The organism is Thermanaerosceptrum fracticalcis (assembly GCF_000746025.2).
GTDB lineage: Bacteria > Bacillota > Peptococcia > DRI-13 > DRI-13 > Thermanaerosceptrum > Thermanaerosceptrum fracticalcis.
In genome coordinates this window covers 170,929-401,614 of sequence record NZ_CP045798.1, presented here as the reverse complement: position 1 = coordinate 401,614, position 230,686 = coordinate 170,929, and the positions used below count along the sequence as shown (strand labels likewise).

229 protein-coding genes, 4 pseudogenes, 2 riboswitches and 1 other annotated feature (2 of these 236 running past the window's edge) are annotated in these 230,686 nt (G+C 45.1%); of the genes and pseudogenes, 60 read left to right on the top strand and 173 right to left on the bottom strand.

Going from position 1 to position 230,686, the window contains the following annotated elements; translation table 11 throughout:
• The 5 genes from BR63_RS02115 to BR63_RS02095 all read right to left on the bottom strand — a co-directional run.
• Positions 1 to 608, bottom strand: partial view of a PhoH family protein gene (locus BR63_RS02115; protein ID WP_051965925.1) — the 5' portion only. The gene continues 229 nt to the left of window position 1, outside the view; the window shows 608 of its 837 coding nt (coding positions 1-608); it begins with the start codon at positions 606 to 608; the stop codon falls past the left edge of the window.
• Positions 502 to 837 (bottom strand): PIN domain-containing protein, encoded by a 336-nt coding sequence (locus BR63_RS19930; protein WP_420825500.1) that lies wholly within the window; start codon positions 835 to 837, stop codon positions 502 to 504. The genes BR63_RS02115 and BR63_RS19930 overlap by 107 nt, the downstream gene beginning before the upstream one ends.
• A 93-nt stretch (positions 838 to 930) precedes the next feature.
• Complete coding sequence (locus BR63_RS02105) at positions 931 to 1,740, bottom strand: ABC transporter permease (RefSeq protein WP_034423404.1); 810 nt, start codon at positions 1,738 to 1,740, stop codon at positions 931 to 933.
• Positions 1,737 to 2,507, bottom strand: a complete 771-nt coding sequence (locus BR63_RS02100; protein WP_034423436.1) for an ABC transporter ATP-binding protein — start codon at positions 2,505 to 2,507, stop codon at positions 1,737 to 1,739. The genes BR63_RS02105 and BR63_RS02100 overlap by 4 nt, the downstream gene beginning before the upstream one ends.
• A gap of 28 nt (positions 2,508 to 2,535) precedes the next feature.
• Positions 2,536 to 3,564, bottom strand: a complete 1,029-nt coding sequence (locus BR63_RS02095) for an ABC transporter substrate-binding protein (RefSeq protein WP_051965923.1) — start codon at positions 3,562 to 3,564, stop codon at positions 2,536 to 2,538.
• Positions 3,565 to 3,922: 358 nt separating this feature from the next.
• Here BR63_RS02095 and BR63_RS02090 point away from each other — a divergent pair, with 358 nt between their 5' ends.
• The 7 genes from BR63_RS02090 (at position 3,923) to BR63_RS02060 (ending at position 9,725) form a co-directional block, all read left to right on the top strand.
• Positions 3,923 to 5,122: an ABC transporter substrate-binding protein gene (locus tag BR63_RS02090; protein WP_081908211.1), complete on the top strand. Its 1,200-nt coding sequence runs from the start codon at positions 3,923 to 3,925 to the stop codon at positions 5,120 to 5,122.
• Positions 5,123 to 5,216: 94 nt separating this feature from the next.
• Positions 5,217 to 6,101 carry a branched-chain amino acid ABC transporter permease gene (locus BR63_RS02085; RefSeq protein ID WP_161781888.1) on the top strand — a complete coding sequence of 295 codons (885 nt, stop codon included), beginning with the start codon at positions 5,217 to 5,219 and terminating at the stop codon, positions 6,099 to 6,101.
• Between the two features lie 9 nt (positions 6,102 to 6,110).
• Positions 6,111 to 7,076, top strand: a complete 966-nt coding sequence (locus BR63_RS02080; protein ID WP_034423433.1) for a branched-chain amino acid ABC transporter permease — start codon at positions 6,111 to 6,113, stop codon at positions 7,074 to 7,076.
• Positions 7,054 to 7,827, top strand: coding sequence for an ABC transporter ATP-binding protein (locus BR63_RS02075; protein ID WP_034423400.1), 774 nt, complete (start codon positions 7,054 to 7,056; stop codon positions 7,825 to 7,827). Before BR63_RS02080 ends, BR63_RS02075 begins: the two co-directional genes overlap by 23 nt.
• On the top strand, positions 7,820 to 8,524 hold the full coding sequence (locus BR63_RS02070; protein WP_034423398.1) for an ABC transporter ATP-binding protein: 705 nt from the start codon (positions 7,820 to 7,822) through the stop codon (positions 8,522 to 8,524). The genes BR63_RS02075 and BR63_RS02070 overlap by 8 nt, the downstream gene beginning before the upstream one ends.
• Positions 8,525 to 8,564: 40 nt before the next feature.
• Entirely contained in the window at positions 8,565 to 9,218 is a 654-nt protein-coding gene (locus tag BR63_RS02065) for a CBS and ACT domain-containing protein (protein ID WP_034423396.1), read from the top strand.
• Between the two features lie 117 nt (positions 9,219 to 9,335).
• A complete protein-coding gene (locus tag BR63_RS02060; RefSeq protein WP_034423394.1) occupies positions 9,336 to 9,725 on the top strand; it encodes a hypothetical protein in 390 nt (129 codons plus the stop codon).
• 14 nt (positions 9,726 to 9,739) lie between these two features.
• Here the strand turns inward: BR63_RS02060 and BR63_RS02055 are convergent, their stop codons facing one another.
• From BR63_RS02055 to nifH, 16 genes are all read right to left on the bottom strand, one after another.
• Positions 9,740 to 10,261, bottom strand: coding sequence for a peptidylprolyl isomerase (locus tag BR63_RS02055; protein WP_034423392.1), 522 nt, complete (start codon positions 10,259 to 10,261; stop codon positions 9,740 to 9,742).
• A 102-nt stretch (positions 10,262 to 10,363) separates the two neighbouring features.
• Positions 10,364 to 10,633: an uS7 family ribosomal protein gene (locus BR63_RS02050; protein ID WP_034423390.1), complete on the bottom strand. Its 270-nt coding sequence runs from the start codon at positions 10,631 to 10,633 to the stop codon at positions 10,364 to 10,366.
• A gap of 167 nt (positions 10,634 to 10,800) precedes the next feature.
• A complete protein-coding gene (locus BR63_RS02045; protein WP_034423388.1) occupies positions 10,801 to 11,982 on the bottom strand; it encodes an aminotransferase-like domain-containing protein in 1,182 nt (393 codons plus the stop codon).
• Positions 11,983 to 12,101: 119 nt separating this feature from the next.
• On the bottom strand, positions 12,102 to 13,379 hold the full coding sequence (locus tag BR63_RS02040) for a [Fe-Fe] hydrogenase large subunit C-terminal domain-containing protein (RefSeq protein ID WP_034423386.1): 1,278 nt from the start codon (positions 13,377 to 13,379) through the stop codon (positions 12,102 to 12,104).
• Between the two features lie 78 nt (positions 13,380 to 13,457).
• Positions 13,458 to 14,528 (bottom strand): sulfate/molybdate ABC transporter ATP-binding protein, encoded by a 1,071-nt coding sequence (locus BR63_RS02035; RefSeq protein WP_034423384.1) that lies wholly within the window; start codon positions 14,526 to 14,528, stop codon positions 13,458 to 13,460.
• Between the two features lie 150 nt (positions 14,529 to 14,678).
• On the bottom strand, positions 14,679 to 15,560 hold the full coding sequence (locus BR63_RS02030; RefSeq protein ID WP_243270052.1) for a beta/alpha barrel domain-containing protein: 882 nt from the start codon (positions 15,558 to 15,560) through the stop codon (positions 14,679 to 14,681).
• A complete protein-coding gene (locus BR63_RS02025) occupies positions 15,502 to 16,572 on the bottom strand; it encodes a homocitrate synthase/isopropylmalate synthase family protein (protein WP_034423382.1) in 1,071 nt (356 codons plus the stop codon). Before BR63_RS02025 ends, BR63_RS02030 begins: the two co-directional genes overlap by 59 nt.
• A gap of 13 nt (positions 16,573 to 16,585) precedes the next feature.
• Entirely contained in the window at positions 16,586 to 17,236 is a 651-nt protein-coding gene (locus tag BR63_RS02020) for a Fe-only nitrogenase accessory AnfO family protein (protein WP_034423380.1), read from the bottom strand.
• A gap of 89 nt (positions 17,237 to 17,325) precedes the next feature.
• A complete protein-coding gene (nifB, locus tag BR63_RS02015; RefSeq protein ID WP_081908209.1) occupies positions 17,326 to 18,216 on the bottom strand; it encodes a nitrogenase cofactor biosynthesis protein NifB in 891 nt (296 codons plus the stop codon).
• 31 nt (positions 18,217 to 18,247) lie between these two features.
• A complete protein-coding gene (locus BR63_RS02010) occupies positions 18,248 to 19,615 on the bottom strand; it encodes a nitrogenase component 1 (protein WP_034423378.1) in 1,368 nt (455 codons plus the stop codon).
• 14 nt (positions 19,616 to 19,629) lie between these two features.
• Positions 19,630 to 20,964, bottom strand: coding sequence for a nitrogenase iron-molybdenum cofactor biosynthesis protein NifE (nifE, locus tag BR63_RS02005; protein WP_034423377.1), 1,335 nt, complete (start codon positions 20,962 to 20,964; stop codon positions 19,630 to 19,632).
• Positions 20,965 to 20,993: 29 nt separating this feature from the next.
• The gene (gene nifK / locus BR63_RS02000) at positions 20,994 to 22,361 is read right to left on the bottom strand and encodes a nitrogenase molybdenum-iron protein subunit beta (RefSeq protein ID WP_034423375.1); all 1,368 of its coding nucleotides are present in this window, start codon (positions 22,359 to 22,361) and stop codon (positions 20,994 to 20,996) included.
• A 1-nt stretch (position 22,362) separates the two neighbouring features.
• A complete protein-coding gene (gene nifD, locus BR63_RS01995; protein ID WP_034423373.1) occupies positions 22,363 to 23,973 on the bottom strand; it encodes a nitrogenase molybdenum-iron protein alpha chain in 1,611 nt (536 codons plus the stop codon).
• A gap of 18 nt (positions 23,974 to 23,991) precedes the next feature.
• Entirely contained in the window at positions 23,992 to 24,372 is a 381-nt protein-coding gene (locus BR63_RS01990; RefSeq protein WP_034423370.1) for a P-II family nitrogen regulator, read from the bottom strand.
• A gap of 11 nt (positions 24,373 to 24,383) precedes the next feature.
• Entirely contained in the window at positions 24,384 to 24,710 is a 327-nt protein-coding gene (locus BR63_RS01985) for a P-II family nitrogen regulator (protein WP_034423368.1), read from the bottom strand.
• A 14-nt stretch (positions 24,711 to 24,724) separates the two neighbouring features.
• Positions 24,725 to 25,552: a nitrogenase iron protein gene (nifH, locus tag BR63_RS01980; RefSeq protein WP_034423366.1), complete on the bottom strand. Its 828-nt coding sequence runs from the start codon at positions 25,550 to 25,552 to the stop codon at positions 24,725 to 24,727.
• 593 nt (positions 25,553 to 26,145) lie between these two features.
• Between nifH and BR63_RS01975 the strand changes: the two genes are divergently transcribed.
• Positions 26,146 to 26,964 carry a DUF4931 domain-containing protein gene (locus tag BR63_RS01975; RefSeq protein ID WP_034423364.1) on the top strand — a complete coding sequence of 273 codons (819 nt, stop codon included), beginning with the start codon at positions 26,146 to 26,148 and terminating at the stop codon, positions 26,962 to 26,964.
• A gap of 47 nt (positions 26,965 to 27,011) precedes the next feature.
• Here BR63_RS01975 and BR63_RS01970 read toward each other — a convergent pair whose 3' ends face one another.
• The 14 genes from BR63_RS01970 to BR63_RS01905 form a co-directional block, all read right to left on the bottom strand.
• Complete coding sequence (locus BR63_RS01970; protein ID WP_081908208.1) at positions 27,012 to 28,097, bottom strand: NADH:flavin oxidoreductase; 1,086 nt, start codon at positions 28,095 to 28,097, stop codon at positions 27,012 to 27,014.
• A gap of 202 nt (positions 28,098 to 28,299) precedes the next feature.
• Entirely contained in the window at positions 28,300 to 29,757 is a 1,458-nt protein-coding gene (locus BR63_RS01965; protein WP_243269998.1) for a transposase, read from the bottom strand.
• Between the two features lie 232 nt (positions 29,758 to 29,989).
• Positions 29,990 to 31,183 carry a CYTH and CHAD domain-containing protein gene (locus tag BR63_RS01960; protein WP_051966219.1) on the bottom strand — a complete coding sequence of 398 codons (1,194 nt, stop codon included), beginning with the start codon at positions 31,181 to 31,183 and terminating at the stop codon, positions 29,990 to 29,992.
• Positions 31,184 to 31,544: 361 nt separating this feature from the next.
• On the bottom strand, positions 31,545 to 31,700 hold the full coding sequence (locus BR63_RS19925) for a YbfB/YjiJ family MFS transporter (protein ID WP_207724751.1): 156 nt from the start codon (positions 31,698 to 31,700) through the stop codon (positions 31,545 to 31,547).
• 167 nt (positions 31,701 to 31,867) lie between these two features.
• Positions 31,868 to 32,098, bottom strand: a complete 231-nt coding sequence (locus tag BR63_RS01950; RefSeq protein ID WP_034425404.1) for a hypothetical protein — start codon at positions 32,096 to 32,098, stop codon at positions 31,868 to 31,870.
• Positions 32,099 to 32,109: 11 nt separating this feature from the next.
• Positions 32,110 to 33,813 carry an aldehyde ferredoxin oxidoreductase C-terminal domain-containing protein gene (locus BR63_RS01945; protein WP_034425406.1) on the bottom strand — a complete coding sequence of 568 codons (1,704 nt, stop codon included), beginning with the start codon at positions 33,811 to 33,813 and terminating at the stop codon, positions 32,110 to 32,112.
• A 66-nt stretch (positions 33,814 to 33,879) separates the two neighbouring features.
• Entirely contained in the window at positions 33,880 to 34,434 is a 555-nt protein-coding gene (locus BR63_RS01940) for an FAD-dependent oxidoreductase (protein WP_051966220.1), read from the bottom strand.
• Between the two features lie 763 nt (positions 34,435 to 35,197).
• The gene (locus BR63_RS01935; RefSeq protein ID WP_034425409.1) at positions 35,198 to 37,027 is read right to left on the bottom strand and encodes an aldehyde ferredoxin oxidoreductase family protein; all 1,830 of its coding nucleotides are present in this window, start codon (positions 37,025 to 37,027) and stop codon (positions 35,198 to 35,200) included.
• 1 nt (position 37,028) lies between these two features.
• The gene (locus BR63_RS01930) at positions 37,029 to 37,481 is read right to left on the bottom strand and encodes a 4Fe-4S dicluster domain-containing protein (protein ID WP_034425412.1); all 453 of its coding nucleotides are present in this window, start codon (positions 37,479 to 37,481) and stop codon (positions 37,029 to 37,031) included.
• Positions 37,482 to 37,506: 25 nt separating this feature from the next.
• Positions 37,507 to 37,797 carry a MoaD/ThiS family protein gene (locus BR63_RS01925; RefSeq protein WP_034425415.1) on the bottom strand — a complete coding sequence of 97 codons (291 nt, stop codon included), beginning with the start codon at positions 37,795 to 37,797 and terminating at the stop codon, positions 37,507 to 37,509.
• Between the two features lie 26 nt (positions 37,798 to 37,823).
• Positions 37,824 to 39,752 (bottom strand): TRAP transporter permease, encoded by a 1,929-nt coding sequence (locus BR63_RS01920; protein ID WP_051966221.1) that lies wholly within the window; start codon positions 39,750 to 39,752, stop codon positions 37,824 to 37,826.
• A gap of 92 nt (positions 39,753 to 39,844) precedes the next feature.
• A complete protein-coding gene (locus tag BR63_RS01915) occupies positions 39,845 to 40,864 on the bottom strand; it encodes a TAXI family TRAP transporter solute-binding subunit (protein WP_034425417.1) in 1,020 nt (339 codons plus the stop codon).
• Between the two features lie 104 nt (positions 40,865 to 40,968).
• On the bottom strand, positions 40,969 to 42,126 hold the full coding sequence (locus tag BR63_RS01910) for an iron-containing alcohol dehydrogenase (protein ID WP_051966223.1): 1,158 nt from the start codon (positions 42,124 to 42,126) through the stop codon (positions 40,969 to 40,971).
• A 19-nt stretch (positions 42,127 to 42,145) separates the two neighbouring features.
• Complete coding sequence (locus BR63_RS01905; protein WP_051966225.1) at positions 42,146 to 43,300, bottom strand: mandelate racemase/muconate lactonizing enzyme family protein; 1,155 nt, start codon at positions 43,298 to 43,300, stop codon at positions 42,146 to 42,148.
• A gap of 282 nt (positions 43,301 to 43,582) precedes the next feature.
• Between BR63_RS01905 and BR63_RS01900 the strand changes: the two genes are divergently transcribed.
• Positions 43,583 to 44,335, top strand: a complete 753-nt coding sequence (locus BR63_RS01900) for a GntR family transcriptional regulator (RefSeq protein ID WP_034425420.1) — start codon at positions 43,583 to 43,585, stop codon at positions 44,333 to 44,335.
• A gap of 220 nt (positions 44,336 to 44,555) precedes the next feature.
• Here BR63_RS01900 and BR63_RS01895 read toward each other — a convergent pair whose 3' ends face one another.
• The 7 genes from BR63_RS01895 to gcvT form a co-directional block, all read right to left on the bottom strand.
• Positions 44,556 to 45,818, bottom strand: a complete 1,263-nt coding sequence (locus BR63_RS01895) for an IS1634 family transposase (RefSeq protein WP_081908319.1) — start codon at positions 45,816 to 45,818, stop codon at positions 44,556 to 44,558.
• Positions 45,819 to 45,931: 113 nt separating this feature from the next.
• A complete protein-coding gene (locus BR63_RS01890) occupies positions 45,932 to 46,114 on the bottom strand; it encodes a hypothetical protein (RefSeq protein WP_187142800.1) in 183 nt (60 codons plus the stop codon).
• A gap of 465 nt (positions 46,115 to 46,579) precedes the next feature.
• Positions 46,580 to 47,041: an HAD family hydrolase gene (locus tag BR63_RS01885; protein ID WP_034425543.1), complete on the bottom strand. Its 462-nt coding sequence runs from the start codon at positions 47,039 to 47,041 to the stop codon at positions 46,580 to 46,582.
• A 289-nt stretch (positions 47,042 to 47,330) separates the two neighbouring features.
• On the bottom strand, positions 47,331 to 48,797 hold the full coding sequence (gcvPB, locus tag BR63_RS01880) for an aminomethyl-transferring glycine dehydrogenase subunit GcvPB (RefSeq protein WP_034425545.1): 1,467 nt from the start codon (positions 48,795 to 48,797) through the stop codon (positions 47,331 to 47,333).
• Positions 48,794 to 50,134 (bottom strand): aminomethyl-transferring glycine dehydrogenase subunit GcvPA, encoded by a 1,341-nt coding sequence (gcvPA, locus tag BR63_RS01875; RefSeq protein WP_034425547.1) that lies wholly within the window; start codon positions 50,132 to 50,134, stop codon positions 48,794 to 48,796. Before gcvPA ends, gcvPB begins: the two co-directional genes overlap by 4 nt.
• 1 nt (position 50,135) lies before the next feature.
• The gene (gene gcvH, locus BR63_RS01870; RefSeq protein WP_034425549.1) at positions 50,136 to 50,516 is read right to left on the bottom strand and encodes a glycine cleavage system protein GcvH; all 381 of its coding nucleotides are present in this window, start codon (positions 50,514 to 50,516) and stop codon (positions 50,136 to 50,138) included.
• Between the two features lies 1 nt (position 50,517).
• Positions 50,518 to 51,618, bottom strand: coding sequence for a glycine cleavage system aminomethyltransferase GcvT (gcvT, locus tag BR63_RS01865; protein WP_034425552.1), 1,101 nt, complete (start codon positions 51,616 to 51,618; stop codon positions 50,518 to 50,520).
• A gap of 197 nt (positions 51,619 to 51,815) precedes the next feature.
• Positions 51,816 to 51,900, bottom strand: a riboswitch (glycine riboswitch).
• A 3-nt stretch (positions 51,901 to 51,903) separates the two neighbouring features.
• Positions 51,904 to 52,003, bottom strand: a riboswitch (glycine riboswitch).
• A gap of 186 nt (positions 52,004 to 52,189) precedes the next feature.
• Between gcvT and BR63_RS01860 the strand changes: the two genes are divergently transcribed.
• Positions 52,190 to 53,185, top strand: a complete 996-nt coding sequence (locus BR63_RS01860) for a hypothetical protein (RefSeq protein ID WP_034425555.1) — start codon at positions 52,190 to 52,192, stop codon at positions 53,183 to 53,185.
• Here the strand turns inward: BR63_RS01860 and BR63_RS01855 are convergent.
• Positions 53,182 to 54,426 (bottom strand): BaiN/RdsA family NAD(P)/FAD-dependent oxidoreductase, encoded by a 1,245-nt coding sequence (locus tag BR63_RS01855; RefSeq protein WP_034425557.1) that lies wholly within the window; start codon positions 54,424 to 54,426, stop codon positions 53,182 to 53,184. The genes BR63_RS01860 and BR63_RS01855 overlap by 4 nt on opposite strands.
• 144 nt (positions 54,427 to 54,570) lie before the next feature.
• Here BR63_RS01855 and BR63_RS01850 point away from each other — a divergent pair, with 144 nt between their 5' ends.
• Positions 54,571 to 55,344 (top strand): IclR family transcriptional regulator, encoded by a 774-nt coding sequence (locus tag BR63_RS01850; protein ID WP_034425560.1) that lies wholly within the window; start codon positions 54,571 to 54,573, stop codon positions 55,342 to 55,344.
• Between the two features lie 154 nt (positions 55,345 to 55,498).
• Here BR63_RS01850 and BR63_RS01845 read toward each other — a convergent pair whose 3' ends face one another.
• Complete coding sequence (locus BR63_RS01845) at positions 55,499 to 56,290, bottom strand: RNA-guided endonuclease InsQ/TnpB family protein (protein WP_338056003.1); 792 nt, start codon at positions 56,288 to 56,290, stop codon at positions 55,499 to 55,501.
• Positions 56,269 to 56,580 carry a hypothetical protein gene (locus tag BR63_RS19840; protein WP_338056002.1) on the bottom strand — a complete coding sequence of 104 codons (312 nt, stop codon included), beginning with the start codon at positions 56,578 to 56,580 and terminating at the stop codon, positions 56,269 to 56,271. The genes BR63_RS01845 and BR63_RS19840 overlap by 22 nt, the downstream gene beginning before the upstream one ends.
• A 142-nt stretch (positions 56,581 to 56,722) precedes the next feature.
• Here BR63_RS19840 and BR63_RS01840 point away from each other — a divergent pair, with 142 nt between their 5' ends.
• A complete protein-coding gene (locus BR63_RS01840) occupies positions 56,723 to 57,742 on the top strand; it encodes a zinc-binding alcohol dehydrogenase family protein (RefSeq protein ID WP_081908326.1) in 1,020 nt (339 codons plus the stop codon).
• A gap of 13 nt (positions 57,743 to 57,755) precedes the next feature.
• Positions 57,756 to 58,520 carry a 2-dehydro-3-deoxy-D-gluconate 5-dehydrogenase KduD gene (kduD, locus tag BR63_RS01835; protein WP_034425562.1) on the top strand — a complete coding sequence of 255 codons (765 nt, stop codon included), beginning with the start codon at positions 57,756 to 57,758 and terminating at the stop codon, positions 58,518 to 58,520.
• Between the two features lie 188 nt (positions 58,521 to 58,708).
• Here kduD and BR63_RS01830 read toward each other — a convergent pair whose 3' ends face one another.
• The 23 genes from BR63_RS01830 to pgeF form a co-directional block, all read right to left on the bottom strand.
• Positions 58,709 to 59,290: a Uma2 family endonuclease gene (locus tag BR63_RS01830; RefSeq protein WP_034425564.1), complete on the bottom strand. Its 582-nt coding sequence runs from the start codon at positions 59,288 to 59,290 to the stop codon at positions 58,709 to 58,711.
• A gap of 180 nt (positions 59,291 to 59,470) precedes the next feature.
• Positions 59,471 to 60,649, bottom strand: a complete 1,179-nt coding sequence (locus BR63_RS01825; protein ID WP_187142742.1) for a sodium ion-translocating decarboxylase subunit beta — start codon at positions 60,647 to 60,649, stop codon at positions 59,471 to 59,473.
• 40 nt (positions 60,650 to 60,689) lie between these two features.
• Positions 60,690 to 61,079, bottom strand: coding sequence for a biotin/lipoyl-containing protein (locus BR63_RS01820; protein ID WP_034423870.1), 390 nt, complete (start codon positions 61,077 to 61,079; stop codon positions 60,690 to 60,692).
• A 61-nt stretch (positions 61,080 to 61,140) separates the two neighbouring features.
• Positions 61,141 to 62,691: a methylmalonyl-CoA decarboxylase subunit alpha gene (gene mmdA, locus BR63_RS01815; RefSeq protein ID WP_187142746.1), complete on the bottom strand. Its 1,551-nt coding sequence runs from the start codon at positions 62,689 to 62,691 to the stop codon at positions 61,141 to 61,143.
• Positions 62,692 to 62,825: 134 nt separating this feature from the next.
• Positions 62,826 to 63,596, bottom strand: a complete 771-nt coding sequence (gene madM, locus BR63_RS01810) for a malonate transporter subunit MadM (protein ID WP_034423889.1) — start codon at positions 63,594 to 63,596, stop codon at positions 62,826 to 62,828.
• 2 nt (positions 63,597 to 63,598) lie between these two features.
• Positions 63,599 to 63,970, bottom strand: a complete 372-nt coding sequence (madL, locus tag BR63_RS01805) for a malonate transporter subunit MadL (RefSeq protein WP_034423892.1) — start codon at positions 63,968 to 63,970, stop codon at positions 63,599 to 63,601.
• Between the two features lie 42 nt (positions 63,971 to 64,012).
• Complete coding sequence (locus BR63_RS01800; RefSeq protein ID WP_034423894.1) at positions 64,013 to 65,209, bottom strand: CaiB/BaiF CoA transferase family protein; 1,197 nt, start codon at positions 65,207 to 65,209, stop codon at positions 64,013 to 64,015.
• Positions 65,210 to 65,343: 134 nt separating this feature from the next.
• Positions 65,344 to 66,114, bottom strand: coding sequence for a LytR/AlgR family response regulator transcription factor (locus tag BR63_RS01795; protein WP_081908235.1), 771 nt, complete (start codon positions 66,112 to 66,114; stop codon positions 65,344 to 65,346).
• Complete coding sequence (locus BR63_RS01790) at positions 66,077 to 67,807, bottom strand: sensor histidine kinase (RefSeq protein ID WP_051966005.1); 1,731 nt, start codon at positions 67,805 to 67,807, stop codon at positions 66,077 to 66,079. Before BR63_RS01790 ends, BR63_RS01795 begins: the two co-directional genes overlap by 38 nt.
• A 187-nt stretch (positions 67,808 to 67,994) precedes the next feature.
• The gene (gene ileS / locus BR63_RS01785; protein ID WP_034423899.1) at positions 67,995 to 70,778 is read right to left on the bottom strand and encodes an isoleucine--tRNA ligase; all 2,784 of its coding nucleotides are present in this window, start codon (positions 70,776 to 70,778) and stop codon (positions 67,995 to 67,997) included.
• A 204-nt stretch (positions 70,779 to 70,982) separates the two neighbouring features.
• Positions 70,983 to 71,213 (bottom strand) — a binding site (T-box leader).
• Positions 71,214 to 71,266: 53 nt separating this feature from the next.
• A complete protein-coding gene (locus BR63_RS01780) occupies positions 71,267 to 71,563 on the bottom strand; it encodes a DUF167 domain-containing protein (protein WP_338056001.1) in 297 nt (98 codons plus the stop codon).
• Positions 71,532 to 72,053, bottom strand: coding sequence for a DivIVA domain-containing protein (locus BR63_RS01775; RefSeq protein ID WP_081908236.1), 522 nt, complete (start codon positions 72,051 to 72,053; stop codon positions 71,532 to 71,534). The genes BR63_RS01780 and BR63_RS01775 overlap by 32 nt, the downstream gene beginning before the upstream one ends.
• A 14-nt stretch (positions 72,054 to 72,067) precedes the next feature.
• Positions 72,068 to 72,859, bottom strand: coding sequence for a YlmH family RNA-binding protein (locus BR63_RS01770; RefSeq protein WP_034423901.1), 792 nt, complete (start codon positions 72,857 to 72,859; stop codon positions 72,068 to 72,070).
• Positions 72,860 to 72,863: 4 nt separating this feature from the next.
• Positions 72,864 to 73,124 carry a YggT family protein gene (locus tag BR63_RS01765; protein ID WP_034423904.1) on the bottom strand — a complete coding sequence of 87 codons (261 nt, stop codon included), beginning with the start codon at positions 73,122 to 73,124 and terminating at the stop codon, positions 72,864 to 72,866.
• A 17-nt stretch (positions 73,125 to 73,141) separates the two neighbouring features.
• On the bottom strand, positions 73,142 to 73,945 hold the full coding sequence (proC, locus tag BR63_RS01760) for a pyrroline-5-carboxylate reductase (RefSeq protein ID WP_034423906.1): 804 nt from the start codon (positions 73,943 to 73,945) through the stop codon (positions 73,142 to 73,144).
• Positions 73,942 to 74,427 carry a cell division protein SepF gene (locus BR63_RS01755; RefSeq protein ID WP_034423908.1) on the bottom strand — a complete coding sequence of 162 codons (486 nt, stop codon included), beginning with the start codon at positions 74,425 to 74,427 and terminating at the stop codon, positions 73,942 to 73,944. The genes proC and BR63_RS01755 overlap by 4 nt, the downstream gene beginning before the upstream one ends.
• Positions 74,411 to 75,136 carry a YggS family pyridoxal phosphate-dependent enzyme gene (locus BR63_RS01750; protein WP_034423911.1) on the bottom strand — a complete coding sequence of 242 codons (726 nt, stop codon included), beginning with the start codon at positions 75,134 to 75,136 and terminating at the stop codon, positions 74,411 to 74,413. The genes BR63_RS01755 and BR63_RS01750 overlap by 17 nt, the downstream gene beginning before the upstream one ends.
• Positions 75,137 to 75,151: 15 nt before the next feature.
• Positions 75,152 to 76,174, bottom strand: coding sequence for a biotin/lipoyl attachment domain-containing protein (locus BR63_RS01745; RefSeq protein WP_034423914.1), 1,023 nt, complete (start codon positions 76,172 to 76,174; stop codon positions 75,152 to 75,154).
• 258 nt (positions 76,175 to 76,432) lie between these two features.
• A complete protein-coding gene (phoU, locus tag BR63_RS01740; RefSeq protein ID WP_034423917.1) occupies positions 76,433 to 77,092 on the bottom strand; it encodes a phosphate signaling complex protein PhoU in 660 nt (219 codons plus the stop codon).
• 15 nt (positions 77,093 to 77,107) lie between these two features.
• Positions 77,108 to 77,869: a phosphate ABC transporter ATP-binding protein PstB gene (gene pstB, locus BR63_RS01735; protein WP_034423920.1), complete on the bottom strand. Its 762-nt coding sequence runs from the start codon at positions 77,867 to 77,869 to the stop codon at positions 77,108 to 77,110.
• A gap of 91 nt (positions 77,870 to 77,960) precedes the next feature.
• Complete coding sequence (gene pnpS / locus BR63_RS01730; RefSeq protein WP_420825499.1) at positions 77,961 to 79,124, bottom strand: two-component system histidine kinase PnpS; 1,164 nt, start codon at positions 79,122 to 79,124, stop codon at positions 77,961 to 77,963.
• 204 nt (positions 79,125 to 79,328) lie between these two features.
• Positions 79,329 to 80,030, bottom strand: a complete 702-nt coding sequence (locus BR63_RS01725) for a response regulator transcription factor (protein WP_034423923.1) — start codon at positions 80,028 to 80,030, stop codon at positions 79,329 to 79,331.
• A gap of 10 nt (positions 80,031 to 80,040) precedes the next feature.
• Positions 80,041 to 80,862, bottom strand: a complete 822-nt coding sequence (pgeF, locus tag BR63_RS01720; RefSeq protein ID WP_207724749.1) for a peptidoglycan editing factor PgeF — start codon at positions 80,860 to 80,862, stop codon at positions 80,041 to 80,043.
• A gap of 276 nt (positions 80,863 to 81,138) precedes the next feature.
• Here pgeF and BR63_RS01715 point away from each other — a divergent pair, with 276 nt between their 5' ends.
• From BR63_RS01715 to BR63_RS01705, 3 genes are all read left to right on the top strand, one after another.
• On the top strand, positions 81,139 to 81,933 hold the full coding sequence (locus BR63_RS01715) for a CsxC family protein (protein WP_243270051.1): 795 nt from the start codon (positions 81,139 to 81,141) through the stop codon (positions 81,931 to 81,933).
• A gap of 121 nt (positions 81,934 to 82,054) precedes the next feature.
• Positions 82,055 to 82,894 carry a CsxC family protein gene (locus tag BR63_RS01710; protein ID WP_051966009.1) on the top strand — a complete coding sequence of 280 codons (840 nt, stop codon included), beginning with the start codon at positions 82,055 to 82,057 and terminating at the stop codon, positions 82,892 to 82,894.
• Between the two features lie 172 nt (positions 82,895 to 83,066).
• The gene (locus BR63_RS01705; protein ID WP_051966011.1) at positions 83,067 to 84,080 is read left to right on the top strand and encodes a CsxC family protein; all 1,014 of its coding nucleotides are present in this window, start codon (positions 83,067 to 83,069) and stop codon (positions 84,078 to 84,080) included.
• A 111-nt stretch (positions 84,081 to 84,191) separates the two neighbouring features.
• Here the strand turns inward: BR63_RS01705 and BR63_RS01700 are convergent, their stop codons facing one another.
• From BR63_RS01700 to BR63_RS01685, 4 genes are all read right to left on the bottom strand, one after another.
• Positions 84,192 to 84,923, bottom strand: coding sequence for a hypothetical protein (locus BR63_RS01700; RefSeq protein ID WP_034423929.1), 732 nt, complete (start codon positions 84,921 to 84,923; stop codon positions 84,192 to 84,194).
• Positions 84,924 to 85,072: 149 nt separating this feature from the next.
• A complete protein-coding gene (locus BR63_RS19920) occupies positions 85,073 to 85,306 on the bottom strand; it encodes a sugar phosphate nucleotidyltransferase (protein WP_420825498.1) in 234 nt (77 codons plus the stop codon).
• Positions 85,307 to 85,797: 491 nt separating this feature from the next.
• Positions 85,798 to 87,171: a hypothetical protein gene (locus BR63_RS01690; RefSeq protein ID WP_034423934.1), complete on the bottom strand. Its 1,374-nt coding sequence runs from the start codon at positions 87,169 to 87,171 to the stop codon at positions 85,798 to 85,800.
• Positions 87,172 to 87,277: 106 nt separating this feature from the next.
• Complete coding sequence (locus tag BR63_RS01685) at positions 87,278 to 87,937, bottom strand: CAP domain-containing protein (RefSeq protein WP_051966013.1); 660 nt, start codon at positions 87,935 to 87,937, stop codon at positions 87,278 to 87,280.
• 237 nt (positions 87,938 to 88,174) lie between these two features.
• Between BR63_RS01685 and BR63_RS01680 the strand changes: the two genes are divergently transcribed.
• Positions 88,175 to 88,453, top strand: coding sequence for a hypothetical protein (locus BR63_RS01680; RefSeq protein ID WP_034423936.1), 279 nt, complete (start codon positions 88,175 to 88,177; stop codon positions 88,451 to 88,453).
• 49 nt (positions 88,454 to 88,502) lie between these two features.
• Positions 88,503 to 88,823 carry a heavy-metal-associated domain-containing protein gene (locus BR63_RS01675; protein WP_153802136.1) on the top strand — a complete coding sequence of 107 codons (321 nt, stop codon included), beginning with the start codon at positions 88,503 to 88,505 and terminating at the stop codon, positions 88,821 to 88,823.
• Positions 88,824 to 88,834: 11 nt separating this feature from the next.
• Here the strand turns inward: BR63_RS01675 and BR63_RS01670 are convergent, their stop codons facing one another.
• Positions 88,835 to 89,869 (bottom strand): hypothetical protein, encoded by a 1,035-nt coding sequence (locus tag BR63_RS01670; RefSeq protein ID WP_034423941.1) that lies wholly within the window; start codon positions 89,867 to 89,869, stop codon positions 88,835 to 88,837.
• Between the two features lie 201 nt (positions 89,870 to 90,070).
• On the opposite strand from BR63_RS01670, the gene BR63_RS01665 reads away from it, so the two are divergent.
• The gene (locus tag BR63_RS01665) at positions 90,071 to 90,694 is read left to right on the top strand and encodes a hypothetical protein (RefSeq protein ID WP_034423944.1); all 624 of its coding nucleotides are present in this window, start codon (positions 90,071 to 90,073) and stop codon (positions 90,692 to 90,694) included.
• A 218-nt stretch (positions 90,695 to 90,912) separates the two neighbouring features.
• Here the strand turns inward: BR63_RS01665 and BR63_RS01660 are convergent, their stop codons facing one another.
• Together BR63_RS01660 and BR63_RS01655 are read right to left on the bottom strand one after the other, a co-directional pair.
• Positions 90,913 to 92,622, bottom strand: coding sequence for a VCBS repeat-containing protein (locus BR63_RS01660; protein ID WP_034423947.1), 1,710 nt, complete (start codon positions 92,620 to 92,622; stop codon positions 90,913 to 90,915).
• A gap of 78 nt (positions 92,623 to 92,700) precedes the next feature.
• On the bottom strand, positions 92,701 to 93,675 hold the full coding sequence (locus BR63_RS01655; RefSeq protein WP_187142796.1) for a DUF6385 domain-containing protein: 975 nt from the start codon (positions 93,673 to 93,675) through the stop codon (positions 92,701 to 92,703).
• 158 nt (positions 93,676 to 93,833) lie between these two features.
• Here BR63_RS01655 and BR63_RS01650 point away from each other — a divergent pair, with 158 nt between their 5' ends.
• The 4 genes and pseudogenes from BR63_RS01650 to BR63_RS01635 all read left to right on the top strand — a co-directional run.
• Positions 93,834 to 95,792 carry a glycosyltransferase gene (locus BR63_RS01650; RefSeq protein WP_034423952.1) on the top strand — a complete coding sequence of 653 codons (1,959 nt, stop codon included), beginning with the start codon at positions 93,834 to 93,836 and terminating at the stop codon, positions 95,790 to 95,792.
• The gene (locus BR63_RS01645; RefSeq protein WP_034423953.1) at positions 95,792 to 97,549 is read left to right on the top strand and encodes a tetratricopeptide repeat-containing glycosyltransferase family 2 protein; all 1,758 of its coding nucleotides are present in this window, start codon (positions 95,792 to 95,794) and stop codon (positions 97,547 to 97,549) included. The genes BR63_RS01650 and BR63_RS01645 overlap by 1 nt, the downstream gene beginning before the upstream one ends.
• Positions 97,546 to 99,075 (top strand): glycosyltransferase, encoded by a 1,530-nt coding sequence (locus BR63_RS01640; RefSeq protein ID WP_051966014.1) that lies wholly within the window; start codon positions 97,546 to 97,548, stop codon positions 99,073 to 99,075. The genes BR63_RS01645 and BR63_RS01640 overlap by 4 nt, the downstream gene beginning before the upstream one ends.
• Positions 99,072 to 99,710: pseudogene (locus tag BR63_RS01635) on the top strand (glycosyltransferase family protein); the annotation flags it as partial. The gene BR63_RS01640 and the pseudogene BR63_RS01635, both read left to right, overlap by 4 nt.
• 7 nt (positions 99,711 to 99,717) lie before the next feature.
• Here BR63_RS01635 and BR63_RS01630 read toward each other — a convergent pair.
• Complete coding sequence (locus BR63_RS01630) at positions 99,718 to 101,175, bottom strand: transposase (protein WP_243269998.1); 1,458 nt, start codon at positions 101,173 to 101,175, stop codon at positions 99,718 to 99,720.
• Between the two features lie 162 nt (positions 101,176 to 101,337).
• Here BR63_RS01630 and BR63_RS01625 point away from each other — a divergent pair.
• The 3 genes and pseudogenes from BR63_RS01625 to BR63_RS01615 all read left to right on the top strand — a co-directional run.
• A pseudogene (locus BR63_RS01625) lies at positions 101,338 to 102,270 on the top strand (glycosyltransferase family 2 protein); the annotation flags it as partial.
• Between the two features lie 124 nt (positions 102,271 to 102,394).
• Entirely contained in the window at positions 102,395 to 102,979 is a 585-nt protein-coding gene (locus tag BR63_RS01620) for a peptidoglycan recognition protein family protein (RefSeq protein WP_034423336.1), read from the top strand.
• 12 nt (positions 102,980 to 102,991) lie between these two features.
• Entirely contained in the window at positions 102,992 to 103,330 is a 339-nt protein-coding gene (locus BR63_RS01615; RefSeq protein ID WP_034423334.1) for a hypothetical protein, read from the top strand.
• Positions 103,331 to 103,421: 91 nt separating this feature from the next.
• Here the strand turns inward: BR63_RS01615 and BR63_RS01610 are convergent, their stop codons facing one another.
• The 10 genes from BR63_RS01610 to BR63_RS01570 all read right to left on the bottom strand — a co-directional run bounded on the left by BR63_RS01610 (position 103,422) and on the right by BR63_RS01570 (position 113,563).
• Positions 103,422 to 104,267 carry a CAP domain-containing protein gene (locus BR63_RS01610; protein WP_051965915.1) on the bottom strand — a complete coding sequence of 282 codons (846 nt, stop codon included), beginning with the start codon at positions 104,265 to 104,267 and terminating at the stop codon, positions 103,422 to 103,424.
• A gap of 181 nt (positions 104,268 to 104,448) precedes the next feature.
• Positions 104,449 to 104,580 carry a hypothetical protein gene (locus BR63_RS19705; protein ID WP_276568939.1) on the bottom strand — a complete coding sequence of 44 codons (132 nt, stop codon included), beginning with the start codon at positions 104,578 to 104,580 and terminating at the stop codon, positions 104,449 to 104,451.
• A 119-nt stretch (positions 104,581 to 104,699) separates the two neighbouring features.
• Positions 104,700 to 104,906, bottom strand: a complete 207-nt coding sequence (locus tag BR63_RS01605; RefSeq protein ID WP_034423333.1) for a hypothetical protein — start codon at positions 104,904 to 104,906, stop codon at positions 104,700 to 104,702.
• 12 nt (positions 104,907 to 104,918) lie between these two features.
• Positions 104,919 to 105,338: an EamA family transporter gene (locus tag BR63_RS01600; RefSeq protein WP_034423331.1), complete on the bottom strand. Its 420-nt coding sequence runs from the start codon at positions 105,336 to 105,338 to the stop codon at positions 104,919 to 104,921.
• Between the two features lie 122 nt (positions 105,339 to 105,460).
• Positions 105,461 to 107,200 (bottom strand): thiol reductant ABC exporter subunit CydC, encoded by a 1,740-nt coding sequence (cydC, locus tag BR63_RS01595; protein ID WP_034423330.1) that lies wholly within the window; start codon positions 107,198 to 107,200, stop codon positions 105,461 to 105,463.
• Positions 107,197 to 108,927: a thiol reductant ABC exporter subunit CydD gene (gene cydD, locus BR63_RS01590; protein WP_034423328.1), complete on the bottom strand. Its 1,731-nt coding sequence runs from the start codon at positions 108,925 to 108,927 to the stop codon at positions 107,197 to 107,199. Before cydD ends, cydC begins: the two co-directional genes overlap by 4 nt.
• Positions 108,928 to 108,990: 63 nt before the next feature.
• A complete protein-coding gene (gene cydB / locus BR63_RS01585; protein WP_034423326.1) occupies positions 108,991 to 109,995 on the bottom strand; it encodes a cytochrome d ubiquinol oxidase subunit II in 1,005 nt (334 codons plus the stop codon).
• Positions 109,986 to 111,371, bottom strand: a complete 1,386-nt coding sequence (locus BR63_RS01580; RefSeq protein ID WP_034423325.1) for a cytochrome ubiquinol oxidase subunit I — start codon at positions 111,369 to 111,371, stop codon at positions 109,986 to 109,988. Before BR63_RS01580 ends, cydB begins: the two co-directional genes overlap by 10 nt.
• 151 nt (positions 111,372 to 111,522) lie before the next feature.
• Positions 111,523 to 111,933: an RrF2 family transcriptional regulator gene (locus BR63_RS01575; protein WP_034423324.1), complete on the bottom strand. Its 411-nt coding sequence runs from the start codon at positions 111,931 to 111,933 to the stop codon at positions 111,523 to 111,525.
• Positions 111,934 to 112,084: 151 nt separating this feature from the next.
• The gene (locus BR63_RS01570) at positions 112,085 to 113,563 is read right to left on the bottom strand and encodes a 4Fe-4S binding protein (protein WP_034423323.1); all 1,479 of its coding nucleotides are present in this window, start codon (positions 113,561 to 113,563) and stop codon (positions 112,085 to 112,087) included.
• A gap of 266 nt (positions 113,564 to 113,829) precedes the next feature.
• On the opposite strand from BR63_RS01570, the gene BR63_RS01565 reads away from it, so the two are divergent.
• Positions 113,830 to 114,201 (top strand): phenylacetate--CoA ligase family protein, encoded by a 372-nt coding sequence (locus tag BR63_RS01565; RefSeq protein ID WP_153802114.1) that lies wholly within the window; start codon positions 113,830 to 113,832, stop codon positions 114,199 to 114,201.
• A 488-nt stretch (positions 114,202 to 114,689) separates the two neighbouring features.
• Positions 114,690 to 115,919 (top strand): LL-diaminopimelate aminotransferase, encoded by a 1,230-nt coding sequence (locus BR63_RS01560; protein WP_034423320.1) that lies wholly within the window; start codon positions 114,690 to 114,692, stop codon positions 115,917 to 115,919.
• 166 nt (positions 115,920 to 116,085) lie between these two features.
• Here BR63_RS01560 and BR63_RS01555 read toward each other — a convergent pair whose 3' ends face one another.
• From BR63_RS01555 to BR63_RS01540, 4 genes are all read right to left on the bottom strand, one after another.
• On the bottom strand, positions 116,086 to 116,868 hold the full coding sequence (locus tag BR63_RS01555) for an enoyl-CoA hydratase/isomerase family protein (RefSeq protein WP_243270097.1): 783 nt from the start codon (positions 116,866 to 116,868) through the stop codon (positions 116,086 to 116,088).
• 329 nt (positions 116,869 to 117,197) lie between these two features.
• On the bottom strand, positions 117,198 to 117,494 hold the full coding sequence (locus BR63_RS01550) for a type II toxin-antitoxin system RelE/ParE family toxin (protein ID WP_034423317.1): 297 nt from the start codon (positions 117,492 to 117,494) through the stop codon (positions 117,198 to 117,200).
• A gap of 163 nt (positions 117,495 to 117,657) precedes the next feature.
• A complete protein-coding gene (locus BR63_RS19305; RefSeq protein ID WP_153802113.1) occupies positions 117,658 to 117,837 on the bottom strand; it encodes a hypothetical protein in 180 nt (59 codons plus the stop codon).
• Positions 117,838 to 118,031: 194 nt separating this feature from the next.
• Positions 118,032 to 118,175, bottom strand: coding sequence for a hypothetical protein (locus BR63_RS01540; RefSeq protein ID WP_153802112.1), 144 nt, complete (start codon positions 118,173 to 118,175; stop codon positions 118,032 to 118,034).
• A gap of 275 nt (positions 118,176 to 118,450) precedes the next feature.
• On the opposite strand from BR63_RS01540, the gene BR63_RS01535 reads away from it, so the two are divergent.
• Positions 118,451 to 118,594 carry a hypothetical protein gene (locus BR63_RS01535; RefSeq protein ID WP_187142794.1) on the top strand — a complete coding sequence of 48 codons (144 nt, stop codon included), beginning with the start codon at positions 118,451 to 118,453 and terminating at the stop codon, positions 118,592 to 118,594.
• 107 nt (positions 118,595 to 118,701) lie between these two features.
• Here BR63_RS01535 and BR63_RS01530 read toward each other — a convergent pair whose 3' ends face one another.
• A complete protein-coding gene (locus tag BR63_RS01530; protein WP_034423315.1) occupies positions 118,702 to 118,911 on the bottom strand; it encodes a hypothetical protein in 210 nt (69 codons plus the stop codon).
• Positions 118,912 to 119,088: 177 nt separating this feature from the next.
• On the opposite strand from BR63_RS01530, the gene BR63_RS01525 reads away from it, so the two are divergent.
• From BR63_RS01525 to BR63_RS01515, 3 genes are all read left to right on the top strand, one after another.
• The gene (locus BR63_RS01525) at positions 119,089 to 119,349 is read left to right on the top strand and encodes a hypothetical protein (protein ID WP_034423314.1); all 261 of its coding nucleotides are present in this window, start codon (positions 119,089 to 119,091) and stop codon (positions 119,347 to 119,349) included.
• A gap of 6 nt (positions 119,350 to 119,355) precedes the next feature.
• A complete protein-coding gene (locus tag BR63_RS01520; protein WP_034423312.1) occupies positions 119,356 to 119,553 on the top strand; it encodes a spore coat protein in 198 nt (65 codons plus the stop codon).
• Positions 119,554 to 120,170: 617 nt separating this feature from the next.
• Complete coding sequence (locus tag BR63_RS01515; protein ID WP_034423309.1) at positions 120,171 to 120,392, top strand: hypothetical protein; 222 nt, start codon at positions 120,171 to 120,173, stop codon at positions 120,390 to 120,392.
• A 139-nt stretch (positions 120,393 to 120,531) separates the two neighbouring features.
• Here BR63_RS01515 and nrdG read toward each other — a convergent pair whose 3' ends face one another.
• The 19 genes from nrdG to BR63_RS01420 form a co-directional block, all read right to left on the bottom strand.
• Positions 120,532 to 121,023 carry an anaerobic ribonucleoside-triphosphate reductase activating protein gene (nrdG, locus tag BR63_RS01510; protein ID WP_034423307.1) on the bottom strand — a complete coding sequence of 164 codons (492 nt, stop codon included), beginning with the start codon at positions 121,021 to 121,023 and terminating at the stop codon, positions 120,532 to 120,534.
• Positions 121,024 to 121,120: 97 nt separating this feature from the next.
• Entirely contained in the window at positions 121,121 to 123,241 is a 2,121-nt protein-coding gene (locus BR63_RS01505) for an anaerobic ribonucleoside triphosphate reductase (protein WP_034423305.1), read from the bottom strand.
• A 14-nt stretch (positions 123,242 to 123,255) separates the two neighbouring features.
• The gene (gene nrdR, locus BR63_RS01500) at positions 123,256 to 123,714 is read right to left on the bottom strand and encodes a transcriptional regulator NrdR (protein ID WP_034423303.1); all 459 of its coding nucleotides are present in this window, start codon (positions 123,712 to 123,714) and stop codon (positions 123,256 to 123,258) included.
• Positions 123,715 to 124,010: 296 nt separating this feature from the next.
• Complete coding sequence (locus BR63_RS01495; RefSeq protein ID WP_034423355.1) at positions 124,011 to 124,289, bottom strand: YlmC/YmxH family sporulation protein; 279 nt, start codon at positions 124,287 to 124,289, stop codon at positions 124,011 to 124,013.
• An 87-nt stretch (positions 124,290 to 124,376) separates the two neighbouring features.
• The gene (locus BR63_RS01490) at positions 124,377 to 124,958 is read right to left on the bottom strand and encodes a stage II sporulation protein R (RefSeq protein WP_051965914.1); all 582 of its coding nucleotides are present in this window, start codon (positions 124,956 to 124,958) and stop codon (positions 124,377 to 124,379) included.
• A 13-nt stretch (positions 124,959 to 124,971) separates the two neighbouring features.
• Positions 124,972 to 125,745: an RNA polymerase sporulation sigma factor SigG gene (sigG, locus tag BR63_RS01485; protein ID WP_034423301.1), complete on the bottom strand. Its 774-nt coding sequence runs from the start codon at positions 125,743 to 125,745 to the stop codon at positions 124,972 to 124,974.
• A gap of 175 nt (positions 125,746 to 125,920) precedes the next feature.
• A complete protein-coding gene (locus tag BR63_RS01480) occupies positions 125,921 to 126,382 on the bottom strand; it encodes an N-acetyltransferase (RefSeq protein ID WP_034423299.1) in 462 nt (153 codons plus the stop codon).
• Positions 126,383 to 126,503: 121 nt separating this feature from the next.
• On the bottom strand, positions 126,504 to 127,199 hold the full coding sequence (gene sigE / locus BR63_RS01475) for an RNA polymerase sporulation sigma factor SigE (protein ID WP_034423351.1): 696 nt from the start codon (positions 127,197 to 127,199) through the stop codon (positions 126,504 to 126,506).
• Positions 127,200 to 127,269: 70 nt separating this feature from the next.
• Positions 127,270 to 128,193, bottom strand: coding sequence for a sigma-E processing peptidase SpoIIGA (spoIIGA, locus tag BR63_RS01470; RefSeq protein ID WP_034423296.1), 924 nt, complete (start codon positions 128,191 to 128,193; stop codon positions 127,270 to 127,272).
• A gap of 329 nt (positions 128,194 to 128,522) precedes the next feature.
• The gene (locus tag BR63_RS01465; RefSeq protein WP_034423295.1) at positions 128,523 to 129,533 is read right to left on the bottom strand and encodes a sodium:calcium antiporter; all 1,011 of its coding nucleotides are present in this window, start codon (positions 129,531 to 129,533) and stop codon (positions 128,523 to 128,525) included.
• A 74-nt stretch (positions 129,534 to 129,607) separates the two neighbouring features.
• Complete coding sequence (locus BR63_RS01460) at positions 129,608 to 130,378, bottom strand: histidinol-phosphatase HisJ family protein (RefSeq protein WP_034423293.1); 771 nt, start codon at positions 130,376 to 130,378, stop codon at positions 129,608 to 129,610.
• Positions 130,379 to 130,592: 214 nt separating this feature from the next.
• Positions 130,593 to 131,429 carry an SDH family Clp fold serine proteinase gene (locus BR63_RS01455; protein WP_034423291.1) on the bottom strand — a complete coding sequence of 279 codons (837 nt, stop codon included), beginning with the start codon at positions 131,427 to 131,429 and terminating at the stop codon, positions 130,593 to 130,595.
• 28 nt (positions 131,430 to 131,457) lie between these two features.
• The gene (locus BR63_RS01450) at positions 131,458 to 131,970 is read right to left on the bottom strand and encodes a M48 metallopeptidase family protein (RefSeq protein ID WP_051965910.1); all 513 of its coding nucleotides are present in this window, start codon (positions 131,968 to 131,970) and stop codon (positions 131,458 to 131,460) included.
• Positions 131,971 to 132,122: 152 nt separating this feature from the next.
• On the bottom strand, positions 132,123 to 132,692 hold the full coding sequence (locus BR63_RS01445) for a GNAT family N-acetyltransferase (RefSeq protein WP_051965907.1): 570 nt from the start codon (positions 132,690 to 132,692) through the stop codon (positions 132,123 to 132,125).
• 250 nt (positions 132,693 to 132,942) lie between these two features.
• Positions 132,943 to 133,506: a competence protein ComK gene (locus BR63_RS01440; RefSeq protein ID WP_034423289.1), complete on the bottom strand. Its 564-nt coding sequence runs from the start codon at positions 133,504 to 133,506 to the stop codon at positions 132,943 to 132,945.
• A 101-nt stretch (positions 133,507 to 133,607) separates the two neighbouring features.
• Positions 133,608 to 133,763, bottom strand: coding sequence for a YvrJ family protein (locus BR63_RS01435; RefSeq protein ID WP_081908204.1), 156 nt, complete (start codon positions 133,761 to 133,763; stop codon positions 133,608 to 133,610).
• A 3-nt stretch (positions 133,764 to 133,766) separates the two neighbouring features.
• Positions 133,767 to 133,982: a hypothetical protein gene (locus BR63_RS01430; protein ID WP_034423288.1), complete on the bottom strand. Its 216-nt coding sequence runs from the start codon at positions 133,980 to 133,982 to the stop codon at positions 133,767 to 133,769.
• Between the two features lie 169 nt (positions 133,983 to 134,151).
• A complete protein-coding gene (locus BR63_RS01425) occupies positions 134,152 to 134,373 on the bottom strand; it encodes a DUF2922 domain-containing protein (RefSeq protein WP_051965906.1) in 222 nt (73 codons plus the stop codon).
• A 34-nt stretch (positions 134,374 to 134,407) separates the two neighbouring features.
• Positions 134,408 to 134,632: a DUF1659 domain-containing protein gene (locus tag BR63_RS01420; protein ID WP_034423285.1), complete on the bottom strand. Its 225-nt coding sequence runs from the start codon at positions 134,630 to 134,632 to the stop codon at positions 134,408 to 134,410.
• A 305-nt stretch (positions 134,633 to 134,937) separates the two neighbouring features.
• On the opposite strand from BR63_RS01420, the gene BR63_RS01415 reads away from it, so the two are divergent.
• Together BR63_RS01415 and dat are read left to right on the top strand one after the other, a co-directional pair.
• On the top strand, positions 134,938 to 135,342 hold the full coding sequence (locus BR63_RS01415) for an OsmC family protein (RefSeq protein WP_187142792.1): 405 nt from the start codon (positions 134,938 to 134,940) through the stop codon (positions 135,340 to 135,342).
• A 32-nt stretch (positions 135,343 to 135,374) separates the two neighbouring features.
• Positions 135,375 to 136,223 (top strand): D-amino-acid transaminase, encoded by an 849-nt coding sequence (dat, locus tag BR63_RS01410; RefSeq protein WP_034423280.1) that lies wholly within the window; start codon positions 135,375 to 135,377, stop codon positions 136,221 to 136,223.
• A 25-nt stretch (positions 136,224 to 136,248) separates the two neighbouring features.
• Here the strand turns inward: dat and BR63_RS01405 are convergent, their stop codons facing one another.
• Positions 136,249 to 136,452, bottom strand: coding sequence for a hypothetical protein (locus BR63_RS01405; RefSeq protein WP_034423278.1), 204 nt, complete (start codon positions 136,450 to 136,452; stop codon positions 136,249 to 136,251).
• Between the two features lie 146 nt (positions 136,453 to 136,598).
• On the opposite strand from BR63_RS01405, the gene BR63_RS01400 reads away from it, so the two are divergent.
• A complete protein-coding gene (locus BR63_RS01400) occupies positions 136,599 to 136,793 on the top strand; it encodes a DUF1858 domain-containing protein (RefSeq protein ID WP_034423277.1) in 195 nt (64 codons plus the stop codon).
• A 669-nt stretch (positions 136,794 to 137,462) separates the two neighbouring features.
• Here BR63_RS01400 and BR63_RS01395 read toward each other — a convergent pair.
• The 7 genes from BR63_RS01395 to BR63_RS01365 form a co-directional block, all read right to left on the bottom strand.
• Entirely contained in the window at positions 137,463 to 138,164 is a 702-nt protein-coding gene (locus BR63_RS01395) for an N-acetylmuramoyl-L-alanine amidase family protein (protein ID WP_051965905.1), read from the bottom strand.
• A 64-nt stretch (positions 138,165 to 138,228) separates the two neighbouring features.
• Positions 138,229 to 139,053: a non-homologous end joining protein Ku gene (ku, locus tag BR63_RS01390; protein ID WP_034423275.1), complete on the bottom strand. Its 825-nt coding sequence runs from the start codon at positions 139,051 to 139,053 to the stop codon at positions 138,229 to 138,231.
• A gap of 159 nt (positions 139,054 to 139,212) precedes the next feature.
• Complete coding sequence (gene splB, locus BR63_RS01385; protein WP_034423273.1) at positions 139,213 to 140,235, bottom strand: spore photoproduct lyase; 1,023 nt, start codon at positions 140,233 to 140,235, stop codon at positions 139,213 to 139,215.
• Between the two features lie 215 nt (positions 140,236 to 140,450).
• Entirely contained in the window at positions 140,451 to 141,755 is a 1,305-nt protein-coding gene (locus tag BR63_RS01380; RefSeq protein WP_034423272.1) for a [Fe-Fe] hydrogenase large subunit C-terminal domain-containing protein, read from the bottom strand.
• 6 nt (positions 141,756 to 141,761) lie between these two features.
• Positions 141,762 to 142,208 carry an ATP-binding protein gene (locus BR63_RS01375; RefSeq protein ID WP_243270050.1) on the bottom strand — a complete coding sequence of 149 codons (447 nt, stop codon included), beginning with the start codon at positions 142,206 to 142,208 and terminating at the stop codon, positions 141,762 to 141,764.
• Positions 142,195 to 142,551, bottom strand: coding sequence for a DRTGG domain-containing protein (locus BR63_RS01370; protein ID WP_034423269.1), 357 nt, complete (start codon positions 142,549 to 142,551; stop codon positions 142,195 to 142,197). Before BR63_RS01370 ends, BR63_RS01375 begins: the two co-directional genes overlap by 14 nt.
• A 254-nt stretch (positions 142,552 to 142,805) precedes the next feature.
• Positions 142,806 to 143,264 (bottom strand): chemotaxis protein CheW, encoded by a 459-nt coding sequence (locus tag BR63_RS01365; RefSeq protein WP_034423265.1) that lies wholly within the window; start codon positions 143,262 to 143,264, stop codon positions 142,806 to 142,808.
• A 197-nt stretch (positions 143,265 to 143,461) separates the two neighbouring features.
• Here BR63_RS01365 and BR63_RS01360 point away from each other — a divergent pair, with 197 nt between their 5' ends.
• On the top strand, positions 143,462 to 143,743 hold the full coding sequence (locus BR63_RS01360) for a hypothetical protein (protein WP_034423264.1): 282 nt from the start codon (positions 143,462 to 143,464) through the stop codon (positions 143,741 to 143,743).
• Between the two features lie 169 nt (positions 143,744 to 143,912).
• Here the strand turns inward: BR63_RS01360 and BR63_RS01355 are convergent, their stop codons facing one another.
• From BR63_RS01355 to BR63_RS01335, 5 genes are all read right to left on the bottom strand, one after another.
• Entirely contained in the window at positions 143,913 to 144,650 is a 738-nt protein-coding gene (locus BR63_RS01355) for an SIR2 family NAD-dependent protein deacylase (protein WP_207724748.1), read from the bottom strand.
• Positions 144,640 to 145,680 carry an alpha-hydroxy-acid oxidizing protein gene (locus BR63_RS01350; protein ID WP_034423262.1) on the bottom strand — a complete coding sequence of 347 codons (1,041 nt, stop codon included), beginning with the start codon at positions 145,678 to 145,680 and terminating at the stop codon, positions 144,640 to 144,642. The genes BR63_RS01355 and BR63_RS01350 overlap by 11 nt, the downstream gene beginning before the upstream one ends.
• Positions 145,681 to 145,807: 127 nt before the next feature.
• On the bottom strand, positions 145,808 to 146,503 hold the full coding sequence (locus BR63_RS01345) for a response regulator transcription factor (protein WP_034423260.1): 696 nt from the start codon (positions 146,501 to 146,503) through the stop codon (positions 145,808 to 145,810).
• 2 nt (positions 146,504 to 146,505) lie between these two features.
• Positions 146,506 to 149,211 carry an ATP-binding protein gene (locus tag BR63_RS01340; RefSeq protein ID WP_034423257.1) on the bottom strand — a complete coding sequence of 902 codons (2,706 nt, stop codon included), beginning with the start codon at positions 149,209 to 149,211 and terminating at the stop codon, positions 146,506 to 146,508.
• A gap of 95 nt (positions 149,212 to 149,306) precedes the next feature.
• Positions 149,307 to 149,726, bottom strand: a complete 420-nt coding sequence (locus BR63_RS01335; RefSeq protein ID WP_034423253.1) for a (deoxy)nucleoside triphosphate pyrophosphohydrolase — start codon at positions 149,724 to 149,726, stop codon at positions 149,307 to 149,309.
• A gap of 303 nt (positions 149,727 to 150,029) precedes the next feature.
• Here BR63_RS01335 and BR63_RS01330 point away from each other — a divergent pair, with 303 nt between their 5' ends.
• Complete coding sequence (locus BR63_RS01330) at positions 150,030 to 151,289, top strand: IS110 family RNA-guided transposase (RefSeq protein ID WP_187142874.1); 1,260 nt, start codon at positions 150,030 to 150,032, stop codon at positions 151,287 to 151,289.
• 262 nt (positions 151,290 to 151,551) lie between these two features.
• A complete protein-coding gene (gene ppaX / locus BR63_RS01325) occupies positions 151,552 to 152,208 on the top strand; it encodes a pyrophosphatase PpaX (RefSeq protein WP_034422897.1) in 657 nt (218 codons plus the stop codon).
• Between the two features lie 23 nt (positions 152,209 to 152,231).
• On the opposite strand, the gene BR63_RS01320 is transcribed toward ppaX, so the two are convergent.
• The 4 genes from BR63_RS01320 to BR63_RS01305 all read right to left on the bottom strand — a co-directional run bounded on the left by BR63_RS01320 (position 152,232) and on the right by BR63_RS01305 (position 156,446).
• Entirely contained in the window at positions 152,232 to 153,866 is a 1,635-nt protein-coding gene (locus BR63_RS01320; RefSeq protein ID WP_034422898.1) for a HEAT repeat domain-containing protein, read from the bottom strand.
• Between the two features lie 17 nt (positions 153,867 to 153,883).
• On the bottom strand, positions 153,884 to 154,393 hold the full coding sequence (locus BR63_RS01315) for an ECF transporter S component (protein WP_034422899.1): 510 nt from the start codon (positions 154,391 to 154,393) through the stop codon (positions 153,884 to 153,886).
• Between the two features lie 106 nt (positions 154,394 to 154,499).
• Complete coding sequence (locus tag BR63_RS01310; protein WP_243270049.1) at positions 154,500 to 155,726, bottom strand: MFS transporter; 1,227 nt, start codon at positions 155,724 to 155,726, stop codon at positions 154,500 to 154,502.
• Between the two features lie 267 nt (positions 155,727 to 155,993).
• Positions 155,994 to 156,446, bottom strand: a complete 453-nt coding sequence (locus BR63_RS01305) for a DUF441 domain-containing protein (protein WP_034422901.1) — start codon at positions 156,444 to 156,446, stop codon at positions 155,994 to 155,996.
• Between the two features lie 118 nt (positions 156,447 to 156,564).
• On the opposite strand from BR63_RS01305, the gene BR63_RS01300 reads away from it, so the two are divergent.
• Both BR63_RS01300 and BR63_RS01295 read left to right on the top strand, forming a co-directional pair.
• Positions 156,565 to 156,837: a YqhV family protein gene (locus BR63_RS01300; protein WP_420825487.1), complete on the top strand. Its 273-nt coding sequence runs from the start codon at positions 156,565 to 156,567 to the stop codon at positions 156,835 to 156,837.
• A gap of 94 nt (positions 156,838 to 156,931) precedes the next feature.
• The gene (locus BR63_RS01295; RefSeq protein WP_034422902.1) at positions 156,932 to 157,210 is read left to right on the top strand and encodes a DUF1657 domain-containing protein; all 279 of its coding nucleotides are present in this window, start codon (positions 156,932 to 156,934) and stop codon (positions 157,208 to 157,210) included.
• Between the two features lie 29 nt (positions 157,211 to 157,239).
• Here the strand turns inward: BR63_RS01295 and BR63_RS01290 are convergent, their stop codons facing one another.
• A complete protein-coding gene (locus tag BR63_RS01290) occupies positions 157,240 to 158,151 on the bottom strand; it encodes a hypothetical protein (protein ID WP_034422904.1) in 912 nt (303 codons plus the stop codon).
• Between the two features lie 192 nt (positions 158,152 to 158,343).
• Here BR63_RS01290 and BR63_RS01285 point away from each other — a divergent pair, with 192 nt between their 5' ends.
• Entirely contained in the window at positions 158,344 to 158,724 is a 381-nt protein-coding gene (locus BR63_RS01285; protein WP_034422907.1) for a hypothetical protein, read from the top strand.
• Positions 158,725 to 158,766: 42 nt separating this feature from the next.
• Here BR63_RS01285 and BR63_RS01280 read toward each other — a convergent pair whose 3' ends face one another.
• From BR63_RS01280 to BR63_RS01265, 4 genes are all read right to left on the bottom strand, one after another.
• Positions 158,767 to 159,711, bottom strand: coding sequence for a metal-dependent hydrolase (locus BR63_RS01280; protein ID WP_051965833.1), 945 nt, complete (start codon positions 159,709 to 159,711; stop codon positions 158,767 to 158,769).
• 151 nt (positions 159,712 to 159,862) lie between these two features.
• Positions 159,863 to 160,432: a DUF6036 family nucleotidyltransferase gene (locus BR63_RS01275; RefSeq protein WP_051965835.1), complete on the bottom strand. Its 570-nt coding sequence runs from the start codon at positions 160,430 to 160,432 to the stop codon at positions 159,863 to 159,865.
• On the bottom strand, positions 160,420 to 160,644 hold the full coding sequence (locus BR63_RS01270; RefSeq protein WP_034422909.1) for a hypothetical protein: 225 nt from the start codon (positions 160,642 to 160,644) through the stop codon (positions 160,420 to 160,422). Before BR63_RS01270 ends, BR63_RS01275 begins: the two co-directional genes overlap by 13 nt.
• A 76-nt stretch (positions 160,645 to 160,720) precedes the next feature.
• Positions 160,721 to 161,242, bottom strand: coding sequence for a C-GCAxxG-C-C family (seleno)protein (locus BR63_RS01265; protein ID WP_034422911.1), 522 nt, complete (start codon positions 161,240 to 161,242; stop codon positions 160,721 to 160,723).
• A gap of 130 nt (positions 161,243 to 161,372) precedes the next feature.
• Here BR63_RS01265 and BR63_RS01260 point away from each other — a divergent pair, with 130 nt between their 5' ends.
• Together BR63_RS01260 and BR63_RS01255 are read left to right on the top strand one after the other, a co-directional pair.
• Entirely contained in the window at positions 161,373 to 161,513 is a 141-nt protein-coding gene (locus tag BR63_RS01260) for a hypothetical protein (protein ID WP_207724747.1), read from the top strand.
• Positions 161,514 to 161,634: 121 nt separating this feature from the next.
• Positions 161,635 to 162,633, top strand: a complete 999-nt coding sequence (locus BR63_RS01255; protein WP_051965836.1) for a metal-dependent hydrolase — start codon at positions 161,635 to 161,637, stop codon at positions 162,631 to 162,633.
• A 56-nt stretch (positions 162,634 to 162,689) separates the two neighbouring features.
• Here BR63_RS01255 and BR63_RS01250 read toward each other — a convergent pair whose 3' ends face one another.
• The 10 genes from BR63_RS01250 to BR63_RS01205 all read right to left on the bottom strand — a co-directional run bounded on the left by BR63_RS01250 (position 162,690) and on the right by BR63_RS01205 (position 171,398).
• Positions 162,690 to 162,887 carry a hypothetical protein gene (locus BR63_RS01250; protein ID WP_034422914.1) on the bottom strand — a complete coding sequence of 66 codons (198 nt, stop codon included), beginning with the start codon at positions 162,885 to 162,887 and terminating at the stop codon, positions 162,690 to 162,692.
• 48 nt (positions 162,888 to 162,935) lie between these two features.
• Positions 162,936 to 164,210: a GTPase ObgE gene (obgE, locus tag BR63_RS01245; RefSeq protein WP_034422917.1), complete on the bottom strand. Its 1,275-nt coding sequence runs from the start codon at positions 164,208 to 164,210 to the stop codon at positions 162,936 to 162,938.
• A gap of 25 nt (positions 164,211 to 164,235) precedes the next feature.
• The gene (locus BR63_RS01240) at positions 164,236 to 164,811 is read right to left on the bottom strand and encodes a Spo0B domain-containing protein (RefSeq protein ID WP_034422920.1); all 576 of its coding nucleotides are present in this window, start codon (positions 164,809 to 164,811) and stop codon (positions 164,236 to 164,238) included.
• 106 nt (positions 164,812 to 164,917) lie between these two features.
• Positions 164,918 to 165,205, bottom strand: a complete 288-nt coding sequence (gene rpmA / locus BR63_RS01235) for a 50S ribosomal protein L27 (RefSeq protein WP_187142873.1) — start codon at positions 165,203 to 165,205, stop codon at positions 164,918 to 164,920.
• On the bottom strand, positions 165,199 to 165,543 hold the full coding sequence (locus tag BR63_RS01230; protein ID WP_034422922.1) for a ribosomal-processing cysteine protease Prp: 345 nt from the start codon (positions 165,541 to 165,543) through the stop codon (positions 165,199 to 165,201). Before BR63_RS01230 ends, rpmA begins: the two co-directional genes overlap by 7 nt.
• A gap of 1 nt (position 165,544) precedes the next feature.
• Complete coding sequence (rplU, locus tag BR63_RS01225; protein ID WP_034422926.1) at positions 165,545 to 165,856, bottom strand: 50S ribosomal protein L21; 312 nt, start codon at positions 165,854 to 165,856, stop codon at positions 165,545 to 165,547.
• 125 nt (positions 165,857 to 165,981) lie between these two features.
• Positions 165,982 to 167,460 carry an Rne/Rng family ribonuclease gene (locus tag BR63_RS01220; RefSeq protein ID WP_051965838.1) on the bottom strand — a complete coding sequence of 493 codons (1,479 nt, stop codon included), beginning with the start codon at positions 167,458 to 167,460 and terminating at the stop codon, positions 165,982 to 165,984.
• Positions 167,461 to 167,671: 211 nt separating this feature from the next.
• Positions 167,672 to 168,361 (bottom strand): TIGR03936 family radical SAM-associated protein, encoded by a 690-nt coding sequence (locus tag BR63_RS01215; RefSeq protein WP_034422928.1) that lies wholly within the window; start codon positions 168,359 to 168,361, stop codon positions 167,672 to 167,674.
• Positions 168,345 to 170,267 carry a TIGR03960 family B12-binding radical SAM protein gene (locus BR63_RS01210; protein ID WP_051965840.1) on the bottom strand — a complete coding sequence of 641 codons (1,923 nt, stop codon included), beginning with the start codon at positions 170,265 to 170,267 and terminating at the stop codon, positions 168,345 to 168,347. The genes BR63_RS01215 and BR63_RS01210 overlap by 17 nt, the downstream gene beginning before the upstream one ends.
• A gap of 405 nt (positions 170,268 to 170,672) precedes the next feature.
• Positions 170,673 to 171,398 carry a M23 family metallopeptidase gene (locus BR63_RS01205; RefSeq protein ID WP_051965842.1) on the bottom strand — a complete coding sequence of 242 codons (726 nt, stop codon included), beginning with the start codon at positions 171,396 to 171,398 and terminating at the stop codon, positions 170,673 to 170,675.
• A gap of 149 nt (positions 171,399 to 171,547) precedes the next feature.
• On the opposite strand from BR63_RS01205, the gene BR63_RS01200 reads away from it, so the two are divergent.
• The 7 genes from BR63_RS01200 (at position 171,548) to glnA (BR63_RS01170) (ending at position 180,531) form a co-directional block, all read left to right on the top strand.
• Positions 171,548 to 173,962 carry a homocysteine S-methyltransferase family protein gene (locus BR63_RS01200; RefSeq protein WP_034422931.1) on the top strand — a complete coding sequence of 805 codons (2,415 nt, stop codon included), beginning with the start codon at positions 171,548 to 171,550 and terminating at the stop codon, positions 173,960 to 173,962.
• Between the two features lies 1 nt (position 173,963).
• On the top strand, positions 173,964 to 174,692 hold the full coding sequence (locus BR63_RS01195; RefSeq protein ID WP_051965844.1) for a hypothetical protein: 729 nt from the start codon (positions 173,964 to 173,966) through the stop codon (positions 174,690 to 174,692).
• Between the two features lie 96 nt (positions 174,693 to 174,788).
• Positions 174,789 to 175,373, top strand: a complete 585-nt coding sequence (locus BR63_RS01190) for an ANTAR domain-containing response regulator (protein ID WP_034422933.1) — start codon at positions 174,789 to 174,791, stop codon at positions 175,371 to 175,373.
• Between the two features lie 201 nt (positions 175,374 to 175,574).
• A complete protein-coding gene (glnA, locus tag BR63_RS01185; protein ID WP_081908187.1) occupies positions 175,575 to 176,900 on the top strand; it encodes a type I glutamate--ammonia ligase in 1,326 nt (441 codons plus the stop codon).
• A gap of 262 nt (positions 176,901 to 177,162) precedes the next feature.
• Positions 177,163 to 178,509 (top strand): ammonium transporter, encoded by a 1,347-nt coding sequence (locus BR63_RS01180; RefSeq protein WP_034422936.1) that lies wholly within the window; start codon positions 177,163 to 177,165, stop codon positions 178,507 to 178,509.
• 186 nt (positions 178,510 to 178,695) lie between these two features.
• Positions 178,696 to 179,034 carry a P-II family nitrogen regulator gene (locus BR63_RS01175; protein ID WP_034422937.1) on the top strand — a complete coding sequence of 113 codons (339 nt, stop codon included), beginning with the start codon at positions 178,696 to 178,698 and terminating at the stop codon, positions 179,032 to 179,034.
• Between the two features lie 162 nt (positions 179,035 to 179,196).
• On the top strand, positions 179,197 to 180,531 hold the full coding sequence (glnA, locus tag BR63_RS01170) for a type I glutamate--ammonia ligase (RefSeq protein WP_034422941.1): 1,335 nt from the start codon (positions 179,197 to 179,199) through the stop codon (positions 180,529 to 180,531).
• Between the two features lie 148 nt (positions 180,532 to 180,679).
• Here glnA (BR63_RS01170) and BR63_RS01165 read toward each other — a convergent pair whose 3' ends face one another.
• The 13 genes from BR63_RS01165 to BR63_RS01105 all read right to left on the bottom strand — a co-directional run bounded on the left by BR63_RS01165 (position 180,680) and on the right by BR63_RS01105 (position 192,635).
• Positions 180,680 to 181,420 carry a GltB/FmdC/FwdC-like GXGXG domain-containing protein gene (locus BR63_RS01165; RefSeq protein WP_034422943.1) on the bottom strand — a complete coding sequence of 247 codons (741 nt, stop codon included), beginning with the start codon at positions 181,418 to 181,420 and terminating at the stop codon, positions 180,680 to 180,682.
• Positions 181,417 to 182,685 (bottom strand): NAD(P)/FAD-dependent oxidoreductase, encoded by a 1,269-nt coding sequence (locus BR63_RS01160; RefSeq protein ID WP_034422945.1) that lies wholly within the window; start codon positions 182,683 to 182,685, stop codon positions 181,417 to 181,419. Before BR63_RS01160 ends, BR63_RS01165 begins: the two co-directional genes overlap by 4 nt.
• Positions 182,686 to 182,699: 14 nt before the next feature.
• Positions 182,700 to 183,164: a 4Fe-4S dicluster domain-containing protein gene (locus BR63_RS01155; protein WP_034422947.1), complete on the bottom strand. Its 465-nt coding sequence runs from the start codon at positions 183,162 to 183,164 to the stop codon at positions 182,700 to 182,702.
• 10 nt (positions 183,165 to 183,174) lie between these two features.
• Positions 183,175 to 184,677: a glutamate synthase-related protein gene (locus tag BR63_RS01150; RefSeq protein ID WP_034422949.1), complete on the bottom strand. Its 1,503-nt coding sequence runs from the start codon at positions 184,675 to 184,677 to the stop codon at positions 183,175 to 183,177.
• Between the two features lie 21 nt (positions 184,678 to 184,698).
• Entirely contained in the window at positions 184,699 to 185,838 is a 1,140-nt protein-coding gene (locus tag BR63_RS01145) for a class II glutamine amidotransferase (protein WP_051965846.1), read from the bottom strand.
• 415 nt (positions 185,839 to 186,253) lie between these two features.
• Positions 186,254 to 186,451: a sulfur carrier protein ThiS gene (gene thiS / locus BR63_RS01140; RefSeq protein WP_034422952.1), complete on the bottom strand. Its 198-nt coding sequence runs from the start codon at positions 186,449 to 186,451 to the stop codon at positions 186,254 to 186,256.
• 21 nt (positions 186,452 to 186,472) lie between these two features.
• Positions 186,473 to 188,626, bottom strand: a complete 2,154-nt coding sequence (locus BR63_RS01135) for an aldehyde ferredoxin oxidoreductase family protein (protein ID WP_034422954.1) — start codon at positions 188,624 to 188,626, stop codon at positions 186,473 to 186,475.
• Between the two features lie 24 nt (positions 188,627 to 188,650).
• Positions 188,651 to 189,040, bottom strand: coding sequence for a 4Fe-4S binding protein (locus tag BR63_RS01130; RefSeq protein WP_051965848.1), 390 nt, complete (start codon positions 189,038 to 189,040; stop codon positions 188,651 to 188,653).
• A gap of 211 nt (positions 189,041 to 189,251) precedes the next feature.
• Positions 189,252 to 190,400 carry an NAD(P)/FAD-dependent oxidoreductase gene (locus tag BR63_RS01125; RefSeq protein WP_034422956.1) on the bottom strand — a complete coding sequence of 383 codons (1,149 nt, stop codon included), beginning with the start codon at positions 190,398 to 190,400 and terminating at the stop codon, positions 189,252 to 189,254.
• Positions 190,393 to 190,692 (bottom strand): (2Fe-2S)-binding protein, encoded by a 300-nt coding sequence (locus BR63_RS01120; protein ID WP_034422959.1) that lies wholly within the window; start codon positions 190,690 to 190,692, stop codon positions 190,393 to 190,395. The genes BR63_RS01125 and BR63_RS01120 overlap by 8 nt, the downstream gene beginning before the upstream one ends.
• Before the next feature lies 1 nt (position 190,693).
• Complete coding sequence (locus tag BR63_RS01115; RefSeq protein ID WP_034422962.1) at positions 190,694 to 191,188, bottom strand: 4Fe-4S binding protein; 495 nt, start codon at positions 191,186 to 191,188, stop codon at positions 190,694 to 190,696.
• 23 nt (positions 191,189 to 191,211) lie between these two features.
• On the bottom strand, positions 191,212 to 192,333 hold the full coding sequence (locus BR63_RS01110; RefSeq protein ID WP_034422964.1) for an NAD(P)/FAD-dependent oxidoreductase: 1,122 nt from the start codon (positions 192,331 to 192,333) through the stop codon (positions 191,212 to 191,214).
• Positions 192,330 to 192,635, bottom strand: coding sequence for a (2Fe-2S)-binding protein (locus BR63_RS01105; protein ID WP_034422966.1), 306 nt, complete (start codon positions 192,633 to 192,635; stop codon positions 192,330 to 192,332). Before BR63_RS01105 ends, BR63_RS01110 begins: the two co-directional genes overlap by 4 nt.
• Positions 192,636 to 193,140: 505 nt before the next feature.
• Here BR63_RS01105 and BR63_RS01100 point away from each other — a divergent pair.
• The gene (locus BR63_RS01100) at positions 193,141 to 194,775 is read left to right on the top strand and encodes a PucR family transcriptional regulator (protein ID WP_034422968.1); all 1,635 of its coding nucleotides are present in this window, start codon (positions 193,141 to 193,143) and stop codon (positions 194,773 to 194,775) included.
• A 57-nt stretch (positions 194,776 to 194,832) separates the two neighbouring features.
• Here BR63_RS01100 and BR63_RS01095 read toward each other — a convergent pair whose 3' ends face one another.
• From BR63_RS01095 to pepV, 7 genes are all read right to left on the bottom strand, one after another.
• Positions 194,833 to 196,443 carry an OPT/YSL family transporter gene (locus tag BR63_RS01095; RefSeq protein ID WP_034422969.1) on the bottom strand — a complete coding sequence of 537 codons (1,611 nt, stop codon included), beginning with the start codon at positions 196,441 to 196,443 and terminating at the stop codon, positions 194,833 to 194,835.
• A 117-nt stretch (positions 196,444 to 196,560) separates the two neighbouring features.
• Entirely contained in the window at positions 196,561 to 197,625 is a 1,065-nt protein-coding gene (locus BR63_RS01090) for an aminopeptidase (RefSeq protein WP_034422971.1), read from the bottom strand.
• A gap of 108 nt (positions 197,626 to 197,733) precedes the next feature.
• Entirely contained in the window at positions 197,734 to 199,260 is a 1,527-nt protein-coding gene (locus tag BR63_RS01085; RefSeq protein ID WP_051965850.1) for an AroM family protein, read from the bottom strand.
• Positions 199,253 to 200,197 (bottom strand): DUF1177 domain-containing protein, encoded by a 945-nt coding sequence (locus tag BR63_RS01080; protein WP_034422973.1) that lies wholly within the window; start codon positions 200,195 to 200,197, stop codon positions 199,253 to 199,255. Before BR63_RS01080 ends, BR63_RS01085 begins: the two co-directional genes overlap by 8 nt.
• A gap of 36 nt (positions 200,198 to 200,233) precedes the next feature.
• Positions 200,234 to 201,322, bottom strand: coding sequence for a DUF917 domain-containing protein (locus BR63_RS01075; protein WP_034422975.1), 1,089 nt, complete (start codon positions 201,320 to 201,322; stop codon positions 200,234 to 200,236).
• A 45-nt stretch (positions 201,323 to 201,367) separates the two neighbouring features.
• Positions 201,368 to 202,027 carry an aspartate/glutamate racemase family protein gene (locus tag BR63_RS01070; protein WP_034422979.1) on the bottom strand — a complete coding sequence of 220 codons (660 nt, stop codon included), beginning with the start codon at positions 202,025 to 202,027 and terminating at the stop codon, positions 201,368 to 201,370.
• Between the two features lie 287 nt (positions 202,028 to 202,314).
• Complete coding sequence (gene pepV / locus BR63_RS01065; protein ID WP_051965853.1) at positions 202,315 to 203,703, bottom strand: dipeptidase PepV; 1,389 nt, start codon at positions 203,701 to 203,703, stop codon at positions 202,315 to 202,317.
• 486 nt (positions 203,704 to 204,189) lie between these two features.
• Here pepV and BR63_RS01060 point away from each other — a divergent pair.
• Positions 204,190 to 205,427 (top strand): annotated as a pseudogene (locus BR63_RS01060) (IS110 family RNA-guided transposase).
• 434 nt (positions 205,428 to 205,861) lie between these two features.
• On the opposite strand, the gene BR63_RS01055 reads toward BR63_RS01060, so the two are convergent.
• The 4 genes from BR63_RS01055 to BR63_RS01040 form a co-directional block, all read right to left on the bottom strand.
• Positions 205,862 to 206,995, bottom strand: a complete 1,134-nt coding sequence (locus BR63_RS01055) for a M24 family metallopeptidase (RefSeq protein ID WP_034425626.1) — start codon at positions 206,993 to 206,995, stop codon at positions 205,862 to 205,864.
• A gap of 44 nt (positions 206,996 to 207,039) precedes the next feature.
• On the bottom strand, positions 207,040 to 208,452 hold the full coding sequence (locus tag BR63_RS01050; RefSeq protein ID WP_034425624.1) for a sodium:solute symporter family protein: 1,413 nt from the start codon (positions 208,450 to 208,452) through the stop codon (positions 207,040 to 207,042).
• Between the two features lie 305 nt (positions 208,453 to 208,757).
• On the bottom strand, positions 208,758 to 210,497 hold the full coding sequence (locus tag BR63_RS01045) for a sigma-54 interaction domain-containing protein (protein ID WP_243270047.1): 1,740 nt from the start codon (positions 210,495 to 210,497) through the stop codon (positions 208,758 to 208,760).
• A 112-nt stretch (positions 210,498 to 210,609) separates the two neighbouring features.
• Positions 210,610 to 211,734: a PRK06851 family protein gene (locus BR63_RS01040; protein WP_034425622.1), complete on the bottom strand. Its 1,125-nt coding sequence runs from the start codon at positions 211,732 to 211,734 to the stop codon at positions 210,610 to 210,612.
• Positions 211,735 to 212,222: 488 nt separating this feature from the next.
• Here BR63_RS01040 and BR63_RS01035 point away from each other — a divergent pair, with 488 nt between their 5' ends.
• The 6 genes from BR63_RS01035 to BR63_RS01010 all read left to right on the top strand — a co-directional run bounded on the left by BR63_RS01035 (position 212,223) and on the right by BR63_RS01010 (position 217,059).
• The gene (locus tag BR63_RS01035; RefSeq protein ID WP_034425620.1) at positions 212,223 to 212,765 is read left to right on the top strand and encodes an RNA polymerase sigma factor; all 543 of its coding nucleotides are present in this window, start codon (positions 212,223 to 212,225) and stop codon (positions 212,763 to 212,765) included.
• Position 212,766: 1 nt separating this feature from the next.
• Positions 212,767 to 213,279, top strand: coding sequence for an anti-sigma factor family protein (locus BR63_RS01030; RefSeq protein WP_034425617.1), 513 nt, complete (start codon positions 212,767 to 212,769; stop codon positions 213,277 to 213,279).
• On the top strand, positions 213,276 to 214,094 hold the full coding sequence (locus tag BR63_RS01025; protein WP_034425614.1) for a hypothetical protein: 819 nt from the start codon (positions 213,276 to 213,278) through the stop codon (positions 214,092 to 214,094). The genes BR63_RS01030 and BR63_RS01025 overlap by 4 nt, the downstream gene beginning before the upstream one ends.
• Positions 214,095 to 215,384: a phosphatase PAP2 family protein gene (locus tag BR63_RS01020; RefSeq protein ID WP_081908328.1), complete on the top strand. Its 1,290-nt coding sequence runs from the start codon at positions 214,095 to 214,097 to the stop codon at positions 215,382 to 215,384.
• Positions 215,385 to 215,832: 448 nt separating this feature from the next.
• Positions 215,833 to 216,675: a sulfite exporter TauE/SafE family protein gene (locus BR63_RS01015; RefSeq protein WP_034425612.1), complete on the top strand. Its 843-nt coding sequence runs from the start codon at positions 215,833 to 215,835 to the stop codon at positions 216,673 to 216,675.
• Positions 216,676 to 217,059, top strand: a complete 384-nt coding sequence (locus BR63_RS01010) for a DUF1634 domain-containing protein (protein ID WP_051966239.1) — start codon at positions 216,676 to 216,678, stop codon at positions 217,057 to 217,059.
• 134 nt (positions 217,060 to 217,193) lie between these two features.
• Here BR63_RS01010 and BR63_RS01005 read toward each other — a convergent pair whose 3' ends face one another.
• The gene (locus tag BR63_RS01005; RefSeq protein WP_051966238.1) at positions 217,194 to 217,913 is read right to left on the bottom strand and encodes a two-component system sensor histidine kinase NtrB; all 720 of its coding nucleotides are present in this window, start codon (positions 217,911 to 217,913) and stop codon (positions 217,194 to 217,196) included.
• Between the two features lie 110 nt (positions 217,914 to 218,023).
• On the opposite strand from BR63_RS01005, the pseudogene BR63_RS01000 reads away from it, so the two are divergent.
• Positions 218,024 to 219,184 (top strand): annotated as a pseudogene (locus BR63_RS01000) (IS3 family transposase).
• Between the two features lie 285 nt (positions 219,185 to 219,469).
• On the opposite strand, the gene BR63_RS00995 reads toward BR63_RS01000, so the two are convergent.
• Entirely contained in the window at positions 219,470 to 220,762 is a 1,293-nt protein-coding gene (locus BR63_RS00995) for a PAS domain S-box protein (protein ID WP_051966121.1), read from the bottom strand.
• A 410-nt stretch (positions 220,763 to 221,172) separates the two neighbouring features.
• On the opposite strand from BR63_RS00995, the gene BR63_RS00990 reads away from it, so the two are divergent.
• On the top strand, positions 221,173 to 222,966 hold the full coding sequence (locus BR63_RS00990; RefSeq protein WP_034424643.1) for an IS1634 family transposase: 1,794 nt from the start codon (positions 221,173 to 221,175) through the stop codon (positions 222,964 to 222,966).
• A 73-nt stretch (positions 222,967 to 223,039) separates the two neighbouring features.
• Here the strand turns inward: BR63_RS00990 and BR63_RS00985 are convergent, their stop codons facing one another.
• The 5 genes from BR63_RS00985 to BR63_RS00965 all read right to left on the bottom strand — a co-directional run.
• Positions 223,040 to 224,383, bottom strand: coding sequence for a sigma-54-dependent transcriptional regulator (locus tag BR63_RS00985; protein WP_051966119.1), 1,344 nt, complete (start codon positions 224,381 to 224,383; stop codon positions 223,040 to 223,042).
• Between the two features lie 14 nt (positions 224,384 to 224,397).
• Positions 224,398 to 225,861 (bottom strand): two-component system sensor histidine kinase NtrB, encoded by a 1,464-nt coding sequence (locus BR63_RS00980; RefSeq protein WP_034424639.1) that lies wholly within the window; start codon positions 225,859 to 225,861, stop codon positions 224,398 to 224,400.
• A 161-nt stretch (positions 225,862 to 226,022) separates the two neighbouring features.
• Entirely contained in the window at positions 226,023 to 227,201 is a 1,179-nt protein-coding gene (locus tag BR63_RS00975; protein ID WP_034424637.1) for a thiolase family protein, read from the bottom strand.
• A 16-nt stretch (positions 227,202 to 227,217) separates the two neighbouring features.
• The gene (locus BR63_RS00970; RefSeq protein WP_034424635.1) at positions 227,218 to 229,569 is read right to left on the bottom strand and encodes a 3-hydroxyacyl-CoA dehydrogenase/enoyl-CoA hydratase family protein; all 2,352 of its coding nucleotides are present in this window, start codon (positions 229,567 to 229,569) and stop codon (positions 227,218 to 227,220) included.
• Between the two features lie 46 nt (positions 229,570 to 229,615).
• Positions 229,616 to 230,686, bottom strand: partial view of an acetyl-CoA hydrolase/transferase family protein gene (locus BR63_RS00965; protein WP_034424632.1) — the 3' portion only. It continues 237 nt past the right edge of the window; 1,071 of the gene's 1,308 nt are visible here — the last part of the coding sequence; its start codon lies off the right edge, out of view; its stop codon occupies positions 229,616 to 229,618.

Genomic DNA, 230,686 nt, shown 5'->3' with positions numbered 1-230,686 from the left:
AAGTTCTGGGCTTCATCGATTATCACGTACATTTTCACAAGGGAACGCCCCCTCATGGAACCTAAAGCTTCTGTCGTGACAATCTTTCTCTCAAAGAGTTCTTCAACTTTATTTGCCAATTCCTTTTCGTTAACATACCACATCTCTTCATCGTTATCAATCAGTACTTCTAGATTATCTCTAATGGGGCGCATCAAGGGATCGATCTTCGCCTGTTCATCACCGGATAAAAAGCCAATCTGTTCATCCATGGTGATACTGGCCCGTAAGACCAGAATACGCCTGTACCATTTATCTTTCCCCATTTGGCGATGGAGACCGGCTGCCAGGGCCAACAGCGTTTTACCGGTGCCTGCGGCCCCTTTGGCAATAATCAGGGGAGCTTCATGGGGAGGACTCAGTAAGGCCTCCAGCAGGGATTTCTGCCCTACGCTTTTGGGTGCTATACCAAAAGGCCTTATCCCACTATATCTTAAGGGTACAATTTCTTTCCCGTTAAATTTACCCAGAGCGGACTGTTTGGGATTTTGCGAGGAACGGAGAAGGACAAATTCGTTGGTTACAAAACGAGGGGTAAACACTCCTCCCCATTCTTTTATGAGCCGCACCTCTTCTTCCTTGTATAGGAGTTTTGTCTTGATAAAACCTGTCTAATAATTCCCCCTCCACGTAAACTTCCTGCCTGCCCTTATACTGATCATCATAGGAGGGAACGTGATCATTACGGTAATCCTGGGCTTCTACCTCCAGGATATCCGCTTTAATACGTTCAAATATATCCTTGGTAACAAGAAAGACCTTTTCACCTTCCCCGGCTAATCCCTTACAAACCTGGATGATGCGGTTATCCGGACTTTTGGGATCCCGGCTTGGTGGTAACTTAAATAATAAAAAACTGCTGCTTTCTCCTGCAGCAGTTTCAGTTTAGCGTTATTGCCATTTACCCAGGGACTTCTCCAAATAGATAACCCCCTGGTACATGAGAGCCGCTTCGATAGCTAAAATCATAACGCTGGTCATAACCAGATCAAGATTAAAAACTTGCCCACCGTACACAATTAAGTAGCCCAAACCGGCCCTAGACACCAGGAATTCTCCTACGATAACCCCTACCCAGGAAAGCCCCACGTTGATTTTTAGTGCTGACACAATCGTGGGCACGCTGGCAGGTAAAATTACTTTCTGCAGGATTTGCCACTTGGTAGCACCAAAAGTCCGGAGCAGTTTTATTTTGGCTTCATCTACCTGGACAAAACCGGAATGTACGGAAATAACCGTAACAATAAGTGAAATCAAAAGGGCCATGGTCACAATAGCCGGGGAACCGTTGCCAATCCAAACAATAAGAATGGGCCCCAGGGCTATTTTGGGCAGGGCATTGAGAACAACCAGGTAAGGGTCTAACACTTTGGAAAGAAATTTCGACCACCATAAGATCACAGCCAGGAATGTACCTATGATCGTACCGGAGACAAAACCTATTACTGTTTCTGTGGTTGTAATCCCAATATGGTGATACAAAAGCCCTTCCCTGTGAAGGTTTACTAAGGTAGCCCAAATACGGGAAGGCTGACTGGTAATAAAAGGGTCTACCACTTTCCAGCGAGCTGCCAGTTCCCACCCCACAATAAATAGTACCAGGATAGCCAACCTGGAAATCACGATTTTCATTTGTTCCAGTTTCACTGCATGGAGGTAAGCTTGATGCTCGCGAGAAATATGTGGGTTACCGTTGATCATTTTACGTCCAGCTCCTTCCAGATCTGATTAAAATAATTCCTAAATTCTGGTGCTTCCCTTCTTTTGATAGGAGACAAGTCATCACAGGAGAGCCGGATTTCGTGAATATTTTTGACCGTAGCCGGACGTTTGGTGAGCACAATAATCCTGTCAGACATGGATATGGCTTCAGCAATATCGTGGGTCACCAGGATACTTGTCTTTTTTTCCTTGTAAATTATACTTCTTACTTCATCAGAAACAGCTAGTCTCGTTTGATAATCCAGTGCTGAAAAAGATTCATCGAGAAGAAGTATTTCCGGGTTAATAGCCAAGGTTCTGATGAGGGCTGCACGCTGGCGCATACCACCCGATAATTGATTAGGGTAATGATGTATAAAGTCTCCTAGCCCGTAAGTGGAGAGAAGTTCCTTGGCCTTTTCCCGCGTCTCATCGTTTAACTTATGCTGTACTTCCAGGCCTATCAAGACATTGTTTAGAATATTACGCCAGGGAAAAAGCTGATCTCGCTGCGGCATGTAGCCTACGTTGGGATTGGGGCCACTAACAACTTCTCCTTTCACCAGTACAGCACCGTTAGATGGTGTGAGAAGACCGGCAATTAAAGAAAGTAAGGTCGATTTGCCACAACCACTTGGACCAATAATACTCACAAATTCTCCTTCATAGACCTGCAAGTTAAGATCTTTGATGGCTGCGGTTTCACCATCTAAAGTATGGTAATTCATTGTTAAATCTTTCGCTTCAACGATGACTTTTGCTTCCATCATTACCCCCCTCCTGTTTCTCATTTAGTTATTTTTTTACAGCCTCTTCTGCGAATTTGTTTGTCACCAGTTTTTCATAAGGAGCCCGCTTGGAGAGCTCTCCCGCTTCCTGAATAATATCCTGCAGCCGTTCAAAGGCTTCTTTAGTGAAGACAGGGCTCTTGGCCCAGGTATCCTGGTCCCGGTACCGCTTTACAACTGTAGCCAGAATCTTTTCATCGGCATCGGGGAAGGAAGGCTTAATAGCCTTGGCAATTTCCTCCGGGGTGTGGGATTGTACCCAGCGCTGTCCTTTATAAATAGCGTTGGTAAACTTCTGGATGATTTGAGGATTCTTTTCGATATAACTCTTTTTGGCTGAAAAAACGGTATAGGGGATTTCCCCGCCTTCCTTACCAACAGAAGCAACAACGAAGCCTTTTCCTTCCTTTTCCAGGGTAGCAGCCACAGGTTCAAACAAGGTTACATAATCCCCTGTTCCCCCGGTAAAGGCTCCCGCCATCAGGGCAAACTGGATATTGGTAAGAACGGTCACGTCTTTGCCCGGAATAATCCCTTTATTTTTAAGAACGTACTCCAGTGTCATTTCAGGCATGCCGCCTTTACGGCCGCCGATAATGGTTTTGCCCTTTACCTTATCCCAGGTAAAGTTTGGATCAGGCTGGCGGCCGACCAGGAAAGAACCGTCCTTTTGGGTCAGCTGGGCAAAATTGATGACATAATCCTCTTTACCCTGATTAAAGACGTAAATCGTGGCTTCCGGGCCCATAAAGCCAATATCGGCCTGGCCGGAGAGAACGGCCGTCATCACTTTATCGGCCCCGGCCCCGTTGGTTAATTCAATTTCCAGACCTTCTTCCTTAAAGAATCCCTGGTTAAGGGCTACATACAGAGGCGCATAGAAAATAGAATGAGTGACTTCATTAAGGCGAATCTTAGTCAATTTCTGCTGGCCGCAGCCCATCATACTGGTAGCAACCAAACTAAAGACAAGAAGTAAGATCAACATTAAACTCCACTTTTTCACACTGCTTTCCCTCCTAAAATGAGTGTTCATTGATAGTGGTACAGTTTTTACCCACCTCCGCCGGTATTCCACTATCAGTCATAGATTTGTAACTTAATCTATTCAAAATGATCTTTTTGGTGTATGTACACAATACGGACTTATTATGGATAGCTCTCAAGCCTGGAAAGAAATGTCTTGTGAATTGAATTGTAATTATTATGTATACATGTACATCTCTGTCTTTCACACATTGACAACTGTACTAGCTAATTATATAATAATTCCAACATTCATTATTTTATTGCATAACAGTTTGCCCTGTTCTAACGGAGGTGATACGGGGGAGGATATTGTAACATCGGGGTGGAATACTAAAAATTCTTAATCTTTAGGAGGGTAGAAATTGATGGAATTGAGTAAAAAATTAGCGTTAATTCTGGTATTGGCATTTTTAGTAACCATCGCAGGCGGCTGCGGCGGTTCTAAGCCTGCACCGGCTCCAGCACCTGCACCCGCTCCGGAAAAACCCAAGGAAATCTTAATAGGTGCGAACTTTGAATTAACAGGCAACGTTGCCACTTTCGGCGTTTCCACCGTTAACGGTATTGAAATGGCTTTTGCCGAAATTAATGCCAAAGGTGGTGTTCTTGGACAACAACTAAAATTAGTTAAAGGTGACAACAAGTCAGACTCCGGAGAATCTACCAACGTTGCAACCAAACTTGTTACACAGGATAAAGTGGTAACTCTTTTAGGTCCTGTAACAAGTACTAACGTTTTAGCGGCTGTCCCTGTAGCCACTCAATTTAAAGTTCCTATCATTACCAGTTCAGGAACCAACCCCAAGGTTACCGTTGATGACAGTGGAAAAACTAGAGAGTGGGCTTTCCGTACCTGCTTCATTGATCCCTTCCAGGGTTTCGTTGCTGCTAACTTCGCTTTAAATACCTTAAAAGCTAAAACTGCCGCTATTTACATTGACAAGAACAGCGACTACAGTAAGGGACTGGCTGAAGTATTCGAGAAAACCTTTACTGAAAAAGGCGGCAAAGTCGTTGCCAAAGAAGGCTTTACTACCGATGACAAAGACTTCCGCGCTACCTTAACCAAGATTAAAGCCACAAAGCCTGATGTTCTCTTTGTTCCCGCTTACTATGAGCAAGACGGACTCATTGCCAAGCAAGCCCGCGAACTCGGTTATACTAACCCCATCTTAGGTGGAGATGGCTGGGACTCCGACAAACTCCTGCAGATTGCCGGAGCCAAAGCTTTGCAGGAAGTTTACTTCGTAAACCACTATTCCGCTCAAGATACTGATCCTAAAGTTGTGAAGTTCGTCAACGATTACAAAGCTAAGTACAATTCTGTTCCTGACGCTCTTGCCGCCCTGGGATACGACACAGCTTACTTGCTGGCCGATGCTATCAAGCGTGCCGGTTCCGCCGAACCCGCCAAAATTAGGGATGCTTTAGCTGCTACTAAGGGCTTTTCCGGTGTAACAGGAAATGTTTCCTTAGATGAGAAGCACAATCCTGTTAAGGGCGCTGTTGTTTTGAGCTTTGATAAAGACGGTAAGCTCGTCTTCAAAGAAAAGGTTAATCCCTAAACCTGAACTGTAACAACAAACTTTCTCACAGGGGGGACTCGTCCCCCCTCTTCTCCTTTATACTTCTAGAATGGGAGTGGCCTATATGGAACATTTGTACACCTTTATTCAACAGCTTATTAACGGAATCTCTTTAGGTAGCATTTATGCCCTCATCGCGCTGGGATACACAATGGTCTATGGGATAATTAAGTTAATCAACTTTGCCCATGGTGATGTCTACATGGTAGGAGCCTATATTGGATTTTTTGCCATAACCAAATTGAATATGAGTTTCGTACCCGCACTGATTACCGCCATGATCGCCTGTGCCATCTTGGGGGTAATTATTGAACGCCTGGCCTATAAACCCCTGAGAAATGCCACGCGAATTGCCGCCCTTATCACGGCTATCGGCGTGTCTCTTCTCCTGGAATACGGTGGCATGCTAATAGTTACTCCTCAGCCCCGGGCCTTCCCCGAAGTCTTTCCTCAAACTAAGATAGATTTTTTTGACGGTGCTGTTTATATGACTAACCAGCAAATTGTTATTTTCATAGTAAGCCTCATTCTTATGTTCCTCCTTCAATTCATTGTCCAAAAAACTAAAACAGGAAAAGCCATGCGTGCTGTTTCTTTTGATAAAGATGCAGCCCTGTTGATGGGTATAAATATTAACAATACAATTTCCGCTACTTTCGCTATCGGTTCCGCCCTGGCTGCCGCTGGTGGAGTCTTGGTTGGCGTGTACTACAATTCTATAAGCCCACTCATGGGAATAATCCCCGGCCTAAAAGCTTTTATCGCTGCGGTCCTGGGCGGCATTGGCATTATTCCTGGAGCCGCTGTAGGTGGCCTCTTAATGGGTATCATTGAAGCAATGGTCAGCGGTTACTGGAGTTCTACTTTACGGGATGCCGTAGCCTTCGGCATTCTCATCCTTATCTTGATAATCAAACCCTCCGGTATCTTCGGTTCAAATATCCGGGAGAAAGTGTAGGTGAGACCCATGCAAAAACTTTTGAATAAGCGTACAATTTTCATCATAATTGTGTTAGGACTTCTCTATGGGTCCATCCAAACAGTTATTCTCCAGGGTAAACTCAATCCTTATTATGAAATTAACCTCCTTTTGATTGGGATTAACATCATAATGGCGGTAAGTTTAAACCTTATCAATGGGTTCACAGGCCAATTCTCAATCGGTCACGCCGGTTTTATGGCCATTGGTGCTTATGCATCTTCTGTTCTCACCTTAAAACTTCACCAACCTTTCCCCTTGGCTATCCTGGCCGGTTCCATAGCCGCCGCTATTATCGGCTTTCTCATTGGCTTGCCTACGCTCCGCCTTAAGGGGGACTATCTAGCCATTGCTACCTTGGGCTTTGGCGAAATTATTAAGGTTCTTTTCGTGAACATCGAGTACGTTGGTGGTGCCAGCGGTTTAAATGGTATTCCCCATGTCACTACTTGGAGCTGGGTTTTCTTCCTTACTGTATTCACCGTAGTTTTTATTAAGAACTTCATTAATTCCACTCACGGTCGGGCCTGCATCTCTATACGAGAAGACGAAATTGCTGCCGAAACCATGGGTATTAATACCACCAAATATAAAGTTATGGCCTTTACCATAGGGGCATTTTTTGCCGGTACTGCCGGGGCCCTCTATGCTCACTACTTTTATATCATCCAGCCCAATACCTTCAACTTCTTAAAGTCTATTGACTACCTGGTGATGGTGGTCCTGGGCGGCATGGGAAGTATTACGGGTTCGGTTTTAGCTGCAACTGCTTTGACAATTATCTCCGCTTTGCTGCAGCGTTTTGCCGAAATACGTATGGTGATTTATGCCCTTCTCCTTATTGTCATCATGCTCTTTAGACCACAGGGGCTAATGGGCAATAAAGAATTAAGTTTGAACATCTTGGAGAGACTGGGAAGGGGTGAAAAACATGGCTCTGTTAGCAGTAAATAACCTGACCAAAGTCTTTGGCGGTTTAAGTGCTGTCAGCAATTTTAATATAGAGCTTCACCCCGGCGAACTGGTGGGCCTCATCGGTCCTAACGGCGCAGGCAAAACTACCGTGTTTAACTTGCTGACCGGTGTCTACGAACCTACCGAGGGAACCATCCAATTCAACAATGAAAGTATCGTGGGCTTAAAACCCTATGAAATAACCCAGCGCGGTATGGCCCGAACCTTCCAAAACATCAGGCTGTTCAGCAACCTCTCTGTTCTGGATAATGTAAGAATTGCCTACCACACCCACGTTAAATACGGCTTGACCTCGGCTGTAATGCGCCTGGGTAACTATTTTAAAGAAGAAGAGGAAATGACCAGGAAAGCTATAGAATTCCTGCATATCTTCAATTTAGACCGGAAAAAAGATGAAATTGCCAAAAACCTTCCTTACGGTGAGCAGCGCCGTCTGGAGATTGCCCGTGCCTTAGCTGCCAAACCCAAACTGCTTCTCCTGGATGAACCTGCCGCCGGGATGAATCCCCAGGAAACCCATGAACTCATGAACCTCATTAAATGGATTAGGGACGAATTTAAGCTGACGATTCTCCTCATTGAGCACGACATGTCCTTAGTCATGGGAGCGTGTGAGCGCATTTACGTTCTCGAATATGGTATGATTATTGCCCATGGTACTCCCGAAGAGATCAAGTCTAACCCCCGGGTTATCGAAGCTTATCTTGGAGAGGAGGTAGCCCATGCTTAAAGTCAATAATATTAATGTTTACTATGGTGCAATCCATGCCATTAAGGGCGTCAGCCTGGAAGTTAAAGAAGGAGCTATCGTCACCCTGATTGGCGCCAATGGTGCCGGCAAAAGTACTATTCTTAAAACCATCTCCGGCCTCCTGCGGCCCAAAACAGGGGAAATCATTTACGAGGGCAACAAACTCAATACCATGGAAGCTCAGGAAATTGTGCGTTCAGGGGTATGTCAGGTGCCGGAAGGGCGTCGGGTATTTGCCAACATGTCAGTGCTGGAAAACCTGGAGCTTGGTGCCTTTCTCCGTAAAGACAAAGCCCAGATCAAAGAAGATATGGAAAAGGTCTTTGAAAAGTTTCCCCGTCTTAAAGAAAGAATCAGTCAACTGGCAGGAACTTTAAGCGGCGGGGAACAGCAGATGCTGGCCATAGGCCGGGCTATGATGTCAAGGCCCCGCCTAATGCTTCTGGATGAACCCTCCATGGGTCTTGCGCCTCTTTTGGTAAAAGAAATTTTTAGCATCATTAAAGAAATTAATCAGTCCGGTACCACGATTCTTTTGGTAGAACAAAATGCCCATATGGCTCTATCTATTGCTAACTACGCATATGTATTAGAGACTGGTAAAATAGTACTGGAAGGACCTGCCAAAGAACTGGCAGAAAGTGAACAGGTTAAAAAGGCTTACCTGGGGGGGTAAGCAATAGTGTAAAAATAGTAATGAAAGGTGGGAATTAAGAATGTTAGTAAAAGAGCGTATGACCCCCAACCCCATTACCATCACACCACAAACCACAGTTGCCACTGCCCTGCAGCTGATGCGCGATAACAAAATACGTCGTCTTCCTGTGGTACAAGGGGATAAACTCATCGGTATTGTCACAGACCGTGATTTATTGGAAGTAAGTCCGTCTCCCGCTACCACTCTAAGTATCTTTGAACTGAATTATCTACTGGCTAAGACCAAAATCGCCGACATTCTCCCCAAGGATAAAAAGCTAATTATCATAAGCCCTGATGCCTTTGTGGAAGACGCCGCCTTATTAATGCGCGAAAACAAAATCGGCGGTATCCCTGTTGTGGATGATGGCAAACTGGTAGGCATCATTACCGAAACTAACATTTTTGACACCTTTATTGATATAATGGGTATCAAGCAGGCGGGCTACCGTATTACCATCAAACTGGGCGAAGACCGTCCCGGTGTCCTGGCGGAAATCACCAAAGCCATTGCCTCCTGTGGCGGTAATATTACCCACACTACCAGTTTTGTGAACGCTTCCGGAAACTCTATTATTGTATTTCGTATTAATCAAGGCGATGTAGATAGTATCATCTCTGCCATAAATCAACAAGGCTACAGCGTCGTATCCGTTCAGCAAACCAATGCCTGACACCAAGAGGGCTCCTTTCGGAGCCCTCTTCTTTTCTTTCTTAGTGTTAATTACCAAAAGGTAAAAGCCCCAATCATGTAGAATATGAAATGGGTCTAGACAAAGGGGGAATAAATTTTGAAGAAAACCAGTTTACTTATAATGGCCTTTATAATCCTTTCTCTTCTTTTAACCGCCTGCAAAAACAACGAGGAAAAGAAAATTGCCGACGTAGTCCGAACTTTTTATGAGACTATGAAAAAAGGTGACCTGGATAAAGCCCTCACCTTAACCAAAGGTACGGATCAAGCTTCACCGGAACAGTTACTGACAGCAAAAGACATCCTTTCTCTGGGCAGCAGTATGGCCAAGGGTATAGATAAGGTCGTTGTCAAACAGGTAAAACTGCTGGACGAGAAAAATGCCCTGGTCCTGGTAGAACTACAGCTAGGAGGCAAAGCAAAAGACACAAAAATGAAAGCCTTCAAGGAAGCCTCAGGCTGGAAAGTGGATATTTCGGGGCAATAATAACGGGAGTTACTTTATAACTTTTCCGGCTCGGGGTACTCCACGCCAAAAGTCTCTACGGTTACATTCTTCATCCGCTGGTCCTCTCTTGGTTTGTCACGCATATCCCTGGATACATTGACAATACGGTCCACTTCCTCCATTCCCTCAGTCACCTTGCCAAAAGAGGCATACTGGCCATCAAGGTGGGGAGCTTTCTCCACCATAATGAAGAACTGGGAACCAGCGGAGTTTGGCAGCATACTCCGGGCCATAGAAATGACCCCACGGTCGTGTTTTAAGTTATTGGTAAAGCCGTTCCGGGTAAATTCCCCTTTAATACTGTAACCCGGGCCGCCCATTCCAGTACCCTCAGGGTCTCCTCCCTGAATCATAAACCCGGGTATAACCCTGTGGAAAATCACACCGTCATAAAACCTTTTTTGTACTAAATCAATAAAGTTATTCACTGTGTTAGGAGCTGTTTCCGGATATAATTCGACCTTAATCTTAGCCCCGTTCTCCATCTCAATGGTAACCAGCGGATTCTTGCCCATGGTTATCTTCCTTTCTTTTTACACGTTAATGCTATTATAACCAATACTTACTGCCCGTGCAAAAAGTTAGGGGAAAAATACAACTAGAGGGTCCACCAACCTTTAATGCACAATACGGGGTTTACCGTTTCCTTCCCCTTCTGCCTCCGAGATATGCTGGAAGATATTACTAAGCCAGTTAATCGTTTCATGCTCTACCCTTTTGCTCAGGACCAGGTCGTTTTCAATCAGGTAATCATAGACCTCAACCCGGTTCTTTTCGGTAAGGCACCTTACAATATCGCAAAGCTCCAGAATCTCCTCCCGGGATAATTCCCTCTTCCCCTTCCTCGTAAGTTCATTTATATCTTTTAGTTTCTCTAAGAGTGTCATCTTTCGTACTCCTTTCTGAAATCAGCTTAGGAATAGTGTTGGCCCCTTTACCCTGATTAATGTATGGGGATTAAGAAGTATAAACCATTGGTAATTTAGTTATAAAAAAACAAGACTTCTTGCCACTTTGCAAGAAGTCCTGGTAGATGTCCAATATACTATAAGTTTCAGGCATTGACAAAGGCCTGGGCCAACCGTCTGATGCCTTCATCGATATCGCTTTCTTTGGCTAAGCTGTAACAAACCCTTAGGCAATTTTCCCCACGCCGGTCAGGGTAGAAAGAGGAACCGGCCACATAAGCCACCTTATGATTAATCACGGCTGGGGTCAGCCTTTTCAAAGTATCCACCTGGTCCTTTAACTGTACCCACACGTAATAACCACCCTCGGGTTCATTCCATGTGGCCCTGTCCTTAAAATATTTCTGTAAAGCACTGATAGTCAGATCTCTTTTTTGTTTCAGTCCGGCACAGGTAACAGCTATCTGCTTTTCAATGAGCCCCCGCTTACCTGCTTCATAAGCCAGGAGCTGGCTTAAAGAGGATGATGTCTGATCTGATCCCTGCTTGAAGAGAATTAATTTTTCAATGAGTTTGGGATCAGCGGCAATCCAGCCTAACCTTACTCCTGGAGAAAATATTTTAGAAAAAGTCCCCAAGTAAATCACCATATTTTCCGTATCCAGGGCCTTGATGGAGGGGATCTCTTCCCCGCTAAAGCGCAATTCCCCATAAGCATTGTCATCAATGACCGGCACCCGGTATTCATTGGCCAGCTCAATCAGTTTCTTTCTCCGCTCCAGACTCATCACCCGGCCTGTGGGGTTTTGAAAAGTTGGTATCACATAAATAAATTTAGGTTTCCGGAGTGTATTCTTCAGAAAAATCTCCAGCTGGTCCACCTGCAGCCCGTCCTCATCGGCAGGAATAGAAGCAATCTCCGCTTCATAGGAAACAAATGTAGTGATAGCTCCCAGATACGTAGGAGCTTCCAAAACAATAAGGTCACCGGGATCAAGAAATACCCGGCAGATCAGGTCCAGCCCCTGCAGGGAACCACTGGTGATCAGAATATTCTCCATGGTTACCTTCATCTGCTGTTCCTGCATTCTCCCCGCCACAAATTCCCGCACATGGGTAAAGCCCGGCACCGGACCGTACTGTAAAGCAATGTCTTTTTTATCGGTTAAGACCTGGTGGGCTATCTCTTCTATCTCATCTAAAAACCATCTGGGGTCGGGGAACCCCCCTGCAAAGGAAATGATATCAGGCTGCTCGGAAAGTTTGAATAACTCCGCCAGGTCGGAATTTCCGGATTTTTGCACCCTCTTTGCATATAAATGCTCCATAGACTTCTAACTCCCCTCGCTCATATAATTATTTAATATAGCATAAAATCCGGCAGTGTGTAACAAAAAAACAGACAAGTATACAGTATACTTGTCTGTTTGTTATGCACAAATGTCCATCAGGAAAATTCTCTCTTAAACATATTGGATTTTTCTCCTTCTAATAATTCAGGAATCTCTGCAAATCCTAATTTTTTCAATAAAGCCAGCACATACTCATTATCGGCAGGAGTAAGGCTATCGGCTTCTTCACCGTAGCGGTTAACCAGTTCTCTCCCTTTACCCGGATCTATCAGCACCTGGGGCCCTCCCACGCATCCCCCCGGGCAGCCCATGCCTTCGTAAAAATTGGCTTCAATTTTACCTTCCAAGGCATCCTGGAGCATCTTCCGGCATTCTTTTACCCCATCGGCTTGGGCTGAAACAATCTGGATTGGTTTTTCCGGCCTTAACCTTTTCAAAGTATCGGCTACCGCTTTACTAACCCCGCCCGTCCGGGCATAAATCCTGCCGGCCCGGGAAGAATGTTCGCTTTCGTCCTCTTCCATTTCTGCCGGGTTAATCTCTACAGCCTCAAAAATCTGCTGCAATTCTTTAAAAGTAATCACCACATCCACAGCATCCTTGACATCCTCTTCTTTCGCTTCAGCCTTTTTGGCCACACAGGGACCGATAAATACTACTTTAGCGTCAGGATGAAGCTTTTTTATCCCCCGCCCGCAGGCTACCATAGGCGATACAGAAGGAGAGATATGGGGAATGAGTCTGGTATAAACTTTTTTCACCATACCTACCCACATGGGGCAGCAGCAGCTAGTGAGAACAAAATCTCCTTCTTTAGAGACATGGGTATCAAACTCCAGTGCTTCCTTTAGCGTAAGAATATCAGCAAACAGAGCCACTTCCACCATGCCGTAAAACCCTAAATGCTTTAGCGCAGCCCGTAGTTTCCCTGGTGTCACATCAGGACCAAACTGGCCAAAAAAAGCCGGAGCTACAATAGCAAAAACCGGTACACTCCGGTCTTTTAAAACCTCTATCAAAGGAATGAATTCCTTTCTGTCTACCAAATGCTTATAATCGCAGGCCTCAATACAGGCACCACAGCTCTCACAATAATTGTGTTTGATAATGACATTACCTTTCTCATCCCTTTGGATGGCTTCAAACAGGCAGGCTACCTCACACTTTCTTTCTTCACATCCCGCATTATCCTTACAATCTTTAACCTTGAAAACCACTTTGTCCGGGTCTCCCCTGCCGGTAGCATAGTCAACATAATGGTTGATGTCATCATCACCCAGGCTCTTTAATTTTTCTATGTCTTCAGCCAGTTTCCCGTCATAGGCCGATTTAACCAAATCTTTAAAGATTTGTTCGTAAGTTAGAGTTGTCACGCTAACCCTCCACTCAGCTTGTATTATCCAATATTATGCCTCACGGCGAAAAATATAATGTGATAAAGAAACTTACATTTACGTTATAATGAAAAGTTTATCCTGAGGAAGATTAAGATAAACCGCACTCCCCGGATTAAGTAGTGCCCCTTCCTGCTTGGGAATTCTTGCTACAAGATGTAAATCCTGTACATCAGGAAAATTAAAGCAATAGGTATAATTCGTTACTTCCTCTACTACCTGGCTGACGGTGGCTGAAAACGTATTTTCGCTGGATGAAGCCGTAATCCGTAGGAATTCAGAACGTATGCCCAGGATAACAGGTTGGTTCTTTGCAATTTTTTTGTTATCCCCTACTACTGCTTTTACCTCACGGTCCAACCCCTTAACCAGTACCCACACTTCATTCCCCTCTTGCCAGGTCACAATCCCCTGCAGGAAGTTCTCTACCCCCAGCAGTTTAGCTGCTTCTAACGTTGCTGGCCCCTCAACTACATCTTGCTTGCCCCCAAACTGCAGAAGTTTTCCTCCCCCATACACTGCCATTTTAGAACAAAGACTGTAGGCTTCGGCAACGTTATGGGTAACGAAAAGCACACTGCCTCTGTAATAATTGTGGAGCTCATACAGTTCATACAGAAGCTGCTCCTTGACCTGGGTATCCAGGGCGGAAAAAGGTTCATCCAATAGCAGCAGCTCCGGTTCGGGAGCCAAAGCACGAGCCAGGGCTACCCGCTGCTGCTGCCCCCCCGATAACTGATGGGGATAACGCCCTTCCAGCCCCTGCAGCTTCATTTTCTGCAGGAGAATAGTAACCTTATCCTTAATTTCTGCTTTTGACAGGTGCTGTATACCAAAGGCTACGTTTTCACCAACTGTAAGATGGGGAAAGAGAGCGTAATTCTGAAAAACAAGTCCAACTTTGCGGCTCTGGGGCGGAAGATTAATTCCTAACTGCCCATCATATAAAACCTTGCCGTTAAGAACAATCCGACCTTGGTCAGGCCGCACCAGACCTGCTATACACTGTATAGTCAGACTCTTTCCACAGCCCGAAGGACCAAGAATGGCAAGAATCTCCCGTTCAATAGAAAATGCTACATCCAGGGAAAAACCTGGCAGCTCTTTCTTGATATTAACCTCAAGCATAAAGTCAACACCTCCCGTCTCTAATGACGACGCGCCCCTATCCGCTGCCGTCTTTTGATAATCTACCATCCAGCGGGCTGCCGCTATACCTAGGAAAAAAGCAATAACAATAGCGGTAAATGCAGTCCCGGGAATGCTTGCTGCCCTTGATTACAGCCATGGGACACTAATTATCTTCATTATTTCCTCTTCAACCGATTTCAGAGTTTCCATTCCAGGCCTTATCCCCAACCGCAAACAGCCATTTATCGCTTTCATAAACTGGAGATAATCGCAATTGCCAGCCCTCTCCCCAATCCCGCCAATTGTACAGTCCACATAGTTAGCGCCACCCTGGACTGCCGCAAGGGAATTAGCCACCGCCAGGCCGAAGTCATTGTGACCATGAAACCCCAGGTCTACAGGAACGGCTGTTTTAAGATAAGATATCTCGGCAAGTATCCTTTCCGGAGAAAGTATCCCGACAGTATCGGCGTATCTTACCATCTGGGCTCCTTCGGCAAAGGCATGAGAGCACAACTCAAGTAAAAAAGCCAAGTCTGCCCGGGAAGCGTCCTCCATCCCTACATTGACCGTAAAGCCATGCTCTCTGGCAAAATAAACACATCTTTTCAACCGGTCAAGAATCCACTTCCGGTCTTTTTTTAGCTTGGCCGCAATCTGGAGGTCGGAAGACGGTACTGATATATGAATAATATCCACTCCACAATCTATGGAATGCTGGATATCACTGATATTCATCCTGTTCCAGGCTGAAATCCTGCTATTGAGCTTTAGTTCGACCATCTTTTCTATACTTTTTTTCTCTTCGCCGCCTATAGCAGGTATTCCTGCTTCAATTTGATATATGCCAATACTGTTCAGCAGCTTGGCAATTTCGATTTTATCATTAAAATCCAGCGCCAAACCAGGTTGTTGTTCCCCATCTCTAAGAGTTGTATCAATAATCCTTATTTCCATAATTTCACCATATTTATATGAGCGGCAGACCGTTAGTGAGGCGCTGGCAAAGACGGGCCAGTTCATAATCATAGATTTCCCTCTTCAGTTGAGCACTGCTGCTCCTGACCCATTCCAGTATGAGTGAGGTATATTCCTCAGGAATCTCCAGGTTTAATTCCTTTAATTTGGATATTACCGATCTTGATCCGGAATGTTTGCCCAGTACCAGTTTTCTTGCCTGCCCCACCATCCCGGGGTCAAATGGTTCATATGTTAAAGGGTTCTTCTCAATACCATCGGCATGAATACCTGATTCATATTTAAATATGCTGGATCCTATTATGGCTTTGTTATTTTTAATGCATCGTTTACTTAGATCCTGGTATAACTTACTGAGGTGAGAAAACAAAGCTGTATCCCCTGGGATCTCCACTTTTTTAATTACTTTTAATCCCATTACTAATTCTTCCAGAGCAGCAAACCCATAAAGACCGCCCATACCCGAAAAAGCTACGGTCACAAAATCTATTGTATCGCCTTTCCCCGTTAATTCCAGAGCTGTTGACGAAGCTAAATAATACCGGTTGTGGGGGCAAATATCCACTTTAACCTTTAACTTCCTCACTTCCTCCACAGCCTGGTGCCATTCTGGAAGAAACGCGTGACTTAAACCTGAAATCCGTACTGCGTCTACCCAGCGCCAACCTGCACAGCCATTTATCAGCTCAAGCTTTTGTAAATCACCCGGTCCGGTGAATTCAAACTCCACAATAGCCTTCATCTTAATCCTGCTGAACCTTTTGGCCAATGTTTTATCCTGTACTAAATCAGAATCCATCACACAGTAAGGAAGGCGAGAACCCTTATATTTGTACAGATCCTCAGGTTTTTCCACTCTAAAAATAAAACTAACAGTGCTGGGTAAGTACTCCAGCACAGCCAGAGCGGAGCTGTTCACTTCAACATAGTCCACACCGCTCCTGGCCAGTATTAAAATGAACTTCTGTAACTCTCGACCAGTTATGTCACCGTTTGTTTTTAATAGTTCCGGAATAGTCCTGTCAATAATGAAGGAATAATGGTCACCTACTTTTACAGGCATTTATCTTCACCTCTTAGCTGCTGTCAGACCATGTTTTCTCAGGAACTCTCCTGGAGATGACGATTTTCATTTCCTGTTCATTGAGTTCCATAATTTCTTTGTCAAAATTACCTGCCAGTATTTCCCCTTCTAACCAAAGGGGAATGTGATTACACAAGACTTCCAGGGACTCAAATTCCCCTTTTCTGAGAAAAGGCAGCAGGACCTGTTTGGAAGTCAAATTTGAGTCCTTTTTTTGAATCTCTTTAAGGGAAATAGTATAAACCCCCGGATAAACCTCAACGGGGAAAATACTCTTGGGGGATTTTCTCCGTTTCATTTTATTACGTCTTTCCTCTTCCTCGCGGTGCCAGATATCTGTCAGGAATTCCTTTGGTTTGCCGCTGCACTCCCACACACTGCACTGCACTTTCTCCAGGATATAATAAGGGATACCTACAATTGAACGTCCCACAAAGATTTTGCACTCATGTAGAAACATTATAATCTCCTGCATTTTCGTCCTCAAATCCTTGATACTAAGCACTGCTTGCAGGCTGAAGTCTTTTTCCCTGGCAATACGCCATTGTCCCTTTTCTTTTTGATAAATAACCACTTTGCCTTTCTCATACAAAGATGCTGTTTCTCCATTTTCACCAAGGTATACCGCGATTTCGTCAGACATCAATAATCCCCCCTTTCACAGACTACTTAAAAAGTTTTTCATCCCGGAACCCTATAATACGAAAATATGCTGTTTAGGTTTTCGCATTATTACGCTCCTTTCTGGACCTGTTCCGTAAATTCCAACGACCTGTCATTCCCCAGAAGACCAACGGCATCAGCCCTGCACTGCCTGCAGTGATACATTTGTAAGAGGTCAGTTTGACATTTTTTTCTCATTTCGTTGAGTTTGATAATATTAGTCTCAGGGTAATGCTCAAAACTACTTCCCTTAGCGGGAATGAGAGGCATAATGTTGGTCATGAAGGCTCCCAAATCTCTCACTTTTCTAACAATGTCGGGAACATGATGATCATTGATACCTTCAACCATGACTATATTTACTTTCACCAGTACACCGTGGTGTGAAAGGTAAGCAATACCCTCCAGTTGGTTACCGATTAGAATCTGTGCTGCTTCTTTACCCCAGTAACGACTGCCCTTATAGTTTACAAATTCATAAATTTTTGCCCCAATTTCCTGATCCAGGCAGTTTACAGTAACCGTTACATGTTTTAAACCCAGTCCAATTATTTCTGCGGCATACTCAGGGAGCATTAACCCGTTAGTGGATAAACAAAAAAGTATGTCAGGGTCTGACTTTTGAATCAAGTCGATAGTTTTTCTTACATTTGCCCAGTTAGCTAATGCATCACCAGGTCCGGCTATCCCAACTACGCTAAGATTCTCTATTCTTTCCTTAACTTTTTGGAATCTCAGTAAAGCTTCCATTGGATTTAATATTTCACTGGTTACCCCTGGCCGGCTTTCATGTAAACAGTCAAATTTTCGATTACAGTAATTACAGCTGATATTGCAGTGTGGCGCTACCGGTAGATGGAGCCTGGCGTATTTATGCTGTGCATCAAAAGAGTAACAAGGATGTTTACTGTTACTACTGTCGGTATTATTGTCTATGTTTCGTTTGCATGAGCATTGCACGTTCCTCACCTCAGTCCTGTTATTAGCTTTACTAGCCGACAAAATATTTCCGGTAAAGAGAAGAGCGATAATTTTGATGTTTATTGTCCAGCAGGGTATTGGTGATACGATCTAAAAAAGCCATGGTTCCCTGGTAACCCAGGGACAGGATACGCTGGCCTCCTACCTGGTCGTGGACTGGAAAGCCCACTCTCACCAGGGGTATCCCTTCTCTTTCCGTCAAATACCGGCCTTCGGAACTGCCTATAGCCAGGTTAACCTTCATTATTTTGCACTGCTCCCGGATATGGGCAAAATCTGTGTCATTGAGGAGAACATAATTACTGCCCCCTTCCTGCAGAGATTTGGCCAGCAGCGCACCCAGCCTCTCATTCCTGCTGCCCGTGGCAATTACAGCAGGGAAAATACCGTTTTCCAGACAGGTAGTGGATATGGCATAGACCAGTTCCGTTTCCCCAAAGACAGCGCATCTTCCCTGAAAGTTATACTTGTGGGAATCAATCATACAGTCCAGGAGCCTGCCCCGCTCCAGTTCCAAGCCCCTGGGGACACCTTTCCCTGTTATCTCTCCCAGCGTCCTTAGAAACAGGTCTGTATTCTCTATGCCCATGGGTAGGGGAAGTCTATAGAGGGGAACACCGTATTCCTCTTCCAGGTATTTTCCCGCGGAAAGGCTGTCGTCGACGGTTATGCCCAGTTCCACCGTAGCCACGGCTCCTGACATTGCCCTGATGTGGGCAAGAGGGGTACCCCCTTCGGGAATTTTGTGGTACAACCTGGAATAAGGAGCGTCTAACGTATCGGAAACATCGGGTAAAAGAATATAGCCAATATCCATCAGGCTCAATATCCTTTTAAGCTCCCTAATATCAGCAGGGCTGATATTAGGGATGATTACATTAATCCGGCTGTGTTTTTGCGTCTTCTTAGCCAGTTTGGCAACTATTCTTCTTATCGTAAGAAAATATCCCTCGGTATGAGTACCACCATAACCAGGCGTAGGAACAGCTACCACTAAATCTTGGGACAGGTCCCTTTCTCTCACATATTCCTGGGCAATTCTTTCAATATCCTCACCAATGGTTTCTGCCAGGCAGGTGGTGAGAATACCTATGAAATCCGGGTGATAGACCTTTCTAAGGTTATCCAGCCCTTTTTTCAGGTTTTCCTCCCCCCCGTACACAGTACCTTTCTCATTGAGGGAAGAAGAAGCCACATCGACAGGTTCATTGAAATGTTCAGAGATATGCCTGCGCATATAAGTGCTGCAGCCTTGGGAACCATGGATAATGACCATGGTTTTTTCAATACCTTTTAAGGCCAGAATTCCTCCCATAGGCATGCACATATTACAGGGATTTTCATTAACATTGCGGAAGTGAGTATTTGTTTCACTCATGAAAGCACCACACCTTAGACATATTTCCAGACCGGGGAGCAAACCGTAGAGTATACTTCCCGGGCAAAATTTACTGCCCCGTCAAACCCGCATAAAGGATGTTTCCGGTCATGGTTATGGTCAATAAAGGCTAGCCCCAATTTATAGGCCAGCGGCCTTTCCTTAACCCCACCTACCAAGAGATGAGCTCCTTTTTCCAAAGTAAATCTTTCGATTTCTGCCGGATTGGCATCATCCAGGATCACTGTACCTTCTTCCACCAGGTCATTTATAGCTGCATAATCTTCCGGTCCCCCCGTTTGGGTACCAATCATGACAACTTCAATACCCAACTCCTTAAACTGTTTGATGAGGGAAATGGCCTTAAATCCACCCCCCACATAGACAGCGGCTTTCTTACCCTGGAGAGCCTTGCCATATTCCTGGATAACCGGTATGGTTTTTTCCATTTCGACCGCGATAAGTTCTTCTGTTTTTTCATAAACCGACTGGTCATTAATTGCCTTGGCTATCCTGCGTAAGGATTCCACTGTATCCTCAATGCCCACAAAAGAAACCCGGAGAAATGGTGTTCCATACTTTTCCTCAAATTTTTTGGCCAGGTACATCATAGAACCGGCACACTGGACAATATTAAGTGAAGCCTGGGTGGCAGTCTTTAAAGTCTCGTATTTGGCATCACCGGTAAAGGCCACATTAAGCGCTAACCCCATGCGGTTCAGATATTCCTTAATAATCCAGGTTTCACCCGCCAGGTTGAAATCACCCATTAAGTTGAGACAATTCTTTCTCTTCACGATTTTCTGCCCCCGCCGGGGCTCGATCAGCCGCAGGAGGCTGTCACAGGCAGCGCGGTAGCCCATGGATTTATTCCCCACAAAACCGCTGGACTGGACAGGAATAATTTCGATATTATGTTTTGCCGCCATGGCCCGGCATACAGCTTCTAAATCATCACCTATCACGCCCACAACACAGGTTGAGTAGACAAAAACTAACCTGGGCCTGTATTTCTGTACAAGTTCTTCAATGGCTTTTGTCAGCTTCTTTTCCCCGCCAAAAATTACATCCTGTTCTTTCAAATCCGTAGAAAAACTGTTACGATACAGTTCTGAGCCACTGCTCAGGCTTCCCCGGATGTCCCAGGTATAGCTGGCACAGCCAATAGGACCATGTACCAGATGAACAGCATCCGTGATAGGATTGAGAACAACCCTGGCTCCACAATACACACAGGCCCTTTGACTTACCGCTCCGGAAATACTGTCTGTATCACACTTTAAAGCTTTACGTTGTTTACTTTTGGTATAAACAAAATCCTTTCTTTCCTCGATGGCCAAATCCAGCATATTATCACGTCCATTTTCCCGTATTCACATTACATCACTAACTCCAGATCCTCATCGGCAGCATCGCGGTCTGTTCTGTCCAGGAGGGCGCTGCTGATCATTTCAATTATGCGCATAGCCCCTTTATAGCCGACAATAGGGAGATAGGTATGAACACTCCTGTCCAGGATAGGGAATCCTATACGCACAAAGGGAATATCTTCCGCTCTGGCAATATACTTTCCATAGGTATTGCCAATTAATAAGTGTACAGGTTCATTCTTTATCCACTGGTGCAGGGTAAAGAGATCTCCGGCTGCTTTTACTCTTCCTTCTATTCCGGCTTGTGCTAACATTTCGCTTATTTCCTTTTCGAAGGCAGTACCAGGAGTGCCTGTCAATACATGAATGGGCTGCATTCCTAAACTCAGAACAAATTCTGTTAAAGAGAGAACGATGTCGGGGTCGCCAAAAATAGCCACTTTTTTTCCATGAAAGTGAAAGTGGGTATCCGTCATAATATCCACCAGTTGTCCCCTTTCCTCTTCCAATTCATAGGGAACTTCTTTTACAAATTGTTTGCGCAGCGTCATCAGTAAATCATCTGTAGCCCTAATCCCGATAGGTGTTTTCAATACTTTAGCAGGTACATTGCATTTTTTCTCCAGGAGGAAAGCGGCATCAGCCGAGGCAAAACTGCCCAGAGCTATGGTCAGCTTGGAATTCCCCGCATCTACCAGGTCTTCCACTTTCGTCCCTCCCCTGGGGTACATGGTAAACTCCCCGGTCATGGGAGAATCTACTACGCCAGAGGTATCAGGAAACATAATGAATTTTATTCCCATTAACTTAAGCATTCTCTTTATTTCTCTCATATCAGACGGGTTAACAAAACCAGGTATGATGTTCACCTGTTCCTTTTTCTTTTCCCCGCTGGCTTCTGCCAGGTAATTCACCATTCCCTTAGTCATGTTGGAAAAACCGGTGATATGGGAACCCACATAACTGGGGGTATTAGCATGTATGACCAGCTTCCCTTCCGGGATTTCTGCAGTACGGATAATACTGGGGATATCATCGCCTATAGTTTCTGATAAGCAAGTGGTATGAATAGCCATTACATCGGGTTTATAAATGGTAAATACATTTTTAATAGCAGTTTTAAGATTGCTGCCACCCCCAAAAACAGAGGCACCTTCTGTAAAAGAACTGGTAGAAGCCATAATAGGGTCCCGAAAATGCCTGGTTAAATGCGCCCGGTGGTAGGAGCAACAGCCCTGGGAACCATGGCTGTGGGGCAGGCATTTGTGGATGCCCAGGGCGGCGTACATGGCGCCGATGGGCTGGCAGGTCTTGGCCGGGTTGATGACGCCCCCGCTGCTGCGTTCTATTATTTCTTTTGGTGTACTGTCCAACATATTACGACACTCCTTCTCCGATTGTTCCTTCCAGTAATGGTTCATGTTTCCATGGCGGCGCTATGAAATTCCAGGTGGGGGAGACAAAAGCCATGCTCACATCTTCGGCAAATTTCACGGCGCCGTTAAAACCTGCGTAGGGACCGCTGTAATCATAGGAATGAAGCTGTTTGGCCGGAATGCCCATTTTCTGTACCACATATTTATCTTTAATACCGGAGGCAAAAATATCAGGTTTTAACAGCTTGATAAATTCTTCCGTTTCATAATGATTTAGATCGTCCACAATAATGCTGCCATCTTTCATTTCTGTAATCATACCTGAATAATGGCTCAGGGGAATTCTCGCCTTCAGTTCTTCCATCTTGGCCGGGGATATTTTCAGCCTGAAATGCTTTTCATCAGGGACCACCTGAAGGTCAGGTATGTTTTTGGAGTCCGCATCAGGCTTTATAAAGGGGATAACCTGTCTACCCTCATAATCATCACGGTGGGCAAACTCATAACCGGCGAGCACCGTCTCAATGCCTAATTCCGCAAACAACCCCTGGTAATGATGTCCCCGGGACCCCCCTACAAAGCAGAAAGCTGTTTTCCCCTGGCAAATTTTTCTGTACTGGTCCATCACCGGTTGAATCCGGGCCAGTTCCCTGGCAATAACCTCTTCCGTCTTCTGCAGCAAATCAGGGTCGTCAAAATAGAGGGCCATATTTTTCAAAGAATCAATAGTGTTCTGAATCCCAATAAAGTTAACTTTTAGCCAGGGCGTACCGTATTTTGTCTCCAGCATTTCCGCTATATAGTTGATAGAACGATGACATTGGACCAGGTTCAACTCCGCCACATGGGCGTTTTTTAATTCTTCGTAAGAACCATCCCCTGTCATCACGGAAATCACATGATAACCTATCTCCTCCAGGACCCTTTGAATCTCCCAGCCGTCTCCGCCAATGTTGTATTCTCCCAGGAGATTGATGGAATACCTGGCAGGGGCCTTCTCCATTTCCCCCTGTCCGATAACTTTCTCCATGAGGCCGTTGTTGGCAATATGGTGACCGGCAGATTGACTGACTCCTTTATAGCCTTCACAATTGAAAGCCAGTACTTGGATGCCGTGTCTTTTTTCAGCTGCTTTGGCCACTGCAGCCAAATCGTCCCCGATCAGCCCCACAGGGCAAGTGGCAGAAACAGTGATGGCATTGGGTTTAAAGATTTCCACCACTTCATCAATAACATTGGCTAATTTTTTTTCCCCGCCAAAAACGATATCACTTTCCTGCATATCCGTGGAAACGCAATAATTGAGGTAATTCTTTTTTCCTTCTTCACTCTTGGCTTTGTTGCGACGGGTACCCCAGGTATAGTAGGCACACCCTATGGGACCATGCACAATATGGACCATATCCTTTAAAGGACCCAGCACCACCCCTTTACACCCGGCAAAGGCACAGTGGCGGTTGGTAATTATGCCGGGAATGGTCCTAGTGTTGGCTTCAATCTCCTGGCGGGCCAGGTCCGCGTCCTTGATGATTATGTGCTTTTTGCGATTTCTTTTTACCTTAGCCGGATACTGATCCAGTATTTTATCCAGCATTTTTTCGTTTATTGCCATGTTTAAACCCTCCAATGCTTAGATTGCATCTATACCACGTTCACACGTCCTGACCCTTACTACATCCAGGATGGGCAAAACAAAGATTTTGCCGTCGCCGCTGTGGCCTTCCTGATTGACTTTAATAATAGTCTCAATTACTTTCTGTACCTGGTCATCAGGTACGATAATATTAAGCATTCTCTTGGGTATCAGCCTGCTACCCTGGGCTAAACCTTCGGCAATTTTACCTGCCACCTCTTCCGGTGCAGCCAGTTCATCAATGATGGAGTGAACATTAACCATTTTGCCCCGCCCCAATACCTTCCTTGCGGTCATAGAACTTATCCCTGCTTCGGACAGAGCTTTTTTTGTAACATTTACCTTGTTCATACGGATGATAGCCATAACTTCTTTCATAGCGGCCCCCCTTAGAGACCCTTTTTGCCGCTGCTGATGGTGTACACTTCTTCCACGGGACTTACGAAGATTTTTCCGTCACCGTAATTGCCTTTTTCCCCGGTTTTAGCGTATTTAAGAATAATATTTATTACATCTTCCTTGTCTTCATCCCCTACTACCATCATCAGCATTTCTTTAGGTATCTCATCATAAATCACGTCGCCAATTCTTACTCCTTTTTGCTTACCCCGTCCTACCACATCTATTTTTGTAACGGCAGGAAACCCGGCACTGTTTAGCTCAGCCAGAATGGTATTAGTTTTTTCCGGTCTAACAATAGCCCTGATCATTATCATTAGTTCACCCCTCCTTACGCTATGGCATCAAGAAAACCGTACTGCATCATTAGTTCTTCCAGGCGGTCCTGGGTCATGGGTTTAGGAATGACAAACATCCTGTTTTCATCGATGGCCTTGGCCAATTTCCGGTACTCATTAGCCTGGTTGGCCTCCTTGTCAAAGTCTATTACAGTTTTCTTGTTTATTTCCGCCCGCTGGACAATATTGTCGCGGGGCACGAAATGAATCAATTGGGAACCGATTTCCTCGGCAAAAGCTTTCAGCAATTCATATTCATTATCAACCTTCCGGCTGTTGCAGATGATACCACCCAGCCGCACTTTCCCTGATTTGGCATATTTTTGAATGCCTTTGGCGATGTTATTGGCAGCATAAAGGGCCATGAGCTCTCCTGAAGCTACAATGTATATTTCCTCCGCTTTTCCTTCCCGGATGGGCATGGCGAAACCGCCACAAACCACGTCACCCAGTACATCATAGAAGACATAATCCAGATCCTTGTCATATGCGTTTAATGACTCTAACAAATTAATGGATGTGATAATACCGCGCCCTGCACAACCCACTCCGGGCTCGGGTCCACCAGATTCTACACATTTTACACCTTTAAAACCCGGTTTCATAATATCATCCAGATCGATATCTTCCCCCTCGTCCCGTAAGGTATCCATTACCGTTTTCTGACACAACCCGTGCAGCAGTAACCTGGTAGAGTCGGCTTTGGGGTCACAGCCCACCACCATTACTTTCTTGCCAGCCTCAGCCAGGGCAGCCACGGTATTCTGCGTCGTCGTCGATTTACCAATCCCGCCTTTTCCATAAATCGCTACCTGTCTCATCGTCATTTCCTCCTATCCTTTTAAATAAAATAATAGATATAGAAAAAGACGCTTTAACTGGCAGGAAAATCACCGTTTCCAGTTCTTTTCCTCTTGTTAAAGCGTCTTTGCCCTCAAATACAGCAACTACTCTGTTATCTGTATTGAATGTAATTTTATAGTTAAGTGAAAGGCGCTTTTATCTTCTGGTCTGCTGACTTTTAAGAGCCAGAGTTCCCGAAAATAAAAGCGCCTTTGCTTTGTATTTTTAATTATTTCAATTGTTATAATACAGTTGGAATTAATCCAGCCTGTATTAGCTTTGTTGTTTCACATTATAGATTACAGTTTACTAGCAAGTCAATTATTTTTACGTATGTATTATGTATTATTATTTATATTATGAGGATTCTTTCTTATATGATTTTTTTGAATACAATATATTACTTTATAACTGTCGTATACAAAATTCCTGGTTTAATTCAGTGTAGTATACAAAATTCCTTCGTAAGTATATCTCGCATTTTAATTATAACTGATCCTAAAGCTATAGCTTTTCTTGTAAAATATAGTTATGATAACTATGAGAACATAAGTGAATTAAGGTGAGATTAATGTCTTCCAGTACTCATTTACACTTTAATTCCCACCTGGGCGCTCAGAAACCCAGGACCATCGCCCGGCAAAAGCCCAATCCAGCACAAAAAAATGACACAAGCTGTCCTTTCTGCAACCGTGAAAGTTTGGTCGATATCCTGGCATCCGAAGGTCCCCTCGTCCTTCTCAAGAATAAATATCCGGTTTTGGAAGATACCCTTCAACTGGTGTTAATAGAAACTTACAATTGTGATGAAGAACTTTCCATATACTCTAAAGAACACCTGCACCACGTAATTCGTTTCGGTGTGGAAAAATGGCTGGAAATAGAAAACAGCGGTGAATTTAGTTCCGTTATTTTCTTCAAAAATCATGGGCCCTTTTCGGGGGGAACCATCTTCCATCCCCATATGCAAATTGTAGGCCTAAAAAAAGTTGATTACCGCGAAAATATCAGGGAAGAAGATTTTGAAGGTGTTGTCATCACCCAAGCCCCGGGGGTGGAATTCAACCTTTCTACCAAACCACGTGTTGGTTTTTTTGAATTTAACGTGGTTCTCAGTGATATAAACCAGATTGATCAGATGGCGGATTATATCCAGACCGCCGTTCACTATGTTTTGAACTACTTTGACTATCACTGCAACAGTTACAACCTCTTCTTTTACAAACTGGAGGAAAAGATCATCGCCAAGATCATGCCCCGCTTTGTCACCTCGCCTATTTATTTGGGTTTTTCCATTCCCCAGGTGTCTAATCGTATTGCAGAAATGGCCCGGGATGTACGGGAAAGATATTTTACTGAAGGGACTCCGTCCCCTAACACCCCTGTTTAGGAAATTTGTATAAAAATAAGGCCCTCTTACGAGGGCTTTTCTTTTTTTCAACTATTCTTGTAATAGCACTTAAGACCCTTGGGATTGAAACAGGCGTTGCAGGAAACACAGGCTGCTCTTTCCTGTCCTTTTAGAAAGCGGGTCACCAGGTCAGGTTCTTTGATCAAAGGCCGTGAGAGAGCTACCATATCAATATAATGGTCCCTGACCACGGCTTCCATCACTGGCAGGGAGCGCAAGCCCCCTACCAGGATAACGGGAATATTAACGTTTTCCTTCACAGCTTTGGCCGCTTCTAAAAAGTATGCTTCCTGTTCGGGCCTGACAATATTGAGTTGGGACATAACGTTACGGGTATCCCGCATCCCGCCGCTTACTTCAATGGCAGCAGCACCTAATTTTTCCAAGAGCTTGGCTGTATAAAGGACATCATCTATATTGAGATATTCGGAGCCTGAAAAACCATCGGTGGAATTAAGTTTGACCAGAATAGGATAATCGCTACCCAGTTGGAAACGGGCCCGTTTCATGATTTCCTCTAAAATCCGGGTCCTATTTTCGATACTCCCTCCCCACATATCTTTACGGCGGTTCGTATATGGTGAAATAAACTGGGCCAATAAATAGCCATGGGCAATATGCAGCTGAACCCCGTCACAACCCGTATCTCGGGCCCGTACCATGGCGGCCACAAAATCTTCAATGACCTGCCAGATTTCTTCTTCCGTCATTTCTCTGGGCATAATACCTGTTGACTTCTCAGGTACAGCAGAGGGAGCAAGGGGAGTAAATCCCCCATCTGGCAGAGCCTGTCTCCCTGCATGGGAAACCTGTATCACCAGTTTGCTGCCAAAACTGTGTACCGCCTGAACCACCTTTTTATAACCGTCAATAAACTTATCGCTATAAATAGCATTCTGGTTCACACTAGCTTTGCCGAATGGATGCTGCACATATGAATGAGCTGTAATAATTAATCCCACCTCGTTGGCGGCCAATGTCCTGTACAGATCTATTTCCTGCTCCGAGATAGTACCGTCGGCATTCCCAAGAAAGTCCTGGGTTGCTGAACGTACAAAGCGGTTTTTTACCACCATGGAAACAATGTTGACATGCTCGAAAAGAATACTCACCTTAACCCCTCCTCATATTACTAATTTTACCATAGTCATTCGATGCCTTGCAGTATGTGCAAAATTTATAGCCCCCTTCAGAAGGGGGCTATAGGAAATGGGGCATTTGATAACGACTGGTTTACTCTACTCAGGAGGTTCTGGTAAGATCCTCTTACCTGGTATCTATTTTATGAAACATGACCATATAAAGTGACAGTAGTTATGCAGTTTCAGGATAATTTTTCCAATTCCATAACCTAAGTTCCAAAGAATGTGGCCAGAATTTATCAATAAGCCTTGAAAAACGCTGGGTTGCCGTGTCAAAATAGACTTGGATCAACTGCTCGCAACAGCGGATCCGACAACCGGCGTTGAAGAAGTACCTTATCACTTCGCAGAGGGAGGGGGCTTGTTCGGCGCCTTCTTTATTGCACTCCCAAGAGGCATAACAAAGAAGGGTCTTCGCTGTAAACAAGAGCTCCACATGTGCGAAATGAGCTGTTTCAGACTGAGCATAGCAAGATGTTAAACCAAGATTCTGTTTAGCGGTGCGGTAAAAAACTTCTATTCTCCATCGTTTAGCATAGGCAGTTGCAGCTTCTTCCGGCGTATCTACGCGATTGCTTATCAGGAGATACGCATCCTTGAAGGTTGCCGGGCATTCTTCCTCCGGAAGAACTATGCTGCCCTCGACAGCCTGCTTCTCATAAGTGGCTGCAATGGCAGCTATGGGTAAAAAACGTTGTCTAGTAATGGGTTTTCCCTTGCGTGTTAAGGTCTCATAGGGCATTTTGATGTAAATGTCCGGAATACTGAGAACCGATTCTTTGCCAAGGACCCGAAGCTGGGAATAAACTTCTCGCAGCAGTTGCTTCGGATTAAGTTTAATGTAGCGTTCCTTTCCTAGTACCGGGTCGTAGATTTTCCTGAATAGCGCCGTGTTACGTTTGGCTTTGGTAACCCAGTCAAAATTTTGACCCATCAGCCAGTTCAGGAACTTTTTACACAAAAACCAGCGATCCATGGCTACCCAGAGTCTGGCCTTGTTCAACTGACGCACCTCTGCGAGCATCTGTTTAGCAAGATCAAGCTTGGTTTGTTTTTCATTCTCCTGGCCATTTTTAACCCAGAAGCGCCACAGCATAGGATATTCGAGCCCATTCTTTAAGACAGCCAGGGTCGACACAAGATTAATGCACCATACATGGCACTTATCCGAACTGTCAAAGAGCCAACAGAGAAAGGGGATTTTTTTACCGTGAGGATGCTCAATTTTAGTATCGTCTAAGGCAATGATATCGCCGTCGGTCAGCCTGCTATCCGTGTTTTCTTGTAACCTGGCAAATCTGCCCAAAGAGAACCGGAGCCACTGAAAGGGCTTGGAGAGAAACCGGCTGAAGGCACTTTGAGAGATGATTTGCCCGGAAAGCAGTTGTTGTAAAAATGGAGCTTCCGTTGAAAACTTAGCATTTTGATTTGCAGAACTTGAATGATTAGCAAGGCCGCAGATGTAGGCAAAAGCCAGGAGCCACGCTGGAATTCCGGAGTGTTTGCGTATTCCGGACTGGGAAAACAGCAGAGACAGGTCAAACAAATCCCAAATTGTCTTGAGTACCGGGATTCCGGCACCTTGACCGTGATCCTTTTTTTCGAAAGTTGGTTTACACAGTTTCTTCATCAACATCACCCATATCGCTAGAGTGATGGTAAAAAATACCATCCAAAGCGATTATGGGGGCTTTTCGAAAAAGTCAAGACCTTTTTTGTCGAAAATTAGGATCTTTTTTAAAATATTTTTTGAGTTATTATTTTCTATTTATTTCCACCAACTGCATAACTCCTGTAAAGTGACAACCTTAACATGACTAAATAAAAATATTTACAGTAAAACCCATCTTTATAACACTGTATCATCCTGTAGATAGTAATTCTTCTATCCAGCCCTTTATGCGGCAACTGAAAAAATCCGATAATGACATGCCGGCAAAGTTATTTTCCTGCCAGGGGTTTTCCAAAAGCCAGGCCCAAAAATCAAGCAAAACAGCGGTGAAAAAACCTGGGGACATTTCTTCCAATAACCTTTCTAACATCCCTTTTCGCTCTTTCACCATTAAATCCATGAACCATGAAGTGGGCTGCAAAAGCATCATTTTGTTTTCAGTAATTTCCTGTAATGCGGTCATTACCACATCAATTTCCCGCAGGGGGAACAATTTAAGACTAAGATTCCGCAATTCCTCTTGTTTTGCTTCATAAGATTCGGAATCAAGAAGAGGACTGCCAAAAGATAAGAGGGAACGAAGGCGGTGCAATTTAATCCTCAACTGGTGAAGAGTTTCCGGGTCTTGGGGCTGTTTTAGAAAATCCTCATAAGCCGCTAAAACATACTGAATATTTTCAATGAGAATTTTGAGCATGGCTTCTCTTACATTTTCATTGCCATCCAGACTTAACTTGGCCTTACTTTCTTCTAAGGTGGCAATGCCCAGCATTTTCAAACCACGGGAAAACTTGCTGCGGGGTTCCAGGAAGAGGGGGTACCGCCTGGCTAAAACTGCCCCCAGTTTCAGTATTACTGCGGGGTTCCCTTCCTTTAATTCCAGTTCAATTTCCGCAAACTTCTCACGCCTTTCGCCGGCCACAACCTCTCCCCGGTCTGCAGCTAATTCGATACGGCTGCCGTCATACCAGGATAAGCTTAAACTCTTACGTTCAAAGCATGTCACAAGGAGCTCTTCACACTGCTCCTCCCCTGCCACCTGGAGCAGACGGGGACCGACGGGAGTTTGCAGAAAAGGACTTAAATCAGGCAGCGGTAAAGGCACCTCTACGTTCCATTCATTACGTATATGCAAACCACCCGCTGATAAATCATCGGCTTTCACCGTGGCTATCCATTTATCACCCTCACGGCGTATCCTGTAAGCAATTCCTGCCCTGGTCAGGGCCCTGCCGGGGGTATCATAATATATGGCTTCTAACCATTGTGCCTGTAACGACTGGGGCTGGGCCAGCTCTTGTATATGGGGATCGTTTAACAATTTTCCCAGTAAACTTTCGTCATTCAAACGTAATTTTAATTCCATCTCCGTGTTAGGACCCATAGAATACCTCCCACTACTCAAATAATCTTTGAACATCAACATTATCCCTTATTTTTGGCAGGCAACACCTACGAACTTAAAAAAATTACTAACTCTTTCTACATTATCCTCCTAATTATTCCACATTGTCCCTATACTACCAAAGTGAAAGATAAGTTTATTAAGCCGCTACCAGCCAGGGCAAAAATGCTTGTTTCAACTCTTGTTTTGCATAATTCGGCTTCAGATGCGGGACGAATATTGCCTGTTTCCGGTATTAATATCCAAGTTAACAGTCCAATAAAGAAACAAATAAAGGCCAACCCAATCCATGTACCACGCCAACCGAAATACTGGTTCAATAAGGGTACTGCCAGGCCTGTTAAAAATATTCTGAGATAACCCCCGCCATAATAGCACCTAAAAGGTAACCGAAATAATTAATAGATGCAAGATAACCGGCAAAAACCTCAGAAAAAAATAGCTCCCTCTGCATCAAAGGTAGAATAGGAGTATAGGCAAACCTCTCCTTCCCCACTAGTCTAATTCAATATTAAGGTCAATGTAATATAATATAAAACGAAGGTTTTAGATATTTACCATCATATATATTGATATCTCATAGGCAGGAATGAATTTTATTAGAAGATCTGATTCTTTAGACAAATAAAACCCAGGGCAACTCCCTGGGTTTCTCCCTTTTCTTTATCCCCCGCACAGTACAGGAAGCAAGATGATCTTGCCAGTTTCACTTATTCCATCGGTTAAGACTGCTGCCTTACCATTGTAAACCACCATTACTTCATTAAGGTCGATTGTAAGAGGTTGACTCTCCAAAAATTTAGCAACAGTAGTCCCTTTAATAACTTCAAAGACTTCTTTTTTCTTTTCCATCCGGGGTAAATTCCATTCGACTTCGATAGTAATCTTCTCCATATGATAACACCCTAAAAGACCATCTCTGCCAAATCTTCCTCAGTAATATCAAAAACTGTGCCTGTGGCGGGGTTTTCCTCTTCATAAAAATGTTCGGGTAAACGGTCATGGACTTTAGTAAAGCCGGCTTTTTCATTAAAAGCCCTTTCCAAACTGAGGTTATCCCGCGCTATTTTTTCCAGATCCTCCGTCGTCAGATCCCAGCCGTAACGGGCGTTGATTAATTCGACTAAAATAGAACGGCCCTTCAGAGCGGGACCTACCATCATACAAAATCCTAAAGCATCGAGAATCGTTACGCCTATCTGGGCATTACGTGAAGCCACAACCTGACCGTCTTTTAGGTGATGCTTAATATTGGCACGTGCCACATTACCTGCCGTATGGTCTGCTCCCATAGCCGAGGTGATATAGGTGACAGCTGTTCCCTTAATGGCCCTGGGTTCATAAGCAGCCATACCCTGTCCTTTTACGGCCGGCACGCGCCTGATGCCCAAGACTTTTCCTGCAATTACAGAACCGGAGGCAATGATACGCCCTAAATAAGTATCCTTAACAACTTCCTGCATCAGGTTAAGGACCGCCCCCTTGTCGCCGAAGGGAATAATACCCGCTTCCATGGCCACACCTATGGCACAGCCTATTTCAATAGTGTCCACACCATAATCATTGCAGAGATAATTAAGTTGAGCCACAGTATCCAAATCATCAATTTCCAGGTTGGAACCTAATAGGCAGATGGTTTCATACTCCAAAGGCGATACTATTTTGCTGCCCTTTTCATCGGCAAAAATATTGGAACAACGCACGATACAGCCCGGCATACAGGCGTGGGTGGTCTTCCCCTCTCCACCCCGGGATCTAATTGTGTTATAAAGAGCTGCCCCGTTAAGTTTATCAGCAGCCTCAAAGCGGCCTGTAAAGAAATTACGGGTAGGTAATCCTCCCAGGGCATTGGTGATTTCCATCATCGCCGCCGTACCATACTTCGGGAAGATTTCGGCCGTTTGCGGATGGGTTAAGATATTTTGATGCAGTTCTTTAACCTTTTCCTTATATAACTCCTGAACTACCGGTTCTTCCAGCCTGCATCCCGTATCATCCAGGACAATGCCTAAGAGATGTTTGGCTCCCATGACTGCTCCTAATCCCCCGCGACCGCAAAACCTCCCGGGCACTCCGTCGGCATCATTAATAGCTATACCTGCCGTAAGCAGTCGTTTTTCTCCTGCAGGACCTATGAGAATTAAACCTGCTCTAGGCCCATATTCCTGATATATAACCTGAGCTTTTTCCGTGATGCCCTTATCTTTTAGGTGACTGGCTTCTTGCAAGAAAACCTTATCTTTTTGTACTACCAGGATATACCAGGTGTTATCCTCACGAATCCCTTCTAATATTATAGCTCGGACACCCAGACGTCCCATTTTGAAAGCGGCAATACCGCCGGCATTGCTTTCTTTAATACCGCCTGTAAGGGGACTTTTGGCCCCGATAGATAGGCGGTTGGCACATGAAATGGTTGTACCCGCCAGGAGGCCACAGGTAACAATAAGCTTGTTATGGGGCCCTAAGGGGTCTGCATAGGGAAGAACTTCATCATAAATCAAACGGGAAGAAAGGACCCGGCCTGCCAGTTGTTTATAGTCATGTCCTATCTTTTCCTCTGCTATATTCAGGTTTTTCATGTCTACTCTGATTATTCTATCTAACATGTGATACCCCCTAAGAAAAGGATTTTTCGCCCGTCCAAAACTGGAAGCAGCTAATCTCACTTAGACTTACCTGTAAAAATGTATAGCTTTATGGGCCGTATCATGGAAAGCTTCCATTAAAGCTTCAGCAATGGTGGGATGGGGATGAATACAGTTTGCTAATTCATCGGCTGTACATTCTAATTTCATAGCTACTACTACTTCCGAAATTAGCTCAGTGGCTGCAGGACCAATAATATGTACGCCAAGTATTTCTTTGTACCTGCTGTCAGCAATCACTTTAATAAAACCCTTTGTTTCATCTTCAATAAGCGCTTTCCCGTTGGCCAAAAAGGGAAATCTTCCTACCTTAATCTCCCCATACTTTTTCCGGGCCTCTCTTTCCGTTAAACCCACGGAAGCGATTTCCGGGAAAGAGTAAACACACTGGGGAATAACTTTGTAGTCCATTTTTACTGGCTTACCAAAGATATTTTCTACGGCCACGATCCCTTCCGCCGAAGCCTTGTGGGCCAGCATATACTTCCCGTTTACATCACCAATGGCATAGATGTTGTGGGTACTGGTACGCAAATTCTCGTCAGTTATGATGGCACCTTTTATATTCCCCCGGCCCTCCACCTATAACGGCTAAATCAAAGCTCCAATCTGAATTGTTATTTGTTATGCCCGTGTTCGTTATAATGCTGTTAGTAGCCATTGTTTCACCATCCTAATTATACACTTATTCCTAATCTTGCAACACTTACAATAAAAGATATGGTTCTTCCAAAGGAGTTCCATGCTTCGCCGATTTTTTTTCTTTTCCTCTGGCGAAAACATCTGTATTCCCTTCTTTGATTAAAACAAAATCCTGCCAACATCTGTATTATTAATTCTACATATTCTCTACTCTTACCTCTTATTAGGGTGAAATTTTTTAAGCGGCTTCTTTAAAGAATAACTAAAAAGGGGTTGGGAGCCTAACTTCCAACCACCTCTGAACGAGATCTACCTGTTAAGATCTATTTACTTCATATATAAGCCACCGTTTATATCAATGGTAGAACCCGTAATATACCTGGAACAGTCTGATGCTAAAAATAGAACAACATGATAAATTAATAATCTTACCGTATAATTGTTCTCGCTACTTCTTTATATTTGTTTATTAATTCATCGGCCGGAACCACCTTATCCGCTAAACCTATTCTATAAGCTTCCTCAGCTGGAATCTTTATTTCTATTCTTTAAATCCCCAAAATACTTTTTATTTTGGTTCAAATTATTAGATTCGACATCAAATGTTGTAAAACTAAACTGGTACCCGTTTTAGGAGTCCTAACAGTTGTAAATAAAAAAGAGGCTATAAAGCCAGCCTCTCTATGTAAAAATTTTTGTATAACTATACTAAATCTAATTCAATTAATTTTTCCTGTGGCGGTATTCCTGTTTTTATATCCCATCCTCTCAATGAATAGTACTCATCAAGCATCATATCTAATTCTTCTGGTCTCATGAACATCCCTTTACTTGGGCCATCCGGAATTGGTTCTTTCATAAAGCGCGGAGGCAATATATCGTCCTTTCTCGTAATTCCTTCCCTACAATTGAACATCCTTTCCAATGTATAAATCCTGTCTGCAATCATATTTAATTCATCTAAGTCAAGGTTAAAACCAGTTAACAGATTGATCAATTCAACATATTTTTCGGACAAGTATTCCCCGAAAAACGGTTCTGCATGTCTACGGCACAAAATTAGGCTGTCTCCAATTGTTGTCATGCGCTGATTCTTTATTACATGTTCCGGCTTACCTTCAATTACTGCTCTATCCAACTTTCCGGATCTTTCAGCACCTGGTCTTGTATCCTGGTGACTTCCTCCCCTTGAAGAAACTGCATACCCTAAGCCCATTCCCTTTAAGCCACGAGCAGTATGGCCTGCCAGCTCCAATCCTTTCACATGAATGGCAAACTCATTACTACCCTTTCCTATTCTTTCGCTAGCAACTTTAACTCCTTCTGCCAAGATGTCTCCAATGCCCTCCCTCTTGGCGATCTTCCTAATCATATCAAGGATAATTTTGTGGTTTCCAAAAACTACATCTAAACCATCGATATCCTTGGCAGTAAGAATACCTTTTTCAAAACATTCCATTACCCAAGCAATAACAACCCCTGTACTCATTGTATCGATACCAAGCTCATCAGATAATCTATCTGCGGCAATTATGGAATCAGGATTATCATTTTCTAAGATAGATCCATAGGCATAAAGTGTTTCGTATTCAGGACCACGGCTGACGATACCAGCATATTCACCGCATCTGGCTTTCCAAAAAATAGCGGAGCGGGCAATACAACTTGAACATGCTTTATGCCCAATACGTAAATTCTGTTCAAGCATTGCGTTACCACTAATTTTCCAGGCATTTTCGAAAGTCTCTCTTTGCCAGTTTCTTGTTCCTAAAATACCAATAGAGTTATTCCCATCAATTGAGCCTGTACTGCCCATACTAGGAATTGCTTTTCCTAAAGCGGGATGTTTTTTCATGATTTCTAAGGACTCGGTAGTAAACTTTAAAAATCCATCGGGGTCGGCTATTTCTATATCACCATCCCCTCTTACTGCTATTGCTTTCAGATTCTTTGCACCAAAAACTGCTCCAATGCCTCCTCTTCCCCAGGCTCTGGTATCGCAGATAACTGAAGCGTATTTAACCAGATTTTCACCGGCCGGTCCAATACAGGCAACTTGAAATTCGGGATTACGGAGTTTTTCTTTTATTTTTATTTGAGTTTTTGATGTTTCTAACCCCCATAAATCTTCTGCATCATAAAAATTAATGCTTTGGTTTTCAATTACTAAAAATTTGGGATTCTTTAACTTTCCTGTTATAACAACAGCATCATATCCTGCACTTTTTAGCTCAGTACCAAAGTGTCCACCCATATAACTATCAATAAAAAGACCATTTAATGGAGATTTAGTCATAATACCCGTTATTGCAGCCCCCGGAAAAATTGTTCCATTAGCTGGCCCTACGACAATTACTAAGGCATTATCTTCCCCGAGAGGATCAGTTTCTGCAGTTACGGTATCATAAAGTAATTTAACACCAAAGCCATTGCCACCCAAAAATTTACGGGCAAATAGTAGATCTGTTAACTCACTTTTCACTGTTTCATTAGTAAGGTCTATCTTAAGAATTCTCTTATATCCACCATACATTTTACTGAACCCCCTTTTCCCGTCTTAAAGCACCCAGTCTTTGTTCATCCTCATATGTAATGGCGGTAGGAACACAATACTTTACACAAAGAGGTTCCCCTCCACATAAATCACACTTCAAAGGAATTGACAATTCTTCATGAAGATAGATGGCACCAAAAGGACATGCTTCCGCACATAAACCACAACCAATACACTTATTTTGATCAATGACTAAAGCACCGGTTTTTTCGTCCTGATAAAAAGCTTCAACAGGACAGGCTTCAGAGCATTTTGCCTTTTTGCAATGTCGGCAAATTACAGGTGTATTGTTCTCACCTAACTCACCTTCGACCACAATTTTGATTGCTGCTTTTTTACGGTTAAATTTATTCCCTAACTTGTGATAGGAGCATACAGATTCACAAATTCGACAACCGCTGCATTTTTCACTATCCACTAAGATCTTTTTCATAGATTAGCCTCCTAAAATAGCATCCTTACCCACCAAGAGCCGGTGGTAAAAAAACTATTTCATCATTTTCATTCAGTCTTATTTCCCTAAATTTACTCTTATCGCTCAGTATCGTTCCATTCACCGCTATTGCCATTAAAGACCAAACATCATCATGTTCGCAGTCAATAAGCTGATTAATTAGTTGCTCTCCATAAATTAGCTCTAATTCAGTCAGCAAATCACTTAAAGTAGTATCTTTTTTTAAATCCAGATACCTTTCTCTTATACCAGTGATTTCTTTATATGTACCATGAAATATTACCTTAATTAGCATATAATTCCCCTAAATATAGCCATAGTTTAGCTTTCTGTTGCAATAGATTTAGACTGGGTTCTGGTAATTCTTAATTTTTGTAAAGCAAATACTGTAAGCATCAAACCAACTCCAAGTATATCCGTGTATATTCCAGGCTTAATAAGGGAAAGTGATGCAATAAATAGTAATATTCTTTCTACGATGTTGGCTTTCCCCCAGAACCATCCTTGGCTAGCTCCTGATAAAGCAACAATTCCAATAACCGATGTGAATATAGTCAACAGGATAGTAGAAATACTACCTTGAAATAGTAATGAAGGACCATACACAAACATGAATGGTATGATGTAAGAAGCAATACCAAGTCTAAAGGCTGTAAAACCAACATCCATAGGTTTTGCGTCAGCTATCGCTGCACCAGCAAATGCGGCTAGAGCTACAGGTGGCGTTATAGCTGAAATACTAGCGAAATATAAAATAAACATATGGGCCGCTACTGGGTTTGCCCCCAGTTCAACCAAAGCGGGGGCAAGTATAGAAGCCGCTATCGCATAAGCAGCAACAGTGGGTAATCCCATTCCTAAGACTATACATACAAACGTAGTGGCAACTAAGGCAATTCCTAAACTTCCATTAGCGAAACTCATAATAATCGTTGCAAATTTCATACCAATACCTGATAAAGAAACTACTCCTATAATAATACCTGCACAAGCTGTAGTTGCTGCTACATCAAGACTTCCTCTGGCCCCGTCATAAAAAGCTTCTAATATCTTTTTAATTCCCATGCGGCTTTTTCTTTTGAACCAACTAACAATAACAGTACATAAAAGGGCATAAGAGGCGGCTCTTAAGGGTGAAACCATCAGCACTATTAAAGCATAAAGTAAAAGAAAAACAGGAATAAGCATATATCCGTCTTCTTTTAACAACCGCCATATATTAGGCAATTGATCTTTACTCATCCCTTTAATTCCTAAGCGGTTTGCTTCCATATGTACCATGACAAAAACAGCTAAGAAATACAAAACCGCAGGTATAGCAGCTGCTAAAGCAACCTGTAAATAGGGAATTCCTAATATTTCGGCCATAATAAAGGCTCCCGCTCCCATAATAGGCGGCATAATTTGCCCCCCTGTGGAAGCAACTGCCTCTACTGCACCTGCAAATCTTGGTGAATAGCCTGCTTGCTTTATTAATGGAATAGTAAAAGTGCCCGTAGTAACGACGTTTCCTACAGAGCTTCCGTTTATAGTTCCAAAGAGTGCACTAGCAATCACGGCAACTTTAGCAGGACCACCCCTGGAAGCCCCTGCTAAAGAAAAGGCTAAATCAATGAATAATTTCCCACCACCAGATGCTTGTAAAAAAGAACCAAACAGACAAAACAAAAATACAAACGTAGCCGAAACACCTATTGGAATACCGAAAATTCCGTTTTGACTATAAATAAATGCCGCAGTCCGCTCAAAGGAATACCCTTTGTGCCAGAATAAACCGGGAAAATATGCTCCGAATAAACTGTAGAGAATAAAAGCTATGGCAATCATGGGTAAAATTAACCCTTGCAGCCTCCTGGTCATTTCCAAAACTAATAATATTCCAATAGTGCTAACAATAACATCTGTTTTAGTTGGTGAAGTGCCGATACGATAAATTAATTCATCAAATTGCACAAGAATATACAGTAAAACAAATAAAACAAGTATCATTAATAAAACGTCTACCGGAGAAATTTTCGTTTTAGAAGATCTTTTACTTGCAGGGATAAGTGCGAAAATCAAAACTCCAGCAAATAGCAAATGTAATGTACGCATAATCCATGGGTCTATTGGCACAAAGTTTAAAGTAGCAACATGAAAAATGCTCATAATAACACCGAGTACAAAAACCATATAATAACTGTAGCCTTTAAGGCTTCGATGTCTTTTTGACTCATCTAAATTCTCAATAATTTCTTCATTAGTTGCCATTCGTCCTTCCCCCTTTTAAATAAGAAGTTACTTAGACGGTATTTTTCGAGACACTACCCACAATTAATGTGGGTAGTGTCTCTTCAGTTAAGTTATTTTTTGTATTCGGGTGGATAGGCCTCGTTTGGTATAGTAATACCTCTTTCTTTATAATATTTAATCGCTCCCAGATGGAGAGGTACTTTAATATATTTAATGTTTTCAGCGAGGGTATCTTTCGCAGAAGGATGAGCAGCTACTAATTTCTCATGATTTTCAAAAGTGGCCTTAACTACATGGTAAACTAAATCCTCTGATACGTTTTTATTGGCCATCATCACGTTCCAAATTACAATAGTATCTACGGGTTCGTTCATCCCTTTATAAGTACCGGCTGGAATCTGCCCCACACTCATATAGGGGTATTGTTTTTGTAATTTCTGAATGTCATCTTTACTTACACCGATGATGCGTACATCATGGGTCGTAGCCAACTCTGCTGTACTGGGGTGAGGAACACCTGTTGGTGCTAAGCCGATTGCATCGATCATTCCATCTTGCATTAATGATGTTGCATCAGCATAACCGGCATTACTTATTTGCGGTTTAATATTAAAGAATTCAAAAATCATTCTCCAGTAAGAATCAGCGGAACTTCCCGCAGGTCCAGGAACTACACGTTTTCCATTCATGTCATGAATACTCTTAATAGGTATCTTAGATAAGGTGTGCCATTGGAAATAACCAGGATACATCGGAAAGATGGCTCTGATATTTTCATATTTAGTTCCTTTCGCCCATTCTGTACCGTTAAGACCTGCATACACAATACCATCAGCAGCTAGACCGAAGTCAACCTTACCGTCATTAACTAACTTTGCATTATCTACGCCACCAGCACTAACTTCAACGGAAAAAGGAATTTTTAACTGTTCCATCATAATTTTAGACCAGGCTCCGGCCCATACATAATAGATTCCCCCCATTGAAGATGAACCGATTGTAACACCTTTAGGCCAATCTTTTTTGCTATTCTCCTCTTTATTTTTTGCTTCTTGCGTACTACAACCAATTGTTAACAATATCACCAAGCTTAAAAATATAGCTACTAGTTTAACCTTTTTTGACTTCACATTACATCCCTCCCAATTTTTTAAAATGATTTTCTGAGAGCAAACCGGATGTCATTTTGAGCAGACTTTTAACAAAAGGAACCTTAAACTTACCCACCTCCTAATTAATAAGCGTCATTAAATAATTGTACCAAGTCTTCTAGTGTGGTTTTTCTAGGATTAGGTTTGACATTACTGATAGCTACTTGAGCCATCCTTTCAAAGCTTTCTTTTTTAACATTTAGTGTGTTAAGATTTTTCTCAATCTTAAGATCATCCATTAAAGCAAAAATTTCTTCAACGACTTTTTCAGCTATTTGTTTTTTAGTTAAACCATCAGTAATTAATCCCATAGCCTTAGCAATATCTACGTATTTATCCGGTTGGGATACTGCGTTAAATTTCATAACATGTGGAAACACAACAGAACATGCTAGCCCGTGGGCCATGTCATATTCGCCGCCTAAGGCCCTTCCTAAAGCATGAGCATTGCCAGTACCGGTATTACTGATGCCTAATCCTGCTAACATACTGCCGATAAGCATATTTCCTGCCGCTTCAATATTTGAAGGCTCAGCACAAAAAGGTCTAATGTATTTACTGATTAATTCAATAGCCTTTAAGTTAAAAAAGTCGCTGAAAGCATTGGCGCCCCTCGATAAATAACTCTCAATAGCATGAATTAAGGCATCCATGCTGCTGTATGCTGCCACTTTTTGCGGTAATGTGGCCAGGAGTTCGGGATCAAGTACGGCTAATGAGGGTATTATTTTAGGAGAGCGAACCGACATTTTAACATGATCCTCGGCATCTGTAATCGCAGCATTGGCAGTTACTTCACTGCCTGTCCCCGCCGTTGTGGGAATAGCAATAATAGGTATGGGCTCATTTTTAACTTTATCCTTGCCATTATAATCTTTAATTCGCCCCGGATTGGTTAACAGAAATCCTACACCTTTGGCTGTATCTAATGAGCTTCCTCCCCCGATGCCAATTACCACATCTATCTGTAACTCCTTGGCTAACTTAGCCGCTTTTTCTACGGAGATATCTCTTGGGTTAGGCTCAACATCTGAAAATGTTTCATATTCGATGTTCTCATCCACCAGCGATTTGATTAAGCCATTATGTAATCCTGCCTTAAGGACACCAGGATCCGTCACAACCAGGGCCTTTTTGAAGCCCATTTTTTTTAGTTCTTTTCCAATTTCTTTTACAGCACCAGGTCGGAATCTAATATTCAGCTTTGCATCAAAATCAAATCCTTTATCAAACACAAACATGGTCAGATTCTCCTTTCAGTCAAACCCGATATTTTTTAATCACGTCCTCATTGATTTCAACACCTATACCCGGCTTATCTTCTAGTTCAATAAATCCATTACTGAAGGACTTGATGGGCAACGGCGTTAAATCCCAACGCAGTGGGTTTCTTTGATCCTTTGACCAGTCGCTTTGCATATGTTCAAAGATAAAACAGTCAGAAAATGCTGCTGCTATTTGAAGCGATGCTGCAATACAAACTGCCGATGAACTTCCTGTATGGGTTAAATACGGTACATCATAAGAGCTGCTTAGCCCATGTATTTTCAGACACTCTGTAAAGCCGCCCGCTCTGCAAACGTTGGGCTGTATAATATCTACTTTACCTTTTTCAATCAAATCTTTAATCCCATATCTTAGGAAATGTGCTTCACCTGCTGCAATTGGAACATCCAGGCTTTCTGACAACCGGCGGTATCCGTCATAATCCATAGGGGATATAGGTTCCTCAAACCAGGTTATATTATAATTTTCTAGTTCTCTACCTATTTTTAGGGCCGTTTTTACATCATATCCACAGTTGGCATCCACCATTAAAGTTATGTCATCACCAACGTGTTTTCTTACCGCCTCCACCGCCATCACATCAGTTTTATATCCCTGTCCGATTTTTATCTTCATTGCAGTAAAACCTTTTTCCACAAAGGTCTCAGCCGTTTTCAGCATAGTTTCCATTCCTCTGAACCTGATAGAGGAAGCATAAGCCCAGATTTTCGGATGACTATTCCCTCCAAGCAGGGTATAGACGGGAACATTTAATGCCTTACCTTTAATATCCCATAATGCTACATCAATTCCACTAATTGCTTCAATATAAAACCCTTGAAAATGACCACGGTTCATCATGGTGCCAAATAGTAATTCCCATATATACTCTGTATCCATAGGATCTTTTCCGATGAGCAACGGCTTGACGTACTCCACAATATCCCTCGTAGCTGTTGGAGCCAAACGGACCATACATTCCCCATAACCGGTAATGCCTTCATCAGTGTCAATTTTCACCAGTGTGACACGATATTCCTTGAATACTATCTTTTCTAGTTCGTCTGCATGAGGAATACTAATTGGCGCTTTGATAGAGTTTTCAATAGGTACAATAAGACTAATGGCCTCAACATTAGTTATTCTCATTAAACCACCTCCATGTTTTTAGCATTCAGCATGCTGTATGCTTTTATTTGTTTATATTCTATTTATTTTTGTCTTCTCCTTTTATAATTTTCATGTTTTTTACACAATATTTCTACAATTTTCGACATTTTAATTGCGTATTTTGTCTCATTTTGTAAATATATTTTTATGTTTTCTCAAAAGGAATATTTATTTATATATAGAAAATAGTATACAGCATGCTAAAGTTTCCGGTATTTATTTAAACAATTTTAATACTAAGAGAATGAGTAGGTGTAAGCGATGGATACCAAAATTTCTAAACCATTACCCCTGTATCAGATGGGCTATGATAAAATTAAGAATTTTATTATATCGGGTACCCTCAGCCCAGGACAAAGATTGACAGATAATCAATTAGCAGAACTTTTGGGTATTAGTAGAACCCCTGTCAGAGAAGCAGTTAGAATGCTGTGTAGAGAAGGACTTCTTAAAAGCGATGACGGCATTGTCACTGTATACGAACCAACACCAAAAGATTTAGGCGAGACCTATTCGGTACGTGCTGCCCTAGAAGGATTAGCCATATCCATAGTGATTGCACGGGGTGTACATCTAAAACTGGCTGATCAACTGGAAGAAATAATAAACATAAGTCTGGAAGAGGAAAAAAATAAAAATTACGCAAAAGTTGCAGAGTGTAATAAAATCATCCATTGTAGTATTATTGAAGCAAGCCAAAATCAACTTATATCTGAACAAATGGAAGCAATAAATTCGAAGATGGCCCTTTTTAGGCGTTTGTCGCTTTCTCATCATAAGAATCTCCTTATCTCAATTAATGAACATCAAGAGTTAGTCAAAAGTTTACGGACCGGAAGTATTATAGAGTGTAGAAGACTTTGGGAAATGCATATAGTTCAAGCCGGCTATAGGTTGTTTTTAGACTTGCTTCATAATGACACATTTAATGAAAATGATTATAAACCTATAGGTGATTACCTCAAAGTTATGGTAAAAATATTTGATAAAGACGTTATAGATATTATTCCATAATATTAACAATCAATTATGAGCAAATTAATAGTAAAACTTGTTCGGATAATCATTTGTCAGGTACGGCGGTGTGTGGATACATAACCGCCTTTTTTCTATGAAGGTTAAATCCCCATACCGATGTATATTGTCTTTTCTTGACTTTGTCAGTTGAAAACTCGAAAGCCTTGAAAAACAAGGATTTGCTCACATAATGATGCGCAAATTGTACCCACACCCTCTACCATGTGAACTCTCCTGCCTCCTCAATAGGCAGCATGTTCTTCGGTGGGGCAATGCGTAATATTCTTAAGATTTTATTGGCATTATCACTCGGTTTCATCTTTACTAAAAACCTTTGTCCATTTATCTCTATTTCTGTAAACAACAGTGAACTCAAAGCTTCCTGAATTTGAGCTGGACTAATAGAAAGTTGATGTTCTTTTAAGCGGAATTCTAAGGTCCTTTCGAGTAAGAAAGCCAGGAAACAAATAACAAAATGGCCCTTTATGCGCTTTTCAGTCCAATGAAAGATGGGACGTACTTCCAATGTGCTCTTCATGATGCGGAAAGACTCTTCGATTTTCCAGAGAGTATGATATGCGTCAAGCACAGCTTCCGGAGTCAGATCATGTAAACTGGTCTGAATGGCATAGTAACCGTCAACCCGCTCATCGTTGGCAATGGCCTTTTCATCAAGAAAGTATTGGTCGTTTTCGCTGATATGTTTAATGAAACGTTTGCCTCCACGCTTGTTGCTGGCCTTGATAGAGCTTGGTTGTTCCAAGAGACGATGGGCCTTATCAATCAACCGTTGCCGGTCAGCCCGCTTATATTTCAAGGATTGGACAGGTTTACTTTGCATAACTACTTTCTTTGCATAAGGCGGATTATGCAAAGCTTTGCATAATCCGCCTTGCGGGCTCCCCAAGTCTGTTTCTTCCCATGCTCCGTCTTTCATTACTCCAACAGTCAGAAATTTCTTTATCAGTTTCAGGATGCTTCCGTCACTGATTTTACGGTTGACTCCTTCCAGGATTAGTTCATGGTCCAGCCGGTCAAAGCATTTGGATAGGTCCATGTCTACAACATGATTCAGTCCATATTTGTTTATGAACATCTCTGCCTTGGCTACTGCCTGGTGACAGGAGCGCCCAGGTCTATATCCATAGCTTGACGGGTGAAAGTCGGGTTCAAAGATTGGTTGTAGGATGTTTAGGAGGGCTTGTTGGACTATCCGGTCCCTGACTGTAGGTATACCTAGCGGGCGTTTACTGCCGTCCGCTTTGGGTATTTCTACCCGCAGTACCGGTTGGGGTTCGTAAATGCCGGTCTTGAGTTCGTGTTGAAGTTGGCTTAACCTTTCTTGCAGATTTTGGCCGAAGGCTTCCACGGTCTCCCCGTCTACTCCGGGGGCGCCATTGTTGGCTTTAACGGCTTTGTATGCTTTTTCCAGGTTGTCCATCCGGTATACTTTGTCTATTAGGCTATACCATTTCTTCAATCACTTCACCCCATTTCGCTATGCTTCCTCTGTAGTCCAGGATTTCGCGCCGGTTCCTTCATGTGCTTTCCAGGCGTCTCTAGCTCTCTGGCAATCTTACCTCTCCAGTCACTTTACTCCGGCTGAGCGGACGTACTGCCCAGCAGGTTCGTCACCCCCGGTTCAGCCGTTCCCTTTGGCTTTCCAGCCAAAGTTGTCTTCTCTTCCCATCCTTTGTCTACTTTGGTTGCATTCTTTGATTTATCTTCCTCCCTTCGCAAGTACAGCCGCTTTTGGCTTGCTGTACCCCACTGCAACCAGGTGCAGTGTCCTCCCGGTTTTGCCCTCCCGTCTGTTACCAGCTTTCATTGGCCGAGAGTTTGTCACTACTACGGAGTCATCTGCCACCCCACATCACTTCGTCCCGCACTTGTGTTTCCACTTGTTTGGGCCTACCCTCTCTGAGGGATGATGCCGGGCTTCTCCGGTTAAGTCTACCTGCCTGAATCTGAACGCATCCGTCTTAACTCCTCAGGTTATCCAGCTTTCGGGTTTTCCCACTTTGTGCAAGGTTACCCTCCTGACGAGCCAACCCCGGTTCGCTTGCGCTATGTTCCAGATTCCCCCTTCAGCTTCCTTCAGACCCCACCGTTGGCCAGTGACGCCCTTGCTTACGGGTTGTCTTCCCGCTGGTTAGGTGACAGGGTTTCTTTCAACCCATCGGCTCAGTAAACATGCCGGACGAACACAAAAAAAGCTCTTACATCTCTGTAAGAGCTTTCCTAATTTAACGCAATACTGAAGGCAGCCGAATAGATGTTTTTACATATGTCTATTACACCAGGTCCCTCGCTTAAATCAAGAGAATTAAGAGTACAAACACCTTTACCTGTAAGAACGAGCAAAATCCTGCAGCCCATATTTTCCAGCAGCTTAAGATAGGGACCGTCAGTGATCAAACAACTTTCTTTTAGATCTATATCTTTTTCCGAGAGGAGCCGGTTTAACTCCTCCATTTCCCCATTCCAGTGAGAGAGTTCTAAAGTCTTATACTTAAAACAGTTGAGGAAATTTTTGAATTCCTGCCGGTCAGACGTTATTAAGACCAGGCAAAACCCCCTCCGCCTCAAGAATCTTAAGGCTGGCAATGTTTCCGGATAAACTTCTAAAACCTGCTCGCTTCCCTCTTTAACAGTATATGCATATACAGTTCCAGGACCGGAAAAAAAGACTGCCCTATTCATGAAATCCCCCCCTGCCCCGTCCATTTTAATATATGATGGAACAGGGCCGGAGGTGCATACTGCAGCCAGTTGGTAGTTGTTAGTTGGCAGTGTTCTTTAACGTGAACCGATAACAGTTAACCGTGAACCGAATTCCGACTGCTGACCTCCGACTACCGACTTCCGACAATGCTGTACTGGAACATGGACTTAGAAGCAATTAAACTCGGAAATCGGAAAGCGGATATCGGAAGTCATATAAAGATATCGGACATCGGATGTCGGAAGTCGGAAGTCGGGTGTCGTATGACTACTCCCCGCTCCCCGGTCGCCACCTGAGGACCGGTTTACGGGCGGCGGCCGCTTCATCCAAACGGCTGACAGGAGTTATGTGGGGTGCTTCCTGGAGCAGTCCCGGATTTACCTTTGCCTCTTCGGCAATTTTTAATAAAGTTTTTGCAAATTCATCCAGTGTCTCCTTATTTTCTGTCTCCGTAGGTTCGATCATTAAGGCTTCTTCCACGATGAGCGGGAAATAAACAGTAGGCGGGTGAAAACCGTAATCGATGAGGCGTTTCGCAATGTCCATGGTGTGAATCCCGGTTTCCTTCAGGGTTTTGGGCGTAATGATGAATTCGTGTTTACAGGGCCCGCTGAAGGGTTGATGGTAAGTAGGGCTCAAAAGGCTCATTAGATAATTGGCATTTAAAACGGCTTTTTCGCTGACTTCTTTTAACCCCTCACGCCCCATCATGATTAAATAAGTATAGGCTTTTACCACAACACCGAAATTGCCGTAAAAAGCTTTCACTTTACCAATGGAATGGGGTCTATCATAATCCAAGTAGTAAGTACCGTTTTCTTCCTTTCTCGCCACCACCGGTTTGGGCAGGTAAGGCTCCAGGAAAGCCTTGACGCCTACCGGTCCAGAACCGGGTCCTCCGCCGCCGTGGGGTGTGGAAAAGGTCTTATGCAGGTTTAAATGTACCACATCAAAGCCCATATCGCCAGGACGGGCATAGCCCATGATCGCGTTCATATTGGCCCCGTCATAGTACAATAACCCTCCCGCCTCATGCACGATGCGCGCAATCTCCAGGATCTGCGTTTCAAAGAGCCCTAAGGTGCTGGGATTAGTAAGCATCAATGCCGCCGTATCCTCGCCTACAGCTGCCCGTAAAGCCTCAAGGTTCACACTGCCGTCTTCATTAGAGGGTATCTGCACAATACTGCAGCCGCATAAAGCTGCCGTAGCCGGGTTAGTACCGTGGGAGGAATCGGGAACGATGACTTTGGTCCGTTTATGGTCTCCCCTGGCGGCGTGATGGGCCATGATGATCAGTAACCCGGTAAATTCCCCATGGGCTCCCGCCGCAGGCTGGAGAGTAAAAGCATCCATCCCGGCAATTTCGGCTAAATACTGCTGAGTAGTATACATCAGCTCCAGGGCGCCTTGGGTATATTCCTCGGGCTGGTATGGATGAAGCTGGCTGAATCCAGGTAAATTGGCAGCATCTTCATTGATTTTGGGATTATATTTCATCGTACAACTGCCCAGGGGATAAAATCCTGTATCCACCCCATAGTTAAGCCGGGATAAACGGGTATAATGACGTACCACATCTATTTCCGAAAGCTCAGGTATGTGGGGTCTTTCTCCTCTCTTCAGTTGAGGTGGCAAAAGTTCGGATATATCTACAGCAGGCAGGTCTAATTCAGGGAGATAATCTTCCTTCCTGCCGGCGACACTCTTGGTAAATATCAATTTTTCCATCATACATTATCACCCCAAACCCGGGCAAGTTTGTCAATTTCTTCTTTAGTACGCACTTCCGTTACGCACAGCAGGATATGATTGGTTAATTCAGGATAATATCTTCCCAAATCCAAGCCCCCCAAAATACCTGCCTCCCAAAGACGACGGTTAATGCTCTCCGGGGATTCCTCTGTTTTCACTACAAATTCCTTAAAAGTCGGAACTTGGAAGGGAATAGTGACACCTTCTATTTTACTTAGAAGAGTTTTGGCGTAATGGCTTTTCTGTAAGCACTGATTTCCAACCTGTTCCAGTCCTCCGGGTCCCAGTAACGAAAGGTATAAGGTGGCAGATAAAGCACAAAGGGCCTGGTTAGAACAAATATTAGAGCTGGCTTTTTCCCGGCGGATATGCTGTTCCCGGGCCTGTAAAGTCAAGACAAAACCTTCTCTGCCCAGGCGGTCCACAGTTTTTCCTACGATCCTGCCTGGTAAACGGCGCATGTATTTTTCCTTAGCAGCCATAAAACCCAGATAGGGACCACCAAAACTGAGAGGCAGCCCCAGGCTCTGTCCTTCCCCCACAACAATATCGGCACCTAATTTACCCGGACTTTCCAGTACTCCTAAGGATACGGGGTCCGCACACACAATGAGAAGGGCGCCTGCAGCATGGGCAATTTCGGCAAATTGCTGAAGGTTCTCAATACTGCCAAAAAAATTAGGATACTGGATGACTACCGCAGCCACTTCCTTGTTTATTTTTTTACCCAAGGCATCCTGGCAGGTCAGGCCTCCCCAGTAGGGGGTTAGTTCCAGGCTAATTCCCCGGCCATGGAGGTATGTCTCCATGGTAGCACGGTATTCGGGATGGATAGCGCTACTTACCAGCATCTGATTCCTGCGGGTTGCTTCCGCCGCCATTAAAGAGGCTTCAGCCAAAGCAGTAGCCCCATCATAGACCGAGGCATTGGCCGCGTCCATTCCCGTTAATTCACAAATCATGGTTTGATATTCAAAGATGGCCTGAAGCGTTCCCTGGCTAATTTCCGGCTGATAAGGCGTATAGGCTGTATAAAATTCGGATCGTGACAGGAGATGGCTAACGGCCCTGGGCTGGTAATGCTCATAAGCTCCTGCCCCTAGAAAACAGATATATTGGCCGGCATGCTTATTCTTACCGGCTAACTCCTGGAGATTCCGCCAGGCTGCATTTTCGGAAAGGCCCTGGGGTAAGGAAAGGGGTTGCTTAAGACGTATGCTTTCCGGAATATCCCGAAAAAGTTCGTCGGTGGATTGCACACCAATACTTTTTAGCATGGCGTCAACCTGCTCAGGCGTATGAGGAAGATAGTGCATACTACTCAGCCTCCCGGGCGATTAAATCCTCATATTCCTCAGCGCTTAGCAAGTCCTCAGATAACTCGGAAATTTCCATTTCGATGATCCAGCCATCGCCATAGGGATCTTGGTTGATTAATTCCGGGCTGTCGAGAAGAGCTTCATTGACGGCTGTGATAATGCCTGAGCAAGGCGCATTGATGTCCGAAACTGCTTTAACGGATTCTACCACACCAAAAGCTTCGCCCGCTTCCACCCTTCTTTCCAGTTCAGGTAATTCTACGAATACTACATCACCAAGAGCTTTTTGGGCATAATCGGTTATCCCTATGACAGCCTTATCTCCTTCAATACTGATCCATTCATGTTCCCTGGTATACTTCAAATGACTGGGATACATTTCATTTTACCTCCCTCTTATAAAATGGTGTTTTTATGATACGGGCCCGCAGGCCTTTATCCCTGATAATAACGGTAATTTCGTTGTCCAGTACAGCTTCGGCTGACTTTACATAACCAAGCCCCAGGTTTTTACCCAGAGAAGGGGCAAAGCTCCCGGAGGTCACCTCACCAATGGATATGTTATTTTTTTCTATTCTATAACCTGCCCGGGGAATACCTCTATCAAGCATTTCAAAACCTACTAATTTACGGGTAATACCTTCCGCCTTTTGCTTTGAGAGCGCTTCCTTACCGATAAAATCCTCAGCCTTAGACAGGGCCACAAAACTCCCCAACCCCGCCTCCAGGGGTGTATATTCTTCATTCAGTTCATGTCCATAGAGGGGAAGCCTGGCTTCAAAACGCAGGGTATCCCGGGCTCCTAATCCTACCGGTACAAGACCATAGTCTTTTCCCGCCTCCAATAGTGCCTGCCAAACCTTGGGAGCCCCTTCTGCATTCATATAGAGCTCAAACCCGTCCTCACCGGTATACCCCGTTCGCGAAACTAAAGTTTTAACCCCGGCTGTTTCAGCCCAAACAAAGCGGAAGTACTTTATTTCTCCCAAATTAATATCCGTAATCTGGCTGAGAATCTCCTGGGATCTGGGACCCTGCAGGGCAATTTGGCCTGTCTTGTCTGATATATCCTCTACTGTTACCTTACCTTCCTGGTGATCCTTAATCCAACCAAAATCCTTGTCTTTATTGCTTGCATTCACCACCAACCAGTATTCATCGTCCCCAAGACGGTACACTAAAAGGTCATCCACAATCCCTCCCGAAGAATAACACATAGGACTGTAAAGGGCCTGCCCCACGGTAAGCTTAGCAGCATCATTGGTTATGAGTTTTTGAATCAAGGCAAGGGCTCCTGGTCCTTTAACCAGAATCTCTCCCATATGCGAGACATCAAAGAGTCCCGCCGCACTGCGCACAGCTTTATGTTCCTCGATGATTCCGGTATACTGCACAGGCATTTCCCATCCGCTAAATTCCACCATTTTGGCACCCAGCTTCTTGTGCAGTTCGTATAATGTAGTTTTTTTCAGTTCACCCAAAAGATATCACCTCTTTCTCAAAATGTTTCCCAATTCTTGTGGAAAAAATGAATGCAAGATATTCGTGATCCCGTGCCAAGAATCACGGTTTCAAGGTTTACGTCAGGGAGACAAGCAACAAATAACTATCAACTACCAACTATCAACTAATAAAATAAGGACAGAAGAAACAATAGCTAAAACAAAGCTACTGTTTCCTCTGTCCTTTTACCTGAGAGTTTGGCTGAACTTCAGCTTTACCCCTTTGGTGCCCGGTAAAATATTACCGGGTGCTCTCCAGAGTTTCGTCGGCCTGCGGTACTGGGACCTGAGAGATTCAACCGGAATCGTAACTTCCGGCCTTGCTCCTTCGGTGCTCCTGGGGAGGCTCTCCCGCCAGGCTTCATCCGCCGTATATTTTTTCTGAAAATTACATATTACATCGATTTCTTAAGAATTATTTCTTCCCAAAATAAAATATTCCTGCCATCCTGACAAAATTTTTTAGAAAAAGGGAGCCAGCTATTTCCTGAATTTAAAGGAAGCTGTCTGAATAACATATATTAGGTCAGGTGAGATAGGGAGTGAAAAAATGAAAAAGAAAATTGCAACCCAACTACTGGTCTTCTGCCTGCTGTTTATCACATGGTGGGAAGTGCATACAAGGATAAATTACGAACCTACAGGTAAAATCACCGGCCCCCTCCCTGTCTTTCCCACTATTCAAATGGAACTATTGCAATCAGGAAACCCTCACATGGTAGAAGATGCGCTGGATGCAACGGTCAAAACGCTGGTCAAATACATAAAACCCGGCCTACTGAACGAAGCCTGGCAGGTTTCCTACCTCTTTCTTGACCTCATACCCGGCGCCTATCCCGAGGTTATCGTCACACTTTCTCTTGCTCCCGATAAGGGTATCCTGGCCATTATCCAAAGACAAAACAACAACTATATTTTACTGACATACCTGGATAATTTACTCCCCCTGGGTAAACTTGACAAATTGAGCCTGGCCAATGGTAAAGAGATACTGGTCACCAGGGAAGACCACGATGAAATGACGGGAGCCTTTACCAGGGTTTGTACCGTGAAGCTTTGGGGATGGCAGGAAAATACTTTACACGTTCTCTGGAGTGAAAATTCTCATTGGGAAATCAACTGGCTTAATACCTGGCAGAACCCCAAAGCCAATCCTGTCAAATGGTTGAAATTGACCCAGGACTTACGAATCACCTATGAAACCAAGGATAGTTCAGCCTTAATTAAAACAACAGGACAGCAAAATTATTATATATCGGCACAAAATAAGGTAAGATTACCTCCGGAAACCGATTTCTCTTTACTACAATCCCGAGAGCTTACAGAAACTTATTACTGGCATGAGAAGTGGCAGAAATTCGTACTGAATACGGGAGTGATCGATATTCCCGGAAAAACCGAAACACAAAAACGAGTAGCCGTCTTAAAAAATATGGCAAACCACTTGGAAAACCTGCCTGGCGGAGGAAAACAGCTCCTGGAGGTTATAGATGATCAGGGTAAGATTTTTTTAGTGGAAAAATCCCTATTAAAACTGGACACCTAAAAACTCTCCTGCCCCGCATGGTCTCCTGCCGTATAACCTGTTGAGAAAGCCGCCTGTAAATTATACCCCCCGGTAAAACCGTCAATATCCAGGATTTCCCCCGCAAAATACAAACCTTTAATCAGCTTGGATTCCATGGTTTTGGGATTTATCTCTTTAAGAGATACTCCTCCTGCTGTAACAGTGGCTTCGTCCAGGGAACGCGGCCCTGTAATGGTCAATTTTAAATTCCGTAATGTATCAAGGAGCGCCTGCCGCTCCTTTTTTGTTAGCTGGTGAGCAAGTTTATCAGGGGAAATTTGGCTTTCCATGATAAGAATAGGGATTAGCCTCCTGGGTAAAATGTCATGCAGGGCATTTTTCAATTGTTTTTTCTGATTTTTTTGGAGCTCAAGCTGCAGTTCCCCGGTCAACTCCTCCTGGTTTAATGCAGGTTTTAGATTGAGAGAAAGGGTTAAACCCGGCCCCGAAGAATCACTTTTCACGTAGCGGCTTAAGGATAAGATCACAGGTCCTGATACGCCGAAATGGGTAAAAAGCATTTCACCCCTTTCCCTGCCCAGAAGTTTCTCACCTTCCATTAGAACAGCTTCTATATCCCGGAGGGCCAGTCCCTGTACCTCCCTCACCCATCCTTCTTTAATGTTTAAAGGAACAAGAGCCGGTCTAATGGGAACAATACTGTGTCCACAGGCTAGAGCCCATTGATAGCCATCTCCCGTAGAACCTGTGGCAGGATAGGATTTTCCCCCGGTAGCCACAATGACCAGACGGGAAGCAATCCTCTCTTTTTCCGTATTTACACCCCTAACCTCCCGGCCTTCCGTAACAATCCCTGTCACCTTTTCTGCCAAACGGATCTCCACCCCGCCCTGCTCCAAGTATTTGGTCAATCCCTTTACGACGTCAGAAGCCCTGTCGGAGGATGGAAAAACCCTTCCTTCTTTCTCTACCTTAAGGGGTATACCCATTCTTTCTAAAAGCAGCATCAGGTCCTCATTGGAAAATTGACTAAAAGCGCTGTATAAAAATTGACCATTCCCCGGGTAATGCTTGATCAACTCCTGGATACTCCCGGTATTGGTCACATTGCAGCGTCCACCGCCTGACATCAGGATTTTCCGGCCCAGGCGATCGTTTTTTTCCAGGAGGATCACCCTGGCGCCTAACTCACCTGCCCGCCCCGCAGCCAGTAACCCGGCAGCACCTCCGCCAATAACAATAATAGGCTTGCTTGACATATCTTTCCCCTCACATCTCAATCCACATCATGAATAATTAGTCCAGATCATGAAACGAAAAGAAGGATTCTTTGCTGAATTTAGCGTATATAAAACATATTCACATTATACAACGGGACAAATCTTTTTCCGAGGGTAATATTGATGCAAAGCAATTACTTAGAGGTGCAATCACTACAAAGAGCTTTCGATATACTGGAGGTTATCAGCAACAGTTCCCGGCCTGTTAACCTGAAAACACTCACAGAGGCTACAGGCTTAGCCAAATCCACCGTTTACCGCCTGCTAAACAATTTGGAAAGCCGGGATTACGTACGCTGTAACCCCGATGGCACATATCAACTGGGCCTTAAACTTCTCCTCATGAGCCAGCGGGTAGATCAGAAATTTGAATTAAAAAACCTGGCCAGACCTTTCCTGAAAAAATTAAATGACATCACCAAAGAAACGGTCTTCCTGGGAATACTGGAGAAAAATAAAGTGCTTTATGTGGATATGGTGGAAAGTCCCCATCCCGTTCGTCTCGTAGCTAAGATTGGCACTACAAACCATGTACACTGCACTTCCCTGGGCAAGGCCCTCCTCATGGGACACAGTGAGGAAGCCATTCTGGATATCCTGAACGACCAGGGAATGGAGAATAGGACAGAGTTTACCCTGGTAACCCCCGAAGCTTTTCTCAAGGATATGGAACTCACCAGGAAAAGAGGCTATGCTTTGGATAACCGGGAAAGCGAAGATGAATGCCGCTGTATAGGAGCCCCCATATATGACTATAAAGGAAAGGTTATTGCTGCTGTCAGTATTTCCGGTCCCCACTCCCGTTTTACCTTAGAACTGATTGAAAAAGAAGTGGCAGAAAAACTAATAATTATCACTGGACAAATCTCTAATTCTCTGGGGTTAATCTCCAAATAATAATCTGCTTAATGATTATTCACCATTACTTTACTATAAGGATTTCGCCGTAGGTTCCGGAACTTCCGGACACCCCCGGTAAGCGCCTTGCGGCTCCCACCTTTTAACACCGTTACCACGGCGAGCCGGAACATTAGGCAGGCTGACAACTACCTTACGCCGTAAAACTTGCTTGCAGCGTAACTTTGGAGACGTACTCAATTCCTGTTGTCCAAAGATTCATGGCCCCGATACGATCATCATTTGAGGTATAGGAGCAGGTTTTACATTTAAAAATATGCTTCTTTTTATCGCGGTTTGCTTTTTCGGTGTGTCCGCATTTAGGACAGGTCTGCGATGTGTATTTAGGATCTACAGCAATCACCGAACTGCCACTCATCGCTGCCTTGTATTCAAGAAAACTTCTGAATTGATAGAATGCCCAAGATACGGAAGTGTATCTGTTATTAAGATGGACTTTTTCGGCAGCACTTCTCATACCCGTTAAATCTTCAATAACAAAAAGGGTGTTTGGACCGTACTGATTCACGAGTGCCTTAGTGATTTTATGATTTAAATCACAAACCCAACGGTTTTCTCGTGAACCCATTGAACGAAGGCGTTTTCTTGCAGAACGAGTACCCTTTTGCTGAAGTTTTTTGCGAAGCTGCTCATAATGGGCCCTTTTATGTTTGACCGTTCTACCATTAAAAAATATTGTTTTCCCCTTTGAGTCGTACGCTGTGGCGAGAAAATTTATCCCTAGATCTATACCAACGACTTTATTAACTAGATTTATATCGGGAGTAACAATCTCTTTAGTCATAGGTATGTGGAGAAAATATTTTCCGTATTTGGTAACAAGTTTTGCTATACCAAATGACCATGACCCGTCGAAATATTGTTCCATACCTTTAATCGCAAAGGAAACTTTAATTCTTCCTTCTAAAGTGTTAATCGATAGCATACCATCTTTAAGTAGTGAGTAATCTCATGACCATTACTGCTTGCGGATTTATACTTAGCAATTGCAGTTTTTATAACGCTTTGAGCCATTTGAGAACGAAGCCCAAAGTTTGCACGAAGATCATAATACGTATTATCATGTATCGTTCTTTGAGAAAGACATTTTGTACTATAGATATACTTCGAAACAAAATTTAAGCCATCTCGTACTTTGCGTAATGTCTCTTGTAACTGAATTATTTGCTCTGCCGTAGGGTGTATCTGGATTTTGGCCGTTATGGTTTGTTCCACTAGATTCACCTCCCTTGGAATTACTTTCTAATATCTATATTTTACAACATGTAAGAATGTGTCTACTACGAAAGGAGTGGAAAAGGCGATTCCTACCACCACCTACGCTTTTGCTTTGAGGTGGGGGTTTCCTCGCCCAACGATGATGAAAGCTGTTTATATTGTTGAACCTCATGTCATTGAGTACCGGGATATTCCCGAGCCTCCTGCCCCTCTCGACGATGAAGTAACAATTGAATTAAAGGCGGCAGGTATCTGCGGTACAGATGTCCATATCTATCATGGCGTCCATGCCGCAGCCAAGTATCCCCGGATTCCAGGCCATGAACTGGTAGGTATTATCACAGCCGTTGGCTCTGAAGTAAAAGAGCTGCAAATCGGGGACCGGGTGGCTATCGATCCGGTGGTCAGCTGCGGTCAATGTTTCTTGTGCCAGGAAGGACGGCATAACATTTGTCATCAGGTCATGTGCCTGGGTGTACAAACCGACGGAGGGTTTACGGAAAAGATTAATGTTAAGGCTGAGCGGGTATATAAATTTAACCCTCAGATTCCCTGGGAAGAAGCGGCTCTCGTAGAACCTTACAGTATTGGCGCCCAGATGGTAGACAGAGGCCGGATTACCGCCAATGACCGTGTCCTCATTATCGGCGGCGGACCCATCGGCTTGACGGTGCTGCAGATTGCACAAAACGTCCAAGGTGCCCAGGTTATCGTCGCCGATATCTTGCCCAACCGCCTGGAACTGGCTAAAGAAATGGGGGCCTTAGCCGTCATTAATCCCCAGGGAAAATCGGCTATCCAGGAATCCTATGATTACTGGTCTCAAGGGCCCAATGTGATCGTTGACGCCGTTGGCAGCGCCAAAATCCTGGAACAGACTGTCCAGGAAGCTCCCCATGGCACCAGGATTATCGAAATTGGGTTCAATAGCGAGGAATCGCGTATCAGGCCCGTAGACATTACCAAAAAGGAACTGGAGATTATTGGCTCCCGCATGAATAAACATAAGTTTCCCGAAGTGTTACAGTGGTTCAAAGAAGGAAAAATTCAGCCCCGGCTCTTAATCAGCCACCGTTTTTCTTATACCGAACTGGATAAAGCCATGGGGATCATTGAGAAGGAACCCACAAAAGTTTGTAAAGTTATTCTGGATTTTTAGGAGGTCGTGAAAAATGATCCTTGAACAGTTTTCTTTAAAGGGTAAAGTGGCCATCGTCACCGGAGCCAGCCGCGGCTTAGGCCAGGGTATGGCCGTAGGTTTGGCTGAAGCGGGAGCTGATATTGTGGGGGTAGCTTCCGGCGATATGACCTCTACTCAAAAAGAAGTAGAAGCTGTGGGAAGAAGATTCGTCCCCGTCCCAGCAGATTTAAGAGAGACCACCAAGGTGATCCCCGGGATTATTGAGAAAACCATAGAGAACTTTGGTAAAATCGATATCCTGGTTAATAACGCCGGGATCATCCGCCGCCAGCCCACGCTGGAATTTTCCGAAGAATACTGGGACGAAGTAATGAACATTAACCTGAAGTCAGCTTTCTTCCTTGCCCAGGCTGTGGCCAATCAATTTATCAAGCAAGGCACCGGGGGAAAGATTATCAATATTGCTTCTCTCCTCTCTTTCCAGGGGGGTATCTTAGTCCCTTCCTACGCAGCCAGTAAACATGGCATAGCGGGCATCACCAAAACCATGTGCAACGAGTGGGCCAAATACAACATCAACGTTAACGCTATCGCACCTGGATACATGGCTACTGATAATACTGCCCCCATCAGGGCCGATGAAAAAAGGAACCAGTCTATCCAGGAGCGGATTCCTGCCGGCCGCTGGGGCAATACCCGCGATTTGAACGGAGCCGTTGTCTTTTTGGCATCAAGCGCTTCCGAATATATGCACGGTCATGTGCTGTGTGTTGACGGCGGCTGGCTGGCCCGATAGACCCAAGCGACTTCCGACATAGCGAGACTAGGAACGAAGTGACGTAGCGAGACTTGTGCCTGTGGTGCATCCGCTTTCCGATTTCCGACTACCGAGATGAGAAAAAGAGAGGTCCTGTGGCAGTACGCTACAGGACCTCTGTGTAGTTATAAAATATGAGCTCTGTATTTCTTATTAAGGGATGCGGCTTATTCCCTAAAGATTACTTTCAGATCAATAAGCAAGTCATCAAAAATACCAACTTTAATTATATCTTCATCCTCATAAACCCCACTCAATTCAAACCGTCCGTTCTGGTTTAGGGTAAAAACTTCGATTGTACTGTTTACTGGCTCAACAATCCAGTATTCCCTGACTCCAGCCCGCTCATACAACTTATATTTGATCCATCGATCAATCTTTCCTGTTCTGGGCGAAAGAATCTCAATGATTAAATCTGGACTTCCTTTACACCCTTTATCGTCTAGCTTATTGGGATCGCAGATTACAAAGAGATCAGGCTGTACAACATCCATGATTTGATCATCTGATTTTCCCTCCGCGAAAAGCCTGACATCAAATGGCGCGATAAATGCCTCACACCTTTTGCCGCGGAGATAGGAGGTGAATTCTGTTGCTAATTCACCTAAGATTTGCTGATGTTTTCTGGAGGGTGATGGAGTAATATTATAGGGTACACCGTCAATTAGTTCCCAACGCTCTTCATCTGACCAACGCAAGTAATCTTGATAGCTATACTTCCGTTCAGGATGATGGATAGGCGAACTCACAATTATCACCCCTTTGCTTTTGGCAATCCCTTTTCTTGTTTTATTATACCATACAAAAAATTCTTTTTTCTAAGACAGTAAAACACCCAGAAAGTTTAATGCACCTTAATGGCAATTCGTTATATTTATAACTAGTATTGGGGTTGTCTTTAATCTGAGCGTGACTAATCAGTCACGCTTTTAGTGTGTACCAAAGAGTGACAACAGAACACCGGCAGCAACGGCAGAACCGATAACACCGGCCACGTTGGGACCCATGGCATGCATCAGGAGGAAGTTCCTGGGGTTATCTTTCTGGCCCACTACCTGGGATACCCGGGCCGCCATAGGCACGGCCGATACACCGGCAGAACCGATGAGGGGGTTAACCTTACCCCCGGAGAGAACATACATCAGGTTGCCAAGGAGCACGCCACCGGCCGTACCCATTGCAAATGCTGCTAAACCCAGGAGAATAATCGAGATAGTTTGAAAGTTAAGGAAGTTTTCGGCACTGGCTGTGGCACCAACGGTTGTACCTAAGAAGATGGTGACGATGTTGATGAGGGCGTTTTGCGCTGTATCATTCAAACGTCCCACCACACCTGATTCTCTAAAGAGGTTACCCAGCATGAGCATACCAATGAGCGGAGCCGCATCGGGTAATAACAGGGTTACAATAACCGTTACCACAATGGGGAAAATGATTTTTTCCGTCTGGGAAACGGGACGAAGCTGTTCCATCACTGTCATCCGGGCCTTCTTGGTGGTTAATGCCCGCATAATAGGCGGCTGGATAATGGGTACCAGAGCCATGTAGGAATATGCAGCCACAGCAATGGCGCCTAAGAGGTGGGGCGCTAGCTTCGAGGTTAAAAAGATAGCGGTAGGACCGTCAGCACCGCCGATAATACCGATAGAAGCAGCTTCCTGGGGATTAAACCCTAAGAAGAGGGCCCCGATAAAGGTGGTGAAGATACCTAACTGGGCAGCAGCACCTAAAAGCAGGGTCTTAGGGTTGGCAATGAGGGGACCGAAGTCGGTCATGGCTCCTATTCCCAGGAAGATCAGGGGTGGATAGATTCCCATTTTTACCCCTTGATAGAGGTACCATAAAAGGCCGCCGGGCACGATCTTTTCTTTACCGGTAATGGGATCAATGGCAGTTCCCTGGGGTGCCATAATGCCGGTATCAGGCAGGTTCGCTAAAAGCATACCAAAGGCAATTGGTAATAAAAGAAGCGGTTCAAAGCCTTTGACGATGGCCAGGTACAGCAGAGTAAAGGAAATGAAGAGCATAACAATTTGCTGCCAGGTTATGGTGACAAAGCCGGTACTCATGGCCAAATCGTAAAGGGCCTGGGTCAGATTAAGTTCCATTGGTGAGTTCAACCCCTCTCGTATTTTTAAACACTCACGCTTAGCCGATCACTACAAGTACGTCCCCTGGGTTAACAGCCGCACCTTCGGATACTCTGATTTCTTTAACGCTACCAGTTGCGCCGGAGAAGATTTCGTTTTCCATTTTCATGGCTTCAAGGGTTAAAACGAGATCACCCTCTTTCACGGCTTGGCCTACCTTCACTTTAATGGACATAATTTTACCGGGCATGGGAGCAGTAATGACTTCAGCGCCGGCAGCTACAGGAGCAGGGGCAGCCTTGGGAGCCGGGGCAGGTGCAGCTTGAGGTGCAGGAACAGATGCTGCTGCAGGAGCGGCAGGCCTTTGCGCAGGGGCTGCACTACCGCCAATTTCTTCTACTTCCACTTCATAGGTCTTACCATTCACTGTGATATTAAATTTTTTCATTTTTTGTCTCTCCTTTCCCACATCAACCAATTAAAATTGTCTTAAGTTCATTGTTTGATTTTTAGAGTGGAATATTGCCGTGTTTCTTAGCGGGACGGGTTTCGCGCTTAGTAGAAAGCATCTCTAAGGCATTGGCCAGGCGGGGCCTGGTTTCTTTAGGTTCAATCACCATATCCACATAACCCCTTTCGGCAGCTACATAGGGAGTGGCGAAACGTTCGCGGTAATCGGCTATTCTTTCTGCCCGTTCTTTCGCAGGATCGGCAGCTGTTTCTATATCCTTGCGGAAGATGATGTTGGCGGCACCTTCGGCACCCATGACCGCAATTTCCGCTGTAGGCCAGGCCATAACCTGGTCAGCCCCCAGGTGGCGTGAGCACATGCCAATGTAAGCACCACCATAGGCTTTACGGGTAATGACGGTTACTTTGGGTACAGTGGCTTCAGAATAAGCGTAGAGCAGCTTGGCGCCGTGACGGATAATACCGCCGTACTCCTGGTTGGTTCCCGGTAAGTATCCCGGTACATCCACAAAAGTTACTATAGGGATGTTAAAGGCATCGCAGAAACGGATAAAACGCGCAGCTTTATCGGAGGCGTTGATGTCCAGGCAGCCGGCCATAACCTTAGGTTGATTGGCGATAATGCCAATGACCTGGCCATTAATGCGGGCGAAGCCTGTCAGCATGTTGGGGGCATACAAAGGTTGGGTCTGGAAGAATTGGCCGTTATCCACAATCTTTTGGATGAGTTCCACCATGTCATAAGCAGCGTTGGGGTTATCGGGAATGATTTCGTTGAGGGATTCATCCATGCGGCCAGGATCATCGCCCGATTCCAGATAGGGGGGATTCTCCAGGTTGTTGGATGGCAGGTAGCTTAGCAGGGTACGGATTTGCCTAAAACAGTCTTCTTCATTCTCGGCGGCAAAGTGGGCAACGCCGCTGGTACGGTTGTGGGTCATAGCCCCGCCTAACTGTTCGTCGGATACTTCTTCACCGGTTACGGCCTTAATTACCTGGGGCCCCGTGATGAACATGCGGGCGGTATTTTTCACCATAAAAACGAAGTCTGTTAGAGCAGGAGAATATACGGCGCCACCGGCACAGGGTCCCATAATCACGGAAATTTGGGGAATAACCCCTGAGGCCAGGGTATTGCGGTAGAAAATCTGACCGTAACCGGAAAGGGCATCTACCGCTTCCTGGATACGGGCCCCTCCGGAGTCGTTAAGCCCTATACAGGGTGCACCCATTTTTACCGCCAGGTCCATTACTTTACAGATCTTGGCGGCATGCATTTCCCCGAGAGAACCGCCCAGTACTGTAAAGTCTTGGGCAAAGACATAAACCAGACGGCCATCAATAGTGCCATATCCCGTTACTACGCCTTCACCGGGGGCTTCTTTGCCGGCCATGTCAAAGTTTACACAACGATGGGCAACAAACTTGTCCAGTTCAGTAAAGGTTCCCGGATCCAGGAGTTTCTCGATGCGCTCACGGGCAGTGAGTTTACCGCTCTGGTGCTGCTTATCGATGGCTTTTTGACCGCCGCCTGATTCAATCTTTTTACTACGGGCCAAAAGATCATCAATTTTAGCTTTGGTACTCATTTTGTAACTCCCCTCTTTCTATTGGTGATATCAAAACATCAGAACAAAAGCCCCCGGATTGCGAGGGCTTTGTCTTTCTAAGCTGTTATCTCAATGGTTAAAATAATACTTGGCTAACTGAGAAAGACTTCATTTTAACTGCCCAGTATAGCACGAACAATCATGAAGAGCACCGACGGGGCCAACAGGCATCCCAATCCCGTATAAAAAGTAGCAGTCATGGCACCGTAAGGCACCAGTTTAGGATCAGTAGCAGCCAGTCCCCCAGCCACACCGCTGGTTGTCCCTAACAATCCACCAAAAACCATAGCCGACTGGGGATTATTCAGGCCAATATAAGGGGCTACCAGCGGTGTAATGATCATACATAATACCGATTTGACCACACCGGCAGCAATCGACAGGGCAACTACCGCTGAACTGGCCCCCAAAGCACCTCCCGTAACAGGGCCAACAATGAAGGTAACAGCCCCCGCTCCGATGGTAGTCACATCTACTGCTGACTTGAAACCAAAAGCTATAGCAAAGGCCGCCCCTACTACAAAGGAAAAGATGACACCGACAAACAGGGAAACTATCCCGGCTACACCGGCTTTTTTCAGTTCTTCAATATTGGCGCCGAAAGCAGTGGAAATGATGGCATAATCTCGAAACATAGCACCACCGAGGACTCCGAAACCTGAGAGAATTTTTATGTCTGCAATTCCCTTAGAACCACCGGTGTATTTACCGGCAATCAGCGCCAGTACCAGACCAATAACAATGGCCACAGCAGAACCAAAACGCTTTTCACCTAATAACGCCGATAAGCGGTACCCCGCGACCATCATAACAGCCACAACAGCAAAGGACATTACTAGGCTATTCTTAGAGATTATGTCGGCAGCAATTTGAACAAAATTCATATTTACATCTCCCTTCCCTGGGAAATTTTATCCCCTTTACCGATACGTGACAGCAAGGGAACCAGGAAAAATGATGCCACTGTAGCCACCCCGCCTGCCAGGAAGGCCACTGCCCCACCGGAAAGAGCTTTAACCACATCTTGAGTAGCCGCCATGGCTACAATGATAGGGATGTAAAGATTGCTAATTAATTTAATTCCATTCTGAGTTTTCTCATCCAATTTAATGTAGTTGGACACCAATACCAGGAGTAGCATGGCGATACCTACTCCGCCCACATCACCCGATACTCCCAGCAGTTTGGCAAATATACTACCCACAAAAACACCAACAAACATACAGGCGGCTATAATACCAAGTCCGTAGATCTCCATTCACTATACCCCCTTTTTCTTTTGTTTTTCCTTCCTTCGCTTTTAAACAACACCCTGAATCTTCAGGTGTTCAATTTCATCCTTCGACATGCCGAGATACCGGGAAAGTACTTCTGTGGTATGCTGGCCCAATAAGGGAGCTGGCCTCCGGATTTCCCTTCCGGGAACGGCGGACAACTTAATGGGGCAACCTGCCATACGAAGTTTTCCTGCCACGGGATGTTCTACTTCCACGATCATATTTCTGGCCAGTACCTGGGGATCCGAAACAACCTTATCGACAGTATTGATGGGTCCACATGGAATACCGGCAGACTCTAACAAACTAATCCATTCATCCACTGTCTTGTTGACAAATATCTCTGTCAATACTGGCTCTAAAGCATCCCAGTTATCAGTCCGGTCCTTGTTAGTACGATACCTAGGATCATCAATTAACTCTTCTCTGGCTACCATACGACAGAATTTAGCCCACAGACTATCGTTACCGATAGCGATAATCAGATACCCATCCGCTGCTTGTACAGAAGTAAATGGGGTAATGGAAGGATGGCGGTTACCAATCCGCTCTGGAACCTGACCAGTAACTTCGTAACGTGCAATAGCATTTTCCAGAATGGCTACCTGGGAATCAAGCATAGCCACATCCACTTTCTGCCCTTTCCCTGTTTCATGGCGCATGTTAAGGGCTGCAAGAATACCAATAGTTGTAAACAGAGCAGCAGTGATATCCCCGATGGAAGCGCCAACACGCGTCGGAGGCCCGCCTGGATGACCTGTAATACTCATAATTCCGCCCATCCCCTGAACTACTACATCATAGGCCGGTTTTAAACTATAGGGACCCGTATGCCCAAAGCCGGAGGTGGCAGCATAAATCAGGCGGGGGTTAACCTGGGAAAGACGGTCATACCCCAAACCCAGCTTTTCCATAGTTCCGGGCCGGTAGTTTTCCAGAACCACGTCAAACTTTTCTACCAGGCGTAGAAAAATTTCTTTTGCCTTTTCTTCCTTAAGATTCAGGGTAATACTTTCCTTGTTCCGGTTTAAACTCATAAAATATGCGCTCTCTGAACCTACAAAGGGGCCGAAAGCCCTGGAGTCGTCACCAACACCAGGCATTTCTACCTTCACCACTTCGGCTCCCAGGTCTGCCAAAACCATCCCGCAGTAAGGCCCGGCCAAAACCCGGGAAAGGTCCAGTACTTTTAAGCCAGATAGCCCCCGTAAATCATGCATAATTCCATCTCCTTTGCTTTCATATTTTGACTCTCTATTTCAAATATACTTAAAATTTATAACCCCGTCGGTTTTTAGGGATTAAGATGAAAAAAAAAGGGGTTAAAAGCCCCTTTTTGGTCGATAAGATGCATTTAAATCCCCATCTTTTCATTAAACTCTTTAATATAATGGCGGCTCACAGGTATGTTTTCTCCTGTATAGCCCTCTAAAACTAACACATAAGTGTTATTAAACCAGGGAATAATTTCCCGAATCTTTTCCAGATTAACCAGATAACTCTTATGGGTACGCAAAAATTGAGAGGAATTCAATTTTTCCTCAATTTCTTTGAGAGTAAATCCCGTAAAGAAATTACCTTTCTCCGTATATAAAACGGTCTTCCCTTTCCCTTTAGCTTTGACACAAAGGATTTGAGCTGTAGTTAGTACGATAAGCCTATCATGGGCCCAAACAGATAATCTCCCTTGATTGGCAACTAAATTTTTAGCTAATAATTCGTAGATCGTACTGTTCTCCCATTTTTTCTCTTGCTTAAGATCTACCAGCTTTTGTACGGTTTGCTCCAACCGTTTTTTAGAGTAAGGCTTCATGACATAGTCCACTGCATTTAATTCAAAAGCCTTGACGGCATACTCATTATAACCTGTGGTAAAGACAATTTTGGGAGGATGAGGTAATTGGATAATCTCCCAAGCAGTAGTCAACCCGTCTTTAACACTCATTTGAATATCTAGAAAAACTACATCAATGGCATTTTTTTTAAGAAAATCAAGGGCTTCTTCCCCGTCTTCACACTCCCCTACAACCTCAATCCTGCCAATCTCCTCCAGGAGGCACCTTAATTCGCCTCTGGCAGGAAACTCATCATCTACCAGTAAGGCCTTCATCTTCTTGACTTTCATCCTCCTTTCGCAAAGGAATGGGAATGGTCGCGCGAGTACCTCGCCCCGGCCAACTTTCAATCTGTAAACCAAAGTTACTGCCGTAAATATTCTTCAGTCGGCTGTCTACATTGGAAAGACCGATATTTTTACGGTCGGGATTATATTCCAGAACCTTTTTTATTAATTCAGGCTTCATCCCTACACCGTTATCCTCTACGGCCAAAATAACCTTGTCCTCCGAAACTTTACCGGAAATTGTAATAATCCCTCCTTCTTTTTTGGGTAGTATACCGTGTTTTATGGCATTTTCCACAATGGGTTGCAGGATTAATGGGGGTACCATACATTTACATTCTGGTGAGATTTGATAAATGACTTGCAGTTTACCGCGAAATCTAGCCATTTCTATTTTGATATAAGAATCTACATGTTTGAGTTCCGTATCAAGGTCCACTAGTTGATCGGGGTTTACTAAATTTTCCCGGTAAAACTCTCCCAAATGAATGAGGAGGTCTCTCGCCATCTCCGGATCTTTTCTACAGTAATACACAATTGTATTGAGAGCATTAAAAAGAAAGTGGGGATTGATCTGGGCCTGGAGGGCCCTAATTTCCGCTTCCGCCAGTAACTGCGACTGCATCTGACCCCTGCTAATCTCAATTTGTGTGGAAATTAACTGGGCTAAACCCAGGGCCAACTCAATTTCAAAGGGTGTAATGCTCTGTTCAGTTAACTTATATAGTACCAGTGAACCTACGACTTCATTATTTTCTTTTAAAGGTACTGTTACTTTAGAGGCCAGGGGGCAATTGTCCGTAGGACAACCAATTTCATCCTTTGTCTGGACTACACTATACTCTCCGGTTTCCAGTACCTCTGCGGTACTCTGCGTGAAAATATCCGTTTCCGGAGAGTGATGGTCACTACCTGTTCCGACAAAGGCAAGTATCTTCTTGGGTGTAGTTATGGCTACTGCCCCAAGCCCTTCCACCATCTCAAAAATAATTTTGGCAGTTTTTTCAGCGGAGTAGCGATTTAAACCTTTCCTTAGAAAAGGAAGGGTCTCGTTGGCAATCTGCAAAGCTAATTGGGCTGCCGTTGCTTCTCGTTTTTCTTGATCTCGATAAACACTTTCCAAAATAGCCACAAAAGCAGCCACGCCAAGGGCATTAATTATAATCATGGGTGGACCGATCATTTCCACCGACCTCACAGCCTGGGCCAGGGGCTTGGACATGATTACCAGTACCCCCATATGCAGGATTTCCAAGCCTAAGGCCAAACCTAAGGCATAAGGCCACCTTACTTTTTTATAACGAATCTTATCATAATAAAGACCGGCTAAAAACCCTTCGGCCACAGTAGAAAATGAACTGGCAAACACAGTATATCCGCCCAGAGAAAAACGGTGAATACCGGCTATCAATCCCGCTCCTAAACCTACTGTAGGACCTGCCACCAACCCAGCCACAATAACTCCTACTGCCCGTGTATTGGCTATAGTTTTTTCTATAGGTATACCATTATAAGTACCCAATATCCCAATAAGACCAAAGAAAACAGTTAAAAACACTTTTTCAGGCCAGGATGTATCCCGTTTAAGCATGATGTTTTTAAAAACCTTAGCCTTACTAAGAAAGAAAACAAAGATTAGTACCACAGCTAATTCCGTAAAGAGATGCTTGGCTATCCCCACTAAATGTTGTAACAACTTTAAATCACCTCATAGCCAATAATACTAAAAAGTACTATGCTTTTAAAGAATATCCCTCTCTTCTTTTATGGTAAAATCAGGCGTTTCCGGGGAAAAAAATAATACCCTGTATCTCGTGGTACAGGGTATTTGCTTTTTAGAGGAATACATGCAAATCGGAATTCGGAAGTCGGAGGTCGTTCGATTACCTCAAAACGTCGGCACAGCGCTTGCAGAGGCCGGGATGCTCGGCATCCTGTCCTGTGGTTTCCGAATAGATCCAGCAGCGCTCGCATTTTACTCCGGGAGCTTTTTCCACCTTGGCAGCTAAACCGGGCAAGTCTTCACTGGTATAAACCTCGCCTGTTCCGTCGCCTTTATGGAGTACTACTCCGGAAGTAATGAAAATAGTAGCCAGGTCTTCTTTTAGAGGCTCCAGGAATTGATACCACTCCTCATTGGCATAGAGATTCACCTGAGCGTCTAAAGAGTGGCCGATGAGCTTGGCCCGCCTCGCCTCTTCCAGGGGTTTGGCCACAAAGTCTCTTACTTCCAGAATCTTATCCCATTTGGCTTCCAAGTCACTGTCAATATACTCTGCCTTGAGCTCGGGCCAGCCTGCAATCTGTACAGTCTCGGCCTTGTTCTTGTAGGGCAGGTATTGCCAGATTTCTTCTGTGGTAAAGGCCAAAATAGGAGTAAGCATTTTCACCAGAGCGGTAATGATCTCAAAGATTACAGTTTGGGCACTTCTTCTTTCCATGGATTGAGCCTTAGCCGTATACACCCGGTCTTTGATAATATCCAGGTAGATGGCGCTCATATCCACGGCGCAGAAGTTATGGATACTGTGATAAACAGTGTGGAATTCATAATTCTCATAGGCCTCGGTCACACGTTTGATCAGCTTATGCAATTTAAAAAGGGCCCATTTATCGATATCTACCATTTTTTCATAGGGTATGGCATCTTTCTCTGGTTCAAAGTCATAGAGGTTGCCTAAGAGGTAGCGGCAGGTATTGCGGATCTTGCGATAAGCTTCTGCTATCTGTTTGAGGATGTTGGGTGAAGCTGCCACATCAGAACGGTAATCGGCGGAAGCTACCCAGAGCCTTAAGATGTCGGCCCCCATCTGTTCAATGACCTCCAGGGGATCGATACCGTTCCCCAGAGACTTGGACATCTTTCTTCCCTGTTCGTCAACCAAAAAACCGTGGGTTAAAACAGCCTTATAGGGGGCTACTCCCCTGACGGCTACGGAAGTGGAGAGGGAGGAGTTAAACCAGCCCCGATGCTGGTCACTGCCCTCTAAATAAAGGTCCGCAGGCCAGACTAAATCAGGCCTGGTTTCCAGGACGGCAAAGTGGCTGGAACCGGAATCAAACCAAACGTCCATGATATCCGTCTCTTTACGGAATTCTTTGGCGCCGCATTCAGGGCAGGCAAGGCCTTCAGGAATTAAGTCTTTGGCTTCCCTGGCCCACCATACATCGGCACCGTGCTCCTTAAAGAGTTCCTGTAAATGACTGATAGTGGCATCATTAATTATCTCTTTATTACATTCCTTACAATAGAAGATGGGAATGGGCACACCCCAGGTACGCTGCCGGGAGATACACCAGTCGCCACGGTCGGCTACCATATTGTGGATGCGCTCTTCTCCCCAGGCCGGGATCCACTTTACTTCCTCAATGGCTTTGAGGGCGGCCTCCCGGAAACCGTCAATAGAGGCAAACCACTGCTCTGTGGCCCTGAACATCACGGGATTTTTGCAGCGCCAGCAGTGGGGATACTGGTGCTTGATAAACCCTAAGGACAGAAGCTTGTCTTGTTCTTTCAACTCCGCCGTGATGGCTTTATTGGCATCCTCGATAAACATGCCGGCAAATTTACCCGCTTCTTTCGTAAATTTACCTGTATTATCAACAGGAGAAAGGACAGGAAGATTATATTTCTTGCCAACCTCAAAGTCCTCCACACCATGACCCGGCGCCGTATGGACACAGCCGGTGCCCTGTTCCGTGGTTACGTGTTCTCCTAAAATAACGACAGATTGCCTGTCAAAGAAGGGATGGCTGCAGATGATTCCTTCCAGTTCTTCCCCTTTGAAGGTTTCTTCCACATAAGCTTCAGGCTTACCCAAGACTTCCAGGAAATTCTCCTGCAGTTCCTTGGCCACAATGTATCTTTCTTGACCCACTACCAGGAGATTGTAATCCAGTTCAGGGTGCACACACACCGCCAAGTTGGCGGGCAAAGTCCAGGGAGTAGTGGTCCAGATCACAAAATAAGTGTCATCCTGCCCCAAAAGACCATTCCCCTGAATAACAGGAAACTTGACATAAATGGAGGCCGATTTTTTTTCACCATATTCGATTTCTGCTTCGGCCAGGGCCGTTTCGCAGTGAGGACACCAATAGACAGGCTTCAGGCCTTTATAGATATACCCCTTCTTCGCCATGTCGCCAAAGACACCAATTTGGACAGCTTCAAATTCTGGGTTCAGGGTCACATAAGGATTTTCCCAATCTCCCCGTACCCCCAGGCGTTTAAATTGTTCTCGCTGAATGCCCACATACTTTAAGGCGTATTCCCTACAGTGTCTCCTAAATTCAACAGGGTCGGTAGCATGCCGGTTCAGACCCATAGCTTTTATGGCTTGCTGTTCGATGGGCAAACCGTGGGTATCCCAGCCGGGAACGTAGGGAGCATCATACCCGTTTTGGCTGCGGTATTTAACAATGATATCCTTTAATACTTTATTCAGGGTATGGCCTAAATGGATATTCCCATTGGCATAGGGAGGTCCATCATGGAGAATGAACTTAGGTTTCCCGGCCGTAGCCTTCTGGACTATTTCATAAAGTTTCATTTCCTCCCATTTTTGCAGGATTTCCGGTTCCCTCTGGGGTAAATTCCCCCGCATGGGAAACTCCGTCTGGGGTAGATTGAGGGTATCATTATACTTGTTTTGTACTTCTTTGGACATGCTTGTAATTCACCTCGTTTTAGTTGTTAGTTGCTAGTTGATAGTTGGTAGTAATAATTTACCACTCTTTAAAGCTTATAGAATCAGTAATATGCACGGGAAAGCAATAAGAATAATATTATTGGTTTCGGTAGTCGGTAGTCGGACTTCATCCACTAACAACTGCCAACTAACAACCACCAACTAAAAAAAGCTCCCCTCCCCAAAAGGGACGAGAGCCTATTCCCGCGGTACCACCCTAATAACAGTATAAACAAACTGCCTCTCATAAACCCTGTAACGGGGGTTAACCGGTAAAACATAGCCTTGAATGATAAAGGTTCTGTTCTACGGCTCCTGGGTGATTTTCCCCTGCTAGTTTCTACCCGTCTCCCACCACCACGGGCTCGCTGTAAGAAAACTCTGGCAAGCTACTCTCCCAATCACGGCCATTGTCTGTTTCCTGATAATTATAAAGCAAATAACAGAAAAAAGTCAATTGCAGCTGGTTAGAGGCCTAATTGCTGCAACAACTGCTCCTTATTTACACCTTCAACAAGCACTATCTTATTTCGTCCTGTATGCCCACTGACAATAGTTACTCTACTCGTGGCTATCCCCAGCTTCTGGGCAATAAACCTGATGCAGGCCGCATTGGCTTCCCCCTCAACGGGCGGAGCCGTTAATCTAATCTTTAAAGCATCCTCCTGCAGACCGGCGATTTCGTTTTTACTGGCCCTAGGCTGTACCTTTATCTTAAACTGTAGACCTTCTTTAGTCTCCTGCAAATTCCACAGTGAAGCCATGGTCCCTATACTCCTTTGTTTCCTCGGTTACGCAGGCTGGACTTGTATTAAGATGTTCACTTTCCAAAAGTTCGAGCTGTGTATTGAGAAAGCTTTTCAGCTTAACATATAGCTGTTTTTCAAAAGCACGAAGTTCCTCCAATTTCGCCGTAGCCTGGATTACCTGCTCATGGGCACTATTGATAATCTGTTCCGCCTTCTTTTTCGCTTCCCAGATAATGAGGTCTACTTCCTTATCGGCATTTCTCCTGGCTTCATCAGCCATTTTTTGCGCTAAGACCATGGTATTCCGCAAAGTTTCTTCCATCTCTTTATAGCGGTTTAAATGATCGCGGTGCTTTTGCAACTGGTCTTTAAGCTCCATATTTTCTTTGTATAAAGTCTCAAAATCCTTGATCACTTCATCTAAAAACTCATCAACCTCATCCACGTCATAACCACGAAATCCTTTTTTGAACTCTTTATTATGGATATCCAGGGGAGTTAACACAGCCAACACCTCTTTCAGACAAATCTCTGCAAGGTAACTTTTATCCTCCCTTTATGTGTTGTACCACTTATTTCCTGCACAAGCACACGACCCCTTCCCCGCCCCGATAAAACATCTCCTTCTTTAAGCAGATGGTCGGTTTTAGTGGTCTCCTGCCAGTTCACCTTAATCTTCCCGGCAGAAATCTCCCGGCTTATTCTGGTCCGGGAAGTGCCAAAACCTGCCGCAGCTATAGCATCCAGGCGCAGGGAGGGTACGGTAGTAGTAATACTTTTCCCTTCCCGCTCGGGCAAGCTAAACTGTTCCGGCGCCAGTTCCTTGATTTCCAGGGGTACCCCCTTTACTTTGAGGGGCTCGTACAGCAAAAAGTTAGCTATTTCCCTGTCTGCCGCAGTCACACATCCCTGGGGAACCAGCCAGATATCACCAAGTTTTTCCCGTTTGATCCCTGTACTTAAAAGGGCTCCTAGAAAGTCCCGGTGGGTAACCTTCACGGAAGAGAAGTCTCCATAACAGGCCAGTAAAGTGATTTGTGCCGCATCCAGGCTCATTTCCAAATAATCCGGGGATAAAACAATCCTTCTCCTTTCGGCATAAGGATGTCCGCCATAACTTTCCCAGCTGAAATCCCCACAATGTTCTAGAATTTTTTCCGCTACCCCCAGCAAATGAGGGTCAGCAAAGTCGGTGACCTGGCTCTGCTGTTTTTTCTCTAACAGTCTCATTTTATCCAGGAGCCTGGCCACAAACTGTTTCTCTTCCTCGGTCTTAAGCTGCCGCAGGATTTCCTCACGAGTCTTCGGCATATCTTTAAAGGGTCCTCAAAAGGTCAATCACCAGCATTTCTACCAGCTGGATCACAAAAATGGCCACAATGGGGGAGAAATCCACAACCATTCGCCCCCCCATCAACCGGCGGAAGGGCGCCAGTACCGGTTCGGTGATTTCATAAATAAAGCGGAAAATGGGGTTGTAGGGGTCATGACGAACCCAGGACAGGAGCACCCTGATGATGATTAACCAGTCCAAGACTTCAAAAGCAATGCGTACATAGGGAATCAGCCAAGTCAATATGTATCCACTCCCCTTTATTTTTTTAATAATTCCTGGGATCTACTGGTAGCTGCCAGAACCGTTTCCATGATAATACCCCGCAACCCCGCTTTTTCCATTTGGGCCAGACCTGTGATGGCCGTACCGCCGGGGGAAGTTACCATATCCTTCAGTTGTCCGGGATGGAGTCTGGTTTCCTGGACCATGCGGGCGGCCCCCTGTACAGTTTCAACAGCCAGTTTGAGGGCCACATCCCGCGGCAGACCGGCTAAAACGCCGCCATCGGCCAGGGCTTCAATCACTACATAAACATAAGCGGGTCCGCTGCCGCTTAAACCCGTAACAGCATTAAGCATTTTTTCGGGCAGGATAGTCACACTGCCCACTGCTTTAAAGATTTCTTCAGCTACGGCCAAATCTTCTTGGGTGACAAACTTTCCACCCGCCAGCACAGTGGTTCCCGCATTGATTAAAGCAGGGGTATTGGGCATGACCCGTATTACCTTACAGCCTAAGGGTACTACTTCCTCAATAAAGGAAGTGGAAATACCCGCAGCAATGGAGATTAGTAATTTGTCGGGAGTCAAAACAGAGGCAAAAGTTTTGAGAGCATCCATGATATTCTGGGGTTTTACGGCCAGGATAATCACCTCGCCGTGCCGGACCACATCTTTATTGTCAACAGTTGTCTTTACACCTAATTTATTCTTTAAGCATTCCAGCCGTTCATGGGAAAGGTCGCTTACCAATAAAGTTTCGGGCTCCACACCTCTACGAATGAGACCTGCTAAAATCGCCTCGCCCATGGCACCGCCGCCGATAAAGCCAATATTCTTCAACGTTCAAACCTCCTTAGTTCCGTTCCCTGGTTAATTCTACTGATCCAGGCAAAGACTTCTTTGGGTTGGGTCAGGTCATTAATATCGCCGGAAATATCCACGTTATTGGGTACGGCAATGATGATGCCTGAACCGATTTTTTGCAGGGTACCTCCCAGAGCATAGGCCGTCCCCCCCACAAAGTCAATAATGCGCCTGGCCAGGGCAAAATCCACGTTTTCCAGATTGATAATGACAGTCCGTTTATTCTTTAAACTGTCAGCTATCTGCTGTGTATCATCAAAAGTAGTTGGTTCAACTAAAGTGACCTTTATCTGGTCCTTGTTGCTGCCGGCGTTAAAAGGCACAACCTGTCCCCGGGATTTACGGTTTCTGACCTCAGCATTCTCGTAGAGAGGGCTGCTGGTTTCCTCGGTAACAACAACCTCTTCCCTTACTTCTGTAAAACCCATGACATCAAGTATCTTATCGAAAACCTTCATGCTCTTCTCCTCCTTCTTCATAATTTCTGGGGCCAAAAATCCTGCTGCCTATCCTTACAAAAGTCGCCCCCTCCTCCACAGCCACAGTAAAATCATCACTCATTCCCATGGAGAGTTCCTTCATTTCTACCTGGGGAAGTTTCATCCCGTCAATTTCTACCGACAGCTCCTTTAGCCTGCGGAATATGGGCCGCACCTCCTCGGCTTCGGCAACCAGAGGACCTATGGTCATGAGGCCCTTTATCTTTATTCCCGGTAAAACAGAGATTTCCTTGATATTTTGCAGTAATTCTTCTTCACTAAACCCTGATTTGCTTGTTTCCTGAGAAATATTAACCTGTAACAGGATGTTTGCGGTTACTCCCGCTTTTAGCGCCCTTTTACTGATTTCCTGGGCCAAAGCAAGGGAATCTACGGAATGAATTAAACTTACTTTGTCGATTATGTATTTTACTTTGTTCCGCTGCAAGGTACCAATGAGATGCCATTCAATATCGGGCGGCAGCTGGGGGACTTTCTGAATAAGTTCCTGCACCCTGTTTTCACCAAACATACGCTGCCCCGCCTGGTAAGCTTCCATTATTATATTTACAGGAAAATTCTTGGAAACAGCTACTAATTTAACTTCTCCAGGGTTCCTGCCGCTCTTTCTGCAGGTGGTTTCAATAAGTTGCTGGATGCTCTGCATGTTTTCCCTGATACTTTCCATAATTAACCTCCAGAACTACAGAGATAGACGACGTGGAAAGAAGACCACCTGTCCTTCTTTCACTAACTGGGGGGTGGTAATGACCAGATCCGAAGCCGACAGCCCTTCCACGGCCACTTTCTTGTTGAGCCTCCCGCTGACTGTAACCTCTTTCCACTGTACCTTTCCCCGGGCGTAGATAAAAACTCCCAAGTTACCTTCCTTTTCGACTAAACAATGTTCCGAAAGAACAGTTCCCCGGTATTTATTCGTAATAATATGACCTTGAAGTTTGCGCAATTTATAAGTCTCGGGCAAATTAGGAATTCTGATTAATAATTGCAGCTTATCCCCGTTTTGCGCCACGGACATAATATTGCCACGAATCAACAGGTTATCCAGCTTTTCCAGCCGTATTTCTATGCTGTTACCGGTCTTCAATTCACGCCCCAGATCAGATGTCGTTTCCAGGTAAAGATAGCCTGGACTCAGGTTATCTATAACCTTCACAAAAAAGCTTCCCCCCGGGATAACCTTCTTTTCTTTAGCATCTCCTGACATGGGGGCTCCTAATCTTTTTTCCAGATCAGTCAACTGGTGGATATCCAGTTGTGGCCAGATTTGTGAATTGCAAATGTTCTCATAGCCGTCAATATGGTAAGATACAACTCCAGCTTGGGGCGCTATAAAAGCGAGCCTTTTTGTCTTTTCCAGGGAAGTCCCGTCCTCGGAGACAAGATAGCACATAACTGTCCCCTTGGCTACCCTTTCTCCTTCCGGGCGCAATATTTCTAAACGCCCTGTAAAGGGGGCCGCCAGGGCTGCCTCGTTCCTGATAATCACGAATTCTGCTTTCGTGACCTCTTCCAGGACCGAGGGTTGACCCGGTACTACTTCCACGAGCAAGGATGCGACAATGTTCTTCACATAGCCGCTGGCAATAAAAACCAAAAAGATGGCTGCTAAAATCAAAAACACACGGTTCCGCCTTGTTAGCTGCCCCTTCCTGCGCTGGGCTTGTCTAAGACGTTCCGGCTTAACTTCTGCGCTGTTACTCAATTTTATCACACCTAGGAAAAAATGGTTAGATCATAAAATATTTCTACAACTGTCCTTTATCTCCTGCCGGCTTAGGCAAAATTAGTTGGTAGTTGGTAGTATAAGTTCGCAGCAGTTAAGTTACTAGTTATTAGTTACTAGTTACTAGTGACCGACGTTTCCCGTTTCCCGATTTTCGGGTGGCTGTTAGCGGGTAGCGGGCAGTAATTAAATAATCAGAAAAAAATACACGCATGATAATGCGTGTATTTTTTATAACTAATCATTCAGTTCTTTCTTTTCCCCTGTGACCAGGTAAATCACCCGTTCACCGATGTTGGTGGCATGATCCGCAATCCGCTCAATATACCGGCCTACAAAGAGAAGATAAGTAGCCTGGCTGATGGTCCGGGGATCTTCCATCATATAGGTTAAAAGCTCCCGGAAAATCTGGGAATAGATCTGGTCAACCATGTCGTCATCTTTACACATTTGGTACGCCAGTTCTACATCTTCTTTTACGTAGGCATCCAGGGCGTCCTTCACCATTTTTTGGGCAAGAACGCTCATTCTTGGGATATCAATGAGCGGTTTGATCAAGGGCTGCCCGCTTAAACGTATGGTCACCTTGGCGATATCATGGGAATAATCGGCCATCCTCTCCAGGTCGGTAATGATCTTAAAACCGGCCGTAATCCTTCGTAAATCCTTGGCTAAAGGCTGCTGGGTGGCAATCAGCTTCAAGCATCTCTGTTCAATCTCCATTTCCAGGAGATCAATTTCTTTTTCCATATCGATGACTTTTTCGGCCAGTTTTACATCCTGCCTGGCCAGAGATTCCACAGAACTGCTGATCATGTTTTCCACAAGGCTGCCCATGCGCAGTATCTGCTGCTGTAACTCTACTAAACTCTCATCAAAAGAATGCCTGGTAGTCATTACTCACACCCCTCCTTAACCAAAACGACCCGTAATATAATCCTCTGTCCGTTGATCCCGTGGATTGGTAAATATCACATCAGTAGTATCATATTCAACCACTTCACCGTTTAGAAAATAGGCTGTAAAGTCGGAAATACGGGCTGCCTGCTGCATGTTGTGGGTCACAATTACAATAGTATATTCCCTTTTTAGTTCCTGCACCAGTTCTTCAATCTTTAAAGTGGAAATGGGGTCTAAAGCGGAAGTTGGTTCATCCATCAACAGAATCTCCGGTTCCACAGCCAGGAGGCGGGCAATGCACAAACGCTGCTGCTGTCCACCGGAAAGTCCCAAAGCCGGCTTATGGAGCCGGTCTTTTACTTCCTCCCATAAAGCAGCACCTTTCAGGCTTTTTTCCACTATTTCATCTAATTTTCTTCTATCTTTTAAACCATGAATCCGGGGTCCATAGGCAATATTATCATACACCGACATGGGGAAGGGATTAGGCCGTTGAAAAACCATACCCACTTTTTTGCGCAGGGCTACCACATCTACATTGGGTTGATAGATGTTCTCATCATCAATGGACACTTCTCCGATAATGCGAACACCGTCTATTAAATCATTCATACGGTTAAGGGTACGCAGAAAAGTGGATTTTCCACAACCAGATGGTCCGATCAATGCCGTAATGCTATGGGTTCTAACATTGAGGTCGATGTCTTTCAGGGCATGGTGTTCACCATAAAATAAATTTAAACCTCTTGTTCTAATCTTTTCTTGACGTTGCATAATGTCAATCACCTCTTTCCCATTACCCCACCCATTATAACCTAAGAGATACGGGAAAGTGCTAAATCCAGGTTAAAGAATTGTTAAAATTTTAGGAGTTAGGCAATATCACTGTAAAAGTGGTTCCTTTTCCTTCTTCAGATTCCACCTGGACTTGTCCCCGGTGTCTCTCCACAATATGCTTCACGATGGATAACCCCAAACCGGTCCCCCCCACCTGACGGGAGCGGGCCTTATCCACCCGGTAAAAACGCTCAAACAGACGGGGCAAACTGTCGGCAGGAATACCAATCCCCTGGTCCGTTATTTTGATGGCTGTCCCCTGCTCATGGGGACTTACCTCCACCAGGACAGAACCTTTGTCGTGGGAATATTTAATGGCATTATCTAGGAGGTTGATCAGTACTTGCTCCAGCATGTCCTGATTCCCATAGATAGTGTGGGCCTGGGGATAAATATAAGTTTTAATGACAATATCTTTACGCTGAGCCACGGGAGTAAGAACGTTCACAACCTTATCTAGCATCTGCCTGGTCTCAATGGACTTTTTGGCTACTTCCACCCGGCCAGTTTCCAGGCGTGAAAGAAATAGGAGATCCGTAATCAAACGGTTTAAACGATCTGTTTCCGCTTCCATGATTTTCAAAAACTTCTGGCTTAGTTCTTTGTCCTCCATAGCCCCATCCAGCAGGGTTTCCACGTACCCCTTGATGGAAGTGAGCGGTGTCCGAAGCTCATGGGATACATTGGCCACAAATTCGCTGCGCATTTGTTCCAGCTGGCGAAGTTTCGTCACATTCCTAAGCACCATAACCGCACCTTGTAAACGCTCTCCTTTCCCCTGGATAGGGGTAATATAAACCCGGTAATATTCAGTGTCACCAGGGGTTAATTTTATCTCTATGACTTGTCTGGTACCGTCAGCTAATCCTTTTTTTAAGAGGTCTGCCAGCTGGTGGTTACGCAGTATTTCTAAGAAATACCGCTCTTTGGCTTCCTCCCAGGTAACACCGAGCATCTCCTCCGCTGCCTTATTGATCAGCATTAAACGGCCAACCTGGTCAAAAGCCAAAACCCCTTCCACCATACTGGCCAGGATGGTCTCCATCCGGTCTTTCTCTTTGAGGGTCTCCTTGATATTACTGTTTAAGGTAGAACCCATCATGTGCATGGTGTCGCACAACTGGCCCAATTCATCATCAGTGGTGATGAAAATGGTGGGGATAAAGTTTCCTTTAGCAAAGGAGTGGGCCATTTCCTTCAGCTTACTGATGAGCCTGGTATGGTAATCCGTCCAAAAATAAAACACAAGGATACTTAAAAGATAAATCCCGGTCACTATAAAAAAGTACAAACCATGTTCCCTGGCAAAGAGCGTAGCCAGGTTGATCAGGATAATGGCCACACCGGTAATGGCGGCAAAAACCAGGGTATATTTCCATGTTAATTTTCTCATTTTTTATCCCTTAAACCTGTAACCTATACCGCGAATGGTTTCAATCAATTCGGGTTGACTGGGATCTTTCTCGAGCTTCTGCCGCAGGTGACGGATATGCACATCCACCGTCCTGGTATCACCTACGAATTCATAACCCCAGATTTTCTCCAGCAAAAATTCCCGGGTATACACTTTGCCTGGATTGGTAGCCAGTTGAGACAAAAGCTGAAATTCTTTAGGGGTGAGTTCCAAGAGTTCTCCGTTGAGGAAGGCTTCAAAACGGTCGGGATAAATCTTAAGCCCACCTCTGATAATAGCGGGTGAAGTAGTATCACTGGCAGCTTTGGGAGCAGTCTGGCTTCTTCTGAGAAGGGACTTTACCCGTGCCACCAGTTCCCTGGGGCTGAAGGGCTTGGTCAAATAGTCATCTGCTCCCAGTTCTAACCCTACAACCCGGTCTATTTCCTCACCACGGGCTGTTAACATAATAACGGGCAAAAACTTGGTTTGCTCCTGCTGGCGCAGGCGCCGGCAGATTTCCAGTCCATCGAGACCGGGCAGCATTAAATCCAGCACCAATAAATCGGGCGAGTTTGCCAAAATAAGGTTCAAGGCTTCCTGTCCGTTTTCTAAAGAATCCACAACATACCCTGCTTTCTCCAGGTTGAATTTGACCAGTTCTCTGATACTTTCTTCATCATCCACCACAAGTATCCGTGTCATGCTCTCACCTCTATTTCAGCATAATAATGGCGGCCTGTCTTCCCGCCATACCGGCACGATGGGAAAAAAGCTTATCCTGATGACAGTAAGTGCAAACTTCCGCCAGGGTTATATTTTCGGGTACAACACCTATATCCACCAGTTGATAAAAATTAGCTAGCCAGAGATTAAGTTGTCCGTGTCCATCCCCTTGTAAGCCTGTTATTAAGGATTCCCAATTCTCCGGGAAAGCGTCTTTTACTTTCTCGATTACCGGTAAGTCCACCTCATAATGACAGGGGCCAATGCTGGGCCCAATAGCTACCAAGAGGTCTTTGGTGTCCGTACCGTATGCTTCTGCCAGAGCCTTAACTGTCTTGGCGGCGATTTTGGCCACAGTCCCTTTCCAGCCGGCATGGGCCAGGGCTATTGTCTTCTTGACCGGGTCCAGGAAAAAGACGGGCACACAGTCAGCAAAAAACGCCGTTAAAGCTAATCCCCGCTCATTCGTGATTAAAGCGTCAGTAGCAGGTATAACCGTTTCTGGAGCAAAGGCACCTCTTCCCTTGTCTTTGAGTGTCACCTGGTAGATAGTATCACGATGCACCTGATGGGCGCCTACTATTGATGCCGGATCAATCCCCAGAACCCGGGCAAACCGCCGGCGGTTTTCCAGGACATTCTCCAGCTTATCCTCAGTGAGAATACTGAGATTAAGGCTGTTATATGTACCGCCACTGACCCCGCCCGACTTCCCGCTAAAACCGTGGATGACCAGCCCTGTCTCTTCAAAAGAAGAGATAGTATAGTATTCGATTCCTTCCTTGAAATGGCGTTGAAAATATCCGGGCAATTTTCTACCTCCCATTGATACTGCTTAGTTAAATTTATTTTACCGTTTTTAAAGAGGGAAGGGAAATATAACCTTTATTATAACTAAATTTTAATAATCAGTTAATTAAACTAATATCTGAGCAAAGGCTGCTTCCTCTGCCAAAAAATTTGGACTTATCCCTGACAGCATGTCACCGAAAAGGGACAAAAAGCATAACATGTACTAGGATGCGAAAAGAAAGCATTACTGACTTGGCATCAAACCAGAATCAATCAACAAAAGGAGGAAAACTGAATGACTTGGAACCCAGGTAAAACAATTAGAACTGCTGCAGATCTATTTAAAAAAGATGCCCAAACTTTTTGTCCCACAGCTTGTGCCGATGTTTCCGGCGGAGAAATTATTGAATGTGTCAACAATCCCGTCCCCGTTGAACCTTTATTTACAGGTGCCGTAGTAAAAGTACCCGTTGTCCTGGCCGAACTTACTGTGCAATTTAATGTCAACTCAACCATTGAACTGCCCGAACCTGCGCTCGAAATAAAAAATATCAAGAAACGCCTGAAAATCACCCAATGCTTGTTGTTGCAAAACACCAATATGTTATTTATTAAAGGCTTTGTACGCAAAAACATCGATTACTCCACAAGAAAATGTTCTACCCCGGAAGGCATTTGCGGTGATATTCGCCACTGCACTGTAGACATACCCTTTAAGTGTACTACACCGGTTATTTTCAATGTCATGGAACCTCTCCCGGTTGTCCCTGCCAGCACCAATGAATTCCAATATTTTGGCAGATTTGATGTTAAAGGCCCTCAATTTGCTGAAAAGGACGAATTATTGTCCGGTGACTTTACGGAATATAACCAAATCAGTACCGAATTCTTCAATGAGCTGCCTTTCTGTGAACTAGTCAGCAGCAGGATCGTGGAATTTGATGAATATCTAAATCCCCTGCCGCCGGCCAATGTTAAGGCACCTTTTGAAGAAAGAGAATTTAAGAAGATTGAAGAAAAAATGGTTATCTACCTGACCCTAAAGATCTTGCAAAACCGCCAGGTAGCAGTGCCCGCTTCTGATTGCTGATTATTCATGATCTTAGGCCTACCTCTAGGTAGGCCTAAGATATATCTAAAAACACTTTTTGACAATTGTTAACTTCTGAAGCAATTATTAAATATGAATGATATAAAGGAGAAACCTGACAATGTCCTGCCCACTTAATGACCTGGCAACTGCCTATGCAGGCAATATTCTGGGCCAACCGCCAGCCATAGCCAATAATTGGTTGAAACCAAAAGGTGTAAAGATCAGTAAGGCCGAGACACAAGTAGCTAATGTTCAGGTTAGAGGGGAAACAATAAATAATTGCATCAACCAGCCCATCCCTCCCACGCCTCTAGCAACAGGTGTTGTGGCAAAAATACCTGTCGTTCTCGCCGAGCTCTCCGTACAGATAAATATCGCTGTAGTATTTGATTTTCCCGAACCAACCATAGCAATAAAAAAAGTCGCTAATCGCCTTAAAATCACCCAGTGTTTCCTCTTGCCAAATACTAATACCCTCTTTATCCAGGGATTAGTCCACAAAAACATTAATTATTCCACAAGAAACTGTGAGCATGCAGAGGCCATTTGCGGGGACATCCGTCACTGCACTGTAGAAATTCCCTTTAAGTGTACTACTCCGGTTACTTTCAATGTCATGGAACCTCTCCCGGTTGTCCCTGCCAGCACCAATGAATTCCAAGATTTTGGCAGATTTGAGGTTAAAGGACCTCAATTTGCTGAAAAGGACGAATTATTAACCGGTGACTCCACGGAATTTAATCAAATCACTACCGAGTTCTTTAATGAACTTCCTTTCTGTGAGTTAGAAAGCAGCAAAATCGTGGAATTCAATGAATATCTCAGCCCTGTTCCAAGAAAACTCAAGGCTCCACTTAAGAAAAGGGTATTCAGAAGTTGCGAAGAAAAAATGGTTATCTTCCTTACCCTCAAGATCTTGCAAAACCGTGAGGTGGCAGTTCCCCCTTCGCCTTGTTGATCATCAAATTAATTAGGCCTGCCTGCAGGTAGGCCTTTTTTGCATATAATAGATTTAGTTTTTCACCAAATAAGGACAAATTGAATAATATGGTACCAGAGGAAATTGCGGGTCAGGATATTTCAGAAGAAAAAGCAAACTGCATCTGGCGGATGGAAAGGGGGTATCTTCCATGACTCTTTACTATCGCATATTGGAAAAAAGCCTTAATAACCAGCTCCTGCCCAATGGGATAACTAGATTTTCAAGCAAGAAGGGAGAAGGGCAATATAATTATCGAGAGCCTCAGGAAGCTGTTATTAACTGGCTACATAGACAAGAAGCCCATTCTTATCAGAACCGCCAGACCACCCCCCAAGAGGCAATAAATAACAGTCCTGTTAGACAAGTTCAAAGCAGTTGTGCTTTAGTAAAGGAATCACCGCCAAACGATCTCATAAATTCGCCAAAACAAGAAAGCCGTAATCTGCCATCACAACCTGACTCTGTTAAAGTTACAAGTGAAGCCATTATTAATTGCGGCAATACCCCCTGCCCGATAAATGCTTTGGGCAAAGGTGCAGTTGCCAAAATTCCCGTAGTACTTGCGGAATTAACTATCCAGCTTAATGTTGAAGCAACCATTGATCTTCCAGAGCAGGCCTCTGAAATAAAGAATATGAAAAAACACCTAAAGATTACGGAATGCACTTTATTGAAAAATACAAACATCCTCTTTATCAGGGGATTCGTTGGGAAAAAATTTGAGTATTCAACCAGCAACTATGCCAGGGGAAACGGCTTATCTGGTGAAATACGCCATTGCATTGTTAATATTCCTTTTAAGTGCACCACCAATGTTGCCTTTAATGGCATTGAACCGGCCCCTGCAATTTCAAATGACATGAAGGAATTTCCATTTTTTAAGAAACACGATTTTCTTGAAGCTGATTTTTGCGATCAGGCTGAGATTTCCTCAGGTGACTTCACAGTATCTAACCAAATTAGTACCGCTTTTTACAATGAAATGCCTTTCTGTGAAATAACAAACAGCAGGATAGTAGAATTTGACGAATTTCTCAATACCCAATGTCCCGCCAGTACGCAAGAAACAACTTTTAACAGCATCGAAGAAAAAATGGTCATCTACCTTACCTTGAAGATATTGCAGTACCGTCAAGTAGCTATACCTCCAACTGATAGCTGAAGCTGGATTAATTAATCCGCTTTTAATTTTTTAATAGATTAAGATTTTCGGCTTAAGGAAAAACCACCTCGCTGAGGTGGTTTTTCCCTGTTTGGTTTGCAGTAAAAATTATTATGGTTGGGGAGGCGGACACTGGGCACAGCGTCCAGGCTCCAGGTCAGTTTCCTGGCAGAATTTTTTGCATTGGGCAGGTCTTTCAAAAGGTATGCATTCACCAGGCAGTACGGGGAAGGGCAAATCAATGCATTCCTCCAGGGGACAAGAAGCGATGCAGACTATGGAACGCCCCGATTGTAAGGCAAAGAACTGCTTTTCTACCGTTACTTCAATGGCAAAAGGCGGGAACGTGGGTGGGAATCCAGCAGGCCTTGGTACCAAGACCGCCCTGATACAATCAAAAGTAATGCGTCTGATGCAAATTTCCGTCTGTTCAGGGGCACAAAGAACACATCCGCCGTCAATATCCCGTACCGGTACGGCCAGTTCCCGTTCAAATACCCCCATCGCCACGCCCACCTCTAAACTGTTGGTAACGCAGTCAAAAAATTCAAAGAAAACACGCACTTTATAACGAACGACGAAAATAACACAGTCTCCTATCCGGCGCGGTGGAAAACCACCTGGAGGAACGGGAGTATCAACACCTATTATTTCCAGATTGCTGACTACACAGTTGATAGGACAGGCATCAGGCGGTATAGGTCGTCCAGTATCAGTTTCAAAGAGATAATGAATATCGTGAAAACACTTTGTGCCTGTGGCGCAAACCTTTTCCATGATAACCGGTGTACAAATGAAACGGGGAAAAGGTGGGCATTTGGTAGTGTTAGCCTCCGCTGACATGATAATCTCTCCTTTCACATAAAATCACTAGATCTACCTTATATTATGGCAAGCCAAAATGGGAGGTGACAAAAAAAATGTAAACAGGAGAGATTTTGATCAAATTAATCTTCTTCAAATCAGAAAGATAAAGGTCCAGGGCTGACCCTCTACCACAATTTCTTCAAATTTATTTTTGCGTACTCATCATTATGCTTATATAGTGAAATAGGATGGTAAAACTCTGTGATATGCAGGGATTTCAATAACATGCCGCTATTCCAGAAATAATTTCCTTCCGCCAGAAGTTTTACTGCCGTAAAAATATCAGGTTTTTCTACAAAGTTTTTTACGGTCAAAGGAGCCTGTAAGAGCCTGAGTCCATTTTTCTTCAGCGGCCACATAGTGGTCAGCAGGAAAAGTGATAAGTATGGCATCGGCTTAAATCTCTGACAGCCACTCCAGGGCGTACCCTAAAGCTGAGGCTGTATCTCTCCCCATAGGTTCTAGAAGGTTACCCAAAGAAACCGCCGGTGGCAAGATGGAGAAATTCTCCGCTACCCCGGGTCTACTGCCCTGGTTGAAGTAAAATGTTCCCAGGCTCTAATTGATAAAATTGTTCATTTAGGTGGCAAACCTGTTTTTTCCCGGACGGGACATTGCTTAATAAAGAACCTTATGAAAAAACCTTCCGTCTCTACGGAAGGTTTTGCTATACACTATTTGGAAAGGCCCCTAAAGGGCCTTTCGTTAAGGAGGAAAATTAGATGTGATCTGCCGCATTGAGAGGATTACCATCCCCCCACTACATCATATGTCCTGCCAGAAAAATTGGACACCCCTTTGGGGACAAAGGGAAAAATTTTTTTATCCTAATAAAAGCAAAGTAATATTTTTAAGAAGCAGGTAAATCTTCATGTATCTCCTTCGGACTAGTCTCTTTGGGGCAGACCGTATCAGCCAGGTTTTTCAATTCAAGCAGAGCATTATGGGTTTTAGGCGTAATAGAACGATATACTTCCTGCTGCTGCTGGGGTTTTTGCCAGGGAATTTCAGGTGCTGACATTGCCTGCTGGCTAAAAGTACTTTTTACATAATCCTGAAGAGAAGTATTTAAAGAGATATACGACTGCTGATAAAAATCTTCTCTGGCTCGAGGAGCAAAGGGGAAGACAGGTCCATCTTCGGGCGGATATAAAAAGGGACTCCGGTTTCCCCTGTACTTCTTTTTAGTTTTTTTAGTGACACTCATAGCTGCTTGTTTCTTATTTGTGTTAGTAATTTTAGCCACGGGGAGAGACACCTTATTTATCTTATCTTCTGTTGCGGAAACAGAAGTAACCTGCTGTTGTAGTTGATCTTTTACTTCCGGTTCATCTTTTACCTCTGATTTATTTATTATCTCAACGGCATTCAGTAGCTCAATCTCTTCATTTATGTTTTCTTTTTCCTTTATGTTTGCCTCTTCCTTCACTACCGTTGCCTCATTAACTTCTAAGAGAGTTTCTTCCTTAAATATAATCTCTTCCACTGCAACGGGATCAATATCTTCGTGGATTATTTCTTCCTCCTTCTCATTTTCCACTTTTGCCGGCGTTTTCTCCTCCAGACTGCCGGCCAGCTCTTTTAAAAGGGCTAATTGATCTTCCAGAGGTATCTTACCGTACATATCCAATAAACCGTCAATAATGGCCTTTTCCAGATAATCTATTCCGGTAAGGTCCACATGGTCTAATTCCATTAACACGGAAGGCACATCCGACAGATAGAGTTTGTTGTATTTGAAATTCAAGACAAAATCCCACAGTCCCGGAATTTCATACTCTAAAGGATCTTTCTGTTGAGCCAGGTATTTAATAATGGAAGCAACTACCTGTAAACTTTCCTCTTTCTGTTTTAAGGAATAAAAGAAGCGAACTTTTCCTTTCTTTTCTGGACAAGCGTGATTCGAAAAACTTAGAAATATTTGTACCTTGAGCATTTTCATCAGTTTACTGTGAAAAGAGTTATAGGAGCTGAACAAGACCAGAGCTCCCTGGGCTTTTAACCCATCGGCAAATCTTTTTACCACCTGGTTGAGATCCTGATTGATATCGTTCAGGGGGCAAATAACCAAGTGGATACCTTTAAGGGGGGGAAATAAAATATAGTCCCCCACCTCGTTACAGCGGTAAGAAATATTATGTATGGCACAAAAAGCCTGAAAAAAGGCCTCTTGCTTTTTTGGATAGGATGCTAAAAGCTGGTCGGCCACGTAGACATTAAACATGTGATTCTCCCTCCTTCACAATTTTACTACTATCACTATATGCTCTTTATGGAAATATGTCATAAAAAAAACCTGGCCTCCTCGCCAGGTTTTCTGTTTCTTTCAACTATTGCATAATAAAAAGCTGCGTTACCACAACGCCATATTTATCGGGTACTACACCGAGACCAACATGGGTAAAGTTGGGATTCAAAATGTTGGCTCGATGCCCGGAACTGGCCATCAAAAGGCTAAAAGCATGTTGAGCATTACGGGCTTTCGCTAAGTTCTCCCCCACGGAGCGAAACCTGATGCCGGCATCATAAACCATCTTGGCAAATGAACCATAAGTGGGAGAGGTATGGGAAAAGTAGTTCTTTTTAATAATATCTATACTCTTAAGACGGGCCAATTCATTGAGTTTAGCCATAGGCGCCAAGGGTTTCAGCCCATTTTTACTTCTTTCTTCGTTTATCAACTTCAACATTAACTGTTCTTCCGCGTTCATACTCCCTTGTTCTACAGGGGAAGGTGCTGCCGGTGAAGAAGGCGTAGAGGCAGGTGTTGTGACCGTTGGAGTGCCCGGTGTAGCAGAAGTAGTGCTGCCTGTACTCGGTGTAGTAGGACTAGTCGGCGTACTTGGGGCAGGCTGGGCGGTAGTTGTACCTTGTAAGTCACGTAATCTGGCGGCCCCCCAGGAAGCATAGGCTTCTTGTACGAATAACTGGGAAGTCAGTAAAGCGGAAATCCCTAAGACGGCTAGAGTTTTGACAAGTTTTTTGTTCATATTTTTTCCTCCTAAGCGGTGATAACTCTAATATACTTTGCACTTGCAACCTAAAACAACACCTTAAATGCAGGTTGTTAGTTGATTTAATCCAACCAAAACCCGGTACAAGTCTTTATACTCCCAGTTTTGTGTAATTTTACGCACCTGTTGTTTTTTGGTAAAAAGCTTTTCCTTATGAACAACTAAAGGCCCTAAAGAATAGTATACAAAGAAAAAAGGTAAAGGAGGGGTTAGATGAAATTACCCCAGACACGTTTATGGATAGATGCCCGGGGTGAAAATATCGACTTAAGCCAGCATGCTGAAGTCCTTTATATCATTAATAATTTGGCAGAGCAGGAGAAGAAACAATTGTTAGTGGAGGCAGTCTATCCTCTAGTCAAAGAAATTGCTATCCTGGAAAAACCCCAAAATGCTGTCAGGATTAGTTTCAACCCAACCCTGATCAGCCCAAGCTTTATTGATTATCTTCTTCAGCAAAAGGGCCTCACTTTTGTCAGAGAGGGCGGGTGAAAATGATCAAGAACAGGCTGGTGCCTGTAAGAAAGGAGCAAATGAAAGTATGAGCTGGTATAAGGAAACCGTTGACAATCTCATGGAGAAAAGGTTATTTGATCCTGAAGCCTCCAAAATGCCCAGCGCTAAACTATATGCCCAGATGAGAAGAGAGTTCCCTGTCACCATTACTGTTACCGATATGCACAATGAGCAGGATAAAGATAAACTCACTTCTGCCCTGCTCGCCTTAGAAGGGGTAACTAGTGCAAAACCTATCCTCCACCAGAAAAAGTTAGTGGTCGCTTTTAATCCGGGCCAAGTTAGCTTACAAACCATCACCTATACCATTGCCCAGTTAGGTTATCACTACATTCAACGGAGTTGAAGGAGTTGCAACTAAGACCTGGAAGGTCTGACATTTTGCGACTTACGATAACACTTCATCTTTCCCCTGGCCATATTATCACTACTGGCTATACTTCTCCCTTTGATCATCATTTCTAAGGTTTCCACCGTCATCACTGCGGGAAAGTCTAAGGTGGTTCCGTGGATTTTTTTTAGGGCAAGCAAACCCGGTAAGTTTCCCGGACCCGTAAGAGACATGAATTCTGCAGGATAAAAGATATCGCTTTCTATTAGATTTAACAGGTCAAAAGTTTTTGCATCCACATTTGCCAGATAAATTCGTCCCCGGTAATTCCAACAGATATTTAGAACACCTTTTCTGCTAAAGAAAATACAAGGGGCCCCCTCACAACCTTTGACTCTTCCCAAAACATGCCGACGGGAATTTTCTGGTTCTGCCAAAGGAACAGTATAAATCACAAAAATGCATCCCTCCAAAGTCCCTTCCCCTGCTAAGAGCAATAAAGCATCGGTATGGGGATAACAGTTTAAAAGCCTCCCCCCCCCGAGATTTAATTTCCGGGGATTCTTCCATTGACCATCATAATGAACTATTCCGAGGCCATTTTCTAGGGGGGCTTCAAGTTTATAAATAAGTGTCAGGCCGTCTTTCGGCCAATTAAAAAAAGATCGAATCTTGGCTCCTCTGGGAATGAGGGGTATCTCTTCCTGATACCAAATATTTTCCTTTAAATAAAGGTGAGTAAAATCTCTCGGCGTCCCTTCCTGATGATTTACCAGGAGGTGAAGTTCCCTGTTATCTCTAAAAGCCAGAAAGAAATGACCTGGACAAGAGAGCAGGGGCTTTGCCCCTACGGACCAAGAACTCCCGTTCCAATAGTAATACTCAGTTTCACCTTTCTTTTCCAGGAGTAAATGGGGATTACCCGCCCTGTCAAGCGCCACTTCCGAGAGGGATACATTCTCTACAGGTTTGGTAGCGAGCAAGAGACTTAAGGATAAACCCTGGGGCCTTCCAGATAAATACCAGATATCTTGGTCACCTGATACGATTAGTTTTTCCAACCCTCATCCCCACCCTTTACTTACTCCAATTCCCCAACCATGCTATTTATTTAATACTATACATTACCCTTTCTTCCTATGACTGCTTAGCGAAAACCTACTTTTTAACTTTTTACCCCTAATGACTGTAACAACTTTAAAGACTCACTAATACAATACATTAGACATAAACCTTATGTTTATGAAAGGAGGAAATATTAGATGCTTGATAAGACCGCAAAAATTGCACAGGAAGTAACCCCGGGCGTATGCCCACCTGAAGGCTGCCCACCCCCAACGAGGATTGAATGTATTGTCGTAGACAAAGTATACGACAGCTGCTTCCAAATCCACGATCTTTCCCGGGATACCACTATATCCAGATTAACCGAGTTTACCACAGGACCTTTTGCTGTAGGTACTATCACCCCCTGTCAACTCACTCCGGGTAGTAGTATTACCTGTACAGAGGTTTCCCGGGTCTCCGCTGGCGGTGGATTCTTCACCATCACCATCTTGGTTTCCGTCCCCATCACCCTTACGAACCCCAATAATCCTACCGAAACCGTTGACAGGGTGTTTAATTTCACCAAAACAGTCACCCTGTGCTGCCCCGAAGGTGTTTCTCCCGATTGCAGTGAAAGCACCCTGCTCTTCTGCAGCTGTATTGTCAGTGCTGTCAACCTCGAATCCATCACCGTTACCTGCACCCTCCAGGTCTGCCTGGTTATCAAGTGCATCCTCACTGTCCAGCTGCTGGTTCCCAGCTACGGTTTCTGCGTACCGGCTCCCTGTGTTACTATCCCCGGTGTTTGCCCACCTACGCCGCCGGCTCAGTGCTTCTAACCTTCTCTTCCTTCAAAATCCTGTGCAAAAAAAGCCCACTAAAAAGTACACTGCTCAATACGGCAGTGTAGTCAGACTATCTACAAAGCCCACAAAGTGTGGGCTTTTTTTAATATATCAGGAATTATAAATTATTGATTAGGGGGTGTTAAGGGACGGAGTCCCTTTAGTCTGGTCTGGTCACTGATGGCGGATGTAGGAAGTCGGATAGCGGTGAGTCACAGCATGGCAGGAATTAAAATCTCCCTTTTCTGTAGGACGGATAGAGTGATACACAGATGCATTTCACACCGCATAATATGCCTCTTACCCTGATACATATATAAGGCATCATTACCGGGAGACCCGATAAACAGTATACTATTAGCATTCAAGAGGCTGCTGCCGGCAACAGACCAGCCAAACTGGTTCCAGCTTTCTTGACCCTCCAGTACCTGTAGTATTTGCCCGGTGCGACTAGAGATCAGATAAACCTTACCCGCAAAACGTTTATTATGAGGGGAGGCACTGGGAGCACCCAGGGCCAAGTCAGGTTGACCATCGTTGTCCAAGTCTCCCACGGGAGTTACTGCTATTCCCACCTCTTCCCCGCTTACAGGGCCCGCAAAATGCAGGAGTTGGCTCCCATCCAGGCTAGAAAAGATATAGGCTGAACCGGCTTCACTTCTTCCCCCGGGTGAGCTTCCAGGAGCGCCGGCTAAAATCTCAGGAATGCCATCACCATTTATGTCAGGAAGGGCCTTTAGAGAAAAACCTAAACCTGCGTTAAATTCCGTACCTTCTATTTTATAGATTAAGGAACCGGCAGCACCGGAATAGACATAGATCTCACCTGCCTGGTATAAACCCGACGGGGAAGCCAAAGGGGCACCTATGGCCAAGTCAGGTATCCCGTCACCATCAACATCCCCTATGGTTGTTAAGGCATACCCGAAAGCATCACCTGGATTTTGGCCGTCTAGTCGATATAATAAGCTGCCGGAAGCTCCAGAATAGACAAAGACGCTTCCGGCATTAATTTTCCCTTCGGGAGAAGCCTGGGGAGCGGCTACCAAAAAATCCGGAACACCGTCTCCGTCTAAATCACCAGCCCAGCTAACAGCCCAGCCAAACTGGGCCTCCTCTTCCGTATGATTTATCGTTAAGAGAGTAGTCCCGTCTTTACCGGAAAGAACGCGGACATAACCTGCCCGCGCTGCGCTTCCGATCTTGGCTGAAGGAGCACCTACCAGGATATCATCCCATCCATCACCGTTTAAATCATAACCGGTATCTAGGGCAAACCCGAAGTCATCATCCTGTGCTGTTCCGGAAACTTCGTAGAGCTTGACGCCATCCGGAATAGAAAACACCGTTATTTTACCTGCATCATGGCAAGCCCCAACCCTGGCCGAGGGGGAACCAACACACACGAAGGGGTGAGCATCCCCTAAGGCCATGGCAAAAGCAAACTGCTCGCCCGGCTGTTGACCGAAAAACCAGGCATTTCTGCTTTCACCCTCCAATATACAGCTGGAGTAGGTTAAATAAACTTGCGCCTCAAACCTGGGAGTAACAGCCTGACCCAGGGCCAGAGAACATGATACAGGGATAAACAATTCTTTTGTAAGCTCTATTGTTTTCGTAGCACAGTGAATCGTAAAAAGAAAAGACTTAAAGATACCTAATGAAACATTATACATACCCCTATGGACTGTAGGCTCCTTACCTAATAAAAGAATTCTTTCAGTTCCCTCCAGGGGTGTACAATGGACGGCAGCGCAATCTTCCGTGAGAAAAAAAGGAACGTCAAAAGTATACTCCTTAAAAATATCCCTGTAACGGCTGTCAAGAACTAAATCCGCGGAAATACAGACAATTTCCTGGCGGGGAACAGTGTTGTGGACGTATTTTATAAGATCTTTTTCTAGTTTTCCTTGCTTATCCATACTGTCCCCCTGCCAGGTTCATAAGTTTCGTACTATTAATTTATGACTTGGTGGGAAATCAGGTGCTTGGACGAAACATTAGTTGGACTGGCCTTGGAAAAAGATATTGAGAGTTACGGCACTGGCTGCGTTTACGGCGCTGTAGTATATACGGGCATATTTCAAAAACACGTTAGCAACAAAAGTTGACAGCCCATTCTGGTTAATGGTGACTGGTCCCACTTCGTCCTGCCAGGTGGTCCCATTAGGACTGATCTGTAGTTTGACCAGGGCCTGGGCATTGGCTGCTGTAGAGGCATTGACCACACCGAAAGTCCAGGTCTTCAGGCCTAAAACGGTATAGGTTTCGTCAGGAGTCCCTGCCGTATCAATGATGTTAGCCCTGGTTGCTGAGACATCGGTAGTCCCCGTGGCCACGGCCAAACCTGTGGTAGTGATGAGAATACCGTTGGCCGGTGGTGTGATAGCCAGGCCGGAAGCCGGCGCCGTCACTGTAAGCCCGTTAGCCGGAGCAGTAATGGCCAGACCTGTACTGGTAATGGCTAAACCGTTGGCCGGTGGTGTGATAGCCAGGCCGGAAGCCGGCGCCGTCACTGTAAGCCCGTTAGCCGGAGCAGTAATGGCCAGGCCCGTACTGGTAATGGAGAGACCGTTGGTCGGTGGGGTGATGGATAATCCTCCGCTAGGCGGGGTTATGGAAAGGCCTTCGGCCGGGGCCGTTACGGTCAGCCCGTTAGCCGGAGCCGTGATGGCCAGGCCCGTACTGGTAATGGAAAGACCGTTGGCCGGTGGGGTGATGGATAATCCTCCGCTAGGCGGGGTTATGGAAAGGCCGGAAGCCGGTGCCGTCACTGTAAGCCCGTTGGCCGGAGCAGTGATGGCCAGGCCCGTACTGGTAATAGAGAGACCGTTGGCCGGTGGGGTAATAGCCAGACCCGTTGAGGTGATTGCCAAATTACCTGAGGAATCTGTATTGAAGGCAACGTCATTACCGCCGTATATTTTCACCCGTGCCTGGTCTGGATCGTCTTGGAATACTTTAAAGTTAGGCATAAGTTTCACTCCTTTCCCTATGAACTAATTTGGTTTAGGGCTCATAATATAATATGAAATAAGATAGATATTGGTACATACCTTCGTTGTAAAAATTACACTAGCAGCCTTTGCTACATTTAGATAAAACTTAACCATGAGGAGTTTGGCAGAATATTATGAAGACAAGAATTAGTTTGTGCATTATTGCCAAAAATGAGACGGAGAATTTGCGCCGGTGTCTTACAAGTGCGGCCGGAGCCGTTGATGAAATCATTGTGGTGGATACGGGGTCCACTGACAATACCTGTGAAATAGCCCGCGAATTCGGTGCTAAAGTTTACACCTTCCTTTGGAATGGCAGCTTTGCCGATGCCCGTAATGTTTCCCTGGATCAGGCCACTGGGGACTGGATCCTCTATCTGGACTGCGATGAGGAATTAGCGGCAGGCTGCGCAGAAATCCTAAGAAGGTTAACCTCTATCGACGATGTGGAAGGTTATCTCGTTAAGATTATTAATTATCTGGGAAACGAGGGCTGGGTGGAAACCTGCCCAGATTTGGTTTTTCGCCTCTTTAGAAACCGCCCGGAATACAGGTTCCGTGGAGCTATTCATGAACAAATCGCCGACGTTATCCTGGAGAAAAACGCCAAGGCCAGCTACCGCCTGGCCGAAGACCTGGTTATCCTGCATTACGGTTATTTAGACAAACAAATCAAGGAAAAAGATAAAAAAAATAGGAATCTCAACTTAATCGAGAAAGAACTTCAGGAAAGACCCCAGGACTTTTTATTACGGTATCACTATGGTGTGGAACTGTTTCGTGCCGAACGCTATACGGAAGCTGCCTTCCAGCTAACCCAGGCTGCCAATAACCTTGATCCTAATACCGTATATTTTCCCAAATTGATACGCTATATCGTGTTAGCCCATCAGTCAGCCTTGGAACCTGAAAAAGCCCTTCATGCGGCGCTCCTGGGTCTTAAGCTATTCCCCAATTATGCCGATTTGTACTATTACGCGGGTCTTCTCTACCTGGATCTAAAAAAATATAAGTTAGCCCAGGAATATTTACTCAAAGCGGCCTCCATGCCGGAACAGCCTGCCCAGTACGCCTCCTTCGGAGGTGTCAGGGGATTTCGGGCTTACTATCACCTGGCTAAAATAGCCGAAACCTTTCTTGATTATGAGGAGAGTCTTAAATTTTACATTACCAGCTTACGTGATAATCCCTACTTTAGGCCGGCCCTGGAAAGGATAGTGCAAATTCTAAATCCACGCCTTAATCCGGAATATTCTAAAGTATCCCTGGAAAAAGTATTTGACTTTTCCAATGCCAGGGCCATTCTGGTAATGGGCGAAATATACTTCCACCAGGGGGCTTACGGCCTGGCCCTCGATTATTTATTAAGAGCGGAGAGGACGGAGCCCCTCTCACCTGAAACCCTTTTATGGAAAGCCATCTGTCTGGCCCAAGAACGCCGCTATCTGGAATCACTGAGAATTCTGGATACTTATACTCCCGAGAGTCACTTATATCCCCTGGCCAAATTCAACAAACTGATTTGTTTCTGGCTCCAGAACAGTAAGCGCAAAGTTCTGTCCCTGGCAGCTGAACTTTCTGCTCTGGGATTAGCAGAAGATACACAAAAAGTTGTAAACCTTTTCACCAATACAAATCTTTCAGCAATAACTTTGGGATCAGATGGTATGGCCCTCTTACTGGACATTGTAAAAAGACTCCTGGCCCTCAAGGAAACAGAGAAAGCTCAACACTTTTTAAAATGTTTGAACCCCAGTATTCGAACACTGCACAGCAAGAGCATAGCCCAGCTCTTTTATGACTATGGCTATGAAGAAGAGGCGGCTCTCTATCTAAAAGAATATTTAACAATAAGACAGGATGGAGAGGCTCATTTTCTCCTGGCAGAGATCTATCACGAAAGGGGAAAATTCCTTGAGGCCGAGGAGCATTACCGCTATGCCCAGGAGATTGACCCCGACCAACCCCGCTATTATCTTAGATTAATTCAGTTATACGAGAAAAAGCGGAGAATGATTTTAGAGGAGGCCCTTCTAAAATATCCCGAGGTCGATGTTTTTCAAAAATTATTGAAGGAGGCCCCGGTTACCTGATGAATAACACAATTACCCTGACTATGATCGTCAGGAATGAAGCAGCCAATATTGAAAACTGTCTTAACAGCGTCTATAAGCAGGTGGACGAAATCGTTATTGTCGATACAGGTTCCACCGATAATACAGTGGAGATTGCCCGGAGTTTTACAGATAAAATTTATTTCTATCCCTGGCAGGGAGATTTCAGCGCCGCCCGCAATTTTGCCCTGGATAAAGCTAAGGGAGAGTGGATCATTTACCTTGATGCCGATGAAGAATTGCTTTGTGCAAGTGATGAGCTGAAGTCATTGGTCAGCAGGGACAAAGCAACTGAAGCCTACCTCCTGCCGCTTAACAATCCTACGACTGACTTCACCGGTGTGTATAACCGTTTTTTTGTACTGCGCCTTTTTAAAAACAATGGTTCCTATCGTTTTAAAGGAAAGATTCATGAACAGGTTATCGTTCCCCCCAAAAATGCGGTAGGGATCGCTGAAAGTCCTGTCATCAACCATAAGCTCCTGCCAGCAAAAGAACGTAACCGTAAACGGGGAAGAAACCTGGCTCTCTTAAAACAAGCCTTGGCTGAAGATCCGCACAACAATTTTTTACAGTATTATCTTGGTGTGGAGTGGCTGATGCTGGGCAAACCGGCCCAGGCCCTCTCCTATTTCAAGAGTGCCTATAACAACCTTACCGATGAATACCTGCTCTTTCGCGGACCTGCCCTGCGGTATTTGCTTGTGTGTTTGCAAAGCCTGGGCAGGCTGGATGAGGCCATTTGCCTGTGTCTGGAGGCAGACTTAAAATACCCTGAATATACCGACATTTATTATTTAGCCGGCCATCTCTTTGAGGAAAAAGAAGAGTATGAGCTTGCCATAAAATGGTTCACCCAGGCCGTAAAGTGTGGAACGCCGCCCCCTCTCTTCAGTCACCTGGCAGGAACGGAAAGTTTTCTGGCTTATTATCACCTGGGTTTCTGCCTGGAAAAGCTGGGGGAAACAGAAAAAGCAGTGGATTATTACGTCATGGCCCTGAAAGCTAATGAGAAATATATCTATCCCATTTATAACCTTTTTGTGCTCTTATTAACCAAATACGGTGCCCACCGTACCCTGGCGTATTTTCAAGAACATAAATACCTTAATAATGTGGAACTGGCTTTAGCCGTGGCTCATTTGTTTTTTCAAGCGGGTTTCAGGGCCCTGGCCATAGAGTGCCTGGAATCCTGTAACATAAGGGGCAATAAAGATGAAGAAGTAAAGTTTTACCTTGGTAAATACAGTATTTTTTCAGGAAGGCTCCTCTCAGGCTTGCAAAACTTAAGTGAAATTTCCCCAACGAGTCCTTTTTATACCCAGGCGCAACTGCAGCGTACCATTGCTTTCCTCCTGGGAGGAAGTTTTCCGGAAGCTAGAATTCTGGCCCTTGAATTATGGAAAAATCATCAGACCAGATGCCATGGCTATGTCCTTTTAAACCTCATACGTTTCCTGGAACGGGATGAAATGATCACCCCCCCTCAGAAAATAAGGGGGATGGATGTGCTGAAACCTGTTCTGGAACTTCTCAACGAAAGCAGTTGCTGCTTACCGGATCCCCGGCTGCGGCAGTGTCTTCACTACTGGAAACTGCGCCAAGGCCTGGAAATATTCCTAAAAAATATTTCCCCCGAGGGCTATTTGCGTTTGGTGGAACATTACCAGGATAAATCCTCTGACCTCCACAATCTCGTAGAATACAAATTCGGATGTGGTGGTACAAAGGTATGAATAAACCAACCGTAAGCTTATGCCTGATTGTCAAAAATGAAGAATATTTTATTTTGTCTTGTCTTAACAGTGTAAAACACCTGGTGGACGAAATAATTGTGGTAGATACGGGCTCCTCTGATGAGACGATTAGACTGGCCCGGGAAGCAGGGGCCAAAATATTTACTTTCACCTGGACGGGAGATTTTTCCCAGGCCAGAAATTTTGCCCTGGAACAGGCCGCCTGTGACTGGATTTTGTTCCTGGATGCCGACGAAGAACTGGATAACATTGATGTCCAGGATTTTCAGCGATTGCTTGCTGTACCCCAGGTGGAGGGATACTTTCTTACCATCAAAAGTTACCTGGGTGCCGGTGAAGAAATAGCCTGGGACCAGGTGGTGAGATTATTCAGGAATAAACCTGCTTACCGGTTTGAAGGGGCCATCCATGAACAAGTGGCCTCCTCCATTATCAGGAGTAAAGGTTATGAGGGGCTTGCTGAAGCACCCTTGATTATCAAGCATTTCGGATATTTAGATACTCAACTTAGCGAGAAGGACAAATACAGCCGTAATACCCTGATCATTAAAAGGGAATTAGAGAATAACCCCCAAGATCCCTTTCTTTTATACTGCCTGGCCCTGGAATTCTACCTGGCTAACGACGTCTTGGAGGGTCTGGCCTGTCTGGAAAAGGCCCTGGCCTATCTTAAGGGGAACGAGGGCTATTTTGAGGACGTCCTGTTCAATACAGCCCTGGGTTATCTAAAATTGGGAAAAACAGAAACACTTATTAGGTTTGTGGAAAAGTCCTTGCAGATTTTACCCAACCAGCCTAACCTTATCTTACTGCGGGGCCTGGCCTATCTGAGTCAGGCCAAATACCAGGAAGCTATTGACGATTTTAATAGTACCCTCCACCTAGGGGGAAGCAAGGTTCTCCCCTCTTCCCGACTTCTCTCTTTTCTCGGGGATACCCATAATTTAGCAGGAAATTACAGCCAGGCAGAAACCAATTATTTAGCGGCCTTAGTTAAAGCCCCCCATCTACTCTATCCTCTCACCCAGCTTCTCGGTCTAGTCCAAAAAAAAAAATATGCGGTGGAATTTGATAAACTTTGCCAGTTTACCACAGTGGAGGGAAAAATCGAAATTTGGCAGAAACTGGTCCAGAATGGTGAAATCTCTCTATCCCTGGTAGTTTTACTTTTAACTATTTATCATCTCGTCTGCCTTAACGCCTTTAATCAGGAACTCATTTTGTTAAGTGAAGCCTGTAACGCCTTATTCCCTCAACTTAAACCCCTTTACAACAGGCCAGAGTCTTGGGAATACCTGACCGCAGCTGTAAAGGAACTGGCTTTTTATGGGAAAGTAGCGGAAAAAGAATATAAGTGCAGCTATTTTCCCTTAAGCAGTAAACTAAAAATGCTATTAGAAGATATTTTGTTTCTCCTCATTAATGAATTCTGTCCCCTGTGGTATCCCTCCCCATCGAAGCAAAATCAATACCCAGGCTTATTACAGGAGGAGTATGATCAATGAAGGTTCTCGTCGCAAGTCCCGTTAAGCAAAAAAAAGAAATTTTGGCGGAATTCCTGGAGTCCCTGGAATTAGTGGACACCACGGGATTGGCCTTAGATTTCGCTTTTATTGATGATGATAATGACCATGATTTACTGACGGAGTTTTCCCAAAATAAAAGTAATGTCAGGATCTTTCCGGGCAGAGGGGGTGATTCTTATGTTTGCGATGAGATGACACACCACTGGCAGGAAGACCTGATTTGGAAAGTGGCCGCATATAAAAATAAATTTATTGAACTAGCCCTCCAAGAGGGCTATGATTACCTTTTTCTTGTTGACTGTGATCTGTATCTCCATCCCCAAACCATCAGACATCTGGTTTCTTTAGACAAAGATATTGTATCCGAGGTTTATTGGACCAAATGGAAACCGGAAATGATTCCCCTTCCTCAAGTATGGGTCGGCGACCAGTACAGGCTCTATCACCTTTTAAGAGGAGAAACTCTGAGTGAAGAAGAAGCTAACAGAAGAACTATGGATTTTCTCCAGCTCCTCGCCCAACCGGGCACTTATAAAGTAGGCGGTCTGGGAGCCTGTACCTTAATCAGCAGGAAAGCTCTGGCCAGGGGAGTATCTTTTAGCGAAATATATAATTCAGTAGTTATGCAGTTTCAGGATAATTTTTCCAATTCCATAACCTAAGTTCCAAAGAATGTGGCCAGAATTTATCAATAAGCCTTGAAAAACGCTGGGTTGCCGTGTCAAAATAGACTTGGATCAACTGCTCGCAACAGCGGATCCGACAACCGGCGTTGAAGAAGTACCTTATCACTTCGCAGAGGGAGGGGGCTTGTTCGGCGCCTTCTTTATTGCACTCCCAAGAGGCATAACAAAGAAGGGTCTTCGCTGTAAACAAGAGCTCCACATGTGCGAAATGAGCTGTTTCAGACTGAGCATAGCAAGATGTTAAACCAAGATTCTGTTTAGCGGTGCGGTAAAAAACTTCTATTCTCCATCGTTTAGCATAGGCAGTTGCAGCTTCTTCCGGCGTATCTACGCGATTGCTTATCAGGAGATACGCATCCTTGAAGGTTGCCGGGCATTCTTCCTCCGGAAGAACTATGCTGCCCTCGACAGCCTGCTTCTCATAAGTGGCTGCAATGGCAGCTATGGGTAAAAAACGTTGTCTAGTAATGGGTTTTCCCTTGCGTGTTAAGGTCTCATAGGGCATTTTGATGTAAATGTCCGGAATACTGAGAACCGATTCTTTGCCAAGGACCCGAAGCTGGGAATAAACTTCTCGCAGCAGTTGCTTCGGATTAAGTTTAATGTAGCGTTCCTTTCCTAGTACCGGGTCGTAGATTTTCCTGAATAGCGCCGTGTTACGTTTGGCTTTGGTAACCCAGTCAAAATTTTGACCCATCAGCCAGTTCAGGAACTTTTTACACAAAAACCAGCGATCCATGGCTACCCAGAGTCTGGCCTTGTTCAACTGACGCACCTCTGCGAGCATCTGTTTAGCAAGATCAAGCTTGGTTTGTTTTTCATTCTCCTGGCCATTTTTAACCCAGAAGCGCCACAGCATAGGATATTCGAGCCCATTCTTTAAGACAGCCAGGGTCGACACAAGATTAATGCACCATACATGGCACTTATCCGAACTGTCAAAGAGCCAACAGAGAAAGGGGATTTTTTTACCGTGAGGATGCTCAATTTTAGTATCGTCTAAGGCAATGATATCGCCGTCGGTCAGCCTGCTATCCGTGTTTTCTTGTAACCTGGCAAATCTGCCCAAAGAGAACCGGAGCCACTGAAAGGGCTTGGAGAGAAACCGGCTGAAGGCACTTTGAGAGATGATTTGCCCGGAAAGCAGTTGTTGTAAAAATGGAGCTTCCGTTGAAAACTTAGCATTTTGATTTGCAGAACTTGAATGATTAGCAAGGCCGCAGATGTAGGCAAAAGCCAGGAGCCACGCTGGAATTCCGGAGTGTTTGCGTATTCCGGACTGGGAAAACAGCAGAGACAGGTCAAACAAATCCCAAATTGTCTTGAGTACCGGGATTCCGGCACCTTGACCGTGATCCTTTTTTTCGAAAGTTGGTTTACACAGTTTCTTCATCAACATCACCCATATCGCTAGAGTGATGGTAAAAAATACCATCCAAAGCGATTATGGGGGCTTTTCGAAAAAGTCAAGACCTTTTTTGTCGAAAATTAGGATCTTTTTTAAAATATTTTTTGAGTTATTATTTTCTATTTATTTCCACCAACTGCATAACTCCTGTATAATTTAAGCCTCACGGGCGAAGATCGCCACTTCTGTATTCGGGCCGCCGCTCTGGGCTTAGAGCTCTATGCCGACACCCATTACCCGCCTTTTCACATTTACCGGCTTTCTGAACTGGAGCAACTCAAAGAGTACAAAAATCAAATAAAGCTAACGTCTCATAAAGTAAGAGCTAACGGCAGCCTGAGGGTAAAAACTCCCATATTGCAAAGAAAAACCGAAAAAAGGAATCACATTACCCTGGCCATGCTGATGAGAAATGAAGCCGACAGGTATCTGGAAAGAGTCCTGCAGCATGCTGCCCTATATATAGATAGGGCCGTGATCCTGGATGATGCCAGCGAAGACCATTCCGTAGAGGTGTGCCGTAAAGTGCTCCAGGGTATTCCTTTAACTCTCGTTTCTAACAAAGAACCATCTTTCCACAATGAGATTATACTAAGAAAACAACTCTGGGAAATGGTTGTCAAAACTGAACCTGATTGGATTTTAGTCCTGGATGCCGACGAAATCTTTGAAGACAGGGCTCCAGCCGTATTAAGAGAACTTGCCCAAAACCGGGAAGTCTATTATTATGCCTTTCGTTTATACGACATGTGGGCTGAAAACTATTATCGTGAAGATACCTACTGGAACGCCCATCAATGGTACCGCCCCTTTATGGTGAGATATCTCCCTGACTTTAGGTACGTTTGGCAAGAAACACCCCAACACTGTGGGCGCCTTCCCAAAAACATAACTGAGCTAAAGGGGCAAGCCTCCCAACTGCGGCTTAAACATTTAGGCTGGCTTAAACCCGAGGACCGCCTGCAAAAATATTACCGTTATAAACAACTGGACCCCCGCGCTCTCTATGGTATAAAAGAGCAATACGAGTCCATCCTCGATCCCAGACCAAACCTAATCCCCTGGGAGGAAGAGCTATAGGTATTTTCGCAGCCAAAGGGCTCACGATACCCCCCTTTCTCCTGGCAACGTTAACATTTTTTACAACAGCCGAGTATAATAAAAAGTATCTTACCCGGTATATAAGGCTGAAGGAGTTGAGAACATGCCCCGGCTGGACTTGACGCACATCGTCATTCACCATACAGGAGCAGAGGAAAAAGATACGGAACAAATTCGCCGTTATCATATGAAGTTGGGTTGGCAGGATATCGGCTATGACTATGTTATAGAAAAAGATGGCAAAGTGGTGGAGGGGCGGAGTCTATCCGTACAAGGTGCCCATGCGGGTGTCACTTATTATAACCAGCATGCTATTGGTGTTGCTGTAATTGGGAACCTGAGTAAAAGGGATATTTATCCTGAACAATTGTCCTCACTTATCGAATTACTGAAAAACCTGCTAGTAAAATATCATATCCCCATAAAGAACGTCCTGCTCCACCGGGAAATAAAAAAGACCGAATGCCCCGGAGACCGCTTTCCTAAAGCCACCGTAATGGCGGCCCTGGAAGAATATTTTTCTCCTAAACCAGGTCCAGAAAAACCTGCAGATCCCAACAAAGAATTGGAAAAATTGCTGGCCATGCTCCAGGAAGAAAGGAAAAAAAACCAGATTCTCCAGCAAAGAGTTAAACAGCTGGAAAAAGCTTTAGAAGAGATACAAGGCATAATTCTTAAAAATCGTTAGGAGGGATAATTGATGCCGGACTTTGGTGCACTGGGCACCCTTATTGCTTTAGCCGTCTTAACAGAGGCTACGGTACAAATCTTTTTTAAGGATACGCCCTCACCCATCTCTACCTATATATCCTCTTTAGATGATGAAAAGTCCCAGACAGTATTACGCCGTTTGTCAGCCATTATCGGTGTGGTCTATGCCTTCAACATGGGAGTAGACGTCTTTACCATCTTGGGTTATCAATCTAATCTCCCCTATGTAGGAAAGATTGCCTCGGGTTTGATCGCTAGCAGAGGATCAAATTATATACACGATAGTTTAGGAAACTTAATCAACAAGAATAGGGAACCCATCATTTAATGCGACTCTAAAAAACAAAATTGAAAAAGGCTGGTACCTGTACCGGCTCTTATTTTTAAAAAAGAAAAAGGAGACCCTTAAGGGAGTCTCCTTAACCTCCAAAGTGCTGGGTGTACATTTGTCCATAAGGCCCGCCACTCACAATCCCTATACCGATATGGGTAAACTTGGGATTGAGGATATTCTTGCGGTGTCCTGCACTGTTCATAAAGGCTTTCATGGCAGCCTCCACCGTTTTACCACCGGACAGGTTTTCGGCCACAGCGGAATAGTCACCTCCGGTAGCAGTACGAATCTGGGAGGCAAATCCACCCAAAGTTGGTGAAGTATGACTAAAGTAATTATTATCAATCATATCTTTACTCTTGGCACGTGCAGTCTGCACCATGCGCATATCGATTTTTAAAGGCGCCACACCGGCTTTTGCTCGTTCCTGGTTTACCATGTCCAACATTTTTTGTTCATCAGCTGTTAAACCGGGTACCTTCTCAGGTGTGTAAGATGAATCTGGTTTTGGTGTAGGCGCTGCTGCAGGCTCCGAAGATGGAACTGGAGCCGTTGGTGTACTAGGACTTGCAGGCGTTTTGGGTACAGCAGGCTCCCTTGGTGTACTTGGTACAGAAGAGTTGCCCGTCTTGGCAGCATACTCCGCCTTTAGGGCATCATAAGTGGCCTGGTCCACAGTACCTGTTGAAGTCAGGCCATGGGCCCTTTGAAAAATAAGAACAGCGGACTTGGTAGCTGTCCCATAGGTGTTGCTCACAGTACCATAGTAATAACCGGTGGCTTTAAGCATGGCATTGATTTCGCCCACGGTTTCGTTAACGTCCCCAGGCTGGGCGATAATCGTAGCTGCTTGGCCAATAGGAGCCAACAAGGTTAGTGAAAAAAGTAACAAGAGAGTCCAAACGATAGTTAGTCTTGTCAACTTGTTCATATTGTATCCCTTCTTTCTATCAAAGATGTGCTATCCAAGGTCGTACAGATAAGATAACACAGATAAAAAGAGAAATCAGCAGGTAAATTAAGGAAGGTTGGCGGCACGACAGAATAATATATAAAGTTGTAACTTCGGTTCTCCACTACATAATGCTTGATGCGGGGAGGCGAAAAGGATTTTACCTGCGTAGCAGCCTGCTAAATCCGGTAAAATTGCCGATTAATTTTTTAATCAAATAAAAAACAAGACCAACAATGGTCACAACAGGCATGATAAGAATAAGCAGGATGTAACTGATGTAACGCCCCATACAGTTTAACCCCTTCCCATTAGTTCACGCAAAAGTCAATCTATTTATGGATTTAATAAATTGTATTCCGGGAATAAACAATGGGTGATGGTTTATCAAAAAAAGCAGGTCTCCATGACCTACTTTTCCAGGGGTTTCTTTTGCCAGTTAAAAGCTTTTTCCAAGCAAACAGGAGGTTTCTGCCCTTTTTTAATATGGGCAGCAATACACTCACAGCATAAACCGTGGTACTGGCATTCTTTCTTTGGACAGGGACATTTTTCTTTTAATTCGGCAAAATTAAGGCACTTTTCTTTTATTGAATTTAGGCAATCTTGACAAGCCAACGCTCATCTCTCCTATTTCTTAATGATAAAAACACCTATGATAATTAAAAGGGCGCCTATAAGTTTGGTTGGGGTAAATTTTTCTCCTAAGAAGAAAATCGAAAGCAAAGCAGCTACCAGCGGAAACCCTGCCATAATAGGACTAACCAGAGAAACCTCTCCGTGTTTTAAAGCATAGTAATAAGCCAAATGGCCTAAAAGGGAAGCACAAATACCTTCCAGGCCGATAAAAAGCCAGGCTTTGGGTGGGACTGCGGTTAAACTGGCAAACTGTCCGCTGGCCAAAAGCCATCCCATTAATAGACTGGTGATGACAATACTACGTATGGAAAGGGCCAGGCCGGGATTCACTTGAACCAGGCCAATCTTCCCAAAAAGCGGGGCAATTCCCCAAAGAAGCATGCCTAAAAAGGCAAACATCAGTGACTTCATACGCTCACCCCCTTTATGTTCTTATTTAGTATATCATTTAGTACCAGGTTAAGAGATATTTTATTTCGGTTTTATTACAACAAACCTCTGCAACTTTTTGCAGAGGTTTGTTTTTATCTATATTAAGTTTTTTCCACCAGAACCTGGTGCTGTAATTCCCACATTTTATAATAAAGTCCTTTCTGCGCCAGAAGTGTCTCATGGGTTCCCTGCTCCACCACTTTGCCTCCTTCAAGAAACAGAATCTGATCCATAACCTCAAGCCCTGTTAAGCGATGGGTAATAACCAGGGTCGTTCGCCCCTCCATCAAGCCATAGATAGTACCCATGACTTCCTTTTCTGTGACAGGATCAAGCCCGACCGTAGCTTCGTCCAGGATCAGGATGGGGGCATTTTTCAAAAGAACCCGGGCAATGGCCAGGCGTTGCCGCTGGCCGCCGGAAAGTTTTAACCCTTCCTCCCCTACATAGGTATCATAACCATGCGGAAGACTTTGTATAAAGTCATAAAGCTGGGCCTTCCGGATAGCATCTACCAGTTCCTCAGGGCTGGCCCCCGGCTTGGCCAGTAAGAGATTTTCCCCGATGGTAGCATTAAAGATATGGGTTTGCTGGGTAACCACCCCCATGAGCTGCCGCAGGGTTTCCGGAGAATAGGCCCTGATTTCGTGGTTACCCAAAGTGATAGAACCCTCTTCATATTCCCAAAAACGCAACAACAGGTGAACAAAAGTACTTTTTCCCGCTCCGCTGGGCCCTACGATAGCCAGGCGGCCCCCCTGGGGCAACACGAAATCCAAGCCGTCCAGGACCCAGGAATCATTCTCCCTGTAGCGAAAACGTAAGCCCTTTACCTCCAGGTCATATCTATGGGGTATAAGCCAGTGACCAGCCCGGTCCTGAACTACAGGTTTGGTGTCGGTAATCTCGAATAGCCGCCGGGCGGCCTCCATGCTTTCCTCCATGTGCTGGTAAACCAAAGGCAGGGGAAGCACGGCTTCAAAACTGCCCATAGCCCCCAGAGCCAGCATCGCCAGGTAGATTCCGTCCAGTTTTCCTCCGGCCACCAGAGGAATGGTTAAGACTAGAACGCACCACAGGGCTAAATTCATGGTAAGCATAACCAGGGCCCCCGAAAGGCCGGTAAAACCGGCCACCCTTCCCTGGAGGCCTATAAGTTCCCTGCTCAAGCCTTCTATTTTTACCTGCTGCCGCCAGCCTTGCCCGAAGGCCGTAATTTCCGTCATTCCCCGTATACTGTCTACCAGAAGGACATTGAGGGCTCCTTTTACTTCTACCATCCGCCTTCCTATCCCACGGCTGAGGCTCCTTATCCCCAGGGGTATCCCCACCGCTGCCAGGAGAAAGAAGAAAAGTACTACAAGGGCCGCCTGAAGATGAAACCAGGCTAAAAAAAGAAAAACTCCTAACAAAACCATAAAAGCTACCAGAGGGGGTGCCAAAACCCGCAAATAAAAAAATTTTAAGGTATCCACATCCCCTACGATACGGCTCAAGAGTTCACCACTCCCATAGTCCATCAGGTGGGCCGGGGCCAAAGGTTCCAGTTTCCTGTAAAACCAAACCCGTATCTGGCTTAGAATACGGAAAGTCACATCATGGGTAAAATATCGCTCTAAATAACGAAACACGGCCCGGGAAATTCCGAAAAAACGAACCCCCACAATGAGTGTCATCAGGTCCAGGATAGGCGGGTGTAAAGCTGCTCTGGAAATGAGAAGGGCTGAGACAGCCAGGAGTCCGATATTGCTGCCCACCGTTAAAGCCCCTAAAATGGTGGCTAAAAAGATAAATCCCCGGTAAGGCGCCAGCAATCTCCAAAGCCGCAGAAAAATTCTCATCCCACACCTCCCCCTGCTGCTACCAGCCGGTAGTAGGTTCCCCACCGGCCCATAAGTTCTTCATGCCGTCCACTCTCCACCACTCTCCCTTCCTCTAACACCAGAATACGATCAGCCTGGTAGACGGTGGAAAGGCGATGAGCGATCACCAGTACCGTACGGCCTTTCATCAGACTTTCCAGGGCCTTTTGTACTTCCCACTCCCTTTCAGGGTCAAGACCTGCCGTAGCTTCGTCAAGAATTAAGAAGGGAGCATCCTGGAGAAAAGCCCGGGCAATGACCAGGCGCTGGGCCTGGCCGCCGCTTAAACCCATCCCCCCATCTCCTACAGGAGTATGGTAACCCTGAGGCAGGCGGAGGATAAACTCATGGGCTCCCGCCAGCCGGGCTGCCGCCATCACTTCATCAAGAGAGGCCTGGGGACGTCCCAGGCTAATGTTTTCACTGACGGTACCGTAAAAAAGATAGGGATTCTGGGGTACCAGGGCCACATAGCGGCGCCATTCCTCCGGGGAAAGGTCATCTAGAGGGATCCCATTAACCAAGATTTTACCGCCGGTAGGTTCGATAAAACGCAAAAGCAGATGGGCAATGGTGCTCTTCCCCGCCCCACTGATCCCTACCAAAGCCACCCGTTCCCCGGGAAAAAGCTCAAAGGAAACGTCCCTCAGGACCGGCCGGACGCCTTCATCGTAGCTATAGGAAACTTCTTCAAAAGAAATATGAAGCCTGGGATTGGGAGGTAAATCTTTTGCGTTCTGGACTTGCCCCTGGGGCAAGGGCTGGTCGAGGACCTGGAAAATACGCATGCCAGCACTAACAGCGGAAAGGCCCGCGTGAAACTGGCCGCCCAGGAGCCTCAAGGGTAAATAGAACTCAGGAGCCAGCAGTAAAAGGAAAAAGGCTTCTTCAAAAGAAATCCGGTCATAAACGAGGCGTAACCCCAAGGCTACGGCCACCATGGCAGTACTGAGGGTGGCCAGGAGCTCCAGCACCAGGGCCGAAAGGAAAGCCACCCGTAAAACCTCCAGGGTAGTCTGGCGAAAACGGTTACTGACCAGGGACACCACTTCCCCCTGGGCCACGCTGCATCCAAAAAGTTTTAAAGTGGTAAGTCCCCGCAAAACATCAAGGAAATGGGCATTCATCCTGCTTAATACATCCCACTGCCTTCGACTGACAGCCTCCGCCCTCCTGCCGATGAGGATCATAAAGAGGGGTATGAGAGGGGCTGTACCTAGCAAAATAAGGCCTGAAAGGAGATCAAGGGGAAAAACAAATCCCAGAAACAAAAGGGGAATCAGAGTAGCCTGGGCTAGCTGGGGCAAATAGCGGGAAAAATATACTTCCAAAGCCTCTGTTCCTTCCGTTAGGAGGTTTACCAGTTCCCCTGTCTGCTCCCCACGCACATACACCGGTCCCAGAGCAAAAAGGTGAGCTAAAAGCCGCTCCCGTATTCCATGTTTAATCCGGACGGCAGCCCCATGGGCTGTAACTTCACTGAGCCAGGAAAGCCCTGCGCGTAAAAAGATAACCCCCAAAAGAGCTAAAAGCTGGCTCCAGACTCCCTTTAAATCCTGGCCCTCGAGAAAAACCCTGTTGACAACCTGAGACAAGTAGCGGGCCTGTAAAACAACCAGTAGACCAAGCCCCACACCCAGCCCCACGGTCAGAACCAATAAGCCGTCTGCTATCCTTGCCTCCCGCCAAAGCCTTTTATCCATCATTATCTCCATCCCCCTCTATCCCGGAGGCCCAGTTCCCCAGCCCCCTGAGCAAAGTTTCTACAGTTAATACTCTAAGTGTTTAGCGTTCACCCGCTGGCGGAAAACCCAGTAAGTCCAGCCCTGGTAAAGGAGCACAACAGGCACCAGGATCAAAGCTGCAATGGTCATAATCTTCAGGGTATAGGAACTGGAGGAAGCATTATAGATCGTAAGGCTCCAGGCGGGGTTAAGGCTGGAAACCATCACCCGGGGGAAAAGACCCCAGAAAATAGCCAGGGTAGAAAAAACGATGGTTAATCCGTTAAACACAAAGGCCAGCCCACTCTTTCCCGAACGTAAAAACCAGTAAGCCAGGAGCAAAGCCACAGCGGCCCCGCAAAATATAAGCCCAGCTCCCAGTTTAGTAAATATATCAGTTTGGCTGTAACTTAGAACAATGAGGAGAATAAAGACAGGCACAGCAATGATAAAGAGCCCTAAAGCGGTTTTGCGGCTCCGCTCTGCCAACTCACCCTCAATTTTCAGAGAAAGAAAGATGGCGCCGTGTAAAGCGAAGACTAAAAGTCCAGCTAAGCCACCCACTAAAGTATAAGGAGAGAGGAGATCCCAAAAGGTCCCCACGTATTCCATCTTATCATCTATAGGCACCCCCCGAATCAGGTTAGTCATGGCTACACCCCAGAGCAGAGCTGGAATCAGGCTCCCTGCAAAAATCATCCTATCCCAGCATTTACGCCAGGTGGGGTTCTCGTCCTTGCTGCGGAACTCGAAGGCCACCCCCCGTACAATCAAGGCCGCCAGGATGAGAAACAGGGCTAAGTAAAAACCGCTGAAAAGGGTGGCATACCAGTTGGGGAAAGCCGCAAATAAAGCCCCACCTGCCGTCAGCATCCAAACTTCGTTGCCATCCCAAAAGGGACCGATGGTGTTAATGATCATACGGCGCTCCGTATCTGTTTTCCCTATCACGGGCAGCAAGATACCCACACCATAATCAAAACCTTCCAAGAAGAAAAAGCCGATAAAGAGGACTGTGACCAGGATAAACCAAAGCACATTTAAGTCCATAACGATACCTCCTTAGAAGTTCCTACGGATTTCGGAGTAATAGTCTCCTCCGGCCCTTGCTTGGCGTATTTGGTTAACAAGTAAACATCAGCCACCGCTAAGGCACCGTAAAGCACAGTAAAACCGACTAAGGTAGTTAAAACAGCACCAGCAGAAACTGAAGGTGAAATAGCTTCTTCTACCTTCTGCAGGCCCTGGACAATCCAGGGTTGGCGCCCTATTTCGGCCACGAGCCAACCGCTGGTATTGGCGATATAAGGCAGGGGAATAGCCCAGAGCATAGCTTTAAGGAACCAAGCCTTTTCTTCCAGCTGCCCCTTACGGGTCAGGTAGAGGCCATAAAGAGCCAGCAAAATCATGAGGACACCGGCGCCCACCATGATACGGAAACTCCAGAAAACAGGAGTGACCGGTGGTATGTAGTTTCCAGGACCGTATTTGGCTTCATACTCGGCCTGAATTTCCTTGATACCTTTAACCTCACCGCTAAAGGTATTGTAGGAAAGAAAACTCAACAGTTTAGGTATCTTAATCTCAAAAGAGTTGGCCTGGGCTTTCTCATCAATGAAAGCCACCAGAGCCAAAGGTGCAGGATCGGCACTTTCCCAATGAGCCTCGGCTGCCGCCATCTTCATGGGCTGGGAGTTAACCAGGTGTTGTCCCTGAAAATGGCCCACTGTAGTAACGAGAAGAATGCTGATAACTCCCATGATCAAACCCAGCCGGAAAGAACGCCTGAAAAAGTCCAGGTAGTTTTTCCTTAATAGATGGTAAGCGCTAATCCCCATGACGAAAAAGGCCGCCGTGGCAAAACCGGAGAGAACCGTATGGGGGAATTGATACAGCACATGGGGATTTGTCAGCAGGGCAAAAAAGTCCGTCATCTCGGCCCGGCCATTCTTGAGCACATAGCCCACAGGCTGCTGCATGAAAGAATTGGCCACCAGAATCCAGAAAGCCGAAAGGTTCGTGGCAAAGGCCACCAGCCAAATGGCTGCGGCATGCTGCACTTTCGAGAGTTTATCCCAGCCAAAAATCCACAGGCCGATAAAAGTAGACTCAATAAAGAATGCCGCTAAAGCCTCCACTGCCAATGGAGCGCCGAAGATATCCCCTACAAAACGGGAATACCCTGACCAGTTCATCCCGAACTGAAACTCCTGGACAATACCGGTAACAACCCCCATGGCAAAATTAATTAAAAAGAGCTTTCCCCAAAACTGGGCCATCTTTTTGTAGGTTTCGTTCCCTGTCTTCACGTAAATAGTCTCCATGATAGCGACCAGAATAGAAAGCCCCAGGGTTAAAGGTACAAAGAGAAAATGATAAACAGTCGTCACGCCAAACTGCCATCTTGCCAACAATAGCTCACTCATAGACTTACCTCCTCACATCTTTCTTTAAACAACTGTCTTTAGCTGTTCTACGATAAAATGCCTGCCCATTTTCCCCTCCTTCCTCCTGGTAGCGCATAATCTATACTAAAATAGTATAGTTTAGGGTAAAAAAATTCCTTCCTTTGAACACTTAAGTCTTTCCGGCCAGCTCAGCAAAGTTATAACGGCTTAATTCCTTAACCAGATTAGCCTGAATCCCGTCCAGGACCTGGTGAATGGGACAGCAGTCAGCCCAGTGTTTACTGCAGTATTCAGGATCTAAAAGACAGCGGTTAATATGCACAGAACCCTCTATGGCCTCTACCACATCCAGCAAAGTGATCTCCCGGGGAGATTTGGCCAGGGTATACCCCCCATCCACACCCCGGTAAGATTTGACAATTCCGGCCTTAATGAGGGAACGCATAATTTTAAGCAAAAACCGCATGGGAATCTCTTCCCTGCTGGCAATGGTTTGAGCACTGACAACTTCCCCGGAAGCAAATTTGGCTAAGTGTAGAACAGCGCGAAAGGCATAATCCGTTGCTTGGTTCAACTGCATGTAAAGTTTCTCCTTTTATAATGTATACTAAAAAAGTATAGTTTGGTTAATTACAACATAATCCATTTTACCGCACCCGTCAAGAATTGTTTTTCAGGATAAAGAGCCAAAAAAGAACAGTCCTGCACTAGGCAGGACTGTTCCTGTTTTCTCATGCGCTCTCTGCAAAAAATCCTCTCTCATCAACACCTTTCTCTTTCAAAACTCTAACAGTGGCGTTCACCATGGGTTTGGGACCGCACATGTAAACTTTATAACCTTCCAGCTTCATATCTTTGAGCACGTCTGTAACAAAACCTCTGTGCCCTTGCCAGCTTTTGTCGGGGAAAGCAACTGTGGGAAGATATTTGAACTTAGGATTTTGGGCAGCTAGCCCTTTAAAAAATTCATCATAAATAAATTCCTCTTCTTTGTTAACCCCATAAATCAGGGTTACATCCTCTAGAGAATTCTTGTTTTGCAAGAGGTCCTCAACAATGGGGACAAAGGGGGTTATGCCAATGCCTCCTGCCACCAAAAGGACTTTAGGGTGATGTTTATCCACCACGAGTTCCCTGCCCAGAGGTCCCTCCAATTCTACAGTGTCCCCTGCCTTAAAGCCGCCGAAAATAATGCTGGTGCCAAAACCGTCTTTCAGTTTTTTAATGGTAACGCTGAGCCTTTCCCCGTCCTCATGATAAGAAGAGATTGAGTAAGCCCTGAACATCTCGGGATCATCCAAAATCTTAACTAAAATAAACTGCCCAGCTTCGTAGTTTACCTTTTCCGGTTCTATCAACTTAAAGGTATATTCGGTCACATCGTGCGTCAGCGGTTTTACCCCTTCCACAATTCCTTTAATCCTTCGCCTGCCCTCATACCCAGTCTTATTAACAGCTTCACTCCTCTGTTTGGACTCATCATAATTGGCCAGGGACAAAATCCCTGCCGGGCAATTTTCAATACAGGTGGTACAACGGATGCAGTTTTCGTTATCAAATTGATTTTCCGGGGAGAATTCAAGATAAGGCTTTAACTGCATGGGACAAACCCTGGAGCATTTCCCGCATTTATGGCATAATTCGGGAGCAGCAACAGTAACTTTTTTATCTGTTCCGGTGTTGAGGCCGGTAGCTTTCCCCAGTTTATAGAAAAGCTGTTCTATGGTACCCATGGGGCAAAAATTACACCAGGCCCGGGGTGTTACAAATAAGGCCAGCGTTGTACCTATGATGGTGGGAATGAGATAATTCATGGTGAAAACAAAACCTAACTTATCATAAAAGGTTAGGGTGCCCCATAACTGTGACACCTTTACAACTCTCCAGGTAAACATCCCCATATACCAGAGGAAGAATAGGACTTTTAAAGTTGTTGAGGTAATGAGCCCCGGTATTTTCTTATTGGGGGAAAGGGGTAACAAAATAAAGTCAAAGAGGCTGCCGTGGGGGCAAAGATTGCCGCACCAGTATTTGCCTTTAAAAAAGCCTAATGTCATAATCGTCAGCATAATGAGTATCAACAAAAGCCCCAGCTTGGGATAGAACAGGCCGCCAATGGCAATAAAAGGCACAATGGTCCAGGAAATCTTCTTAAAGTTGTTAAATGTACGGTTTGTTTTAATATAAAACGATGGTGTCTCTTTGCTCATGCGTTACCTCCCGCTGCTATATTATAGTTTTTATATATATGTTTTACTCTATGTTATTATATACCCCCCGGAGGTATTTTGTAAATACTCTTTATCCGTTCAATTACTGCCAAAATTTTCCCAAAATCGAGTAAGGTAAAGCCGAAGTAATTTGCTTCGGCTTTTATCCTTCTCACAGAACCGTACGTACGGGCCTCGTATACGGCTCCTGATAAATCTCAGTCACTATTACCTATAGTGATACAAAATGCCGACATTGTAAGGTCATGCGGGATTTACGGCCCAACGTGGTCATCACCACCCCTTCTTATGCCGTTACCCTTTCCGAAGACGCTGCAAAGGAAGGTTTTGACCTGACGAGCCTCGCTTTGAAAAAGCTCTGGTTAACAGGTGAAGGTTGTTCCCCATCTTTTCGGAACAGGCTGGAAAAAATCTGGGACACCAGCGCCAATTTCTATTACGGCTCCCTGGAGGCCGGCGCCATAGGCGTTGAATGTGATCAGCATAACGGACGACTGGTAGATGAAATCGTGATTAAAGGGGTCAAATTTTCCCCCTTCTATTTAGAGGAATTTTTAATGCTGTCCAATGTGGTTTTATTGGAACAATTCACATATAAAGTTATACTTGTATATTAAAAAAACTGGCCTAAGCGCCAGTTCTATCTTTCTTATTGATCCCCATCTACTTTTTTATTTAGTCCTTTAAGTTCTAAGAATATCTGTTGAAGTATATTCTCCTCCATACTAAACAACCCCCTCTTACTAAATTTATCATACCATAAGGTTAACTATAAGCCAACAACTATACCACTAAAAACAAAATCCTACGTTTTTCGTCCGTTGATCATTAGCTTGATAGAATTTGCTGCAAAAACTCCCGTAGTAAGAGCAGCAGACAATAGCACAGTACCGTAACCATTAACCATCTCCTTCATTTTGGCTACACTGTTACGTACCCTATTATAATGGTATTCTAAATTAGATATCTTAAATATCCGGCTATTTTCATGCTTTTCGTGTTATATTTATCCGAGTTTGCCTGGCGGAGTTGAAAAATTTCCTCCGGATAAATATAATTTTGCATATCATACCAAATTTTATAGAGAAGGGAATGGAAATAGCTTATGGCACTTGTTAACGAGAATTACCTTAAACTGCCCGGGAGTTACCTTTTTTCGGAAATAGCCCGGAGGGTCAACAAGTTTAAAAAGGACAACCCTGACGCCGACATTATTAGACTGGGTATCGGGGATGTTACCCGGCCCCTCCCTCCCGCCGTGGTGGAGGCAATGAAAAAAGCCGTGGAGGAAATGGGCCGTCAAGAAACTTTCAGGGGTTACGGTCCAGAACAAGGGTACGAGTTCCTTATCGAGAAAATAATCGAAAACGATTTTAGACCGAGGGGAGTGGAACTAGCGATTGACGAGGTGTTTGTCAGCGACGGCGCTAAGAACGATACGGCCAACTTCCAGGAGCTTTTCGGCATCGGCAACATACTGGCGGTAAGCGATCCGGTTTACCCAGTTTACGTTGACAGCAACGTCATGGCCGGGCGTACCGGCCCCGTAAACGCAAAAGGACAGTTTGAAAAAATAGTCTACCTCCCCTGCACCGAGGAAAACGGCATGAAGCCGCCCCTCCCCCGGACCAGAGTGGACATGATATACCTGTGCTTCCCCAACAACCCCACCGGAATGACCCTTTCCAAGGAGGAACTGAAAAAATGGGTGGATTACGCCAGGGAAAACAGGTCGGTTATATTGTTTGACGCCGCCTATGAGGCTTACATACAGGAGGAAGGGGTTCCCCACAGTATATTCGAGGTTGAGGGCGCCCGCGAGGTGGCAGTGGAATTCAGAAGCTTTTCCAAGACCGCCGGTTTTACCGGCACCAGGTGTGCCTACACCATAGTGCCCAGGGAGGTAATGGTTTATGACTCCACGGGCAAGGCTCACAGCCTTAACTCCCTGTGGCTGAGAAGACAGACCACCAAGTTCAACGGGGTTTCTTACCCCGTCCAGGCGGGGGCCGCTGCGGTCTTTTCCGAAGAGGGTAAAAAGCAGGTAAAGGAAATGATAAATTACTATATGGAAAATGCCAGGATCATCAGGGAGGGCCTGGAAAAAGCCGGCTACAAGGTGTTCGGAGGGGTAAACGCCCCCTATATCTGGCTCAAGACTCCTGGCAATATGGGGTCCTGGGACTTTTTCGACAAGCTCATGAAGGACGCCAACGTGGTGGGGACCCCCGGCGCCGGTTTTGGAGCAAACGGAGAGGGATATTTCAGGTTAACCGCCTTCGGTACCAGGGAAAACACTGAAAGAGCCGTTGAGAGGATTAGGACCAGGATGTAGTTGAGGGTAGTCAGTAGCAGGCATCAACCCTTAATCGAGAATAAGCAGAATGCGCAACAGCAAAGGTTGTTGCGCATTTACTGTCAAATGTGAAATAACTAATTCAAGCGGCTTAATTATCACCACCAATTTTATGACGGGTTATTCAAAATTAAATCTGTTAAAATTAAACACCTTTAAAAACTGGATTACGTTTTTCTTTAAAGGCGGCTACACCCTCTTTATTGTCCATGGTTTGCAAACATATACTCTGTAAATCTGCTTCCAACTCTAAAGAGTTTTCCAGGGTTAAATTGTAACTTTGATTTAGTATTTTCTTCGTTAGACTTATAGCAATAGGTGCAGCTTTGCTTAGCTTTTCCGCAAATTCATAAGTAACCTCTCCTAATTCTTCCTCTCTTACCACACGATTTACAATACCTAACTGAAGTGCCTTATCCGCATCAATCGGTTCTGCTGTAAACATAAGTTCCTTTGCTTTCTGTAGTCCTACTAGGCGCGGAAGTAAGTAAGTGCCCCCGCAATCAGGCAATAAGCCTACCTTTGCGAAGCTTTGGACAAACTTTACAGATGTTGTGCAAAAAACTATATCACAAGCCAGTGCTAGATTAAAGCCGGCACCTGCTGCCACTCCATTGACCATAGCTATAACAGGTTTCTCCAAATTAAAAATAGTTGATGTTATTCTACCTGCAGAAATAATGTACTTTCGGCCATCAACAACATTCCCAATACTTTCAATATGGGTGAGATCTCCTCCAGCACAGAAAGCTTTACCCGCACCAGTTAAGACTATTACTTTTACGTTTGGGTCACCTTCGCACTCCTGTAGAACTTGAATTAACTCATCAATTAATTCAGGGCTTAAAGCATTATAAGATTTCGGTCTATTCATTATTACTGTAGCTATTCCGTTTTTTCTTTCTAACAAGACTAATTTTTCATTCATCACCGTACATTCCTCCTTAAAATATTTTCGTTTTATATTTGATTCCACTGCAGAAACCCTTATTTTCACCTCAAATTGTCTACATATAGTGTGATGTGTTAGAATTGACCACTATAGACAGCGCGTGAAATCATAAAATGGTACTTTTTGCAACGGAATCATATTTGAATCAATTTCATAAATCCTGTACTAAAAAGTGTAGACCTATCCCAAAATTGAATAACTTAGCAGCATTGTATATCATAGCCTGCATCAGCCAACACAAAACGCAGATTTTCTGAAAGGATACTTTTTTTCATACCCCAGAAAAGCTCACAAGGGGCTATTAGTTAAATATTCTTCATGTACTGTTTCAATTCCTCATAGAAAATTTCACGAGTGCCGGCCAGTATTACAACAACGGTTGAGCTGCCTTCTTCAATGATTGTATAGGCCGGCTCGTAATTTGTTCTGCTGTAATAAATATCATAGCAAAAAACGCCGGAAAGATCGCCCGTTTTGGATTCGCCTATATAAGGGTCCTTGAGGATTTCATCGACAGCTTTTTGAAAAGCTGCTTTAAGCGGTTTGTCTTTTAGCTTCTTTAAAAAACGGGCGGCGGGAGGCAGAATAATAAGCTTATACATTATTCGTCCTCCGTACCGAAAACACCTTCATATGTGGAAAATCTGACTTTACCGGAGGCAGCAAGGCGGGCTTCATCAAGCAGGCGTTCAACGGCGGGACGGACTTTACGCCGCATTTCCTTGAACCTTTCGAAAAGCTCCGTCCCGGAAAGGCCTTGAGATATTAAGTCAGCAAGGATTTGCTCATCGAATTCACCACTGCACTCCCGCACAGGGCGGATAACAATGGCGTTGTTTTGGAAAGGGCAGTCTGGTAATCTATTACCTTACCTAAATATAAACCTGTAACCCTTGCCAGTTCTGCTTCAATCTTATCCGTAATCTCCTGTGCAAATAATGCCAAGCCCTTTGACTTTTCAAGTTTGGCCTCCGCTTTCCCTCCTAAAATTTCCCCGGAGATTTCCTCGATCTTCGCATTGAGTGCTGCTTTAAGTTTACCGTCCCTTTTTTCCCTGTCTCCTGTCTTTGCGTTTTTGGCAAGATAGTCAAAAATCTCTCTGGCCTCATGATACTGATGATCTGAATATGCTTGGCAAACTAGGCCGTCTTTTCCGCGGTGATTAAGTTCGCTTCATAATGGTTGAAAACTGTCAGCAATGCCCATACCAAAACCACCAGGGTTAGGGCTACAACACTGGCACTAGTCATATTTCTTTGCTTGTTGTTTATTTTCACATTCATAAGTACTCAACCTTTCTCACGGTAAAATCACACAGGTCCGGTTTTCTCTTGTTCTCCCGGAATATATTAGATGGAATGTGGGGGGCCGCAAGCTACATTCAACCTTATTATTAGACTGGAATTTTCAAAAATTGTTCCACACAATTCTAGTGTTATCAGCCCATATTCTTGTTAACGCACTTACGCAAGCCTGACCCCGAATAAGTTTCATGGATATGATGGAATGAAAAATCAAACAATACAATGTAAAGATACAGGAAAAAAGGGGAAAGGAAATGGACAAAAAGAAAAGGGAAGAACCAACCATAGCTCCCGGAAATGAGGAATTATTAGAAAAAAAAGCATCCAGGGAAGATATTAAGAACGGTAATTATACCAGGGTCACTGCCCTGTCCTATGATGAAGTGAATCCGAGTTAACAAGCTGAAACAAAGGACTACGTCCCTAACACCCTGTACAGGAAAGCTATGCTTTACTGTACAATGGGAAAAGCCACTACACGTTGAAAATGTAGTGGCTTTCTTTCTTAAAGTTTATCAATTACCGGGGCAATTCCCATCAATATGCCGTCTTTTTGTACCGCCAGGCTGTCTTCATCGAGGAGCCCGTTTTCACCGGCCTCGGCTAAAAGAGAAGGAGGACCTCTCCCGTGGTACCATCGAGTCTGCCCGGAAAGATCCTGTTCAGGTTTTCCCCATCCCAGGGACAAAAATAAATATAATTCTAACCTTAGCATTCACTATTTTCCACTATTTGTAAAGATAAAAATTGCCAGTACCATTCTATGATGGTGGTACTGGTTTATTAACCTGTAGCAAAATATTTAGGCAATGCTGTAGGATAAGCAAATAAATATAGCCAAGTTGGAAATGATATAAAATATAGAGATTATGAGACTGCAGGAGGTTTAACCATGCTATACTTATTTAAATTTCTTAACCAGAATAAACCCAAATTAAGAGAGTTTGACCCTACGACAATTCAGAGAATTAAAGAAGGGGCTTATCTGGTAAAGGTAATTAGCGAAACTGAAGTTGCAGCAAGAAAATGTGATTTTTATGCTAGCAACTGTGTAGACCAGGAGATTGCCAAATTTTTCAGGGAAGAAGCAAATAAGTTAAAAGAAGGCAAAAAACTTCTACAACAATATTACGAAAGTATGACACAGGAGTGATTAAAAATGAATAAACTATCAGATATGGATATGCTGCAAGACTATGAAAAAGATGCTAGAATGGCGGCTTTAGCCTACGCTTTAATTCAAACAGAAATTATAGATCCTGCCTTACGAAAAGTTTTGTCTAAAGCAAGTCATGAAGCAGCTGAATCACAACAGAAAGCTGCAAATTTAATATTATCCAGGGGTGACCGCCCATAAAAATCCCCTTTAAAGCTCTCAGCATACTTTGGGTGCTTTTTTTCTGGCCTCTTTTAGTCCACCTTTTTCTCTTTGACCATATAGCAATGGAATATTGATCTACATGTACCGCTACCTCGTGAACATTCATGTTGAGGAACTCCAGGTATATGTTTGTAGCAACCTATAAATAGTGTTAGTATATCTTAAACCCACCAGGCAAAGTGGTATTTCTTCTCCTGTTTTAAAAATTGAGGCTAAAATACTTACGTTACGCAATAACAGGATGCTTTACAGTGAAACCTGGATACGAAAGTTTCCCATCTATACGGCAGGGGCACTTTTTTCCGCTCAATCTATAACGGCCGCAAAAAACATATCCTCCTGCTGTATTTTATTCATCACGAAAAAACAGGATAAGCTTTACTTTGGGATTTCAGAAGATTTTCTGCCCGTTCTATCTTCCGCCCCTTTTACCTTTCAAAAAGTAACCCCCTTACCCGCTCTATTTTCGTACCGTAAAAACTGAATGATAGTTCCTTTGTAGAAACCATCCTGGAAACCTTAGTAACCCTCAATCCATCAGAGGATTCTTTACCAATTGTTCTAACGGGAATGGAAGAAAATTAGGAGTTCTCATGGTCCCTATGTGTGTAGAACAAGAATATTATGTTCCTTACTACACTGGAGAAAAACGGGCTATATTAAAAAATGAGCTTTGGGACCGTCTCCGCAGCGAAGCCGTGGCTGAAGGTATCTCCCCCGCAGACGACTGGCAAACCTTCTGGGAAGAACGCCCCATTCGCTACCTCCCCCAACAGGCTTCCCTTATTCGCCTGGGTTTTTACGGGCCCCTGTAATAACCAGGCTTTAATACTTTGCCACTGGAGAAAATTACACTATTATAACTTAAAGGAAAAAAAAGGAGTCATCCCTTGGATATGACTAGCCACAATAACAAAACAGAAGCCATCACTTTACGTGATGACTTCTTGTCGTTTATGCAATAAGAATCAGTTGTCCCTTTTCCTTTGTAGCCGCCAGGTCAATCACCCGCTGGTTGCTGGAACCCCGGAAGGCCAGGCCGATATCCCTGTACTGGATGAGAAAAGGCCCGTCTACCAGGATATCGGTGACCTCCAAAAGCTCTTTAAACCCAGGTCCGTCTATAGCCAGGAGTTCTTCGTAGGTGTAGCCCGTATAGGTAACCACATCCAGGCCAAGCTTTTTGGCTTCCCGGGCTAAGGCCGCCATCTCGGCGGCTTGAAGAAAAGGGTCTCCGCCCGAGAGAGTGATTCCCCTGATATTTTTTAATTTCTTTTTGATGAGTTTTAATATTTCTTTCAAAGTCATTTCCTTACCGCCTGAGGGATCCCAGGTTTCGGGATTGTGGCAGCCCGGGCAGTGATGAGGACAGCCCTGGGTAAAAACCACAAAGCGAACTCCGGGCCCGTCCACCACACTTTCAGAAATTATTCCAGACAGCCGCATACCGGTTACCTCCCCTTGTTAGTTGTTGGTTGATAGTTGGTAGTGAAGCCGACTAAAATAAGAGAATCGGATTTCGGCTATCGGATAGTCGCCAGCTTCAAGAAAGCTTCATATGTACTTTCCGATTCTTCTCCTCTGCTATTTTGCTTTGATTGAAGAATTCAAGACTGGAAAGATATCCTGTAATCCGGCGGATGCGGGAGATATTGCCTTGAGACCCGCATTTCGGACAGGTATCTATCTCAATAACCCCGTTGAAGCCGCATTCCTTACAAATGTCTACAGGAAAGTTAACGGCGGCATAACCCATGTCAGCCTCATACATAGCCCTGATAAGAGCTTCAAAGGCTTGCAGGTTGTGCTTGGGGGCAGAAGGCAGTTCCACGTAAGAGATGTGACCCGCATTACAATACTTGTGGTAAGGTCCTTCCAGGGCAATCTTCTCCATGGCCGTGATTTCAAAGTCTACAGGAATATGGAAGGAGTTCGTGTACCATTCTTTATCGGTGATTCTAGGAATGATGCCAAAACGCTCCCTGTCTTTTTTCGTAAATTTGCCGCTTAAGCCTTCGGCAGGCGTGGCAAGCAAGGTGAAGTTAAGTTTGAATTTTTTGCTGGCTTCGTCACAGCGGCGGCGCAGGTAACTGACGATAGAGAGACCCAAAGCCTGGGCTTCCTGGCTTTCCCCGTGGTGCTTTCCTGTCAGGGCAATGAGGCATTCGGCCAGTCCGATGAACCCTAAACTCAGCGTACCATGACGAATGGCTTTTTCAATGGGGTCATTGGGTTTTAAATCCTCGCTGTCGAGATACAGCTTCTGGCCCATGAGGAAAGGAAAATCCTTGACTCTTAACTTCTTCTGTATATCGTACCTCGTCATCAACTGCTTGAAAGCCAGGTTTAGAATTTCATCCAGGGACTGCCAAAAGGTGGTCATATCACCGCCCGATTTTATACCCAGGCGGGGCAGGTTGACGGTGGTAAAGGACAGATTCCCCCGGCCATTCGTTACCGCGGGCCCGTTGACATTGCCGATAACCCGGGTGCGACAGCCCATATAAGCCACTTCTTCGTCTCTGTAAGGCGCATTAAAGCTGGAATCCTGGAAGGAAAAATTGGGGAAGAGACGGGTACAAGCTACTTTCATACTTAATTTAAACAGGTCATAGTTGGGATCATCTTCCTCATAATTGACCCCTTCTTTAATCTTAAAACAGACATTGGGGAAGATGGGGGCTTCTCCTTTACCCAAGCCCTTTTCATAGGCCAGCAGGAAGTTTTTCGTGATCATGCGCCCCGCCCAGCTGGTATCAGTGCCTAAATTAATGCTGGAGAAGGGAACCTGGGCACCAGCCCGGGAGTGCATGGTATTCAGGTTATAAATAAAGCCTTCCATGGCCTGGTACACTTCATTCTCCGTACGCTCCACGGCCAGTTCTTTAATTTTGTCTTCGTCAGCAGGCGTGCCCATCTTCTCTAAGGCTTCTCTCAGGCTTTTTTCCTGGCGCTGGTACTCTAATTCCACGTAAGGCGCCATATCCCGGTCGAAATAAGCAAAGGACTGCCCGCCATGCATATCATTCTGGTTAGATTGCAGGATAATGGCAGCCAGGGCTGCTGCCGTTTTAATCCCTTTAGGCGGCCGGATATAACCATGTCCGTTGTTAAAGCCCTCCCGCAAGAGACGATCCAGGGGAATCTGCAAACATGTCAGAGTCTTACCATACCAGGAAAGGTCATGTATGTAAATATCTCCTTCAATATGGGCTTTCGCTTCATCCTCGGGAATAACACGTTTCAAATAATAATTGACAGAGGCAACTTCGGAAATCTGTAAGACTTTGGCCGAAGGTGAGTTCCCCACATTAGCATTTTCCCTGTTGGTTTCCCGGAGGATTTCCGCTACCGCATCCATCATTTCCGAACGGGCTTCCCGGATGCGGGAACGTTTCTCCCTGTAAAGAATATAAGCTTTGGCCGTTTTGGCATGCCCTTTTTCGATTAAAACCTTCTCCACGGCATCCTGCACATCTTCTACGGAAAAAATATTGCCGTTAAACTGCTGCTTCAAGTATTTCAGTACATCCAAAGTGAGTTCCATGGCTGTTTGCCGGTCTTCACCACCTACCGCCTTGGCGGCGGCAAAGATAGCATCTGTAATTTTGGCCTCGTTAAAAGGAACTATCCTGTCATCACGTTTTTTAATCTGAGTAAACATATATACTATGCCTCCTATTCCTTTCGCAACAGTCTTTCAATTTCTGTAAAAAAGGTTGATATATCTTTAAACTCCCGGTATACACTGGCAAAACGCACATAAGCAACTTCATCCAGTTGTTTCAGGCGCTCCATCACCAGTTCCCCTATTTCGGAACTGGCCACCTCCCGTTTTAAAGAACTGTCTTTTAGGCTGCGTTCGATGCCTGCCGCCAGTTTTTCCAGCTTGTCCAGGGGTACCGGTCTTTTTTCACAGGCTTTAATTAAGCCGTTTAGAATTTTACGCTGGTCAAAAACTTCTCTCCTGCCGTCTTTTTTTATGACCAAAAGGGGCAGGTCATCAATCTTCTCATAGGTGGTAAAGCGGTTTAAACAATCAGGACACTCCCGCCTGCGGCGTACAGAATAGCCGTCATCGGCCAGCCTGGTTTCCAGGACCCGTGAATCTCCTTGCCCACAATAAGGACAGCGCATCTGGTATCACTCGCTTTCCGTTCAAAAAATAATCCTTTTTACAAAGGATTTTTCCAAGGAAGGCAGAAATAAGTATATGTCTTGTCCACTGCTGAAACCCTAACCCAGGAAACATTTTCCTATATCTAGTGTGCATGTTCATTTTAACAACTATATATAGGGTTGTCAATGGCAAAGGAAGAAATATTTTCTAGTAAATTGGTCCTACAGGCATTTTAAAAAGTCTTAATGTATTACAATACATTAAGACTTTTTTGTGTTTGACGGTTCACTGTTCACGGTTAACGGTTAACGTGCTAATCATATTCCTTTCGAGGAGGCAGTTCTACGTGCTGTCCCGTTACCTCCACCAAAATGACATCCACGCCAATACGAACAATCTTTTCCCAGGGAACAACAAGGTCATCACTACGGCCAAAAAGCCCTAATATTCTCCCCCCGCTCATACCGGGGAGTACAATGGCTTTAATTCGCCCCTTTTCCAAATCCAGTTCAATGTCTTTAATAGGGCCTAAGCGCCGGCCATCGACAATATTGATAATCTCGCGGTCTCGCATATCAGATATTTTGATCAGCATACTCACACCCCCACACCTTGACAATAAATGTATATGAGTTTGAGCTAATAAAATTACTTTTACAGCAAAAAAAATTGGCCAACCCTACTGGGCCAGCCAAATTTTTTTTATTTCCTGCCGGTAACCGTTCTTAAATTTTTGCCACATACTCAAAGGCTCACTTTTTTCCTGGTTTCCGCTTTTGACAGGGATAGCCTCAGCTGAGCTAATATCGAGGAAACAAAAGGGCGGGTATAAGACGCACCACCAGTTATGACCGTTACCCTCTCCGACAGTTACTTTTAAAGACCAGTATTCTCCCTCGGGGATAAGCTTGTCTCTGTACTGCATGGCCGGGTACTTTTCTACCACCATCTGGACCCGCACCGGCTTTTGATAACCTGTCTCAGCCAAAAGCGCCTGGGCTTTGACACCTAAATCATCTAAGTGCTCATAAACATACTGCAGGGCTGCCTGGTGACTGTTCGCTTTTTGAAGAGGCTCAGCCAGTTCTTCTAGTATAAAATCCCTGACCAGAAGCTTTCTTTCCTGGTCCCTTGTCTCATCACTGTGAGCGAGGACATGGAGACGTAAATAAGGGGGTTCCTGCCGTTCTGTATCCATAACGGCCAAACCAAAAGCTAATATGGCCGATAAACATGCAAGAATGAACAATTTTTTTCTCACACTACCACCCTTCTCACATGTATTTCTTCATATGATTAAGGGCGGCTTTTTCCAGGCGGGAAACCTGGGCCTGGGAAATACCTATTTCATCGGCTACTTCCATTTGGGTTTTGCCTTCAAAAAAACGCAGTGTCAGGATAAGTCTTTCCCTGTCGTTCAATTTTCTCAAGGCTTCCTTGACGGAGATACTCTCCAACCAGTTGCCGTCAGCGTTTTTCTCATCGCCAATCTGATCCATGACAAAAATGGGGTCTCCGCCATCATGGTAAATGGGTTCAAAAAGAGAAATAGGTTCCTGGATGGCGTCAAGGGCAAAGACTATTTCTTCCCGGGGAATGTTGAGTTCGGAGGCAATTTCATTAATGGTTGGTTCCCGGGAGTTTTTAAAGACCAGGTTATCCCTGATCTGCAAAGCTTTATAGGCAATATCGCGCAAAGAGCGGCTTACCCTGATGGGGTTATTGTCCCGCAGATACCTTCTGATTTCCCCAATAATCATAGGGACAGCGTATGTGGAAAACTTAACGTTTTGGTTCAAATCAAAGTTATCAATGGCTTTCATCAGGCCGATACAGCCAACCTGGAACAGGTCGTCAACGTATTCCCCCCGGTTGGTAAAGCGTTGAATTACGCTGAGGACCAGCCGTAAATTACCGTTAATCAGTTTTTCCCGGGCAGCAGTATCGCCTTGCTGCACCTTCATAAACAGTTCACGCATCACCGAGTTTTTGAGAACAGGGAGTTTAGACGTATTCACACCGCAAATCTCTACTTTGTTTACGATCATTTCAACCAACCTCCCCGGCATGATAGTTTAAGCTAACTTCATTATTACCGTGAAAAATAGCAATTATACCGTTTAAAACACCGGAGAGATGGAGACTTAGACCACCTTTATGAAATTTTAACAGAAAAACTTTTCGACATGCTTACCCAAAAAAATTAGGCGGCCACGAGGCCGCTTATGGTAGGTCAAGGTTTATTTCCATACAGATCTCATCACAGTTGGGAAACTTTGGACAGTTAATGCACTCTTTCCAGACTTTCTGTGGCATACTTTCTTTGTTGACGATAACAAATCCGCATTTAGCAAAAAAATCAGGCTGATAAGTAAGAGCGAACACTTTAGGGATGCCTAATTCCCGGGCTTCCTGGAGAAAATAGACCACCATTTGCTTGCCAATCCCCTGTTTCGTATACCCCGGCGCTACAGCCAGGGCCCGGATTTCTGCCAGGTCCCCCCAAACAATATGGAGCGCTCCCGTCCCTACAATTTGTTCATCCTTTTCCACCACTACAAAGTCTCGTATATGTTCATATAAGGTATTGCGGGAACGGGGCAGCATCAAGCCCGTTTCTGCATATTTATTCACTAAATTCAACATATCTTCCACATCGCTCAGTTTCGCCTTGCGAAGAATCATTTCCGTCACCCTTTCATCATGTTATACACCATGATAACAGATTGATGTATACATTACAATACGCACTTTTGAATATTTATGCATATCTTATGCAATAAAAAATCGGCTTATCAATAGCCGACTATTCCATACGCTGTATTTCTTTGCGCAAGCGTTTGATGATCCTCTTCTCCAAGCGTGAGATATAAGATTGGGAAATACCCAGCATATCCGCTACTTCTTTCTGGGTCTTTTCCACACCGTCCCGCAGCCCGAAGCGTAAATCCATGATTTTTCTTTCCCGGTTGGAGAGCTTATTCATGGCCATACTTAATAATCTTTTATCCACCTCTTCCTCTAAAGATTTATAGATAATATCATTCTCTGTGCCCATTACATCCGACAACAGCAATTCATTTCCATCCCAGTCAATGTTAAGAGGCTCGTCAAAAGAAACCTCAGTCCGGGTTTTATTGTTGCGACGGAGGTGCATGAGGATTTCATTTTCTATACATCGGGAAGCATAGGTGGCCAGTTTGATTTTCTTTACCGGGTCAAAAGTGTTCACGGCTTTAATCAGGCCAATGGTCCCTATGGAAACCAGGTCCTCGATTCCTACGCCGGTATTTTCAAATTTCCTGGCGATATATACGACCAGGCGAAGGTTGCGTTCAATGAGCGTGCTTTTTACACTCTGCTCACCTTTCTCCAGGCGTTCCAAAAGATAATTTTCTTCGTCCACACTTAAAGGCGGCGGCAGGGCTTCACTACTGCCCACATAAAAGACATCTTCGCTCACGCCTAAAAGCTGTAGTAAGCGAACAACAAAGAGCTTCATCCCCAGATGAAGATTGGAATGCAAAGTTTTTCCTGGTACGAGCATATCATCCCACCCTTCCGTAAGAATGCTATTCTAGTAGTTCAGGGTGTAACAAAGCCTGATACCTTCCCTGATTGCTAAGTTTTTTATTCACTAGACCAACAATAACGTCACCCGTTTTACGCATCTTACCATGATACCGGATTTCCACAGCATCGGGACGAAATCCCAGCATCAAACCGTTGGACCTGCCTACGGAGTTGAAAGGAATGATGCGCAGCCGGGATGACCACTGGGGATCTATTAACGAGGTTAATTCAGGGAGGTGAATTTCTTCACCGGAATTAACAATGTTAACAACTTCCCTGGGTATTAACTTATGCAGGGCTTTCACTTCAGCCACAATCACCGGTTTTTGTGTTAAGGGATCTACCAGCTGGTTGCCGGTATCGAGGAGAGCCTGCAAACTCACTTTGTCGCTGCCAAAAGTAAGAATAATCTGGCTCATCAGGTTTTCCTGGAGCCAATTCTTACGCACGTAGGACAGGCCTCCCACCCCTAAGAAGATGGCCATGCCTATGGCCACCGAAAGCCAGCTGTAATGAATGTTGCCGATGATAACTGCTGCTCCGTTCCAGGCCTGGACGTAACCGGGAGAGTTGTTGGTGAGATAGATGACCCCCATGACGGCTCCTCCCATAGCAAAGGAAACTAAATAAAGATACCCTAAGGAACGGATAAATGAGCCTAAAGGGAGCGGGGCAAAGGCGATAAATACCATCACCAGGGAGCAAAGGACTTTTACTAGAAGAGAGGTAAGGGCCGGCCATTCCGGAAAAAAAATTACCAGGGAATAAAAAGCGCCAAACAGCGCTCCCAGAAAGATTCTCACCATTTTCATCCTGATTTTCCCTATTTTACCAGTCGCCCATAAAATAAAAAAATCCATTATCAAATTGACGAGGAAAACAACATCCACATAAACATGAGCAGTGAGCCCGGTTTCTTCCAAAAGATATCACCTCGGGCATGTGTAACTCCTTTATCATTATACACTGGCCTTTTCCCAGAAAATTGTCAAATTCTGCGGATACAATTGGTATATTTTTATAAGCGAGTGACCGGTGACCCGTGACCAGTGACCCGACTTTCTGGCATTTCATTAAGGCTTTGATTTCTTTGAGAAAATCGAATAAAGTAAAGCCGAAGTAATTAGCTTCGGCTTTATCCTTCTCACAGAACAACCCATCGGCTCAGTAAACATGCCGGACGAACACAATAAAAAAATCCAGAACAGTGCCTGGATTTTTTTCGCTCTTAAGTGTCTTTTTATATTAAATTTTAATGGATAACACCCGTTACAACAAGGGTAACAAAGATTAGATAGAAAATACCTCCTACCAGTAAAGTCCCGGGAGTGAGATACTTCCTGGCACGAATCTGTAAATACACCAGGAGTGCGGAGCTCAGAGCTAAAGCAGCACTGATAAAAGCACCACGGGTAAGTATCCAGGGAGTTAAGGTGATACCTATAGCCGGGATAACCGAACTCTGGAAAACCATCGCTCCTGTGATATTCCCCAGGGCCAATGTGTCCTTACCCTGGGAGACCCAGATAATACTGTTGAATTTCTCCGGCAATTCTGTGGCTACCGGTGCAATAATGAGGGCCAGAATAAAAGCAGGAATTTGGAAAGCCTCCGCTAAGAATTCCACAGAACCTACAAAGAACTTGGCGCCTACTACGATCAAGCCCAGGGCAGCCGCAACCTGGAGCAGCACAATACCGGTGGAGGGATCAGGGTTCTTCTTAGCAAAGATCAGAGGCGATAATTCTTCATCATCGTCGCTGTCACATTCCTGGGCCAGTGTCTTATAGACATAGATGGCATAAGCCAGCACGAGAAATACAGCTACTACCTGTTTCCAGAAGTGCTCGTTGAGGAAGGCGGCAGCGATAGCCACGGTGTATACCACCAGGAAAAAGGCTAAGTCCCGGGACATGATTTCTGTATTAATATGCATACGGGGATATTCCGGCCGTTTCCCCTTGTTGACTATAACGGCAACACCGGTAATAAAGAAGGCCAGCGTACCTAACATAAAAGGAGCACCTAGAATCGCCCCGATACCGATGTGGCTGGCTTCTTCGTGACCACCGCCAAAAATTATGGCAATTACAGGTATCATTGTTTCGGGAAGAGCAGTACCAACAGCCGCCAGGATGCTTCCTACCGCTCCTTCATTAAGGCAAAGTTTTTTTCCTAACCATTCCACCCCGTTCGTAAAAACTTCCGCCCCCACCAAAATAATACCCAGGCTTACTAAAAGAATCGCAATTTCTGCTAGCATCTCTACACCTCTTCTTCTGAATAATTTCTACCTTTCGGTGCTCATCATTGATGAACTACGGTTGAGAAAAACCATTAGCTGATTTCCACCATCGACCTCTTTCTACCCTTAAAGGTGGCCAGTTCCCGGTAGCCAACCTCATAGGCCATATTTCTGGCTTTCTCCAGATCCCTGCCCACCTGATCCGCTTGGTGAGCATCGGAGCTGAGTGTTATAGGAACACCATAGGCACAAAAAGCTGCCAAAAGCTCCTTACTCGGATAGACCTCTCCCACCGGTTTATGCCAACCGTTGGTGTTGATTTCTACTACAACGTCGGCCTCCTTAATGGCTTTTAGGGCTGGTTCAGCCAGATAAACAACGTTTGTTTTGGGTCGATGACCATATATCTTAATTAAGTCAGGATGACCGATAATATCAAAAAAACCTGATTTGGCCGATTCCGCTAGTAGGCGGTAATAGGCCTCATATAATTCATCCATATCCCATTTCTTAAAATCCTCAATATAATCGGGATGATCAAACATCCAGTTGTCGATATAATGAATGGAACCAATAACAAAATCAAAAGGATAAGCAGAGATCTTTTTCTTTATCTCCTCAAGTTTGTTGGGAAAATAGTCACACTCCAGGCCGATTCTCACGCTGACCCCCTCTACTAAAGAACGGGCTTTTTCCAGATTGGGAAAATCATAATAGCCATCGGAAAGATAGCGGTCATGCTCAGCAAAGCCCACCTCCCGGACTCCCCGGGTCTTGGCTTGCCGCAAATAGGCTTCCAGGTTTTCCAAAGTGTGACGTGACGTTAAATGTCCCAAGGCGTGGACATGGTAATCTACTAGCAAGACGCCAACTCCCTTCATTTCATCCTCACTAAATTTTATGGCCTCTTTAACTATTTGACAAGTCTTTTTTCATAAAAAGCAAGGTTAGAACCAGCAGGCTTTTTCTCAACACACAGGCTTCCCCCTCATAATATTCTTAAAATATTATACAGGGAGAAGCCTCGCCCTTGGTTAGGTTCTTATTGGAAAAAGTTTTACATTATTTCCCAACAAATCAGCTCCTGGGTTTCTCTTTACCCGGTATGACATAGGGAATAGGAATATACTGGACGGAGGGACGGCGGCCAGCCGGCTGCGGGTACAGCTCCATCAACTCGTAGACTTCCTTGGGCAGACCTACCTTTACCGGGATACCCATTTCTTTTAATTCATCTACTTTGATGGGATAATCGTGGGTCCAGCGTCCTTCACTGAAAGTACGTGCCAGTTCCCGGGATTTTTCTTCAGGAATCTCGTCAACCAGTAAATTATAGATGGTGTTCTCCACCTGGCGCATGGCTTTCTGGGCCATATCGGCTAAGATCAGGGTATTGTCATCGATTTCGTTGATGTCTTTCTCTTTGGTAACCTTAATGATAGAGGCTGCAGGGTATTGACCCAGCTGGGGATCCACCGGCCCCAGGACAGCATTCTCGTCCATAAGAATTTCGTCAGCAGCCAGAGCCAGCATAGTCCCCCCAGACATGGCATAATGAGGGACCAGCACTGTTACCTTGGCATGATGACGCTGTAGGGCATAGGCAATTTGTTCGGAAGCCAGAACAAGGCCTCCTGGAGTATGTAAAATAATATCAATAGGCAGCTCAGGAGGGGTCAAACGGATAGCCCTTAGCACATGTTCTGAATCTTCGATGTTAATATAGCGGCTGATGGGGATACCCAAAAGGCTCATAGACTCCTGACGGTGAATCATCGTAATCACACGGGAGCCTCTCTTTTTTTCAATACTTCTGATGAGGCGAATACGCTCTGTCTCCACACCCCTTTGTTTTATCATGGGGATTAGCGAAGAAATGACAAAAAATAAAAGAATAAGATTACCCCAATCCACAACAAGCACCCCTTTTCCTTTAATAATATCAGCGTAACCCGTAGGCGGCTAAAGCTTTCCTGGTTTGTTCATAGTTAGGGCAAGCCTTGCTCACCAGGTTCCAAAATCGTTTATTATGAGAGGCCTCTGCCAGATGACACAATTCATGAGTCACCACATACCATAAAAGTTCTAGAGGCGCACCAATCAAACGATGGGAGATATAAATCTGACGGGATTTCAAACTGCATGTTCCCCAGGTAGATCTCTGCAGGTGAAAGGAAATATTGGTAAACTCAAAATTATAGTAAGCCTTATTAATGGTTTCGGCCAAACGAAAGAGTTCCTGGTCTGTTTTTACCGGTCCCTCCTCCTGGCTAAACTGGTATCCCCTAGCCCAATTGATCTTCTCCGAGAGACGGGCCGTTAATTTACGAATGTGTTCCTCTCTCTCTTCCGGTGTTAAGCGGCTGGAAATCACCAGATGAATGATCCCGTCTACCACTTTCCCCGAAGAATTTTTCTTATCCCGATACTCAACAACAACTCTCGGTATCTTCATTCTTCCTACCACTCCAAGCTTCTTTCTCTTACTAAATCTCTAACCCTGCCTGTCCAACAACACAAGACAAAAGAAAAAACACCTTTCCAGGTGTCAGGTTATCTGATCATAATACTAAGACAAGCCAACAAAGACACTTCTGGATTTCTCTTTTATTTTTTCTTCCATTTGGGGACAATGGGCAAACCTTCGTATTCTTCCCGCAGTAAACCCAAAATCCAGAGGTCCACATACTTTCCTTCCACAAAGGCCTGCTTTCTAATTTTGCCCTCGGCAATAAAGCCAAAACTAATGGCGCTCTTCAAGCCCAGGGAGTTATTTTCGTAGATACGCAGGTAAGCCTTCTCAAAACCTAATTCATAGAAGACCAGATCTAAAAGGAAAATCAGGATATCAACACCATACCCGGCCAAACGCATGTCCTTTTCGCCAATTCCCAGCACGATTTCGGCATTACCGTTTTTCCGGTCAATATGACGTAAACCGGCTACCCCGATGGGCCGCTGGTCTTGTTTTCTTAGTACCATATAGACGACCCGCTCTGTTTTGGGATCTTTAATATCGCCTTTAGCATTTAAAATTTCCTTTTGAATAGAATCTAAAGCCACACTGGCATAATCATCATAAACCAGCCGGAACTCTCTATCCACGTACCACTTTTGTAAAGTAGTTGCATCAGCTTCCTCTAATTGGCGCAAGATTATTTTTCTGCCATACCACATTTTCCCCACCTCGCCAGGAGCATTTTCGCTATTACTATATTTCCACATTACCCTTTTGTTTCCTTTTTCTCATTCCATTATGCCCTAAACTATTAGTGCCATGCAACTCAAATCTATGCTCTATGTGTTAATTATGCTTACCGGGATACATTCCCTTTGCCTAACATCTAACAAAACCAGGCTGGCTTTCAGCCTGGCTTTTGTTCTTATTTTGTTCTTATTTTATTCTCTTCATGGTAAATACTGGCACTTACCTGATGATTTCCTTGAGCAGTGTTCTTAAGGCCTGGCAGGAATAAGGTTCGCGTAAACACATTTCCTCTTCCCTACCGGTGTAATAAAAAATATTGTTCAACTGGCTCTTCAGCAACTGAGCCTGGGCCATAATTAATCTGATACTGCTTACTTTTTGTATACACTTTACTTTAGTCCCATCACGAAAGATGATCTGGCTCTGCCCCTCTGCCAGTTTCTCACAGGCCTCTATTTTCTGCAGGACTATATACCCCCAAGCCCCTTCGTCTTTAGCCAGCGGCACTCTCATCTTCACCGGGAGAAGGATGAAATCAGGCCTTAGGGGTAAGGGTGTAGAGCTTTTACGCCCCAAATAAGGACCGCAGCGTTCCTTCATCGCCGCTACATCAACGGCGAAAATCCTGGCTAAATCTTTTACCACAGTTTTGGTACGCCGTTGTATTACCAGTTCCTTTCCTTCTTCCAGGAGCATTTGTGTACTGTTGCCCCCATTGTTGTCATAAAAAGGTATGAGGCAAAGAATTTCCGGCCAAATCTCTGCTAAATCCTGCTTCAGCATGACAATCACCCCACCTTCATACTCATTTTAACCAAACATATGTTCGGAAGTCAAGGCAAAAAAGTAGTCCTTATCCTCGCGACAAAGCCCTTTTCCTCCCACTAGCACCTACCCTCCTTCCAGCACTGGATAACTTTACTGAGTTCCTGGATAGAGTTGGTTAGATTTTCCAGTTTGCCTTCTACCCGTACTAAAAGATAAATACTTACAACCATGGGGAATCCATAATTCCCCAAATGACTTAACATTTCCTCCATTGCTTAACCCCCTTTCTTAAAATCCCATTCCTCATGAACCATTTCCAACTGCAGGGCCTTTTTCCAGCCCTCCGCACACGTATTGCATAATTCCAGGTCCCCCAGTATCCTGTCTTTATCCCAGAGAATCAGCCTGGCTTCCACCAGGCCTACCAGGTCACAGCAAACACATCTTTTCTTTTTGGGTGTACAGAATAATTGAAACTCTAATTTGGCCATAAGATCACCGCTTTCAGTTACTAGTTATTAGTTATTTAGTTATTAGTGGGCATTATGCTGTCTTCTATGTATCTAGATAACCGGAACCGGTGGACCCGTAATCCAATCATCGCCCAACCGGACTCTGGTCATTGGTCACTGGTTACGGGTCACCGGACACGGTCACACTTTAGACTACCAGGATATCGTTGACATCACGGGTTACGATACGAGCCCCCAAAATTGCGGTGAGGTCCCCACCCGCAGTGGTGATGGCGTTGAGGGCCAGGATCTGCCCCATGGCAGCCTCTACGGACTGGGCCGTCAGGTCATCTTTGGGATCTAGCACCGAAACGGTGATTCTGTTGCCTGCACTGTTTTGAAAAATCATTTCCAGGCGTTTGGTCTGCACTTATTTCACCTCCTTTCCTGAACTGCGTGGAACTTTAGATTTCGGTGAGTTCGAAGTTGTTCATACGGCTCACCTGGTCCAAAGTGTGGACCTGCAAACCGGCCAGTTGCTGGGCCAGGGTGTAAATATCCTGGTCACTGGCAGAGGGCTTGATATTCCCGTAGCTGCGGGTTTTGAATACGGGATTGCCTTTTTCGTCGACGCCTGTTTGCATAATGAGTTTGAGACTGGAATCCTTTAAGGTTGAGAGAACCGGCATTTGTTTTCACCTCCTTCCTGTTACGCTGTCATCATAACACGAACATATGTTCCCGAAAAAATCATTCTGTACATGCAAAAGGGGGTTGGGGTAAACAAAAACCGCCTAAAATCAAGAAGAAAAAGCAAAAACCAGCCGGTTTTTTTCATAAAACTGGCTGGTTTTAGAGACAAACCTTAATTTTTTAGGGCTGCTTAAACTAAATTTACATAATATATTCTTTGACCTTTTTTCTTGACCAGCTGGAAAATACTTTATGCTAGGGAGTATAATAAGTACAAGGAAAAAGAAAGTGGGTGTTGTCTTTGCACGTAAACGTCAAATGGCTGGGTAAAATGGCTTTTCAGGGAACTACTCCGGAAGGTCACAAGATCACGATGGACGCTTCCCCGGACCACGGTGGCGAAAACCAGGGACCCCGTCCTACTGAACTTATTTTACAGGCTGTAGCAGGCTGTAGTGGTATAGACATTGTAGATATTCTAACAAAAATGAGACTGAAGTTAACCACATTAGAAATGGAAGTATCCGGGGAGCGGGCCAGTGAATCCCCCCGCTATTTTACGAAGGTTAATGTACATTATAGATTAGCGGGTGAAGGACTAACCCCCGAAAAGGTAGAAAGGGCCATTTCTCTTTCCCTGGAAAAATACTGTTCTGTATCCAATTCTCTGCGCAGTGAAATAACCTGGAGCTATACTATCAACTAACAACTACCAACTAATACAAGGAGGAAATAAAAGTGAAACCATTAGGTTTTATTGACGGAAAAATTGTGGACATTGATGCTTTGGTAGTTCCCCTGGAAGACCGGGGACATCAATTCGGTGACGGTGTCTATGAAGTTATCATGGCTATCGATGGTAAATATGTGTATTTAAAAGAACATCTTGACCGTATGGAAAGAAGCTGTGGGGAAATTCGCCTTGTTCCTTCTTTTAGCCGGGAAGAGGTGGAAAACTTCTGCCACCAGTTACTGAAGGAATCGGGAATGAACGATGCTATGCTCTACCTCCAGTGGACGAGAGGCGTCTCACCAAGAGTTCATTCCTTCCCTCCCAATACCAGAGCCATCCTTTCCGGCACAATTCGGCCCGCTAAAGTCATTCCTCCCGAGCTCTTTGCCAATGGGGCCAGGGCCATTATGATCCCCGATGAACGCTGGCTGAAATGTCATGTCAAATCCCTCAATCTCCTGGGCAGCGTTTTGGCCAAACAGCTCGCGGTGGAAGCCGGTTGTTTTGAAGCCATCCTGGTCCGTGACAACAAATTTGTCACCGAAGGTTCCAACAGTAACTCCTTTGCCGTAAAGGACAATTGTATATACACGGCTCCCGCCAATAATCTGATCCTAGCCGGTGTCACCCGGGCCGTCGTTATGGCCAAGGCTCAAGAACTGGGTTACACCGTAAAAGAAGAATTTGTCTCCCCGCAATTTTACAAGGAAGCTGACGAAGTTTTCCTCACGGGTACAACCACAGAAGTTATGCCCATCACCATACTGGACAATGAACCGGTAGGCGACGGAAAAGTAGGACCTATTACTCGGAAACTACAAGAGGAGTACTGGAAGCTTATCGGTAAAAAGTAATAGAAAAAGCCCGAAAAATTTCGGGCTACAGGCAGGAGTCATCTACTACTTCACTTTTTAGCGGACCGGTAAATTCAATCATCCCCTGGTTTTCCAGTTCTTTGGCTACCTCGAACATACTGGATCTCTGGTCCTCGGACAGACTCCTCACATAAGTGTTAATCTCTTTGGGGTTCACTAACGCTTTAAACTTCATGCCGCCGAATTTTAAAAATTTTTCCTTTGGCACTCGTTATCACCCCATTTTATATATTTTTCAAAAATAATTTGCGTAAAAAGTAGCAATAATATTCTTAAATACACTCTATGCAATGTTGTTACCTAAGGAAAAATTTGTTATACTTCAAGACGTACTAAACTTAAGGAGGATTTGTCATGAAAATTACCAAAGAAATGTCCATCACTGAAATTGTGCAGAAATACCCCCAGACCGTTGATGTGTTTATGAAGCACGGCATGGGATGCTTAGGCTGCGCTGCTGCCCGCTTTGAAAACCTGGCCCAGGGAGCGATGGTTCACGGTATTGATGTCGACAAACTGGTGGAAGCTTTGAACAAGGCCGTCGAATAGTCTATCTGATTTTATGAAAAAGACCTCTATTTTTGTGATGGAGATCTTTTCATACAACTAAAGGATTTAGCATAAAAATACAGAAGCCTGGCTTATGCCAGGCTTTTTATTGCTGAATGACAAGCTTTATCATATTTCTTGCCTTATTGTCCTAATTTAAGCAATTAAATTCTGATAAAATTATTTAATAATCCCTCAATTGTTACCAGCGCCAGCCGGAAGCTGCTGTCATCAACATAGAGACTAAAGCTGTCAATACAACGGCCCAACGGATCATCACTTTACACTTCCCTTCTTCTCTTAACATTACTTATTGCTACCAGCGCCAGCCGGAAGCTGCTGTCATCAACATAGAGACTAAAGCTGTCAATACAACGGCCCAACGGATCATCACTTTACACTTCCCTTCTTCTCTTAACATTACTTATTGCTACCAGCGCCAGCCGGAAGCTGCTGTCATCAACATAGAAACTAAAGCTGTCAATACAACGGCCCAACGAATCATTACTTTACACCTCCTTAAATTTCTTATAAGTAGATATTCGCTAAAGTTGTCCGTTATCCTTTGGAGAAAAAGGAAATTTTTTGTCGAATATGATAAATTTTGTATTAATTTATGTCCTATTTAGAATTAACATTTATCACCATACTTGCATATTCAAAAATATACTACTCCCTAAAATACCTCAAAATCCCCCGGGCGATGGCTTCGGCTACCTGCTGGCGGAAGGGGGGTGAAGTGAGCAAACTGCGGTCACGGGCATGGGATAAAAAGCCCACCTCAACAATAACGGCTGGAGATCTTGCTGATGACAAAAGATAGTAATCTCCGGGAATAGCCTGGCGTCCCGTGCTGCGGACCTGTACCAGTTCTTCTTGTATCAAGCGGGCCAGTTGCGCACTCCGGCTGTTTCCCCTCTCATAGAAGGTTTGGGGCCCTGAATATTTCCCTTCAGCCTCACTATTGCAGTGAATGCTGACAAAGACATGACCGCCGCTCCGTTCTGCGATATGCGCTCTTTCCCTTAGTCCGGCCAACTGCAGGCTGCCCTGGAAAGGACGATAAGCCATGTTTTTATCCCGGGTCCTTGTCAATACTGGTCTTGCCCCCTCTTTCTTCAAAAGAACTGCCACACGTTTGGTGATGTCGAGATTAATGTCTTTTTCCAGCACTCTCCCCGCTACCGCACCGGGGTCCCTGCCGCCATGCCCGGCATCAAGGCAGATGATCTTGCCCTTTAACGGCCCGGTCCCGTTCAGCGTTGGGACCACCCACTGGACCTCTGTAACCCACCAGAAATAGGTATAAAGCAAAGAAAGACATAATAAGAAGGCGGCTGTAGGCCGCCTCTTCTGGATCAGTGTCAACACTCCTCTCCACCTCTTTACGACCACTTACCCAATTTTTACGCCCCGAGAGGAATGTCTTATGCTACTAGGCTCCTTTTTTCTTTCTTGCCGCCTTCTTTTTTTCCCCCGCTTCTTTCTTTTCTTTCTGGACGGCCTCGATACTGGCTTTAAGCGCTTCCATCAAGTCTATTACTTTGGCAGCTTCCGGCTGGACAGGAACAGCTACCTCTTCCCCAGTAATTTTTGCCTGGATCAACTCCATGAGAGCCTGCCTGTAGTGATTGGTGTATTTCTCCGGCCTGAATTCTGCTGTCAAGTTTTCGATGAGGCTAATAGCCATCTTCAGTTCATTTTCATGAACATTGACTTCCTCCTGTAGTTCCGGGATTAAAGCAGGGTTGCGAATTTCGTCAGGATAAAAAATTGTTTCCATGACCAAACAATTCTCATAAACCCTTAAAAGGGCCAGGGATTCTTTTTGCCGTAAAACCACCCTGGCAATAGCGATGCGTCTCGTTTGTTTCATGGCTTCATAAAGAAGACGGTATGGTCTTATCCCTAAATCGCCGGGAGCTATGTAGTATGATTTGACATAATAGATGGGATCCACTTCCTGTAGGCTAACGAAATCCAAGATTTCGATGGTTTTTAAAGTACTTAAGGGTATTTTCTCCAGGTCTTCTTCCTCGATAATGACATAACGCCCTTTCTCGTATTCATAACCCCTGACCAGGTCCTCACTTTTCAATTCAACGTTACAAACGGGACACACCTTTTCATACTTGATGGGAGATTTGCACTGTCTATGTAAAAAATTAAATTTCACTTCCTTAGGGTCGGTGGCGGTATAAAGCTTGATGGGGATATTAACCAATCCGAAAGATATAGCTCCCTTCCAGATGTTTCGCATCTCAACTCTCCTTTGTAAATACCAATCTTTTTCAGTAATATTTATCCCCTATCCTTGCAAAGAATATGAGTGCAAGGTTAAGCAAGTCTCTCTCATACTCTCTCCCTCCTCAATCATATTAAAGGAAGCCGCGCAAGCGGCTTCCCCTTTTTTTGAAATTCAAACAATATAATCGAGTTCACAATGTGGAAAGCGTAAGGAGAGACGTTCCGTGAAAAATTCTTTCACCTCACTAAACTCAACTTTGGGATAGACGTACTTACCATAACCAAACTGGCCAAACTTGAACTGGCGTTCCTCTTCCTTCATAGGCAGTGTCGTCTTGGGAAAGATGGAAAGAATGTTATTTTTGGCCCGCGCTGTAAAACGATGAGTAATGATCTCAAAGCTTAAGTTCTCCGTGGAGGAGGGCGGTAACTCCTGAGCCAGCGTGTCAATAAGTGCCTGGTAATCCTGCTGCCAACCCTCATAAAGTATCACGGGTGCAATAATAAAGCCCAAGGGATAACGGGCTTTCGCCACCTTAACGGCGGCTGTCACACGCTCCTTTAATCCCGGCGTATTATGCTCGTATCTTTCGATGACAGGCTGGGAATTAAGGCTAAACCGGAACCGGGTATGCCCGGTATGTTCTATCCTTAAAAGTGAGTCCACCTCTGTAAATTTGGTTACAAACCGAAATCGTCCCAGGTTCTCCTTGGCAAAAAACTCAATGGTTTTCGCCAAAGCCCCTGTGTATGCTTCAAAGGGAAGAGGGTCAGAAGTGGCGGCACCTTCAAAGTAAGTGATTTTTGGAGCACGCTCCTTTATATATGCTTGGGCCCTGTCCAGTATTTCTTCAATATTAACATAAACCCGCAGATAGGGCTTTTTTCCCAGCGTGGTGTTGAGATAGCAATATTCGCATTTACCTATACAACTTGTACAAAGGGGAAGCTGGTAGTGGGCGGAGGGTTTGCAGGTCTCAAATTTTAAGGTTTTGCGCACCCCTACCACAAAGGTCTGCTTAGCCTCCATGTAGGCTTCCTGGGGAGTCTTACCTGGAATGCCCGTGACCCGGTTATGGGTCCCAATCATATTGACCGGTATGCCAATCTTTCGGAAATGCCGATAAAGCTCTTCGCCTAAAGGATAATTTAAGGCCTCTTTCTCAAAAAAAACACGCTTAGGTATAAAGGGCATGCTAATACCTCCTTCACGTTTCCTGCTTGTTTAGCATAACCTTTTCCCAAGCGTGGAATGCATATTTACGACTTCCGACATCCGACTGCCGACAATACTGTACTAGAACATGGACTAGGAAGCAATTAAACTCGAAAATCGGATATCGGATATCGGGAGGTGAATCCGTATTCGCCAAAAAAATACGTCGGTTATCGGAAAGCAGATATCGCCCCCTAGCGCGGTTTGCCGATGGAGGGCGGCAGTTTACTGGAGAGCTCCACCATTCTTTCGGCCAGGTCTGTTACCTTCTCCCGCAATTTAAAAATGCAGTCAATTTCTACAGCCAAACCCCTGACGATATCTTCGGCCAGGGCCCGGCAGGTGGGAGCGCCGCAGGAGCCGCAGTCCAGGCCGGGTAAGGCTTTATGAATCTCATCAAGAGTCTCCAGCTTTTGCATGGCCAGAGCTAAATCCTCATCAAGAACCAGTACGCTGCAGGGTTCTATCTTTTCCGTCCAGAAAAATTCACTGCAAGCAAATTCTGGAGCAACTTCCGGATAAGACATACCGTATTTCTTACTTAAATTTTGGATACGTGTTTTACTCAGGTAAGAATTTTCAATAGTTAAGGGGCCTCCCACACATCCACCCATACAGGCCAGTCCTTCTATAAAATCGACTTCTTTCAGTTTACCCATGGCGATATCATCTAAAACACGGACCACATTAGCAATTCCATCTACCGACAGTGTCTGGTTAAACGGTAATAGACGGCTTTCTCCCCCAATTACCGCCCAGCCTATACCGGCTCCGGAAGCCCTTGGTTGTATGGAACCGGAGGCTGTGCTTGCAAGCTGGGCTAAAAGGGGGCCGTAAATATCTGAGATGGCTATGACTCCGTCTACCTGTGATTTTTTCACCCCCAAAGGATTTTTTACACTGGTCACTTTAGCTGCACAGGGTGAGATAAAGAAAACACCCACCTGCTCTACAGGGTATCCTTCCTCTTCCAGCTCTTTTTTAGCCAGTCGCGCGGATATTTCCATAGGCGATTCGATGGGGATAACATGTTCTAAAAGCTCAGGATAACGGACCTGTATGAGCCTCAGGACCGCAGGACAAGCCGCAGAAATCACAGGTTTGGGTAAGGCATGGTTTTCCAGATATTTTACCAGAACTTGCGTAGCGATCTCCGCACCCCTTGCCACTTCCCAAACCCTGAAAAAACCGAGATTCAACAGGCCCTGAATAATCTGGTCCACTTTAAACTTATGAGAAAACTGGCTGTATAGTGTAGGGGCGGGCAAGGCTACAGGATAAGGGTATGCTTTTATTATTTCCAAAGGGTCTGTGAGAGCCCTTTTGGCATGATTATGGCAAACCCGGATACACTCACCGCAATCAATACAACGTTCGTCTATAATTTTGGCTTTACCTTCCCGTACCCGGATAGCCTCTGTGGGACAGCGTTTAATGCAGTTCGTACACCCCATGCACTTGTCTTTTTCCAGGGTAACAGAGTGAAAGTAGGCCGCCATAAGAAATCACTCCTTCACCGCTATCAGGATTCTTAAAACCGTTCCTTTACCCTCTCCCGATTCAATGATAAACTCTGTGGCGCAGTTTTGGATATTGGGCAGCCCCATACCGGCGCCGAACCCCATTTCCCGTACTTTATCCGGGGCTGTGGAATATCCTTCTTCCATAGCCAGAGCAATATCGGGGATACCCGGCCCCCTATCCCTGGCAACTATTTTCACATGCTCAGGGCCAATCTCCGCTTCCAACTCCCCTCCCCAGGAATGAATAACGATATTCATTTCCGCTTCATAGGCCGCAATGGCTACACGCCTGATCAGGGGACCGGGGAAACCCAACTGGCTAAGCACCTTTTTTATTTTGGAACTGGCTTCACCTGCCCGGATAAAGTCACCCTGCTCCACAGTAAAATGCAATTTTAAAGGTTTAAACTGTTTATTATCGTCCATCATCTAAACCACACCGCAAACCGTTCTTAAATAAAATCCCGCAGGTGGTAAACATAGAATAGGGTGTCAATATCGTAAGTAAATGCTTTTCTTTAGCTAACTCGAGTACCTCAGGGGCGGGCCGTTTATTCTGTACAAAGATAATGGCTTCAATATCACTCATTTCCGCCGTCCTCACTACCTGGAGGTTATTCAGTCCGGTAATAAGGAGTGCCTTTTCCCCGGCATTGGCCAGTACATGGCTCATCAGGTCTGATGCACAGGCACCCTGAACTTCCATCCCCATTTTGTCTCTACCGGTCAAAACCTCTCCCTGCAGCCAATCGCAGATGTCTTTCAATAACATCTTCTTCCCTCTTTCTTTTCCAATACTCCTAACAGAACTTTCTTTACGTGAAGGGAAAAATCCTGCTGTACAAAGGAAGTTTGTGAAAAAAATCTTTAATAGCACCGCTTCTCACTACGACTTCCGCTATCCGCTTTCCGTTTCCGAAATTTTTTTAAAAATAAAAGAAGCCATTCCCCTGGATTAAGGGTGTGACTTCTACCAACTAACAACTACCAACTACCAACTAACAACTAACAACTACCAACTACCAACTAACCTGCCGTCGCCTGGATTTGCTGCTTTTCCTCCAGGGAAAAAGCTTTAGTCAAATCCAACAGGATTAAGAGCCTGTCCTCCAGTTTTCCTATCCCTTTGACACCGTTTCCGGAGGACATTTGCATAATGATGGCGGGAGGCGGGTCTATCATGGTTTCATTAAGCCGCAGTACCTCCGATACCTCATCGGCCATAATGCCCAGTACCTGATTGCCCAGGTCAATGACGATAATCCTGGTATTATCACCTGTTTCCGTTTTAACACCGTAAAACCTTTTTTTTAAATCAACGACAGGAATTATCCGGCCCCTTAAGTTAATAATACCCTCTACAAACTCCAAACTTTGGGGCAACCTGGTAATTTCCTGCATATGGACTATCTCTTGTACGTTTTTAATTTCAATACCGTATTCCTCGGTATGTAATTTAAATACCACAAACTGCTGGTCCGCCACACAGCCTCACTCCTTACAAGAATATTTTTCCCTTTAACTTTTATTTCGCTGTATTTTATATCTTTCCTCCTATTTTTTGCTTTTCTGACAAATTTTTAGCAAAAAAGTGCATGAAGAAAGTTCTTATCGCCAGCAGGTTTTTTGTATCTTCTCGCGAAACTAATATGTTAATAACTATTCTGACGGAGGTTGAAGCATTGGAAGACTGGAAAGGACTTTTACTCATTCTTTATATGGTCTTTTTATTTTACGCTTTTACTGTGGGCCGCCGGTGGCGCCACTACTATCAAACTAAAAGATTAATTAAGGACCTGGAAAAGTATTTTGGTCAAGAATTGCCTTATTACAAAAAGCAGCGGGATCAAAAGAACGTCAACTGGGAAAGGGTTCTCCAGATGCTTAGGAAAGAACCCACTACCCCCGAGGTAGCCCGTCTCAAAGAACAGGTGAAGAAGAGAGTGGGCGCAGCAGTGAAGTAATAATAGTTCGCAGTTGGCAGTTGGCAGCAGTTTAGCAACTAGTTACTAGTTGCTAGTTACTAGTGATTTCCATCGGCAGTCGGATGTCGGAAAACGGAATACATTTACGGTTCACTGTTTACGGTTTACGGTTCACGAATGTAATGCCTAAGACGAAATAAAGTCCCTCTCAAACAGAGAGGGATTTTATTTTTGCATATAACTCTTCTAATACTTCCCCGGCTTTCCCACGTATGACTAAGTGGGCCTGGTCATCCATATCCGTTGGTTCCAGGTTGATAAAGGCAAGCCTGGCCCCCACATCACGGGCCAGCAAAGGAAAATAATTGGCCGGTGAGACTTCTAACGAAGAACCGATGACCACAAAAAGTTTGGCTCTTCTCGTTTCCATATCGGCCTGGCGCAGAGCCTCAGAGGGTAAAGTTTCCCCGAACAGCACCACACCGGGTTTTAGCTTGCCGCCACAGGCTCTACATGTGGGAAAGTCCTTTTCTTCCAGGGCTTTGCTGCTGTACTTTTCACCACAGTCTAAACATACAGCCTCTCCCAAATTACCATGGAGTTCGATTACTCGTACGGCTCCCGCCTTCTGGTGCAGCCCATCCACGTTTTGTGTAATAATGGCATTTAAAAGCCTTTCTTTCTGCAGTTGGGCCAGGACCAGGTGACCTTTATGGGGCTCGGCCTTATTTAGCCCGGCTAATCTCATCCTGTAAAACTCATAAAACTCGCCGGGATTAGCAAATAAAGCGGAAATGGAAGCTAGCTTGCGGGGGTCTTTTTCTTTCCACAAGCCCTTAGGTGAGCGGAAATCAGGCAGACCAGATTCCGTACTCATCCCGGCTCCGGTAAGGACTACGCGATAACCGGCATCAACCCACCAGCTGGCAATAGTCTCAATCGACAAAACCTCTCCCCCTTTTTTCCCGCAGGATGTCAAAATGAACATCATGGACAGAAGTCGTACCGGTCATAATCATAGCCACGTATAACTCATTGTAAACCTGATCCAAGGCAAGTTTCACGCCCAGGGCACCGGCACCCACAGCCCCAATGGCTAAAGGCCGTCCCATCATGACAGCGTCAGCCCCCAGGGCCAGGGCTTTCAAGACATCCCAACCGTTACGAATACCGCCATCCATCAGGATAGTAATTTTCCCTTTAACCATGTAAGCTATGCCTGGCAATACTTCAGCCGTTCCCAGTGTCCAGTCCAAGACCCGCCCGCCGTGGTTAGAAACAACAATAGCCTTTGCTCCGGCCTGAACCGCTTTCTCTGCTTCTTCCGGAGTCATGACACCCTTAAGGATTACGGGAAGTTTGGTCGCCTTCGTTATTTCCTGGAGTTGGGCTAAAGTCTTAGGTTCTACCTTTTGCCCTGCTGCTCTCATATTAATTAATCCCGCAGCATCAATGTCTATCCCCACAGCTTTACAGCCAGCTTCTTCAGCCATCTTAATCCGTTTAATGATTTCTTCCTGTTCCCGGGGTTTAATAATGGGGATACCCCAACCGTTTAACGTGTTAATTTTCTCCAAACCGTACCTGAATATACTTAAATCAGGCCCATCGCCAATTTGGCCTATGATCCCCGCCTGGTGGCACCCGTTGATAAAGGCATCGGCCAGTTCCTCGTCACTGATAACCCCTTTATAATTGAGTTTACCGCCACCTATGGCTGCACCCAAGACAGGCATCCTCAAAGTGTTTCCGAAAAAATCCCAGGTTAGTGAAGGGTCTGCCACATCATGCATGGTCCTTAGATTGAGAAAACAATTAGCCAGGGCCTCCACATTTCTTTTAAAACTGCTTCCGGTACCAATGCCGCCCACACCGGGTACTTGACCGGCACAGGCTCTACCATCGCATACCCTGCATACCTGGCAAATACCTGCCAGCTTCTCTTTAGCTTTGGCCCTCACTTCTGCCAAATTCATCTCTTTCCCTCCAAATTATCCCTCTATCTTTTAATATATATTATAATATTTCGCCACTTTCACGTTTTTTCCTACTGCTAACGAAAAAAACAATGACGAGGTAAAAAATTACCTCGCCCCTTTAAACTTATTTTACATTTCTAATCATATAACCCACACCGCTGCACGTCACAATATACTCGGGATTACCAGGGTCAGCTTCAATCTTCTGCCGTAATCTACCGATGCTGACGCGCAGGTAGTGGGTGCACTCCTTATATTCACTGCCCCATACGGCCATCAGGAGTTCCTCATGGGGTACTACCTTGTCCACATTGTTGGCAAGATAGGTTAAAAGCTTAAACTCAGTAGGTGTTAAATGCACAGGCTGGTCATTGATTACTGCCTGTCTCTGGGCCATGTCAATCAGTAAATTACCAATTTTGATTTTATCCGTATTGGTCTGGGTAATATTGGCCTTAGCCCGGCGTAATACGGCATTAATGCGAGCCAACAGCTCCTCTACGGCAAAAGGCTTTGTAATATAATCATCGGCTCCGGCATTTAATCCTTCCACGGCATCCTGGATATCATTCTTAGCTGTGATCATGACGATAGGTACATCGGAAACCTGCCTGATCCGGCGGCAGACCTCTAAACCGTCTATTTCCGGAAGCATGATATCGAGAATAATCACATTGGGATTCACAGCATGGAACTGTTCCAGAGCTTCCGTTCCCGTTGTGGCGGAAGCCACCTCAAAACCACTTGCGCGCAGGTTGACCCGTACGAAGCGCAAAATATTGGATTCATCATCTACCACTAAAGCTACAGGTTTTTTCATCCTCATTCCTCCTCTATCAACTCACATGGTATCGTGAAATAAAATTTACTGCCGTGTCCCAAGCTGCTTTCCACCCAAATAGAACCGCCATGGGCCTCAATGATACCTTTAGCAATGGCCAGTCCCACACCACTTCCCCCAATTTTTTGCGTCCAGCTGCTGTTCACCCGGTAAAATCTTTCAAAAATCGCCTGATGATGTTCTTTAGCGATCCCAATCCCCTGATCAGCCACACTTACTTTAATGTGCTTTTCCCCTGGAAGGTATTCGGCAGTAATGTGTATCACTTGATGGGGCGGTGAATACTTAATAGCATTTTCCAGGAGATTATTAAGTACCTGTTCAATTCTTCTTTCATCCAATGGTACAAAGGGCAAGTGTCGTGAATAAGTCGTGGTGATCCTGGCCTCGGGATACCTTTGTTGAAAACGGTTGATAACCCTGTTAATGACCTTAGTAACATCTGCAGAATGTATATCTAATTTTAGTACACCTGCCTCTATTTTAGACATATCCATAATATTGTCAATTAATTCTCTTAAGCGCTGGCTTTCATTAACGATAGCGTGAATAAATTCATCACGTTCTCCGGGATTCCACACTACGTCCTGCCTCAGCAAGGATTCGGCACTTCCGCGAATGGTAGTGAGGGGAGTGCGCAGTTCATGAGAAACAGTGGAAAGGATAGAATTTTTTAAGGAATCGACCTCTTTTTCCCGCGTAATATCCCGGGTGATATAGCCATAACCCAGGAAACCTTCACTTGAAGAAACAGGGAAGCCCTGGATCAGGTAATAACGGGTTTTCCCGCGGTGCGTTACCGCTGCTTCCCGCGGCGGACCAATCCTTTGTTCAAAATAGTCCTCCATCATTTCCGCGACAGGTATCACTATTTTTACTTCGGGATGGGCCTGCTGGTATAGTTCTTTTACGTCTAAACCCTGCCAGGACGCATTTTCCAGATGAAATATCTGTAAAAATACGGGATTGACATAGACTATCTTTTGCCTGGTGTCTACCAGGATTAAGCCCTCATGCATACTGTTGATGACCGCTAAAAAGGTATGATGTTCCTGGTTTATTTTATTGAAAAGGGATACGTTGCTGATCACTACCCCCAACTGACTGCTGATAGCCTGTAAAATTGAGAGGTCATCCTGAGAAAAGCGTCCCAACTGGCGGGTGGACAGGGTAATGGCGCCTAAGATGTTATTGTTATAAATAATGGGGACACTAATCAACGACCGGAGATTAGTTTTACGGAAAGAAATGGGAATCCGTTCTTCATGTGACCCCATATTGTCAACGATAATCGGTGTACCGGTTTTAATAACCTGCTCGCTAAAACTCCCGGTGTAATCAGTATATACCAATTTATCCCCGTCGGGGTAGTCAATACGCCAAATTGCCGGTTTTAGTTCATTTTCTTCCTCGTTTTTTAAAAATATTGTAGATATTTCTACCCCGAAAAGCGCCTTGATTTCCTCTAATACATCACGCAGCACGTCCATCAGATTGTTTGTACTGCTTACTGAGGAAGCTACCGCATAAAGAGCGGCCAGCTCCTTATTCTTCCTCACCAGTTCCCTGGTCCGGGTCTTCACACGATGCTCCAAATCCGCACCGTGTTTTTTTAGAAGGAAGTTTATCTCCTCCAGGCTTTGGGCCATAGAGTTAAAATTACTGCTAAGTTCATATATTTCCAGGGGCAGGCTATTATCCAGGTGAACCCTGTAAGCAAGATTCCCCTGGGCCAATTCCGAACTGGCCTTGTTCAGGTGTTTCAAAGGCTTGGAAATATTGACAAGCAAAAGATGTCTTATGACCACAATAACAATAATGCCTAAGATTATGATACCCAGGGAAAGTCCGGCAGCCTTGTATACCGGTGCAATTACTTCCTGGCGGGGTGCAGCTACCCAGAGCCCCCAGCCGGCGGGTGAAAGGGTAACAAAGCTGGCAATTTCCGTGCGCTGGTAAATAGGTGAGTAATATTCATAAGTGCCATGGGTCTCTTGGCGCAAAGCCGATAAAACGGGTAAAGTCATTTCGTTAAAGTTCAGCGAGGGGACGGCGGGATGATAGATCACAAGGTTATTGGCATCAACCAGTACGGAGTACCCGGAAGGATATACTTTTTGTTTCTGTAAAAGCCTGTCCAGGTATTCCATATTCAGGGTGGCCGCGATGATTCCCGTGGAACTTGACCCGCGGGCAGAAAAAGGAACGATAAGAAATATATTTCTCTGCCGGCCGCTTGATGTTTCCTCTAAGCCAAAGAGCGCCTTAACATTGCCAAACTGGGAATAGGACATCCTTTCCTTCTCCAGCCTTTCCCAGCCTTTCCCTTTTCCAAAAAGAACATGCTCCGTATTAGAACTCAAATTCCATTCCGCTGTTTCTACATATACTTCGGAAAACCCGGGGTAGTGTTTAGCCACCTGTCCTACCAATTTTTTTAGTTCCTCGGGCGGCACATGGAGCTGTTTCATTTCGGCAGCCAGAGTTTCCAGAGCTAAAACATGCTGGTTAAAAAAGGTTTGGACCTCACCGGAGAGGTGGGCTGCCAGGGCTAAATGCTGTCTTTTCAGGTTTTCCCCTTCGTGAATAAGGTTGAAGGTTAGGGTAAAACCCAGCAAGACAATAGGTATGAGTGCCAGAAACGCAATGACACTTACGTAATGATTGATGTGGAGGTACTTCTTCAAGGATCAACTCCTCCTTGTGAAAACTATTTTTTACAGCTTCTTGTTTTCCTGCCGTAAATACTCAAAATTGACTACGTTAAAATTTTGGCAACATTCTACCCTGGTAGTACAAAGACCTTCTTTTCCATATAATTTTTGCATAATTTATTTACCATTTTAGCATCGGCAGGTGCAAAGTCAAAAGCTTTTAAGTCTGGTATTCTTACCCAGCGATAATCCTGACAGTCCAAGGCTCTGGGTGAACCGGCAAGAGGATAACAGTAATAATACAAAAGAATGATATTTCTTTCTTCCTCTTTTTCGGTAATAACGGCGGCAATATCACCCACCTCAATCTCAAAGCCCAGTTCTTCCATAATCTCTCGTTTCAAGGCGGACTCGGGTTCTTCCCCTGCTTCCACTTTGCCCCCGGGGAATTCCCACTTGTTAGCCAGCTTTCCCCCGGCCAGGCGCTGGGCAATTAATATCCTATCACCCTTTTGGATAATGGCTGCCGTTACAAGCAGGTTTATCATAAAAACCTCCATCTCGCGCCGCCGGTGCGGGCGACACAAATAGTAATGAAAACAGGTGCACACCCACCCTGATTACAGTACAATCTGTCTGAGGAGAAGGCACACTACAAAGCACGGTGAGGCGAGTTGCAGACTGCCTCTTGGCTTAAATCAGTATAAAAACCAGTGTAAGGATCGCCTTACAAGCACAAATAAGTGGTGCCATGAGGCCGCACGCTAATCATTGTTTTAACTCAGCGTTAAATGTGCGGCGATCCAGTCACTGTCTTCTCCCTCACAATTTCATTGCAAGGAGGGAGAATTCTGAGAATCGTTTATCCCATCTGTTGTGGCGTCGATGTACACAAGACATTTCTCGTCGCTACGCTCATCACAACGCAGGGTATCGTTCCGAGTTACAAAAAAAAGCGTTTTTCTACCTTTAACAAATCCATTCTGGCGTTTAAGCAGTGGCTGATTGACAACAACTGCTTTGACGTTTGCATGGAGAGCACCGGGAAGTATTATGTTCCCATATACAATTTGCTGGAGGACAGCATCCGGGTTACCGTCGCCAACCCCAAGTGGGTTGCTGCTGTTAAGGGCAACAAGGATGATGTCAAGGATTCCAAGTGGATCGGCGATCTTTTTCGCCTCGGTCTGGTTCCCGGTAGCTTTATCCCGTCCAAGAACATCCGCATTTTGCGGGAGTATACGCGATACCGCTTCAAGCTCGTTTCCTGTAAATCCAGCGAAAAGAACCGCTTTCAGAACGCTTTCACCGTTTGCAATGTCGCCCTTGATGCTGTCGTTTCCGACATGTTTGGCAAATCTGCCTCTTCCATCACGGACTACCTTGTAAACTCGGATTCTTTCGATCCAAAACATTGCGTTTCCTTGCTGCAACGCTCCTTGAAGAAGAAAGCCGACGAGGTCATCGAATCTATTGAGGGTTTTCAAATGTCTGCGGAACAGAAGACACGCATCCGTTTCGTCCGCAAACACTTGGATTTCGTGGAGCAGCTCATTGCCGACCTCGACCAAACCATCGCCCGGTTGGCTGCACCCTTGGAAAGCGCCATTGCCCTACTGTGTACCATTCCCGGAGTTGACCGTAACATAGCCATTACGATCCTCTCCGAAATTGGTACGGATATGTCTCAGTTCTCATCCTCGAAACGCTTATGCTGCTGGGGGGGACTAACGCCCGGCAACAATCAATCCGCAGGCAAAAAGAAGTCCGTTCGCATTACGAGGGCCGGGGTTTATCTCAAGCCCACGCTCGTGCAAGCAGCCCATGCCGCTGTAAAATCGAATTCTTCCGCTTACTACCGTATCAAATATGAGCGGATATCCAAGCGCCGAGGGAAGAAACGAGCCATAATCGCCATTGCCAGAATGATACTTACAGCCACTTATCATATGCTCCAATCAGGTGAAGTCTTCAATCCTTGTGACCTCTACCATGTTGATATGCCGGTGGAGCTTCGCAATAAGCAAAAGGAGAAAGCTTTGAGGCAAGCTGCTAAACTCTTGGTTGCCCATGGTATCGTAAACCCCGAACATATCACGCTGCCTGCTTAATCTTTCTGCGCTCTGCTTCCGTTAGGGCTTGTTTGCTATACCCTTTTTTAAGCTCAGGGGTCTTCGACGCTTGTCGAGAATGTTTTCACGCTAAACACCTCGTATTAGTTACTAGTTACTAGTTATTAGTTACTAGTTGATAGTTGATAGTTGGTAGTTGGTAGTTGCCGGATTTCTTTCCAGCAGGGTTTTTTATTTTTCACTTGCGGGTCTCCTCTAATAAGGGGTACAATTATCGGGAAAATGTTTGGAGGGATTAGAAATGTACCAGGCCATCCTGTTTGATTTAGACGGGACCTTACTCAATACCAATGCTTTAATCATTCATACTTTTCAGTATACCCTGGAAAAGCATCTTGGTATCCAAGTTAAACCCCAGGAACTCACACCGTATTTTGGAGAACCCTTGCGAGTGACATTAAGCCGCTTTGCCCCAAAGAATGTTGATGAATTGGTTGCCACTTACCGGGCCCATAATGCGCTAAAACACGATGAACTGACCACCATTTTTCCCCATGTGCGGGAAACCCTGGCCCAGCTTTATGAGATGGGAATAAAACTGGGTGTTGTCACTTCCAAGTTTAAACCCTCAGCCTTAAAAGGCCTGGAACTGTTTAGGCTGACCCCCTTTTTTGAAGTGATTATCGGACTCGACGATATTCCAGAGCACAAACCCCATCCGGCACCCATTGAAAAAGCACTGAAAGAAATGAAGGTGAAAGCCCCACATGCCTTAATGGTGGGAGACAGCCCCATGGACTTACGCTGCGCCAGAAATGCCGGGGTAGACAGCGCCCTGGTTTCCTATTCACTTTTGCCGCCAGAGGCTCTGGCAGCGGAAAAACCAACTTATGTTTTGCAGGATTTAAGGGACCTCCTGACTATCATCCAACATCGAGAACAAAAAGTAAGCAATTAGTAAGCCAACCTCCGGGTTGGCTTTTAGCTTAGCGGTGTTAATACCCGCTTCCTCACTTGTTCCACTTTGGCGCTGCGGTCCTTTTGCATGTTCTCAATAGCTGCATAGGCCTCTCGCGTACCGATGAGACTTAATGTTTCAATGGCCCTGATGCGTATGTCCATTTTTCTGTCACGCAAAAGGGGCTCCACAAAGGGAAAGGCAGGGTCTCCGATCATACCCAGCGCATATTTGGCATAGACTGCCTCCCGTGCAGGTCCTTTCATGATCTCGATGAGATTGGGTATGGCCTTGACACTTTCCAGAATACCCACGCCCATAATAGCTGCAGCTTTAAGGGGAAAAGCAGACACATCAAGAAAAGCGAGAAAGTACGGTTCCGCCTTCTTTTTAAACTTTTCGCAGATGGAGACGACAATTTCGTCCATATCTTTACCGGGGACCTGGGGGAGCGTGGCGAAAATCCGGGATAAATTCTCTTCTCGCCCCTCTTCAATGATATTAAGCAGATCGCCCCTGGAAAAGGGTTTTACCTCGTCTAATGTTTGGACGCCTTTATCCCTGCTTTTATCAGGAAAGGTATAAATCTTGGCATTGGACCGGTTATACTTACCGGTGCTGAGGACCTCCTGATAATAACTTTGATAACCGGTGTGAGGCAGGCTGCATTCTTGAAAGATGAGGTGGGCAGAGTTGTAAAAGTTCGGCGACAGTTCCAGGCGGTACAGGTGATTATTCCTGATCACAACCAGAGGAACCCCTTCTTCAGCCACAGGGCAAACCCAGGAACTTCCGCGGTACTCGGGAATTTCCCCCAGAACCTCTTCCATCACATGCCTGACCGGATCGCGGGAGGCATGGCCGCTTAATAAGTCACCGGAGAGATAGACACTATAATATTCGCTGGGTATATCGTGGGGATTAAGACTAATCTTACGTCCCACCCAAAAGATAAGCATGTCCTCTTTGATTTTAGGCCGCCTGCTCCTTTGCAAACAGGCCAAACCGTGGAGAATGTGGCGGGAAATAATTTCTTCGGCATCCGTGGAACTACCTATCCTGCTCTTCATACCGGTATAATCCAGATAAAACCCCCAGGCTTCTCTCCTTAACCTTTCCTCTGTCAAGACCTCGTCGCTAAGGGAATGGTTATGAAATTTGGGAAACAAAAGGGGTTTTTTCCCTTCTAAATAACGCAGGAGCTCATAACACACAATCTCCGGAAGATAAACACATTTTACACCGGTACAAACATATTCCCCTTCGTATAAAACGATATAATAAATATTCAGCCTCTTATTGGTCACCAGCCATTTCAAACTATAACTGTGCATAGGATCAGACAAAGAAAAGAGATAACAACCCCTGATGTTTCCCCTGTCGTCCGGGTAAGAGATCACCAGCTCTAATCCCCCCGGATGCTCAATCAGCAAATCTAATTCTTCATCCTCTTCCAATAAGTTTTCTATATCCGAATCCCCCGGGAGCAAAAAATAAAAGTCCACTTCTCCCGCGGAATTTACGGTGTGATAAGTATTACAGTGATGGTCAAAACAATCAATGATGGAACCGTGCCTGCCAGGGTTCAGGTAAGGATCTTCCGGTGAAGGCGACCTGTAGAAAGTATATATTTTGGATGTGTTCTTTAATTCACTCATTGTTTCCTCTCAGCTTGCTATTGGTTGGAATTCGTTTCCTTTTCTTTTTTCAGCATCGACAATCCTTGTAAAACCAGAAAAGCCAATACCCCACCGGCTAAAGCAGTAAAAAGCTGGGGTGTGGTGAGAAGAGAGATGACTCTAGCAGGTAACGGTTTGCTGAGGAAAAGGGGTAAGACATAATGAACACCTAAAGTTAAAAGGGCATATTTGCCCAGGGAAGCAGCAACAATGCCTGTCACAGGCCTTTTTTGTAAGATTCCATAAACAAGGGCCAGGGCGGCGTTACCCGCCATAATCAGGGGAACAGCGGGAAAAAGAGTCATAATGCCAAAGACAAAGGCCAGAACGGGTGTAAAAAGACCCACTATGACGCCGCTCATAGTCCCTACGGTGGCGGTTGCTAGGAAAAGTATAGCGTTCACCAGGGGACCGGTTATGGGTTGGGGCAGCTTAAAACTCTGGACGGCAATGGCTAGAGCTAATAATAAAGCACTTCTTGTTATGAATTTTGGTGTAATGTTCATCTTATCACCCTCCCTAAAGTATCTCCGAAGATACGTTAAAGATTTTTCTACATAAACAGCCTATTTCCCTTTTTATTATATACAAATAATATCAGCCGGAGCCAGTCTAATTCTTTTCTTGTTCTTTCTCAGTTTCAGCCTTCTTTAATACATCCTGTTTCAGAAAGAAGAGGTTAATGGCACCTACACTGGCGGCTAAAATAGCGGGCACTAAGAAAGTCCAGGTGGGGCTTTTTTCCATCAAGAGCCCAAAAAGCGGCGGTCCACCTGCCACACCGAAAAAGCGAACGCCTCCATACAAAGAAGTAACCATTCCCCGTTCATCGATTTTACAAGAGCTCGTGATGAGGGTATTGAGACAGGGTAGGACTAAGCCGGTACCAATTCCCGCAAAAATAAGAGCTCCAACTAAAATATAGGTATTGTCCCGGAAAAACGGTACGATGGCCATAGACCCGCTCAAAAGAAAAAGTCCTGCTACTACCAACAGTTTAAAAAAGGAACTTTTTTTCTGTGTCACTATGCCGGTAATGTACGAAGTGGTGGACATAGCCAATACAGGAATGGCTAAAATCAGGCCTTTTAAGACTCCTTCAATTTTATACTTGGTTTCCAGGTGATCTGATAAGTAAAATAATACGCCGAATAAGACAAAAAGTACGGTCGTCCCGGCCAGGAAAACTGAAACTAAAGACACCCCTTTATTTTCGAAAATCTTTTTTAAAGTAGTCAGATACTGTTTTACCGGTTTGGCTTCGTTTTGACTCTTGGGTTCTTTTACCAGAAACCAGATTCCCAGGGCAATGGGTATACAAAGGACAGGGAAAAGAAAAAATACTGCCCACCAGGCCAGCAATCCTATGAGAGAACCCAGGATAGGGCTTACGACTTTGCCTAAACCGTTGGACGCTTCCAGCAAACCTAACACCTTACTGCGTTCACTGCTGGTAAAAATGTCACCGGCCAGAGCCATGGCTATGGGCGCTGTCCCGGCCGCTCCTATCCCCTGCAAAATACGGCCTGCCATAATCAACGTATAGGACTTGAAAAAAACTGCCGCAAGTCCGGCAATAACCCCCCCTAAACCGTAAGTAATCAATGCAGGGACAATGATGCTTTTCCTGTTGATACGGTCAGAAAGGAAGCCTGCTACCGGTATAGCCAGCCCGGCAGGTATAGAGAACAGGGTAATGGCTAAACTAACCTTAAACTGGGATATATCTAAAGCTTGTTTCATTTGGGGTAAAACAGGAATAAGCATGGAATTACCCAAAACCATGATAAAAGGGACACCGCATAACGCACCCAGAGACATGAGGCTTTTTTTCTGCAAAGCAAAACACACTCCCTTTATTGCTGTCTGAGTGCTAGTTTTTGCTGATATGAAATGATCAATACGCAAACTAAAAATATAAAACGGCTTTGTTAAAAATGCGGCTATGCCGCCACTTTGATTTCCGCTTTCCCATTTTGGTGACCGGAGTCCGCTGGCCGGTGACCAGTGGAGTAATTATCTGGTAACCGGTCACAGGTTAGGGGTCATCGGTTACTGCCCTGCGAACCCAGTACCTTTGAACTTAAGAAAAATCTTTTCCTAGTTTTAGCGAAAAATACTAAACAGTTTTAAGAATAAGGCTGTCAGCCCCGCTGCCATTAGTGGGCCTACCGGAATACCATTAAAAAAGACAATGCCGATAATAGAACCCACCACCAGCCCTAAAAGCAACTCGGGCTGGTATTTTAACATCCGTAAACCGTCACCGTTCATATAAGTAGCCAGGGCCCCACCCAGCAAGGCTAATAAACCGGGTACTGTCAACAGGTTATCCTTCAGGTCTTTAGGCGTAACTTTTCCCCCGGCAAAAGGTATTAAAACCGAAAGCATTAAAAACAAGAGTCCCAGTTCTAAGCCTCTCCGTTCTATTAACGGGAAATAATGCTGCAGGTTAGTTAGTTTTAAGACTAGTAAGACGCACGCCGATGTAGCGATGAGAGGAGCTTTACCAATGACACCGACCAGAATTAAGATGACAAGCAGTGTTTCACCCCACATTAGAACTCTCCTCCCAGGTTAATTATATTTAAAAATATGCCTGAGGAGATAAAGTTATAACATTTCTGGTATTAAATAGTACCACCCTGGCATACATTCTCACCAGGAGGTGGGACTATTGGCAAAGGTTCTCTCGATCGTTTTTGCTATGGGTATGCTGCGGGTCCTTTCTGGCTGTATCGAACTTTCAGCAGCTGCTCTGATGCTTTACTTCAACCGGGTGGAAACTGCTTTAAAAATTAACGCTGTTTTGGCCATGATTGGCCCTACTATTATGATTTTAGTGACAACTCTGGGTATTATTGGTATCTCCGATAAGGTTTCACTGGTTAAAATGTTAACCATCTTATGCGGCGTTACCCTTATCTTTATTGGCCTAAATAAACTTTAATTTCATAATCCCCCTAATTATACTAATTATATTATTTCTACAACTGCAAATAATAATAGCGGCCCAACTAAAATACCTTAAGGAGGTTTTTACCATGACAATTGGTACAAAAATGCACCAGACCTTGGCAACTTTAGAATCTGCAGCGGCTAATATGAAATCTTTTGCCCTGGACACCGAAGACAAGACCGCCAAGCAAATGTTTGCTCAGTATGCCCAGCAGTTAGAAAGCATCTGCCAAGGTATGAGTGCCCGCTGCGACTATATTGAACAACAAGAACCTCAGTACAAGGTATTTAACCAGGCTATGCAGCCTCAACAACAACAACAAAATAACCAGCAGAAAAATGCTGTGAAAACGAGGTTGCAGTAAGGGGGGTGACCCCCTTATTTTATTTCTTGTTAAAATACGATTTCTTCTTCCTCCGGCGAGGTACTCCTGATGATAGACAATACAGCTAATGCTAAAAGCAGAACACCAAAAATAAGATTGAGATAATAGACACCAACCTTAAGCCTGGCCAGGCAGAGCAAAACGAAACTGTAAACAAAATACGTGAAAAATTTTTCGCTTTGCAGAGCCTGGTTTCTCAGAATACTTAGTTTCTTTTTCCGCTGGGAAATCTCTTTTTCAACGATAGCGGTAATTTGTTCAGTGGTGGGGTGCAAATAACTATCTTTGAGGATACCTCTCAGTTGATCACCGTTATATACTTTTAATGAAGGATAACGTTCCTTCAGGACTTTGACTTTGGGACTGAAATCTCTATTTGTAAAGATACGGACCTGCTCGATATTTTTCTGCTGGCAGTGCCGTACGATCCGTACTACATCTTTCGTTTCCAGGACTTCTCCCTCGTTCAGGTGCCGGTACAAAACAGCCAGCTTTTCTCCTTTATAGTTGCCGGTTAAATAATCCTCACCGGCGGCTAAATCCTGAACGGGATATTTTTTTATGATTTCTTCCCGTAAACAATGGAGCACTTCTTCTACAGGAGTATTCTCCAGGCGTTTGGCAAACTCTTTTTCTATGAGACTTTGCTGGCACTGGCCTTTGATCTCCGCAAATTTTCTCCTGTTGACGGCATTGACGGTAAGAACCAGGAGAACGAAGAGGAAAGCCAGGGAGAGCAGGGCTTCTCGAAAAGTGGCTGAGCGGCGAAAAACAAAGAGCAGCGCTACGAAAAAACCTAAGAGATACAGAAAAATACTTTCCCCCCGGGGTTTTTGGCTTTGGCTCCAGTAGTAGTCGCGCAGCATTCTGTGATAACGCCAGTTCCTCCAGATTTTTTTACAAGCTTTGAATAAGTTCACGGTCATCCCTCCCTTTCAAGTTTAGCCATAATCTTTACTTTCTAATCCCCTCTCCGGGGGTTCCTGCTTCACTGAATAAAACATGTTATCCCCCCTTTTGAACTATTTTTTTGTCGTATTAGGTAACGTATAATGGAGTTACAGTACACCAAATCTTTACTATAGATAATAAAGTAGTTGGGGGTGGGGTTTATGGATAATGAAAAATTTCAGGAATTAGTCTTATTACAACTGGCCCAATTACAAAAAAGTATCCAATCTATTGAAAGTAATACCCAGAAAAACACACAATCCATTGATATGGTGGCCCAGGAGACTATGTCCTTGCAGAATGGCTTAAACGAAGTAAAAACCAGCGTGGTGCGAATAGAGAATGAATTGCTCGATAAAGTTCGTGTTCTTTTTGATGCCAATTCCCTACAAATGGATTATTTTGAAAGCCTGAAGGATGGACAAGCAAGGATTGAACAACAAGTTTCTTCTATCTCTAGACGCCTGCTGGATTATGATTATAAGATAGATACCTATGAACGGGAACTACGCTTAATCAGGGCCGAGAAAAAACCAAAATAATATAAATATTAGACCCTGGACCAACATTAGTCCAGGGTCTTTTTAATCGGAGAGATAAACACGGCGGGAGAGGCTGTAGGGCTGGAAGACAGCCTCCTCCACATCCAGGTCCTCGTTCATGACAATCATACCATTATGGAGGAATCTATCTTTCACGTAATAACGCAAATCCATGAAACGACCAATGACTTTATCTTCATGCTTTTCGTAAAATACATGGAAGAAAGGCGTAAATTGCTGGAAGTGCCTGCCCAGGCAGGAGTTCACCAGAATTTTCTTCATGTCTTCTTTGATGTAGTGAAGCCTGCGCAGGATTTTTAGGCGCTTTCTCAGGAGGTCCACACTACCCACAATGTTTCTCCCGGGTACACGGGCAATAAAATCCCATTTGAAAAGACTGTTTAGGGAAGGCATGGTCACCACTTTAATTTCGTGATAATGCCGCGAGAGACGCTTCTTGACCAGGTGGGTGGCCCACATGCGCATCACCCAGCGAACCCCAAGATAAATAACAAAAATTCCACCTAACCAGGGAGATTTAACACCGCGTGCTCCTAAAATTATAGCCGTAAAGCAAAGAGTCATGAGTATAGGATCAAAAATCATCAAAAGGCTGGCCGTATACATTTTTCTGCTGAACGGCCAAAAAATCTGCACCCCGTAAGAGTTAAACAAATCCAAGATGGTATGGGAAAAACCTCCCACAAAAGCCCAGCCCACCAGGTTCAGGAAGAATACGTCATGGTAAAAAGGACTCAGCAGTCCACCTACCACTAAAGCAATACCCGTAAGTCCCGGCAGGGAATGGGAAAAGCCCCGGTGCTGTTTTAAATATGCCAAATCCCCCCAAAACTGGGCCACCACGTCCAAATCCGGCGCTACCGCCCCCAGCGCTGCCGCCATCAAAGCGCCGTTAGCCAGGGATACCCCGCCGCCCGATTGGGCACCCAATGCCATACCCACAATAGCATGTGTAAGTGGATCCATCGTCCTCACCTCATTTTCGACAATATTCGACTCTGACATTATAACATGGGAATGAGGTGAGTGATGGCTGGTACTTGTTACCAACATAAACATAACACGTAGCATGAGGATTTCATACAAATAAGCCAAGGAGCTTTCTCCCTGGCTTAACCTATCCTTTATTAAGGTTTTGTGCTTCTGTTTTGATTTCTTGAAGCATCTCAATAATTTGTTTTTCTTCGGCCTTTCTTTCACAATAGGTCCAATCAATCTTATCGTAGTGTGCGGCTATTAGATAAGTGGCCCACTCCTTACTTGACAAATCCTGCCAGTGTTTGGCAGCAGAAACTCTATCTAAAATAATGTCTTCGATGCCCAAAACATAGAGCTGGAAATCTTCAAATTCAAGGGGTTGTAACCTGGAGTAATCACCATCCAATGGAGGCTTTGGGAACTCAATGACAATATCACTTCCGGGATAGGTCCAAACACCACCCTTATTCTTAAAACCCAGTTCACGTAAGATAGAACCGTATTCAGCTATACCATCGGCAATTAAATCAATATCCATGGTGGCATACTTGCCCATGGTCCACAGCTCTACTGCAAATCCGCCTACTATGACAGGAATGATAAAATATTTCTTAAAAGCCTGAGTTAATATTGCCACTACACCAATCCGGCGCATTATACTGTCTTGATTGGATAGAATCTCAGTGAGTTTCCGTTTTAGCTCTTCCATTTGATTCTCAATCCTTTCTGCGGGTCATAACTAAAACGGCCGTCAGCCTCAGCCTTTCTTATTGCAGCAACTACTGCCCGACCTATGGCAATGAATTCTTCCCTGCTCCTTGGTTTGGCTCTTGGCGCTTTTATTTTTTTCCCTCCTGTAGCTTTTAAAAAACATTCTTTATTCCTGTTTATAAACTCATCGGCTTTAATGGGTGGTTTCATATACATTACCCTCGCTATTCTTCTTAATACTTATAATAATAGTATACCATTTTCCATTTTTTGTAATAGCCCCCTTCTATTCGGCCCCGGCCACATTCGGTCCAAAAGTACGCATTAACCCGTCCGTTCTACCGGCCAGGATGTGCTCTACCGCGATTTCCACCGCCGTCTCCACAGCCTTACGACAGTTTAGATTCCTTTCCTTACTCTGCCATTCATAAGGCGCACATAGCTCCCGGCAGTTTACGGCTCCCATACGGGCCTGGAATTGCTGGGGCATGGAATTAAAAAGGCGGTAAATCCCCGGTTTTCCATAAAGTTTTTGCAATCTCTCTTCTCCTGTACTGCCTTCCAAGGGGTTCTTCCGACCATAGACACTGCTCACAGCCAGCACGGCTCCCAGCAGTGCCCCACAAGCATACCCCGTCAAGCCTATCCCACCACCGAAGCCGGTTGCCAGGGCTACTGTCTCCGCCGGACAATCGATTAACCCTACACCACGTAGGGCAGAAAAGACAGATTCTGCGCAGTTCATCTTTTCCTTAAAGTTGGCTGCCGCCAAATCTTTGGCCTTCGTTACCAAATCCTGTTCCAACATGAAAATCCCCCCTTTTTTAGGTATAAATTAGCTGCGGAGGGGGGAATTCCTCTATTTTTCTAAAAAGTTTTACAGCATGGTATGTGCCGGCATAGGCGTAGTACTTCTCACATCAATAAAGCAGGGTCTATTGCTTGCCATCCATTTTAACCGTAAACACGGTGGTCGCTACCCGTTACCCGATCCCCGCTACCCGGAAATAAATCATAAGATAAAAATTCGGGAAGCGGGGAGCCGAAAGCGTAACATGATGGCAAGCCTGAAAGAATAATTTCATTCTTCTGCTGGTGCTGTTACCGGCATGGATGTCTAGTAATAATATTTGCGTCATAAAACCACCGGAAAACAGTTATAATGGATAATGAATACTTTTGAGGAAAGGCTGATACTATTTGGACACACTGACACATGCGTTAACGGCCATAGGTCTTACTCAGCTGGCCCATTTATCACCCCAGGTGGCTCAGGATCCTGTAACCCAAAAAGCTATCTTTTGGGCAACTATGGCTGGCTCCCAGGCGCCGGACCTTGACATCTTTTTTCGTTTTAAGGGAGAAACTGCTTATCTTAAACACCACCGGGGCTTCTCCCATTCCCTCATGGCCCAGTTTTTGATTCCCGGTGTAACTACCCTAGTCTTAAAAATAATCTTTCCTTCTGTTTCCCCTCTCCTTGTCTTTCTATGGGCACTGGCAGCTACCGTCCTCCATGTCTTTTTTGACCTGTTAACATCCTACGGAACGCAGGCCTTCTTTCCCTTTTCCCCTACGAAATTGGCCTGGGATGTCCTGATGATTATTGAAGTACCTATACTCCTTCTCCTGGGTGCAGGCTTTGTCCTTACCTGGCGGGGTTATCCTCCCGGTTGGGTTTTCTTAGGAGTTTTCTCGCTAATCCTCATTTATATTCTGGTCCGCCTCTATACACGCAGGAAACTCTACCTTCTCCTGGTAGAGCATTTTGCTCCCGGTATTGACGCTTTAAGTCTCGTTCCCACCTTAAATTTTTCGAAATGGGATTTTATCGTGGAAAAAAAGGAGAAGTATTATACGGGAAGGGCCAGTTTACCCTCTACCCTCCAGGTAGAAGGGGTATATTATAAAAACAGCGTTCCGCCTGGCCTATTGAATATCGCCCTGCAAGCCGAACCTATCCAGGCTTTTCAGGATTTTGCCCGTCATCCCATGATAACTTATAAAACTTGTTCAGAGGGACATGAAGTAAAATTTACGGACCTGCGCTATCGTTTCCGGGATTATCATCCCTTTTTTGCTACAGTGACCCTGAACCAAAACCTGCAGATTACCGGAGCCTGTCTGGGCAAAAAGTATCCTAGGAGAGCCGCTGGACAACCTGCGCTTTCCGCCATCCGCCATCCGACATCCGAATAACAAGAACAAAAATAGAAGGTCTGTCCGGGAACAAAACCGGATAGACCTTTATCTTCTTACACTATTTTCTTTGCTTCCTCCCCGCGGCTCGACCTTCTCCTGGTTTCATAACGGGGATCACCCTTTTTCCAGCCAAAATTCCCTCTTTGTTTCTCGATGACATTGTTCGTATTCTTGATAACAAACTCATTTTTGGCTGTGCAGTAATATGTGACCACATCTTCACGGCAATTACCGCATTCAAAACACTGCATGGTGTGTGAAGGTACCTCCATTTCTGTCAAAAGCTAAGGATTTAGTTTTTAATCAACAAAATCAAACTCTAGATCCTTAATACGAACCACATCACCATCCTTAGCCCCTTTTTCCCGCAGGGTTTTTTCTACACCCATTCTACGCAAATTGAACAAAAAACGCCTCACTGCCGCTTCATTGGAAAAATCTGTTTTTTGCGCTAATCTATCAATTTCCGGGCCAGAAACAACCCATGCACCATCATCATTATATTCGACCTCGAAGGGCGGTCCTCCTGCTACCTTCGTAATTTTTAAGCCTTCTTCTTCAATGAAAAGCGGAGTTTCCGGAATCTCCTCCAATAACTGACCGGCCCGGAACATCAGAGGCTTGAGCCCCTCCCCCGTGACGGCGGAGACAGGATAGATTTCATGTTCCTCACCCAAGGCTTCTCTTAATCTTTCCAAGTTTTCCACGGCACCTGTCAGATCCATTTTATTGGCCACGATGATTTGCTGGCGCATGCTTAAAACCGGATTATATTTCTCTAATTCCTGATTAATTATTTTATAATCTTCCAGGGGATCACGACCTTCAGAGCCAGAGATATCTAAAACATGCAAAAGAAGCCTGGTTCTCTCCACATGGCGCAGGAAGCGGTGTCCCAAACCCACTCCTTCACTGGCTCCCTCTACTAAACCGGGAATATCCACCAAAACAAAGCTCTTGCCTTCTTCCAGTCTAACCACACCTAAATTAGGGTCAATAGTAGTAAAATGATAATCAGCAATTTTCGGTTTAGCAGCAGAGACATGAGAGATGATGGTAGACTTGCCGACGTTAGGATAACCGATTAAACCAACATCTGCCAGCAGTTTCAGCTCTAATTCCAACCACTTTTCTTCCCCGGGTTCGCCATTTTCGGCCACTTCGGGAACCCTGTTCACGGGATTGGCAAAGCGGGCATTACCCCTGCCCCCGCGTCCACCTTTGGCTACAACAAAGCGCTGTCCCTGCTGGGACAGGTCGGCTATGGTTTCGTGGGTTTCAGCTACTTTCACCACTGTTCCTATGGGTACTTTAACAATTAAATCTTCTCCATCAGCACCGTGCATGTTTTTACTCATACCATTCTGGCCCCGGGGAGCTTTGAAATGGCGTTTATAACGAAAGTCTACCAGGGTACGTAAACCTTCATCAGCTTCCAGGATCACACTGCCGCCCTGACCTCCGTCACCGCCGGCAGGTCCCCCTTCCGGTATGTATTTTTCCCGGCGAAAAGCGACGATACCGTTACCGCCGTCCCCACCCTTTACATAAATCTTGGCATAATCATAAAACATGGATTTCCCTACCTCACCTGCAGTTTCACTGTCTATTATTACCGTAATTGTTGGTTTCTTTTCCTACCTGAATTCTTAAGACATCGGTAAGCTCACTCCGGACCGTAAAATTCCTAAAGTGTCGGGCCTCGCTCCAGGCTTTAATCCTTCCCGCATATTCCTTAACCAGGTACTCCTGTCCATGGACGAGGAGGTGAATGTGTGTATATTCTTTCCCACCGATTAACATTTGACACTGTACTTGTTGCTGGGGAAGATCCTTAAGCAGCGGCTCAAACAAAGCAGAGATAACTTCCGCTACCTCCCCGTCGTCCTCTTTCCAGGCCTCCAGGCTGTCTTCTACCTGGATTGTTAAAAAATCACCCTGTTCGCCCAAAGAAGCCAAAGCCCAGGTTAGGTAGGCCTGAAGCTGTGGTAAACATATTTTCCCCAGCACACTATAGCGCTGAAAAGACTTCGTCGCTTTCATCAGATATTCCCGGGCTGTTTCAGGCCGCCCAATTTGCAGGTATCCGTGAACCACCTGAAAATGATTCATACAGTCATGCCGTATGATTTTCTGGGCTTCCAGTAATTTTTCCAAATAGTCCAGTTCTGCCACACGCTTCACACCTTATCGCCAGTTTCGCACAAATACCTACCTTTGTATCTATAATTTACCATCACAAAAGAAAAATTGAAAGCCCCGGTTTAACCGGGGCTTAACATTACATAACTGCTTCGGAATAAATGCTCACTTGTTTCTTTTCTTTCCCTTTACGTTCAAACTTCACATATCCGTCGATCAGGGCAAAGAGTGTATCATCCTTACCAATGCCCACGTTTTCACCGGGATGGATTTTAGTACCTCTTTGTCTAACCAGGATATTACCGGCAGTAACAAACTGCCCGTCAAAACGTTTCACACCAAGGCGTTTAGCCTCGCTGTCCCGTCCGTTACGTGAACTGCCCACCCCTTTTTTGTGAGCAAAAAGTTGCAGGTTCATTTTTAACAGCATTTGGTCCACCTCCTCTTGCTGACCTTCAGATACTGTCCATAACTTTCTTCAATACATAGAAGTCCAAGTTCCATAGTATGCATGATTACCTGGGCTTTCGTCATTTCCTCAGGAGCTAAGCCTTCCGGTAACCAGCATTCTATGTAACCCTCGTCATCAAGCTGCCATCTCGGCTTCACCGTCAAATAGGCGTCTAACCCGAGAAGGGTTGTCTGGGCGAGGGCTGAAACGCTGGCGCATACAATATCCTTCCCTGATTCCGCCATGCCGGCATGACCTTTAATGATGAAACCCTTCAACAGGGAACCGTCAAAATAAATATCCGCGTGTATCATGTTAAGCCATGATTTTTTCTACAACAACTTTCGTAAAGGGTTGACGATGGCCCTGGGTTTTACGGTAGTTTTTCTTGGGCTTATATTTGAAAACGATAATCTTGTCACCCTTGCCATGCTTTAAAACCTTTAAAACAGCCTTAGCGCCCGGTACTACGGGAGTACCTACAACAACCTCGCCATCTTTAACAACGGCTAAGACTTTGGTAATTTCCACAGTTTCGCCTTCAGCAGCCTGAAGTTTTTCTACGTTCAGAACGTCGCCTTCCTGTACCTTAAACTGCTTACCACCGGTTTCAATAATTGCGTACATTTTTACACCTCCCTGTCCTAGACTCGCCATCTCCAAGGTAGCTTGACGCATTTAAACCTGAGTTGTGCGGTTTGGCAGGCGTAAGCGCCTACAATAAGAAAGAGTATCATAGATGGCTGGAGATGTCAAGGATACTGTGTTTTCACCTCATAATGCCCTAAATGAAATTGTTCTTTGTTTTTAACAATGATCCGTTTGCCCAGTCGTTGTTCCAGGTTCCTCAGTTCCCTGGCTCCTGCACCGGTCAGGAGTGCCGTCACATGAGGATGAGTTTCCACCAGGAGAGTATCGGAGGTTGTCCGGGCTGCCACTTCTTTTAATTCATTCTTGAGGGAAAGGAGGACGGTCTCTTCGGAAAGTACCGTTCCCTTCCCTTCACAATAGGGGCAGCATTTTTCCAAAGTACTGGAAAGGGATTGCCGCACCTTTTTACGGGTCATTTCTACCAGCCCCAGGGGAGTAATGCCCAAAATGTGGGCTTTAACCTTGTCTTTTTTCAATTCCTCCTCCAGGACCTTAAGTACCCGTTCTTTGTGGTGGGGATCCGTCATATCGATGAAATCAATGATTATAATACCGCCAATATTTCGTAAACGCAGCTGCCGGGCTATTTCCAGGGCAGCTTCCAAATTCGTTTTCAGAACAGTATCGGCTAAATCCGTACTGCCCACGAATTTTCCCGTATTCACATCGATAGCCGTGAGAGCTTCCGTTTGGTCAATCACCAGATAGCCCCCGCTTTTGAGCCATACTTTTCTCTTAAGGGCCTGGGCTAACTCATGGTCGATGGCATATTTTTCAAAAAGATTGTTGGTATCACTTAAAAATACCTTCCCTTTAAGATGGGTTTCCGTGGCTTCCAAGAAATCAATAATCTTTTCAAAGACAGGACGGGAATTCACGCTTAAACGCTGGACATCATCAGTAAAGACATCGCGCAAAATGCGCTGGACCAGTTCTAAATCTTTATGTAAGAGAGCCGGCGCCGAAACGGTTTGGGCCTTGTTTTTGATACGCTGCCAGATTTTCAGCAAGCTTTTGATATCCTGCTCCAGGTCTTCTCGGAGGGAACCCTCGGCAACGGTACGGACGATAACCCCCATGTTGGGAGGCTTAATCTCTTCGGCAATGGCCTTGAGCCTCTCTCTTTCCTCATCTTCCTCAATTCTCCTGGAAATACCCGTATAATCCACGGTAGGCATGAGTACCAGGTAGCGTCCTGGCAATGTAATTTGGGTGGTAACCCTGGCCCCTTTGGTACCCACCGGTTCCTTGGCAATCTGGACCACAATCTCCTGTCCTTCTTTGACGATATCGCGAATATTGGGACGTACCCCATCTCTTACAGGAACATGCTCCTCATCTTGCCATAGGACATTAGCCAGAGCGTCTTCCACATACAAGAAAGCATTCTTCTCCAGCCCGATATCGACAAAGGTAGCCTGCATGCCAGGCAGTACATTATGTACCACACCCTTGTAAATATTGCCCACCAAACGCTGGTTGAGGGCCCGTTCCACATAGATTTCCACCAGCTGTCCCTCTTCCAGCACAGCTACTTTCGTTTCCTCTTCTGCGACTTGTACGAGTATTTCTCTGTACATCAATGGTCACTCCTACTCAAAAAACGACTTTCCGTGTTCCGACTTCCGAATTCCGACAGACCATAAATGGCAGTAATTTTCAGCTGAACCGTTAAAAGTTAACCCACTCATGAAAGACGTCAGGCTTCGGACACTGGTCACTGACAAATTAACTCTCTGAAAAAGTACTCTTAAAATCGGATGTCGGATGTCGGCTAGCGCTAATCGTGTACTATTCCTCCATAGGGGTCTTGATCCTGTCATCTTTACGGATAAACAAGCCCTGCCGGTGAATCCTCACAATCGGTGCCAAGGGGATATTTCCCTTATCTCTTAGCATTTGCAGTACTTCATCGGGTTTAACATTTCCTTCACTGCCGGTTTGCAGATCCATTTCTAACAGCACAATATTATCTTCTACTTTCCCCTTGAGATCGAAAATGCCTTCTCTGATATTCACTTCCCGGGGTCCCTTCTTCCCCTGCCGGGTAATGGTGAAAGCGGACTGGGCCAAGATGGCGGCAATTGCTTCATCTAACTGCTCCCGGCTCACCGTCTGGAGCAAAGGGATCGCAAGTATATAACGGGCCATGTTAATCTGAGCGGTCAGACTTTCTCCCCGGTTTTCTAATTTCTTCATTTCCAGGAGCTTCAGTCCCGGCGGTAAGGCAGCCTCCAGCCTGGAACGCACTTCTTCCACGGGCAGGTCTTCTCTTAATTCAATATCCAGGTACTCTCCTTCACTGGTTACCCCTACGGCCAGGGCAGAACCAAAGGAGAACTTGGGATGGGGATTAAAACCCTCGGAGAAAGCCAGCGGTAAGCGGGCACGGCGAAAGGCCCTTTCCATGGTCCTGGCCATATCCAGGTGGGAGAGGAAACGCCCTTCCGGTGTTTTAGCGTACTTAACGCGCAGTAACATCGACTTTCCCACCTTTCCGCAAAATCATGGCTACGTCTAAATCCTGGCAGATACCACACACAGTACAATGCTGGAAACGGCAGTCCCCGGTTGTAGCAGTCTGATAAGCCTTTTCTCTTTCCAACCAGAGATATTTTTTGGTCACTCCCATGTCAATGTGGTCCCAGGGCAGCACATCATCATAAGAAAATGGCACATTGGCGATATCTTCCACCTTAATGCCAAGCTTTTCAAAGACTTGCATCCAGGCAGCAAACCGGAAGTGTTCCGACCAGCTGTCAAATTTACAGCCCTGGCGCCAGGCTTCTTCCAAGACTCTCCCCATACGCCGGTCACCTTTGGCAAAAACTGCTTCCAGGAGGCTTAAGGAAGCATCATGATAATTGTAGGTTATTCGCTTATCGCTTATTTTGCTTTTTAAAAACTGCTGTTTCTCTTTTAAAAGTTCCAGTTTATCCTGGGCTTCCCACTGGAAAGGTGTATGGGCTTTGGGGACAAAGGAAGAGACACTGATGGTGACCTTGGGAGACTTATGGCGCCCCTGGCTCTTGGTAATACTGAGGCCAATATCCAAAACTTTTTTGGCGAGAATGGCAATACCCTCGATATCCTCAAAAGTTTCGGTAGGGAGACCGATCATAAAATACAGTTTAATCTGGGACCATCCCGCCTCAAAAGCGGTAGCAGCTACTTTCAGGAGGTTTTCTTCCGTAACCCCTTTGTTAATGACATCGCGCAGACGCTGGGTTCCCGCCTCGGGGGCAAAAGTAAGTCCTGTCTTTCTGACCCGCTGTACTTCCTGAGCCAGGTTCATGGAAAAAGAATCCACCCGGAGTGAGGGCAGTGACACCCCAATACTTTCTTTCTGATACTTATCCAACAGTTCCTGCAGCAAAGGCTCCACACACGTATAGTCACTGGTACTAAGGGAGGTAAGAGAGATTTCATTATACCCCGTGGTTTCCACCAGTTTTTCCGCCTGCCTGCTTAATACTTCTTTGCTCCTCTCCCGTACGGGCCGGTAGATCATGCCCGCCTGGCAAAAACGACAGCCTCTGCTGCAGCCCCGCAGCACTTCCAGCATAATGCGGTCGTGTACTACTTCCATGTAAGGCACCAGAGGTTTTTCTGGAAAATAGGCCTCATCCAGGTCTTTAACCACTCTCTTCACGATCCTGGGCGCCACACCGGGTTCTTTTACCCTGATTTCCTGTAATTTCCCGTCATCACCGTAACGTGGTTCATAAAAAACGGGAACATACACACCCTGGATTTGGGCCAATTCCTTAAGGAGTACTTTTTTCTCCTGGCGACCCTGGCGAACCTCCCGGTGCCTTGTTATCAGTTCAAAGATTTCCAGAATAACTTCTTCTCCTTCGCCGATAACAAAAAAATCGAAAAAATCTGCCAGAGGTTCAGGATTATAGGCACACGGTCCCCCGGCCATAATCAGAGGATATGAATCATCCCGCTCCTCTGCCTTTAGGGGTATACCACCTAAATCCAACATGTTCAGGATATTGGTATAACTCATTTCATACTGCAAAGTAAAACCGATACAGTCATAATCCCTGAGGGGCCGGTAAGATTCCAAGCCAAAGAGGGGAATGTTTCTTTCCCGCAGCTCCTTTTCCATGTCGGTCCAGGGGGCAAAAGTTCGTTCCATCAAATAATCCGGCTGTTCATTCACCAGATGATAAAGAATGCGCAGCCCCAGATGGGACATCCCCACCTCATAGAGGTCGGGAAAAGCAAAAAGGGTACGCAGCTTAACCGTATCCCAGTTTTTCTTCACTACATTATGTTCATTGCCCACATAGCGTAATGGTTTAATTACTTTTGGTAAAATTTCTCCTTCCAGAACTTGCCTCAACTGATTCAAAATCAATTGCCTCCTCAAAACCATGATTCCTTATTATATCTATTATGGATAAATAGGCCTAGAAAAAATCTACTATGTCTAATATACAATTCTTTCCTGCAGATGGCAATGACTCAGTTGTTAGTTGGTAGTTGGTAGTTGTTGGTTGTTAATGGATTGACATGACATAAGAAGGCTAAAGCGCAGTAAGGAAAGTAAAAATGAGACCAGCGACGTGGTCTCATGAAATGATTATCTATCATATCCTCTGCCCACTAACAACTATTATGACCCGTGACCAGTGGCCGGTAACCAGTGTCCAGAATTGGATTTTATATCGCTACCCGTCACCCGCTACCAGTTACCCGTAAATTCATTTCACTTCGGGAGTCGGGAAGCGGGAAGCGTTGTTCCACTGCCAACTGCGAACTAGATACTACCAACTAACAACTAAGTCTTGCTGCTCACAGGCATGAAGAGTTTGGCCGGATCCAGGGGCTCATCTTTATTGGTTACTTTAAAATATAACTGGGGATTGGCAGCTTTACCCGTTTTGCCTACCCTGGCAATCACCTGACCCTGAGATACTTGGTCGTTTAGATTCACCAGAATCTCCTTACAGTGTGCATATTTACAGACGACTCCTTTTGCATCGGTGACTTCCACCACCCGTCCTAAAGCCTCTTCATTGCCAATAAGAGTAACCACGCCGCTTAAGGCAGCTTTGACAGGAGTGCCCTCAGGTGCGGCGATAATAATCCCATCATGAAATATTTGAGCATTATCGGCTCCCACAATCCAGCCAAATGGTTTGGTGATCTGCCCGGATACGGGAACCGTCAGGGGTCCTAAATCCTCCTCTTTTTTTATTGTCTCAAAGGCAGCCCGCTCAAAACTGTCACCCCATAATCCCACCTTGGAAAAGAACTTCAGTACCGGCTGGATATCGTAATCCTCGGTAAACCAGCCCCTCACCGTACTTTGCACAGAAGATACAAAAGGTCCCTCAAACTGGAATACCCCCCAGACTAAGAAAAAAATCACAAGGGAAGCCAAAATCTGCCATAGTATTTTTGTGAAACGGCCACTCTTCTTGAGACCTTCCCAAGGTGATTTACGCTTGTTGTAGCAGGACCGGTAGTTAAATTTCCCCGCTGGTTCCCACAATTTACTCATGGTCATCCCCCTCAAACACGGTCTTTTACCTAAAGTATATTGTCCCCCCTTAAATAATATGACTAGCCTTCCGGATATTATAGCCTTCCGGATATTATTGACTTCCTCTCGATTACTAGCTAGAATGAGCTAAACTGGAGGTGTTAGCTGTGTCAAATTTTATTCGTACGTTAAAGACAAAAGTACTTCTTGGGGATGGCGCCATGGGAACGATGCTGGCGGCCTTAGGACTCCCGCCTGGGCAGAGTCCGGAGCTATGGATGCCGGAACATCCCGAGACTATTAAAAAGATTCATCAGGCCTATTTGGAAGCGGGTTCGGAAGTAATCCAAACCAATACGTTCGGAGCTAATGCCATCAAACTCAAGGAATATCACGCCTCTTCTCTGGTTAGGGAAATTAATATAAAAGCAGCTAAACTGGCCAAAGAGGTGGCAGGAACAAAGGCTTTTGTCGCCGGAATTGTGGGACCAAGCGGTCACTTTCCTGCTCCCCTGGGTGATATAAGCTGGACTGAACTTGTGGAAGTCTTCGCTGAACAGGTACAGGCCCTGGCCGAGGGGGGTGCCGACTTTATCTTCTTAGAAACCTTTTCGGACTTGGGGGAGGCCCGGGCTGCCCTTTATGCCGCCAAACAATACACTTCTTTGCCTGTAGCCTGTTCTTTAACTTATACAAAAGGCCGTACCCTTACAGGGACCACCCCTGAGGTCGCCGCCGTAGTCTTAGAAGCCATGGGGGCTGACCTTGTGGGCGCCAATTGTTCCACGGGCCCTGAGGAATTACTGGAGGTAATGGCTGCCTACCGGAAAGCTACCAATTTACCACTCCTGGTAGAACCTAATGCCGGTATGCCTGAGTTTATCGCCGGCAAAACGGTCTACAAACTTTCCCCGGAAATAATGGCTCGCTACGTAGAACCTTTCCGTCAACTGGGTGTCAACCTGATCGGCGCCTGCTGCGGCAGTACGCCGGAACATATTAAAGCCATGTCCCAGGCCTTTGTCTCCCGGGAGCCCGTATGGCCTTCACCCCGGACTTTCCCCACCCGCTTGGCCAGCCGTACCCAGGTAGTCTCCCTGGGTACAAGTGAACTCCCCTTAATGATTGGTGAACGCATCAATCCCACAGCCCGCAAAACAATAGCCGAGGCTTTCCGGCAAGAAAACTGGCCCTTACTGAACGAGGAAGCCAGAAACCAGGTAAAGGCCGGGGCCCTGGCCCTGGATTTAAATGTGGGGGTACCCGGTTTAGATGAAGGTCATCTTCTGGCTCAGGGGGTTCAGCATCTCCAGCTGGCCCTGGATGTGCCCCTGGTCCTGGACTGCACCCGTCCCGAAGCCCTGGAGAAGGGCCTGCAGGAATACCAGGGTAAAGCCTTAATCAACTCGGTCAATGGTGAAGAAGGAAGCCTTAACAGTATCCTGCCCCTGGCCAGGAAATACGGTGCCGCTGTCATCGGCCTCACCCTTGACGAGAGAGGTATCCCGGAAAAAGCGGAAGAGCGGCTGGCTATTGCCGAAAAGATTGTCCGGCGAGCCCAGGAGTATGATATAGCCAAAGAGGATGTGGTCATAGACTGCCTGGTCCTCACGGCCGCTACCTCACCCGGTATTGCCATGGAAACTGTCCGGGCCATCCAGTTAGTAAAAGAACGTCTGGGAGTTTCCACTGTTCTGGGGGTAAGCAATGTTTCCCACGGCCTTCCCCAGCGCTCGTGGCTGAACAGTACTTTCCTGGCCCTGGCCCTGGGTGCCGGCCTGGACGGCGCCATCGTCAATCCCCTGGATACCAGGGTCGGAGAAACTGTAGCCTCTGCCGCTTTGCTTACAGGACGGGACCCCGGTGCCCAGAACTACCTGGTCAGGAGTGGGAAAACTGCTCCTATCGTGGAGGAAAGGAAAGATCCGGGATCAACAAACAAAGAACCGTCCCTGGAAACCCTCCATGAACTCATCATCCACGGCCAGCAGGACCAAATTGTCAATCTCCTGGAAAAATTGCTAATGAAAGCTGCCCCCCTTACCATCATCAACGAGGGGATCATCCCACCCCTCGAAAGAATCGGTGAACTCTTTGCCAAGGGCGAAGTCTTCCTGCCCCAGCTTATGCTTTCAGGTGATGCCGCCAAGAAAGCCTTTGACCTGCTAAAGAAACATCTTCCTAGACAGGCCCTGGAGCACAAGGGAACCATCGTCCTCGGTACGGTGAAAGGAGATGTCCACGATATTGGTAAAAACATCGTCCGTGCCCTCCTGGAAAACTACGGGTACAGGGTAATCGACTTAGGCAAAAATATTCCCGCAGAAGAATTTATTGCGGCCGTAAAAAAGGAAGGTGCCCAGATTTTAGGCTTGAGCGCCCTCATGACCACCACCATGGTGGAAATGGAACGGGTGATTAAAGAATCCAGAAAAGAAAATCTCCCAGTAAAAATTATCGTAGGGGGCGCTGTTGTTACTGAGGATTACGCACGGCAAATCGGAGCCGACGGCTACGGCAAGGATGCCGTGGAAGCTGTGAAAATAGTGCAGGCCCTTCTCAAGGAAACCGAGGTTGGCTAAGATGAAACTGGTACAACTCCCCCTAAACCTTTCACCCGAGGAGATTTTCCCCTTCCTGGGCATTACATCCGGCGCCCGGCTAGCTCCGGAACTGATGAACCTTATCCAACATTACCTGCAGTCAATAAAAGAACTGGCTAAACCCCAGGGCCTCTGGCAGACTTATGCGGTAAAAGATATCTCGCCAGAACGCATCACCCTGGAGACCAGCCCTTTGGTCATCGAAGGGATGAAAACGGTCCCCCATTTTGACACGTCCGTGAAAGTATCCCTGTTGGCCGTCACCCTGGGCAGCACCATAGATCACTTACTGGAGGAACTGGGCCAGCGGGAACCTACCCACGCCCTGATCCTGGATGGCGTGGCTTCCGCCGCTGTTGAGGAAATGGCCGAACAGTTAGACCAGCATATCTCCCGGGAAATCAGGCGGCAAGGTTATTTCCCCACGGCTCGCTTCAGCCCTGGGTATGGAGACTGGCCTCTTTCCTGGCAGAAGGCTTTCCTGGAAAGCATCGACGCCTGGAAAATCAACCTCGGCGTTACTCCCCATTGCCTCCTGCAGCCGGTGAAATCCATAACGGCCGCTATCGGCTGGAGCCGTTTCCCCGTAGAGCGTAATTATGAACTGCCCGCTAAAAAGAAACCCTGCCAGGGCACTCTATCTTGCCAAAATTGCCCCCTGTCCGCTGTTTGTCAAAGAATGCCAGACCACCAACTGCCAGACCTTTGAAAATATACACGGCTAGCTTTACGCAAAGCACCTTGACACCCCCTAATCAATTCCCTTATATTTAAGGGTAATTGAAAGAGAAAAGGGGAGTGTGAGATGGTCGTCTCCGTTGTGGTATGCAGTTCAGATACAAGAAAACGTAATAAAATCACCTCTCTCTTGCAGCAAATGGGTTTAACCGTGGTGGGCGAGGCCTCCGATGGACCCCAGGCCCTGCGCCTTACCCGGTCTGCCCGTCCCAATATTGTAGTGGTAGATGTAGAATTATACCAGTACAGTGAACTGGAGGCCGCTCTCATCATTGCCAGGGAAAAGTTAGCCCCCGTTATTCTTGTAACCTCCCCTCATCACCAGGAAGTAATGAATGCCATCGAAGAACACTACATCATGTCCTACGTAGTAAAACCTCTTAATAGATGGGCCTTAGAATCCAGTATCCGTACAGCCCTGGCTAACTTCCGGAAAATGGAGCAGATGGAACTGGAAATTAACAAACTTAAAGATACCCTGGAAACCCGTAAACTGGTGGAGAGAGCCAAACACATCCTCATGCGTGATTTGAAGCTTTCAGAACCCGAGGCCTTCCGTCGTTTACAAAAACAAAGCATGGATAAAGGCATATCCATGAAAACTCTGTCTGAAGCCATCATTCTTAATGATGAATTAAAAGGTCCTCAATAAAGAGGACTCAGGAATACATTATTTTTTCAGCTATGCCCTTGCATTCGTTTAATTCCCTGTTAGAATAAGTATAAACAATAGCATATTTTCTAGATACGAAGAAGTATCTCAAAGTATGGGCAATGACGTCCAGTGAGCAAACCTTCTAGGTTTTGTTCCTGGACGTTTATTTTTTCCGGAAGGAGTGTGATGGTTTTGGCAATGACCCGTGAAGATGTTCTGAAAAAGGTAAAAGAATTCAACATCAGGTTTATCCGCCTGCAGTTCACAGATATCCTGGGTATACCGAAAAATGTGTCTATTACCGCAAATCAACTGGAGAAAGCACTTAATGGAGAGCTTATGTTTGACGGCTCTTCTATTGAAGGATTTGTCCGGATTCAGGAATCAGATATGTACCTACGCCCCGACATCAACACCTTTCTTGTTTTTCCCTGGCGTCCGGTGGAAGAAGGAGCGGTGGCCCGGATTATCTGTGATATCTATAATGCCAACGGCACTCCTTTCATCGGCGATCCCCGCTATATTTTAAAACAGGTCTTAAAAGAAGCGGCAGAGATGGGTTATATCATGAATGTTGGTCCTGAAGCGGAGTTTTATCTTTTCCATACGGATACCGATGGTTCACCTACGCTCAACACCCATGACAAGGCCGGCTATTTTGACCTCTCCCCTCTCGATTTGGGAGAAGCAGCCAAACGGGATATGATCCTGATTTTAGAGAAAATAGGCTTTGAAATTGAGGCCGCTCACCATGAAGTGGGCAACGGCCAGCACGAAATAGACTTTAAGTACTCCCATGCTTTAGACGTTGCCGATAAAATTATTACCTTTAAAACAGTAGTCAGGATTATAGCACAGCGTCACGGTCTTCATGCCACCTTTATGCCTAAACCCATTTTTGGTGCGGCCGGCAACGGTATGCATATGAACATTTCCCTTTTTAAAGATGGTAAAAATATTTTCTGGGATCCCCAGGCCCCGGACCAGTTAAGCGAAACTGCCCTTCAGTTTATAGCAGGCGTTATGAAACATGCCCGGGCTATCGCCGCTATCACCAACCCTACGGTAAATTCTTATAAACGGCTGATCTCTGGTTATGAAGCACCCATTTACATTGCCTGGTCCGCCGGTAACCGAAGCCCCCTTATCCGTATCCCGGCCAAACGCGGACTCTCCACCCGCATAGAACTGCGTAACCCCGATCCTTCCTGCAACCCCTATCTGGCCCTGGCCGTAACCTTAAAGGCAGGGCTGGCAGGAATCAAAGAAAAATTAGCACCACCTCCTCCTTATAATGCCAATATCTATGAATTGACGGATGAGGAAAGGCTGGAACACAAAATTGAAAAATTACCCGTAAGTTTAGGAGAAGCTTTGGAAGAACTGAGTAAAGACCAGCTTTTAATTGAAGCCTTAGGGCCCCATGTTTACCAGCGGTATATGGCTGCAAAAACCGCTGAATGGCAGGATTACTGCACCCAAGTACACCAGTGGGAAATTGACCGTTATCTGGCAACATTTTAGAAGCTTAAGTATACCTGTAGTACCACGTTAACCGTTAACAGTTAACCGTATTTAAAAGACAACAGGGTTTAGCTATAATACGGTTCACGGTTCACGTCATCACGATTAGCGTCTTCATAAACAATAGAATATTTATTCTGCCACAATGATGTGGTATGGTCTTATGAAGAACAAGGGCGTTCTTAACAACCGGGTTTATTTCCCGGGTTAAGAATGTCCTTTTTTATTTTCTATCAATATCATTTTCAAGGAGGTATTTTAAATGAAAAAGAAAATTATGCTCCCTTTCCTGCTTACCTTGCTCAGTCTCATCTTTTCTTATCCTCTCTTGGCCGCTGAACCTACCGTAGCTGATGTGGTAAAAAGCATTGATACCATCTGGGTCCTGCTCGCTGCCTTTTTGGTCTTTATCATGCACGCTGGTTTTGCTATGGTGGAAACCGGCTTTACCCGGGCTAAAAATGCTGTCAACATTATTATGAAAAATCTGCTCACGGTCGCTATTGGTGTTGTTACTTTTTACTTAGTAGGCTTTGCCCTCATGTTTGGTCAAGACGTAGCCGGATTTCTTGGGGTTACCGGTTTTGCTCTCCAGGGTGTGAATGAAGAAGCTTTTACTGTTCCCCTGGAAGGTTTCTGGTTTTTCCAGGCCGTCTTTGCCGCTACGGCCGCCACCATTGTTTCCGGTGCCGTTGCTGAACGGACCAAGTTTATAGCTTACTGTCTCTTTACCGTGGTTATTACTTCTGTTACTTATCCTATCGTGGGCCACTGGATCTGGGGCGGCGGGTGGCTGTTCCAGAGAGGTTTTATCGACCTGGCCGGTTCCACGGTAGTCCATAGCGTAGGTGGTTGGTCAGCATTAGTAGGCGCCTACCTGGTAGGGGCACGCCTTAATAAATTTACCCCCGACGGCAAGATTAATGTAATCCCTGGCCACAATTTCCCCCTGGGTGCCTTAGGTGTTTTCCTTCTCTGGTTTGGCTGGTTCGGTTTCAACCCCGGCAGCACCCTCTCTGGCATGTCCTCCGATATCGCCCACATCGCTACCACCACCCTCCTGGCCGGAGCAGCCGGCACCATCGGTGCTCTATTCTACACCTGGCTGGCATACGGTAAGCCTGATGCGAGCCTAACCTTAAACGGCGCCCTGGCCGGACTTGTAGCTATCACAGCTGGGGCTCAAGTAGTCACCGCAGCAGGTTCCCTGGCTATCGGTGCCCTGGCCGGTATCGTCCTGGTTATTTCTGTGAGTTTCGTAGAAAAAGTAATGCGCATTGATGACCCGGTTGGTGCTATTTCAGTACACGGTGTCTGCGGCAGTTTTGGTACCCTTTGTGTGGGTCTATTTGCTCAGGAAACTGGTTTACTATACGGTGGTGGTGCAGCGCAGCTTATAACCCAGACTATTGGGGTTTTCAGCGTAGCTGCCTGGTCCATGGTACTTTCCTCCCTCGTTTTCATGCTGCTCAAGGCTACTGTAGGCATCCGTGTAACCGTAGAAGAAGAACTGGAAGGTTTGGATTTAGGCGAACATGGTTTAGAAGCATACGAAAATTATTCCCTTAATCCTAAGAGTATCGCAGCAACCTCCCTGGCTAGCAAATAAAATGGCTTTTCGAAATCGACTGCCCCTATTCGCCTTCCGACTGCCGATTTCCCCATAAATTGAAAGATGTAATAGGACACTAGCAAGTTTAAGGGAAGGTCACTGGCCTCTTCTTTCCTAAAATTGTTTATAGCAAACCTTTAGTAGACTGCTTGAATTACCTCAAATTGAATGGAGGTCAAATCAATGAAGAAAATAGAGTGTATTATCAGGCCCACAAAATTAGATGATGTAAACGCAGCCCTGAGTAAATTCGGTATCCACGGTATGACTGTCACCCAGGTTATGGGCTGCGGGCTCCAGCAAGGGCGTAAAGAAATATACCGGGGGACCACTTATGACATCCACCTTTTACCCAAGATTAAAATTGAAATCGTAGTGCCGGATCGCTGGTTGGATGATATCGTCACGATCATCCGGGAAAAAGCCTATTCCGGTGAGATTGGCGACGGGAAAATCTTCATCTACACCATCGAAAACGCCATCCGCATCAGGACAGGCGAGCAAGGCGACGCCGCACTATAAGGTTTGATACACTATACCTCCCCTTTTTTTCCCTTTCACGAGTTACCCTTCGGGGTAACTTATTTTTTTCTAGAACAATAAATTTACTTGCACAAGGAGAAACAGTATTGCTAAAATATACCTAATGTAGATAATATATTGGCCATAAGGAGGTTTAGAGATTTGCAGAAATATACTAAAGAAGATGTCTTACGGCTGTGTAAAGAAAATAACGTGCGTTTTATCCGGCTGCAGTTCACAGACATTTTAGGTATTCCGAAGAATGTTTCCATTACCATTAGCCAGTTGGAGAAAGCCCTCAACAACGAACTGATGTTTGACGGTTCCTCTATAGAAGGTTTTGTCAGAATTGAAGAATCGGATATGTACCTGTATCCGGATCCCAACACTTTCGTGATCTATCCCTGGCGCCCTATTGAAGAGGGGGCTGTTGCCAGAATGATCTGTGACATTTATAACCCGGACGGCACTCCCTTCGCCGGTGACCCCCGCTATGTCCTGCGCCGTGCCTTAAAAGAAGCGGCGGAGATGGGCTTTACCTTCAATGTGGGACCAGAAGCTGAGTTTTTCCTCTTTCATACTGCCCCCGACGGTTCCCCCACCATCAACACCCATGACAAGGCCGGTTATTTTGACCTTTCACCTGTAGACCTGGGGGAAAATGCCCGCCGGGATATGGTCCTGACCCTGGAGAAAATGGGCTTTGAAATTGAAGCCTCCCACCATGAGGTAGCCCCTGGCCAGCACGAAATCGACTTTAAATATTCCGATGCCCTGGATATCGCCGACAAAATTATTACTTTCAAGATGGTAGTGCGTACTGTGGCCCAGCGTCACGGCCTCCATGCCACTTTCATGGCCAAGCCTATCTTTGGTGAGGCCGGTAACGGCATGCACATGAACCAATCCCTCTTTAAAGACGGGAAAAACATTTTCTGGGATCCCCAGGCACCTGACCAGCTTAGTGAGACCGCCCTGCAGTATATCGCCGGTATCATGAAACATGCCCGGGCTATCGCCGCTATCACCAACCCCACCGTTAATGCTTATAAACGCCTGGTGCCCGGCTATGAGGCCCCTGTGTATATTGCCTGGTCTGCCCAAAACAGAAGCCCCCTCATCCGCATTCCGGCCAAGCGCGGTCTTTCTACACGCATCGAGCTGAGAAACCCCGATCCCACCTGCAATCCTTACCTAGCCTTGGCTGTAGCCCTCAAAGCAGGTCTGGATGGCATTAAGAATAAACTCCAGGCTCCTCCTCCCTGCAACCGCAACATCTATGAAATGTCTCCCCAGGAACGGGAAGAGTTGGGTATCGCCAGCCTGCCCGGTACTCTCCAGGAAGCCCTGCAGGAACTGTCCCGCGATGAAGTCATTAAGGAAGCCTTAGGCCCCCATGTTTATAACCGCTACCTGGAAGCCAAGTACCAGGAGTGGGACGAATACCGCACCAGAGTGCACCAGTGGGAAATCGATCGGTATTTGGCGACATATTAATTAGTTCCTATTCCTAGTTACTAGTTATTAGTAAACCAGTAATAAACAAAAAGAGTCTGTGGCATATAAGTGCTACAGACCCTTTTATTTACTGTAATATATTCACACGCATATACTAGTAACTAGTAACTGATAACTAGTAACTAAATCACCATTTGGCGTACATATTGCCATAAGGCCGCTTGTTATAAGGAATGAGTTTTTTGAATTCCTTATTCATAATCTCTTCGGCATCAAATTTAAAATATGCGGCAAATCGTCCCACGTATTTATTTAAAATAGTGTAGTCTTCCTCTTCCAGGGGAACTACTTTAACCTCTTTACCCAGCTGCTGGGGATCTACTTCACCGCGCAGGTAGATGACACCGCCGTGCATCCCTGCTCCGCAGTAGTCGCCCACAATTTTTTCCCCGGATTTCAGGTTAAGGCCTAAAACAATCTGTATACCCCCGGCCATATATTCGGCAAAGAAGTCTCCGGCCTTACCGCCCACCACAATCACTGGGTTTTTATCCATATATCCCTTCATGTGAATGCCCACCCTGTAGCCTACGTTGCCCTGCACGTAGATCTCGCCGCCGCGCATGGCGTAGCCCAGGGTATCCCTGGCATCACCGTGGATGACAATGATGCCGTCATTCATGGTATTCCCTACAGCATCCTGGGCGTTGCCCAGTATCTCCAGGTGAAGCCCATCCATAAAAGCGGCCATGTCGTTACCCGGTGTGCCCTTAATAATAATCTTTTGTCTTCCCTTGAGCCCGTCACCGATAAAACGATGGCCGTTGACGTTCTTGATGCTGATCTCCTGGGCCCCATGGGCCATGGATTGTTTCACCAGTTCGTTTAACTCTTTGTATTTCATCCCGCGGGCATCGATTGTAATCATCTGCTGCTCCCTCCCGCCAACATTCTTTCTTTTCGTAATTCATCTGGCCAGTCAATGTAGCCAAAATCCTTCTTCAGCAATTTATCCTTGAAAAGCTTCACAGGGATTTTTTCGGAAATAAGACTGGTCAGCATACCTATACGGTTAATCTCCTTCAGAGCAATATACCCTACGATCTGATCATCCTTGAGAACCAGCTTGCGATAAACCCTGTCCTTGGGGTGGCTGATGATTACTTCCTCATATTCCGGACCCTGTGCGGCCAGGATTCCTGCCGTGGTCATGGGAAAACCGAAAAAGCCAATGGCATTCATGGCAAATCCTCCGGAAAAGGTTACTTGAGCCCCTGCCATATTTTGCCCTGCTACCTCTCCCTGCTTATAGGCATTGGGTAAAATGGGAATAACCCTGTCAACCTGGAGAATGGCGTCCCTTCCTTCGGTCACATCACCGGCTGCATAAACATCGGGAACACTGGTCGCCATTTTTTCGTCCACAAGAATGCCCCGGTTCACCCGTACAGGGGTGTTTTTTACCGGATCTGTGTTAGGAATAACCCCAATGGCTACGATGAGAAAATCGCATTCCAGTTCTTCCCCGTTGGCCAGCAACACACCTGTCACGGCTTTATCCCCCAAAATCCGGGATACCGTTGTATTTAAAACAAATTTTATCCCGCGTTCTTCCATCACATTCTGGACGATACTGGCTGCATTTTCATCGAGAATGGAACTGAGAACCCGGTTAGCCAGTTCTATCACTGTCACATCTACACCTGCATAATAAAGGGCTTCGGCTGCCTTCATGCCGATTAAGCCGGCGCCGATGATGACGGCTTTTTTATTAATCCGGGCTACCTGCCCAATGGCCTTAACATCATCCCACTTTTGAAAGGTGTAAATCTCTTCTTTATCCAATCCCTCCATGGGAGGAATAAAGGGTTTACCCCCTGTGGCGATGAGCAGTTTATCATAAGAAACTTCCGCTCCGTCAGCCAAAATCACTTTCTTTTGTTCCACATCAATCCCGGAAGCGGCCACACCGCCACGGAAGTTTACCCCGTATTTTTCGTAATAATCCCGGGGACGGTAATACATTTTATCCTCGCTCACCTTACCGGCCAGGTAGTAAGAAATTAAGGGCCGGGAATAGGTATGGTACGGTTCGGCTGCAATGATGGTAATAGGGTTATCTGCATCAACTTTGCGAATTCCCTCCACAGCCCCGATAGCTGCGGCAGAATTGCCAATGATTACGTATTCCATATTTTCTCCCCTCCTTAAGCCCTAACCTGAGATTCGTCTTCCTGGTAAAGAAGCGCTCCATTGGGACAATGCTGGACACAGGCAGGCATCTCTTTCAGGCCGCTGCAGAGGTCGCATTTAGCGGCCACCTTTTTGCCCCGTTCGTCCTGGACAATGGCTCCGTGGGGGCAGACCAAGATGCAGGTCCAGCAGCCCACACAGCGTGTTTCGTCATTGGTCACCACACCGGTTACAGGGTCCTTCTGCATAGCCCCTGTGATACACGCTTTGGTACAGTTGGCCTCCTCACAGTGGCGGCACTGTAAAGCAAAGGAGAGGGGACGGTTCTCTTCCACAATGACCCTGGGTAAGGGGCGGGGATTGCTTTTCTTGAAAGCCTTCACTATATCATTTTTATATGGTGAGTGAGCCGTCACACAATGAACTTGACACAAGCGACAGCCCACACAGAACTCTTCCCTGGCATATACCCTTTTCATGAAAGCCCTCCTATTCTCCCACAGCGCTGATTCCGAGAATCTGCAGCTCTTTTTCCGTCAAACCGATCCCCCGCAGCATCAGGCGGTTTCCACGCAAGCTTTCAATAGCGTTAATACCCATACCGCCCAGCATTTCTTTAATCTCATGCTTCCAGGCCCGCAGTAAATTGGCGGCCCGTTGGGCCCCGATTTCGGGATTTAAGCGTTTGACCAGCTGGGGATCCTGGGTGGCGATACCCCAGTTGCACTTGCCGGTAAAACATTTCTGGCACATGTGACAGCCCAGGGCAATGAGGGCACCGGTAGCAATATAAACGGCATCAGCCCCCAGAGCAATAGCCTTCACCACATCGGCGCTGTTTCGTATACTGCCGGCGACCACTAGAGATACCTGGTTGCGAATACCTTCCTCCCGCAGGCGGGAATCCACGGCAGCCAGGGCAAATTCAATGGGAATACCCACATTGTCACGAATCCGCAGAGGGGCTGCTCCTGTGCCGCCACGGTAACCATCAATGGCGATGATGTCGGCACCCGCCCGGGCAATACCGGAGGCAATCGCGGCTACATTGTGCACAGCGGCAATTTTCACAGAAACGGGCTTTTCATAATTGGTGGCTTCTTTCAGAGAATAGATCAACTGGCTTAAATCTTCAATAGAATAAATATCATGATGAGGTGCCGGCGAGATAGCATCGGTGCCTTCGGGGATCATCCGGGTTTCCGATACCTCCCGGCCCACCTTTTCCCCGGGTAAGTGCCCGCCGATACCGGGCTTGGCACCCTGGCCTATTTTTATCTCAATGGCTGCTCCTGCCTGGAGGTACTCGGGATGAACTCCAAAACGGCCGGAGGCTACCTGGACGATAGTATTGGCACCGTACTCATATAAGTCCTTGTGGAGGCCTCCTTCCCCCGTATTGTAAAAGGTTCCTTCCTGTCGAGCAGCCCGGGCCAACGATTTGATGGCATTCAAGCTGATAGAACCGAAAGACATGGCAGAAAACATTATGGGTATATCCAATTCCAACTGGGGTGGAATCTTTTCCTTCAACTTACCGTTTTCAATAACCAGGGAATCAGGTTTACGGCCTAGAAAGGTTTTTAATTCCATAGGTTCCCTTAAGGGGTCAATTGAGGGGTTCGTAACCTGGCTGGCATTTAAGAGCATATGGTCCCAGTAGACGGGGTAAGGCCTGTCGTTGCCCATCCCTGTCAAAAGCACGCCACCTGTCTCCGCCTGGATATAGATAGACTTAATGGCATCAGCGGTCCAGTTGGCATTCTGCCTGAATTCATTGGGAGACTTCCTGATGGACAAAGCCCGGGTGGGACACATTACCACACAACGTTGACAGTTAACGCAGTTTAACTCGTCGGCGAGCACCTCCCCCTCTTCTTCATCGAAGCGGTGGACTTCATTGGCACACTGCTGGACGCACACCTTGCATTGGATACAACGTTTATCGTTTCTTTCCACGAGAAAAGCCGGTGTCAAGTAGCTTAAAGTCATGTAGATCTTCTCCTTCTAGTGCTAGGAATTAATAGCAATACGCTCATTCTCTCCCGCAGCAAAGTTGTAATTGACCTGGGCATTTTCCAAAAGACCAATGACCGGTTCACCGCCCCGGGGAGCCCATACTTTATCGGGCTTGGGACAGATTTCCCGGATGGCCGATTCTTCACTGGCCACATAGAGGAAATCGCCTTTGATGGCGGCCACGGAGGGACGCAGTTTAATACGGTCATTCAAGGCAATCATGCCCTGGTTAGTGCCCACCAGGATGGAGAAAGGCCCGTTCACCAGGAGGCTGCCGTAAACAGCCCTGATAGCCTTTACCAGTTCCCGCTTTTCGGGGTCCATCCGGTTAATTTCCATCCAGAGGGGACTGGCCATGGCGGCCACCACCACATCCAGGGGCAGCCCCTGTCTTCTCATTAAATAGTCGAAGATATAAGCCATTACTTCTGTATCTGTCTGTAAAGTACATTTATAGCCGTACATTTCCAGGAAACGTCTATTAGTGCCATAAGAGGAGATTTCCCCGTTATGGACAACGGAAATGTCCAGTAAGGTAAAGGGATGAGCTCCTCCCCACCAGCCGGGAGTATTGGTGGGGAAACGGCCGTGGGCCGTCCAGATATACCCTTTATACTCATCGAGGCGGAAGAACTCGCCGATATCCTCGGGATAACCTACACCTTTGAAAGCTCCCATGTTCTTACCGCTGGAAAAGATATAGGCTCCTTCAATTTCACTGTTGACCTTCATGATAAACTTGACCACATATTCTTCTTCAGGTAAACCTGCTTGAATGACCATTTTACTCTTGGGCTGAACAAAGTAGCGCCAGATCACGGGAGCATCCTTGATGGCCTTTATTTTACGGGTAGGAATAGGTTCGTCAAAAATAATGGTAAACTGCTTGTTCAGCAAAGTTTCCACAGTCTCTTTGACAGTATCGTCATCAAAGAAGAAATGGAAAGCATAATCATCTTTAAAGTCTGGGTAAATACCATAGCCGGCGAACCCGCCTCCCAGTCCGTTGGACCGGTCATGCATGATAGCGATGGATTTAATGATATCTTCCCCGGAGAAACATTTGCCTTTTTTATTCATCATGCCGCTAATGGCGCATCCTGATGGTATCCTTACAACTCCCTCACGTAACATTACAATATACCTCCTTTATTTCCCGAACTGCTGTACTACCCGGTAATTTCATAACACCATTTATTTTGTTAGTGTATATTATAACAGTTTTCATCTGGATGGGAACTGGAATTCAGAAGAAATATTGTATACAAGAAAAGAATATTGTATACTGTTCTATAATAGTGTATGGTGTATACAGTCTTTAATTTTAGACGTACATAACACAAAACAGTCCGGTAATTGTTTTTAAACAATTACCGGACTGTTTTTTAAATTAGTATTACTATTGAAAAAAATTATATAATGCAATAAAAGCCGCAGCGCAAGACCCTCTATTTATGGCAGACCTTAATAATATACATTCCCGTAAAATAGGTGATTTCAGATATTAAAGACTGGTTTAACATAAGGGTGGAAGCCAGGTATGTTAAACCTAACCCCCAGCTATCAAATGAATGGCTTTTACGTCAGCACCATCCGGAATGATGGTACTGACGTATTCATTTTCAGGAATAGATAAGCCGTTAATGAGTACAACAATGGTGGGAAAAGTATAACCTTTCTTCTCCAGCAGCTTTTTGACTGTGAGGCCCTCCTCCCAGGGAGATTCTTCCCCGTTGACCTTGATCATTCTGACATTCCCCCAGTCATTTTATAGATATCTCTTCACAACCTCCAATACCTCCGGGAAATCCATACCCAGCCTCTGCAGGGTCGATAGTGTCGGAACAGCATTTTCCGTCCACCCCCTTCTCTTATACACAGCATCACACAGTTTTTGATACTGGTCTTCCCGGTATTTTCTTAAGGCAGCCATTTTCTCTTCCGTAGTCTTACCCTCAGGATCAAAACCCACCTTTTCTTTTAACTGCCTGTCATACCTTTCCGGTCTGGCTTCATATTCCTCCACGGTCACCGGCCCCATAGAGCGGTAGGGTATCTGGTCATGTTTCCGGGTACCAAAGCCCATTCTCAGGTTGAAGACCCTCTGGAAGTTATATACCCGCTCAGACTGGGTAATAAGGTCTTCTTTCGTAATATTCATGCCGGTAACGCCGTTAAAGAGGTCTACATAGTTCTGGACATGTTCGGGTATTTTGGCAGGTTCTGCCGTGGTGCGGTTGTCCGCAGGTACAATATCATTCCAGGGCAGCTTACAGAGCCCGTTGAGACTGAACCAGGTCCGGAACATGGGGAAGTAGTGGAGGGCTTCCGCTTTATCTTCAAAAGTGGGAATCTGGTTATTAACCATATCCATAAAGATCAGCCAGGCTTCATCATGCTGGGGCCCTTTGTTTGTTAACCCATAGCCGCCCTGCTGGGCCAGGGATTCCTTAGGAAGATAGATAGAATACTCCAGGCCTTTAACTTCCATGCCGATGTCCTGTAAGAAAGCAGGATCTGCGCCGTACTCCTCTACGAAGAGCTTCTTCAGACGGCGCACACCCAGGCCGGCAATCTTGCCGAATCCTTCACCGCGGGCCATCTGATGCAGGACTTCCATAGCAGCTTCTGCATTGCCGAAATTGAGTTCCAGGCCTCCGGTGATTTCCTTGTTGATAATGCCGTTTTCGTAACACTCCATGAGAAAAGCCATAATGGTGCCAAAAGATATAGTATCAATACCGTAGGTGTCACAGTAGAAGTTGTTTTCAATGATATATTCCGGGTCAAAGATACCACAAACAGACCCCACGCCGGCTACAGTTTCGTACTCCGGTCCGTCCACCAGGACCTTCTGCCCTTTATAAGGACCGGTCTTTAATTCGAAAGCATTGATGGCCTTGGCACAGGACAGGGTACACCCGTACCAGCAGCCGTCATGACCCGTCAGGTTAAAGTATTTGATAAAGGCGTCCGAAGTAATATTTTTAGCAGCGGGGTGGGAGCCAAACTTAAAGTTATTGACAGGCAGAATATCATAATCGTTCATGATCTTGGTAAGATAGGTGGTACCGCCGATACGCATCTTGTTCTGGGAATTGTCCAGGGTAGCAATCTCCTTATGAAGTTTAATCCCTGCCTTATCCAGGAGGGTCTTATCAGCGGGGTGATTTAAGTCGCCTTTAATCCTGGGGCCTCTGACCACCAAGGCTTTAATTTTCTTATTTCTGAAGACCGTGCCAATACCACCCCTTCCCGCCTGTTTAATTCGTACAGCCTTCCTTCTTTTGTCGTAAAAAGAGAAATTAAGCATGCCGATGAGGGTATGCTCCGCCGCCGCCCCTGTAGAAACCACAGAAACATTTACTTTGTCCTCTTCGTTAGCGGCATACATTTCCGTAAGCTGTTCCACCAGGATATGACTGTTAACATCTTCCAGGGGTGCTTCTTCAATGGTGACCGTTCCATTGACGCCATCTATAAAGACAATAACGTCGTTCTCAGCTTTACCCTGGATTTCCAGGGCATCAAAGCCGGAAAACTTGAGAAGAGGACCGAAATAACCGCCCACGTTGCTGTCAATGACAGTATGGGTAAGGGGTGACAAACTCACCACATATGACTTACCGGCACCGGGGTACTGAGTAATACCTGCGATGGGTCCTGGAGCGATGATGATTTCATTCTCGGGATCATCCCATTTGGTATTTTCCGTAATACCATCCCATAACAACTTGAGCCCAAAGCCCCTGCCGCCGATGAATTTTTCCTTCATCTCCTGGATAACGAACTTTTCAGCCACTTTATTCTCCGAAAGATTGACATACAAGGTTCTGTTGGCATAGCCTTTTTCCACCGTACCCGGTGTGTATTTAAACTGGGCTAACAGCCTATGGGCTTCTTTCAACTTCTCTACACTCATCTTTTTCGCCTCCTCCATCATCATTTAGATTACTTCTTCAATAAAAATGGCTCCCGTAGGACACTGCTTGGAACAAATCCCGCAAGCCACACACTTGAAAGGCTCCAGGTATTCGTGATGTTGGAACATGGCTCCCACGGGGCAGAATCCTACACAGACAAAGCAGCCTACACAGAGGTCTTTCTTTATTCTGATTACACCGTTCTTGTCTTGATAGATAGCTAAAGCCGGGCAAACCTCCATACAGACACCGCACTGGGTACAGGCATTAATGCTCGAAGCCCCCTTCTCTCCAGTCTCAATTCTGATGGATGATTTTTCCCTGTTTTCCTCTTTAAAATAAGTCTTGGAACACAGATCCTCACAGATCTGACATGCAGTACACAACTCTACTTTTTTGGCCAATCTTTTCAATTTTCTTCACCTCCGGATATTGTTTTAAGAAATACGGCTGCGCCGCTCGGACTTCCGCTTTCCGACTTCCGATATCAATCTTAGTGACCAGAGCCCAGTGACCAGTAACCGGAAAACGACATCCGATCGCCGACTACCGAAGTCCGACCCAAAACCACTAGTAACTAGGAACTAATAACTTAAGTACTGCCAACTGCGAACTGCGAACTAACTATACTACGCTGGGTTCCACATACAAACTGCCCTCGGCGAAACGTTTGACCCCGTACATTTCAATAGGATATTGAGGTTCCAGGCCCAGCATAACCTCAGCCATCAATTTGCCCACCACAGGGGCCATCATAAAACCGTGCCCGGAGAAACCGGCTGCCACAAAGAAACCAGGCACTTCGGGAATAGCCCCCAAGATTTGGGTTTTATCCGGGGTTAAATCATAAAGACCGCTCCACTGGCGCACCACCCTTACTTCTTTAAGAACAGGCAGCATAAAGGTAATTTTGGCCGCCGTTTCATGGAGGAACTGCCAGGTAGAATCCTCGTTAAAATCTTTAACCTCATGGGGATCACCCAAACCCATAAGAAAACCTCCGTGAGGTACCTGCTGGCAGTAGGTGCCATGGTAAAAGGACATGACCATAGGTCCCAGCAGGGGTTCTACAGGTTCAGTCACCAGAATCTGGTGCCGTTCCGGATAGATAGGCAAATCTACGCCTACCAGCCGGGCCAACTGCCGGGTATAAGCACCGGCACAGGCGATAACCAGAGGTGTTTCAATAATACCGGCCGTAGTTTCTATCCCTTTGATCTTGTCGCTGTTCCGGGGCAGGTCAGTGACTTTGGTATATGTCAGAATTTCGACACCCAGTCGTTTGGCGGCCTGGGCATAGGCATCCGTAGTTTTGAAAGGATTACAGTGCCCATCTTTGGGACAATAGGTAGCTCCATGTAAGCCCTGGGTATTTAAATGCGGTACAATCTCTTTGACTTCTTCAGGAGTCACCCAGCACGAGGGAATACCCAGCCTATGCTGGAGCCCAATATTCATATGAAACTGCTCCACCATTTTTTCCGTATAGGCCAGGAGCAGGTAACCACTCTGCTTAAATTCGATACTGCCCGGATATTCCAGTTCTTCTTCCAGGTTTTCCAGCATTTTGATGCTGTCCCGGGCAAGAATACAGTTAGGTTCAGTACCCCACTGCATGCGAACTCCCGCACCACAGCGGCCGGTAGCCCCGCTGGTCAGGTATTTTTCCTCAACCAATACTACTTTTTTACAGCCTAATTTGGCCAGGTTATAGGCAGTAGCACAGCCTACAATTCCTCCACCGATGACTACCGCATCTGCCGTTTTAGTCATGGCTCTCCCCCCTTGCCAGTATGCCTAGTTTGATGGGTGCAGCAAGGGGACGGAAAGTGGTAAATTTTATGTCGCCAACGTATTTGCCCGTAGTCCTGGCAATTTCCCCAGCAAGCAAAGCAGAACAGGTACGGCCCTGGCAGGGTCCCATGCCAACCCGCAGAAGACGTTTTAGCTGTTCCATGTCCGTTATGCCCCGGCTGATAAAGGAATGGATTTCCTCCAGGATCACATCCTCACAACGGCAGATTATGGTAAATTCTTCTTCCTTTGCATATTCTTTTCCCGCCATGTTACCGTACCTCCTCCATTTTAAAATGACGCACTTCCATAGAAAGATCTTGGGGTACGGCCAACCAGACGATATTTGTACCATCCATTTGCTTCCCGGACTGGACCTTCACCACGCGGGCTTCGCCCACTGCCGCCCCTGAACGGTTAATAGCGCTAACGATATCTCCCGGTTTCGGTAAAGGCAAAAATTCATAAGGCAGTTTTACCAGGGCCTCACTATCACTGTAAGTCTGGTCAACTACGAAGATAGCCAACCCCGGACAGCGGTTAACGCATAAACCGCAGCCGTTACATTTTTCATGGTCAATCCGCGGTCTTTCATTAATATCGGCAAAAGGAGCGATGGCCCGCCGCAGGCAGCTGTGATAACAGGGATCACAAGGTATTTCCTGAAAACATTCGGCAATGGCTACAGGCCCCCGGGCTAACCTCTCCGGAGCGGGTAAAACCTGGGCCAGGTCTTCTATGGTGGGAACACCGTTTTCTGCTAACACAATACTACCCCCTTTGTTAGATCTTAGAAATTAGAGCTTAGAGGTAAAACTCTAAATTCTTGCCTCTCGATTAGGGTCACTTTTTTCAGTCCTTTTCTGATTTTCTCTCCCACCGGTCCTGAGCGTAAGTTCTCCAATTCCCTTAAAATATTGGCCCGGCGGCTGTTAAAGTCCGATGCTGAATATCCCAGGGCTCTGGCGGCACTTAGCCCCGCCAGGGCACCTTCCATCATGGCTGCCGATGCTTCCTCTATACCGCCTGCGTCACCGGCAATATAAATACCCGGTACCGAGGTCTCCATGTCCACGTTTCTTAAGGGAACATAACCGCTTAATTCGGGAACATATTTCATAGCACAACCCGCCTGCCAGAGAATTTCCGTAAGGGGGCTTAGTCCTACAGACAGGCAGATAACATCCACGTCAAAATCTTTTTCTGTCCCCGGTATGGGCCGCCATTGATCATCCAACTCCACGGTCGTGGCACCTTCTACTTCCTTTTCCCCCCAGGCCCCCTTAATCGTGTGCCTGGTATAGATGGGTACGCCAGCCCGTACTACCTTGGCCGCATGAACCCAGTAGGCCCCAATCCGTGGGGCCGCCTCTACTATCCCGGCTACCTCCACCCCGGCCTGCAGGAGCTGATAACTTACTATAACTCCAATATTACCTGCTCCCACCATTAAAACCCGCTGCCCAGGTTTGACCCCATAGACGTTGACGAGGGTTTGTACGGCTCCGGCCCCATAAACGCCAGGTAAATCATTGTTGGGAAACGGCAGGGTCTTTTCAGCTCCTCCGGTGGCTACAATGATTTTTTGGGGCTTGATTTTCAGGAACCTTTCATCTTTCTCTACAGTCACTACGCCGTCTTTATAGTAGCCCAGGGCTGTTGCGGCAGTCAGAACTTTAATGTTTTCTTCCTCTTCCACAGCAAAAGAAAGTTCCCGTGAAATATTGACACCCCGTTCTGAAGCCCGCTGTTCTTTGGAACCAAAGAAACGATGGGTTTGCTTGATTAGCTGCCCCCCCAGGTAATCATTCCTGTCAATAATGACAACGGAAGCCCCCAAGGAAGCGGCATGAAGGGCTGCCATCAGGCCCGCCGGACCTCCGCCAATAACACAAATTTCACACGCTATCACTTCAACTCACCCTTCCCTTTCTGGGTCATAACATTCATACCTTCCCGTAATTTTTCCACACATACCCGCACATTAGGTTTGCCATCCACAATCATTAAACAGGATGAACAATTGCCAATATTGCAGAACAAGCCCCGGGGGCGGTGCAGGTGAATACTTTCCCGCATGGTTCGTATCCCGTTAGCGTGGAGTGCTGCGGCAACGGTCTCGCCTTCAAAGCCTTCTAATTCCCGGCCGTTATAGGTAAACTTAATCTTCTTTTCCCTTGTAAAATCTAAGATGGGATGTTCGTATACGCGCATGGTTGTTCCCCCCTGTCGTTGTAATCACTATATATTGCAAGAAGTATGCCAAGTAAAGAAAACTTGGCTTGCGCCATACGAGACTAGGAGCACGGCGACGCAGCGAGACTTGTGCCGTGGTGCAAGCCTTGTCGCAGGCGGAAGCCTTAGTTGCACTTATGCCTCCTCAAACTTATACTTCTGTATTTTTTAAAAAAAGAGCGTGTAAACACACGCTCTCTGATCAGAAGAAATTGTTTTACTGTATACATATGTCAGTTTTTTGTACACCTGACAGGATTACTGAAACCCTATTGAGAAAATTAGATCTTTCAATTCCCTGGAATAGTCAGTAATCACCCTGGCTTCATTTTTCATTTTAATGTACCTTGGTTTTTAAAATTATGCTAGAATTAAAGCAAAAAATTTCAGACTTGGACCAATATTTGAACAACCAGCTATTTGCCTTTTGTAGAAGATAGCTCATCTACAAGGGATCAGAATACTGGCGAAGGGGGTGAACCGTGTGTTAAGGGTCAAGGACTTATTGTATTTGGATAAGAATTTCAAAGATATCCAGATTATAGCCGGCTCCAAAGGGATAAACAGGGTCATCAAAGATGTGGAAATTTTGGAAGTACCCGATGGCATCTACTGGGCCCAAGAGGGAGATTTTATTATCACAACCGGCTATGTTTTCCAAAACGACCAAAAAGGCCTTTATCATGCCATAGAGGTCTTAAACAGCAAGAAATGCTCCGGTATCGGTATAAAAACAGGGAGATTCCTGAAAAAACTCTCGCCGGAAATCCTGGAGCTCGCCAACAGGATTGGGGTTCCCCTCCTTGAAATTCCCATACAGCTGGGTTATAGCGACCTCACACGGCCCATTATGAGCAAGCTGCTGGGTGAAAGGAGCTATTCTTCCTATGTCTTTGAACAATTCACCAACAACCTTTCATCCATTGCCAATCAAAACTTTGATCTTAACAACATTCTTCATTTGTTAAAAACCTACATCAACATGCCTATATTTATGCTCTCCAACCGTTACAAGATATTAAACACTGTCCAGCACCCGACCAAAGCCCTGGAGCGGCTCCCCGTGAGCCGCATGATCAATGTCATTCAGGAACACTCTGACCAGATAAAGTTCATAAATGTGCCTTTTACATACAAGGACGAAAATGCCTATTACCATATATTTGCTATTAAAGAACCGGAACAATTGCTGGGCTACCTGTGCATCATCGATACCAGCTATGATCAGGATTTTCTGCCTCAGTACCTGCAACTAATCAAAGAAACCATTCTTTATCTGACCATCTGGATGATTTCCAACCATAAAGACAAGATTCAGAACAAGTCCAAGGAAGATTTTTTCCTGGACCTGCTGCACGGGAACTATCTCAACAACAGTGAATTGCACCGGGACGCTACTTTTTACAAGCTGGACATCAACACGAAAAACCTGGTCTGGGTCATAAGCCTCCAGGAAAGCAAACAGGAAAAAAACAGCAAGGGCAAAAATACCGGGACCATAATGGATAAGGCCCGCCTAAAGGCGGAAAAATACTGCCCTGATACGACGTTTATCGCCGATGACAGCAAGCTCATCTGCATCCATCTGGCCCAGGACAGTGGCAGTTTGTTAACACGGGACTATTTTGCCAGGATCCTGAACACTCTGAACGATACCTCCTCACAGCATACGTTTATCGCTGGGGTCAGCAGAGAACATGACACTCTGCAAGATCTCAAAGCGGCTTACGAAGAAGCCCTGCTCAGCTGTTATATTGGTCCCAGGGTTTCAAGTATGGTACGCGGCGTATACTTCTACAAGGACCTAACAGTTTATCATCTCCTATACGAATATGCCAATCACCCCATGATGATGAAAATATATGAAAACACCGTGGAAAAACTGACCTCCTTCGACCAGTTAAACGGGAGCGAGCTTTTAAAAACCCTGGCAACCTTTATAGACTCCGACGGCAAGATTGGCAATGCGGCCAAAAAACTGTTTATTCACCGGAACACCCTGTACAACAGGCTCCAAAAAATCACAGAGATTACAGGCTACAACCCCTATGACAGTGAAGGCAGACTCCTTTTGCTGCTTAACCTGAAATTCCATGATATAAAAAATATTGTCAAATAAAACAAAAAAAGGGTGCTTTCCATAAAGACAGCACCCTACACTGCTCGCCAACTGGCGTTACAGCTTCTTATATTTGTACAACGAACTGAAGAAACTGTATAAGGCATCGCCGGCAATGATGCCTGCGGCAACAATGCTCATTGGGGTCTCGGCTTCCTTGCCTTTGACTTTCAGGATAATTGTCCTGATCAAAATGGCGGTAAGCACTGCCCAACCTGCTTTGGGATTCAAAATCAAAAGACCGGTAGCTAAGAGCACGCCCATTTGGCGTTCAGGGCCGCCAAGCAATTGAATGATGGCGCCCGGTATGGCCCACAAGAACAGCTGCCTCGCTATGTCGCTGGATACGCCGGCCTTGATTGTGGCGGCATAAACCCTGTCTACGGGCGGGAAAAGATTCTGAGCAAAGTACAGCTTGTAGCTCAACAGTACCGTTACAAAAGCAATGGCAAAACCGATCAACTCGGCATAGAATTGGTGCCTGCGCCCTGTCATTTCAAACTCCGTGTCTTTCCCGTAACCGCGGAGGATATAACCTGTCTTCAGGTCGTAAGCCATATCAGCAAAAGCCGGGCCCGTGGCCGCGCTGAATCCAACAAGGAGGGCAAGGGCAACGGGGGGAAAACCAATTAAAATTCCAATTACTAAAGTAATTAAGGCAACAGCAAAAGCAGGGAACCATCCGGAATGCATGGCCGCAATACCAACGATGATTTCATGAACGTAGGCGGCAAAAGCAGCGTAAATAAGATACAGCAATAACATGCCTAAGGACATCTCAGCATAAATACCACCAAAGAAAGCGATGAGAACAGAGATAATAATGTAGGCAGCGGCCCCGTAAACCAGTGTTTGCTGGGCGTCTTTTTCCGTCCTGGTAAAACTATATTCCTTAGCTGCCGCCGATTCTGACCTGGCTACTTCCTCTTTTTTCTTCCGGAATATCACCAGGGTAACCTGGATCAGGGCTACCAGCCCGGCACCAATCATTATGCCATGGGGGATATACAATTTATTGATGTCAATCTCGAAAAGGGAGATGGAATACCCGCGGAGCAACAGGCCTATACCAAACATGGTCAAAGCCCAGATGTTACCTATAAATGCCACACCGAAAGCAGACATGGGAATACCGAGATAAGAGCCCAAAACACCGCCGGCTACACCGTAACCCAGCAGCCTGGCCCTTTTCCCTCCCTGGTCGCCGGCAATGATGGCTTCGGCGGTAGCTACCCCGGGCGGCCACGCCCCACTGGCGGGGAATACCTTGGAGTCAAACATCCGGTACAGAATAGTGGCATCGACAATCATGGCCACCCCCGCACCAATCAACATTGGCATTACCAGCTCAGGTTTGCCCATGAGATACGGTATACCTATAGGAATCAATAAACTGTTGGCCGCACCAAACGTGGCCCCCGAAATCGAAGTTTGAATGAAGTTCTGCCGGTGCACATTCCTAAACCTGCGGCATATACTGATAGGAAGCCTGGCGACAGCCATGGCGATCAGGGCCCCTATAATGGATGTATTGGCGGTAATACCCAATGAAACAATTAATTGCAGGCCAATAATGGCTCCAAAAATACCTGTGGCTAGAATCAAAACCAAGGTAAGCGGTTCAAACAAAGAAACGTGTTTAGTTGTGTCGCCATTATATTTATCCATATACTTCCCCCTTTACTCTTAATTTGAAATACATTCCAGCGCTCTCCGGTGAATTCACGGTGTAATTTGATAATCACCCCCTTTCCTTAAGCCAAACATTAGATAAAGTCTAACTTATTAATAGCCTGTAATATTTAATTTTTTGCAGAATTCTCTGATTTCAGGCAATTGGTAGATCCCGTTCTCTTCAAGGGTGACACCGTCCAGAATTATGGTGGGCCTCAAGACAATGCCGTCCGTGTGGGAAGCGGCGGACCAGCATTCACCCATAATTTGGGCCCCCTGGCTGCCAATACCCATTTCGATGCAACCAAAGACCCTCTCGTCTTCAACTATCCTTCCTGTGGGTTTGGTTACACCGGGATTAAAACCGAGGGAATAGTGGGCCAGCCGGTACATATTGGGATCGTTGAATGATTTCAGCCAGTTAGCAAAAATCTGGGCTTCTACTCCACCTTGGATATCAACCACTCTACCTTCCCGAAGTTCCAGTTTTACGGAGTTTCGCAAGATCCCCAGCTCGAAGGGCGGGAACAAGGCACCATCAAAGACCAGAGTCCCATTGATCGTGCTCTCGATAGGACACCAGCTCACTTGTCCTCCCAGCATGACAGGATAGCCTTTATGGATGGCTTTTTGCCCTGAATGGCGTACTTTCCTGCCCCGGTTGTATGCTTTAAGGTTAGTCCCGTTCTCACTTTTGATAATTACTTCATCGGCAGACTGGCAGATTTCCTTAAGTTTTTCTCCCATCTCTATCATCAGGTCATAATCCACTCTTGTAATGGTTTTGACCATCATCTCCACATCCATACCCGTAAGGCAAATATACCTGACCCCGTTTTTGATCGACTTTTTCCAGGCAGGGGTATGCATAATATACGAATAGGTAAATTCAATCCAAACATCGGCATCGGCTACCGCTGAACCTATCGGTTTAGGCGGTTCAATGCACGCGTTGGGAGCGGTCGGGTAATAGATTACGGTAGGGATAGCGCCAATAGAATATACGGCATTGGCCGCAGCCTCCACAACCCTCCTGTCGGTGGCAGTATCAGCCGTGATAACCACGTTTTCCCCTTCTTTAACCAGCATCACATCCTTCACCAACTTCAAGGCACCCTTTGCCGTTTCAAAAGAGAGATATTGACTTGCCGGCTCAATTCCAATGTTTAGTTCCACAACAAACCACCCTGTCTTTATTGATTTAACTCGATATTCCTTTATATTCAGATTATTGCCCTTGTTTTATTGATGAGAAATCATCTATATAAACCTTGAACTTAAATATCAGGCAGTCACAGGATTAAACAATTCCGCGACTACCCTGGCCGCCAGCGTCCTGGGCAGCATCACAGGTTTCCCCGTAATCTCCTTGACCCTGTTCTTCATTTTTACCGTATAACCCATACAGTCCATGAAAATCAAGGAGACAGCTTTTGTTTTCAACCTTTCGGCTGCATCCTCTATGTGCCTGAAGTCTTGATAAGGGGACGCCACTTCGACCTCAACCTTGACTCCGCTTCTGTTCCACCAGGCGGCAATTTGTTCCCGCTGGTCTTCATCGGGTATGAGAAGGCCCACCGGTTGTCCAGCGGCCACCTGAGCCGTTACAGAATGAAGAAGGTCCTGGGGTTTCAGCAAGAGATTGCTATGCCTAAATTCGGGGAACCTCCCCGTGCATAATAGGAGATTGGCCTCCACACCATGCCTTTCCAGTTGGTCGATGGCGTTTTGCAACAGGGGCAAAAGGTGATGCTCGGCAATTTTAACCTGCCTGCCATCCCGCATGCGCGTGACCAGGACCTCGTCTCCCTCCTTGGGGCTGAAGCTGTGCACAACCTGTTCATAAGTAAAGTCATCCAGGGCTCCCTTTTGTATGATCATGATGTGTTGACCGAGGACCCGTTCGATATCGGGAACCATATCGTCTCGGGGTGACTGTCCTATGGTGATGGCGCCGATTTTAACTCTCTTTTTCTCTTTTATCATATTCAGCTTATACCCGCAGCCAATATGCCTGCCGCATCCCTGGCAGGGGGTCTGGCACTGGACCAGGGACTGCCTGGTGCCCGATACTTCGTTAACACCTTCTTTGATCTCGCTGATAACCTGGATAAGCTTTAATACTTCTTCTTCCTGCCCCCATGCTTCCAGGGTCACACTGCCCTGGGCCTCGCCAATCCCTCCTGCACCAATGGCGTGACATTCAACGGCAGCAAGATGTTTTACCGCTTCAATCTCGGTTATAACCTCCCCGTATATGGGCATCAGCCCTACAGACATGCCCCACGACAGGTCTTTCCCCTTCCTGCCGGTCTCCTTGATTATTTCCTCCAGGTTTCCAGGCACTAGCTTTTCCAGGCCTACAGGAATCAAGACGTGAGCCCCCTCGCAGTACCAGGAACTCAAGGATTTACCTACATTGCCGCCGCCTGCGCTGCCGGCCATCAGGGCAGCCTTTTTGTTTCCATCAATGGCGTTGGCTCCGGAAACAATTACGTCCCTGGGGCCCAACTGCTGTACCTCTTCCACAATAGTGTCATCGATGTTTCTCCAATCTCCCTTTTCGATAAGCACCGAATGGGGATCGCTGGTATCGATGAGACCGGCAACAGTCCCTCTTTCCGTGATTCTTCCGGAAATTCTTAAGGGCCTGCCAATGAGTATCTCCGCAATTTTCGATACCGTGGTTCCACCTTTCAATACTACTTTCCCGTTAATTAGAGCGTTTTTTAACAGGGGGTGCTGGGCCACCCCCCTGGCTATGAGTTGTTTACCTTCTTCCACTGTCAACGTAAACTGAACCCTATTCACTTTCGACAGCCCCCATAGTTTGGAATCTTTTTAAATCTCCATAAAGCTGGGTTATTCTAGTGTATTCGTCTTTGTTGTAAAACTCACATTTTCCGTCGCCAAAGCTTTTAGCTACCTCAATGACAAACCTGCAGGCTCCTTCTATGTCAAGGGGATGGCTGGCTCCCGTGGCACAACCGGGTACAGGCATTTCAGCAGTGATAGCCACGCCTACTACCGGAGCGCTGGTGGCCACGGCAGGCTGCAAGATACTGTTGAGATGATAAAGGCCATTACCGTAAGGGGTGATATCCTGATGGGTCACGGGGAATACAATGGGAAGTTTTCCGGTGGTCCTCGTCATAATGTCCAGCAAGTCATCACTGGTTTTTAATATATATCCTTCCTTGATTGTGGGCGAGATGGCAAATCCCCTGGTATTGATTACCCTGTTTCCCTTGGTGGTATCTATAGACAAGATAGCATCCATAGCGGGAGTTACTTCCAGTTCGTTCATTGTCTTGATATCTATGGGCGAATCCATGAAAGGAACAGGCCTATGCTCCTTGGTCGGTGCATCAGGGCAGATGTGGGTTGTAACAATCACATCCCCTTTCAGCAAATCTCCGTTTTTTTGCATGTCTGCAAGTTTTAGCGCTACGGCCAGGGCAGCAAGAGCTCCATCACCGTCTGAAACGAACCCGACAATTTCCGGTCTCGCTCCCAGTCCTCCTAACCTGCCAATGACTCCCAGGGTGGGGGCAGTACCACCACCGGCCTTGCCCTTACTTCCCCTGATTAAAACCTTAATTGCATCCGTAGAACCTTTAGGACCTTTAACCGTTTTTACTTCCACATCCTGGGTCCCTCTACTCCTCAAAAAAGCCGCTACCTCATAACCATTAGCATCCGCCTTGTCAAGCAATTCAAAAATCTCTAACAGCTGTTTTAAGACCATGACAATCCTCCTGAAATCAAATCTTTTTCGCGGTGATCAATCCCCCTGCGAGAAATGATAATCTACCATTTGTTTATTGATTATCCTTTCCACTTCTACAAACAGTTGCTGGTCATACATGCCTTTACCCAGGATCAATGCGTGCTTGGGAACCTTAATCAAGGCTAATTTATCGCCCTTTGCCACTTGCGCGCTGGTTTTCACCTTTCCCGTCTCTAAGTCCAGCGTAACAATCAGATCGGGAAAGGTGGCCAGTCTTTCTCCCTCTTTTTCCACGGTCATGTATTCATTCCAAAAGGTGACTTCAATCTCATTGATCATCATCTTGCCCACATCGAACCCGTCCCGGGTTTCCAGTTTAAAATCCCTAACGGTCCCCTCACTTATTACTTCGAGGGGCATTAAACGAGAAAGACCTTGTAGTATTTTGATATAGTCCCCTTCATTATTTAGAAAAATTTCCCCTACTTTAATAGCCTGTTTCAATGCTCCGGGTGCAGCATTTTTCCTCAGGTAACCAGCCTTTACACAGTTCCTGAGGACCGTAACCAGCCCTCCTGCCTCCACCGCTGCCCGCCTTACAAGCCTAGAAGCCGCATCAAGCCTGCCACGGACGGCCATTTCCAGGTATTTTCCCGTTTCTTCCTTACCTCCCACGGCCACCTGGCAACTAACATAAGAAGGATCCATGCTGAGTCCCATGCTGCCCATCTGCCCGGTGGGATGAGCCCTGCCGTTACATGGAGCGTCAATTACGGGTATACCTGTTATAGCAGAAAGGACCCAGCCGTTGGTGGTGGAATGACCGCCATTCTCGTTGGTAATCACACCTTTGATCTCCTGGTGGAAAAAATCTTGAAAAAGCTCCATTGCCCTTTTGCAGTGCTCAGCCGTCACATACCCCTCCTGGGCAGCGGGTGCTCCCACGGCCGAGGCTGTTATAACACTGGCATCGTCAGCGATGCAGTCAAGGGGGACAATCTTTATATCACCCAGTTTCAGCGCTTCCAGAGCCGTAATCAATCCTGTCTCCACAGATCCTCCCCCACCCCCGCCCAGGAACGCTCCTCCGTATACAGCAGCCCTAGCTATTTCGGGGGTAATCGTGATAATACTCCCATCCATAAACAATTCATCTCCCCTTGTTTTATGGCACACTTGTAAAGGTTTTTAATTTGCTCTTTTATGGACACATTGGCCGAGCATCATGATGCCCTCAGCTATTACAGGGTCCGCCACAGGTATGGCAACCTCCTTTTGCAAAAAAGGCACTATCCCGGCGGTAGACATGCCTGTACAGGCCAGGGCAATTGCTTCTGCTCCCTGCCCTCTCAATCTCCTGCAAGCATGTAAAACAGCTTCCCTGCCTTCCTCAGTGAGAAGATCCAGTGTGTTTCTCACTCCTTCCGGACGGATATAGCCCACGGACCTGCTGCCCAATATCCTGTCATATTTAGCGGGGCTGTTTTCCTCGATCCCTATGATGCCAACTCTTTCTCCCAAGGTCAGACTGTAGGCTGCTGTGGCTGTGCCAGCTCCCACAACGGGAATGGCCAGCAACTTCCTTAGTTCGTCCACCCCAGGATCCCCTGCACAGCTTACAATCAATCCGTCCAAATAAGGCGCCCACTCTAGTGCCAGCTTTATTATCTTAGGTAGCGCCACCTGAAAGGTAACCTCATCATATATTCCATAGGGCTGGTCCGGGATGCACCTGGTCTCGATTTGAAACTGCGGGAAATACCTCTCCAGTAAATCTCCATGGGCGTGCAATATTTGGGGATCCTGGGTGGTTAAAACCCTGATAACTCCAATCCTGTATTTTTCCATACCTGCCTTGCTCCTTTCTCGCTGAATGTTCTATACTTTTTGAATCTCTAAATTGCTCCCAGGAATGAAGGGGGCTAAAGGACAAGGGTTTTGGCTCCGGCAGGGCCGGAACATTGCTAGTGTATTCAGCAAAGAACCAGCTTCATCCTGTATGCAACTGCCCATTGTTTTGGGGTACCAATTGTACAAAATTGCACCTACCAAAAAAAAAGATGCACATGGCCTCCTGCCGGGCAATGCCCGGTGCCACTGTACATCTTTTCTACTGAACAATCTATCTATATTTTTTACCTGGCCATAAGATACAAAGCTTGGGCATATATTCTCGCAATCTTTGCCAGATCCTCCGTTGAAATGTACTCATCCACCTGGTGAGCCAGTTCCATCTGGCCCGGGAAGACCGGCCCGAAAGCCACGGTGTTTTCCACATACCTGCAATAAGTCCCCCCGCCGATGGACAGCAGGGTAGGCTCAAGGCCCGTTACTTCCTGGTACGCCCGCTGCAGCATGGCGATAGGAGGCTTATCCTTATCAACATATAGGGGTGGTTTATGGTTTGCTATGTTTACTTCTGTTCCTTGATCAGCCAGTCCTTGCTGTATGCTAGCCCATATCCCGGCAAAATCTGCAGTCACAGGATACCTTACATCAAAAACAACTTTACCGCCAGAGGGGCTTAAATCTATTATGCCTATGTTCAGCGTCAAGGGGCCCGATACGGCATCACTACATTTTATGTCCAGGCCCTTCCCATCTGTTCCCATACCCACCTTGCCATCCAGTTTCGCGAGGAATTCCTTCATCTCCCCCGATTTCAGTTCCAGCCTGCTTAAGACCTTGACCAGTTGACCAATAGCGTTTTCACCTTGGTGCGGAAGACTGGCATGAGCAGATATCCCATAAGACTTGATAAGGACGCCATCCCGCTCCCTGTAAACTTTTATTTTTTCTCCCAATCCCAGAGCGTCTATAACTTCATGTATACCCACATCTGTCTTGTACCGGGCCTCGGCATAATCCGGCACTACATTTGCCCTGGTACCGCCCTTTATATACTCTATTACACTGCCTGCCACGGCTTCCTGGCTGAACCTTGCCTCCAGCTCAAACCTTAAAATGCCTTTTTCCGCATATATGACAGGAAATTCCGCATCAGGCGAAAAGCCGTACAAGGGCCTTTCCTCATTCTCCAGGTAATGCTTGATACACCTTCCTCCCGTTTCCTCATCGGTACCAATGATGAGCCGGACCCTTTTCCCGAAATTTAAGTTCGTATCCTTGATGGCTTTCATGGCAAACAAGCAGGCAATCAGAGGTCCTTTGTCGTCTAAAGCCCCTCTGCCGTATACTTTCCCGTTTACCACCTGTCCCTCATAAGGCGGATATTTCCATCCGTCCCCCTCGGGCACCACGTCTACGTGGCATAACGCGGCCACCATTTCTGCTCCTTCGCCTATTTCCACATATCCCGCATATCCGTCCACGTTCTTTGTTTTTAGTCCTAGTTCTTCTCCCAACCGCAACACATACTGCAGCGCCTCGTCTATTCCTTCCCCGAAAGGCTTATCCGGACCTGCCGGCTGTTCCAGTATGCTTTTTATCCTGACCAGTTCCGAAGTATGTTTCACAATCTGTTCTCTATACACGAGAACTTGCCTGTCCAAATCGATCTCCATTTTATCCTCTCCCCATTCTTTAGGTCACCCTCTCCATTCCTATCGCCCTTCCTTCATCCGTGCTCAATTTTAGCATAACAAAACCTCCTCTACAATCCAGGATCATTATCAGTATTTCCCGGGCCATGCACAGGATAAGTAAGGAGCATTAAGTTCCCTCCGGGTAAAATAGTCCCCTAACACACCCCTATTTTTAGGAAATTATAAGATTACCTAAAAACCACCCATGCCTAGAAGGCACAACCAATTATGAAAATATGTAGAAGTGATTACAATGGTCTAATTTTCTGCTACATTGGAATTATCAGGGACAAAGGTTGATTGTATTTTGATGGTATAACCTCGACTAAAAACCTAACCTGATTGCCTTTGAGCACGGCCAATTGTCGCCCCTTGTTTTTAAGGACTTGGGAACAGCACGGGTACTAAACTCCATATTTTCTCGGGCAATCATCCCTGAAATCCATTGGAGCAGGAGTGAGTCGTATGCAAGACATTCTGGAAATTTGTTGTGGTCTTGATGTCCACAAGGAAACTGTTGTCGCCTGCTTATTAAAAGGCAATGTTGACGGGGAACCAGTTAAAACCATCCGCACTTTTTCCACCCTTCTTGCTGGACTTGATGAACTAAAAGCCTGGCTGGAAGAGGAAAACTGCCGGAATGTGGCTATGGAAAGTACTGGTGTTTATTGGCAGCCTGTATATAACGTACTGGAAGAAGCCTTTGACGGCAGTATGGTTTTGATTGTTACCAACGCCCGGCACATGAAGAATGTTCCTGGCAAAAAGACCGACATGAAGGACGCTGAATGGATAGCCACTCTCTTGCGTGCCGGATTGTTAGAAGGAAGTTTTATCCCCTCGAAACCTATCCGGGAACTCCGTAATCTGACCCGGTACCGTAAAAGCATCGTCGAGGAAATTACTTCCCAGAAAAATCGGATTGAAAAGCACTTACAAAGCTGCGGCTTTAAGCTGTCAACATTTCTTACCGATATATTCGGCGTATCAGGCCGAGCAATTATAGATCACCTTTGCTGCTACGGGAAGATATCTGCCCGCGAAGTAGAAACATTTGTAAAGGGGCGCGCTAAGAGCAAGCTCCATGAGATCAAACAGGCTGTCAATGGTAAAATGGATGTTCACCAAAGGGAGTTCCTCAAGCTTTTGCTAGGGTGGCTGGATCAGCACTACGAGCATCTTCACCAGGTAGAGCAAAAGCTTGAGGAAAAACTCAAGCAATATCAAAGACAACTGGAGCAACTGGACGGCATCCCGGGGATTGACAAAACCGCCGCTGCTGCAATCTTGGCGGAAATCGGCATTGATATGAGCCGATTCAAAACCGCGGAACATATCTGTTCCTGGGCGGGCTTAAGTCCTGGTAATAATGAAAGTGCAGGAAAAAAAAGTCCACCCGTACCACCCATGGCAACACCTATCTAAAACGAATCCTTTGCGAAATTGCCTGGTGCATCACCCGAATACGCGATAGCTATTTATCGTCTTGGTACTGGAAGATAAAACAACGCCGCGGGGCCAAGAAAGCTCTCATTGCATTAGCCAGAAAGCTCCTCGTGATCATTTACAACTTATTGAAGAAAGATGTTGACTACGACGAGACATCCTTTGAAAAAGCTAAACAAAAACAGGAAAAATTCCGTGTAAAAAGAATTATTGCCGAAGCTAAAAAACTCGGTCTGGAGGTGAGAGAAGTCCAGTAAGCTGTCTAACAGTTATATCCTCCAGAAGGATTAATCCGTCAGATGCATGAACTTGCATCTGCTAGTTCGTTATTGTCTTTTTTGCCTTACAAGCATATTGATTATTTGATAGGGTTATTTTCGTACTAAAACAGGAAAAATTCCGTGTAAAAAGAATTATTGCCGAAGCTAAAAAACTCGGTCTGGAGGTGAGAGAAGTCCAGTAAGCTGTCTAACAGTTATATCCTCCAGAAGGATTAATCCGTCAGATGCATGAACTTGCATCTGCTAGTTCGTTATTGTCTTTTTTGCCTTACAAGCATATTGATTATTTGATAGGGTTATTTTCGTACTAATAAGAAGCGTGTAACAACACGCTTCTTTGAAAGAGAGCTTCTTTTTACTGTATACATATGTCAGTTTTTTGTACACCTGGCAGAATAACTGAACCCTATTTAGAAAATTAGGTCTTTCAATTCCCAGGGATAGTCAGTAATTACTCTGGCTCCATCTTTCGTTATGATTATCGTATCAGAATGACGGAACCCACCTATACCAGGTATGTAAATACCAGGCTCTATGGAAAAGGCCATACCTTCTTGTAAAATTAAGTCCGAATCGAACCTGAGAGATGGTTCTTCGTGGACACCCAAACCAATGCCATGGCCTGTTCTGTGGATAGAATATTCTCCATACCCTGCCTTTTGAATAATTTGACGAGCGGCCATATCAACTTCTTTAGCCATAATTCCCGGTTTTATTATTTCCATGGCCGCTTTTTGGGCAGCAACAGCTACATTAAACACTTCTTTTTGCTTTGCCGTTGGTTCACCTACAAAAAAGGTTCTCTCACATTCAGCCCTGTACCCGTTTAAGCCAACTTGCCTGCTGTGTATAACGATATCATTTTCCGTTAATTTTCTGGTATTCGAAAAAACATGGGGCATTACACTTCGAATCAGACCTGAGGGAGACATTACGAAATAATCTAAGCTGGCGTTAGGATATTTCTTAGCGGTCTCTTCAAATAAGGCTTTATTTCCGTATTGGTCTAATTCTATTTCACTAATCCCTGCCCTGGCCTTTTCGAGAGATTCACTCAGGGCCAAACTGACTAATTTCCCGGCTTCAATCAATAACTCTATCTCCTGCTCATCTTTGATGAATCTCATCTCACTTATTTTTCTGCCTATGTCAAGTAATTCATAGCCCGCATTTTTTATATGATTGGCCAAACCCATGGACATTACACTGGCTTCTACACCTATTCTTGTACCTTTAGGAAAAGCAGAAATAATTTTATCCAAGTGCTCCATGTATGATTTGGGATCTTCCGTTTTTTCCGGATGTTCATAGTAAATATATAACCGGTCAACGGCTGCTTCTGCTTCGGCATGCTTTTCCTCTAAACCGGGTACGATTAAGGCCGTTACAGCAGGTTCTACCATTAAGGCAATGGGCCTTGAATAAATGATAGCTTTAAAACCGCTGATATAATACTGGTTTTCAGGATGCATGATAATGCTTAAGCTTATCCCATTTTCCTCCATATACTCTCTTAATTTTGCTAAACGTTTAGAGGTATCCATTAACCCACTCCTTTTTTGTTTAATATTTAAGGCTTATTTAAAAACTAGCTAATTGTAATATTTTTTTGACTGTCTGTTTGGGGAGTGGTGATTAAAGTGACGATGATCAGTACTAAGATTGCTACTGGTACGGAAATCACTGAACTATTCAAAGCAAAAGGTTTCCCCAAAGGAATTTCCCACAACAGTGTAGTGATTACACCGGCCAGCATGGAAGATATCCCCGCCGGCTTGGTTACACGTTTCCATAAAAATACAGCTAAGACAGCGGGTGTTATACCGGCGGCATAAACTGTATAAGAATACATTTGTACAGCTAAAATAGTGGGGAAGAAACGTATCATGACATAAGCAATAATACCTAATACAGGTACTAGCGCTTTCGTAAAAAATAACTTCTCTTTATCAGTAGCATTAGGGTTGATATACCTTCCATAAATGTCATAGGTAACATTGGTAGCTGCAGACAATAAGTAGGAATTTCCGGTAGTTACGATAAAAGCCGCTGCTGCCGCAAGTAACATTCCTCCAACAAATGTTGGTATAACCAGAGTTGTTGAAATTAAGGCCATCCCGGGATTAATTTTGGGGAAGATTGCCCTGGCGGCGAAGGCAATTAGGGCAACGGCAGGACTCAGGATTAAGAGACCAACAAACCATCCCTTCATACCAATCTTGGCTTCTTTAGTTCCTTTTGATGCCGCTAATCTCTGGTACATGTTCTGGTCTCCTAACAACAGAAATAAAAGGGGTAAATAATAACCAATTAATTGAAGGGGCGTAAGGGAGCCAAAAAACGTGAGGTTTTGCGGGGGCACATTAGCAACAATCTTATCCCAACCACCTGCAGCATTTATAACAGCGGGAACGGCAATCATGAGACCAAATAACATGAGAAAAGCGCTGATAGCATCGGTCACAGCTACTGTCACTAATCCCCCGGCAAAGGCTAAAAAGATAATTAAAAGTGCCCCTAAAATAGTTCCCACATCCACGGAGATGCCAGTAGTTACATTTAAAATAAAGCCAAGACCTTTAAACTGGTAAGAAACTATTCCCACATAAGCCAGGATAATGATGATCCCTGCCAAACTCCTGGCCGTAGTACCAAATTTATCTTCTAATATTTCAGAAACAGTATATTTTCCATATTCTCTTATTTTAGGACCGATGATATATAAGATAAATATTCCGACAATACTTGGGAGAGTGTATAAAAGTCCAGGCCATAAGCCAAAGGAATAGGCCAGTGAATTGGGCCCCCCTGTTACTGTTCCGCTTCCACACCATGTGGCAATTAAGGTCCCCATTAAGACGAGGGGTCCTAATGATCTTCCTGCCAGAATAAAATCCTCACTGGTGTGAATCTTTTTGGAGTAAATAATGCCAATGATCACCATGACAAGACCGTAACCTATTACATACCACAAAAGACTGGGATTGTGCGATAAAGCCATCAATCATACCTCCTCTTTTTAATAATGAAACTTTAATGAATTAAACAAAGATAGTAAGAGTTAACCCACCTCCCTTTTGCTATAGGTATATTCTGTATTTATATATTAATTATGTCAATATATTACTATAGCAAAATTTGTGCCAATGAAAAAAGGACCAAACAAAGGTCCCAAAAACTTTCCAATAAATATAACAATCTATGAAATAATTGATAAAAAATCTGTCTAAAGAAGTTCTGTATTGTGTATAAATATGCCAATTTTTTAAACACCTGCCAGTACACCTGACACTAGTCCTCTTAAATTTACTCCTTTGGGAGTAAACCCAATTGGTGCATCTTATAATAAAGAGTGCTGCGGGGGATCCCCAGCATGCGTGCAGTCTGGGAACGGTTACCGTTAGTTTGTTTGAGGGTACGCTCAATCAATTCCCGTTCCGTTTGTTCAGTCACGGAAACTAAACCCACTGAAGAGGATAGTACCCTTCCCCCTGACTGCTTCCGCAAGACGGGAGGTATAAATTCTTCTGTGATGACATTGCCTTCTGTCAAAATGACCATGCGTTCAATGACATTTTTTAATTCCCGTACATTGCCCGGCCAGGTAAAAGTCAGCAGTAAGGACATTACTTCCGGTTCGATTTTGGTTATGTGTTTATCATAAATCTGGGAGTATTCCTGAATAAACTGGTAAACCAGTTCGGGAATATCTTCCCTCCTATCCCTTAAAGGGGGTACTTCCAGGGTTACTACATTGAGGCGGTAATAGAGGTCTTCCCGGAACTGCCCCTTCTGAAGCATTTCCTCCAGGTTACGGTGAGTGGCGGTAATGAAGCGCACATCAATTTTGACAGGAGTGGAGCCCCCTACCCGGTAGAACACCTGGTTCTGGAGAACTCGTAAAAGCTTGACCTGAAGATCCAGGGGCAGTTCCGCCACTTCGTCAAGAAACAGGGTTCCGCCATTAGCGGTTTCAAAAACCCCCGTTTTGCCCCGTTTGTTGGCCCCAGTAAAGGCTCCTGCTTCATAGCCAAAGACCTCGCTTTCAAATAAGGTAGCCGGAATGGCCGCACAGTTTACGACGACAAAGGGTTTCTCAGCCCGGGGGCTGGCCTCATGAATAGCCCTGGCAAATAACTCTTTGCCGGTGCCGCTTTCTCCCCGGATTAAAACTATGGCATTGGTCCCGGCTACTTTTTTCGCCATATTGATAAGATCCATCAGCCTCTGGTTATGCCCTTTAATAGACGCAAAGGGGTTTCGTCCTGCCGCAATCCTTGTCAGCTGATTCTGCAGTTCCTGCACCTGGCTGCTGGCGTGATTCAGCTTCTGGTTAAGCCTGACTATTTCTGTGATATCCCGTTCCGCTGAAACGGCTCCAATTACCTGATGCCCGTTCTTTATGGGGCTGGCATTAATTAAAACATGGGTTCCTTTACAAGGCTGGTGGGGTACGGAACGTACCGCTTTATAATCTTTAACTATCCTTGTAACCATAAGATTGGTAAAAAATTCTTCAATGCTGTGTCCAATGATTTTCTCCCTGGGTATGTTATAAAGTTCTTCGGCCCTCTGGTTCCACTCTACCACCACATCTTGGTCATTAATAATACAGATAGCATCATCAATAGTCTCTAATACCGCATTAAGGCGTGCCTGGACAATCGTTAAACGCTGTAACAATTCTTGATAAAGTAACCGTAAATCTAAAAGACCTAAAACCTCGTTCTTCTGTCCCATGATAATGAGGGTATGCGAACATAAGGAAGATAAATATGATAATACCTGTTGTTTGAGGGCCTCCCGGGGGAGCAGGGCAATCGTTCCGGAGATTATTCCACCAAGGGTTTCATTAGGGTCCAGGTCTTGTATAAAAAGTTTTTCGGGGAACACCACACCAGAGACCTGTTCCTGGTCCATGACCAGCAAAACAGTTCCGGGATTTTTTACTAAACTGCGGCCCTCCCTTATGGTACACGCCGGCGCAACCTTTAAAAAATTCCGGTGAAGGGCTTCTTCTACTGTCAAGATCGCCGCCTTATCCACAGGCTCCCTCCCCTGTATTTTATTGCCTGTTTTTAAAACAAAACAGTATTTGCTTAATTATACTATATTTAGAACATAAACAAAATTAAAGAGGGGATTAACCCCTCTTTCATCACTTGGCGGCAACTGCTGCCAGTGCCAGGATACGGTGCAGTATTTCTTCTTTTTTCTTGTCGATGGCAGCAAAGTCCATAGCCGGAATATAATATTTCTCCATATCATCGTGGACAGCTTTGGCCTCTTTTATTTTCTTCCAGGCCCGCTGGAAATTGGCCGCTATTCTTGCTTTGGCGTCAGCAATCTCCTCGGCATAGATCTTAACCACATCAGGATTTACAAATTCATTAAAATCAAAGACTTCCTGCACCTGCAGATCAGGTAAGGAGTTAGGGTCAAATGCCAACCGCTCCGTTAAACGCAGAACAGCTTTCCGGAACTTTGGGTAATAGAGGAGTTCCAGTTTACTGGGATCAAAGGGACAATGATAGGCCTCACAATTCAGGCCTAAACGGACCCCTTCTTCCAGTACGGCATCCAGAAGTTTCTCCATTCCCGTACCTGGCTCACCTTTCAACATATACAGCTGTTTTGCATCTCTTAAAATTGTGTCGATATAATGAACGGCACCACCGGGAGTATTGGCACTGGCAAAAAGCCTCCGTATCTCAGCAGTTTTGGCAAACTGGGGTGTAACACCGGCAAAAAGCTTGGCATTTACTTCCCAAATTAGTTTATTAACTGCTCCCCAGTTTGTCGCTTCTTCATAGTAACTGGCTAACTCGTCATGGGCTACCTTGGCTTCTTTCAGATAGCTGTAGGCAATTTTAAATAATCTTCCCACCCGTTTGTTGCAGCGAATAATTTCCTCCTTAGCCTTAACCATTTTCTCTTCGTTCCAGTAGTCACCCAGATGGACAATTTCGTCAACGGCTCCCGGGTTTTTGGGGTCAACGATGTGGGGTGCAGTGCCATCGATTAAAGCTACATTTAAGGCAGGAATTACCACACCATCCAGGGAACCGTTGTCTGATGAACAGCAATGAAATTCCACATCAAACCCCTTTTCCACCAAAGTCTCCCCGATGTTTTTCATCATCGTAGACTTGCCTACTCCAGGACCTCCTTTAATCACAAAAATTCGCTTGGCATCGGGTTTAATGATGTAGTCATAGAAGGAATAAAAACCTACTGAAGTATTGTTGCCTGGAAAAACCTTTTTCACTTTTCCTTTTGACATTACCCTTTTCCTCCTTTACGTCATTGTAGATTATGGTAGAGCCCACCCCATTGTGTGCTCACAATAGCTTCTGAGAGGGAAATTTTGATTTAAACTTAAAGAAAATGCCCCGCTGCTGCAGCGGGGCGTATTTATCCCATATGAGTACCCCTGCCGCACACTTAATAAGTATGTGGCAGAGAGCAATTTGGTTACTGAGAATAACTTATAGACTAACAGTTAAATTTTTTAGCTGTTTTTATTTTTTTCTGCGAACTTTTTTTTATTTTCTTGTCTCTTAATAAGTGAATAGCAAAGTGGGGAGTTTTACTCTATGGTATTGTATTAGTAATTATATGGTTTAAAAAAGGAAGTACTGAAGAAATTATTAGGGAGTTATTTAGCTAATAAATTATGGCTTTTTGTAGAACCAATTGCCGGGAAGCTTATAGACCTCTGGGGTTCTTTAGCCGGTAAAATTACGGGAGCCAAAAAGGAGGAATGGCCCGTTGATAGATCCTTCATTAATAGAACAGGTAAAGGCGGGCAATCTGACGGCTTTTGAAAAACTTCTACAGAGTACCCAGCAAAAAGGATTTAATATAGCCTATGGTATTTTACACGATACTTTAGATGCGGAAGATGTTTTACAAGAAGCTTACCTGCAGGTTTTCCATAATATAAAAAAATTAAAGACAGCAGAAGCCTTTAAAAGTTGGTTTGGAAAAATCATTACTCATCTTTCCTTCCGGCGTTCAAAAGAAAAAGGCAGGTTTAAAACAATCCCCCTTCACGAAATAACCCAAGTTGAAACTACTTTTAGCGATAGTCCAGAGACATTTATGGTAAAACAGGAAGAAAAGGAACAACTAATTAAGGCTTTAAAGTTCTTACCTGACGAATATCGGGCAGCTTTAATCTTAAGGGAATGGGAGGATTATTCTTACCAGGAAATAAGTGAAGTCTTGGATATTCCTCTGGGAACAGTAAAATCACGCCTATTTTCTGCTCGCAAAATGCTATTTAATAAATTGAAAGAGGGAGACATGTAATATGGGCCAATGTGCTTGCCGCGAAATAGACTTATCTGCCTGTTTGGATAGGGAAATTACACCAGAACTGTCTAGTGTCATTGAAGAACATCTTCAAACCTGTCAAAAATGTAAGGAAGCACTTAACCTGATGCAGTTGCTTTCCAAGGCAGTTCAAGAATTACCCCGGCCTTCAGTTAACCCCTTCTTAGCCACGAAAGTTTTAGGGCAATTGCAGACTGAAGAAATTAGTGAGACACCTTTTGTTAGGTTGTTTGAATCCTGGGGAATTTTAAGCCTGGTTGCTTTAGGAATAGTATTAGTTCCCTTCGGTAGTAGCTTATTTGGTTTAATGTATGTTCTTATTAAAAACCTAACAATTGTCTTGAACTTAGTAGTAGATCTAAGCTGGCGGGTACCTATGTCTCCTATAAATCTCGCCCTCGGGGCAATATTTATGGCTGGCGGAATCCTTGCCTTTTACGGATTTGCTCGCCTTTATCTTACTATGGCCAGAAAGGAGTTGGTATCATGAGCCGAAAAATATGTTTGCTGCTACTCTTACTTCTCTTTCTAAGCTTTTTCCCCGGTAATGTCTGGGCTGAGCAGGGTCTAACAAATAAGACCATGATTATTTTTGAAAACCAAAAAGTCGATAATGTTTTTCTTTACGGGAAAGACGGAATAATTTCTGGTGAGGTTACTGATGAAGTAGTAGTCATTAATGGAAATCTTACTCTGACTAATACCGCTAGAATAAAAGACCGGATCTTCCTTTTAGGTGGTGAATTAACCCAGGAGCCTGGGGCACAAGTGGGGAAAGGCATCTTCCATATTAGTCTTGCCAATGAGAATTTGAATAGCCTCTTGTTAGGTGTAGGAGCCTTTATTTTCATTGAACTTATGAAATTATTTTTAGCCTTGTTTATATTATTAGCAAGCTTAATGTCAGCATTTTTATTTAAAACCAGGGTTAACCAAACAAAAGTCATTTTACAAAAAAGCTTTATCAAAACCGGGTTGCTAGGTTTATTAGCGACTTTAGGATTAGGCTTAATTTTGGTTGCTTTAACGGTAACAATCATAGGTATTCCTATAGCCGTATTATTAGGGATCATGCTTATTTTCCTATTACCAATTGGCTTGGGGGCTTTAAGTTTAATAGTTGGAGAGCTTTTACTTACAGGTGTTGCCCGGGGAAACAAGTCTTTTTACCAGGTTCTAACCGGTTCTTTATTTATTGCGGCTCTCCTTAATTTTCCACTATTAGGGGTATTCTGGGGTATAGTAATATTTGTTTTAGCCCTGGGGTCCTTAGCTGTTAGTCTGTTACCAGGGAGGGAGACATAATTGTTTAGTCAATGGTTACAAAGTGCTGCCGAATTTCTCATGGTTTACGGCAGTCTAGGCTTATTTTTAGTATCTTTTGCTGAATCTTCTTTTTTCCCTCTTCCTCCAGATATACTACTCATTGGTTTGTCATTGGGGGAACCCAAATTAGCCTTGTGGTATGCCTTACTCACTACTGTAGCTTCGGTTCTAGGCGGAATTTTTGGTTATTTCATCGGCATAAAGGCTGGAAGACCATTACTACAAAAGTGGATTGCTCCAGAGCGAATTAGGAAGATGGAAGAGCTTTTTAGAAATTATGGGGGCTGGGCAGTAGCAATAGCCGGTTTTACTCCTATCCCTTATAAGGTTTTTACCATTGGGGCCGGGATCTTCAGGATTAATAAAATTGTGTTCGTAGTAGCTTCCCTCTTAAGCCGTGGTGCACGTTTTTTCCTAGAAGGACTTTTGCTTTTTAGTATGGGGGTAAAGGCAAAGGAGTTTTTAAGTAGTTATTTGGAAATCATTACTGTCGTAGTGGCTCTTGTAGTAATGATGTTGTATTTAATTTTTAGGAGTACAAAGATTATTATTGGTTTTCGTAAATTATGGATTAAAAGTCGTACAAAATTAGAAGATTTATATACGAAAAAGATTTCTCCTCTCGGAGCTTTCGGAAACTACCTTATAGGGGGATTAGTCCTCGGTCTGGTCTTTATACTTCTATTTGCCAAGCTGGCTGAAGACCTTATTAATAACGAACTAAAACTATTTGATCAAATAGTTATCGATGTTATTAATCTAATTAACAGTCCATTAACAACCCTAATTATGAAAGGGATAACCAGTATGGGGTCTCCTGCTACTATGATTTTTCTTGCCCTTGTAGTTTTGGTATATCTTCGCAAAGTTAAAAAACACTTTTGGGATTCAAACATGGTGATTACAGCCTTGGCCGGTAGTTGGATCATGAATGAAATATTAAAATGGGCTTTTCATCGTAGCAGGCCGGACATTGCAAGACTGGTAAAAGTTACGGGATACAGCTTTCCCAGCGGTCACGCCATGATTTCCTTTGCTTTTTACGGTATGCTGGCTTATTTAATGTGGATTAACCTAAAGACAAAAAAACTTAAATATTTTTTCACTTCCCTTTTTTTGTTCCTAGTCTTCGCCATTGGTATAAGCCGCATTTATTTAGGTGTTCATTACCCGAGTGATGTTTTAGCAGGTTTTGCTGCCGGAGGATTCTGGCTGGTAGGATGTATTCTGGGGTTGCAGGCTATTAGGTATTATAGAAGCAATGTATAATCCATTAAGGATTTAGGACTTAAAGGTGGGACAAAGAATGTCTGCTGAAAACTTTTTGCAGTTTATCTAGTCTTATGGTTACTATGCTGTTTTCTTCCTACTCTTATTTGGCATGGTTGGCATTCTCCCAATACCAGAAGAATCAGTAATGGTATTTACCGGTTTTCTTATCTCTAAGGGAAACTTAAGTTGGGGGTTTAGTATTTTACTCTTAATATAATTAAAAATGGGCAACATCAGGGATATTAGCAGCTTCAGGGTTAATCATGGCTCTCAAGAATAAGAACTCCCAAAGTGCGGAATAATTAAGCCAAATAACTGAAATTGCAAGACTTTAGTATAAATTAATATATTATATAATGGTTTTGTGTTAAATTTAAACTGACGTTTTTGTATACCTAATTCTCCTACTAATACTTTACACTATCTTTATTTTGGGGGTAATATAATGTCACCTAGTATTTTTGCCTTAATAACATTATGTCTATCTTTTGGTTTTGGTGTTTTGGGGTCGTTATTAGGTTTAGGCGGTGGAATATTTATTGTTCCCATTCTGACCATTTTTTTGAATGTACCCATTCATTACGCCATAGGTGCTAGTATTATTTCAGTAATCGCTACATCAAGCGGGGCAGCAGCGGCTTATGTTCGTGACAAAATAACGAATATTCGTATTGCTATGTTTCTGGAAACAGCCACAACTACCGGGGCTATTACGGGTGCTTACTTATCGGGAGTGATTAGTTCCAAGGTGCTTTACATCATTTTTTCTTTTATTATGCTTTATTCAGCTACTATGATGTTCCGTAAAAGGAATTTCGAGTTACCACAATATGATACAGGTCACCCCTGGGCAGAAAAACTAAAATTGAATGGAGCATATCTTGACAATAAACTGGAACAGAAAGTGGAATATAAAACTCAGGGAGTTCCTCAAGGCTTAGGTCTGATGTATATTGCAGGTATAATCTCGGGACTATTGGGTATCGGAAATGGAGCCTTTAAAGTGATGGCCATGGATATGGCAATGAGACTTCCCATGAAGGTTTCAACCGCCACCAGCAATTTTATGATTGGTGTAACAGCCGCAGCTAGTGCCGCAGTCTATTTTGCGAGAGGTGATATCAACCCTCTTATCACAGCACCTGTAGCAATAGGCGTACTCTTAGGGGCAACAACGGGTAGTAAGATTATGGATAAGGTAAAAAATAGTACTCTTCGGAAAATATTTATACCTGTCCTGTTATTAATAGCAGTTCAGATGTTTATTAAAGGCATGGGGGTAAATTAAATGGGAAAAGATATTATCAATACTAATTTTGAAGACAGAGACAAAAAATTATTTAGTATGGAACTATTTATCAGTAATGCCCTCCGTATTGGTGTGCTTATTAGCGGTATTGTAGTATCTGCGGGCTTAATAATGGCCCTTCTTAATTATAAAGAACAGGCTGTTTTTCCACATACTTTAAGAGAGATTTGGCAGGGGCTCATCTCGGTTCAGCCATACTCCGTCATAGACTTGGGCCTCATTTTCCTCATATTTACTCCCGTCTTTCGGGTAATTGCCTCAATTTTTCTGTTTTTGCATGAAAAGGATTACCTGTACTCTGCCATTACTATTTTTGTTCTGTTCATGTTGATTTTAAGCTTTACTTTAGGAAAGGTAGGTTAGTATTCATAAAAAAGGGGATATTACCTGAATCCGATAGCTATAAAAATTGGTCCGTTTTCAATTCGTTGGTATGGTGTTTTAATTAGCTTAGCCACCATACCCCAGAAAAAGAGTTAAAAACAATTGCTTTAATTTCAACACGTTGGCAAATGCAGGGTAAAAGATGTTCCTATGCCTGGTTCACTTTCAAAATCTATTCTTCCTCCATGTTCTTTCATGATTTGATGACAAATACTCAATCCCAAACCTGTCCCTTTCTTTTTTGTTGTAAAGAATGGCGTTCCAACCATTCTTTTTTCTTCTTCTGACATACTCTTCCCGTTATTAAATATAGTTATAAAGCTTTCATTCATTATTTGACTATATCCGGAACTGATCTTTATTTCCGGATTATCTGTGCCCTTTAATACATCGATTGCATTTTTTACAATATTTAAAATCACTTGTTTAATCTGATTTTCATCGGCCATAACTGGCTTGATATTTTCCCCAAGGTGATAGCTTATTTTTATCCCTTTGCCAACTACATTGGTTTCCAGCATTAACTTCATAGAATCAACTATATCATTTAATGAAACTTCATTTAATATAGGGGAGCGGGGCTTAGCGAAAGCCAAAAAATCACTGACTATCTTATTAAGCCCATGGACTTCTATTTCTATAAGGCGAGCATATCCCTTAATTTTTTCATCCTGGGACTTCAGAGTAATGACTTGGCTGAACCCCAATATTGAAGTTAAGGGATTTTTTATTTCATGAACAATACCGGTGGCCATTTGCCCCAATAAAGCGAGTTTTTCTTGTTGTTGCTCTCTTTGTTGTTCCTTCTTTAATATTGTTATATCGGAAGCCACAACAATTACTCCGATAAGTTCTCCATCCACGTTATGAATAGGCGCAAATTGCAGTATTTATAATGGATAAAGAAAACTAGACAAAAAAACAGCTTTCTTTAAGGTGGATTGTGACCATGAGAAAATCATATTCTGGGGAGTTTAAAGCCAAGGTTGTACTGGAAATTCTCAAGGAAGAAAAAACCATATCCCAGATTGCTTCGGAGTATGAGATACATCCAAATCAATTGCTTAAATGGAAGAAAGAGGCAATAGGTGCTCTGGTGGAAGTTCTTGAAGATGGTCGCAGAAAGGGTGACAAGGAGAAAGAGACCTTAAAGAACAAGATTCAAGAACTTTATGCAGAGATTGGCGAGTTGACAACTAAGCTCAACTGGCTTAAAAAAAAATCTGGCCTCAAATTGGACTAGAGCTGAAAGAATTGAACTGGTGGATTTTGAGAACCCGAGCTACCATTAACAGCTCAGGCAGAACTACTTTCGCTCAACCGTTCGAGTCTTTATTACCGGCCAGTACCACCATCGCCTTTGGAAATTGCTATCAAGCATAGAATCGACCGCATTTATACGGAGGACCCCTACTTGGGTTCTCGCCCGATTACCGCGATTCTGAACCGGGAAGGCTTTTGCATCAGTCGACCCACGGTACAGAAGTATATGCGGGAAATGGGGATATCTGCAATCAGGCCAGGGCCGAACCTCAGCCGCCGGAACCACGAGCATAAAGTCTATCCCTATTTGCTTCGCGGCGTTAAGGCATCCTTCCCCAACCACATTTGGGGTACTGATATCACCTTTATCCGCCTCAGAAAGGGCTGGTTGTACCTGGTGGCTTTTCTAGACTGGTTCTCGAGGTTCGTAGTAGCCTGGGAACTGGACTGTACTCTTGAAGTCGATTTTGTGCTGGAAGCTCTCCATAGGGCATTGCGGACTGGCAAGCCTGAGATTGCCAACAGTGACCAGGGAAGCCAGTTTACTAGCGAGCGGTATACCACAGCATTACTGAGTAAAGGGATCAAAATCAGCATGGACGGGCGAGGTCGTGCTATGGACAACATTTTTACCGAGAGACTCTGGCGTACAGTTAAGTACCAGGAGGTCTACATAAACGACTATACAAGCCCCCGTGAAGCCCGTCTCGGTCTTGCCAGGTTCTTTGAAAAATACAACAACTACAGGCCGCATCAGGCACTGAAAAATTTGACTCCGGCCGAAGTCTACTTCGGCAATTATACCTTGGAACACTTCCAAATAACATTTCGAGTCTATTAAGCCGAGGATTATAGAGCATTTAGGGGGTATTGGCCACTCTGGTGTCCAACCCCCCTCTGACCAGTATAATCCTGGCTACTCCGTCAAGTTCGAAGCCTCCTACTGACTCTAAGCTCCCTGGTGGTCGCTAAGAGTCAGTACGTCGATTACGAACTTGACGAACAGGAGTCAGGTAGTATTTTGTCTGGTAAAATGTTACATAATTACCAGTTAACAAATGTTATTATTAACAATATTTTACTTACAAAATACACTAAGGAGGGAGAAAAACCACCTTAAACAAGGTCAAAAAAATGTCTTGACATCTTTAGCCACCATAATTATTTCCTTTTTATTGCCGTTAGGAGTAATAAATGACGCTTCATATGTAGCATTGATATCACTTTCATTTAAGTCTTTATTTGCGAGATCCTTTCTGCTAAACTGTATCATTTCCATAAAATCAAGTATATTCATACCCAAAATATCTTCGGCATCCATTTCTACTGCCTCTTCCAAAGCAGTATTGCACATAATTATTGTCTCATTGCTGTCAATCATTAACACAAGATTACTTACAGAGTTTAATATGGTCTGAGTTTGCAGCTGTAAGTTCTCTAATCCCTGTACTCTTTTTGCTTCGTCAAATAAGTAGAGAAATCCACCATTTTCTAATTTATAAGCGTCGACACTTATTTTGAGACAATCACCACTTCTTGTTTTAATGGTTCTAATTCTATTTTTTATTGTATTTATACTTCCCGTTAACTCTCTGAGAAGGGATTTGTTATTATTTTCAACTCTATACACCATATTGGCTATTTCTTTATCAGATAGTCCTTCCATTTCACCTAACTGATACCCAGTTATTTCTTGAGCTTTTCGGTTTGCAAAGGTTAACCTGAAATTACTGTCATAAGTAGTTAGGGCAATAGGTAAATTGTCGAGTATCTCTTTTGTATATTTATTTGCTTCTTCCAGCTTGGTATATATTAAACTGTTCTGTACCGCGAGCCCAATTTGTTCACCAATCATTTCCATGAACTCGATTAGTTCCTCACTAAACATACCTTTTCGCATATCATTTAGTTGAACGAGTCCAAACCGTTCATTTCTGGCTTTAATCGGAATTAAAGCAACAGATTCATATCCACAAGCCTTACAGTAGTTTCTGGATCTGAGCTCAAGCTTCTCTCCCCATGGTCTTGACATATCATTTGACCAAAAGCTGCCATGTTTTGTAAAGAAGGGTAAGGAAGAATCAGTGTTTCCCTTAATAACGCATCCACACAAGCACTCCAGCAAATAGCCTTTTCCATCAGGAGCAGGTATTTTATTACCAGTATTATCTTTGAAACATAAGCTATTTTCTTTTTGAATAAATAACTCGGGAAAGCCTTTATATATGTAATAAGGATAATCCTCGCCATCATGTAGCCGGACACCCACTGCTTCACAACCTGTTAGTTCCTTGATATGTTTTAGAACGTTAATTAAATTAGACTTTAAATCCACAAAATTATTAAGCGCAGCACAAATTAGTTTAGCTCTTCTTTCTCGCTCCAATAAATGTTCCAATTCATTCCCAGAATGCTTCATATATGTCCTCCTCGGCATCAAAATAAACAAATGTAAAATTGTAGAACCTATTGGTTATACGCCATATATATCTATAATTTACCATTACTATATTTCAAAAATATTCGATACAAATTTCTCTTTTCCTTTAATAAGTAATTAGTCAACATAAAAAAGAAGAGAACCATCAACCAAATGATGGTTTCTCTTCACTTAACGACTCAGTTTAGTTATTCATTAATTTATAACCCGACTTTGACAGTAAAACGCCATTTTTAGGGGGTTCAGGGCCCGGAAACCCAATGTTTTCAAGGGTCTGGTTCCGGAAAAAGTTCAAAAACGTAGTGAAAACCATTTTACCGTAACCTCTTCAACTATCGACGGTCACCTGCTATAATGGTAATGTGAACCATGCGGAGGTGATGCGCCCCTTGTTCCCCAGAATTATCACTACAAAACGCAAGGACCGGACCTATCGTTACCTGACCTTGGTAGAATCTTACCGGGAAAACGGCAAGATCAAGCAGCGCCAGGTGGGCAATCTTGGCAACATTGATCTCTACAGCCAGGAGGAAATCCGTCGGCTCATTGATAAACTGCGGGAGTTTCTGCACGACGATCCCTACGGGACCACTCAGGACTTGACTACGTACGGAGATAAACATTATGGCATTCCATACGTAGTGAATGTTTTCTGGGACCGATTGGGTCTTACCGAGTTCATCAATTCGCTGCTTAAAGACCGCCAGGTGGAAGTGGATGTGGCCTTATGCACCAAGATTTTGGTATTAAACCGCCTGATCGCTCCCAAGAGCAAATTGGGAGTGGCCCGCTGGGTACACCGACTGTACCTGGAGGAACTAGAGGGGCGGCCTTTACCGGATGTACACCACTTCTACCGGGCCATGGACTACCTTGAAGAAATGAAAGATGCATTGGAGCGGCACCTGTACTTACAACTGACGGATCTATTAAGCTTGAAACTTACCCTGGTGTTCTACGATTTGACCAGCAGTTATTTTGAGGGTACCCATTGCCCGCTTAGTAAGCACGGTTATTCCCGGGAACATCGCCCCGACCGGCCTCAGATTAACATCGGATTATTAGTGACGCCTGAAGGTATTCCTATCGCCCACCAGGTTTTTGAGGGAAACGTGGCCGATAAAACCACGGTGCCTGATGCCATCAAGGTACTAAGCGAAAGGTTTGAGGTAGGCGAATGTGTTTTTGTCGGTGACCGGGGTATGATTACCCAAGATAACCTCCGAGCCTTGAAAGAAGCCGGGTTTCGGTATATTGTCGGTTTTCATAAACGGGGGCGGGAAGTCAGCGACCAACTTTTAGAGGAGTACCAGGACCTGAGCCAGTACACGCCCCTGGGAGAAGAAGGGTCTTTACTGTACAAGGAAATCCCGGCTGCCAAAGTACCGGCAGAAGACGCGGCTGAAAATGAAGAAGATTACCTGGTACGCTACATTTTGTGCCACAACCCGGCCAAGGTGGCAGAAGACCAGGCCTTCAGGGAACAAGCGCTCCAGGAAGCCGAAGCACAATTACAGCACCTGAAGGAATGGCTGGAAAAAGAAGAACCGCGGCGGGGACGAAAGCCCACGGCCAAAAGTATCATGCTTAAGGTGGCAGACCTCCTAAACCGGAAAGGGATGGCTCGTTTCTTTGACATCGACTATGACGGCAACAAACGCCTAAACTGGCAAAGAAACCAGACCGCTATTGACAAGGAGTCCTTACGGGACGGTAAATTCCTGTTAAAGACCAACTCCCTCCTTCCGGCGGACCAGGTAGTCACCGCTTACAAGAACCTGATGCAAGCAGAAAACGCCTTCCGGGAGATCAAGGATTTTATCCGATTACGCCCCATCTACCATTACAATGAGCACCGGGTACGGGCCCACGTCCTGATCTGTGTGCTGGCCTATCTATTTGAGCAGTGGCTGGAGGTGCTATACCGGCGCCATGTGGAGAACGAAATCCAAAGGGCCAAATCAATCACGGATAATGAGACCCGGGAGAAAGAACTGAAACAGCTCAAAAGTTCTTATAGAAGCGGTCGCCGGATCTTAGAGGAATTGGACGAGATCAAGGCTGTTGACCAACAGTTCATAGACAAAAGGCTTTACAGCATCACCCTGCCTGGTGAGGCGCAAAAGAAGATACTGGGGGTGTTGGAGCTCCCGCTGCCACCCAAGGTGCTAGTTAAAGAATAGCATCCCTTGAGGGGCTGTAGTGAAAATTACCCCTACAGGCCCCTTTATTTTCAAGGCCGGTGTCAAAGTTGGGTTATAATAAATCATATTTCTTAAGTTTATACTGTAAAGTTCTCCTAGAAATACCCAGTTCCTGGGCGGCTTTTTCCCTGTGACCTTTATACTTTGCCAGAACCCTTTTGATGGCCTCGATTTCCTGAATTTCTAGCATACCCGGCCGATTATCCTGTACTTCCAAAACATTCTGGTTTTTTACTTTGCTGCTGATCCTTAAAGGCAAATCGTCTTCATGCAGAGTATCACCGTTTGCCAGGGCTATAGCGCTCTCCAGAGTATTTTCCAGCTCCCTTATGTTTCCGGGCCAGTCATAATTCCTCAAAATACACATTACTTCTGGGGAAATATTAACCACATTCTTACCAAGTTTTTTGTTGATTTTATTTAGAAAGTATCGCGCCAACGGTTCTATATCTTCTTGCCGGTAACGTAAAGGTGGACACTCCAGAGTAACAACATTTATCCGGTAATAAAGGTCCTCCCTGAAAACCCTTCTTCTAACCAGGTCTTCCAGGATTTCATTAGTAGCAGCAATAATCCGTGCGTTCACTGCTATTGATCTGGAACCGCCAATCCGTTCCATTTTTTTCTCCTGTAAAACATTTAGAAGTTTAGCCTGTAAGCTGGGAGTCAAGGTGCTGATTTCATCAAGAAAAATCGTCCCTTTCCCCGCCAGTTCAAATTTACCCTTTTTACTCTCCAAGGCCCCAGTGAAAGCTCCCTTTTCATGGCCAAAAAGTTCACTTTCCATGAGATTAGCAGGAAGGGTCGCGCAGTTAATATGAATAAAAGGCTCCTCCTTGCGGTTTCCCGCCTGATGGATAACCTTGGCCACCAGGCTTTTTCCTGTACCGCTTTCTCCCGTCAGTAATACAGTGGTATCCAGGTCCTTTATCTTCTGGATTTTCTCTTTTAATCTAGCCAACTCCCTGCTCTCACCAACCAAGTCCACATCCAGGTCATCGGCCCCTCCCACTAATTGGCCAATCTTCTCCTTAATCGTAAAGGCCTGCCTTATTTTAAGCAGTAAATCATTGTTGTCGAAAGGCTTGGTGATATAATCGTAAGCCCCTTTTTTCATGGTTTCCACAGCATTATCAATTGTACCGAAAGCAGTCATAATAACAACAATCGTCTCAGGGGTAATGCTTTTGATATGATTTAATACCTGTATACCGTCTTTTTTAGGCATTCTAATATCAAGGACAGCGGCATCATATCTATTGGCCTGCACTTTTTTGCAGGCCTCCTCCCCGTCGGAAACCGCATCTACCAGGTAACCTTCATTTTTTAACTCCCGGCTTAATATCCTTAAAATAATCTCCTCGTCATCAGCAACAAGTATTCTATATTTAGTCATATGGCTACCTCTCATTAGTAAGGCAAAAATACATCGACCCTGGTTCCCTGGTTACACTTGGAATTAATTTTAATTTCACCCTTATGCTCCTTAATTACCTTTTCGACAATAGAAAGCCCCAGCCCTGTGCCATTTTTTTTGGTGGAATAAAAGGGTGCAAATATCTTGCCAATCTCCCGGGGAGAAATTCCAATTCCATTATCAATTATGCTGATAAGTATTCTTTTTTCACCGGAAATATCACTGCTGATGATTCTTATCATCCCTTCCTTTTCTATGGATTGGACTGCATTAAGGAGGATGTTAACGAAAGCCTGCTGCAGCTGGACATTATTTCCTCTAATCAGAGGGAGTTCACTGGCTAAATCCCTCTCGATCACAATATGCTTTGATTCTTTATGGCAAAGAATAACATTATAACATTTATTTAATACTTCATTGATATTGAGGAGAGCATAACTGTTTTGTTTAGTAATATCGACATAAGAAAGCATTTGTTCCACAACTTCGTTTATCCTGTCCACTTCATGAATGATAGGCTCCAGGAATTCCTGGCAGCCTGGTTGATGTAATAAACTTTTCTCCAAAATCCTGGCACAGCCGCGGATATTCATTAAAGGATTTTTAATATCATGGGCGATACCTGCTGCCAGTTCACCCAGGATTGCAAACTGTTTTAACTGCTCCAGCTCCCGTTCAAGGACCCTTTTATTGGTAACATCCCTAATAATCAGGACAATACCGACAACATTTTTTTTACTGTCGTTCAAAGGAGTAAAGGCTATGTCCAAAACAATTTTGCCGCGAAATTTATTTGTAAACAATATTTCCCTGGCTAAAAAACTATTGTTGTGTTCCTGGACGTATGACATCCCTTCCTCCAAGACTTTTCTCGCCTTGCCGCCCAAATATCTTTCATAGTTGTTCCCTACAATTTTCTCCGGCTCTATGCCAAAAACTGCTTTAACAGCTTTATTGGCCGTTGTGATTTTTCCCTGCAAATCAATGCTGATAATGGCTGATTCAGTGCTGTCAAAAATATTGCGCAGATAATTTTTTTCCTGAACTATTTCATTATTCAGCAACACATTTTCATAAACAATCTTAGTAGTAAAGCGTACAATTTTTAAATCTTTTTCCCTATATCTTAAATTTTTCCCAGCCACAACAAAAAAGACCTTATAATTTTCCTCTTCACGAATGGGAGAAAGAATTATATCCAGGCTTTCTCTTTCGTTGTTGTTGGCAGCAAGGCTGACGTCATTAATACGATATATCTCAGCCATGTGAGTTTTAAGGTATTCATGGAGGTAAGGCCCAATATTGCTATAGTCAATCTCCCCTTCAAAAATTAATCTGCCCCGCTTGGAAACGGTAATAATGGCCATCCAATCCACCGGGATAATCTCCCCCAGGCCCAGGCCTTCGATTTTTTTTAGGGAATTTTGGGCATAGCAGCTGACGTCCTTATAATACATACAAAGTCCCCCATGAAAAAATGCTATTTTTCTTAATAATCTTAATTAAAATTTTATCACATAACTTCTGACAAATACACCACAAGCCCAAAAGCTTGTGGTGTATTTTAAGTATGCTCCCGTGCCCTCGCCAAAGGGTCCCGGGTCATAATCCCTAGTTATTAGCAAAGTTCAAATACCGCTGCTGCACCCATGCCTCCGCCTATACACATACTGACAAGACCATAGCGACCCTTCCTGCGTGTTAATTCAGAAAGCAGCTTGACCAGAAGAAAGGTTCCTGTACAACCCAAGGGATGCCCCAAAGCAATTGCGCCTCCATTAACATTTACTTTTCCGGGATCCAAATCAAGCTCTTTGATGCAGGCAACAGCCTGGGCAGCGAAGGCTTCATTCAATTCTATAAGATCAAGATCCTCTTTATTTATACCTGCAATCTTTAGGGCTTTAGGAATCGCCTTTACAGGACCAATGCCCATTACTTCCGGTTCTACTCCCGCTACGGCAAAAGATCTGAACAAAGCAAGAGGTTTTACCCCTATTTCCCGGGCAGCCCCTTGAGACATAAGTAATACTGCTGCCGCCCCATCGCTCATCTGCGAGGAGTTGCCCGCTGTAACTGTACCATTAGTCTTAAAAACAGGTCTTAATTTGCTTAATCCTTCCAAACTCACATCAGGACGTATACCTTCATCTCTTTCAAAAATAAAAGTCTCACTTCTCATCATACCTGACTGGTCAGCAACGGGTCTAAGGGCTTTTACCGGTATTATTTCTTCCGCAAACTTATTTTCCGACTGGGCTTGCGCCGCTTTAAGATGACTTTCCAAGGCAAAACGGTCTTGTATTTCCCTGGTGACACCGTATTTTTCAGCAACTCTTTCTGCTGTCAAACCCATAGCCAAATATGTTTCAGGATAATTCTCCATAAGATAAGGGTTAGGAGAAATCCGGTTCCCCCCCATTGGTATGGTGCTCATGGACTCTACTCCACCAGCCAAGGCAACATTAGTCTGCCCTGCCATGATGCTATGGGCTGCGGTGGCGACAGATTGCAGACCTGAGGAACAAAATCTGTTAATAGTCTGAGCGGGCACATCTACCGGCAAACCTGCCCTCAGGCTCACTATTCTGGCCAGGTTCATTCCCTGTTCAGCTTCCGGGAAGGCACAGCCAAGGACAAAATCATCTATTTTTCCGGGATCCAGCTGTGGGATGCGTTTAACTACCCCCTGCACAACCTGGGCCGCAATTTCATCAGGTCTTGTATATTTTAATTGGCCCCCTGGGGCTTTGCCTATAGCCGAGCGGCCACAAGCCACAATTACTGCTTCTTTCATCTTTATTCACCCCCGTTCAGTTTCTCAAAGGTTTACCTGTGCTCAGCATATGTTCTATCCTCTGCAAGGTTTTGCTTTCACCGCACAAACTCAGGAAAGCCTCTTTTTCCAATTCCAGGATTTGTTCTTCAGTGACCAGAACCCCGGCCGGCACATCCCCTCCCGTCATAACCCAGGCAATCATCTTGGCGATATGGGCATCATATTCTGTAATAAAGCCGCCTTTATGCATAAAATCTATACTGTATTGCAGCGAGGCCCTTCCCGAAGTCCCCAAAACCTTAACCGGCTTTTTAAGCAAAGGCCTGAATCCACCTTCGGCTAGGAACAGCACCGTATCTTTCGCCTCATCAAGCAAATAATCCTGATTCATGACAATTCTGTCACTGGGCCTCAGGTAACCTTTCTTCACAGCGTCATGAGCACTGCTGGAGACCTTGGCCGAGGCAATAGTTTCCCAGGCCCTGCGCAACTCAGGTAAAAGATCGTTCTGAGGGTTGCCTGCCAACTCTTGAGTGCTTTTTAAAAGCATTTCTTTTGTACCGCCACCCGCAGGGATTAATCCTACCCCGACTTCTACCAAGCCCATATATGTTTCTGCACCGGCTGTTACAGCATGGGCATGCATGGTTATTTCGGCTCCTCCGCCAAGAGTCATCCCGTATGGTGCTGCAACAACGGGCTTATAACTGTATTTTAAAGCCAGATTGGCTCTTTGAAAATTTTCCACTATCCTGCCCAATTCTTCAAACTTTTTCTCCATAGCCAACTTGCCAATAAGATTTAAGTTTGCTCCTACAGAAAAGTTTTTGCTCTGATTGCCAAGCACCAAACCCAGATAGTTTTTCTTAACTTCCTCCACAGCCTCATAAATCATTTCAATAACCAAATCTGTGACTGTGTTGTTTTTAGAACGAAACTGCAGACAAGCTACCCCATCGCCAATATCCAGTAGAGCAGCGTCATTATTAAGTTTTAAAGTTTTATATTTTCCAGAGGCAAGAACAATATAGGGGGCAACATGCTTTTCAGCCTGGTCATAAAACTTGCTCCTACCGGAAGCCAACATTTTTTCGATCCAAGCCGGAATTGCTTCTCCCTCTGTTTTCATTCGCCCCACTGACTTTTCCAGGCCAATAGCATCCCACAGGGCAAACGGGCCTAACTCCCAGTTAAAACCCCATACCAGGGCATTATCGATATCCTTGAAATTATCGGCAAGATCAGGGACCATCTGAGCGGCATAAAGCAAGGTTTTCTTAGTCACCTCCCATGCAAACCGGTTTTCTTTTTCCTCACCATCTATGAGAGCATTAATCCTTCCCTCCAAAGTTTTCTCTTTCATGGCCGATTCTACGGCCTTTAATGATTCTTTGACCAGGGGCACATACTCTTCTTTTTGATAATCCCAGACCAGGGTTTCGCTTCCTTTTTCACCTTTTATCCTTTTATAGAAGCCCTGGCCGGCCTTATCCCCCAGGGCTCCCTTCTCCAGCATTGTTTTCACAAAAACCGGGGGAGCAAAATTCTCTTTTTCTGATGGACTGTCCACATTGTTTACCACATTGTTGGCCACATGGCAAAAGGTGTCAAGCCCCACCATATCCAGGGTACGGAAAGTAGCGCTTTTGGGCCTGCCCATAACTGGTCCCGTCAGCTCATCAATTTGGTTAATGCTGTAACCGTAGTCCAGCATTTTCTTGATTATCTGCAGATAAGCATAGGTTCCTAAGCGGTTGGCTATAAAATTGGGCGTGTCCTTGGCCACTACAATCCCTTTTCCCAACCTTTTACATCCAAAGGTTTTCATAAACTCCACAACTTCTGGCAAACAATTCTCACATGGGATAATCTCCAGGAGCTTCATCCAGCGAGGGGGATTAAAAAAATGGGTTCCCAGAAAATGCTGTCTGAACTCCAAGGGAAAACCTTCTACCATTTTATTGATAGAGATTCCGGAAGTATTAGAACTGACGATAGTTCCCGGCTTGCGATACCGGGCCACCTGATCTAGCAGTTTTTGTTTGATGTCCAACCTCTCCGTAACTGCTTCAATAATCCAGTCCACCTCTTTAAGCAGGTGCATATCATCTTCAAAATTACCCACCTGTATTATTGCTCCCAGGTCTTTGTCATAAATGGCCCTGCTTTTTTCGTCAAGAACCCTGTTCTTGCCAGACTGAGCCAATCGGTTGCGTACTTCTTTGGCATTCAAAGTTAATCCCTGAGCTTTTTCTTTTTCAGTAAGCTCACTAGGCACCATATCCAGGAGCAGGACAGGAATTCCTGCCCCCGCCAGGTGAGCTGCAATGCCTGCTCCCATAACTCCAGCACCAAGTACGGCAGCTCTGCTTATACTGTAATTCATTCATCCATCCCTCACTTTAGCCTTAATTAAACATGCGGATTCTCTGTTAGTAAAGAAGGCCCGCTTCTTTTGCGTCTTTAAGCAACTGTTCCCGGAAATCAGGATGAGCTATCTTTACCAGTTCATGGACACGCCGGGCTATGCTTTTGTTGTAGAGATCAGCTATGCCGTATTCCGTAACAATATACTGCACATCAGACCTGGGAGTGGTGATAACTGAACCAGGAGGAAACTGCAAAACAATTCTTGACTGTAATCCATTTTTTGTTTCCACTACAGAAGAAAGAGCAATGAAAGATTTCCCTCCCTTGGACATAGCCGCTGCCCTGACGAAATCTAATTGTCCCCCTGTACAGCTAAACTGTTCAAAACCTAAAGATTCGGAACAGACCTGCCCGGTAAGGTCCACCATCAAGGCATTATTGATGGAAATAAAATTATCGTTCTGAGCTACATTGTACGGATTGTTCACTTCGTATACTGGAGCCACATGCACCATAGGATTCCTGTCCATAAATTCATAAAGCTCTTTGTTGCCTATTCCAAAACCGCAGACCATTTTCCCTTTGTAATAATTTTTTTTGCTGCAGTTGATTACTCCTTTCTTGGCCAGGTAAACCAAAGATTCAGTAAGCATTTCCGTATGCACACCCAAATCTTTTTTGTCTTCAAGACCGTAGCCCACAGCATTGGCAATTCCACCCAACCCTATTTGAACCGTTGCTCCGTCCGGGATATGGGGCAAAATATGCCCGGCAATTTTCTTTTCAATCTCTGTAACAGGGCTGTTAGGCAGCTCAGGCAGGGGATGATCTTTTTCACAAATATAGTCAACTTGACTGACGTGAATAACATTCTTTTCCCCATAGACAAAAGGTACATTTTTATTGACCTGCACCATAACTACCTCAGCATTGTCAGCTACAAGATCGTTGCAGAAAGTTCCCAGGGGTCCCCAGCTCATGTAACCCCTTTCATCAGGAAGTGAAACCTCTGCCATCAATACTCTGGCTTTGACAATATTATTCATCATCCAATCAATCTTGGAAAAATGAACTGAGATAACATCAACATTGCCTTGCGGCATAAACTTTCTTTCAATAGGCCCCAGGAAAAA

Excerpts from the sequence above, each read along its gene's own strand:
- BR63_RS02105 (WP_034423404.1), bottom strand. The coding sequence starts at position 1,740 with ATGATCAACGGTAACCCACATATTTCTCGCGAGCATCAAGCTTACCTC.
- BR63_RS02100 (WP_034423436.1), bottom strand. The coding sequence starts at position 2,507 with ATGGAAGCAAAAGTCATCGTTGAAGCGAAAGATTTAACAATGAATTAC.
- BR63_RS02095 (WP_051965923.1), bottom strand. The coding sequence starts at position 3,564 with ATGAACACTCATTTTAGGAGGGAAAGCAGTGTGAAAAAGTGGAGTTTA.
- BR63_RS02090 (WP_081908211.1), top strand. The coding sequence starts at position 3,923 with ATGGAATTGAGTAAAAAATTAGCGTTAATTCTGGTATTGGCATTTTTA.
- BR63_RS02080 (WP_034423433.1), top strand. The coding sequence starts at position 6,111 with ATGCAAAAACTTTTGAATAAGCGTACAATTTTCATCATAATTGTGTTA.
- BR63_RS02075 (WP_034423400.1), top strand. The coding sequence starts at position 7,054 with ATGGCTCTGTTAGCAGTAAATAACCTGACCAAAGTCTTTGGCGGTTTA.
- BR63_RS02070 (WP_034423398.1), top strand. The coding sequence starts at position 7,820 with ATGCTTAAAGTCAATAATATTAATGTTTACTATGGTGCAATCCATGCC.
- BR63_RS02065 (WP_034423396.1), top strand. The coding sequence starts at position 8,565 with ATGTTAGTAAAAGAGCGTATGACCCCCAACCCCATTACCATCACACCA.
- BR63_RS02055 (WP_034423392.1), bottom strand. The coding sequence starts at position 10,261 with ATGGGCAAGAATCCGCTGGTTACCATTGAGATGGAGAACGGGGCTAAG.
- BR63_RS02050 (WP_034423390.1), bottom strand. The coding sequence starts at position 10,633 with ATGACACTCTTAGAGAAACTAAAAGATATAAATGAACTTACGAGGAAG.
- BR63_RS02045 (WP_034423388.1), bottom strand. The coding sequence starts at position 11,982 with ATGGAGCATTTATATGCAAAGAGGGTGCAAAAATCCGGAAATTCCGAC.
- BR63_RS02035 (WP_034423384.1), bottom strand. The coding sequence starts at position 14,528 with ATGCTTGAGGTTAATATCAAGAAAGAGCTGCCAGGTTTTTCCCTGGAT.
- BR63_RS02030 (WP_243270052.1), bottom strand. The coding sequence starts at position 15,560 with ATGATTATGAACTGGCCCGTCTTTGCCAGCGCCTCACTAACGGTCTGC.
- BR63_RS02025 (WP_034423382.1), bottom strand. The coding sequence starts at position 16,572 with ATGCCTGTAAAAGTAGGTGACCATTATTCCTTCATTATTGACAGGACT.
- BR63_RS02020 (WP_034423380.1), bottom strand. The coding sequence starts at position 17,236 with ATGTCTGACGAAATCGCGGTATACCTTGGTGAAAATGGAGAAACAGCA.
- BR63_RS02010 (WP_034423378.1), bottom strand. The coding sequence starts at position 19,615 with ATGAGTGAAACAAATACTCACTTCCGCAATGTTAATGAAAATCCCTGT.
- nifE (WP_034423377.1), bottom strand. The coding sequence starts at position 20,964 with ATGCTGGATTTGGCCATCGAGGAAAGAAAGGATTTTGTTTATACCAAA.
- nifK (WP_034423375.1), bottom strand. The coding sequence starts at position 22,361 with ATGTTGGACAGTACACCAAAAGAAATAATAGAACGCAGCAGCGGGGGC.
- nifD (WP_034423373.1), bottom strand. The coding sequence starts at position 23,973 with ATGGCAATAAACGAAAAAATGCTGGATAAAATACTGGATCAGTATCCG.
- BR63_RS01990 (WP_034423370.1), bottom strand. The coding sequence starts at position 24,372 with ATGAAAGAAGTTATGGCTATCATCCGTATGAACAAGGTAAATGTTACA.
- BR63_RS01985 (WP_034423368.1), bottom strand. The coding sequence starts at position 24,710 with ATGATAATGATCAGGGCTATTGTTAGACCGGAAAAAACTAATACCATT.
- nifH (WP_034423366.1), bottom strand. The coding sequence starts at position 25,552 with ATGAGACAGGTAGCGATTTATGGAAAAGGCGGGATTGGTAAATCGACG.
- BR63_RS01975 (WP_034423364.1), top strand. The coding sequence starts at position 26,146 with ATGTCTTCCAGTACTCATTTACACTTTAATTCCCACCTGGGCGCTCAG.
- BR63_RS01965 (WP_243269998.1), bottom strand. The coding sequence starts at position 29,757 with ATGAAGAAACTGTGTAAACCAACTTTCGAAAAAAAGGATCACGGTCAA.
- BR63_RS01960 (WP_051966219.1), bottom strand. The coding sequence starts at position 31,183 with ATGGGTCCTAACACGGAGATGGAATTAAAATTACGTTTGAATGACGAA.
- BR63_RS01950 (WP_034425404.1), bottom strand. The coding sequence starts at position 32,098 with ATGGAGAAGATTACTATCGAAGTCGAATGGAATTTACCCCGGATGGAA.
- BR63_RS01945 (WP_034425406.1), bottom strand. The coding sequence starts at position 33,813 with ATGTTAGATAGAATAATCAGAGTAGACATGAAAAACCTGAATATAGCA.
- BR63_RS01935 (WP_034425409.1), bottom strand. The coding sequence starts at position 37,027 with ATGTATGGTGGATATAAGAGAATTCTTAAGATAGACCTTACTAATGAA.
- BR63_RS01930 (WP_034425412.1), bottom strand. The coding sequence starts at position 37,481 with ATGAAAAAGATCTTAGTGGATAGTGAAAAATGCAGCGGTTGTCGAATT.
- BR63_RS01925 (WP_034425415.1), bottom strand. The coding sequence starts at position 37,797 with ATGCTAATTAAGGTAATATTTCATGGTACATATAAAGAAATCACTGGT.
- BR63_RS01920 (WP_051966221.1), bottom strand. The coding sequence starts at position 39,752 with ATGGCAACTAATGAAGAAATTATTGAGAATTTAGATGAGTCAAAAAGA.
- BR63_RS01910 (WP_051966223.1), bottom strand. The coding sequence starts at position 42,126 with ATGTTTGTGTTTGATAAAGGATTTGATTTTGATGCAAAGCTGAATATT.
- BR63_RS01905 (WP_051966225.1), bottom strand. The coding sequence starts at position 43,300 with ATGAGAATAACTAATGTTGAGGCCATTAGTCTTATTGTACCTATTGAA.
- BR63_RS01900 (WP_034425420.1), top strand. The coding sequence starts at position 43,583 with ATGGATACCAAAATTTCTAAACCATTACCCCTGTATCAGATGGGCTAT.
- BR63_RS01885 (WP_034425543.1), bottom strand. The coding sequence starts at position 47,041 with ATGAATAGGGCAGTCTTTTTTTCCGGTCCTGGAACTGTATATGCATAT.
- gcvPB (WP_034425545.1), bottom strand. The coding sequence starts at position 48,797 with ATGATGGAAAAATTGATATTTACCAAGAGTGTCGCCGGCAGGAAGGAA.
- gcvPA (WP_034425547.1), bottom strand. The coding sequence starts at position 50,134 with ATGCACTATCTTCCTCATACGCCTGAGCAGGTTGACGCCATGCTAAAA.
- gcvH (WP_034425549.1), bottom strand. The coding sequence starts at position 50,516 with ATGTATCCCAGTCATTTGAAGTATACCAGGGAACATGAATGGATCAGT.
- BR63_RS01860 (WP_034425555.1), top strand. The coding sequence starts at position 52,190 with ATGAAAAAGAAAATTGCAACCCAACTACTGGTCTTCTGCCTGCTGTTT.
- BR63_RS01855 (WP_034425557.1), bottom strand. The coding sequence starts at position 54,426 with ATGTCAAGCAAGCCTATTATTGTTATTGGCGGAGGTGCTGCCGGGTTA.
- BR63_RS01850 (WP_034425560.1), top strand. The coding sequence starts at position 54,571 with ATGCAAAGCAATTACTTAGAGGTGCAATCACTACAAAGAGCTTTCGAT.
- BR63_RS01845 (WP_338056003.1), bottom strand. The coding sequence starts at position 56,290 with ATGCTATCGATTAACACTTTAGAAGGAAGAATTAAAGTTTCCTTTGCG.
- BR63_RS01840 (WP_081908326.1), top strand. The coding sequence starts at position 56,723 with ATGATGAAAGCTGTTTATATTGTTGAACCTCATGTCATTGAGTACCGG.
- kduD (WP_034425562.1), top strand. The coding sequence starts at position 57,756 with ATGATCCTTGAACAGTTTTCTTTAAAGGGTAAAGTGGCCATCGTCACC.
- BR63_RS01825 (WP_187142742.1), bottom strand. The coding sequence starts at position 60,649 with ATGGAACTTAATCTGACCCAGGCCCTTTACGATTTGGCCATGAGTACC.
- BR63_RS01820 (WP_034423870.1), bottom strand. The coding sequence starts at position 61,079 with ATGAAAAAATTTAATATCACAGTGAATGGTAAGACCTATGAAGTGGAA.
- mmdA (WP_187142746.1), bottom strand. The coding sequence starts at position 62,691 with ATGAGTACCAAAGCTAAAATTGATGATCTTTTGGCCCGTAGTAAAAAG.
- madM (WP_034423889.1), bottom strand. The coding sequence starts at position 63,596 with ATGAATTTTGTTCAAATTGCTGCCGACATAATCTCTAAGAATAGCCTA.
- madL (WP_034423892.1), bottom strand. The coding sequence starts at position 63,970 with ATGGAGATCTACGGACTTGGTATTATAGCCGCCTGTATGTTTGTTGGT.
- BR63_RS01800 (WP_034423894.1), bottom strand. The coding sequence starts at position 65,209 with ATGCATGATTTACGGGGGCTATCTGGCTTAAAAGTACTGGACCTTTCC.
- BR63_RS01795 (WP_081908235.1), bottom strand. The coding sequence starts at position 66,114 with ATGAAAGTCAAGAAGATGAAGGCCTTACTGGTAGATGATGAGTTTCCT.
- ileS (WP_034423899.1), bottom strand. The coding sequence starts at position 70,778 with ATGTCCAAAGAAGTACAAAACAAGTATAATGATACCCTCAATCTACCC.
- BR63_RS01780 (WP_338056001.1), bottom strand. The coding sequence starts at position 71,563 with ATGGCTTCACTGTGGAATTTGCAGGAGACTAAAGAAGGTCTACAGTTT.
- BR63_RS01770 (WP_034423901.1), bottom strand. The coding sequence starts at position 72,859 with ATGCCGAAGACTCGTGAGGAAATCCTGCGGCAGCTTAAGACCGAGGAA.
- BR63_RS01755 (WP_034423908.1), bottom strand. The coding sequence starts at position 74,427 with ATGAAGGTTTTCGATAAGATACTTGATGTCATGGGTTTTACAGAAGTA.
- BR63_RS01750 (WP_034423911.1), bottom strand. The coding sequence starts at position 75,136 with ATGGAAAGTATCAGGGAAAACATGCAGAGCATCCAGCAACTTATTGAA.
- phoU (WP_034423917.1), bottom strand. The coding sequence starts at position 77,092 with ATGACTACCAGGCATTCTTTTGATGAGAGTTTAGTAGAGTTACAGCAG.
- pstB (WP_034423920.1), bottom strand. The coding sequence starts at position 77,869 with ATGCAACGTCAAGAAAAGATTAGAACAAGAGGTTTAAATTTATTTTAT.
- pnpS (WP_420825499.1), bottom strand. The coding sequence starts at position 79,124 with ATGGCCCACTCCTTTGCTAAAGGAAACTTTATCCCCACCATTTTCATC.
- BR63_RS01725 (WP_034423923.1), bottom strand. The coding sequence starts at position 80,030 with ATGACACGGATACTTGTGGTGGATGATGAAGAAAGTATCAGAGAACTG.
- BR63_RS01715 (WP_243270051.1), top strand. The coding sequence starts at position 81,139 with ATGACTTGGAACCCAGGTAAAACAATTAGAACTGCTGCAGATCTATTT.
- BR63_RS01710 (WP_051966009.1), top strand. The coding sequence starts at position 82,055 with ATGTCCTGCCCACTTAATGACCTGGCAACTGCCTATGCAGGCAATATT.
- BR63_RS01705 (WP_051966011.1), top strand. The coding sequence starts at position 83,067 with ATGACTCTTTACTATCGCATATTGGAAAAAAGCCTTAATAACCAGCTC.
- BR63_RS01700 (WP_034423929.1), bottom strand. The coding sequence starts at position 84,923 with ATGTCAGCGGAGGCTAACACTACCAAATGCCCACCTTTTCCCCGTTTC.
- BR63_RS19920 (WP_420825498.1), bottom strand. The coding sequence starts at position 85,306 with ATGTGGCCGCTGAAGAAAAATGGACTCAGGCTCTTACAGGCTCCTTTG.
- BR63_RS01690 (WP_034423934.1), bottom strand. The coding sequence starts at position 87,171 with ATGTTTAATGTCTACGTGGCCGACCAGCTTTTAGCATCCTATCCAAAA.
- BR63_RS01685 (WP_051966013.1), bottom strand. The coding sequence starts at position 87,937 with ATGAACAAAAAACTTGTCAAAACTCTAGCCGTCTTAGGGATTTCCGCT.
- BR63_RS01680 (WP_034423936.1), top strand. The coding sequence starts at position 88,175 with ATGAAATTACCCCAGACACGTTTATGGATAGATGCCCGGGGTGAAAAT.
- BR63_RS01675 (WP_153802136.1), top strand. The coding sequence starts at position 88,503 with ATGAGCTGGTATAAGGAAACCGTTGACAATCTCATGGAGAAAAGGTTA.
- BR63_RS01665 (WP_034423944.1), top strand. The coding sequence starts at position 90,071 with ATGCTTGATAAGACCGCAAAAATTGCACAGGAAGTAACCCCGGGCGTA.
- BR63_RS01660 (WP_034423947.1), bottom strand. The coding sequence starts at position 92,622 with ATGGATAAGCAAGGAAAACTAGAAAAAGATCTTATAAAATACGTCCAC.
- BR63_RS01655 (WP_187142796.1), bottom strand. The coding sequence starts at position 93,675 with ATGCCTAACTTTAAAGTATTCCAAGACGATCCAGACCAGGCACGGGTG.
- BR63_RS01650 (WP_034423952.1), top strand. The coding sequence starts at position 93,834 with ATGAAGACAAGAATTAGTTTGTGCATTATTGCCAAAAATGAGACGGAG.
- BR63_RS01645 (WP_034423953.1), top strand. The coding sequence starts at position 95,792 with ATGAATAACACAATTACCCTGACTATGATCGTCAGGAATGAAGCAGCC.
- BR63_RS01640 (WP_051966014.1), top strand. The coding sequence starts at position 97,546 with ATGAATAAACCAACCGTAAGCTTATGCCTGATTGTCAAAAATGAAGAA.
- BR63_RS01630 (WP_243269998.1), bottom strand. The coding sequence starts at position 101,175 with ATGAAGAAACTGTGTAAACCAACTTTCGAAAAAAAGGATCACGGTCAA.
- BR63_RS01620 (WP_034423336.1), top strand. The coding sequence starts at position 102,395 with ATGCCCCGGCTGGACTTGACGCACATCGTCATTCACCATACAGGAGCA.
- BR63_RS01615 (WP_034423334.1), top strand. The coding sequence starts at position 102,992 with ATGCCGGACTTTGGTGCACTGGGCACCCTTATTGCTTTAGCCGTCTTA.
- BR63_RS01610 (WP_051965915.1), bottom strand. The coding sequence starts at position 104,267 with ATGAACAAGTTGACAAGACTAACTATCGTTTGGACTCTCTTGTTACTT.
- BR63_RS19705 (WP_276568939.1), bottom strand. The coding sequence starts at position 104,580 with ATGGGGCGTTACATCAGTTACATCCTGCTTATTCTTATCATGCCTGTT.
- BR63_RS01600 (WP_034423331.1), bottom strand. The coding sequence starts at position 105,338 with ATGAAGTCACTGATGTTTGCCTTTTTAGGCATGCTTCTTTGGGGAATT.
- cydC (WP_034423330.1), bottom strand. The coding sequence starts at position 107,200 with ATGAGAATTTTTCTGCGGCTTTGGAGATTGCTGGCGCCTTACCGGGGA.
- cydD (WP_034423328.1), bottom strand. The coding sequence starts at position 108,927 with ATGATGGATAAAAGGCTTTGGCGGGAGGCAAGGATAGCAGACGGCTTA.
- cydB (WP_034423326.1), bottom strand. The coding sequence starts at position 109,995 with ATGGACTTAAATGTGCTTTGGTTTATCCTGGTCACAGTCCTCTTTATC.
- BR63_RS01580 (WP_034423325.1), bottom strand. The coding sequence starts at position 111,371 with ATGAGTGAGCTATTGTTGGCAAGATGGCAGTTTGGCGTGACGACTGTT.
- BR63_RS01575 (WP_034423324.1), bottom strand. The coding sequence starts at position 111,933 with ATGCAGTTGAACCAAGCAACGGATTATGCCTTTCGCGCTGTTCTACAC.
- BR63_RS01570 (WP_034423323.1), bottom strand. The coding sequence starts at position 113,563 with ATGAGCAAAGAGACACCATCGTTTTATATTAAAACAAACCGTACATTT.
- BR63_RS01565 (WP_153802114.1), top strand. The coding sequence starts at position 113,830 with ATGCGGGATTTACGGCCCAACGTGGTCATCACCACCCCTTCTTATGCC.
- BR63_RS01560 (WP_034423320.1), top strand. The coding sequence starts at position 114,690 with ATGGCACTTGTTAACGAGAATTACCTTAAACTGCCCGGGAGTTACCTT.
- BR63_RS01555 (WP_243270097.1), bottom strand. The coding sequence starts at position 116,868 with ATGAATGAAAAATTAGTCTTGTTAGAAAGAAAAAACGGAATAGCTACA.
- BR63_RS01550 (WP_034423317.1), bottom strand. The coding sequence starts at position 117,494 with ATGTATAAGCTTATTATTCTGCCTCCCGCCGCCCGTTTTTTAAAGAAG.
- BR63_RS01540 (WP_153802112.1), bottom strand. The coding sequence starts at position 118,175 with ATGAATGTGAAAATAAACAACAAGCAAAGAAATATGACTAGTGCCAGT.
- BR63_RS01535 (WP_187142794.1), top strand. The coding sequence starts at position 118,451 with ATGGACAAAAAGAAAAGGGAAGAACCAACCATAGCTCCCGGAAATGAG.
- BR63_RS01530 (WP_034423315.1), bottom strand. The coding sequence starts at position 118,911 with ATGCTAAGGTTAGAATTATATTTATTTTTGTCCCTGGGATGGGGAAAA.
- BR63_RS01525 (WP_034423314.1), top strand. The coding sequence starts at position 119,089 with ATGCTATACTTATTTAAATTTCTTAACCAGAATAAACCCAAATTAAGA.
- BR63_RS01520 (WP_034423312.1), top strand. The coding sequence starts at position 119,356 with ATGAATAAACTATCAGATATGGATATGCTGCAAGACTATGAAAAAGAT.
- BR63_RS01515 (WP_034423309.1), top strand. The coding sequence starts at position 120,171 with ATGGTCCCTATGTGTGTAGAACAAGAATATTATGTTCCTTACTACACT.
- nrdG (WP_034423307.1), bottom strand. The coding sequence starts at position 121,023 with ATGCGGCTGTCTGGAATAATTTCTGAAAGTGTGGTGGACGGGCCCGGA.
- BR63_RS01505 (WP_034423305.1), bottom strand. The coding sequence starts at position 123,241 with ATGTTTACTCAGATTAAAAAACGTGATGACAGGATAGTTCCTTTTAAC.
- nrdR (WP_034423303.1), bottom strand. The coding sequence starts at position 123,714 with ATGCGCTGTCCTTATTGTGGGCAAGGAGATTCACGGGTCCTGGAAACC.
- sigG (WP_034423301.1), bottom strand. The coding sequence starts at position 125,745 with ATGATCGTAAACAAAGTAGAGATTTGCGGTGTGAATACGTCTAAACTC.
- BR63_RS01480 (WP_034423299.1), bottom strand. The coding sequence starts at position 126,382 with ATGATTCTTCGCAAGGCGAAACTGAGCGATGTGGAAGATATGTTGAAT.
- sigE (WP_034423351.1), bottom strand. The coding sequence starts at position 127,199 with ATGAAGCTCTTTGTTGTTCGCTTACTACAGCTTTTAGGCGTGAGCGAA.
- BR63_RS01465 (WP_034423295.1), bottom strand. The coding sequence starts at position 129,533 with ATGCTAGCAGAAATTGCGATTCTTTTAGTAAGCCTGGGTATTATTTTG.
- BR63_RS01450 (WP_051965910.1), bottom strand. The coding sequence starts at position 131,970 with ATGAAGATACCGAGAGTTGTTGTTGAGTATCGGGATAAGAAAAATTCT.
- BR63_RS01445 (WP_051965907.1), bottom strand. The coding sequence starts at position 132,692 with ATGTGGTATGGCAGAAAAATAATCTTGCGCCAATTAGAGGAAGCTGAT.
- BR63_RS01440 (WP_034423289.1), bottom strand. The coding sequence starts at position 133,506 with ATGCTGAAGCAGGATTTAGCAGAGATTTGGCCGGAAATTCTTTGCCTC.
- BR63_RS01435 (WP_081908204.1), bottom strand. The coding sequence starts at position 133,763 with ATGGAGGAAATGTTAAGTCATTTGGGGAATTATGGATTCCCCATGGTT.
- BR63_RS01430 (WP_034423288.1), bottom strand. The coding sequence starts at position 133,982 with ATGGCCAAATTAGAGTTTCAATTATTCTGTACACCCAAAAAGAAAAGA.
- BR63_RS01420 (WP_034423285.1), bottom strand. The coding sequence starts at position 134,632 with ATGCCGGTTCTCTCAACCTTAAAGGATTCCAGTCTCAAACTCATTATG.
- BR63_RS01400 (WP_034423277.1), top strand. The coding sequence starts at position 136,599 with ATGAAAATTACCAAAGAAATGTCCATCACTGAAATTGTGCAGAAATAC.
- ku (WP_034423275.1), bottom strand. The coding sequence starts at position 139,053 with ATGCGAAACATCTGGAAGGGAGCTATATCTTTCGGATTGGTTAATATC.
- splB (WP_034423273.1), bottom strand. The coding sequence starts at position 140,235 with ATGCCCTTTATACCTAAGCGTGTTTTTTTTGAGAAAGAGGCCTTAAAT.
- BR63_RS01380 (WP_034423272.1), bottom strand. The coding sequence starts at position 141,755 with ATGGCGGCCTACTTTCACTCTGTTACCCTGGAAAAAGACAAGTGCATG.
- BR63_RS01375 (WP_243270050.1), bottom strand. The coding sequence starts at position 142,208 with ATGATGGACGATAATAAACAGTTTAAACCTTTAAAATTGCATTTTACT.
- BR63_RS01370 (WP_034423269.1), bottom strand. The coding sequence starts at position 142,551 with ATGTTATTGAAAGACATCTGCGATTGGCTGCAGGGAGAGGTTTTGACC.
- BR63_RS01350 (WP_034423262.1), bottom strand. The coding sequence starts at position 145,680 with ATGAATTTGGCAGAAGTGAGGGCCAAAGCTAAAGAGAAGCTGGCAGGT.
- BR63_RS01345 (WP_034423260.1), bottom strand. The coding sequence starts at position 146,503 with ATGAAAAAACCTGTAGCTTTAGTGGTAGATGATGAATCCAATATTTTG.
- BR63_RS01335 (WP_034423253.1), bottom strand. The coding sequence starts at position 149,726 with ATGATAAACCTGCTTGTAACGGCAGCCATTATCCAAAAGGGTGATAGG.
- ppaX (WP_034422897.1), top strand. The coding sequence starts at position 151,552 with ATGTACCAGGCCATCCTGTTTGATTTAGACGGGACCTTACTCAATACC.
- BR63_RS01320 (WP_034422898.1), bottom strand. The coding sequence starts at position 153,866 with ATGAGTGAATTAAAGAACACATCCAAAATATATACTTTCTACAGGTCG.
- BR63_RS01315 (WP_034422899.1), bottom strand. The coding sequence starts at position 154,393 with ATGAACATTACACCAAAATTCATAACAAGAAGTGCTTTATTATTAGCT.
- BR63_RS01305 (WP_034422901.1), bottom strand. The coding sequence starts at position 156,446 with ATGTGGGGTGAAACACTGCTTGTCATCTTAATTCTGGTCGGTGTCATT.
- BR63_RS01295 (WP_034422902.1), top strand. The coding sequence starts at position 156,932 with ATGACAATTGGTACAAAAATGCACCAGACCTTGGCAACTTTAGAATCT.
- BR63_RS01285 (WP_034422907.1), top strand. The coding sequence starts at position 158,344 with ATGGATAATGAAAAATTTCAGGAATTAGTCTTATTACAACTGGCCCAA.
- BR63_RS01280 (WP_051965833.1), bottom strand. The coding sequence starts at position 159,711 with ATGGATCCACTTACACATGCTATTGTGGGTATGGCATTGGGTGCCCAA.
- BR63_RS01275 (WP_051965835.1), bottom strand. The coding sequence starts at position 160,432 with ATGGAAGAGCTAAAACGGAAACTCACTGAGATTCTATCCAATCAAGAC.
- BR63_RS01270 (WP_034422909.1), bottom strand. The coding sequence starts at position 160,644 with ATGAAACCACCCATTAAAGCCGATGAGTTTATAAACAGGAATAAAGAA.
- BR63_RS01265 (WP_034422911.1), bottom strand. The coding sequence starts at position 161,242 with ATGTTGGAACAGGATTTGGTAACGAAGGCCAAAGATTTGGCGGCAGCC.
- BR63_RS01250 (WP_034422914.1), bottom strand. The coding sequence starts at position 162,887 with ATGCAGTGTTTTGAATGCGGTAATTGCCGTGAAGATGTGGTCACATAT.
- obgE (WP_034422917.1), bottom strand. The coding sequence starts at position 164,210 with ATGTTTTATGATTATGCCAAGATTTATGTAAAGGGTGGGGACGGCGGT.
- BR63_RS01230 (WP_034422922.1), bottom strand. The coding sequence starts at position 165,543 with ATGATACACGCGGATATTTATTTTGACGGTTCCCTGTTGAAGGGTTTC.
- rplU (WP_034422926.1), bottom strand. The coding sequence starts at position 165,856 with ATGTACGCAATTATTGAAACCGGTGGTAAGCAGTTTAAGGTACAGGAA.
- BR63_RS01220 (WP_051965838.1), bottom strand. The coding sequence starts at position 167,460 with ATGTACAGAGAAATACTCGTACAAGTCGCAGAAGAGGAAACGAAAGTA.
- BR63_RS01215 (WP_034422928.1), bottom strand. The coding sequence starts at position 168,361 with ATGTTACTGCGCGTTAAGTACGCTAAAACACCGGAAGGGCGTTTCCTC.
- BR63_RS01210 (WP_051965840.1), bottom strand. The coding sequence starts at position 170,267 with ATGGTTTTGAGGAGGCAATTGATTTTGAATCAGTTGAGGCAAGTTCTG.
- BR63_RS01205 (WP_051965842.1), bottom strand. The coding sequence starts at position 171,398 with ATGAGTAAATTGTGGGAACCAGCGGGGAAATTTAACTACCGGTCCTGC.
- BR63_RS01195 (WP_051965844.1), top strand. The coding sequence starts at position 173,964 with ATGAAACTGGTACAACTCCCCCTAAACCTTTCACCCGAGGAGATTTTC.
- BR63_RS01190 (WP_034422933.1), top strand. The coding sequence starts at position 174,789 with ATGGTCGTCTCCGTTGTGGTATGCAGTTCAGATACAAGAAAACGTAAT.
- glnA (WP_081908187.1), top strand. The coding sequence starts at position 175,575 with ATGACCCGTGAAGATGTTCTGAAAAAGGTAAAAGAATTCAACATCAGG.
- BR63_RS01180 (WP_034422936.1), top strand. The coding sequence starts at position 177,163 with ATGAAAAAGAAAATTATGCTCCCTTTCCTGCTTACCTTGCTCAGTCTC.
- BR63_RS01175 (WP_034422937.1), top strand. The coding sequence starts at position 178,696 with ATGAAGAAAATAGAGTGTATTATCAGGCCCACAAAATTAGATGATGTA.
- BR63_RS01165 (WP_034422943.1), bottom strand. The coding sequence starts at position 181,420 with ATGATTACAATCGATGCCCGCGGGATGAAATACAAAGAGTTAAACGAA.
- BR63_RS01160 (WP_034422945.1), bottom strand. The coding sequence starts at position 182,685 with ATGGAATACGTAATCATTGGCAATTCTGCCGCAGCTATCGGGGCTGTG.
- BR63_RS01155 (WP_034422947.1), bottom strand. The coding sequence starts at position 183,164 with ATGAAAAGGGTATATGCCAGGGAAGAGTTCTGTGTGGGCTGTCGCTTG.
- BR63_RS01150 (WP_034422949.1), bottom strand. The coding sequence starts at position 184,677 with ATGACTTTAAGCTACTTGACACCGGCTTTTCTCGTGGAAAGAAACGAT.
- BR63_RS01145 (WP_051965846.1), bottom strand. The coding sequence starts at position 185,838 with ATGTTACGTGAGGGAGTTGTAAGGATACCATCAGGATGCGCCATTAGC.
- thiS (WP_034422952.1), bottom strand. The coding sequence starts at position 186,451 with ATGATCAAGGTCAACGGGGAAGAATCTCCCTGGGAGGAGGGCCTCACA.
- BR63_RS01135 (WP_034422954.1), bottom strand. The coding sequence starts at position 188,626 with ATGAGTGTAGAGAAGTTGAAAGAAGCCCATAGGCTGTTAGCCCAGTTT.
- BR63_RS01125 (WP_034422956.1), bottom strand. The coding sequence starts at position 190,400 with ATGACTAAAACGGCAGATGCGGTAGTCATCGGTGGAGGAATTGTAGGC.
- BR63_RS01120 (WP_034422959.1), bottom strand. The coding sequence starts at position 190,692 with ATGGCGGGAAAAGAATATGCAAAGGAAGAAGAATTTACCATAATCTGC.
- BR63_RS01105 (WP_034422966.1), bottom strand. The coding sequence starts at position 192,635 with ATGCGCGTATACGAACATCCCATCTTAGATTTTACAAGGGAAAAGAAG.
- BR63_RS01095 (WP_034422969.1), bottom strand. The coding sequence starts at position 196,443 with ATGGATAAATATAATGGCGACACAACTAAACACGTTTCTTTGTTTGAA.
- BR63_RS01080 (WP_034422973.1), bottom strand. The coding sequence starts at position 200,197 with ATGGTCTTAAAACAGCTGTTAGAGATTTTTGAATTGCTTGACAAGGCG.
- BR63_RS01075 (WP_034422975.1), bottom strand. The coding sequence starts at position 201,322 with ATGGATGGGAGTATTATCACGATTACCCCCGAAATAGCTAGGGCTGCT.
- BR63_RS01070 (WP_034422979.1), bottom strand. The coding sequence starts at position 202,027 with ATGGAAAAATACAGGATTGGAGTTATCAGGGTTTTAACCACCCAGGAT.
- pepV (WP_051965853.1), bottom strand. The coding sequence starts at position 203,703 with ATGGAGATCGATTTGGACAGGCAAGTTCTCGTGTATAGAGAACAGATT.
- BR63_RS01055 (WP_034425626.1), bottom strand. The coding sequence starts at position 206,995 with ATGGATACCTCTAAACGTTTAGCAAAATTAAGAGAGTATATGGAGGAA.
- BR63_RS01050 (WP_034425624.1), bottom strand. The coding sequence starts at position 208,452 with ATGGCTTTATCGCACAATCCCAGTCTTTTGTGGTATGTAATAGGTTAC.
- BR63_RS01040 (WP_034425622.1), bottom strand. The coding sequence starts at position 211,734 with ATGTCAAAAGGAAAAGTGAAAAAGGTTTTTCCAGGCAACAATACTTCA.
- BR63_RS01030 (WP_034425617.1), top strand. The coding sequence starts at position 212,767 with ATGGGCCAATGTGCTTGCCGCGAAATAGACTTATCTGCCTGTTTGGAT.
- BR63_RS01025 (WP_034425614.1), top strand. The coding sequence starts at position 213,276 with ATGAGCCGAAAAATATGTTTGCTGCTACTCTTACTTCTCTTTCTAAGC.
- BR63_RS01015 (WP_034425612.1), top strand. The coding sequence starts at position 215,833 with ATGTCACCTAGTATTTTTGCCTTAATAACATTATGTCTATCTTTTGGT.
- BR63_RS01010 (WP_051966239.1), top strand. The coding sequence starts at position 216,676 with ATGGGAAAAGATATTATCAATACTAATTTTGAAGACAGAGACAAAAAA.
- BR63_RS00995 (WP_051966121.1), bottom strand. The coding sequence starts at position 220,762 with ATGAAGCATTCTGGGAATGAATTGGAACATTTATTGGAGCGAGAAAGA.
- BR63_RS00985 (WP_051966119.1), bottom strand. The coding sequence starts at position 224,383 with ATGACTAAATATAGAATACTTGTTGCTGATGACGAGGAGATTATTTTA.
- BR63_RS00980 (WP_034424639.1), bottom strand. The coding sequence starts at position 225,861 with ATGTATTATAAGGACGTCAGCTGCTATGCCCAAAATTCCCTAAAAAAA.
- BR63_RS00975 (WP_034424637.1), bottom strand. The coding sequence starts at position 227,201 with ATGAAAGAAGCAGTAATTGTGGCTTGTGGCCGCTCGGCTATAGGCAAA.
- BR63_RS00970 (WP_034424635.1), bottom strand. The coding sequence starts at position 229,569 with ATGAATTACAGTATAAGCAGAGCTGCCGTACTTGGTGCTGGAGTTATG.